The sequence below is a fragment of the Lacibacter sediminis genome, from assembly GCF_014168535.1.
GTDB classification, from domain to species: Bacteria; Bacteroidota; Bacteroidia; order Chitinophagales; family Chitinophagaceae; genus Lacibacter; species Lacibacter sediminis.
Map to the genome: position 1 here is coordinate 4671395 of NZ_CP060007.1, position 230686 is coordinate 4902080.

At 39.5% G+C, this 230686-nt stretch carries 198 protein-coding genes, 1 tRNA gene and 1 pseudogene (2 of these 200 cut by a window edge); 78 read left to right on the forward strand and 122 right to left on the reverse strand.

Annotated elements, in window-relative coordinates; genetic code table 11:
• The 3 genes from H4075_RS19780 to H4075_RS19790 all read right to left on the reverse strand — a co-directional run.
• Positions 1–233, reverse strand: partial view of a SusC/RagA family TonB-linked outer membrane protein gene (locus H4075_RS19780; RefSeq protein ID WP_182802540.1) — the 5' portion only. Its footprint begins 3223 nt before the window's first position; only the first 233 of its 3456 coding nucleotides appear in the window; it begins with the start codon at positions 231–233; the stop codon falls past the left edge of the window.
• Between the two features lie 275 nt (positions 234–508).
• Positions 509–1609 carry a FecR family protein gene (locus tag H4075_RS19785; RefSeq protein ID WP_182802541.1) on the reverse strand — a complete coding sequence of 367 codons (1101 nt, stop codon included), beginning with the start codon at positions 1607–1609 and terminating at the stop codon, positions 509–511.
• Positions 1610–1672: 63 nt separating this feature from the next.
• A complete protein-coding gene (locus H4075_RS19790; RefSeq protein WP_182802542.1) occupies positions 1673–2260 on the reverse strand; it encodes an RNA polymerase sigma factor in 588 nt (195 codons plus the stop codon).
• A gap of 641 nt (positions 2261–2901) precedes the next feature.
• Here H4075_RS19790 and H4075_RS19795 point away from each other — a divergent pair.
• The 3 genes from H4075_RS19795 to H4075_RS19805 all read left to right on the forward strand — a co-directional run bounded on the left by H4075_RS19795 (position 2902) and on the right by H4075_RS19805 (position 4626).
• Positions 2902–3807 carry a hypothetical protein gene (locus tag H4075_RS19795; RefSeq protein ID WP_182802543.1) on the forward strand — a complete coding sequence of 302 codons (906 nt, stop codon included), beginning with the start codon at positions 2902–2904 and terminating at the stop codon, positions 3805–3807.
• Positions 3808–3953: 146 nt separating this feature from the next.
• Positions 3954–4283 (forward strand): helix-turn-helix domain-containing protein, encoded by a 330-nt coding sequence (locus H4075_RS19800; protein WP_182802544.1) that lies wholly within the window; start codon positions 3954–3956, stop codon positions 4281–4283.
• Positions 4264–4626 (forward strand): hypothetical protein, encoded by a 363-nt coding sequence (locus H4075_RS19805; protein WP_182802545.1) that lies wholly within the window; start codon positions 4264–4266, stop codon positions 4624–4626. The genes H4075_RS19800 and H4075_RS19805 overlap by 20 nt, the downstream gene beginning before the upstream one ends.
• Before the next feature lie 290 nt (positions 4627–4916).
• Here H4075_RS19805 and H4075_RS19810 read toward each other — a convergent pair whose 3' ends face one another.
• Both H4075_RS19810 and H4075_RS19815 read right to left on the reverse strand, forming a co-directional pair.
• The gene (locus H4075_RS19810) at positions 4917–5789 is read right to left on the reverse strand and encodes a viperin family antiviral radical SAM protein (protein ID WP_182802546.1); all 873 of its coding nucleotides are present in this window, start codon (positions 5787–5789) and stop codon (positions 4917–4919) included.
• Positions 5790–5843: 54 nt separating this feature from the next.
• Complete coding sequence (locus H4075_RS19815) at positions 5844–8408, reverse strand: tetratricopeptide repeat protein (protein ID WP_182802547.1); 2565 nt, start codon at positions 8406–8408, stop codon at positions 5844–5846.
• Positions 8409–8577: 169 nt separating this feature from the next.
• Here H4075_RS19815 and H4075_RS19820 point away from each other — a divergent pair, with 169 nt between their 5' ends.
• Entirely contained in the window at positions 8578–10710 is a 2133-nt protein-coding gene (locus H4075_RS19820; RefSeq protein WP_182802548.1) for an ATP-dependent helicase, read from the forward strand.
• Here H4075_RS19820 and H4075_RS19825 read toward each other — a convergent pair.
• From H4075_RS19825 to H4075_RS19950, 26 genes are all read right to left on the reverse strand, one after another.
• A complete protein-coding gene (locus tag H4075_RS19825) occupies positions 10702–11526 on the reverse strand; it encodes a DUF7829 domain-containing protein (protein ID WP_182802549.1) in 825 nt (274 codons plus the stop codon). The two genes, H4075_RS19820 and H4075_RS19825, sit on opposite strands and share 9 nt — an antisense overlap.
• Positions 11527–11571: 45 nt before the next feature.
• A complete protein-coding gene (locus H4075_RS19830; protein ID WP_182802550.1) occupies positions 11572–12432 on the reverse strand; it encodes a hypothetical protein in 861 nt (286 codons plus the stop codon).
• A 1-nt stretch (position 12433) separates the two neighbouring features.
• Positions 12434–16828 carry a DEAD/DEAH box helicase gene (locus tag H4075_RS21725; protein ID WP_255460242.1) on the reverse strand — a complete coding sequence of 1465 codons (4395 nt, stop codon included), beginning with the start codon at positions 16826–16828 and terminating at the stop codon, positions 12434–12436.
• Positions 16829–16914: 86 nt separating this feature from the next.
• Positions 16915–19746: a helicase-related protein gene (locus H4075_RS19840; RefSeq protein ID WP_182802551.1), complete on the reverse strand. Its 2832-nt coding sequence runs from the start codon at positions 19744–19746 to the stop codon at positions 16915–16917.
• On the reverse strand, positions 19736–21850 hold the full coding sequence (locus tag H4075_RS19845) for a phospholipase D-like domain-containing protein (RefSeq protein ID WP_182802552.1): 2115 nt from the start codon (positions 21848–21850) through the stop codon (positions 19736–19738). Before H4075_RS19845 ends, H4075_RS19840 begins: the two co-directional genes overlap by 11 nt.
• A 7-nt stretch (positions 21851–21857) precedes the next feature.
• Positions 21858–23162 (reverse strand): hypothetical protein, encoded by a 1305-nt coding sequence (locus H4075_RS19850; RefSeq protein WP_182802553.1) that lies wholly within the window; start codon positions 23160–23162, stop codon positions 21858–21860.
• Between the two features lie 21 nt (positions 23163–23183).
• A complete protein-coding gene (locus H4075_RS19855; protein WP_182802554.1) occupies positions 23184–24008 on the reverse strand; it encodes a hypothetical protein in 825 nt (274 codons plus the stop codon).
• A 55-nt stretch (positions 24009–24063) separates the two neighbouring features.
• Complete coding sequence (locus tag H4075_RS19860; protein ID WP_182802555.1) at positions 24064–24300, reverse strand: hypothetical protein; 237 nt, start codon at positions 24298–24300, stop codon at positions 24064–24066.
• A 29-nt stretch (positions 24301–24329) separates the two neighbouring features.
• Positions 24330–26681: a DUF262 domain-containing protein gene (locus tag H4075_RS19865; protein WP_182802556.1), complete on the reverse strand. Its 2352-nt coding sequence runs from the start codon at positions 26679–26681 to the stop codon at positions 24330–24332.
• The gene (locus tag H4075_RS19870) at positions 26678–28396 is read right to left on the reverse strand and encodes a DUF262 domain-containing protein (RefSeq protein WP_182802557.1); all 1719 of its coding nucleotides are present in this window, start codon (positions 28394–28396) and stop codon (positions 26678–26680) included. The genes H4075_RS19865 and H4075_RS19870 overlap by 4 nt, the downstream gene beginning before the upstream one ends.
• A 95-nt stretch (positions 28397–28491) precedes the next feature.
• Entirely contained in the window at positions 28492–31557 is a 3066-nt protein-coding gene (locus tag H4075_RS19875) for an RNA-directed DNA polymerase (RefSeq protein ID WP_182802558.1), read from the reverse strand.
• 21 nt (positions 31558–31578) lie between these two features.
• Entirely contained in the window at positions 31579–35520 is a 3942-nt protein-coding gene (locus tag H4075_RS19880; RefSeq protein ID WP_182802559.1) for an Eco57I restriction-modification methylase domain-containing protein, read from the reverse strand.
• A gap of 5 nt (positions 35521–35525) precedes the next feature.
• Positions 35526–38342 carry a helicase-related protein gene (locus H4075_RS19885; RefSeq protein ID WP_255460243.1) on the reverse strand — a complete coding sequence of 939 codons (2817 nt, stop codon included), beginning with the start codon at positions 38340–38342 and terminating at the stop codon, positions 35526–35528.
• An 11-nt stretch (positions 38343–38353) separates the two neighbouring features.
• Positions 38354–43606, reverse strand: coding sequence for a DEAD/DEAH box helicase (locus tag H4075_RS19890; RefSeq protein WP_182802561.1), 5253 nt, complete (start codon positions 43604–43606; stop codon positions 38354–38356).
• 13 nt (positions 43607–43619) lie between these two features.
• The gene (locus H4075_RS19895) at positions 43620–43922 is read right to left on the reverse strand and encodes a DUF6804 family protein (protein WP_182802562.1); all 303 of its coding nucleotides are present in this window, start codon (positions 43920–43922) and stop codon (positions 43620–43622) included.
• 4 nt (positions 43923–43926) lie between these two features.
• Complete coding sequence (locus tag H4075_RS19900) at positions 43927–44445, reverse strand: tellurite resistance TerB family protein (protein WP_182802563.1); 519 nt, start codon at positions 44443–44445, stop codon at positions 43927–43929.
• A gap of 21 nt (positions 44446–44466) precedes the next feature.
• The gene (locus H4075_RS19905; protein ID WP_182802564.1) at positions 44467–46284 is read right to left on the reverse strand and encodes a protein kinase domain-containing protein; all 1818 of its coding nucleotides are present in this window, start codon (positions 46282–46284) and stop codon (positions 44467–44469) included.
• Entirely contained in the window at positions 46285–46689 is a 405-nt protein-coding gene (locus H4075_RS19910) for a hypothetical protein (RefSeq protein WP_182802565.1), read from the reverse strand.
• 132 nt (positions 46690–46821) lie between these two features.
• Positions 46822–49350, reverse strand: coding sequence for an Hsp70 family protein (locus H4075_RS19915; RefSeq protein WP_182802566.1), 2529 nt, complete (start codon positions 49348–49350; stop codon positions 46822–46824).
• A gap of 21 nt (positions 49351–49371) precedes the next feature.
• Positions 49372–50274: a septum formation initiator gene (locus H4075_RS19920; protein WP_182802567.1), complete on the reverse strand. Its 903-nt coding sequence runs from the start codon at positions 50272–50274 to the stop codon at positions 49372–49374.
• Between the two features lie 11 nt (positions 50275–50285).
• A complete protein-coding gene (locus H4075_RS19925) occupies positions 50286–51758 on the reverse strand; it encodes a hypothetical protein (RefSeq protein ID WP_182802568.1) in 1473 nt (490 codons plus the stop codon).
• A 78-nt stretch (positions 51759–51836) separates the two neighbouring features.
• Complete coding sequence (locus H4075_RS19930) at positions 51837–53327, reverse strand: DUF2779 domain-containing protein (RefSeq protein ID WP_182802569.1); 1491 nt, start codon at positions 53325–53327, stop codon at positions 51837–51839.
• Positions 53328–53468: 141 nt separating this feature from the next.
• Positions 53469–54869: a DNA recombination protein RmuC gene (rmuC, locus tag H4075_RS19935; RefSeq protein WP_182802570.1), complete on the reverse strand. Its 1401-nt coding sequence runs from the start codon at positions 54867–54869 to the stop codon at positions 53469–53471.
• An 82-nt stretch (positions 54870–54951) separates the two neighbouring features.
• A complete protein-coding gene (locus H4075_RS19940) occupies positions 54952–55350 on the reverse strand; it encodes a hypothetical protein (RefSeq protein WP_182802571.1) in 399 nt (132 codons plus the stop codon).
• 90 nt (positions 55351–55440) lie between these two features.
• Positions 55441–55809 carry a hypothetical protein gene (locus H4075_RS19945; protein WP_182802572.1) on the reverse strand — a complete coding sequence of 123 codons (369 nt, stop codon included), beginning with the start codon at positions 55807–55809 and terminating at the stop codon, positions 55441–55443.
• Positions 55810–55873: 64 nt separating this feature from the next.
• Positions 55874–56587, reverse strand: coding sequence for a hypothetical protein (locus H4075_RS19950; protein WP_182802573.1), 714 nt, complete (start codon positions 56585–56587; stop codon positions 55874–55876).
• 288 nt (positions 56588–56875) lie between these two features.
• On the opposite strand from H4075_RS19950, the gene H4075_RS19955 reads away from it, so the two are divergent.
• From H4075_RS19955 to H4075_RS19965, 3 genes are all read left to right on the forward strand, one after another.
• The gene (locus H4075_RS19955) at positions 56876–58339 is read left to right on the forward strand and encodes a replicative DNA helicase (RefSeq protein WP_182802574.1); all 1464 of its coding nucleotides are present in this window, start codon (positions 56876–56878) and stop codon (positions 58337–58339) included.
• A gap of 255 nt (positions 58340–58594) precedes the next feature.
• Complete coding sequence (locus H4075_RS19960; protein WP_182802575.1) at positions 58595–59623, forward strand: reverse transcriptase family protein; 1029 nt, start codon at positions 58595–58597, stop codon at positions 59621–59623.
• 43 nt (positions 59624–59666) lie between these two features.
• Positions 59667–60167 carry a response regulator gene (locus H4075_RS19965; RefSeq protein WP_182802576.1) on the forward strand — a complete coding sequence of 167 codons (501 nt, stop codon included), beginning with the start codon at positions 59667–59669 and terminating at the stop codon, positions 60165–60167.
• A gap of 80 nt (positions 60168–60247) precedes the next feature.
• Here the strand turns inward: H4075_RS19965 and H4075_RS19970 are convergent, their stop codons facing one another.
• The 28 genes and pseudogenes from H4075_RS19970 to H4075_RS20105 form a co-directional block, all read right to left on the reverse strand.
• Positions 60248–64012, reverse strand: a complete 3765-nt coding sequence (locus H4075_RS19970; RefSeq protein ID WP_182802577.1) for a CARDB domain-containing protein — start codon at positions 64010–64012, stop codon at positions 60248–60250.
• An 18-nt stretch (positions 64013–64030) separates the two neighbouring features.
• Positions 64031–65134, reverse strand: coding sequence for a hypothetical protein (locus H4075_RS19975; RefSeq protein WP_182802578.1), 1104 nt, complete (start codon positions 65132–65134; stop codon positions 64031–64033).
• Positions 65135–65405: 271 nt separating this feature from the next.
• Positions 65406–66545, reverse strand: a complete 1140-nt coding sequence (locus H4075_RS19980; protein WP_182802579.1) for a VWA domain-containing protein — start codon at positions 66543–66545, stop codon at positions 65406–65408.
• A 19-nt stretch (positions 66546–66564) separates the two neighbouring features.
• A complete protein-coding gene (locus H4075_RS19985; protein ID WP_182802580.1) occupies positions 66565–68841 on the reverse strand; it encodes a DUF5682 family protein in 2277 nt (758 codons plus the stop codon).
• Positions 68842–68863: 22 nt separating this feature from the next.
• On the reverse strand, positions 68864–69946 hold the full coding sequence (locus H4075_RS19990; RefSeq protein ID WP_182802581.1) for an ATP-binding protein: 1083 nt from the start codon (positions 69944–69946) through the stop codon (positions 68864–68866).
• A gap of 10 nt (positions 69947–69956) precedes the next feature.
• Positions 69957–71447 (reverse strand): DUF5691 domain-containing protein, encoded by a 1491-nt coding sequence (locus tag H4075_RS19995; protein ID WP_182802582.1) that lies wholly within the window; start codon positions 71445–71447, stop codon positions 69957–69959.
• A gap of 18 nt (positions 71448–71465) precedes the next feature.
• Positions 71466–72770, reverse strand: coding sequence for an SWIM zinc finger family protein (locus H4075_RS20000; RefSeq protein ID WP_182802583.1), 1305 nt, complete (start codon positions 72768–72770; stop codon positions 71466–71468).
• A gap of 62 nt (positions 72771–72832) precedes the next feature.
• Complete coding sequence (locus H4075_RS20005; protein WP_182802584.1) at positions 72833–73399, reverse strand: hypothetical protein; 567 nt, start codon at positions 73397–73399, stop codon at positions 72833–72835.
• A 15-nt stretch (positions 73400–73414) separates the two neighbouring features.
• Positions 73415–74509 (reverse strand): hypothetical protein, encoded by a 1095-nt coding sequence (locus H4075_RS20010; RefSeq protein ID WP_182802585.1) that lies wholly within the window; start codon positions 74507–74509, stop codon positions 73415–73417.
• Positions 74499–76100, reverse strand: a complete 1602-nt coding sequence (locus H4075_RS20015; protein ID WP_182802586.1) for an FAD-dependent oxidoreductase — start codon at positions 76098–76100, stop codon at positions 74499–74501. The genes H4075_RS20010 and H4075_RS20015 overlap by 11 nt, the downstream gene beginning before the upstream one ends.
• Positions 76101–76103: 3 nt before the next feature.
• Positions 76104–77627, reverse strand: coding sequence for a polyamine aminopropyltransferase (locus H4075_RS20020; protein ID WP_182802587.1), 1524 nt, complete (start codon positions 77625–77627; stop codon positions 76104–76106).
• 3 nt (positions 77628–77630) lie between these two features.
• Positions 77631–77834 (reverse strand): DUF350 domain-containing protein, encoded by a 204-nt coding sequence (locus H4075_RS20025; protein ID WP_182802588.1) that lies wholly within the window; start codon positions 77832–77834, stop codon positions 77631–77633.
• Between the two features lie 17 nt (positions 77835–77851).
• A complete protein-coding gene (locus H4075_RS20030) occupies positions 77852–78025 on the reverse strand; it encodes a hypothetical protein (RefSeq protein WP_182802589.1) in 174 nt (57 codons plus the stop codon).
• Entirely contained in the window at positions 78015–79925 is a 1911-nt protein-coding gene (locus tag H4075_RS20035) for a DUF4178 domain-containing protein (RefSeq protein WP_182802590.1), read from the reverse strand. Before H4075_RS20035 ends, H4075_RS20030 begins: the two co-directional genes overlap by 11 nt.
• A complete protein-coding gene (gene speD / locus H4075_RS20040; RefSeq protein WP_182802591.1) occupies positions 79925–80278 on the reverse strand; it encodes an adenosylmethionine decarboxylase in 354 nt (117 codons plus the stop codon). The genes H4075_RS20035 and speD overlap by 1 nt, the downstream gene beginning before the upstream one ends.
• Before the next feature lie 95 nt (positions 80279–80373).
• The gene (locus H4075_RS20045; RefSeq protein ID WP_182802592.1) at positions 80374–83067 is read right to left on the reverse strand and encodes a hypothetical protein; all 2694 of its coding nucleotides are present in this window, start codon (positions 83065–83067) and stop codon (positions 80374–80376) included.
• Positions 83064–85457, reverse strand: coding sequence for a hypothetical protein (locus H4075_RS20050; RefSeq protein WP_182802593.1), 2394 nt, complete (start codon positions 85455–85457; stop codon positions 83064–83066). Before H4075_RS20050 ends, H4075_RS20045 begins: the two co-directional genes overlap by 4 nt.
• Entirely contained in the window at positions 85454–86173 is a 720-nt protein-coding gene (locus H4075_RS20055; RefSeq protein WP_182802594.1) for a hypothetical protein, read from the reverse strand. Before H4075_RS20055 ends, H4075_RS20050 begins: the two co-directional genes overlap by 4 nt.
• An 8-nt stretch (positions 86174–86181) precedes the next feature.
• Positions 86182–87336 (reverse strand): AAA family ATPase, encoded by a 1155-nt coding sequence (locus tag H4075_RS20060; RefSeq protein WP_182802595.1) that lies wholly within the window; start codon positions 87334–87336, stop codon positions 86182–86184.
• Positions 87333–87968 carry a hypothetical protein gene (locus tag H4075_RS20065; RefSeq protein WP_182802596.1) on the reverse strand — a complete coding sequence of 212 codons (636 nt, stop codon included), beginning with the start codon at positions 87966–87968 and terminating at the stop codon, positions 87333–87335. The genes H4075_RS20060 and H4075_RS20065 overlap by 4 nt, the downstream gene beginning before the upstream one ends.
• Positions 87969–88001: 33 nt before the next feature.
• Positions 88002–88736 carry a metallophosphoesterase family protein gene (locus tag H4075_RS20070; RefSeq protein WP_182802597.1) on the reverse strand — a complete coding sequence of 245 codons (735 nt, stop codon included), beginning with the start codon at positions 88734–88736 and terminating at the stop codon, positions 88002–88004.
• 2 nt (positions 88737–88738) lie between these two features.
• Positions 88739–89278 (reverse strand): RNA 2'-phosphotransferase, encoded by a 540-nt coding sequence (locus H4075_RS20075; protein WP_182802598.1) that lies wholly within the window; start codon positions 89276–89278, stop codon positions 88739–88741.
• 2 nt (positions 89279–89280) lie between these two features.
• A pseudogene (locus tag H4075_RS20080) lies at positions 89281–89829 on the reverse strand (NADAR family protein).
• Positions 89826–90197: an ADP-ribosylation/crystallin J1 gene (locus H4075_RS20085; protein ID WP_182802599.1), complete on the reverse strand. Its 372-nt coding sequence runs from the start codon at positions 90195–90197 to the stop codon at positions 89826–89828. The pseudogene H4075_RS20080 and the gene H4075_RS20085 overlap by 4 nt, the downstream one beginning before the upstream one ends.
• A complete protein-coding gene (locus H4075_RS20090) occupies positions 90194–90706 on the reverse strand; it encodes an O-acetyl-ADP-ribose deacetylase (protein WP_182802600.1) in 513 nt (170 codons plus the stop codon). Before H4075_RS20090 ends, H4075_RS20085 begins: the two co-directional genes overlap by 4 nt.
• A complete protein-coding gene (locus H4075_RS20095; RefSeq protein WP_182802601.1) occupies positions 90703–91344 on the reverse strand; it encodes a DUF4291 domain-containing protein in 642 nt (213 codons plus the stop codon). The genes H4075_RS20090 and H4075_RS20095 overlap by 4 nt, the downstream gene beginning before the upstream one ends.
• Before the next feature lie 10 nt (positions 91345–91354).
• On the reverse strand, positions 91355–92809 hold the full coding sequence (locus tag H4075_RS20100; protein WP_182802602.1) for a nicotinate phosphoribosyltransferase: 1455 nt from the start codon (positions 92807–92809) through the stop codon (positions 91355–91357).
• Between the two features lie 10 nt (positions 92810–92819).
• Positions 92820–93617, reverse strand: coding sequence for a ribose-phosphate pyrophosphokinase-like domain-containing protein (locus tag H4075_RS20105; protein WP_182802603.1), 798 nt, complete (start codon positions 93615–93617; stop codon positions 92820–92822).
• Positions 93618–93756: 139 nt separating this feature from the next.
• Here H4075_RS20105 and H4075_RS20110 point away from each other — a divergent pair, with 139 nt between their 5' ends.
• Positions 93757–94638 (forward strand): YwqG family protein, encoded by an 882-nt coding sequence (locus H4075_RS20110; RefSeq protein WP_182802604.1) that lies wholly within the window; start codon positions 93757–93759, stop codon positions 94636–94638.
• Here H4075_RS20110 and H4075_RS20115 read toward each other — a convergent pair.
• Both H4075_RS20115 and H4075_RS20120 read right to left on the reverse strand, forming a co-directional pair.
• Positions 94635–95249 (reverse strand): HD domain-containing protein, encoded by a 615-nt coding sequence (locus tag H4075_RS20115; protein ID WP_182802605.1) that lies wholly within the window; start codon positions 95247–95249, stop codon positions 94635–94637. The two genes, H4075_RS20110 and H4075_RS20115, sit on opposite strands and share 4 nt — an antisense overlap.
• Before the next feature lie 10 nt (positions 95250–95259).
• Positions 95260–95952: an NUDIX hydrolase gene (locus tag H4075_RS20120; RefSeq protein WP_182802606.1), complete on the reverse strand. Its 693-nt coding sequence runs from the start codon at positions 95950–95952 to the stop codon at positions 95260–95262.
• Positions 95953–95971: 19 nt separating this feature from the next.
• Between H4075_RS20120 and H4075_RS20125 the strand changes: the two genes are divergently transcribed.
• Entirely contained in the window at positions 95972–97561 is a 1590-nt protein-coding gene (locus H4075_RS20125; RefSeq protein ID WP_182802607.1) for a class I SAM-dependent methyltransferase, read from the forward strand.
• Positions 97562–97576: 15 nt separating this feature from the next.
• On the opposite strand, the gene H4075_RS20130 is transcribed toward H4075_RS20125, so the two are convergent.
• From H4075_RS20130 to recQ, 6 genes are all read right to left on the reverse strand, one after another.
• The gene (locus H4075_RS20130; protein ID WP_182802608.1) at positions 97577–98527 is read right to left on the reverse strand and encodes a HipA domain-containing protein; all 951 of its coding nucleotides are present in this window, start codon (positions 98525–98527) and stop codon (positions 97577–97579) included.
• Positions 98524–98856 carry a HipA N-terminal domain-containing protein gene (locus H4075_RS20135; protein WP_182802609.1) on the reverse strand — a complete coding sequence of 111 codons (333 nt, stop codon included), beginning with the start codon at positions 98854–98856 and terminating at the stop codon, positions 98524–98526. Before H4075_RS20135 ends, H4075_RS20130 begins: the two co-directional genes overlap by 4 nt.
• Positions 98857–98909: 53 nt before the next feature.
• Entirely contained in the window at positions 98910–99110 is a 201-nt protein-coding gene (locus H4075_RS20140) for a helix-turn-helix transcriptional regulator (RefSeq protein WP_182802610.1), read from the reverse strand.
• A gap of 129 nt (positions 99111–99239) precedes the next feature.
• Positions 99240–100475 (reverse strand): site-specific integrase, encoded by a 1236-nt coding sequence (locus tag H4075_RS20145; protein WP_182802611.1) that lies wholly within the window; start codon positions 100473–100475, stop codon positions 99240–99242.
• Positions 100476–100763: 288 nt separating this feature from the next.
• Positions 100764–100836: transfer RNA gene (locus H4075_RS20150), tRNA-Phe, on the reverse strand.
• A gap of 260 nt (positions 100837–101096) precedes the next feature.
• Positions 101097–103409, reverse strand: coding sequence for a DNA helicase RecQ (gene recQ, locus H4075_RS20155; protein WP_182806746.1), 2313 nt, complete (start codon positions 103407–103409; stop codon positions 101097–101099).
• A gap of 253 nt (positions 103410–103662) precedes the next feature.
• Between recQ and H4075_RS20160 the strand changes: the two genes are divergently transcribed.
• Entirely contained in the window at positions 103663–104637 is a 975-nt protein-coding gene (locus H4075_RS20160) for a KpsF/GutQ family sugar-phosphate isomerase (RefSeq protein WP_182802612.1), read from the forward strand.
• 98 nt (positions 104638–104735) lie between these two features.
• The gene (locus H4075_RS20165) at positions 104736–105791 is read left to right on the forward strand and encodes a mannose-1-phosphate guanylyltransferase (RefSeq protein ID WP_255460244.1); all 1056 of its coding nucleotides are present in this window, start codon (positions 104736–104738) and stop codon (positions 105789–105791) included.
• A 94-nt stretch (positions 105792–105885) separates the two neighbouring features.
• Here H4075_RS20165 and H4075_RS20170 read toward each other — a convergent pair whose 3' ends face one another.
• Positions 105886–106137: a hypothetical protein gene (locus tag H4075_RS20170; protein ID WP_182802614.1), complete on the reverse strand. Its 252-nt coding sequence runs from the start codon at positions 106135–106137 to the stop codon at positions 105886–105888.
• A gap of 241 nt (positions 106138–106378) precedes the next feature.
• On the opposite strand from H4075_RS20170, the gene H4075_RS20175 reads away from it, so the two are divergent.
• Positions 106379–107476 (forward strand): glycosyltransferase, encoded by a 1098-nt coding sequence (locus H4075_RS20175; protein WP_182802615.1) that lies wholly within the window; start codon positions 106379–106381, stop codon positions 107474–107476.
• Between the two features lie 79 nt (positions 107477–107555).
• Here the strand turns inward: H4075_RS20175 and H4075_RS20180 are convergent, their stop codons facing one another.
• Positions 107556–108290, reverse strand: coding sequence for an LOG family protein (locus tag H4075_RS20180; protein ID WP_182802616.1), 735 nt, complete (start codon positions 108288–108290; stop codon positions 107556–107558).
• Between the two features lie 189 nt (positions 108291–108479).
• Here H4075_RS20180 and H4075_RS20185 point away from each other — a divergent pair, with 189 nt between their 5' ends.
• On the forward strand, positions 108480–109499 hold the full coding sequence (locus tag H4075_RS20185) for a hypothetical protein (RefSeq protein ID WP_182802617.1): 1020 nt from the start codon (positions 108480–108482) through the stop codon (positions 109497–109499).
• Between the two features lie 63 nt (positions 109500–109562).
• Here the strand turns inward: H4075_RS20185 and H4075_RS20190 are convergent, their stop codons facing one another.
• The 8 genes from H4075_RS20190 to H4075_RS20225 form a co-directional block, all read right to left on the reverse strand.
• A complete protein-coding gene (locus H4075_RS20190; RefSeq protein WP_182802618.1) occupies positions 109563–110765 on the reverse strand; it encodes a glycoside hydrolase family 10 protein in 1203 nt (400 codons plus the stop codon).
• Between the two features lie 8 nt (positions 110766–110773).
• Entirely contained in the window at positions 110774–111229 is a 456-nt protein-coding gene (locus H4075_RS20195) for a MarR family winged helix-turn-helix transcriptional regulator (RefSeq protein ID WP_182802619.1), read from the reverse strand.
• Positions 111230–111421: 192 nt separating this feature from the next.
• Positions 111422–112000: an LPS export ABC transporter periplasmic protein LptC gene (gene lptC / locus H4075_RS20200; protein WP_255460245.1), complete on the reverse strand. Its 579-nt coding sequence runs from the start codon at positions 111998–112000 to the stop codon at positions 111422–111424.
• Positions 111993–113348 (reverse strand): hypothetical protein, encoded by a 1356-nt coding sequence (locus tag H4075_RS20205; protein WP_182802621.1) that lies wholly within the window; start codon positions 113346–113348, stop codon positions 111993–111995. The genes lptC and H4075_RS20205 overlap by 8 nt, the downstream gene beginning before the upstream one ends.
• A complete protein-coding gene (locus H4075_RS20210; RefSeq protein ID WP_182802622.1) occupies positions 113323–114048 on the reverse strand; it encodes a type III pantothenate kinase in 726 nt (241 codons plus the stop codon). The genes H4075_RS20205 and H4075_RS20210 overlap by 26 nt, the downstream gene beginning before the upstream one ends.
• 9 nt (positions 114049–114057) lie before the next feature.
• On the reverse strand, positions 114058–114699 hold the full coding sequence (locus H4075_RS20215; RefSeq protein ID WP_182802623.1) for an LON peptidase substrate-binding domain-containing protein: 642 nt from the start codon (positions 114697–114699) through the stop codon (positions 114058–114060).
• A 41-nt stretch (positions 114700–114740) separates the two neighbouring features.
• Positions 114741–115502 (reverse strand): glycosyltransferase family 2 protein, encoded by a 762-nt coding sequence (locus H4075_RS20220; protein WP_182802624.1) that lies wholly within the window; start codon positions 115500–115502, stop codon positions 114741–114743.
• A 1-nt stretch (position 115503) separates the two neighbouring features.
• Positions 115504–116739 (reverse strand): O-antigen ligase family protein, encoded by a 1236-nt coding sequence (locus H4075_RS20225; protein ID WP_182802625.1) that lies wholly within the window; start codon positions 116737–116739, stop codon positions 115504–115506.
• A 154-nt stretch (positions 116740–116893) separates the two neighbouring features.
• Between H4075_RS20225 and meaB the strand changes: the two genes are divergently transcribed.
• Positions 116894–117796 (forward strand): methylmalonyl Co-A mutase-associated GTPase MeaB, encoded by a 903-nt coding sequence (gene meaB, locus H4075_RS20230; protein ID WP_182802626.1) that lies wholly within the window; start codon positions 116894–116896, stop codon positions 117794–117796.
• A gap of 81 nt (positions 117797–117877) precedes the next feature.
• On the opposite strand, the gene H4075_RS20235 is transcribed toward meaB, so the two are convergent.
• From H4075_RS20235 to H4075_RS20250, 4 genes are all read right to left on the reverse strand, one after another.
• Positions 117878–120283: a zinc-dependent metalloprotease gene (locus H4075_RS20235; protein ID WP_182802627.1), complete on the reverse strand. Its 2406-nt coding sequence runs from the start codon at positions 120281–120283 to the stop codon at positions 117878–117880.
• A 67-nt stretch (positions 120284–120350) separates the two neighbouring features.
• Positions 120351–120587: a hypothetical protein gene (locus H4075_RS20240; RefSeq protein ID WP_182802628.1), complete on the reverse strand. Its 237-nt coding sequence runs from the start codon at positions 120585–120587 to the stop codon at positions 120351–120353.
• A gap of 119 nt (positions 120588–120706) precedes the next feature.
• Positions 120707–121459, reverse strand: coding sequence for a LytR/AlgR family response regulator transcription factor (locus H4075_RS20245; protein WP_182802629.1), 753 nt, complete (start codon positions 121457–121459; stop codon positions 120707–120709).
• Position 121460: 1 nt separating this feature from the next.
• Positions 121461–122531: a sensor histidine kinase gene (locus H4075_RS20250; RefSeq protein ID WP_255460247.1), complete on the reverse strand. Its 1071-nt coding sequence runs from the start codon at positions 122529–122531 to the stop codon at positions 121461–121463.
• Between the two features lie 93 nt (positions 122532–122624).
• On the opposite strand from H4075_RS20250, the gene H4075_RS20255 reads away from it, so the two are divergent.
• From H4075_RS20255 to H4075_RS20285, 7 genes are read left to right on the forward strand one after another with little or no spacing between them, the layout of a single operon-like run.
• Positions 122625–123059: a DUF1761 domain-containing protein gene (locus tag H4075_RS20255; protein ID WP_182802630.1), complete on the forward strand. Its 435-nt coding sequence runs from the start codon at positions 122625–122627 to the stop codon at positions 123057–123059.
• A 44-nt stretch (positions 123060–123103) separates the two neighbouring features.
• Positions 123104–123619: a DUF1579 family protein gene (locus H4075_RS20260; RefSeq protein ID WP_182802631.1), complete on the forward strand. Its 516-nt coding sequence runs from the start codon at positions 123104–123106 to the stop codon at positions 123617–123619.
• Between the two features lie 51 nt (positions 123620–123670).
• Complete coding sequence (locus H4075_RS20265) at positions 123671–124186, forward strand: hypothetical protein (protein ID WP_220494805.1); 516 nt, start codon at positions 123671–123673, stop codon at positions 124184–124186.
• 17 nt (positions 124187–124203) lie between these two features.
• On the forward strand, positions 124204–124599 hold the full coding sequence (locus H4075_RS20270; RefSeq protein WP_182802632.1) for a VOC family protein: 396 nt from the start codon (positions 124204–124206) through the stop codon (positions 124597–124599).
• Between the two features lie 6 nt (positions 124600–124605).
• Positions 124606–125091, forward strand: a complete 486-nt coding sequence (locus H4075_RS20275; protein WP_182802633.1) for a DUF6265 family protein — start codon at positions 124606–124608, stop codon at positions 125089–125091.
• A 2-nt stretch (positions 125092–125093) separates the two neighbouring features.
• On the forward strand, positions 125094–125597 hold the full coding sequence (locus H4075_RS20280; RefSeq protein WP_182802634.1) for an SRPBCC family protein: 504 nt from the start codon (positions 125094–125096) through the stop codon (positions 125595–125597).
• A 26-nt stretch (positions 125598–125623) separates the two neighbouring features.
• Positions 125624–126148 (forward strand): DinB family protein, encoded by a 525-nt coding sequence (locus H4075_RS20285; RefSeq protein WP_182802635.1) that lies wholly within the window; start codon positions 125624–125626, stop codon positions 126146–126148.
• A gap of 21 nt (positions 126149–126169) precedes the next feature.
• Here the strand turns inward: H4075_RS20285 and H4075_RS20290 are convergent, their stop codons facing one another.
• Positions 126170–126559: a HAMP domain-containing histidine kinase gene (locus H4075_RS20290; protein ID WP_182802636.1), complete on the reverse strand. Its 390-nt coding sequence runs from the start codon at positions 126557–126559 to the stop codon at positions 126170–126172.
• A gap of 964 nt (positions 126560–127523) precedes the next feature.
• Entirely contained in the window at positions 127524–127688 is a 165-nt protein-coding gene (locus H4075_RS20295; RefSeq protein ID WP_182802637.1) for a hypothetical protein, read from the reverse strand.
• Between the two features lie 114 nt (positions 127689–127802).
• Here H4075_RS20295 and H4075_RS20300 point away from each other — a divergent pair, with 114 nt between their 5' ends.
• From H4075_RS20300 to H4075_RS20320, 5 genes are all read left to right on the forward strand, one after another.
• Positions 127803–128258, forward strand: a complete 456-nt coding sequence (locus H4075_RS20300) for a DUF1801 domain-containing protein (RefSeq protein ID WP_182802638.1) — start codon at positions 127803–127805, stop codon at positions 128256–128258.
• A gap of 5 nt (positions 128259–128263) precedes the next feature.
• Positions 128264–128644: a YciI family protein gene (locus H4075_RS20305; protein ID WP_182802639.1), complete on the forward strand. Its 381-nt coding sequence runs from the start codon at positions 128264–128266 to the stop codon at positions 128642–128644.
• A gap of 6 nt (positions 128645–128650) precedes the next feature.
• Positions 128651–129397, forward strand: a complete 747-nt coding sequence (locus tag H4075_RS20310) for an ankyrin repeat domain-containing protein (RefSeq protein ID WP_182802640.1) — start codon at positions 128651–128653, stop codon at positions 129395–129397.
• Positions 129398–129575: 178 nt separating this feature from the next.
• Positions 129576–130109, forward strand: a complete 534-nt coding sequence (locus H4075_RS20315) for a DinB family protein (protein WP_182802641.1) — start codon at positions 129576–129578, stop codon at positions 130107–130109.
• A 90-nt stretch (positions 130110–130199) separates the two neighbouring features.
• Complete coding sequence (locus tag H4075_RS20320) at positions 130200–133493, forward strand: WD40/YVTN/BNR-like repeat-containing protein (RefSeq protein ID WP_182802642.1); 3294 nt, start codon at positions 130200–130202, stop codon at positions 133491–133493.
• Positions 133494–133595: 102 nt separating this feature from the next.
• Here H4075_RS20320 and H4075_RS20325 read toward each other — a convergent pair whose 3' ends face one another.
• The 10 genes from H4075_RS20325 to H4075_RS20370 form a co-directional block, all read right to left on the reverse strand.
• A complete protein-coding gene (locus tag H4075_RS20325) occupies positions 133596–134612 on the reverse strand; it encodes a bestrophin family protein (protein ID WP_182802643.1) in 1017 nt (338 codons plus the stop codon).
• A gap of 626 nt (positions 134613–135238) precedes the next feature.
• The gene (locus tag H4075_RS20330; protein WP_182802644.1) at positions 135239–135883 is read right to left on the reverse strand and encodes a DUF1579 domain-containing protein; all 645 of its coding nucleotides are present in this window, start codon (positions 135881–135883) and stop codon (positions 135239–135241) included.
• Between the two features lie 99 nt (positions 135884–135982).
• On the reverse strand, positions 135983–136897 hold the full coding sequence (locus H4075_RS20335) for a 1-phosphofructokinase family hexose kinase (RefSeq protein WP_182802645.1): 915 nt from the start codon (positions 136895–136897) through the stop codon (positions 135983–135985).
• 14 nt (positions 136898–136911) lie between these two features.
• A complete protein-coding gene (locus H4075_RS20340; protein WP_182802646.1) occupies positions 136912–137574 on the reverse strand; it encodes a DsbA family protein in 663 nt (220 codons plus the stop codon).
• Between the two features lie 37 nt (positions 137575–137611).
• On the reverse strand, positions 137612–138871 hold the full coding sequence (locus tag H4075_RS20345) for an amidohydrolase family protein (RefSeq protein WP_182802647.1): 1260 nt from the start codon (positions 138869–138871) through the stop codon (positions 137612–137614).
• Positions 138872–138883: 12 nt separating this feature from the next.
• Complete coding sequence (gene polA / locus H4075_RS20350) at positions 138884–141805, reverse strand: DNA polymerase I (protein WP_182802648.1); 2922 nt, start codon at positions 141803–141805, stop codon at positions 138884–138886.
• 250 nt (positions 141806–142055) lie between these two features.
• A complete protein-coding gene (locus H4075_RS20355) occupies positions 142056–142253 on the reverse strand; it encodes a hypothetical protein (RefSeq protein WP_182802649.1) in 198 nt (65 codons plus the stop codon).
• A 161-nt stretch (positions 142254–142414) separates the two neighbouring features.
• On the reverse strand, positions 142415–143155 hold the full coding sequence (locus H4075_RS20360) for a ParA family protein (RefSeq protein WP_182802650.1): 741 nt from the start codon (positions 143153–143155) through the stop codon (positions 142415–142417).
• A gap of 154 nt (positions 143156–143309) precedes the next feature.
• Positions 143310–145346, reverse strand: coding sequence for an excinuclease ABC subunit UvrB (uvrB, locus tag H4075_RS20365; RefSeq protein ID WP_327059384.1), 2037 nt, complete (start codon positions 145344–145346; stop codon positions 143310–143312).
• Between the two features lie 152 nt (positions 145347–145498).
• A complete protein-coding gene (locus H4075_RS20370; protein WP_182802652.1) occupies positions 145499–145897 on the reverse strand; it encodes a Spy/CpxP family protein refolding chaperone in 399 nt (132 codons plus the stop codon).
• 74 nt (positions 145898–145971) lie between these two features.
• Between H4075_RS20370 and H4075_RS20375 the strand changes: the two genes are divergently transcribed.
• Positions 145972–146556, forward strand: a complete 585-nt coding sequence (locus tag H4075_RS20375) for an acyl carrier protein phosphodiesterase (protein ID WP_182802653.1) — start codon at positions 145972–145974, stop codon at positions 146554–146556.
• A 72-nt stretch (positions 146557–146628) separates the two neighbouring features.
• Here the strand turns inward: H4075_RS20375 and H4075_RS20380 are convergent, their stop codons facing one another.
• Positions 146629–147939 (reverse strand): acetyl-CoA hydrolase/transferase family protein, encoded by a 1311-nt coding sequence (locus H4075_RS20380; protein WP_182802654.1) that lies wholly within the window; start codon positions 147937–147939, stop codon positions 146629–146631.
• A gap of 184 nt (positions 147940–148123) precedes the next feature.
• Between H4075_RS20380 and H4075_RS20385 the strand changes: the two genes are divergently transcribed.
• From H4075_RS20385 to H4075_RS20420, 8 genes are all read left to right on the forward strand, one after another.
• Positions 148124–148696 (forward strand): DUF2911 domain-containing protein, encoded by a 573-nt coding sequence (locus tag H4075_RS20385; protein WP_182802655.1) that lies wholly within the window; start codon positions 148124–148126, stop codon positions 148694–148696.
• Between the two features lie 132 nt (positions 148697–148828).
• Complete coding sequence (gene asnB, locus H4075_RS20390) at positions 148829–150721, forward strand: asparagine synthase (glutamine-hydrolyzing) (RefSeq protein WP_182802656.1); 1893 nt, start codon at positions 148829–148831, stop codon at positions 150719–150721.
• Positions 150684–151916, forward strand: coding sequence for a cystathionine gamma-synthase (locus H4075_RS20395; RefSeq protein WP_182806749.1), 1233 nt, complete (start codon positions 150684–150686; stop codon positions 151914–151916). The genes asnB and H4075_RS20395 overlap by 38 nt, the downstream gene beginning before the upstream one ends.
• Positions 151916–152680: a TIGR02757 family protein gene (locus tag H4075_RS20400; protein WP_182802657.1), complete on the forward strand. Its 765-nt coding sequence runs from the start codon at positions 151916–151918 to the stop codon at positions 152678–152680. The genes H4075_RS20395 and H4075_RS20400 overlap by 1 nt, the downstream gene beginning before the upstream one ends.
• Before the next feature lie 12 nt (positions 152681–152692).
• Positions 152693–152902 (forward strand): hypothetical protein, encoded by a 210-nt coding sequence (locus tag H4075_RS20405; protein ID WP_182802658.1) that lies wholly within the window; start codon positions 152693–152695, stop codon positions 152900–152902.
• Positions 152895–153224 (forward strand): hypothetical protein, encoded by a 330-nt coding sequence (locus H4075_RS20410; protein ID WP_182802659.1) that lies wholly within the window; start codon positions 152895–152897, stop codon positions 153222–153224. Before H4075_RS20405 ends, H4075_RS20410 begins: the two co-directional genes overlap by 8 nt.
• An 81-nt stretch (positions 153225–153305) precedes the next feature.
• On the forward strand, positions 153306–154319 hold the full coding sequence (locus tag H4075_RS20415; protein WP_220494807.1) for an alpha/beta hydrolase: 1014 nt from the start codon (positions 153306–153308) through the stop codon (positions 154317–154319).
• Between the two features lie 19 nt (positions 154320–154338).
• Complete coding sequence (locus tag H4075_RS20420) at positions 154339–155709, forward strand: Gfo/Idh/MocA family protein (protein WP_182802660.1); 1371 nt, start codon at positions 154339–154341, stop codon at positions 155707–155709.
• Between the two features lie 313 nt (positions 155710–156022).
• Here H4075_RS20420 and H4075_RS20425 read toward each other — a convergent pair whose 3' ends face one another.
• Positions 156023–156898: a cupin-like domain-containing protein gene (locus tag H4075_RS20425; RefSeq protein WP_182802661.1), complete on the reverse strand. Its 876-nt coding sequence runs from the start codon at positions 156896–156898 to the stop codon at positions 156023–156025.
• A 104-nt stretch (positions 156899–157002) separates the two neighbouring features.
• On the opposite strand from H4075_RS20425, the gene H4075_RS20430 reads away from it, so the two are divergent.
• Positions 157003–157611, forward strand: coding sequence for an L-threonylcarbamoyladenylate synthase (locus H4075_RS20430; RefSeq protein ID WP_182802662.1), 609 nt, complete (start codon positions 157003–157005; stop codon positions 157609–157611).
• 237 nt (positions 157612–157848) lie between these two features.
• On the opposite strand, the gene H4075_RS20435 is transcribed toward H4075_RS20430, so the two are convergent.
• Positions 157849–158451 carry a ribonuclease HII gene (locus tag H4075_RS20435; RefSeq protein ID WP_182802663.1) on the reverse strand — a complete coding sequence of 201 codons (603 nt, stop codon included), beginning with the start codon at positions 158449–158451 and terminating at the stop codon, positions 157849–157851.
• 64 nt (positions 158452–158515) lie between these two features.
• Here H4075_RS20435 and H4075_RS20440 point away from each other — a divergent pair, with 64 nt between their 5' ends.
• From H4075_RS20440 to H4075_RS20505, 14 genes are all read left to right on the forward strand, one after another.
• Positions 158516–159163 (forward strand): Crp/Fnr family transcriptional regulator, encoded by a 648-nt coding sequence (locus tag H4075_RS20440; protein ID WP_182802664.1) that lies wholly within the window; start codon positions 158516–158518, stop codon positions 159161–159163.
• A 60-nt stretch (positions 159164–159223) separates the two neighbouring features.
• Positions 159224–160021 (forward strand): sulfite exporter TauE/SafE family protein, encoded by a 798-nt coding sequence (locus tag H4075_RS20445; RefSeq protein ID WP_182802665.1) that lies wholly within the window; start codon positions 159224–159226, stop codon positions 160019–160021.
• Between the two features lie 111 nt (positions 160022–160132).
• Positions 160133–161554, forward strand: coding sequence for an MBL fold metallo-hydrolase (locus tag H4075_RS20450; RefSeq protein ID WP_182802666.1), 1422 nt, complete (start codon positions 160133–160135; stop codon positions 161552–161554).
• A 65-nt stretch (positions 161555–161619) separates the two neighbouring features.
• A complete protein-coding gene (locus H4075_RS20455; protein WP_220494809.1) occupies positions 161620–161991 on the forward strand; it encodes a rhodanese-like domain-containing protein in 372 nt (123 codons plus the stop codon).
• Positions 161992–162008: 17 nt separating this feature from the next.
• Positions 162009–162293, forward strand: coding sequence for a rhodanese-like domain-containing protein (locus tag H4075_RS20460; RefSeq protein WP_182802667.1), 285 nt, complete (start codon positions 162009–162011; stop codon positions 162291–162293).
• Between the two features lies 1 nt (position 162294).
• Positions 162295–162606 (forward strand): rhodanese-like domain-containing protein, encoded by a 312-nt coding sequence (locus tag H4075_RS20465; RefSeq protein ID WP_182802668.1) that lies wholly within the window; start codon positions 162295–162297, stop codon positions 162604–162606.
• Positions 162603–162833, forward strand: a complete 231-nt coding sequence (locus tag H4075_RS20470; RefSeq protein WP_182802669.1) for a hypothetical protein — start codon at positions 162603–162605, stop codon at positions 162831–162833. Before H4075_RS20465 ends, H4075_RS20470 begins: the two co-directional genes overlap by 4 nt.
• Positions 162817–163047 carry a hypothetical protein gene (locus H4075_RS20475; protein ID WP_182802670.1) on the forward strand — a complete coding sequence of 77 codons (231 nt, stop codon included), beginning with the start codon at positions 162817–162819 and terminating at the stop codon, positions 163045–163047. Before H4075_RS20470 ends, H4075_RS20475 begins: the two co-directional genes overlap by 17 nt.
• Before the next feature lie 115 nt (positions 163048–163162).
• The gene (locus tag H4075_RS20480) at positions 163163–163732 is read left to right on the forward strand and encodes a YeeE/YedE family protein (RefSeq protein ID WP_220494811.1); all 570 of its coding nucleotides are present in this window, start codon (positions 163163–163165) and stop codon (positions 163730–163732) included.
• 6 nt (positions 163733–163738) lie between these two features.
• The gene (locus tag H4075_RS20485; protein ID WP_182802671.1) at positions 163739–164290 is read left to right on the forward strand and encodes a DUF6691 family protein; all 552 of its coding nucleotides are present in this window, start codon (positions 163739–163741) and stop codon (positions 164288–164290) included.
• 17 nt (positions 164291–164307) lie between these two features.
• Positions 164308–165309, forward strand: coding sequence for a c-type cytochrome (locus H4075_RS20490; RefSeq protein ID WP_255460249.1), 1002 nt, complete (start codon positions 164308–164310; stop codon positions 165307–165309).
• A 15-nt stretch (positions 165310–165324) separates the two neighbouring features.
• Positions 165325–167112: a 5'-nucleotidase C-terminal domain-containing protein gene (locus tag H4075_RS20495; RefSeq protein ID WP_182802672.1), complete on the forward strand. Its 1788-nt coding sequence runs from the start codon at positions 165325–165327 to the stop codon at positions 167110–167112.
• 13 nt (positions 167113–167125) lie between these two features.
• Positions 167126–167533 carry a DsrE family protein gene (locus tag H4075_RS20500; RefSeq protein ID WP_182802673.1) on the forward strand — a complete coding sequence of 136 codons (408 nt, stop codon included), beginning with the start codon at positions 167126–167128 and terminating at the stop codon, positions 167531–167533.
• Positions 167534–167555: 22 nt separating this feature from the next.
• Entirely contained in the window at positions 167556–168800 is a 1245-nt protein-coding gene (locus H4075_RS20505; RefSeq protein WP_182802674.1) for an MFS transporter, read from the forward strand.
• A 33-nt stretch (positions 168801–168833) separates the two neighbouring features.
• Here H4075_RS20505 and H4075_RS20510 read toward each other — a convergent pair whose 3' ends face one another.
• Genes H4075_RS20510 through sqr form a run of 3 tightly spaced genes read right to left on the reverse strand, consistent with a single transcriptional unit; the run spans position 168834 to position 170907 of the window.
• Positions 168834–169316, reverse strand: a complete 483-nt coding sequence (locus H4075_RS20510; RefSeq protein ID WP_182802675.1) for a DsrE/DsrF/DrsH-like family protein — start codon at positions 169314–169316, stop codon at positions 168834–168836.
• A 21-nt stretch (positions 169317–169337) separates the two neighbouring features.
• Complete coding sequence (locus H4075_RS20515; protein ID WP_182802676.1) at positions 169338–169646, reverse strand: TusE/DsrC/DsvC family sulfur relay protein; 309 nt, start codon at positions 169644–169646, stop codon at positions 169338–169340.
• 25 nt (positions 169647–169671) lie between these two features.
• Positions 169672–170907, reverse strand: coding sequence for a type III sulfide quinone reductase, selenoprotein subtype (sqr, locus tag H4075_RS20520; RefSeq protein ID WP_182802677.1), 1236 nt, complete (start codon positions 170905–170907; stop codon positions 169672–169674).
• A gap of 403 nt (positions 170908–171310) precedes the next feature.
• Here sqr and H4075_RS20525 point away from each other — a divergent pair, with 403 nt between their 5' ends.
• The 3 genes from H4075_RS20525 to H4075_RS20535 are packed head-to-tail and all read left to right on the forward strand — an operon-like array spanning position 171311 to position 176426.
• The gene (locus H4075_RS20525; protein ID WP_182802678.1) at positions 171311–173005 is read left to right on the forward strand and encodes an FAD-dependent oxidoreductase; all 1695 of its coding nucleotides are present in this window, start codon (positions 171311–171313) and stop codon (positions 173003–173005) included.
• Positions 173006–173042: 37 nt separating this feature from the next.
• Positions 173043–174107: a COX15/CtaA family protein gene (locus tag H4075_RS20530; protein WP_182802679.1), complete on the forward strand. Its 1065-nt coding sequence runs from the start codon at positions 173043–173045 to the stop codon at positions 174105–174107.
• A gap of 60 nt (positions 174108–174167) precedes the next feature.
• On the forward strand, positions 174168–176426 hold the full coding sequence (locus tag H4075_RS20535) for a hypothetical protein (protein WP_182802680.1): 2259 nt from the start codon (positions 174168–174170) through the stop codon (positions 176424–176426).
• Here H4075_RS20535 and H4075_RS20540 read toward each other — a convergent pair.
• Positions 176405–177295, reverse strand: coding sequence for a diacylglycerol/lipid kinase family protein (locus H4075_RS20540; protein WP_182802681.1), 891 nt, complete (start codon positions 177293–177295; stop codon positions 176405–176407). The genes H4075_RS20535 and H4075_RS20540 overlap by 22 nt on opposite strands.
• A gap of 46 nt (positions 177296–177341) precedes the next feature.
• Positions 177342–177773 (reverse strand): hypothetical protein, encoded by a 432-nt coding sequence (locus H4075_RS20545; RefSeq protein WP_182802682.1) that lies wholly within the window; start codon positions 177771–177773, stop codon positions 177342–177344.
• Positions 177774–177957: 184 nt separating this feature from the next.
• Here H4075_RS20545 and H4075_RS20550 point away from each other — a divergent pair, with 184 nt between their 5' ends.
• On the forward strand, positions 177958–178275 hold the full coding sequence (locus tag H4075_RS20550; RefSeq protein ID WP_182802683.1) for a hypothetical protein: 318 nt from the start codon (positions 177958–177960) through the stop codon (positions 178273–178275).
• A 16-nt stretch (positions 178276–178291) separates the two neighbouring features.
• On the opposite strand, the gene H4075_RS20555 is transcribed toward H4075_RS20550, so the two are convergent.
• The 4 genes from H4075_RS20555 to H4075_RS20570 form a co-directional block, all read right to left on the reverse strand.
• On the reverse strand, positions 178292–179338 hold the full coding sequence (locus tag H4075_RS20555) for a 3-oxoacyl-ACP synthase III family protein (RefSeq protein WP_182802684.1): 1047 nt from the start codon (positions 179336–179338) through the stop codon (positions 178292–178294).
• A 126-nt stretch (positions 179339–179464) separates the two neighbouring features.
• Positions 179465–180499, reverse strand: a complete 1035-nt coding sequence (locus H4075_RS20560; protein WP_182802685.1) for a 2-oxoacid:ferredoxin oxidoreductase subunit beta — start codon at positions 180497–180499, stop codon at positions 179465–179467.
• Between the two features lie 66 nt (positions 180500–180565).
• On the reverse strand, positions 180566–180910 hold the full coding sequence (locus H4075_RS20565; protein ID WP_182802686.1) for a carboxymuconolactone decarboxylase family protein: 345 nt from the start codon (positions 180908–180910) through the stop codon (positions 180566–180568).
• 92 nt (positions 180911–181002) lie between these two features.
• Entirely contained in the window at positions 181003–181311 is a 309-nt protein-coding gene (locus H4075_RS20570) for an RNA recognition motif domain-containing protein (RefSeq protein WP_182802687.1), read from the reverse strand.
• A 488-nt stretch (positions 181312–181799) separates the two neighbouring features.
• On the opposite strand from H4075_RS20570, the gene H4075_RS20575 reads away from it, so the two are divergent.
• Positions 181800–182978, forward strand: a complete 1179-nt coding sequence (locus H4075_RS20575; protein WP_182802688.1) for a T9SS type A sorting domain-containing protein — start codon at positions 181800–181802, stop codon at positions 182976–182978.
• A gap of 122 nt (positions 182979–183100) precedes the next feature.
• Here H4075_RS20575 and H4075_RS20580 read toward each other — a convergent pair whose 3' ends face one another.
• The 10 genes from H4075_RS20580 to H4075_RS20625 form a co-directional block, all read right to left on the reverse strand.
• Positions 183101–184741 carry an ABC-F family ATP-binding cassette domain-containing protein gene (locus H4075_RS20580; RefSeq protein ID WP_182802689.1) on the reverse strand — a complete coding sequence of 547 codons (1641 nt, stop codon included), beginning with the start codon at positions 184739–184741 and terminating at the stop codon, positions 183101–183103.
• A 214-nt stretch (positions 184742–184955) separates the two neighbouring features.
• On the reverse strand, positions 184956–185477 hold the full coding sequence (locus tag H4075_RS20585; RefSeq protein WP_182802690.1) for a hypothetical protein: 522 nt from the start codon (positions 185475–185477) through the stop codon (positions 184956–184958).
• A gap of 732 nt (positions 185478–186209) precedes the next feature.
• The gene (locus H4075_RS20590; protein WP_182802691.1) at positions 186210–186515 is read right to left on the reverse strand and encodes a hypothetical protein; all 306 of its coding nucleotides are present in this window, start codon (positions 186513–186515) and stop codon (positions 186210–186212) included.
• Between the two features lie 145 nt (positions 186516–186660).
• The gene (locus H4075_RS20595; protein ID WP_182802692.1) at positions 186661–187434 is read right to left on the reverse strand and encodes a 3-keto-disaccharide hydrolase; all 774 of its coding nucleotides are present in this window, start codon (positions 187432–187434) and stop codon (positions 186661–186663) included.
• Between the two features lie 2 nt (positions 187435–187436).
• On the reverse strand, positions 187437–187847 hold the full coding sequence (locus H4075_RS20600) for a c-type cytochrome (RefSeq protein WP_182802693.1): 411 nt from the start codon (positions 187845–187847) through the stop codon (positions 187437–187439).
• 132 nt (positions 187848–187979) lie between these two features.
• Positions 187980–189035, reverse strand: coding sequence for a sugar phosphate isomerase/epimerase family protein (locus tag H4075_RS20605; RefSeq protein WP_182802694.1), 1056 nt, complete (start codon positions 189033–189035; stop codon positions 187980–187982).
• Positions 189036–189057: 22 nt separating this feature from the next.
• A complete protein-coding gene (locus tag H4075_RS20610; protein ID WP_182802695.1) occupies positions 189058–190215 on the reverse strand; it encodes a Gfo/Idh/MocA family protein in 1158 nt (385 codons plus the stop codon).
• A gap of 187 nt (positions 190216–190402) precedes the next feature.
• Positions 190403–191821 (reverse strand): Gfo/Idh/MocA family protein, encoded by a 1419-nt coding sequence (locus H4075_RS20615; protein ID WP_182802696.1) that lies wholly within the window; start codon positions 191819–191821, stop codon positions 190403–190405.
• Positions 191822–191849: 28 nt separating this feature from the next.
• Positions 191850–192527: a gluconate 2-dehydrogenase subunit 3 family protein gene (locus tag H4075_RS20620; RefSeq protein ID WP_182802697.1), complete on the reverse strand. Its 678-nt coding sequence runs from the start codon at positions 192525–192527 to the stop codon at positions 191850–191852.
• 11 nt (positions 192528–192538) lie between these two features.
• Positions 192539–194287: a GMC family oxidoreductase gene (locus tag H4075_RS20625; protein ID WP_182802698.1), complete on the reverse strand. Its 1749-nt coding sequence runs from the start codon at positions 194285–194287 to the stop codon at positions 192539–192541.
• 257 nt (positions 194288–194544) lie between these two features.
• Here H4075_RS20625 and H4075_RS20630 point away from each other — a divergent pair, with 257 nt between their 5' ends.
• From H4075_RS20630 to H4075_RS20665, 8 genes are all read left to right on the forward strand, one after another.
• Positions 194545–195816, forward strand: coding sequence for an MFS transporter (locus tag H4075_RS20630; protein WP_182802699.1), 1272 nt, complete (start codon positions 194545–194547; stop codon positions 195814–195816).
• 216 nt (positions 195817–196032) lie between these two features.
• Entirely contained in the window at positions 196033–197259 is a 1227-nt protein-coding gene (locus H4075_RS20635; RefSeq protein ID WP_182802700.1) for a nucleoside permease, read from the forward strand.
• A gap of 22 nt (positions 197260–197281) precedes the next feature.
• Positions 197282–198184 carry a hydroxypyruvate isomerase family protein gene (locus H4075_RS20640; RefSeq protein WP_182802701.1) on the forward strand — a complete coding sequence of 301 codons (903 nt, stop codon included), beginning with the start codon at positions 197282–197284 and terminating at the stop codon, positions 198182–198184.
• A 97-nt stretch (positions 198185–198281) separates the two neighbouring features.
• Positions 198282–199967: a GMC oxidoreductase gene (locus H4075_RS20645; RefSeq protein WP_182802702.1), complete on the forward strand. Its 1686-nt coding sequence runs from the start codon at positions 198282–198284 to the stop codon at positions 199965–199967.
• Between the two features lie 9 nt (positions 199968–199976).
• Positions 199977–201659: a GMC oxidoreductase gene (locus H4075_RS20650; protein WP_182802703.1), complete on the forward strand. Its 1683-nt coding sequence runs from the start codon at positions 199977–199979 to the stop codon at positions 201657–201659.
• A gap of 36 nt (positions 201660–201695) precedes the next feature.
• Positions 201696–202334 (forward strand): gluconate 2-dehydrogenase subunit 3 family protein, encoded by a 639-nt coding sequence (locus H4075_RS20655; protein WP_182802704.1) that lies wholly within the window; start codon positions 201696–201698, stop codon positions 202332–202334.
• A gap of 111 nt (positions 202335–202445) precedes the next feature.
• Positions 202446–203348 carry a TIM barrel protein gene (locus tag H4075_RS20660; protein WP_182802705.1) on the forward strand — a complete coding sequence of 301 codons (903 nt, stop codon included), beginning with the start codon at positions 202446–202448 and terminating at the stop codon, positions 203346–203348.
• Positions 203349–203461: 113 nt separating this feature from the next.
• Positions 203462–203887, forward strand: a complete 426-nt coding sequence (locus H4075_RS20665) for a YybH family protein (RefSeq protein WP_182802706.1) — start codon at positions 203462–203464, stop codon at positions 203885–203887.
• On the opposite strand, the gene H4075_RS20670 is transcribed toward H4075_RS20665, so the two are convergent.
• The 3 genes from H4075_RS20670 to H4075_RS20680 all read right to left on the reverse strand — a co-directional run bounded on the left by H4075_RS20670 (position 203888) and on the right by H4075_RS20680 (position 205496).
• Positions 203888–204115, reverse strand: a complete 228-nt coding sequence (locus H4075_RS20670) for a hypothetical protein (protein ID WP_182802707.1) — start codon at positions 204113–204115, stop codon at positions 203888–203890.
• 83 nt (positions 204116–204198) lie between these two features.
• On the reverse strand, positions 204199–204660 hold the full coding sequence (locus H4075_RS20675) for a hypothetical protein (protein ID WP_182802708.1): 462 nt from the start codon (positions 204658–204660) through the stop codon (positions 204199–204201).
• A 65-nt stretch (positions 204661–204725) separates the two neighbouring features.
• The gene (locus tag H4075_RS20680) at positions 204726–205496 is read right to left on the reverse strand and encodes a glycoside hydrolase family 25 protein (protein WP_182802709.1); all 771 of its coding nucleotides are present in this window, start codon (positions 205494–205496) and stop codon (positions 204726–204728) included.
• Positions 205497–205616: 120 nt separating this feature from the next.
• Between H4075_RS20680 and H4075_RS20685 the strand changes: the two genes are divergently transcribed.
• The 5 genes from H4075_RS20685 to H4075_RS20705 all read left to right on the forward strand — a co-directional run bounded on the left by H4075_RS20685 (position 205617) and on the right by H4075_RS20705 (position 211348).
• On the forward strand, positions 205617–206795 hold the full coding sequence (locus tag H4075_RS20685) for a glycosyltransferase (RefSeq protein ID WP_182802710.1): 1179 nt from the start codon (positions 205617–205619) through the stop codon (positions 206793–206795).
• Positions 206796–206831: 36 nt separating this feature from the next.
• The gene (locus H4075_RS20690; RefSeq protein ID WP_182802711.1) at positions 206832–207911 is read left to right on the forward strand and encodes an ABC transporter permease; all 1080 of its coding nucleotides are present in this window, start codon (positions 206832–206834) and stop codon (positions 207909–207911) included.
• A 422-nt stretch (positions 207912–208333) separates the two neighbouring features.
• A complete protein-coding gene (locus H4075_RS20695; protein ID WP_182802712.1) occupies positions 208334–209746 on the forward strand; it encodes a PSP1 domain-containing protein in 1413 nt (470 codons plus the stop codon).
• Positions 209747–209846: 100 nt separating this feature from the next.
• Positions 209847–210428 carry a hypothetical protein gene (locus tag H4075_RS20700; protein ID WP_182802713.1) on the forward strand — a complete coding sequence of 194 codons (582 nt, stop codon included), beginning with the start codon at positions 209847–209849 and terminating at the stop codon, positions 210426–210428.
• 92 nt (positions 210429–210520) lie between these two features.
• Positions 210521–211348 carry an alpha/beta fold hydrolase gene (locus H4075_RS20705; protein WP_182802714.1) on the forward strand — a complete coding sequence of 276 codons (828 nt, stop codon included), beginning with the start codon at positions 210521–210523 and terminating at the stop codon, positions 211346–211348.
• 246 nt (positions 211349–211594) lie between these two features.
• Here H4075_RS20705 and H4075_RS20710 read toward each other — a convergent pair whose 3' ends face one another.
• Positions 211595–214531, reverse strand: coding sequence for a glycoside hydrolase family 3 N-terminal domain-containing protein (locus H4075_RS20710; RefSeq protein WP_182802715.1), 2937 nt, complete (start codon positions 214529–214531; stop codon positions 211595–211597).
• A gap of 199 nt (positions 214532–214730) precedes the next feature.
• On the opposite strand from H4075_RS20710, the gene mutL reads away from it, so the two are divergent.
• Positions 214731–216569, forward strand: coding sequence for a DNA mismatch repair endonuclease MutL (gene mutL, locus H4075_RS20715; RefSeq protein WP_182802716.1), 1839 nt, complete (start codon positions 214731–214733; stop codon positions 216567–216569).
• Positions 216570–216662: 93 nt separating this feature from the next.
• Here the strand turns inward: mutL and H4075_RS20720 are convergent, their stop codons facing one another.
• Both H4075_RS20720 and H4075_RS20725 read right to left on the reverse strand, forming a co-directional pair.
• Entirely contained in the window at positions 216663–218276 is a 1614-nt protein-coding gene (locus H4075_RS20720; RefSeq protein ID WP_182802717.1) for a PKD domain-containing protein, read from the reverse strand.
• A 141-nt stretch (positions 218277–218417) separates the two neighbouring features.
• Positions 218418–219752, reverse strand: coding sequence for a D-alanyl-D-alanine carboxypeptidase/D-alanyl-D-alanine-endopeptidase (locus tag H4075_RS20725; protein ID WP_182802718.1), 1335 nt, complete (start codon positions 219750–219752; stop codon positions 218418–218420).
• Between the two features lie 71 nt (positions 219753–219823).
• On the opposite strand from H4075_RS20725, the gene H4075_RS20730 reads away from it, so the two are divergent.
• A complete protein-coding gene (locus H4075_RS20730; protein ID WP_182802719.1) occupies positions 219824–220819 on the forward strand; it encodes a potassium channel family protein in 996 nt (331 codons plus the stop codon).
• 3 nt (positions 220820–220822) lie between these two features.
• Positions 220823–221272, forward strand: coding sequence for a hypothetical protein (locus H4075_RS20735; RefSeq protein ID WP_182802720.1), 450 nt, complete (start codon positions 220823–220825; stop codon positions 221270–221272).
• A gap of 71 nt (positions 221273–221343) precedes the next feature.
• Here H4075_RS20735 and H4075_RS20740 read toward each other — a convergent pair whose 3' ends face one another.
• Positions 221344–222480, reverse strand: coding sequence for an arginase family protein (locus tag H4075_RS20740; protein ID WP_182802721.1), 1137 nt, complete (start codon positions 222478–222480; stop codon positions 221344–221346).
• Positions 222481–222662: 182 nt separating this feature from the next.
• Between H4075_RS20740 and pheS the strand changes: the two genes are divergently transcribed.
• The 7 genes from pheS to H4075_RS20775 form a co-directional block, all read left to right on the forward strand.
• Complete coding sequence (gene pheS / locus H4075_RS20745) at positions 222663–223694, forward strand: phenylalanine--tRNA ligase subunit alpha (protein WP_182802722.1); 1032 nt, start codon at positions 222663–222665, stop codon at positions 223692–223694.
• A 244-nt stretch (positions 223695–223938) separates the two neighbouring features.
• On the forward strand, positions 223939–224781 hold the full coding sequence (locus H4075_RS20750; protein WP_182802723.1) for a 3-hydroxyacyl-CoA dehydrogenase family protein: 843 nt from the start codon (positions 223939–223941) through the stop codon (positions 224779–224781).
• Between the two features lie 81 nt (positions 224782–224862).
• Positions 224863–225894, forward strand: coding sequence for an NAD-dependent epimerase/dehydratase family protein (locus tag H4075_RS20755; RefSeq protein WP_182802724.1), 1032 nt, complete (start codon positions 224863–224865; stop codon positions 225892–225894).
• Between the two features lie 172 nt (positions 225895–226066).
• Positions 226067–227554 (forward strand): MFS transporter, encoded by a 1488-nt coding sequence (locus H4075_RS20760; protein ID WP_182802725.1) that lies wholly within the window; start codon positions 226067–226069, stop codon positions 227552–227554.
• Positions 227555–227573: 19 nt separating this feature from the next.
• Positions 227574–229328: a glycoside hydrolase family 13 protein gene (locus H4075_RS20765; protein ID WP_220494813.1), complete on the forward strand. Its 1755-nt coding sequence runs from the start codon at positions 227574–227576 to the stop codon at positions 229326–229328.
• A 3-nt stretch (positions 229329–229331) separates the two neighbouring features.
• Positions 229332–230282, forward strand: a complete 951-nt coding sequence (locus H4075_RS20770; protein WP_182802727.1) for a carbohydrate kinase family protein — start codon at positions 229332–229334, stop codon at positions 230280–230282.
• A 4-nt stretch (positions 230283–230286) separates the two neighbouring features.
• A protein-coding gene (locus H4075_RS20775; RefSeq protein WP_182802728.1) for an alpha-amylase family glycosyl hydrolase crosses the window boundary here: on the forward strand, positions 230287–230686 show its 5' end (the start). 1544 nt of this gene lie beyond the right edge of the window; only the first 400 of its 1944 coding nucleotides appear in the window; its start codon is at positions 230287–230289; its stop codon lies off the right edge, out of view.

Genomic DNA, 230686 nt, shown 5'->3' on the forward strand with positions numbered 1-230686 from the left:
AGTACCTCTGCAAGGAGTTGTGTGATGGTGAGATCCTTTGCCTCGAGGCTGATCTTTTTATTAGGTGGGAGATAATCATCGTTATAAACAAACCTGAAATTTGTTTCTTTTTCAATGAGATCAAATGCCTTTTCCAGACTCACTCTTGAAATTTTCATGGAAATTTTCTGTGAGAACCCTGTGGCACTTACCTGCATACAGAAAACAAACAAAAAGAAAACTGAGCATTTCATGATGAGAAGCAATTTACCATAGCTCCGCCCGGGGCGCAGCCATCTTACCAGTAGGCTTTTTTGCATACCTTTGAGTTGTTGTTGGTTAAATAATATTGTGGCGAACGTCAAGACAAAACAGTATCAATAGCCAATGATCCAACGGGGAATGGGCAAACATTTCCCGTTTTTTATTTAGCTAATGACGTTGATCTTTTCTGAGTTAAGTAAACAGTGGTGATTGTGTCATGTTGCAGTTGTTTTGGTTGTGAATAATAATAAAAGAGTTCACGTTCTTACTCGATCCATATAATACCGTTACTGTCTTTTGTATAATGAAAAGTTCCGGTTGCTTCCAGTATTCCTAATATTTCATCGAGACTCTGTCCTTCAAACACACCTGTAAAATGGAGCGCCTTTTTATCTTCATTTCTGAACCTGATCTCTGCTCCAAACCAATTCTCCAGTAAGAGCGCAACTTTTACCAACGGCATTTTTTTAAAAGCAAGTTGGTTTTTTACCCAGGCAGTTTCCTGCTGTACTGTATCATCAATTAACATCATTTTCTCAGGTAGGGTATTCAGCAAAACTGTTTCCTGCAGCCCGGTTTCCGTCGTCGCTTCCTGTGCTATGATTGTTGTTGAGAGTGTTATTTTTTCATTTGGCTTTAACAGGATGCTTCTTTTTTCTTTTCCACCTGTGATCACTTCTACTGAGCCATGAACAAGAGAGGTTACGGCACTGTCTTCACCGGGGTATGCTCTTACATTGAAACCTGTGCCCAATACTTTTATGTCGAATGTTTTTGTGTGTACAATAAAAGGTTGTTTCGTATTTTTCGCCACTTCAAAATAAGCTTCGCCCTCCAGTTGTACCGCCCTTGTTTTACCATTGAACTGTTTGGGATAATCGAGTGTACTGCCTGCATTCAACCAAACTTTTGATCCATCGGGTAATACAATCTGCGAACGTGAACCCTTTTGTGTGACCAACTGTTGCCCATAAACAATTGCTTGCTTGTCATCACTTGATGAAGGCCACCATTGCCAGGCTGCAAACAATAAAGCTGCAATGCAGGCTGCAGCAGCATATCGCCACATGCTTCCCAGTTTTCCCTGCTTTACCGGTTCAACGATCAATTCTTCCTCACTACTGTTTTCATCCACAGCATTTGCTAAGCGTTGCTGATGTTGTTCATAAAGCGATTCAACTTTACCAGGCTGATAGTAGTTGTATGTTTCTTTCCAATCGCCTGCAAGCACTTCATCTACATAAGACACATACGAATGCTCCTGTAATAAAACACGCAGATCTTCCTCTTCTTCATGCGTTATTTCTCCGGCCAGTTTTTTGGCCATGAGATTCCATATTTTTTCAGTTTCTGATTTGTCTTGCATAGTTGCTGATTAAGAAGGACAGCAGTAACAGAAAAAACTCCCTAAAGAATTTGAAAAAAATTATTAGCTGCGAAGGAAGTCTGCAATGAGTTCATCCGACATATCGAGACGAATGGTGTCTGCCACTCTTTTAACGGCGATGGTTAATTGCGCATCTACTGTTTTAGAAGAAATATCCAGCAGTTCTGCCACTTCTTTGTATTGTAATCCATCCATCTTGATCAAACGAAAGATCAGCTGGCAGCGGGGAGGGAGGCTGCTGATGGCCGTTTCAATTTTACGTGCTACCTGTGAAGATAAAAGATGTTCTTCTACATCAGGAACAATTGACAAAGCCTCTGTATAAAAGGTATCAAAAGGAACAACGTGGAGCTGTTTCCTTTTCATGGCGTTAATGGTGCGGTTTTTTGTACACACGTAGAGATACACTTTTGGATTTTCAACCCCGGTCAACTGTTCCCTTTTTTGCCAGATGGAGACAAACACATCTGATACAACTTCTTCTGCCAAATGAAATGATCCGCAGATAGAAGCAGAAAAATGGATGAGCCGGCTGCATACAATATGATACAGCTGTTCATACGCTTTCATGTTGCCAGTGGCAGTTACTTCCAGAAATAAATCGTTTACCTGTTTACCTGCACTATTCATGCTGTAAAAATAAAAGCATTAAAAAACGGATACCTGAACACAAGGTCATCTTATTATTAAGAATAAAACATCCCTTCGCTTGTTATTGACAAGCGCATAATCAGGTAATTAAAAGCATACATCATCCACCGTTTTCCTTTTGGGGGTTGCGGGTTATTACAGAAGCGTAGTCATGAGGATTGAGTGGCCAGAACAGTCGTTTCGGGTCACAAGGTATTACTCTTCATTGAAGCAAAAAGGGCATTTGATGATTTTGCACAATCGTTTCCACAAACCCAATTTGTGCAATTTGTATTATATCATTTGTGTTCATCTGCTCCCATCTTGTGGCTTGTTTCACGACATTATGAAAATAAAAAAGCCTCAACTTTCGTTGAGGCTTGTGGTGTGGGCCGGTTGTGAACCTACCACTTAACTATTTATAAATCAAAGTATTATGAAAAATATTTTCAAATCCTGTCGCCAAAATGTAGCTGAAACGAAGATAAGCTGTCATTTTGAACTGACAAAAACGCATTTTTTTTGACCCATTTTCACGCTCAAAAAGTGAAATATGTTTGCTTAAATTGAGGATCATATAATGAGCATTTATTGCAGTTTTATTAGAAACTCGAAGAATCATTTTTTACTAAATATGAAACATGAATCAAGATCCACCTATTGAGTATTTCTTTAATGTAATTGAGGACAAAATAAATGGGACAAGCCTTCTAAATTTTTTTTCTACTCTAAGAATAGAACAAGACCCATTTGAATTTATCAACAAGCTAGATCAGGAATTGAATCTGAATATGATTGAGATCGAAACAGATCAAGAGATTACAGATTCGCTTTACACAGGCATCACCAATGGTGGTAAAAAAGTGAAGGTAAAAGGTTTTGGGAGTAAAGGGCAGTGGACAAATTATATAGCAGTTTATGGAAATGATATTGTCGGGTGTTACAAACAGCTGCTGAAAACTTATTACAATACGGGAATACCCCTATATCGAGAAAAGCTCAACGTCTTAAATAATACCATTGCAAAATTGTCCGGAATGAGAAACTATACCTCGATACGAAATCAATTCTCGTTTGCAGGCAATACTACATTCATCGTCAGGAAAACAACGACTAAATTTTACCCAGTCCATTATACGTGGTTATCGCTGACAGAAAAAACAAGAAAAGACCTTAAGTGGCTTTTTCAAATTCGATTTGAAATTTATGATGAGTTACTGATGCAAACAAGATTAATACTTAGTGAACTTGAAAATGATAGTTATAAATATTCTTCCTTTCAGCTTAACAAAGCAAAAGGTAAATACATAATTGTCGAATTTATTGAAGCGTTAACAGCGAGAGGATCGTATCTAAGCTTAAGCAAGGACAAAAATGAAGCTCAAAAACAAAAAAACATTTTACTTGGTCATTTGTTTGATCTATTTGGTCTTGACCAAGCAAATTTTGCAAAACTTACATACAATTTATATAATAGAAATAACAAGGATCGCTTTCTTAAAGAACTTGTTGGTAAACTAGATCCCCTAAATAAAAAAGATGAGTAGTGGCTTATTCTGAATGCCCCCTTTAACAAGGCTATTTAAAACATTATAGTTTAACGTAAAGCCCGAATTCTGGAATATTTTATTCCAGAATTCGGGCTTTACCATTTTTAACGATCCGCCAATTTGCGTTTATAAAATCAAAAACTATGACTAATTCTGAGTTTTTTTCTAAATATCCAGAGAGCAAGGACCTATTTGATCGAGTTCTATCAGAATTTGAAGAAAAAATGCAAAAAGCCCATCGTCCGGCCAATGAAACAATAATTTCCGATGCGGAACTGATTCAACTACTTGGTGTGTGCAAGCGCACTACCAATACCTGGCGTTCGAAACAAATGATTGTTTTCATTAAGGTCGGCTCACTAATTTATTACAGATATTCAGAAGTACTTGCCTTTATGGAAAAACATGAGATTAAGAAAGTTACACTTAGAGATTCGCATCAAACAAAACATCATGGTCAAAAAAAATTGTAAAAACCCTGATTGCTATAAAGGGTTATTTCTTGCAAAAAGGCGGGATCAGCTTTTTTGCAGCGTTGCCTGCCGCAACCAGTTTAATAATTTCGAATACAAGCTTAGGATGGAGCCGTATAAGAAAATTGCGGATCAATTATATCAACAAGACCTTATTCTAGCTAAACTGTTACGAAATCAAAAGTCAGTCTTCCTAGATATCAACGGATTTAAATCATATGGTATTGAACTGAAAAATGCCAGACAGCTTGTTTATGAACAAGGGAAATTGATGAAAGCAATCTTTGTCTCCTTCGTCATTAACAACTTTAAAGACAATCATTATAAACTTGAACGACTATGAGCACAATTTACTATGGGGATAGCCCTTTACTATTTGATAGTGAACAAGCATTGCTTGAATACATTAAACATAAATCTATAACACAACCAGGTATGGTAGTTCTTGATTCATCCGAGACTAAGCGAACTACAACTACTTTTCCCTTTTATCGAATCTTGCTGATCGGTGGTTGCATAATAATAGCTATAATCATTCTCAAAGAACTATCTCGTCTTAAAGACAGCACTAATCAAAACATGGACGAAAGATTCAGGTAGTTTTGACGAATTCCCATCACTGACATGATTAATTTATACCCTTACCCAATCATATTTACCCCCTCTTTCAATAAATTTTTCCAAGTTATAATTGACTTCACTAAATGCGGCTTTAATACCTACTTCTAAAATCGGTTGGCTATAATTATGTGTTCCCGTTGAATTATCAAAGAACCTGCCTGCAGGGTCTACCATCACGTAGGAGCCTTTAATTTGCTCGTTACTTTCTGGAACAAGTATATCCTTCAATTCACTATGTCTATCCAGAAAGGTTCGAAAATCTAATACTGTAATAATTAAATCATTTATCCTATCATCATTTTGACCAATCATGGGTAATACTTGAAATACTTTCCACCTAATAGGATTAGCATAGCGTATAAACTGATTCATATCCTCTGTAAAATTGACTCTGCTTACAACCGTATTAATTTTCAACCCATATCCGAAAAACTTTATTTTATCTGATAGTTCCTTATAATAAGATAATTGCAAAGGCCTAAGTCCTACAACAGCTCGGCCAGTTAATAAGTTTGTTGTAGAATTCAAGCTATCAATACTTAAAGCGATCCAGTCAAGCTTTCCTTTGTTAGTTCTAAGAAAATAATCGCTTAGACGGCTGCCATTGGTAACCAGCATGGTTGTCATTCCAGCTTCTTTTGCTTTTGTAATCAATTCAGGGAGCCATGGACACAAGGTGGGCTCCCCACCAGCAAAAGTAATTTTCTCAAACCCAAAAGCTGCCAATTGACTCACGACTTCAAGAGCCTGCTCCTTTGGCAAATGCCCTTTAGGTAGTACACTTTGTTTTACATCCTGAAAAGTTGCAAAACAAAATTTACAACGCATGTTACAAGGCTCCCACAAGTGAAAATTGACTGACGGAATTAACTGTTTCGTGTTCATGTTGACTTGTTTTTGATTTACCCTAAGGGTGAAATCAACAGAACATAAAAAACATCAATTCGATAGTCCATTCAACTTCAAGGACAGCTTCGTGATTTCATTGGGCATTAGAAATCCCTCGCTGACACATCTTTCAAAGTTTCTAGTAAAAATTAATTTCATTTCCACCAACAGGGGATAATTTTCGAGTATTTCCCACGCAAGTTCTAACCCTTCATACCATTTTCCTGCTTCCAGTAAGGCTAGAGAGTAATTACGTGCGATTGATGGGTCATTAGGCAAGAATTTCAATGCTTTACTGTACATGAAAAATGCCTCATCAAATCGTCTTAAATCAGCAAGAATATTAGCTGCCGCACTAAAAGCCTCGCCGTCATTTGGATTTAATGCAATGCATTTTTGAAACAACAGTAAAGCCTCTTCTGGTTTATTTGCATTACCCAGGTCCAAAGCTCTGTCAAATAGATTATTATAATGAGAAGTTTTAATCAAATCTTCCGAATACAAGATCTGCTTATACTTTCTCGAGTCAAATACTGCTAAAGGTTTGACGCACTCGTGAAACATTTCCCTGACTTCAGAAGACAAGTCACTATTAAATGCCAAAGAAATAAATGATCCAATTTGTTGATCGGATTGAATATAAACGCTAAGATCCTTGATATTTGTTATTTCCTGATTCTCCAGCGCTCTTAAGAGTTCAAAATAATTCACTTTTTCGCATCCATTTTCCAATACACCAACATTTTCAAATGAAGTTGAAACAACCCATTTAATAACCGGTTTTTGAACAGAATAAATTGGATTTTCATTCAAGAGATATCTTTCTGCTCTTACTATTTGATTTATCGCTTTTCTGTCGGAATTTATACTTTCGAAATACGCATCTTTTAGGTCAAGACGAAAATAGCTGCGCTTTAACTGAACTAATAAAAGATCGTGGTCATCCTCAATAAAAATATCAATATCCCCATCTATAATATTGGCCTCTTTATCGTTTGTTACTTTTACACGCCACCCCTTATTTTGAAATAAGTTTCCAAGATGTTGTTCCATTTCAATAGTCTCCACCCGTCCACTCCCTTTACCAGATAATGCCATCTGTGCAAATGAATAAAACCAGCCATTGTTTGCAAAAAACAGCATCGGGCAAAAAAGAAAATCTCCTATTCTTATGAATGGCGTTTCAAAAACGTTATATCTCTTTTTGAACCTATTAAATCGATTATTTGAATCCAGTTTTAAACTAAAGAACGTAATAATCTCCTCTGTAATATTTTCCGGAAGTCCAGATAAAGCTTTTTGATTAAGAGTTTTGTATTCCACCCTTGACATCATAAAAAAGGGTTCTTGTATATTACCTGAATGCAAATTATTCAGGACTAATTTTTTATACGACATGAACCAATCGGTCGATTCTCCACTTAATGATCTCAAAGGGTATTCATATCTAATTAATTTGTTAAATGAATACTCGAAAAGGGGAGCTAATAAATCCTCAGGATTACTTTCAGATTTGCCGTATTTAAAGGTCCGACAAACCATATCCTCAAGTAGCAACAATGTGGCGTACTTCGATGCAGCTAATTTTCGATTCAACTCAACATCTTCCACATTTTTGCCAGGTATTACAATCAATTGTTCACGCTCTAAATGCTCGGTCACATCCATACCCTGAAAGACATAACTTAAATGATTCACTGCATATCTTACCCCATTGACAATCCATCTATAGTGATTTACAGGAGTTGAGTTAAAAATAACAAGCTCGTCTTGTTGAATAGGCTCGATTTTCAAATCAAAGCTATATGGATCTATTTGAGTGTTTTTAAAATTAATCCAATTGCTTATGCTTGTTAAAAGAATAACCACAGGATTCTCCTGCAATACAACTTCATCATTGGATATTGTGCGAAAGAAATTGAAAAAATGGCTTGAGAATGTTTCCGAGCTATTTATGTTCTCTATTTTCTCGGGAAACCTCATTAAAACAAGTTCAATAAATAAACTATAAACAGCTGAAAGGTGATGGATAAATTCCTGACTATCTGATTTAAATCTTACTACTTCTAACCATGTTACACTGCAAGACAAAATATCGCTTAATGAATGATTGGATGTTTCTTTAAGTGCGACTTCTACTTCATTCCATAAATTATTCTCAGTAACAAAAAGATTTCGCCATACCTTTTGATGAATCCTAAAATCTGCATTTAACGGCACAAGACATATGTTTTCAATTCGGTCAGGTCGGAGAAAAACTTGATTAGTTCTTATAGATCTAACGAAAGTTATAGGGACTTCAGTTGCCAATTTGAGTTCTAGTTCCGGAATACTCTTTCGATAGTAGGTAAAATAATTGAATAATAGCTGATCCGCAGATTGGGACGTAACCAAATCTGAAAAAACATCATTTCTTAAAATAAAAACTTTCCAAAAAAAATCAGCTGAATCGGAATCGGAAAGCCAATTGATTTTATTTTCTTTTGTAGACTCTCTTTCAGCATATGCTATAAAATGATTTGCACCTGCCGTTAATAGAGTTTCAAAAGCCAATTGGTATTTCCCATCTGCGAATGCTGCTTTTGATGCAACATTAATTTCCCTTTTATCAGTCATAGTCAAATTTATTGATTATCGCAAGCGATATTTGACTATGTCGTAGTAAAATTAAAAGTTTATTTTAAACTTTCAGAAAAATATTCATGAATAAATATTTAGCTTTTTTGTATGTCAGTTTTAGCTTTTAAATTATCTTTCGGCAACATCTAACTAATTGTTTCTCCCTATGCATTTGTCCACCCTCAATGAAAAGCAAAAAGCTTCTGTTCTGTCTGAAAATAAACGATTGCTTGTACTGGCCGGTGCCGGTTCAGGTAAAACAAAAACGCTTATTCAAAAGCTCCTCTATTTAGTCAGTGAAAAGCAAGTAAAGCCATCTGAAATACTGGCAATTACCTTTACCAAGAATGCAACCAATGAAATGGTAGATCGCTTGATTATCGCCGGCGATAGTAGTGGTGAATATGAAGCGCTAATCAATGATAAGCTCGCCACCAAGGAGTCTATTGAATTTGAACGCAAAAGCCGGAAAGTGGGTTGGATCGCCAACCTAACAGTTAAGACATTTCACTCGCTATGCTATCAAATGCTGAAAGCAAGTGGGGGCGCTACCTTTGACAATCGTTTCAGATTACTAATAGACGACCAAACAGAAGATTTAAAAGAAGGAGAAGAACATAAAACAATTGCACCAGAAAAGGGATACGACATCCTACATAAGATGTTACTGGAACAATGCAAAAATGTAGCATACCTACTAAAATTAAAAAGATACATTCTTGATTTCTATGTAGACAAATCCTATGTAGACAAAACGATCAGATCCAAAAACTTCCCTAATCAGATTCTCTATACAACACTTAAAGGTGAAAAAGTTAGATCCAAATCCGAACGTGATATTGCCGACTGGCTGTTCCGTCATAATATCAAATACAATTATGAACCCGTTGTAAATTTTAAAGATTTCCCATTTAACCCCGATTTTTTTATTCCGCAGGCAGATTTATACCTGGAGCACCGAAGTGACAAAAGCTATAGCACCGTTAACAAAGAAAAGCAATTCGACTATGGAGGTAGAATTTGTGTAAATACTTATGAGGGAATGACTCATGATTCCACATTGTTCAACCTGGCTCTTGAACGGATCATAATGGGAAAAATAACTGATAAAATATCGCAGCTTGCTGCATTAAACTATGAAGAAGAATTTCAAAGTTACCAGGATAAAGTAAAAGAGTTTTTAAAAATGGTGATGCGGGTACAATCGATGATTAAAGCAGAAGCCATTGATTCCGACGACCTGATTAGTAAATCCATTAATCATCAACATGAGCGAGTACGAGTGTTCTATGAACTAGCTGTTCCGCTTTTAAAATCGTATGAGCATTATTGTGTCAATCGATCTTATCTTGACTTTGACGATTTAATCATTCAATCAATCCGACTTTTAAAAGACAATGCAGAAATAAGACAAGCCTATCACGATCGTTTCAAATACATCATGGTTGATGAATTCCAGGATGTAAACAGTCTTCAGGTCAAGTTGTTAGAACTGTTAATTACACCAGATTCTCAGCTTTTCTGTGTTGGTGATGATTGGCAGAGTATCTATGGCTTCCGTGGATCTGAAGTAGATTATATTGTCAATTTCAAAAAACACTTTCCTGGATCGGAAGTTATTCAGCTTGATGTAAACTATCGAAGCACGCAAACCATTGTAGGGGCCAGTACACAGGTAATCAGGAATAACAAATTCCAGATTGACAAAGAAATCCGAGCGTTTAAGCAAACGCCCAGTAAAATCCATATTTATCGTTCAAAGAATATAGAAGAAGATGGCGTTGATTATCTGGTAAGGAAAGTAAGAGCATTACAAGATGAAGGAATCAGACACGATGAAATATTGATTTTATACAGAAGAAGTAAAATGTTTCATCCCTACCGTGAAGCTCTTCGGATGGCAGGTTTGAAAGTAACAGCCAAAACGATTCATGCGTCTAAAGGTCTGGAAGCAAAAATTGTTTTCATCATAGGACTTACAGAGGGCAGCGGAGGTTTCCCAGACATTTGGCTCGATGATGCAGTGTTTAGAGTAGTTAAAGATGTAAAGTACGATATGCTGATGGAGGAAGAACGTCGGCTTTTCTACGTTGCCTTGACCCGAGCAAAAGATGAGATTTACTTAATAACTGAATTAGGTAGCGAATCCACCTTTATCGCAGAAATACCCAATGAGTTCTATGCTGTTAACAAAACAGAATTTAAAAATATCATTCAGCCGATTTCAGTTTGTACAACCTGTCAAACGGAAATAAAGGAATGGTTTACTTATTGTCCCAATTGTGGTCAGTTAATCTGATGTTGAAGACACTTCTTTTAATTCGGGGAAAAGAAAAAAGGCAACTTCGGCAATATCCGGATCTTGCGGCGGCATTGTTTCATAATAATCTTCCATGCGCTGTTTAAATGTGCCCTTATGATCCCGCTTCTTAATGTCGTAGATTACATCGTAGGTTTCCATGGCATGTATGATCAATTCAATGTGAGAACGATAATGCTGCAATGCATTGTTCGCAATGCCCAACAAATTATGATAGTTGATACCAAAAGGGCGACGCATTTTAAATGAAGCTATAGATAGCAGAGGCATATGATGCTGAAATGCTTTTGCAATAAGAACGGAGTTATTCAATTTATAGGCAAAGCGGGCCAAGCTCCAAGTCAGGCACTGATATTCGTTTTTAAGTTTCTCGTAGCTGCTTTTTAAATATACAAGGTCAGCAGATTTACTTTGATACCCCCTTTCGTAAAGCTTTTGCAACATGTACATAAAATCCTTCTTATCAGACATCGTCATTCCAAACTTAACTAGTATGGTAAAAGCTGTTTCCCCCTTAACCTCTATCTGAAGGTCAGGTGCCAAGAAAGGAGACTCAATTAAATAAACTGCAAGGTTTATTCTCTCTGGCTTAATAAAAGAATCAATAAGCCAGTCTGTAGGTTGCCACGGAATATTTAGATTGCCTTGAATAATTGATTTTATGTACTTGCTCTCTTCAGCATCAAGTTCATGCAGGGCTGTGCTACCGTAAAATTTAGGTTTTGTGGGGTTTAGGAAAAAATCGCAAAAATGAATTGCAACTTTTTCCAGGGTTTGCTTTCGGTAAGGATTCATTATGCAAAGGGATAACTTTTATTTAGGTTGATAAGGAAAAATAGTCTAAAATTTCAAAAAACGGGAGAATATGATACTTATAACTGCGAGTATCCCTAGTCCCCATGTAACATAAATCAACGTCTTTACTCTTTTCTCCGATGCCTTTATTAATTGTTGGAGAGCGATCTGATTCTGTTCCACAATGGACTCAATTTTCTGGGTGGTCGCCCTGTTCTTTTCGGTAATTTCAGTGAACCGGTCCATAAAATTACGCTCAAGATTATCAATCCTTGTTTGAGTAGAGTTTACAACAGATAACAGCCCTGTGACCAAAGATTGCAAACGTTCAAAACGATCTGGAATCTCCAAAGATTTAAATTCTCCTATTTGTTCATTAAACTTTGCGTGAAGCTCTTCATTCATTTGCCCGATAGCGCCCTTAAATTTTTCAGTGTTATCTTTAGATTGTTCAATTGCTTCTGCCAATTGGCTTTTATTATTAGCAGCTGTAACTTCTAACAACTTTTCAAGCTTGCTAAACTTCCCATCAAAATCAGCTTTTACTAGTGTTTCTGAAGCCTTGTTCAATTCTAGTAAAGTCGATTTAGTAGTCACGTCAATATCGTTCACGACTTGATTTAACATACTTTCAATTGAATTGAGCCGAACTGGAAAATCAACAGCATCAATTTTATTTGATATGCTTGCAACTGAACTATAGATACTTTCGAATGCTTTATATGCTTCTTGGATTGTAGTTAGATTTTCCAGATGATAGTTTTCAGCATTTGCTACAGCACTTACAGCAGTTTCAACATTACTTTTTGCTTCTTTTAAATATGTCACAGCTTGCTTAAATTCATGCAATTCATTTTCAAGCACTGTCAACTCTTCTGCCAGTCTGTTCAAAATAACATTAGCCATATTATCCAAGTGTTTTATTAAGTAATTTTAATGAATTTGTAATTGATGAAACTTTTTTAACTGTTCTTGTTAAGGTGATGATTTCGAAACTGAATTCTATCTCGTGAGTTATTAGCCAGTCCTGTAATAGCTCATTTTTAAAAACAACTAAATCGTAATATTTTTCAAATTTTCTTTTTAATAAATTGTCCTCTAATTTTTCAAATTCTGCCAATTTTTCAAATCCAATGACTAATTGTTCAATAGCCTCTTCCATTAATCGCTTATTTCTAAATTCCAGCATGAATAATGTAAACGCATTTAAAAGACGGAAAACATAATTTTCGGGTGAGTTTGTTATCATCCTGATACATGCACCCCGAAGATGCTTCGTATTTTCAACTTCGGTACCCGTTGAATCACTTGAAACGTATTCCATAAAATTCCACACAACTTTAAGATCAAAACTTTTACCATTTTCTGTGATATCTGTTAGTGAAGCTGGAATTACGTTTCCCTTTTCATCTGTAAAGAAATAACCGATACGAGCATATTTCGAGTTGAAATATAGATCGATATACTCTCTTAAAAAAAGATTCCCATCCTTGCCCTTCTCGATCGTTTGAATACATGCATCCCTCATTTCTTTTATGGCATTTGAGCGCTTCTGTTTAATACTTTCGTAAACAAACTGTATCAGAAAATGCAAACTTTTTCTTAAGTAAGTAGGTTCGTCAAACTTATCAATCTCTTTCAAGCGTTGCTTAGCGGCCTTCTCAGAATAGAATTTCTTTAGATATACCTCTACCTGATGTCTGTACTCTTTATCTGCTTTCTTGATACCGTAAAGAGTAAACGTATTGGAATTAAAATTAACAGTGTAATCATCAATAACACCTAGTGTTGTAAGTCGGTATATCGCCCTTTCTGTATCTTGTTTATTTCTATACCCATTAAAATATGCCGAGAATCTACGAAACGTTTCTCCTAATGGTCGTTCGGCTTTTCTATCTAATTGATCAAAGAATATTCTTAGTTCAATTTTATTCCCAGTTAGGGACTCATACTTAGTTTGTATTTCTTCAATGAAATCATCGGAGTTATTACATTTTGCCCGGATTTTTTTCATTTCTTCATCCGTAAAACGATTTTCATTAAGTATTCTTCTTATCCAATCCGCCAGCGTTTTAATCCTCTCTTTATGGTTATTAATAAATCCAACTTCTACTTTATAACTATCACCATTACTTTTTGCCTCTAACAATCGTTCTATTCCTGCTTCCTTATCAGACAATTGTATCCACTCCCATGCGGGTACCTTTAAATTAAGATTACGAATATAATTCACTACTAAATTTAAAACCCTCAATGACAGATCCTGATTAATTGTGTTATTTGTATTTATCGTTAAAGTATTCAAATCGATGAAGCCTAAGGAACTATTAAAGCCACTGTTGATATATAGCCGTTTGTTAACACCGCCTTCCCAATATTTACAATTTAACTCAACTTCCAGTTCCTGTAAGATTAGGTTTTCAATTTCAGCGGTCCTATCAGGAAAATATATTTCTGTTAATAGTTCATCTAATACAGCCATTTCTTTGCTGATGCCTTTAAATGAATTATTATGAAAGTAAAAATTAATTTCCTGGTCATGATCCAGCCTATCGGTTTCCCCCTCAATTTGAAAAGTTTGCCTGTTAATTAATAAGTAAGCAATTGCCAAATCACGGTCTCGTCCTGCTCTACCAGCCTCCTGAACAAAGCTTTCAATTGATCCTGGATAATTCAAATGGATAGTATACCGAATATTGGGTTTATCAATACCCATTCCAAATGCTTTGGTAGCAACCATCACATTAAGTTTGTTTTTCTTGAACAGATCCTGGTTCTTTATTGACTCTTCGACTATAACAAGGCTATTTTCATCTTGCTCATCACCGGCACCCATAAAATATCCTGGCCTTATCTCGCTCCTTTGGGAAACGTGATCAAAAATCCCTTCAAGATTTACAGGTGATCCAAACCTCTCGGGTTTAAATTGATCTGTTATACCGTATGCACCTGACTTATGTGGGCAAAAAATTAATCCTCCATTAGCTTGAGTGAAGAATTGATTTGGGTTATAATTTTCCAGACGAATACTCTTAGCCCTTTCACTTGTTAGTGTGTGATTTTCTTCCCAATCTTTTTGAGTAAACAGCAGATCAGTATTCCCATTAAGAACCTGCAGTGCTTCTGGCAAATTATCAAGAAGCTCGAAAATTCTTTTTCGTTTTGCCGATCCAAGAGCTTTTTTTAACTTCCAAATATCTTGATAAGCTATATTGGGAATAGAAACATCCTCAATAAAGAATTGAATTTCCGGGCGAATTGTCGACTCAAATCGTACCAGCGAATCTTCCTCTAACTGATATGACCCATACCCTGATAGCTCCCGTTGTATATCAGCCAAAACATCATACGAAGCAGTAGCCGTCAATCCAAATAAGGGAACAGGAATACCCATGGCAGTTTTACAATACCTGTTTGCATTTATTCCAAGTCGTAAATAAGACGTTCTAAAGTCATGTCCCCATTCTGAAACGCAATGTGCTTCATCAATAATACAATAATTGAAAAAATGTGAGTCTTCATTCATTGTACGTAGCATATCTCTGAATTCATCCATTTGAAGGCGCTCAGGCGATATAAAAACAAATTGAGCTTGGCCAGTGACCATTTTTTTGATAGCCATTTGCTTCTGCTCACCAGTTAAAGTAGAATTTATAAATAATGCGGAATGAATTTGATTATCAAATAATCCATCAACCTGATCTTTCATTAATGATCGAATTGGATCAATTACCATGCAAATGCCCGGTTGTAGTAATGCTGAAAGCTGATAGGTTATAGATTTACCTCCTCCAGTAGGCAATAGTCCAATAACACTCTTTGCCTGAAGTGCCTTACTTATAATAGGTATTTGACCTGGCCGGAACTCATTCTTTCTGAAAATGCTCTTTAGAAAATAGGTCAACGCAGTTTCACGTTCATTGTAATGTACCCAATGTTCATCTACTGTTTTATAACATAACGGTTCAAATTGAATATGCCGTGCAGTTTGAATGAATACTTTAGCTTCAACATAATGAACACTTCTAATTGTAAAAACCGGACAAAAAGCCTTAACAGGAAATACTATGCCTTGCCTCTGTAAAATGGAAATATCAATTACACAATCAAAATCAGAGGCAGCATCATACTGAATGATATCGAATACATTAACTCCATATTGATATAGAGAGTGTTTAAACTCGCTAGATGAAAATATTATCAATTCAATTTCAGGCAATTCAATAGTTTCTACTGAAAGTGAATTAAGATTGGCAATTGTTACTTTAAGATCCTCGATAGCCAAAGCCGCACAAGGAACATCTCTCTCAACAACTGCAATTCGCCATTTAGAATCTAATTTTAAAAACCCTTCTTCCAATAGCTGTAAAATTGTCCGCTGTATTCTTGAAACGCCAAATGGAATTAATGTGTGTTGCAATACTTCCTTTTCAAATTCACTTTTCAAAAGGTTGGTTTTGTAAACCTCTAAAGTTTTATTAAACCATGGATTATTGACAGCATCTTTAAAAACAGTTTTTAACGTATGAATATAGTTTCCATTTCTAAAGTTTACAGTAGGAATACGAATTGTGTTATGCCAGCCAACTTTGGCTAACACTTCATCCCTTTGCCCATCAAGATATCTTTGGCTATCATTATAATGTTGACGTCCATCAACTTCCACAATAACTCCTAATGGCTTATTTAACTCTGAGTAATTAAATTCAACTGCAAAATCAGTCCTTTGCTGTTCAAAATCAGTTCTTACATGCTGAGGCAGCTTTTGGGAAAGGTTATCCTTTAAAATACTATTGATAGTACGCTGAGTGTTTAATAATTGCAGCACAGCATCCCCTGATTCGTCAAATACCTGATTGAATGTATTGAAAAAGAACTGTTGCTCATATTCACTACCCAAGTTATTTTCATGTTGATTCCAATCATTAAAAATCTGTTCTGCAGTTAATCTGGGATCAATTATATGCAAAGAGGAAAAAACTATATTCTTATTTGCATGAATCTCATCCGACCACTTCGCCTTTATGCCAAACTCATCCGTTTCAATACTAAACAGGCTGCTTTGATTACTTATATATTCTAAAACTGTAAGATTAGGCCTAGTTGGTGTGCCTCTTTGAAGTTGGTTTGCCAACATACAGTATACAGGATTATCAAACCGCTTTTTTTTAGTCAAATTTTTACCTTCCAACTCAAAGAAACTCAGGCTATGAAGTAATTTTCTCGTCCTTTGCTCTAAAGGAGTTCCTTCATCAAATAATTCGATTAAGCCGTCTAACACAGTACCTGCAATAAGTTGCATTTTTCACTTGATTAATTTATTTTCATATTCCTCTGATTGATTAATCTCATTCTTACCAAGAAATTCAAACTACAAAAAAATAACCCTTACGCCAAATCAATAATCTCCAAATTAAAAGAAAGTTCGTTCGCTAACTCTTCAGGCAATGGAATTCGTTGTGCCAACTTATCTGTTGTAGCTACATCAACTTTATACTTTTCTCCCATCACAATATTAAACCAGCGTTCTCTTTCTGTTACAACTCTATACATTTTCTCATCCTGTGTTTCACTGATGTACGGCAGATATACCTTTATTGACTTCCCGCATTTTTCAGCTTTTGCACCAATTCGATCGACTCTACCTGTTCGTTGTTCAAGTGTGCTGGGATTCCAACAAAGATCATGATGGATGATATGCCTGCAGTTAAGATGGAGATCGACTCCTTCAGCCATAACGCTGCTTGTAATTAAAATATCCGGGAAGAAAGGGGTGTTGAACGTTTTCATCAGTTTTTGTCGTGCTTCCGGTTTCGTAGCACCGTAGCAAAGCCTGACATTAGCCATAACTGTACTATCCTTTTCATCCGCCTTTTCCACTTCATCCAAATCTTCAAGAATTACGTCTTTTACTCTGATTCCGCCTGGCTGAATTGATTTTAAATGATTAATATAGTCTTCTCTATCTTCCCTTCTATTCCTCAAAAAGACGAGAAAGTTTTTAATCATCCCAAGGAGAGTCACTCCAGAATTATCAGTCGTGCTGAACGATTTTTCAAGCCATTCAATATCATAGTTTCCTTCGCTGGCTGCAGCAAAACGAACAAGAAAAGATGGGGTACGCATATAGCGGAGAATCAACTCTATAATCTCTATGCGGTAGATTTCAAGTTCGCTGAAATCGTCAATTAGCTCATTAAGAATTGACACTGATTTCTTGTACAACAAAGAGTCTTTATCGGTGATTTTGTCGGCTATCTTTTCCAACTGATCAAAAACTTCATCTTCACTGCATTTTAATATCTCAGCTCCTCTCACTTTGATGTTTTCTTTCATCGCCTCGGACATGTATTTTCTTAAGGCCTTAGCAGTAGCAATATAATGGCAAAAGACAAGCACCTTCTCTCCTTTAGTCCAAAGAGAAATAGCCCGATCAACCGTTGGCTTCACTTTAGGATGTGTGCTCCCTTTGCTTGCCGAAATACTCAATGCCTCATTTAATTGATCAAGATACCAATCAGCTACCGAATCAGTTGCAGTGTCGGGTTCTACCAGATCATCATCGAGGTCTGTAATATTCCCAATCTCTTTTTTCAAACGTTCTTCTCTCGTAAAACGAAATGCTTCAAAACTAGAGGCTAAGCCTTCTGCAAAAACAGGTCTTTTATCGGGTTGAATTGTTGTTAATCTGGCTGCCAATAAAAAAGGCAGCATCGATTCCTTTGTTACTTCAAGCCCCTGGGTCAACTGACTTATTGCTTGATCATCCTTCTGTATAAGATTACCTGCTAAATTATCTCTTCGGGGAATACCATCATAAACTCCTTTTAATTCCCGAGGTTTCAAATGACGAATAACATATTTTTTTAGCAATGTCTCCACAATACCAAGTTTATTTCGAGCAATCTGATAATCCTCGATCACTTTTTGAACGACAGGAGTAAGTGTAGCTTCTTCGCTATTAACAGCCAGCCACCATTCATATACATCAGTGTAAACTTTATTATTCAGCGTTAAATCTTCAGTCGTTAATTTTCCCCAACTTGAATCAAGCTTTCTGGCTGCAATCTGCGAATTATCTAATTGCGTAAGTAAAAGATCCAGTTCTTCTTTATAACCTGTGCTACCTATTACAGGAGCTATTGAATTTGTCCAGTTAATTGTTTTAAAACGTTCAAGAACTCTGAATAATTCGTGATGGCCCAATTGAAATGGAGTAGCTGTCAAAAAAATCATCCGATCAAATTGACCAGTTAATAATCCAGCCTCTTCTTCAGCTAGTGGATTATGAAACAACTTTGTGACTAATTGCGTTTGTGCATTTTTGAGATGATGTGCTTCATCAAAAATTAATAGCGGAAGGTGTAATTTTATTTTCTTCAAACAGCTTGCCCATAGAGATTTTGCTTCATCATTTAACATTCGTCTCACATTCTGCAAACGTTGCTTAATATTATCCGAACTACGTTTTGGCAATTCCTGTCTTAAATCCTTATAAAGGTTATCGAGCTGACTAGTTGTTAACTTATCAAGCTCATTAATAAATATAGATGAAACCGGATCGTCATCTTCTGCATTGAAGAAGCCATTTTTCACCAAAATTCTCTTCCACTTAGAAGGATGTGCATCAAATAACAAACGCCAGATATCAATACTTCTGTTTTTATTTTCGATATATAGCATTTCTACCAGGCTACCGGCATATTTCCCCAACAATTTATATACTTCTTCAGTATCTCTTCTTCTATACAGGGCTTTCTGAATAATGGCCAGTTTTATCCAACCATCACTCATACTTCTGGTTAAGGCGCCATGAGTTAAGAAAATAATAGCAGCTCGTTTATCTTCATCGTCATCTAAAAGATTTAGAAATTTTTCAGGCCTTTCTGCGACTTCGCATCTGAGATTAGAACGTATGGCTGGATTTGTTATGCAAGACTCCCTGAACAGACGAAAATCATTTGGCCATTTTGCTGTAAGATTATGAGGAATCATTACAACAACAGGTTTCTTGTCTTTTAAATAAATAGACACTGCTGCAGCTAGTGCAACAAATGTTTTACCCATACCTACCTCATCGGCCAGAATAACACCTGGCTGATCCTTTAATCTGTGAAGGATTGCATCAGCTGTTCGTAATTGCCTTTGCGCATCCTCCAAGCTAATCCGATCAGCTACATGTAGATTTATGGATTCGTGTAAAGGATAACTATAACTCATAGATTGCTTTTTGTAAGGCTTTTGCCGAATAATTTTCTACTGCTGTTTTAGAGTCTTCCATATCCACACTAATCATACCTGCCATAGATTCAACGACTTTTTTGATCTCCGCTTTCACAATTTCTTTCGTAATAGAAATCTCCGTTTGCTGTGGAATAACCCGTGATAACTCTAAAGCTAACTCAGCAATCAAAAATCTCTTTTCCTCTTCAGACTTCGCCTCATTTACGATAGCATCCAGTAATGATTTTACACCAATCGGACCATACAATCTCCAGTTAAGCGATTCAATTGTGAATACAGGTTTTTCCAGCCTCTCTCTCAGAGACCTCATAGCATATGAAACCCTTCTGGTACGCTGCAAAAGAAAGCGACTTGTATCAACTAACTGATGTGGATCAAGAATTGCTTCATCCTGACTATTAGATTTTTGATTACGTAGTACCCTTTCAATCATACCTAACAATCTATGCAACGGCTTATTTGACGAAAGTATTTGCAACAAAGCCTCAAGAGGTAAATTTTTCAATGCATCAACCGGCGGCAACGTAATTTGATTTTCAACTACCACTGGCCAATAGGCTTTACCATCAGCGCCGGGCCAGCTCACAAAAAGATAATCGGGTATCAACTGTGTATCCCACTTCAATTGGATGCTATTCTTCCTCTCATTAATCCATTGAGCTGACTCATAAATACTTTTTGCAGAATGCTGTTTCTTATCATTTTCTCCAGTCCAGATCTTAAAGCCTTCGGGAGCAGTACCCGCCTGCAAATCAAAATTCAATTCAAGTATAAATTGATCACTTACATTTCGTAAAACTGCTTCTTTAAAAAATAGAGGCAGCTCGAGATAATCAGTTTCCAAGTTATTCTCATCTTCATTGAGACGATACTTAAAATGTAAGAGATCGTCTTCAAGTGGCTTTGAATCTGGATCACTTGCGCAAAGCAAATCATAGCCTTTTTTATTGCGACTCTGTGAAACTGTATACACTAAGTTAGCTTCATAATTAGTACGCTTACCAAGTCCCAAGGCTGCAGAAGTAAAGTTGCTGGAGCCAATCTGAAAAAGATGTACATCCTCTTTAGAAAGCCAGAGGGTTTTCAGATGAAGAGGTCTTGGAACATTCTTTCCTTTTTCATTAATACCCGTCTCAAGTACCTGATAAAAGCAAATCGTCTGTGACGGCTTTGTTATCTCTTTCAAAAATTCAGGAGCATTCACTACTAATTCATTACTCTCGACAGATACAAGCTCAGCAGTAATATTATAAGCAACCTCCACTGGTCCTCGCTGTTGCAGTATCTCAAATATTTTTAAAGATGGAGTATTCGCAGTTTTTTCAGCATCAAAAAAAGGACTTGTAACAAAAGCCCAGTCGGGAGGCGAGTTAAAACGACTATCCCATACTTCCCGCAACCTGGATAATGCATTCTTTTGTCTTGGAGAAACAAACAACGCTTGAACTGAAACTTCATCATTTTTATATTTCCTCGTAACAATATTCCATTTCGTTAAAGTGGATTTAATCTCACCATGCAGTTTTGCAAACCTTGCCTTTACGGTATCTCCGCACTGTTCGTTTGCCAATTCATTTAGAAATACTAAAACCTCATTGACAATTTTTAGATCTGCATCACTATCGGGATAATAATCAATACAACTAAACACCTCTTGGTTAATACAATAGCCACTTTCTGTAAGATTTGCTGAACCTATGATAAGTCGAATACAGTTTGACCAATGCAACAACGTAATCTTTGCATGCATGATGCCATTTTTTATACGGCATGGAACAAGATCCCATCTCAAGCTCCGGCTTCCTTTGCAATGATTTTGGTCAACTAACACAATTCCTCCATGAAGGCTGGCGAGTTTTTCTTCCCGTTCAATTAAAAAGGCAACACCATCATTCTCCTTTTCAGTCTCCATCATCAGGAAACGTGTAAGACATTCTTCATCAAAAAAATCAGCATCAAAGGTGAATGTTGTGCTGATAAACGCAATCGGGATCGTCTTTGCACTATTATCTGTACCCTCCACTATGTCAGGAGCTCCCCAACAATCCAATAATGTTTTATACGCAGTTTCGTTTGCCATTTATCTTTTATAATTTTCCAAGGTCTGTCAGAAAAGATTGTAATGTATAAGTCCTGTATTGATGAACATACTCTTCATTAAGCTCTGCAACACCTGCTTGAGTTGTATTTAACAGAAATACATCTGACGAATGCTCTAGTATCCATGGCGCTTTGCCATTGGGAGGTTTACTTCGTTGCACTTTCATGTGATGCGCAAACAACAGAAGGACCCACTCATTTCGTTCAAAACTTTCCCGTAGTTGCTGAAAATTATCCAGGAACAAACTTGCTTCATAGGTAAACGGTTCAAGTAATAAGTCTGCTTCCTGAAAAGCAGCAGGTAGTTCTTTACAAGCTTTTTTGACATGTACTAAATCACTCAGTTGCGATATTGTTCCTTTTTTGCTTTGATGTGACTCCATCCATTGAAGTATTTCATAGAATGCGTTGTATAGCAACCTGCACACTCTTTCATACGATTGTATTGCCAATAACAATGGCTTAATGCCAGGCGATTGTTGAAGAAAAGCTGTATGAACTGTTTTTTCAGAACCTGACTCTACGGTTTTCTGTCCTTCAACAGAAGCAAGAAAGCGGATTAACTCTGCTCTTGATTCTGATTCAGCATTTACTAATACATTAAACAAAGCCGTTGCTTCTTTTTTACCGGGGCTTTTGGGTGCCAACGACTCAGCGAGTTTATTATAAAATTCCCAACTCCACGGTTTAGCAACTGCACCAGCTTTTAATCCTGCTCGCACTGCATCTTCTATCTTCTTCCGAAATTCATAACCCGGAGTTCCGGCAATGCCAACCCTGAACCCATTTAATCCTTGTTCATTTTCCCAAATATCAACCAATGAAGAACCGAACTCCCCAACCATATCGTCATCCACTAATTTGATGCCCTTCGCCAATGTTCTATACACTCCATGGAAACCAAAAACAGTTGGTGTTTTTAAATACCTGTTTGCAGATAATGGAATACCATCACGCATGGAGCGTGTTGTTTTTTCTCTGCCGGGCATACCTAATAGCTGGTTGGGATCTGTTTTATCAAAGCGTCTCACTAGCCCACTTATCACATACCATTCATATACTTGCCATGGAGGTGATACTTCATCAACAGCAAGTTCCTCTTCACTGAAACAAGAACATGCTACAGCACCAACTGCAATAGAAGTGAGATACCGTGGATGTTTCATACGTTCCCTCAAATCAGGTGCAAGCCGCATGGCCAAGCGATCGGCGATTGTGTAAAGGCCGAGGGGATCCAATGTGCCTTGACTGTTTTCCAATGTTTGGTATGCCGATAAACTGGGTAGATACATTATGAACTTTCTTGAATAGATTCAAATATTTAAAGAACTCAAACGTTCGTCAAGTTCATTAATCTTTACTGAGCTTTTCCATAAATCATTTAAGGATAATGGCCCTTTTACCAAACTTTTGTTTGGATGAGCAATTGCATTCCTTAATCCTCGCAGTAAACCCGATCTTTTATCAAAATCTTGCTGCTTTTTATAACCAAGTAATTTATACAGATGATGTTCACAAGCCAGCAGAAAAAGATCACTCAAATAAAGATATTCAATTATGCTCCCATCAAGTCCTTTTAAAGCATCACCTTTGTATCGTTTTACAGTATCCAATGCAGATGGTATTTGTTTTTCTTCACCTAATTTTTGAAGACTCCCCAATATAGTTTCAGTCGCAAGATGCTGATGTATAAATTTACCCATCCTTCTTTCCAAAGTATTTATCAAGTTAAAATAATAGAGGGCAACATGCTTACAATTGAGGTTACTGATACTGATCAGGCCAACTATCTCAGAATGATTAGTAAGAAAAAAGAAATTTCGCTTGCTTTCAAACATTAAACGAATTACATCTCTGATATTGGTTAAATAATAGAGCTTATCCGCAGACTCTATTTTTTTCAGTAAAATATTTTCAGCAGAATACTTCCCCCACTCGACCGTACGATAATAACTATCTATTGACGAATCCTTATTCATCTTAGGCAAAATATCAAATTGATATTTAGACATAGTGCTAATTGCGTCGTTCGTGTTTTCTCTAAATCTTACACATATCCAATCCTGCTTACTGATACCTACAAGCGCAGCATGGACTTCCGGGTTGCCTGATTGTTTAAAGTATTGATATTCTTGCATGAGCTTCTGTTATATAAAATGAACCTTCAGAATTATTGTTCATTAAATTATCTACCTATAAATTTCTAAGTCTAACAATATTCGGTTCAATCCATTCAAATAGATGCTGATATCTGCCGTTGCTTAGTTTCGTTCTTTGCATCACCTGGTACGATGGCAAATCCGTATTGTCCTTTCTTCTGTAAAGTTCCCGCCGATTAATTTCGTTGGCAATCTCTTCAATAGTTGCAGATCGATTTTTCGTAGCAAGTAAAACCACGGCTATCGCCTCATGTAATAATAATTGTGACATGATGTATTTTTTCAGTATGGATTGATATTCTAGTCAATTGAAATTGCTGAAGAAAAATCACCAAGAATATCTCTAAGCTTTTCTTTTACTTCATTCTCAGGTAATAGTTTCTCCAAATAATTCGTTTGCTCCACGAAATTGTGATAAATCAAAAGATTGAGTAACTCATGTCCAATTGGTTCCTTATTTTGATCAAATAGTTTCAACTTAAATATACCATGACCTTCATAGTATATATCCAATTCTAGTTCATTTTCTTTGAACTTAAAACCATTGAAAAATATGTATGGCTCCTCCTTATCTGTATTTACTTTATAATAAGAAATATCGTTAAATGGAGCGGGAGTCAGTTCACTTTTTAATTCCATGTACAAAGAATAAGTGTAGAGCTCTGTATGTTCTCCATTCATTTTAACGCCACGTAGCAAATAAATTATGTCATCATCAGTATGACGGATATACTTATCTTTTCCCAAATAAGCGAGAAGTTCAGGATATAAAACAAACTTTATTCTCCAATCAGTTAATAAGTTACTAGCAGTTGAACAAATCAATTCCAAGCTACTTAAATCTGATGGATCAAATAAAGAATCCGAAATTAATTGTTTAAAAAAATTACGCTTATTACTACGATACCCATCGCCAAGAAGAAATCTTTTCCAACTAACATCCCTTTCAGTGTCAACCAAAAAGCTATAATTTTTTTTGGCGAACAAAAGATAATCACCTTTTGTAAGAATTGCTCGATGCAGGCGATGGTTTAGCTTAGCTTCGTCTCTTAATCCCCCTTCAGTAAATAATGCAAACACTAAGTCTATATAACGATCGAACTCTTTCTGAAAGTTGGTCTGATCTGTTTCGTTCCAGTCAAATTGTCCATTTTCGTCATAATAGCTTTCAATTTGACTGAAGGCTAAAGCAAAAGTGATTTGCCCCTTGAAGTACGGATGTTTTTCGGCTTTGTATATCCTTTCTGCCCAAGCATCATCTTTTAAGATTAAATGCGCTTTTATTTGTTCTTCTTTAATTTGTGTAGGATTGAACCCCTTTATATTGTCATCAGTTATTATGTATTCTAAAATAGAGTTGCTATGCGGTAAAAGTCTTTGTATCGCCCTGAGGGAATTAACATACTCGGTTTCGTTATTATAAGGGGTGGTGTTTTCTATTAAATTGACCATTACCCTCATCCAGTCCTGTAATCCATCGGCTACCTTCCATTTACATAAGTAAGCATAATAAGCAAAAAATTTGATGCGTTCTGCATAGCCAGTATCACTAAACTTATTATTAATGATTTTGTCGAAAGTATCTATTTCATCGTAGTAATGAAACACTGGGAGATATTGCCTGTACTTATGCCCATTACTAATAAGATCGAGTGTATCGATCAGCGTAGTTATGAATTGTTCATTTTGACGTAAATAAAAATCAAGAGGAAGATTGTTTTGATTATCGATATACTTTTTGGGCTCGTTTTGGGTAAGGGAATAATGATTGATTGCGATGGCACTTATAAAGTGCATCATTTGTTTATCAAAAACATTCTCTTTTTTATCCCTGTAAGTCCAGAATAAGTCAGCCCATTCTGTATCAATTTTCTGAGCGAAGTAATCTTTAATGCTTGGACTATAAGCAACCTTGCTATTGAAGTTTTCTAAATGCTGCTCAATTTTTGCCTTGAAATTTTCAAACTTTGTCAGGGGCTTACCTCGTGAATTCATTTTGATATACAAATCATCCGTAAGACCATAATCTTTAAGAGGCAGAAATTGAAAAGTAATTACAGGATTTTCGGTATTAATTAAGAGGCCATAGAATCCCTCAGCATTTTTAAACTTTTTGTCGATTGCATCCAACATGCATAACATCGACTGTATAGTTGGATCATAATCCCAGGAAAGAAAATACCAGTAACTATCTCTAATTGTTTTAGACAAAGCATTTTCCTTTTCATCATCCGGCGAAAGTAACTTAGCAAGTGAAAAAGGATTTCTAAACAAAGCATTACAGAAATCTGTAGCAGACTGACGTGTTTTGTAGGTAAATCTAGAGAAGGTATCCTTTGTTAGTGCCTGCTTTAATTCGTCAAACCTATTTTCTTTCACCGCCAAATACCAATGCAACAAGAAAAGAGTAGTAAGCCGCTGTTGGCCGTCGAGAGGAATAAAATTATTGTTGCCATCAATATCGCCATATATAAAATCAAGATCTCTGAAAGGAACGCCCTCCGTCAAATAGGTGTAAAGTGCATCCAAAAAATCATTTCTTATTTCTTTTGCAGATTGTCTTCCCTGTGCATAATCTCTTTGAATAATCGGAATTTCAATGTTGTATTGCTTTTCAACAAACAACTTGTAGAAGGTTAGTTGTTCACTCATTTATTAAGGGTATTTTCAATTTCCTGTAAATAATCATTAGCATCATTAGCATTCCAATACATTACTTCGCCTAACTTTCGACTATAGGCCTTCAAAAAGACGTTCTTTGTACATAAAGGGATAAACACGCCTTGCTTTTCTTTATTAATAATATGGCTTCTTTTAACGGGGAAAAACGCATTTTTATACATGCGGTTTGTTGTTTCATCCAATAGGGTAAGATTTGAAAGATTGTCTATATCCTCTAAATCATCATTCTCTCCAAAGTATAATGTTAGATCAGCATATAATGCATCGAACTGGACATCATCTTCTTTCTTAAGAATTTTCAGCAATCGGTGGCAATATTCCTTTTCTGTTTCAGAAAGCGTATCGCAATGGGCTAAAATATCTGTTTCATTTGATCCGTCGTATAGAACTCCGGAAAAGTACTGTAAACATGTATTTGCCCAGTTCTCCTTGTCTTTTCCCGTTATTTCTTTACTGGTTTGAGAGCGAATATGCTCAATATCCCATCGTTGGTTGTGATAGTGGTTGAAAGGGAAGCGGATGCTGGATTTCTTATTATTGATTATTGTCAAAACATTGAACAACAGTAATGCATTCTTAACATCTCGTTTGTTGTCTTCAAAATTCAGTTCAGTAATCGCTTTGGTTATCGTTTCTCTTGCGATAGTTCGTAGTTTTTCTTTGAACTTTAACTTCGATGTTTGTCGGGACAACTCATGGATAGTTTGGACATTTTTACTTACAGAAGTGAGATACCCTATTAAATGATACAACTCTCTATCTTGAAACCATTCTTCAAATGACAGGAAGTACTCCTTTATACTTAGCCAAATATTATCAATTGTTTTGATGCTATTTTTTCGTCCGTCAAATTCTTCGTAAAACCTGTAGAAGGTATAATAAGTTTCTGCATCCACAGGTTTGTTTTTCATCAAATCAAATATGTACTCAATCCTTGTATCATATTTATCTGGTGTGGTACAGATGAAGTACCAAAACTCTGGCTTTTGCAAACTTTGTTCTATTCGATCCCATTCTGAAGCGATATTCAATTGTTTCAGATACTTATCTTCTTTTGCAAATACCTTGCTTAAAAACAAAGCCTTTACTAACTCAGCATTTGTTAAAGGGATTTTGCCAATATTCAAACGGGTGAAAATATCAATAACACTGGAGCTATCATTAATTTCGTACCAGATTACCTTTGTTTTATTAATCAGCTTATCATAGAAGTTTGATTTAATTGCAGGATTGGCTTCTTCTTTTTCCTCAAACCATGTTGAAATGAATTGGTAAGCACTGTATAGATGGAACAGGTCAATATTTTCAGCAGTAGCTTCTTTATTTTCGACTATTTCAAGAAAATCCTCCTGGGCTAATCTTGTTTCAAAATGCAGTGAATAATGCTTTTTGGGCGTTTTAAATTCAGTTTGATTGAAGTAATGTAGAATAAGAAGAATAGTAGTGAGCCGTTGTTGGCCATCTATCAATTCGTATAAATTCTCTGATACTTTTTTTACTACCACCGGTTGCAGGCAATAAAACGCTTCTGGATTAGCATAATCAATTTCATAACTCCAAATATCTTCCAGTAATGGTTTTACCTGATATTTTACCTGCCAGCGATAGCCCCTCTGATAAGAAGGAATGTTGAAACTATACTTCAACAACTCACCAATTGATTTTATATTAAGAAAATTTTGCATTTTAGAAAAGATTAAAACTGTAGTTTTTTAAAAATTATTACTACACACGCTATTGTTAGTGATCATACAAATTGATTGTAATGCTTCATACTTAACTAACTATTTTTTCTTGAGTTACTCATTTGAAATCCTGTGGGCACCGGCTTGAATGGCTTATCTGGCGACCGATGATTTCTTTGAAATGCTCTTAGTTCTTTCACTTGTAACGTAGCAACTACAAAATAATCCAACTCTCCGCCTCTCACCCGCACTTGATCTCGTTTGTAAGATTCTTTGTATGGAGCTCTAAGTCTTGTATCTCCATATAAACGATTATTGACCTGCATAATAAATGTGTGCAAATCATTAGCTGAGGCTTCTACTAATCCGTTATAAGTGTCAATGTCTTTATTCCACTCAACAATTATCAATGCGTCAATTAATCCTTTGAACATTGCCCGATTATCTATATCCAGAAAATCATTACAGATTAGACCTGCAAACCAAAAACCTCCATGATTAATCAAAAACTTGTTGGTAAAATCTGGTCGTAATACAGCTCCGCCTATATCATAGATATCTCGCTCTTCTTTAAAAGCCGGAATGATTTTCTCCTGTTTCAATAAAACATGAGACGGCCCCCATTTCCCTTTCACAGTAAGCACATAAACCAGTTGATTGGAAACATATTTCAATATGTGTGGAGGCAGCACCTCTCCCGGACGAGTTTTAATTTCGTATTCAATACCAGCTATTATGGAAATTCCTTTCTTTAAAAACAAATGTGAGATATAATCAAGCAATTCTAACGGTATTGATAACTCCGGAAACAATACGTAACCAATCTCAGCCTTTTTTTTACACCTTAAGATATTCTCAATCAAATTAAAAATACGCTCTATACGATCCCCATCAGGCTCATTAGGAGAACCCTGTACAACAGCCACCCAACTTTCAGGTTTTGTTTCCAAACTTGTAAATGCAACTGTTGGATTCAATGATTCGCCATCTGTTTGTAAACAAATAGCTTTTATTTCATCAGCTATTTTTAAGTCATGATTGCATGGCTGCTCAAGACCTGTACTGTCAATATTAAATAGCTTGCAATAATTCAGGAAAGATTTATTCTCATCAATATCATACCAATTTTGAAAAATTGAGCACAGATCAAAAAGTGTAAACGGTCTTGTAAAGAAGTAAAATGCGAATGGTCTGGTGAGTACATTTGCATCTAATGGATAAGTTACTTTAAATGCTTCAGTCGAAAATTTTACAAAATGATTGTAATTAGGTAAATAATCTGAATTTAAAAAAGAATCATCCCATAATTCAAGATTGTGAGAATGAAGGTATTCCGGCATCTTCTCAAGTGGATATTTAAAGTAATCTTTAAATGGCTTTTTATGAAGATCGGAAACAATCAAGCGTATAACATCTTGCTCAATGGAATCAGAATTATTATTTCGTTGTAGTAAACTTATCTTACTTAAATGAGGGTTATCTCCGGGCTCCCAAGTACTTAAGACAGCTTCCTCTAGCAACGAAAAAATATACTCCTTAGCAAATGATAAAGGTCCATTAAAAGAATCAGCCTTTGATTCTTTTAATTTCCTGAAAGCTTCTTCAACATTAAGAACGAGCTTATCAACAAATTCAAGCTTCCTCGTTTTTACAGCTAAAGAAACTATCCTCGGATAATATTTCGTATAGGTAGCAATTGTTTCAGGGGTTATTGCATGCTCAAGACATAGGTCAAAAAAAGAGTTAACGATACTATCCCATTTCTTTTTCGGTAAAAATTTTACAACTATCTCAAGACGCTTTAAATACAAAATGAATTTAAGCCTTTGAATACTTAAGCCATCCGACTTCCTCAATCCATTAGCTGACTCCTCATTATCCGTAGTTACTTTCGATACTTCATGAGTGAAAGACTCGATATCATTGTCAATGTCAGGAGGTAAATTCCACTCGCTGCTGTTTTCATTCAAACTATCTTTCAGGGTAGTCAGAAAGGACTCACCACTAATGCCTTCAAGGAAAAAATACTTTTCTTTATCCGTGCTGAATTCTACTAAACTATCCGGTGCATAAGGTATTTCAAGAATGTACCCTTCTGGCTTGTATTCATTACTATTTCTATCCTCTGAGTTTTGTTGCTCTTCAGCACGAACTAATCTATCTATTCGTTTTGTCAAAAAAGTCCAAAAACTTTCAGGCGAATCAATATTACTTCCATCTTCTACAACCAAAAACATATCGTCGACATATCTACCGTAATAAATTGGCTTAATTTCCTGATTAATCTTACGATCAAGAAAGATCAACAGTAAGTTGGCAATTGTTTTAGAGGCCCCAAGGCCCATAGGTATACCGGAGTGTCGGTTAAATTTAAAATTCTTTGGAACGTCTTCGTCATTATAAATATTTCTGCTCCATGCAGTAATTGCGTGTATCAGTAATGTACTAAGCTGTTCTTGTAAAGGATCGAGTGATACATTGATATATTTTAAAAAATCTTCTTCAACTATAAAAGAAGGGTCAATTCTGTGATAAAATTTCTTTAAGTCTGCTGTTACTGCTATTATTTTTTTATTGTCCTTTAAAGCTTTTGAAATATTATTAATGCCATTGTTCTGCCATGTTTGATATGCTGGCAAATAAGATTTAAAATGCCCAAATCTTCCTCGTAAGTATTGTTCTTCTTTGTCTAAATCTCCACTTCCTTTATAGGCACTTCGCAAACGGCAACCATAACTATCTTCACTTACGTATTGCTCTAATGCATATCCTACTTTTTCGAGCCATAATGAAGAAAACACATGAAAATGCACCTTATGCTTCCCCAAAATGCGAAAGTCCACTGATTTGATTTTCTTTGAATTCCAGCTGCGCTCACCATTTGAATAATACACAAAGGAAGTATCCTTGCCTTTTCCCTGATCTTCAAAATCAATTTTCTTTAATGCAAACATGTGACTGCCTACAAAATCTGGACTGCCAAACCAACCCATATCGTTGGCCTTAATTTTAAGGAGCAGTTCATTGAGATTATTGAGCAAATTTTGTTCATAGTTTGCAAAATCGAGTAAGGTTAAGTGCCCGGTTTCGTAGTAGGCATCTATCTTGGCTTTTCTATAAGCCACAACTAGATCATCAATGGTTAAGTATGAATTATTCATAAGCAGCTTTATGTAATAAATTTATTTCTGATTAAACAAACCTCCCAAATTTTCATCCGGCTCATCCACTCTACTCACAACATCATCATCGGTTTTATATGTTTTCTTTTTCCCCTTCTTATCCCACAACCCCGCCTTTATTTCTTCCTCATGAATTTGATGGTTGAGTTCGAGTAAACGTTTTAGTACCTCTTTGCGGGCATCGGGATGAATGGTGAAACGAATGCGGTCGTTTTCTGGGAGGTAGTCTACTTCATAGAAATCGTGGCGAAGTTGAATATCACTCCAGCCATAAGCTACCAATACAGCATGATCCATTTGTACATGCAACTCACGGAGTTTAACAATTCCGGCTAAAGCTTCTTCCATGCTGCAAGTGTCTTTTGTTCTTTGCAAATGATTCCATAAATTCCAGACCTCTTTGCCGTATTGTTTTTCTATGACTTTCTTATCGAAGAATTGTAGATTATCATTAGCTATACTCAGTTGTACGTCTTTTGCATGGAAGGCATTATAAGTTTTGGTAAGCCCTAGTCCTATTGAGAGCATCAATTTTGGGCGATATTTATGATATGCTTCACTGATTCTATTTAGAGACGCAATATTATTATCACTAATACAATTTGGAAATGGAAAAGTAACAAAACAATTTGAAGGATTATACTTCAGCCTTCCCCCTAAAGTTGCAGAATATTTCCTAGCCCATTCTTCATGAAATGTTGAGCATAGAATTGCCCCAAAATAATATTCCTCAAGCAAGATTACCTTGGTCATTGATGAAAAAACTATACCAGGCGAATAATATGTAAATGACAAATATTTTGTTGTCTCTGGAATAACTAGAACCCTATTTAAATTCTTAAGCTTACTGTAAAGACTTGGCCTCTTATCAGCATACTGCCACCACTTTTGGGGCAAAGGATTTCTCAAGACAAATTTGCCAGCAATTTCTTTCCCATTGGAATCTTTCTCTAAACGCTGTCTTTCTGGTTTAACCAATGATTCTACAATATCAAAACAAATAGGGTATTCATTCGCTTTATTCACAGGCCAATCGAAGAAATTTATAACATACCTGCTAGGGAGCTGGTCTATATTACTATTGAGATCTTCTCCATTAAGATATGGGAATAATACTTCGTTATACTTTTCATCTTTACTAATAATTTCATTCGCTTTCTCTATATCTATTAAAAATCCTAATCCCAAAATAAATGAACCAACAAAGCTTTTATCAGAATTAATAGACAATTCATGAGCCGCAACATTGCTTAATTCATCAGTCAAATACGGAGTAATATTTTGTACTTGATTACCATTTAATATTTTTGGAGCATACCAAGATTGTGATTTATTTATTGAAATTAATGAAACATCAACATTAGCAACACCAGGCCATTGAATTCGCTTTAACGCAAACAATATTGTTCCGTTCGTATTTAAAATAATTTCTAGCGACCACTCCCGTGTTGCGCCTTCGCATATAGATTGAGTAGATATTAAACTCATGAACTTTTTCTCAGCTATTATTTGAAAAATTCTTCTGAAAAAAAATCCAACCAAATCCATTGCCGCAGCAGGAGTATAATTATTTTTAATGAATTCGAAATATGAATCGCCGAAAGCCCCGGAGATTTTCTTGCCGCCTAAAAAAGGCGGGTTACCTAAAATGCAATCAAAACCTCCTTCATTAAATACTTCTGGGAACTCCAAGAACCAATGAAAAAATCGCTTTTCTCTCGCTAAGGTTTCAGCCTTTGCCAGTTTATCGCTTTGCAATACACCTATATGCTTATTTAGCTGCCGTAAAAAAATACGGTATTCTGCATCAGTTAAGATATTTGGTTTGTTTCCATCAGTCTTTGGTATAAAAAACTGGGCCACCTGTGCATCGGCCAGTTGTTTCATGCGTATACGGTGGTAATCACTTTCGTACTGGCGGTATTGCTTCTCTTTATTGGCAACTTCTTCGGGTGTTCGTTCGGGGAGGTTTTTAAAGAGCTTGTATTGTTCAATAACCGCATCCACTTCGGTGATCATAGCTTTTTCAAATTCAAACGCTGCCTGTGTTTTTTCTTTGCGTTCCTGTTTGTTCCGTTTCAGGAAAGAAGAGGCAATGGTTTTATCATCACCCGGTAATGCTTTAAACGCTTCATCGGCTATTCCTTTCTCCAGTTCATCTTTATGTGCAAGGCCCACAATGGCATCACCGCATTTTATATGATGGTCTAAAAAATTCAATGGTTCGCCGGGGTTATGTGCTTCGAGCCACATGGCTACTTTGCATAATTCAACAGCCAATGGGTTTTTATCTACACCATAAATACAATTATTAATTGCATCACGTATTGCCTGTCGCAATACCGGTGGCGAGGGCTGGTCTTCTTTACTCCGCAGTTTTGCCAGTTCAAAACCAATACGCCTTGCTGCTGATAATAAAATATGTCCGCTGCCGCAAGCCACATCGCAAACCTTTAAAGAGAGCAGGGCCGCCTCCGCATCTTTTTCTTTGAGCTTATCAGTAATTAAATAATCCAGCGAGTGTTTAATTAACGGCTTCACCAACTCTTCAGGTGTATAATGAGCTCCATCCTTACTTCTTTGAGTCTTCCCTTTCTCTTGTCCTTTAAATAAAAAAACGGGTTGAGTATTTGGTTCCTGAATTTCAGGCTCGTATTCCAGCAGGCCTTCGTACACACTACCAAATTCTTCCACATCCAGATCAGCATAGTTTACCCTCACCCGTTGGCCCTTTTCACTTTCAAAGGTTACCAGGTGGCGGAGTACTTTTAACAGCGTTTCGTTATCCAGCATCTGTTCACTCATGATGCCTAATGCATCCGCTGCAAACAAACCGGAACCAAGTGGAGCAATACCCAGTTGCTTGCCATACTTGCTGTTTTCAAACAACGTAAAGCAGGTAACCAGCGATTGCCATAAATCGGTTTTCTTCGGATCTACATACACCGCCTTTTCCACCAGCCTGCATAAACGTTGTACGCTGTAATACTTGTAATAAATAGTTCGCTGCTGTTCTATCTGCTCATCTCTGTTTGCGGGATAAATTAATTTTCGTTCTTCAATCACCATCAAAAACAGTAAGCGGTAAATGATGCGGAGATTGTATAAATAATAATCCTGTGCATTCAGTTGGTTGGCAGCAATGGTTTTTCGCAACCCTTCATTGGCATTGTTCTGTAAAAAACCATTGGCCAGTTCTTTAATGGATGTTTCTACCGCCAAGCTTAACCGTTCCCGTATACGTGAGCCCGATGCCAATGCTTCCTGGTGATAAAACTCCAGGATGCTTTCCGCACCGGCATCCATTTTTTGCGGCATACGGCTCGCATGCAAGACACGATAAAGCAATGCAAATTCTGCATAGAGTCCGTCGTCCATCATTTGGTTGAGATCAAACTCGAGATAACTTAGGCGGCTCAGTCGTGTAGCATCACGCAGCAACCGCAAAAATTTACCATTGCTTACCAGTGCATACATGTGCTCCTGGTTATTGAGATATTCCTGCGCCAATGCATGTGGTGAAAGTCGTGGACCACCTGTTTCGGCTCTTGCATCCAATGATTGATTAATGCCTACAATGTGCACGGGAAATTGATCAAGATTCGTAGCCCTGAAACTTACTGCATAAGTTTTGCCATTAATGGTTTCGGCCTGTGCTGCAGATAATTCGTAACCGAGAATGCCCATCAGGGGTTTCATCCAGTAATTACGTGTTTCGGTAGTACCAGTATCGGTTGCTGATAGCTGTTCCCTTTTTTGTTTGAACGCTTTCCAGTGCGATAAGGCTAATGACCAGGCCAGACTTATTTCATCACGAACAGATGCATGCGGATCGAGATTGAAATCTTTTGCCTGTTGAAAACGAATATCCTCGGTGCGGATTTTTTCCAGCACCTCACTACTGAGAATATTACCCTGTATATTAATTGACGAATAGTTCATGTTGATCAGAGGTCTTGTGGTTTTGGCATCAGGATATATACACCCATTACATCAGGAGGTAAAACAGGCGTAGCTTTTTCATAACGACGTCCACCAATTAATTCTTTAAAGCGACTGTGAGCAGATACCAGTTCATCGGCCCTGTTACCAGCGAGTTCAAGAAACTGATGTTTCATTTCGTCGAAACGTTTCATCTCAGTTCTGATATCTGCCTGTTGTCGTTCCGCAGAAAGATTGGATAAACTTTTAGATTGAAGCAACAAGTCTTTTGCTTCTTTAAATTCCAGAGTTTCTGTTTTGCCATTTACTGAGCGATAACCCCAGAGATACATTTCTTCGGCAATGCTTTCTTTTTTAGAGGAAACTTCTTTGATCACATTTCTTACACGGAACACCACCAAAACTGTTTTGGTTGCAACCGTATCAGTTTGAACTTCACAAACCCGTGCAATTTTTCCGTACTCTGGTCTTGGCTCAAACGATAATGCAATTAAGAACTGGCAAAGCAGTTCTGTAAATTTATGATTGCGGCCAACGTAGATATAACCCTTTGGTGTAGGTGAATTGAAACTCACTTTCACCGTTGCTGCATTATTAAAACAACGGCTGATATGTGCAGGCAGGTTTTGCGGTCGTAAAATATAACCTGCTTTACCATCGGCTTCACAAGAGCCACCTAACTGCTGCACGGCACTGCAAACAAAATGTTCTACTGTTTTAATATCACCAATGGCTTCATCAACAGCTTCCAGATCAGCTTTGATGGTTGCAGGGTCAACAGTTTCGTGTGCAAATATGCTTCGAATATTTTCTCCTTTCTTACGGGCCAGTTCTAATTCATTACTAATCGTTTCATCTGTATCTTTAAACAGCTCCTGCTGAACAGCATCTTTTTTATTGTTGAATAAAAGACGTTGAGCTGCTTCCGTCATAATCGACTTGCTGTTTTCACCAATGCTGATAGATACACCTGTTGACCGTTGTATATCCCTTACTTTACGAATCAATACTTCCAGGATAAACATATCCATTTCATTGTTCTCCCCATAAAGCACATAGGTTTTTACAATTGGAGCTGCCTGTCCAAAACGATCAACACGACCTTCACGTTGCTCAATACGATTTGGGTTCCATGGCAAATCATAATGGAGTACTGCTGTAAACTGATCCTGCAGATTAATACCTTCACTTAAACAATCGGTTGCCACCAAAATCCGCTTTTCACTTTTGCCCATCAGTTCAATGCGTTCCTTACGTTGTTCATCTGCCAGTTCGGAAGTAATGGCTTCGATATGAATATTATTTGGCAAGGCTTCTTTCAACCGCTCAGCCACATAATTAGCAGTGGGTATATAATGGCAAAAAACGATGGGAGCAAACCCTTCTTTCACCCACTCTTTCACCAGCTTAATAGTTGTTTCAATTTTTTGATCGGCCTTGCTGTTAAAAATAGATTGTGCTTCTTTATGTAACTCTTCTAATTCTTTTAATTCGTTTCGGGCAAAATCTAGGTTTTCAATAAGATCCTGTCGTGGCACATCCGATACCTGATCGAGTTCTTCAAATAATGTATTTTCAAAACTGTCCTCTTCAGTTATTACGAAATCACCCTCTTCAATCTTTTCTTTTCTGCGGGTTAACATCTCCATTGCCATTGCCGGGCTCGACATGGCTCCTTTGATTAATGCAATGGCTGCCCATGAACGAAGCAAACGTGTATGTTCATTAATTGTTTTTCCGGCAGTAGAAATGCCTTTTGCAAAATGCAGCAGGCTATTGTAAAAAAGTAAGTACTCGTTTGTTAAAGTGAAACCCAATTCTTTTGAGTCTCGTTCCGGGAACTCAGTACTTTCATTCAACCATCTTTTAATGTTCTCCCGTTTGCGCTGTACAAAATACTTCGCCAGTTTTTTTCTGTCAGCCGCTTCAATGGTTTCAAAGTTTAGTTTTTGAAATTCCGGTTTCAACAAACCCAACAATGATGCGAACTCACTGTCTTTCCCACTATGTGGTGTTGCAGTTAACAAAACAATTTGACGTTGCTTATTTGCAGAAAGGTCATGCAGCAATGCATAGCGCTGTTGTTGCGATTTACTTTTCGCACCTGCAGGTAGTGTGCAAGTATGTGCCTCGTCAACGATAATAAACTCAGGGCAATCGTTTAAAAAGATTCCTCTGCGCTTATCAGCTTTTACATAATCAATAGAAACTACCTGATAAGGAAGATGGTGAAACACACTTTGATCGTCGGGTAGTTGCCGATCGAGTTTGGCAGCCGTACTGGATCGGATAATTTCAGCTTGGATATCCAGTTTATCACGTAGCTCTTGTTGCCATTGTTCACAAAGATGTGGAGGACATATCACGGCAAACCGTTTTACCTCGCCACGTTCCATTAGCTCTTTTAAGATAATGAGTGCTTCTACTGTTTTACCAATACCAACATCATCCGCCACTAACAGTCGAGTGGTATCCATCTTTAACGACATCACTAACGGCACTAACTGATATGCCCTTGGGCGAAACGATAATTTCCCCATGCAACGGAATGGACCAGATGCATTTCTAAAGGACAATCGAAAAGCATCATACAACAAACGGGCAGTTTCAAACGATCCGATTTGTTCGGGATTCGGTTCGGGAAAGTTCGCAGAAGTAATTTTCTCTTGTGGAATACTTACAGGAAGAAATACTGCTGTTTCTTCTTCTTCGGATCCACCCAATGGTTTTATCAATAATAAATCGGGGTTATCGGACGGTAACACCATCCAATCCCGGTTTCGATAGTGCACCAGTTCACCTGGATTATGAAGTTTGTTCAATAGCATGTTGTTTAGCCTAATTTTCTAAAGATGTCTTTTCGGTTAGTAATGAGGTCTTCAAGTTTTGTAAGATAATGCCAAACAATTATATCATAGCCTGCATCTCTTAACAAATTTCTTTTGTGCTCATCATCTTTTTTAACTGACTCGTGATCATGCACTGAGCCGTCACAAAAAACAAGCACAGGGCCGTTATCCGTATTATATACAAAGTCCGCATTAATATAAAAATCTTTCAGGTTTACCTGTGCCTTGTTGGGTAAAGCCAATTTGTGTTTGTATAAATGCTTTAAAAATGGCAGTTCTGAATGACTGTTTTTATCATAGCTTCCTAACAGCTGTTGATATTGCTGTTCATAATCTTGGCCATTGCTCATAGAAGAAACATCACAATCCATCAAAAACTCCAATGCTTCTTTAATACCATGCCTGTCTAACAATTCGTGATGCCGCTGATTATAATAAGAAAGAAGATCTTCATAAGAGGCTCTCGGTAATTTGTTACCCTCTTCTGTTTCCTCTCTTGTTAGCGGATCGAAATGTAGTGAACGATAAGCGGTAACAAATAATTCTTTCAACTTAAGCGGCTCATCAATAAGTTGTGATAAAATACCTAAGCTCCCCTGTGCAGCTTCATAGATGAGGATGTTTGGAGACTCTGGGCTTCCCATTACGCTAACACCTATTTCATTGCTTTCAACCTGGAATTGTATTTCAATAGCCCGCTTTATTGCATAGCTAAGACTGATGATTTGGTCCGGCTCTAACTGAAGATTAGCTAACGGCTGCAGATAAAGTGTGTCGGCTGTTTCACGTACAAAAAGCAATACGTCTCGTTTGTTATTGAATGTTTCCTGGTTTTCTAACTCTTTTTGAGTTAACCATTTTCCATTTCGGGTATCCAACGCAAACCCTTCTCTGTCATCTGCTGCACGTCTTGCCTTTCTGTTTAGTTTGATGAGCTCTGTCGCTTGCCCATAAATTAACTTCAACAATTCTGCATCTGCATTTTTTATGATTGCCTCTCGGGTATGCTCAATGCCTGAAGGGTAACGAAAATACTCTTCGATATCATAGCCTTTAGAAGAGCGTTCTTCTTCAATACAAGAAATGCGCTCCCTGGGCCTTGCCTCTGTTTCGCTCAATTCAATGAGGTTGGTTTTATATTCTACATTCGGGCCACGTAATTCAGTCTTTGTTATTGGATCATTGTTAGCAATCTCTGCGTCATCGTCTAAGAAAGCATACCCTGTTTGTGCAGATATTTTAATCCGTCGCTGTAATTCTTCCGGATTCAAAATACTCATTCGGTTTACTTCGTATTTGCTGCCATTATGATAAAGCACATTGTGTGGACCAAATTCCCGCAAGGCTACCGCACGTGAACGGGAGATATATTCACCTTGATCGGAGTGTTTATAACCAACAAATGTGCGAACCGGAAGGCGGGTAAAATTATAGCCAGGTAAAAATCCTTCTGCAGCCAGGTAACGAAATACATAAAACTCAGATTCATTTCCGATTTCTTTATCTGAGTCGTTTAATAAAAGCTCAACCTGTTTTAATCCTGCATTATGTCTTTTCTTCGCATCTCTTTTCTGATCTGTGTCCTGTTTAATTGTAACATCATCCAGAATTACCCTGGAGGCATTAATCATTTTTTTCGCATTCTGATATAAATGAATCCAGCGTTTGAACGAAGATTCAAAGCGAAATGCAAACGAATGCACTTTTTGCTCAAGCCAGTTATCGTTAAACCACCATGCTTTCGTTAATTCTGCATCAATTGACTTGAGAACATTTTTAAAGTTTTGAATCAAGTAGTTCTTGTGTGTCTTAATGCCATCATCAATTGCAACTTTAATAGCCTCCTTTACCTGGATATTATTTTCGTTCACAATATCAAGCAATACGGATACTGATGCTTTTAATTCTTTAATGGCCAGCTCCATTAAAATATAAGCGTTGAAGTGTCCCGTTATGAGTTCTTCATTAATTAAATCAATTCGGGGAGGTACAACTGACCCTGCCACCATTTTATCAGAAGCTTTGAAATAATTCTGATCATGTGGCGACCATGCCGAGCAATAGGTAACGACAACTGCTGTTTGCCCACTTCTGCCCGCACGACCGCTACGCTGCGCATAGTTCGCCGGATTGGGTGGTACATTTCGCATATGCACAATGTTAAGGTCGGCAATGTCTATTCCTAATTCCATAGTGGGAGAACAATATAGACTTGCGAGCTTACCCTCTCTAAATTCCTTCTCCCGATTTATTCTATCATCAGAGTTTAACTGTCCGGTATGTTCTCTGCCAATCAATTCCCGTTGGAACTGTTGAAAATCGGTTTGGTATAAACTCTTAAAGAATTGATTTGGCTGCATCGCCAAAGGTCTGTATGTATTAATTCTTGTGTGATCGAGAAATACAGTTGTTCCATCACCTGCCATCCAACGCAAAGAGTCGGTTCTTAACAGATAACCGTTTACAACTCCGTTTTCTCCACGTAATCCTTCTGTCTTTATAAGAAATCCTGTGTTTACTAGTAAATCGCATAAAGCTTCGATGTAAACTTTAAAATCATCCTGACTTAGCCATGTAATACCGGCTGCGCTGAATTCCCGTTTTAAATATTTTCCTATGCCGGAACGGGATCCCATCGAAGCAAAGTAGATTCCACGTTGGGTACTTCTACCAGGCCGTACAGAAACCAAATAAGTTGGTCGATCGATTTTTTCGTTGTGATCTAATGACCACAATTTGTTTTCATCTAATCTGTTTCTGAGCAAATTTTCAATCTCAGCAAATTCCTCTATCAGAAACCGATGATAGAGCGAAAAATTTGTACGGAAGTAATTCAAGAGTTGAACAAGAATTTCCTTTCTTTTATCAGGAGACGCCTGATTAAACAATAAGAGCCCCTGAAAACGATCATTAAGTGATACTAACTTATCAAGGCGATTGTACTCAATTTTTAATAATGCTGTTTGTTCAAGATTTGGAAGTGTATAACGCCAACCACGTTTCAAATCCTGAAAAATCCGGATCAGTATATAAGCTTTGATCGCTTTTTCATTTTCCAATTCAGGAAAGTCAGGATCTTTACTTACAAAATTTGGATTGGCATAATCTGTCTCTTTTAGTTTTAACTCCTCCAATACTCGTTCCGCTATATTGTTTATTTCAAGTCCTTCATTCTTTTTTAATGTTGACTTATAAAGAGCAGCTCTCAATCTTACCGACGCAATAAAATCATTGAAATGCCCGGCCTGTAATGCTGCATCCTGACGATTGTCGGTGAAACTTAAAAGTTTTTGATTCTTTATTTCTTCTTTTTGCTCCAGTAACGATTTTACAATGCCATATGAAAGAATGGTAGTTGCTGTGCTACGCCCTTCATGGCCAAGACTCATCAACTTGGTCGATTCATTTGTTTTCGAATCTTCATAGAAAACACCGGCAGTAGGATCAACCCGCAGCTTTACTGGAAGATAATAACCCTTTAAAGGATACACTGGCTCGCTGGAATACTTTCCCTCGGAATTAAAGTAAACCGGCTTTGGCATATGCCAATCATAATAGGGTCTAAAAGCAGTTTCACTGTTATTCAACCATGATTCAGGAGCCATTCCTAAAAGATCATCATTCCAGAATTCTTCTCCATCATCCAACACCAAATACCCAAAGCGCAAGTTGCGTTCATTAAGATTATCGCCCGTCAGTTCCTTTTGGTTAAAAATTCTAACAGGCGCTTCCGGATTTCTTGGAAGTAATGTTTGATCATCTGTATTTTTTTCCACACAAATAAAATCCACACCCGAATAACGACTAAACAACACAGGGTACAAGAGCTTTTCAACAGCTTCATCCTTTATATATCGCCCTGAGCGAATCGTAATCTTGCGGCTTGTTCTCGGTTCAAGCGTAACAGCAACAGTGCTTGTTTGTGAAATGAATTGATGAAATCGAAATGGCAAAAAGCTTTTCCTTGATTTTGCCAGTCTGTTCTTTTCATTTAATGTCTCCGCCCACTGTAATAAATTTTTTATCGTGGAATATGCTAAGTCTTCAGCAACTTCAGTTTCTGCTTTTAATTTTTCTGCTATACTTTTAATTGACAAAGGCTTACCCCTTTCAAGCTTACCATTGTTATTTCTCAATGCCACATTTAATTCCAACCAATTCGCTATTTCATGACGCACAAACTCCTCTTCATCGGCATTCGTATTTATGCCAGTTTGTACAGCCTTGCGTAATTCTATTGGGTTATGAGTAACTCCGTTTGTACATGTTTTCAGATGTTCATCAACAATCTGCTCCTCTCGATATTCAATGCCGAATATTTTTGTTGCGACATCTGAAACTGCTTTCTTTTTTTCCTGAGGAGTTCCCTGAGAAGCCATAGTTGCAGATGTGCCAATACAAATAAGCGGTTGACTGCAATGAGTCCTTATTCTTCGTATCAGCATACTTACGTCTGCACCCTGCCTTCCTTTATATGTATGCAATTCATCAAATACCAAATACCTCAAGTGAGTTTTCATAGAATTCCGTAACCATGATTCAGAAGCTCTGGTCATTATCAGTTCCAGCATCATGTAATTCGTAAGAATAATATCTGGCTCTTCCTGTCTGGTCGCCTCCCGCTTGTCTTGCTTTTCCTGACCCGAATATTTTGCGTACGAAACCGGGAATCTGTTTGTAGTTAATGAATAAAGCTCATTGAGTATTTGATCTAAGGTCTTTTTCTTCTTTTCTTGAACTATCCCTGACGGCAGAAAAGACTCAAGATAATTAATTTCATACTTTTTTATCTCTTCCTCCTGCGAATTGATCAACGCATTCATGGGATACACCAAAATTGCTTTCACCCCTTTAGGCTTATTCGTCCCTTGATTGAATATTGAATTAAATATGGTTGAGAGATAGGTAAGTGACTTACCCGAACCTGTACCAGAGGTAACAACGAACCCATCATTATTCAATCCAATCTTCAAAGCTTCTACCTGATGTTCATACAATTCGTAATTACCAAACACCTGAGTCAGTTCTGGGTTTACATTCTGATCCGCCAGATCTTTTAATGATTGCCCGGTTCTATATGCGGGATTAAATTGAACCAACGGCTCAGGAATAAATCCATTGCCTTCGAATGATTTCTTAACCTCTTCCTGAATTCTTTCATCTGCAATAGAAAGAAACGAGTTGAGATAATCACGATAGTTTGTTACAATGTCATTATGGGTTATAAATGCGTCCATGAAATTCTATTGGCTAATTATTTAGTTTCTTTTTCTGACTAATTACACTGATTATTAAAACAACTCCTACTATCACATCTACAATATTCCAAATTAATCTTCCCAGCGCTATTTTAACTATTGGTTGAAATAAAATAGCCAGAAAAATATACAACAATGCGATACTTTTCCTTCCATCTAAAAATGTCTCGTAAGCAAAGTAGGCAAAGAAAGCCATTGCAAGAAAACGAACAAGTTGATAATAGCCATACGGCATTTGCAATAGACACGCAAAAAGCAAAAGTGCCAAAACAATTTTCAGAAGATTGATATTCATTACTTTATTCTTCTTTAGTACCTGGCTGAATTGTATTAATCAATTCAAACTTTGGAAACTCAGTTCCTTCTAGATATTGAAGTGTAATTTTACTAAGGAAGGAATCAGTTACAAGATCCTCTTCGAGATAGATTTCAATATCCGGGTGTACGCTTAATATTTTGTCATCACTTACTTTTAAACGATGACGTATATTCTTAAAGAATTTGACTTCCGAATACTCAACTTGCTCATCTGCATTAATTGTATGAAGTGCAAAATCAATCAAATTCATTTCTTCTTCTTCAGTTAAGGAAGATTTATCTAATAAATCGAAATAATACTTGATGAATTCTTTGCCATCTGTGTTAAGCTTTGTTACAAGGAGGTTGATTTCATCGTGAAAATTAAAATCGCTAAACAAAGGTGATTTTTCACACATGGACTCTATAATGGCAACTTCTCTTTTGTCAATATGTCCATCGGAGGCCATACAACAAAAAGCGGTCTTTAGTAATAGCTTGTCGAATGTAATGTGGTCCATAAAAATTCTTTTATATGTTTATTATCTGCGAAAACCTATTGGTGTTCGTTCATTCGTTTTTTCGTCATCATCACCGCCTTCAAACTTCCTTCGCATTGCTTCGTATTTTTTTAGCTCTGCAAGCGGAACAGTCGGCTTCTGCTTCTTAATTGTCTTTTCCAGTATGTCCATTGTAACCCTCATATTATTGGTTAAAGCAAATCTGGCTGCTTCGTTTACCAATAACTCAATATCTCCGGTTACATAGTTTTCGGTCATTTTAGCAAGCTTTTCATAATCAATACCAAAATCAAGAGGTTTCTTTTTTAGATAAACTTCAAATAATGACTTCCTCAACTCAAAATCAGGTGGTCCGATATAGAAATATTTTTCAAGTCGACCTGCACCTAGAATAGCAGGATCAATCATCAGTGGATAGTTAGTAGCCCCAACGATAAATATTCCCTTATCGCCTGTTCTATCCATTTGTGCCAGCATTTCATTGACAGCACTTTTTGTCATTTCATGTACATCGCTGTCTCTGTTTGGAAGCAACTCATTTAATTCATCGATAAAAATGATCGTTGGAGCATTCTTTTCTGCTTCCTCAAACATTTTGGCAATATTTTCCTGGGTTGCATTTACATAACGACTCTTAAGGGTTGAAGGCTTAATGTACATATAATTGTATCCTACCTCCTCAGCAAATTTTTTGGCAAAGTATGTTTTCCCGCAACGTGGTGGTCCATAAAAAAGGATACCGTTAGGAAAAGCCACATCATACTTCTTATATTTCTCCGGATCCTTTAAAGCATTAATCACATCCACTGTTAATAATCTCTTTAACTCACTCATGCCTGCAATAGAGTCAAAGCCAGTTCCTTTTGGCTTAGTAGATAGCGTTTTCTTTTCGGTCTCACTCTTTTCGGATTTTTGTACTCTTATTTTATCTACATCTTCTACGTCAATTTGACCGCTTAACGCCTGCATGAATTCATCTGCTGATTGAAACCGAAATTCTAAGTCTGGGTGCAGGGCCTTTTTGATTATTTTGATAATGGACTCGTCAAAGTCGATTATTTCATTAATTTTTCCTGGAAAAAGTAGAGGCTTTTCTCTTTCCTTTTGTAAAAGGTCCTCTGCGTTACTGCGATCTTCCTGAAATTTTGAAACTGCTTTAAACCATGGGGGCGTTCCTGTAAGTAAATGATACATTACAGCACCCACTGAAAACAAATCTGATTGGGGTGAATATGCATTTGCCATTATACACTCTGGTGCTATATAGGCTAAGTTGAGATCCGTTTTATTATACGAACTTGAAGATTGATGAAAGGAACGGGCATGGCCAAAATCAATTAATCTTGCTTGCGGAATATCAGTTGACATATCCAACATGATGTTTTGCGGCGTAATTTCATTGTGAATAATGGGCTCTTCCAAATTGTGTAAATAACTCAACCCTTTTAATACATCAACTGCAATTCCCTTCAAATCATAAATCGTTGAAATTGGTTCTCGGGTTATTCTATCTGCTAATGCTTCGCCTGCAATAAAATTTAAAATCAGAAAAGCATACTTTTTCCTTTCAATTATAATCTCCCCGCTATCTTGGTAGCCAACAATGTTTTCATGCCTTAATGCTTTAAGAAAGCTAGTTTCAAGAATATTATTCTGATCGTCAAATGCTGATCGATTCAAATTCCCATAATAGAATAACTTTAAAAAATACAGATTCCCATCTTTCCCTTTTGCACGATAGGTTTCAGCAGTATTGCTTTTCTTTATAAACAGTAAAACTGTATAAGTTTCGCTGAGAACGAACCCTTTCTCTAATATGGCTTTATTTAGACTACTCATTTAGTTTTTGTCAAATTCCTCTTTTGAAATCTTTTTTCCACCTGTAACTTGTGGTACAGACGATTCCTTAATTGTAAATGTTAGAGTTAAAACGGAATAACCTGTATCATCATTAGTGACTTTAAAAGGTTGTCCTTTTTGGTAAACCGGATCTTTCCCTTTTAAAACAGCCTTCGTTTTTGTGAAATAATAACCCCCGTCCGAAAAATAAATTGTTTCGTTACCATATGCACTGATAGTAACTGTTTGGTGTAGAACCCCTTTCTCCCCACCTCCTTTCATTACTTTTAGTGTCATTGATCGCATTGAATTGTTATTAATAGTTAGTCTTGCCTGCGACACAGCCTTGAACGACACAAACAGAAATAAAGTTATAAATCCAACAGATTGAAACATGAATTTCATAGTAAGCATTTTATTGTTTAAGAAATTAGCTTTCAAATTTTTATTTGTTTTTCTGCAAACCAGTAGACTTACTCTTTGAATAAATCCACTTATTACAGTTCTCTAAACCTTATACTGAACAGTAGTTTTTTATTAACCTAATGTTTCAGGTTTTTCATTATCAGGCATCAAGCCAAAGATTTGAATCAAAATCGGCCTGATAGCGGTTGTTTTACCGGCTGTAACCATTTGCAAACCCTGATTCACCAATTGTCTTGCTTTGTTTTTATCCTTCCAATGGTACGTATTAAACTCACTATCAATATGCTTTAACCATTGTACATCCCCTGCATTTCCTGTTACTATATTTCGAAGTTCCCAATCTAAACGGGCTATTTCCAATACTAGTTCTTTTGCCTCTCTCAAATTTTTCTCCTTTATAACGTGCTCAATATTTTTTTTGTAATCTTGAACATGAGCTTCAACTTTATTGATATTTAAGTTTTCATCAACATTATGTTCCTTGATTTTTTCGATCAAATCCTCTAACTCGTAAAAAGTATCTTTTAATTCTTGTTCAACTTTTGGCCATTCTGCCAGTTTTTCCGCACCATCCAATTTTAATAACTCTTTTCGCAACCCATCAAGTATTTTCATTTTACCATCCGCACTTCCTTTTTCATTTTCTAATTGCTCCTCCAGTTCGTTTAGCTTTGTTGCAACGTCGGCGGCATGTACTTTTTGTGCGGTGCGTTTTGCCTTTGAAATTTCCTTTGACAGCGATTCCTCGGTTGGTGGTTCGGTTTGCTTAATTTCAATTTCCAATTCTTCGGTATGATTCAATAAAGGAAAGTAGGCGGTGAACTTCATTAATTGCGACCGATCAACTTTAATCGTTATATCTACATCGCTACCCTCAGGAAGCAAGGCGGGCAATGACTCTCCGTTAATAATCACTTCAAATATTTCATTGTTTAAAACCGGATTGGTGCCTTCTGCATTATAGTCGCCTTGATAAATAGGAATACGAATGATGTCATTAATCATTCCAGGTCTAACTGCACTTCTAGTTTTCAAACCATTAATTACGCCTGTGGCAGGAACTTTTTTACTCTTTTCCAATCCCTTTACTTGATGAAACAAATCCTTTTCGTCGGCGTGAAACCATTTACCAATTCCTATATGATATGGAAGAACCTGCATTCCGTCGAGTCCACCAATACCTTGTAAAATGCTGAATTGGTGCGGTTGGCATTCTAATCTATTACCAGCTTCATCATAAACATTAATTTCAAAAGAGTTGGAACGGCCTTCAACCAAGAGCACATCTACAATTGTAGCTTTTTCTCCAATTAGTTTTTTGCCACTTGACCATGCTCCATCAAAACGAACTACGTCTGCATAAATCTTTTCAGGGAACGTACCTGTCGTTTTTTCTTTCAAAACTTTCAGGTTAATCATTTCGTCCAATTCAACAGTAGTAGCTTCGTATTTAATGTCTAATTGAAGTTTGGTTTTATCTCTTATTGTTTCCTTTACTTCATCTGACACAGAAATTGTAGAGGCGAATAATGCAGCGCCCTTCGCAACTACCGTCATTGGGTCAACTGAAGTGTCAACCTTATCTGTAATTTGCTCTTTTAGCATTCTGCGTAAGATTGGCGAATAAGTCGGACCGCCAACCAAAATCAGTGCTCCAAGGTCAGATCCTTTTAAATTGTTACGTTTTAATAATTCTTTAGTAATGTCAATTGCTTTTTGAAATATTGGAGATAACGCATTCTCCATATCCTTTTGAGTTACCAGTACATCAATTTCAGGTTCATTACCATCTTCATCTTCAAACGGCAAATCTCCTAAGTTTGAAAGAATGTTATGCGAATCCTTAAATGACAATTGTATTTTCGCTTCTTCCGCAAAGGCTTTCACTGCATTTCTTAATACTTCTTTTTGTGTTGCATCATCTAAAATTCCATCAATTGCAAAATTCTGTTGAAGATTTGGAATGATAATTTGGTCAACAATTGCTTCGTCTAAGTTTTTACCTCCAAGCCAATTGTCTCCATCAGTATCTTTAACAGTCAATATACCTTCATCTGATTTTAGAATTGCAGCATCGAAGGTTCCTCCTCCAAAGTCAAAAACTAACCAAAAACCATCTTTCTTTTTAGCATCAAGACCATAGGCAGTGGCGGCAGCCACTGGTTCTTGAAGTAGTTCAATATGTTTGAAACCTGCAAGTTTAGCGGCTTGCATTGTTGCTTCATTTTGAGGATTTAAAAATTTTGCAGGGACTGTAATAACAACAGATGACATATTTTCGTCCTGAATAAAAGATTTTAGTTTTTTCAAAACCTCTGCGGATAGTTCCTCTGATGAAAATTCTCTATTCATATTAGGACACTCATATTTATGAGTTGTTCCCATAGTTCTTTTAAATTCAATAAATGAATTTGTTTTGCCCTTTTCAAGAGTTTTTAACGCTCTTGTATTGTCATTTTTCATCACATTGTAGGCAGTATCGCCTACCAAAATATCTTGTCTTTTATTGAAATGAACGCAAGAAGGCATTGTATCCTTTAGTGTGTCCGATTTTTTAATGATTGGAACTCCGTTTTCCATTCTTGCAATTGCCGAATTAGTTGTTCCTAAGTCAATGCCGTAATCAATTTTATTTCTCATTCTTTAAATTATTTTGAGATATTAGTAACCTTTTGAAGTTTCAATTTGTGCAGTTTGAATCATTTTATCATTGTAATTTACTTGCGGTATTAGAACCTTTGTAATTACTTCTGAATCTTTATCAAGATTTTCATCAGGAATTGTGCTTGTTACAATTACTTTCATTCCTTGATGAAACTGTTTGCCTAACAGATCAGGCATTTCATAACCATTGGCTGAAAGATTATCTTTCAGTTTTCCTACCGATGCCTGTAATTGTTTCAACCCCTTCGTTTTTGAATCCATCAGGGCGATGTTTCTTTCTATAAGATTGATTTCACTTGCAACTTTTAAAGCCAACGAATGGTCAGGCTCTGCGCTGGGCATTGTTTGTAATGTAGCTTTCTGCTGCTCAATTAATTGAACTTGAGAATCCATTAATTCAGTTTGCTTACCAAACTCTTTTACCAAACTTTCCTCAATAGAGGATTTTGTTTTGCTCAATTGATCAATAAAGTCCGTTTTGTCTGTTTGTTGTCTCTTCCTCAAAAGCCAATACAAAAGCCCTGAAAGCAATATCGCTGATAGCACTCCGATAATTCCGTAAAGTGAATTCTTGCTTAATGATTCTGAAACCTGTGTGATTTTACCTTCGTTTTTGTCTCCTGTCTCCTTGATTTGAATTCCAAGTTGATTTGCTGTTTGGGTAATAGCGTTGCTATTATCTTGTGTTTTTGTTCTTAAACTGTCAATACTTTTGTTAGCATTTGAAAGTTTAGAATTTAAAGTTCCTATTTCAGATTTTAGTTTACTGTTTTCTGATTGAAGCGAATTAACCTTTTGTATCAAAGGCTTTATCTCTTTCTCTAAATCTTCTTTGGCTATATTCTGGGCAAAAGATCCAAATGCAGAAAACAGAAAAATGGCGAATGCTATAATTTTCATTTAATGTTTATTTAATCGCAGGTTTGTAGTAAGATTAAAAATATGATGATGCCAGCAACCCATTTTATCCAGCCAGGAATTTTTTCGATATCACCTGCTGTGGGCATAGCTGGTCCCGGAGCTTCCCAATAACTGATGTATCTGATTTTAGCTTTTTGTAAGTACGTCAGTTTACTCATTACAAAATTTACCAGGTTCTTGTATTGGCTGATTTTAGTTTGATTGCTTATGTTTTTTATTTTATCAACATTTTTTTGGGGTATTATCTCCTGAATCAGATTTACAGCCTTGTCCCAATCAACAGAATTTTCTATAGCATGATTTACCTTATCCCAATTAATAGTTTGATTGAAGCCCAAAGGCATTGAACGAACCTGTGCTTCGATTTTTATCTTATTGCTTTCGTATGCACTTTTAATAGACTGTAATAATGTGATCGCATCCGAAATCTCTTTATCCTTCATTTCCTCAAGCGTTTGAATGCTATCAGCAACTCTTTCTTTAGCAAGATTACCCACTGCAATCCCTTCTGCTATTTTTGCAAGCTTCATTGCAGTTTCAAAGTAATTCGTGCTTTCATGCTTTTCCTGACAGAAATTGAAAAATTCAATACTGCATTGGAGAATTTCATTTGCCAATTTGTCCGCTATCAAAATATATTTCTGATCATTAGCTCCCAAGGTTGCCTTTAATTGAGCAAGTTCATTATTCGTTGTTTCGAAAAGTTCCTGACCTGCTTTTGCTCCATTCCCCTTGTTAGCTTTACGTTTATTTTTTGTTGCTTCAATTTTTTGCTCTATTGGATTTGATAGCAGTTGAATAGATTGCCTCAGGAAATCTTCTTTTGCAGAAAACTTAATCTTGTTTACAATTTCAAGCAATTTGTTTTTGGGAACCCCTTTGTCCTGATAAAGATGATTTAGAAAAGCTAACTGTAAATCCTTCTTGCTTGTTTTATATGTTTCATCAGTCACAGACGAAACGAATTTTTGCACTAAATCGCTTTCAAGAAAATATAAATTTGCTATTATGCCTCTCTGTAGATTTCCATTTTGCTTTATCGTATTTAAAACAAAGCAATTATGAAAAGCTGAGTAGTTTTTTTCAGTAACAGGCTTCCAAAATCTCTTACCGTCATCTTTAATTTCTATTATTAGCCTATCCCAAATCTGGTTTGCAGTATCGGTATCTCCATCTTTCAAAGCATCAAATGCAGCTTCATCAGTTATTGGGTTACCATTCCAAAACCAAAATAAAGCAGCATTCATCTTATCTATGTCTAAATTAAGTTTTGACGACGCATCGTTTACACTATCAAGAGTTCTATTAAAAGTGCCTATAACAGGAAAACTAAAATCATCTTTTGGCTCTTGTTCAGCTTCCAGATATTGTTTAAGCCTAGTAATCTGCCGAGATTGTTCTCTAGCAGTTGCTCCAGCAAGTAAACCTAAGGTGCGGTAAGGGTTATTTTTTATTAGGTCCATATTTTCAAATTAGCGTAAAATATTAAATCTGCTTTAAAGAAACAACAGTTTGTAAAAACCTATAATCCGTTTGGTTATCTACACTTCCGCAAGTTTTTCTAAAATCTTCACCATCGCCAGCGTATCCAACTTACAATATTCAAGCAATGACTCTCTTATTCGCTTCTTTTCAGCCGCACCATCTATATTCAATAACCCCTCATATGCTGCCATAGCCGATCCACCTTCACCAATTTCCAATTCTTTATAACTCAACTCAGGAACAAGGGCTGGTAAAACAGATTTGATCGAATAGGATCCGTTCATTGAAGGGGAGTAATACCATTTCTTTTGAAAGGGCTCCATCAAATCAATAATGCGCTTCAACATTTTATCGATATCGGTTTTGTGTTCGGGAAAAAGATCCTGCAACTCTTTGAGCCGAGAACTTTCAAATGCTTTATTGTATACCACTATGTGACCCTTCCCTTTTGTGGCGGCAATCAGCTGATTAATAAATTCTTTCCTGGGGTCAGCTTCCGGTTTGCCCAGGAATTCATAATGTTTCAATTGTGTATCAGGAACTTCCTGCACATGCACCGAAAACTGGAAAGGAACATGCTGATAGGGTTGGCTGTTGTTATACAGAGGAACAGCCGGCATAAAGGTTTCAAAATCCATAAACACTAAGGGGTATTTTAACTGCTGTACCCAGTTCCTCAATTCGTTTGTTTCGATTTGTATATAATCCTTGAGATATGTTTCAACCTGCAACCGCTGTGAAGAAGTCAATCGATAGCCATTCGGCAATTGGTGAAATTCCAGAATACCCTGGTAATACAATTCGAATTTCTTCATAGCTTTCATTCTGCTTAGATTGAATACAGACACCTCTGGCACATGGCTCCAGCAATGCTCCATATATTCACACTCATAAGGATCAAAGCAATGTGTACCTATATCTTTCGAAGGCTCCACTTTTAATTCCAGTACTCGTTTGTTTTCAGCAATCCAGTTTTCCACTTCATTCTGCAAAGCCAAAACTTCTTTCTTAATTGATACGGTATTGAAGAGTTGTGTAACATCTAACTCACCCTGTCGAACATACTCAGTATTTAAATGAACAATATAAATATCAGAGAGAGTTAGTCCGGCATTTGATATCACATAATACTGTAAAGCTGCATCTTTAATATGCTGATCTTTTACCTCTGTAGTACTTTTTACTTCATATGCTGTCCATTTTCCTTTTTTGCATACCAGGATATCTATCGCCGCCATTACACGATCATATTGAAAAGTCGCTTCATAAATTATTTTCTCACCCGCTTCAATCCACTCGTATGTCTGGCGAATAGATTCAGCATAATGATATGAATCGATTGGAGTTGCATCCTTCCCCTCAGGAAAAAGCTGTTGTGCCAATTGACCAACATCAGTTCCCTTCTGAAATACCATTTGTTGAGCTGCTGAAATTTCCGGTCGAAGATCTGGACGCTTTCGATAATACCATAACCGCTTCGGGCATTGGATACCCATCATGCAGGTTGACTTAGAGAGTAAATGGCGCTTGGATTCTGGTAAGTGCATGGGCAGATGAATTTAAATAATTCACAAGCATCAGCTCAATAATCGAGCATTATTTTAATTACCGTGTGGTTTTATAACATAACTGTGTAAATGCAATCATTTAGTATGAACAGAAATTCTGTCAGTGTTGCCTAGTTTCTTCTATTCCTCCAACAAAAAATCCGTCGGAATATGTTTCACTGTTTTTGCACCCATGTCTTTGAGTCGTTCCACCTGCCGTGAAAAATTTCCCTTGCCAGTTGCCAATTGCTTGTATGCATCTTCATATGTTCGTTGGGCTGCACCAAGAGAATCACCGACTGATTTGAAATTGTGCAAAAAGCCTACAAATTTTTCATAGATAGCACCGGCCTGCTCTGCTATTGCTTCTGCATTTTTTGTTTGCTTATCAACCTTCCACATTTCTTCGACGATCTTTAAAATAGCCAGCAGATTAGTAGGACTAACCAAAATAATTCCTTTATCGTATGCATATTTCCAAAGCGTTTGATCCGATTTCACTGCTTCTAAAAACGCCGGCTCAATAGGCACAAACATCAATACATAGTCGAGTGTTTTGGCGTATTTCGGATAGTTCTTTTTACTCAAGCCATCTACATGACCTTTTATTGCACGTACGTGTTCATCCATCATCTTCGCAGCGTCTTCCGGAAGATCTGCACTTACTGAAGCCTCATATGCAATCAGTGAAACTTTTGAATCAATAATTACCTTACGCTCATCAGGATAATAAATCGTTACGTCGGGTTGTAATCCTCTCCCATTTTCATCCTTAATAATCGCACCTGCAGCATCCCTGATGAAATCCTGCACCTGAAAATGTTGCCCTTTAATTAACCCACTATTTTCAAGAATTGTTTCGAGTATCATTTCGCCCCAATTACCTTGCAGCTTTTTATTCCCTTTTAATGCGGTTGATAAATTGTGTGCCTGTTCGCTAACCAGTTGACTGCTTTCAACTAGTTTCTGCACTTCACGCCCAAGAGAAAACCGTTCTTTACTTTCCCTATCATAGGTTTCTTCTACTTTTTGTTTGAAATCACCAATTTCGGTTTTAAGGGGATCAAGAATAGCCTTCATGTTTTTCTCATTCGCCTCTGTAAATTTTTGCGTCTTTTCATCCAGAATCCCTTGTGCTAAATTTTTAAACTCAAATCGAAAGGTGTCACTTAGTTTTTCTAAATCTGCTTTCTGTGTTAGAAGCTTCTCGTTAGCAGCATTTAATTGCTCCTTCATGGCAGCAAGTTGATTTAATGCAGCCTGATAATCGAGCTGCATTTGCTGCGCTCTATTTTGCTCCTCTTCAAGTACGGATACTTTACCGGCTATTGACTGAAAACGACCAAAGTAATCCTCCTTTTCAATACTCAGTTTTTGATTCAGTTGATACAACTCATTATTTGAGCTTTCAAGTTGTCGGCATTTTTCAGTTAGCAAGGCTACAGATTTGCCAGCTTTGCTCTGACTAATAAACCAACCAATTAAAACGCCAACTACTAAAGAAATAAGGGATAAGATAATGTACAGCATAGATGTTGTCATAAAAGAAATTTAATAAAGAACAAATCTAATGGAACAGGTTGCAATCTATTTGCAAAGTGAAAATTGTAACGTTATAAATTATTTACCGTATAGTAAGTCGATAAATACCGCTATTATTCCGTTGGATATTTCTGAATCCAAATCCTATATCGTCTGCCGTATGTTCATGCAGATGAAAAACCGTCCAATCATCCGGCAGTTTAGGAAAAATTAAGATGAATGAAAAGCGTTCACCACTGCTGCTAAAATATTTCCGTTCCGGCGAGACGGGGATATTGATCGCATGGATTAGTTGAAGTTGTTCGCAGCTGTTTTCATTTACTAAATAAGTTGTGGGCCAAATGCAAACCCAGCCGCCCATGAGATAAATAGAAGGTGCGGTATACGAACAATGAAGCAATGTAACGCCATGCTCTTCAATTGAAGTAGAGAGTTCAACGTCGGATTGAATCAATTGATCGAGGTCAAATTGTAGAGACATATCGGGTAAGAATAGGTTTGTTGAAAGTACAAAAGGTGTTTGACACAGCTTAACAAAACCATTAAATAAAGCTACTATGCAAAAAAAGAGTTACTCCGTATCTATTTCCAATAAAACCGACACCGCTTCATTATCCAAAAGTTTTTGATCGGCTGTATTAATATATAATTCCTGATAGTTGGTAATTATTGATTCGAACGGGAGTTTCACCTCGGTATCGGCCGGGTAATACTCCAAGGCATGAAAGCTATCCGTCTTTACTTCCTGATTAAACAGATAAACACCCGGTGAAAGAATCCTTCTCTGGACCGGCAGATTACGCCAACCGATATCCAATTTCATTTGCTGGTTCGATTCAACTGTAATTTGTTTGCTTAGAATCTGATAGCCTGCAAATGCGCCTTGCATGATCATTCTGAATTCAGGTTGTTGCTGGTTAAGTTGGATTACAATAAACATGTGTCCGATTGATTTATGATACAAATCTAGATGGGCACATTGTAACCTATTTGCAAAGCAAATTTTAATTTTCGGCAGGGAAGTAGCGGTCGTAATCTATCTGCTCCCTTGTTTTGAAGAAGTAGAGGTCTTCAGGTGTCATAATTAATTCGGAACCTAAGGGCTGGTTGATAGAGAAATCATAATCCGGTATAAGTTTTCGGAATGCGTCTTTCAGTAAAGGATTTACTGCCATCAACTGATTCATCAAATTTCGGTAGACTCTGATAGATGCAATTATAAAATGTATACCGTATGCAGGCCCCTCGATCAGCAATTGTAAAAAATACAGGCCTGTGTATTTTCGATTTGTGATAACCAATTCAAAAATATCATCGGAGATAACAATCAGTGGAACGACTCGATTCATCTTCTTGGATGAATTTCTCTTCCGTTTCTTCAACTCCTTCAGCAGATCCTGCATAAAAATGTAACGAGATGCGACTGATCCCTGATCAGGATTCGTTCTGTTATAGAATGGGTAAGGCAGCGTTGAGATATTACTCCCAAACACCTTTACTACGTTCGTTTCAGACATCGCTAAGGCAAATCCTATCTCATTATTTGCTATACTGTTCTCCCAGTTTGTAAGCAAACATTGTAAAAAGTGATAGAGCTGTTCCTGATCACTATAAAGTAGAAACAGATGAGGAAGTTGGGAAAGTGGAATCTGACGTAATTCATTATTACTGGTTTTCCCAATAATAACCGACAACTCATTTATTTCAGATGCTTCCATGTTTACAAAGTTGGTAGCTAATTCATAAACTAAAAAAAGAGAAAGTTCTCACATTGCAAATAGGTTGCAATGTTGCCGATTAGCTTGCACATAATATGTGAGACTATAAAATAGATTTATTACGGCAATTCACCAATCGCAGTTTTCCAGAATTGGGATTTTTATTTTCACAGTCGCACAAAGTTTTTCACAACTAATTCCTGTGGATAAAAAGAGACTTTGTATTTATTCACAGGTGCTGTACTGTGAATTAAATAATCTCAATTTCATGCAAATACAACCAGCGAAATGAGTCCACTTGATGAAATCATAGAAGTAGAAAAACAGTTTCTTGCTGTTATCCTGAACGATCATGATACATACTTTCGGGTAGCCCACATTATTACTGCCAGTACCCGCTTCTCCGCACCAGAGCATCAGGAGATTTATGCGGCCATGCAGTTGCTTGTTGAACGGAATGATCAGATAAGACCGTCGACTGTTTTGTTTGCGCTGAAGGAATTGTCAGGAAGAGAAAATACGAATGCCGAAGCTCGTTTGAGGGAGTTAGCCGATATACAACCTGATGCATCGGCGATGGGTTCTTATATGAATATCATACACAGGAAATCCATTCGTGGAGAGTTTCATACTATCATTCAAAAATCGCAACATGATTTACAAAACCCTGCATTCGATGTGTTGGATCTGTTAAATGATATTCATACAATGACCTCTTCACTGTTAGCTCATACAACGAAAAATAAAGAACATACGCTGAAGGATCTGTGGAAATCACATACCGAGCGATTCAAACTAAACCAGGATACAGCAAATCAACTATCAGGTTTCTCAACAGGGTTTGAGAAGTTGGATGCTGCAATCAATGGATTACAGCCGGGCAGACTTTATGTAATTGGAGCTCGTCCTTCTGTTGGCAAAACTGCATTTGCAATTAACCTGATGCTGAATGTATGCATCAGTGCAGAAAAGCCTCGACGTGCTATTTATTTTTCGCACGAAATGAGTGCCGATCAATTGAGTCAACGGATCATGGCTTGTAAATCCGGAATCAAACTGGAGCATATTGCTAAAGGAGTACTGGATGAAAAGGAATGGGAATTACTTAATCAGTTCCAAATTGATGAAAAGACTAATGAAAATATCATTATTGACGACCGGCCCTCTGGCACTGTAAAAGACGTTAGAGAATCTCTGCATTTACATTCTGCAAATCCCATCGATATAGTATTTGTTGATCATCTACAATACCTGAAAAGTAAACAAGGCAGGTATCGTGATGAAGAACTAACTCATATCATGAAAGAGTTTAAGGAGCTTTCTTATGAATTTAAGATCCCGATTATTCTGATCTCACAGCTTAACCGAAATGTCGAAACCAGAACATCGGGACGCATACCAATGCTTTCAGACCTGAGAGAATCCGGATCAATAGAACAAGAAGCAGATGTCGTGATGTTTTTATATCGACCGGAATATTATGAAGTACTGACAGATAGTTCAGGCGAAGGCGTTACGGGAGAAACCCATTTACGTATTGCTAAAAACAGAACAGGGATACTTGATACTATTCATTTAAGCGCTTTACTGCATAATCAACGCTTCATACCTTATGACAAACTGCATGATCAACTCCATGAAATTATTGAAGCCAAAGAATCGGAGGGGAAATGGTCTAAACGCTTTCAGGATGAAAAGAAAAAATATGAAAAAGATGTAAACAACTTAGATCAAGAGGATACGCCTTTCTAATTAACTCAGAAGTCAATTCAGGTATTAACTTATAAATCAATTGAAAATTTATACAACTGATTATGCCGGGACAAACTCATTATGAGCGTTAACACCTAAAAAACAAACGCTTTGTGGCTGTGTAACTGCGGCCCTTGGAGATATGGGAACTACAGGACGGCTTCGCCTTGCAATAAGGCTTGCCTGCTCCGTTCCTCCGCATCCAAGCCTTATTGATATGGTGGTTCAGATAATTGATAAGTCCCGGCTATTTTTATGGAGATAAAACCATTTCATAGAAAGATTACTGACCTGCAGATACAGCAGTTCTTACACTTTAATAGTGTACATGATCTATCGCATCTAATAAACATCGATACGGACATTATCGAACATGTATTAGATGAACCCAAAAGATATCATGAGTTCCCTATCCCAAAAAGAAAAGGAGGAAAGAGACTTATTCATTCGCCTTCACGGCCATTAAAAGACATACAAAAGCGATTATCAATATATCTCACAAGAATCTATCATGAGTATGCTCCGGCATATGTACATGGCTTTATCCGGTCAAATAAAAAAACATCAAGCAGGAATATTTTAACAAATGCAACTCAACACCTGGATCGTCCTTATGTACTTAATATAGATATTGAAAACTTCTTCCCTTCTATTAATGCAGAGCTTATTAAAAGCGCTTTTAATAAGCTTCCCTTCCAGATGTATTCAGATGAAGGTGCCAGTATCATCAGCTTATTATTAACCAGAAATTGGATATTACCTGCAGGCAGTCCTGCATCACCCATTGTATCCAATATTATTTTCTACGAAACCGATATAGCTTTACATAAGTATTGCATAAAAAATAAGCTGGTTTATACCCGTTATGCTGATGATCTTACTTTCTCGGGAGAGCTTATCAATGATCATATGACAGAAGCAATAAAGAAAATTATTATTTATCATGGCTTCATGATCAATGATAAGAAGGTACGGTTACAATCAAAACAATCCGCTCAATATGTTACCGGTATCAAGGTTAATAACAAGCTAAATGTGAACCGGAAATATATCAGACAGTTGAGGTCGATATTACATGATTGGGAATCCAACGGAATTGATATAGCATCGACCAGGTATTATGCCGGCAAACTTCATCGTTATCAAAACAGACTGGATATGTATACTTCCTTTAAAGCTTCTGTTCACGGAAAACTGGCATTTCTCCAGCAAATTAAACAAGAAGAACCTGTTCTTCAAGGTCTATATAAAAGATTCATAGCTCTTAAAAACACCTACATGTAGAATCTGATAAAAGCGCTTTTATTTATCTTAAGTCTTACTAAATATGCGAAATAAGATTGTTTATTTAGATGATCAAGTATTATATCCAGATGCAGTAATGAAGCTTGTTGACCCAAAAAAAGAACGATTTCTTTTTATTAGGTTTCAGCATCCGGATGCCTGCTTAAAATATGTATTTAATTCGATAGAAAGTAATTCGAAGATTGATTTAATCATTACAGACTTTATTCATCCTGGTATGAATGGTTATGATTTTTCACTTTCCGTTCGTTCAATCGAATCTTCGTATTCATATTTCAAGCCGATCCCTATTATTCTATTGAGTTTCACAAACCCCTCCTACGAGCTATCTGAGAAAGATATACAAGAGCTTATGATAAAAAACCCAGATAATGACAGAGAGTATTATGAGCGCTATCGGGAAAACCGTCGGGCTTTTAAACAAGCAGTAGATAATAACTTCTTTTCAGCCGTTTTAGGAAAACATGTTGAAGGCACTGAAATATTGAAAGCTATTGAAAAGGCTTTGGAGAGCAATGAATAGCTAGATATATAAAAGCGCTTAAAAGTGCTTGTGCTTGCCTAAACAGTTTAACGACCACAAATCCGATCATGTTAGATTCACTATTCGTTTTTAATAATCTTAAGAACGTATTCACTCCTTCCGATATTCACTTTTAAGAAATATAACCCATTTGGTAAATTGCTGATACCTACATAGTGCATGAAATTTTCTGAATTAATATTAGCTCTATCGGTCACAAGTGTTTGGCCCAGCACATTTAATATCTGAAACGAAACATTTTTGAACTGGGCACCATTAATATGTAAATAAAAGAGCCCTGAGTTTGGATTTGGAGTTACAAACAGCTGATGCAAATCTTCCACGTTGCTTGTGCTTGTTGGAAACGAAACCTGAACATCAAGTATTCTTACATCACTACTATCACAAGTGTTTAAAGCTCTTACCGATACAGTATGATTACCAATTGATGTCCAATTGATATTTATCAAATTGGTATTTTGTCCGTTAATAATATTTCCACCGCCACTTATCGTCCAATAATACCCTGTTGCGTTAGCAGTACTGGAAATCGCATAACTAGTTGACTGGCCAATTGACACACTTGTGCTGCCATTAATAAGCAGTGGCGAATCAGGTTTCTTGTTAACGACGACTTTCAAAGTATCAGAGAACTGTACACAATTATCTATGTTCACAGAAACATAATAATTACCTGATTGATTAACTGTAATTGTTCTTGTAGTTAATCCATTGCTCCATTGATAAGTACAGCTTCCGCAATCCATAGCAGATAATATTACATTGCTGCCTTCGCAGAAAGTGGTAGGCCCGCTTGCTTTAATCAACAATCCTGACGGAGGAGCTTTGTAAAAAGAGGTTGTGATTATTGAACTCCAATTATTTAATGAATCCTGAAATTGCACATTGACTATATGATTACCTACTAATAAGTCAGATGTACAAATATCCTTCAATAACTCAAAATCACTACTTGGGCTTGCCAAGACCACAACAGTTGTATCGGATACTTTAGAATCAAACCAATACCGATACCTTTTCACTTTTTTTTCTTTTGCTTCGGCATTTAAGCTTCTATAGAAGAAAGAAGAAGTTATCACACTCCAAACTCCAACGCTGTTTTCAAATCGAGTGTGTAATACATGCAATCCAGGTTCGATATTTTTAACGGATAGATTTGACAAGATTTGTATATCGTCAAATTCGGATAAATTTAAAGAGACGCTATCCTTAACGTCATCGTCAATCCAGTATTGAAATTTTTTAATTTTCCCTAAAGTTGAATTCTGTATATATATAAAATCGCTGGTTGCGGTTGTCCAATGCTTACCATTTGGTTTAAATCGGAAATGAAGTGTATGCAAGCCAGTTGCAAGATTCCCAGATTCGATATCATTTATTAAGAAATAATTTGAACTACTAGATACGCCGGTTGAAATTTTGGAATTGTAATTATTGTCAAACCAATATTCATATTGTGCGCCTCCAGTTGGAATGTTTTGGTTAAGTTTATAAATTAAAGATGTGCTAATTGAACTCCAATGTTCTCCATCAGGCTTGAACCGTATATTAAATGTATGAAGCCCGGAAGATAAAGTTTCTAAGGAAATATTTTGAATTATAAATGCTTCTGAAGCAGGAAGAAGAAAGCCAAGTTCTTTCTCATCAAACTTATCATCTATCCAGTATTCATATTTTGACAGTCCTGCAGGAGTCAATGGATTTATCTTATATATCGTTTCTGAAAGATAACTGCTATGTCTATTAAATCGATCCGAAAAACCAATGTTAATTGTATGTAGTCCCGGGCTTAAAGATGCCATAGGAATGGAAGCTTTTAATTCGTAATTGTTGGCTGAGAGGTTTGAAACTTTGACATTATTATCAAATTCGTTATCAAACCAATACGAATATGCTTTAATAGGCTGGCCTGTAGATGTCGGTTGTGATGTGGCAACTACGTTCAATATTGTGGTAGCAAAGTTATTAGTATTATCACATTCCTCAATCTGACCTCTTCCATCAGCAGCGAAAAAAACATAATAGGTCCCCGTTGGAATCCAGGAAGGTATTTGCATTTGTTTCGAAAGACTTGCTGAAGAAGATTGTATAGAAAGAATTTCAGATACCTCCATCTCATCAATGTATATATCCCCATTTAAGCCTGGCGTTAATACATCATCCTCTGAAAGATGAATGTTGACAAAATGAGGAGCGTTGGCGGAAGTATTACCGATATTCTTCACTTTACACCCAATCGATATTGTTTGCCCGGAGTTAATTAATGAAGGATTTGTAAATTGGTCAATTACGATTAAATCAGAACAGTTGCCCAAAACTGTTATTTGTACTGTTGCAAAATTGTTATCCTCTACACATTCGCTTATAATATTAGTGCCATCAGCAGAAATAAAAATGTAATATGAACCAGGCGTTGTGTTTGATGGAATTGTAACATTTAAATTCAATAATTCTGTCTGAGTTCCGGGTTGAAGTGTTTGAGTTACCGATATTTCCCCTAAATACAAATCTCCATTTTGCCCAGGAGTAAGAATGTTGTTAGAAGATAAATGAAGACTTACAATGTTAGGTCCAGCACTCACGACTCCTTTAGCTTTTTCCTTAAATCTTATCGAAATAGTTTCACCTGGAATTACAGTTGATTTAGGAGTTGATTGGTCAACAATAACAAGCTCCGGACAATCCGAACATGCCATTGAAGAGTTAAGCGATTTTCTAAATATTCCATTAGCCATCGTCATTTCAATTCTCTTAGCTTGGTCCAATGTAAACATCACATGACAATCATCAGGAGAATAGCCCATATGATTGCACTCCATATCGGGTAAATTTTGAAGATCAGGACATGTATCATATTTATCTCTACATTCACTGGAGTTATAGCTATATTGAGGTGGAGTATCTTTGCATCTGTCACCCACTAAATATCCATCTTGACCACCCCCTTGACATTCAAAGATTGTGTTGCCAGCTTCGTCTTGTTTAAATGTTTCAAAAGTATGATAGAGGCCTAACCAATGACCTATCTCGTGGGTTGCAACTCTTCCTAAAGGATGGAGATTAAATATTACCTTATTAATGCCGAAATATTTACTATATATCCAGATACCACTTGTTTTTTCTGTTTCAATATTAAAGGACTGTAATGGCAACTCTGGAAATGTCGTTGTATCTGGAAATGTCGGGTATCGAGCGTATCCACTTAGAATCTCATTTAAAGACTGTTTCTTATCAGATACCCAAATATTCAAATATCTTTTAGGATCCCAAATTGTATTTGGCTTTATAATAAGCTCGAAATAATTTGTAAAAACTTCCCTGCTTTGAGTGCCAGCTACAATATCCCACCCTTTGGCCTTCCAATTTATTCGATTCACTCCAGGTTCTTGCAATAAGTTTCCATCAGGGTCTGTTTTTGCTAAGCAGAATTGTACTCTTGTGTTACCTGCGATGACTGATTGAAAATTACCTGGAGTGTTAATGACATCTGAATTACTACCAGAAAAGTCAGCATTAAGAACATCTATTTGGGACTTTATTCTATCCCATGAAATATTTTCATCCTCCCCAACTGCCTCTCCGCCATGTAAAACATGAACTACAACCGGAATGACATAATTCGTAGATGAGAAACGTCCTGTTATTTTGGCCTTCTCAAAATTTACAAGTCGTTTATTAAAATCACGATCCCAACTTAAAGACGGTGTACCAGCTCCACATGGCTGAAGAATTGGAAAAATTGAGTCTTTTGCCTGCCCAAAACAAAATTGGGCTAGCATACTCAGCACAAAAAAACACACACAAGTGTATAGCAATCTTCCCATTGCAAATATTTAGTTTACCTAATTATTGGTCCTGACTTTAATTTGAATATTCAGATTACCTAAGCTATCTGTTTGTGGAGCGATTTTCTTAAAATAGATATGAGGGTTTGAAGGTACCCATCCAGCACTTGTTGGACTAGAAGTCCCATAGATTCCAGCATCTGTTCCATCTGTACCAGAGTTTTTACCGGGGCTAGAAGATTTTAGCCGATAATTATCTTTAAAGGGATCAAAAGGTGATGCAGTATACGATTCAAATACTTCAGAGGCACTTCCTGCAAACATTGTATTCGTTTCAGAACCTTGTGTTGCTGCGCAGTTTTGAAAAGGAGAACTAAGTCCAATTCGAACATTGTTCGTAAATGAATTATTACAAACACTGCCGATACTTAAAGTGAAAAAAATATTATTCTCAAAGTTGCAATTCGTTACTGTACCAGGAAAAAGATAATTAAACGAACCAGAATTTGTATTTAAAAATATGTTGTTTTTAAATGCGCAAGAAGTTGGGTTGCCTGTAACACTACTACGAATGACATTATTTAAGAAAAGGTTCTCTGTTGCTTCACGAGCTAAAATTATATTGCCTGAAATGATGCAATCCTTCACAAGAATTCGTTTTGGATAACTTTCAAAAGGCGCAGTAACTGAAAAATTTAAATGGATATCGCCTCCAACCCTGCACCTCTTAATTGAGTAGTTTTCGAAACCAACTTCATTGGGATTGTATGAAAATGCAATATTTCCAGAAACAATATTTACCCCCTCAATACTCCCTCCTTGTGCGCCGTTATCCAAAATAAAGCTGTTTGAAATTTGAGTTCTGCCCGTTGCAACTGACGAATCAGGATGAATACCCGCACCAAAAATGAACAAACGTTTTTTTATTACAGGAGCGCTAAATGTTCCACCTGGCAAATATAAAAAATCGCCATCCTGTGCAACTGAATATGCCGAATCCCACGACGATCTTATAAATGTTTGACCATCTGGCCGTACAACAGCAAATTGTGGGGTTTGAGCACCAGTCTGATTAATAAAAAATTGCAGAGTCGAAACAATAAGTACTTTCTTTGTTATCGACAATAAAAGACTGGATTTGCCAATAGAGTAAATCTTCATTTGCAAACGCTTTACAAGTGTAAAAATTGGGTAATAAAGGTGTTTCAGAAAGGAGATTGAGTTTGTAGCTATATCAAATCTTGGTAGTATTATCCAAAGTAATCGACTAAATCTAATCTACAAATTATTTCTTAAATTCAAAGTGCTTGATACAAAATTATTTCGGGCACATAAATAAACCCTAGCAAATGTTTCATTTCCGATAAGCAATACATTATTAATCAATAAGTGCCTTCTCTATCTCTTCAACCGTAAATGTGTTCATAGCTTATTATTTCTTTAATACAAGATCTTCTTTCGCTGCCCAGATACCAATATCCTGTTTGCTTAATGCTGCTGCCATCAGATCTGGAAATTTATCGGGTGTACAGGCAAACACAGGAATGCCGAGTGTTGCCAGGAAGTTGGCATTCTCATGATCGTAAGAGGGTGCGCCTTCATCATTCAATGCTAACAATACAACTACCTGCACACCTGCTGCTGCAAGCTCTGTTGCACGTTTGCGCATACCGGCCACATCACCACCTTCATACAAATCGGTGATCAAGACCAACACAGTATCAGTAGGACGTGTAATAATTTGCTGGCAATAAGTGAGCGCTGCATCAATATCTGTTCCGCCACCTAACTGCACACCAAATAATAATTCAACCGGATCAGTAAGTTCTTCTGTAAGATCAGCAACCGCTGTATCAAACACAACCATCTTTGTTTTGATGGCAGGGATAGAAGCCATCACCGATCCAAAAATACCGGAGTACACAACCGAGGTGCCCATGGAACCACTCTGGTCCAAACAAAGCACCACATCTTTTAACGATGTACGCTTACGGCCATAACCGATTCTTGTTTCGGGAATAATGGTTTTATACTCGGGTTGATAATGTTTCAGATTTTTCTGAATGGTGGCATGCCAGTTGATCTCGTTATGTTTAGGTCTTCTGTTTCTTGTACTTCTGTTTAAACTTCCAACAACAGCCTGTTGCGTAGGTTGCGCCAGCTTCTTCATCAACTCATCTACTACTTTACGCACCACCATGCGTGCTGTGTCTTTTGTTTTATCGGGTATCACATGGCTTAAGGTCATGAGTGTTGCTACAAGATGCACATCGGGTTCTACATTTTCCAGCATCTCTTTTTCAAACAGCATTTGCGTGAGCTCCAATCGTTGCAATGCATCTCTTTGCATCACCTGTACAACCGTGTTGGGGAAGAAGGTTCTGATATCACCTAACCAACGGCTGACGTTGGGCGATGAAGGACCCAGCCCGCCTTTGCGATCTGTATCGTACAAAGCACCGAGTGTTTTGTCCATCTGCAGATCATTGCCCTGCAACGTGAAACCTGTTCCATCGCTCTGTTCTCCACCGAGGATCATCCGCCATTTACGTATCAGTTGCTCGTTTGCCATTGGTAATTGTTTTGTTTCATTAATAGCCCAATAGTTTCAATACAATCGGTATTCCTTTTGCTGCACGTTCTTCATCAATACCTGTTTGCACTTGTTTTGTGATAATACCTGTGCCACCTGTTTTTACTTTCTCACCTAACTTCCTGCGTTCGGGTTTGGAGAATTCAGCAAAGGTTCTGCGTAACAGTGGCAGCACTTCAATAAATACTTCGTCTTCCAATTTCTCCACCCAACTGTTTACTACACTCCAGAGATCCTCATCCAATAATAAAATGGTGCCGCTTCCTTTTAAAAAACCTTCGAGCCAGGAAGCAGCAACTGCAGCTGCTGTTGATTGCGACATGGAATAGTAAAATACTTTCACCAACTCATCACCCTGTAACAATTGATGATCGTGTAACAAGCGTGTGCAGTAACCGGCCAATACAGGTGAACTGTTTTTGTTGGCTGAAATGGCTTGCAATGTTTGTTGCCACTCTTCTTCAATTTCTTTGTGCTGTAACAACTGAACAGATTCGTTCATGCTCACAAACAAAGGCAGTAAATCCAGTGCAGCATCATCTGCAATACCTGTACTTGCTGCAGGTAAACTGATGCAGGTGCGGGTGATCATACTCTCAACAATACCTGTTACCAGTTCTGCATCTGTTTTGCGTACGTTACCATAACGTGTAACATTTACCAGCCCGGGTATCACAGCCATAAACTGAATCACATCCGTACCTGTTGCCGCAAGATTGTTGATTTGTGTAATGAGTTGCTCAATAGCAAGCGGAAGTTCAGCAGGCAGTGTGCGTTCCAATAAACCACATACCTCATTGAGTGATTGTGATTCCCCTGTTTTTGAAACAATGTATTTTGATGTTGCTTCTTCAACCGTATTACCCCAGTTTCCTTTTTCAATGATCTGGATCGATAACTCCGGTTGCCATTGCAGGCGCCATTGTTCTTTAAAGGTTCCCTTGCCTGCTACATCACTTCGTTGTCCCCAATGTATGCCGAGTAACTGCAGTCGATGCAATAACACACTTCGTTCGAGATCGTTTTCTTTCCGTAAGTCGAGTGTATAATCTTTCCAATCGGCAGTGGATGGTAAACGTAATCGCTTTTGTTGTTTTTCAATATCTGTTTGAAGAGGAGGTTTGGGAATATCAACCGGTACTTCACCGATCTTATCGCTTACAATTAATTCATCATGTACAAGTGACATACGGATCACTTCACCATTACAAATAACACTGAGTGTTGCTTCATTCAATTCTTCCAATCCTGCTTTGGGTAGATTACGCAAAGCAGCTAAAGATTCGGACAATCTTACTGCTTCCATTACATGTGCAACAGAAGTATCCATTTGTTTTGAACGAAAGAGCTTGGCTACTTTTGCCATCCATCTTGTTCCATCATCGTATGGATAATGCCAGATATGATCATACCAACCCGGTGAGGCAATACCGGCACCATAACCACTGTACATACTTAAGCGGTTATATGTCCACGGTACCCATGTACATTCTACTTTTACTTTCGGCAATCCTTTCAGCAGATCATTATCTTCTTTTTGTTTGGGCATGTTGAGCAAAGCAGGTGCATGCCATGCGCCACAGATAACGGCAATGTTTTGAAACATTTCTTTTTCTGCCTGTCGGATTGTTTTACGCATATATGCTTCACGTAAACTTTCTGTGCGGTCATCCTTCGAAGGAACTTCATCACGCAATACCTGCATGGCTTCGTTTACTGCATCAAACACTTCTTCGTTTTGATGACGATGCTCAAACATATGCTCCCACCATTTCTCTCCATCATCATAACCTGCCGCTTCTGCTAAATAAGAAACAGGATCTTTCCTTATGATCACTATGGGTTCAGCTTCATTATTGCTGATGCTGTAATTGTTGATTGTATCAATGGTATCTCCTTCATCCTTTTCATCCGACGCTGCCTGTTGTTCTGCTGCTTTCTTTTCCTCTTCTGCATCAAGTGCAAACTGGTGTGCAGCAGGCAGATCCATGAAGCGGACATGAATATTATTCTTTCGTGCATAGAGAATGGCTTGCCACTCAGGTGAAAATTCTGCAAACGGATAAAAGGAAGAATGTTTGGTATTATCGGGTTGAAAACAAAGAATGGCCACCGGTGGTTTTAAATCGCTGTGCGATACCCATTGCAAAACAGGATCAGCATCTGGCGGACCTTCCACCAAAACAATATCCGGTTTTGTTTTCTCCAAAAACTCTTTTACGTTTCTGGCAGAACCCGGACCATGATGTCGTATACCAAGAATATGTATTGCCATTGAATGAGCTGCTGATTATTGATTAGATGCCAAGATCTCGACAAGCCCTGTAAATATCTTTCCATTCATCTCTCGGCTTTACCACCGTTTCTAAATATTCCTGCCATACAATTTTATCCTGTACCGGATCTTTTACCACAGCACCAATAATACCTGCAGCCAGATCATTTGCTTTTAATTGTCCATCTCCAAAGTAAGCAGCCATTGCTAATCCGTTATTCACAACAGAAATAGCTTCTGCTGTACTGAGGGTACCACTGGGCATTTTAATTTTTGTCTTACCATCCATGGTAACACCACTTCTCAATTCACGAAAGATGGTGACAATGCGACGGATCTCCTGCAACGCAGGTGGCTCTGCAGGCAACTCCATAATTTTTTCAAAACTTTCAACCCTGCGTTTTACAATATCAATTTCTTCATCCATTGAATCAGGCACAGGAAGGATCACCGTATTAAAACGTCTTTTTAATGCACTGCTCAATTCGTTTACACCTTTATCTCTGTTGTTGGCAGTTGCAATTACATTAAAACCTCTTACTGCCTGTACTTCTGTATTTAACTCAGGAATAGGTAATGATTTTTCTGAAAGAATTGTGATCAATGCATCCTGCACATCAGCACCAATACGTGTCAACTCTTCAATACGTACAATCTTACCATCTTTCATTGCACGCATCACCGGTGTTTCCACCAATGCTTTTTCAGTTGGACCTTCTGCCAATAACCGTGCATAGTTCCAGCCATAACGAATCGCTTCTTCACCTGTACCTGCTGTTCCTTGTACAATTAATGTTGAATCGCCACTGATAGCAGCCGCTAAATGTTCACTCACCCAACTCTTGGCAGTACCGGGCAAACCATATAATAACAATGCACGATCGGTTGTTAATGTAGCTACGGCAATTTCCATCAGTCGCTTGTTACCGATATACTTCGGTGTTACTTCAAAACCATTTTTCAGTTTACCGCCGATGAGGTAAGTAACTGCCGATTGTGGAGACAGATGCCAGTTAGCAGGTCGTTTATCCTGATCTTGTTTCCGTAACTCTTCCAGTTCCAATGCGTATAATTCTTCTGCATGTTGACGTAAGATGGTTGCCATAATGATGTATTTAAGCGGTAAAGTTTGTTATGATTTGATTTTTTAAGTTGAGCAGTTTCACTAAATACTCTTTCGTTTTATTCCAGCTGTTCTGTTGGTATTCTTCTGCAGGTATAATCAAACCCAGTTCTTTTTCAATAGCAGAAGGGATGCGTTCAATATGTTGACTAAAGAATGATCGTGTATAATGATAAGGATTATTTGCAGCGTGCGTTAAAATCTTTTTTGTCATTTCAATACTCCATTCCCTCTTGAATTCAACAGCATAACGAATAATGGCATCTGCATGATCGGCAAATGAACGGTTTGAATAATATTCCTGTTGCTGTGCCGGCAACATCGGGATCAGATCAATATAAAACGTACTGCAATACTGCATCATAAACACTGCCCATTGATGCTGTTTGAATTGCAACGTAGCCAGAACTAATGCCGTGATCATTTTTTTACCCGTGGTATCTTTCTCAAACAACTCGATGATCTGTTGGGGCGATTTACCTAACTGCTGCTCCCAAAATGTTGGTGGCACAAACTGTATGAGTTGATAAATGATAAACTCATCGTCGCTAAACTCTTTACTGTTACTGCTCAGCTTTTCAATTCCCGATTTGAATATTTCGGGATCAATATCTGCAGGCACCTGAAACGAAAGTGAGGTCTTACTCATCATGCCCAACAATGCCTTTTCTGTTTTTAGGGTCACAGCTTTTTGTAACACATTCATGTATTGTTGCACTAATCCAGAGCCGGGAATCTGCTTTAATAATTTCAGTGCTTCTTCTTTTACTTTCTTACTCTTTTCGTTTTGTAGTGATTCAAGAAACAAAAGATCATCATTGCTGACATTGATTGACAGTATTTCTAAAAAAGCAACTTTTGTTGCTGCATCTTCCTGTGCCCATGTTTGTTCAAGTAAAACTCTTGCAGCAGCAGGATCAACAGAGCGTAATTCAGTAAGTACAGCTTTGCGTTGATCTGTTGTACCTGTATTCCAAAGTTCTTCCTGTGATTGCGATACAGAAAAATTCCACTCCGGATTAAACTGGCATAACCATTCGCCACGTTTACCTGTACAAGGTGCGATGGCGGCTCGTAGTTGTTTATATTGTTTGCCGATTGCAAATAAAGAGGGAATCATTTCTGGCGATACCAACCTGTTTGCCTTTGCACAGGCTGTTAACCATAACTGTAACAACGATTGACTTTCTTCAAACAGGATATCCTTTAACACCTGCATGGCTGCAGGACTGCAGTATTGTTTTTCTTCAGCAGGTGCCTGTTCAATGCCAACGGTTTCCTTTTTCAATGGCAGCACAGCGCATTGACGATAGTTATACGTGAGTGATGCCAGTTGCAGAAACTTCTCTTCCTTATCAATCGTTGTATTTTCTGTAATAACAGCGGCTGCTCCGGCAAGTGTTGGCACAAGCTCTTCCACACCGATCATTTTTTTATCGGTGCCCATCATTGCCGTGTGTATAATCTTATTCCATGCTTCCATTATTCAATGCTGTATCGCTTATTGTAGTAGTTTATATTCATCGTGCAGCCAAACACCAACTGCTTCGTATTGATCTTCCCGTCCGATCAACGCCATGTCTAATGCTTCGCCTCCGCTGATCGCTAACAGCTTCCAGATGTAACGTTGTTCGTTTTTCAACAACATCATTTTCTGTTCTGCATCCTGCAACCACCATTGCTGATTGTATTGTACGGGTTTTAATTTGCTGATGAGATAAGGTCGTTCCCCTCTTACAGGCAACTGACTGTTTAATGTTGTTTCTGCAGCCAACACTTCATCCCAGTTTTGATAACCGCTGAAACTTGCTTTCATGGTTGAAGCAATCTGTCGTTTTACAATTGCTCGTAAAGGAGAAACAGAAGGAAAGAATACCAACTCTGCCTGTACAAATATTCCCGGTGTGAACGTTAATTGACCTCCTTGTCCACGAACGATGAACTGTAAGATCAATGCATATTGTTTCGATGCAGTGCCATATAACCAATAACGTTCGGTGGTAATATTATCTACTTCTGAAGTTTGTTTTGCTAATACAAGCCATGTATCGGTTACACCTGTTTGTTCTTTTAACTCTTCCTGGTTTTGTGTAAAGCCGATCCATGTGCGGATGTCTTGCTGCAAGGTTTCATCCAGGGATGCTGTATTCTGAAATGCTTTCGTGGCAAGATAGATGACAGCTAACTGATCCATGAACTTACTCTGCCAGCCTTCTGCATAAAAGTTGATCTCTCCTAATGAACGCACCATGCCTGCCAAGCCTGGCGCCTGCGCATCCACCATTCGCTTTGCCATATTTTCAAACCAAAGCGATCCCTTGTCGGGCATGGTTAAGATGCCGTTCCGTACAATATCCTTCAACCACAATTGTAATTCATCAATACCATCAGTTACTTTCAGCTCACGTGCCTGTGTGCGTTTTGCTCTTGCCGCTTCATCAACAGGTTTCTCTTCTTTCTCTACTTGTTTCTCTTTCTTCTCAACACGTTTACTGATCCAGTCTTCTACCCATGCAGGCATTGTTGAAGTGCTGAAATCATTTGGCTGACGGGCATTGTACAGCAACAATCCTAATCCATGTTTGCAAGGAAATTTTCTGCTGGGGCAGGAACATTTGAAGGCAATATTCTGCAGATCGATTTGTGTTTGATAGGGCTTACTGCCACTTCCCTGACACTCGCCCCACAATGCCTGTTCGTTAGCGCCTTTGCTTACCCATTTGGATGGGTTCGCTAAATCCTTTCCTGATTTTTTGGAAGACTCATCGGGGGCAAGATTAAATATTTGTTCTTCGGTGAATTGCAAGAGGAAAAATTTGAGGTTTAAATATATCGACAAACTAAAAACAACCCAACAAGATTGCAGGATTATTTACGAGTAGTCAATTCAAAGCTTTCAATAAAATAGCTATCTAAGATTGATTTTTTTACTTCAAGTTTTATAACATATGAACTTTTTAGTTGCTGCAAATCATATCCAGCTACAGAATAGTACTTTGAATATCTTTTATCCAGGAAAATAAACGAGATTTTGTCATAGCCAATCGTATTGACGCTCTTTATTCTGCAGTCATAATACTCGGAATCAGAAGAAGTTGCGCTTTGTGCAATAAGAAGATTAATTGGTACTCGTAACGCAAATTGAAAAAGACCTGAAAAAAAGATAATGCCTACAACAAATCCCAAGACATAAAATTTATCCCGAAACTTACGTAAATAGTATTCTTTATATTTTCTGTAACGGATATATATGAAGACTATAATAACCAAAAATGAAAACATCAAGCAACCCAGCGACAAAAATCGGGGGAAATTTAGAACTTTGCTGTTTGTTAGCTGGTATAAAAAAACAATAAATGCCGATATTAGATAGAGCCATCTGCGCTTAAGCAGCCGAGCAATAAATACATCCTTTCTAAATTTATCATTTTTCATTACTCATCAATTGGGTTAACCTTCATTGTTCCATTTAAACTCGTCCTTTTTTATTTTCCAGATAAAGCCATCGAGGATATAATGCGTAATCTGCGGAAGTGCAAGCAGCGGAACAACAAAACTTAACAGAGTATCATTCAGCTCAGGCAAACGCATTTTACTGATACCAAAAACAGCGGCATGTTCTTTCCACACAAAAGCATCCCATATTCCTTCTTCGAAATAAGCAAAGAGAAATAACAAGCCAAGGAAAACAACCACGCCATATTTGCTGAATACAATTTTGAGAAAACGTGAACCTCTGCCTGGTTGCAGATAATTCTTTTGCCCGTAGATCCATACTAATGCCATGTACGGAATACCATGACTCACTACATTCAATACGGTGAAAGCCATATCACCATTGAAATACACAATGCCAAAATACCAGGAAAGAAGAGTGCCTGCTACGATAGCTAGCTTTGGAAAATTGACTTGCTTTGTCAATATCCATCTTCTTCCTTCATACAAAATGTAAAACCCAATAACCAGAATATATAACACTGTACTCAACTTCAACAGGAATGGTGATTGCAGGTACACAAAATCATTCTCTATAAACCAGTTGAAATTTCGTGGGCCACTCAAATGCCAATAAATGAGCGGATAAAGTGTAGCATAGTAAATAGCAATGCGATCGATCCAGACAGAAAGTTTTGTACTTGCTTCTTTACGACTGTACACCCGCATAAACCCGTATTGCTGCCGTATGAAATGAAACACCGCTGTATATGCCAATAATCGCCAGAATAACTGGCTGCTGATGGAATAGGCCATCACTGCAATTACAAAACCAATAAAAGGAATGGCAATAAGAATTGAACGTTGTTTGCTGAATGCCTGCGGATCGAAATAAGTTCGGTAAAGAGTGCTGTACACATGTGCCACATCAATCAATAATACCAACACTACCCAGCCCGCATCGGTAACGCCCTCCTTATTTTGAAATACGGACGGGAATAAGAATACCAGTAACAAACTTGCAAAAGGAGGAAGTAAGATGAACAGGATGTCAACCATCGGTCGGCCAATCCATGGTTGTTGTTTAAAAAAGGTTTTACTATGCCACATACTGCATTACTTTTCTAGCGGCTTCCAATCCCTGGTAAAAGCCTTCTTCAAAAATACTGATGCCCGCATTATCGGTATGGGCAAAATGAATACAATCATCAATTGACGAAGCCAGTTCTTTTCGCAAGAGGCCATGTATAATTCCGGGAACAGGTTGAACCATTGCATGCCCCCACAAAGTGATATTAATTTCTTTTGCTTTCTTTTCAATATCGGGATGAACAATTTTTAAATCTTGAATGATTTGCGTTGACCATTCATCATGCGTTTTCTCATGTGCTTTTTTTCGGTCTTCTACCGTTTGCGTACTCGTAAGAGGCAAATAGTAGGTAAGGTTTTTTACAGGTATATTCTGCTGTAAAAGTTGATGTGTTGCGTTTACATAGCCTAGTGATGCGCTGCCATAAATAACATTATCCCAACTTAAGGTTTCGCCTGATCGTTCTTCCAAAGTGTCGGTTACAATATTCGCCACCATCCAGGGAGCATATCGAAAGTTGCTCTTTACTTGTTCAATCCGCTGTTCATCTTTCAGCAAACGGGCTGCCACAAATTGAGGAATGGCGATGATGCACTGAGTCGTAGTTATTTCTTTGAGTTGTTTGTTCTTTACATCGTAATAGTGGATGATTACATTCTTTCCTGCTTTCTCCACTTTAGTTACCAACGATTCTGTACGCACAAAATCATACACGTCTTTACTTAATTGTTGAATAAGGAATCCATTGCCTTCGGGCCAGGTAAGCACATCGCTGTAATCGGCGTTCGCTGCTTTCCCTTTTCGTCCTGCGAAATAATGAATGCCTGCCCATGCGCTGCAGAGATGATGTGGTGTGCCAAAATCATCTCTTGTACAATAGTTCACATACCAATGTAAATACTCGCTGGTATAATTATTCAGCAGTAACCATTCTTTCATAGTAAGCGTATCGAGCTTTGTATAAACAGCATCAATGCTTGACTGATTAACAGGTATAGCAAATGCATCTTTTCCATCGTTTCCTTTCGCCATGCGAAACTCCTTCATCTGTGCAAGAAAACGTTCAATCTGTTTCAACTCCTTTGTAGGAACGCCGTATTGCGGAATTAATCCTTCCTGCCATCTGCCATTAATGTATAAACGTTCTTCCGGATCAAAACATAAATACGCATCGTTATAAACAGGTAAGTTATCTGCATTGAAGTCTGTAATAACATCTGCAGTTTTTAAAAAATCTATGTATTCTTTCAAGTCATTATTCGGAATAGGAACATAATGTGCCCCAAATGGAAAAGCCGAAATGGAATTAGAACCATTAGCTGCATTACCACCTATATGCTTTTCTAATTCTAAAATGATAATGTCATTAATACCTTGTTGTTGCAGGTGTCTTGCTGCCGATAACCCACTTACACCAGCCCCAATAATCACCACTTGTTTTTGTTCGGTTGAGGATGGTGCTGCAAACTTCTTATCACGCAACAAATGACCAACAGATGAAGAAGCACCAAGTATGGAGCCTTTAATTTTTGTTTTACGATTACATGAACTTACCACTGCAGCTATACCTGTTGCAGCAACACCCACTTGTATAAAATCTCTGCGGTTCATTCGTTAGTCCAGGTATTTACTCCATTCCTCTTCGAAATAATGTACCAATGCCTGGTTATTTAATTTATTGGGTTGCAGTTTTTCTTTGGTACGCATGTCTTCCGGGAAAATAAACATTTGCTGCACCGTTATTGAATCGATAAACTTTAATCCTTTGGGTAAAGAATGAAACCAACCGGTTTTCTCATTCGGTGTGGCAATGATATAGCCCCACTCCCCAAACGATGGCACATAATTATGATAAGGTCTGGTAAAGAAACCAACAGAACGAAGAGTTTCATCGATACACCAAAAACTTTTGGGTGCCACGTAGGGTGATGTACTCTGGATGACAACAATTCCATTTTCCTTAACGGCTGACTGGAGCTTTGTATAAAATAATGTACTGTATAATTTGCCTATAGAAAAAGCAGAAGGATCAGGAAAGTCGATGATCACTGCATCAAACTCCTGCTTATTATTACGTAACCAGATAAATGCATCGCTGTTGATGACCGTTACTTTACTATTTAATAAAGATTTTTGATTCAGTTTCAACAATACACTCTGCGAACGAAAAAGCTTTGTCATTTCAGGATCAAGATCAACCAGCGTAATTTTTTCAATTGAAGGATATTTTAATAATTCACGAACGGCCAGCCCATCGCCACCACCTAATACCAGAATTTGTTTTGGTTGATGAACAGATGATAATGCAGGATGCACTAAAGCTTCGTGGTAACGGTATTCATCGGCCGAGCTGAATTGAAGGTTACCGTTTAAGAACAAACGCAGTTCACGCTTATTACGTGTAAGCACAATCCGTTGGTAAGGCGATGATTTTGCATACACGATCTGATCGTTGAATGCCATTGTTTCGCTGTACTTCAAGATCTGTTCACTCATTACAAAAGCAACCAGCTCCAGCAGCAACAATATCACAGCGGTAATGCGTAACAGCGATGCTTTCTTTAATTCCTCTGCAAAAAAATACAGCAGGTAAAGCCCCACTGCAATATTGAGAATACCAAAAAACAAGGATGTGCGGATCAAACCCAACTGAGGTACTAATAACAAAGGGAAGATTAGTGATGCCAGTAATGCACCAATATAATCGAAGGTGAATACCCGGCTAACTAATTCTTTAAACGCTACCCGATGTTCGAGAATGCGCATTAATAAGGGTATTTCTAAACCCACTAAAATACCGGTAATACCAACAAGGCTATATAATACAACCTGAAAAGAAGCTGCTAACGGAAATACAAGGAACAGAATTGCAGAACTGAAGCCACCGATCAATCCCACTAACAGTTCAATACGCACAAACCAATGAAGCAGGTTGCCTGAAATATATTTTGATAAAAAAGAGCCAATGCCCATGGAGAACAGGTACACACCAATGATGGTACTGAACTGCATTACACTATCGCCCAGTAAATAACTGGCCAGTGTACCGGCAACCAGTTCATAAATTAAACCGCAGGTAGCAATGACCAATACGGCCAGCAACAGGATCCACTGCGCTTTGCGTTCACGTTCCTGCATTTGTTAATGGATAGCCGAAGCAATAATAATAGCTATTGAAAGCATAAAGAAACCAGCCAATAAAGCCAGGGCCACATTTTTGTTTTCAAGAATTTCTTTACGCAGGTTATGTTTTGGCGTAAGCAGTTCAACCAAAATAAATGCAACCAGTAAAATACCGATGCCTAAAAAAGAATACACAACTGAATTGATAAATGCCTGTGACATAGTTGTTGTTTTTAATGTTATTTATGATAACCCGGACCACTACTGTTCCATTGTTGTTGCGCTGAAGAAGTAAACATGCGCCTGCCAGTAAGATCATGGTAAAGCATTAAGGTGGCAGCGACAATTACGATCGCAAGAAGCCATCTGAATTCATGAAGAAATGATCCTCGTTTAAATAATTTATTCATCATCGTAAGTGTAATTTGAAAAAGGACTATTACGCCAGCGTTCTTTTTCAAAGATCTGGCCTATATAAAATGTTATTACCGCCCATGCAATAATCGCTATAATTGGTATAAATACATTGCGTGGTGTTTCTACATCATACTGAGCAACCACACTAACGTAGCTGATATTCATATCGCTTGCATCTCTGCTTGCCTGTAACTGCAGCTTGTAGATTCCTGCAGGAATTGCAGTAAAGTATGCTTCTGACGATGTTGAGCCTTCTGTCCAGGATTCACCTTCACTATAACCATAATAATATTCAATTCCTTCTTCGAGTGAATACTCTTTACCTGTCACTGTATTAACCAATGTAGCACTGACAGATGCCCAACTATTACTTACCGGTGCATTGATGCTAAGTTTTAGATTACTACTAGCCTTATTAAACTCCAGGTTTTGTGACACATCCGATGCCTGGTTCGTGGAATCAACAATTTCCAACCTTCCTTCATATACCAATTTGTTTTCTAAAGTAGCAGCATATAAACTATGCATCAAAATAAGTATCAACACCCCAAGGAATGTTGCAATGGCGAGTTTAACCGGATTTTTATAACCGGTGGGTTGAACAGCCCCGGTACCGATACGATAGGGAAGTTCGTAAGCAAGCGGAAGTGCTTCTTTGATTTCCTTTTTACTGATGTGCCGACCAAAAAACCAACGGATACCTTCTTCATTATCTTTTTCCTTGATCCAAATCTCCGGTGGAGAAATAAACTCTTTTACCTGTGTATCCTCATTATTAAAAATATCATAAGGAAACTCACCCGCAGCAGTAAGTACTTTGTAATGATATCGGTTAAAGATGGTAAAAGGTTCTTTAGCGTATGTAAAATCACCGATAGATTCAGCATAAAGCACCGGTGTCTCGGCCTGTTCTCTTAAAAAAGTCCAATGTCCATCGAATTCACTTAAGAAAGCATAACCGTGTACATCATTATATAATGTATACTCCCGCCATTTAGAATGATAGCTGTTCTTCTCTTCTTTTTGTGCGCAACCAACAACTTCCCAGCTAATGCCATCGATAATACCTGTAACACCAAAATCAAACTGTGGCGTAAACTCTTTTTTTCGTTTAAAGACTTTTGTAAACCCTTTAACCGGCAGATAATGATAGCCTGTACCGCAACGGGTGCATGCACAGCTTAATGCATACGGGAATGATTTTATTGTGATTCTTTCCGGGCATTCGCTGCATTGGAAACTATATCCGGCTTCTCCATTTACTTGCCTCAGGTTTGCAAGTTGCAGATCCTCTCTTTTTACAGAACCAACTTCGAAAGCCTGTATCGTTTCAGGGTCCCATTGAATGATACTGACCTTTGTGCCGTTATCTGCTGCAAAATCATACAGCTTCATATCTTTTGGAATAGCGGGCATTTGCACAGCTCCTTCTACTTCTGCTTTCCAACATTCATTCTTATTAATAAAAAGATAAGGCTGCTCTCCCTTTAAATTAGGTTTGTTATCTACCCTGATTTTCTTAAGCTTATCAGCAGTAAATGGTGTTACTGTTTGATCAGGTTTTAAGAAAGCATAAAAACCATACCCTTCCTCGAGATACCAAATTGTTCCGTCGCTAAATAATGCTGTCCAATAATTTAGTACTGCCTCTCTGCACCATATGCGTACAACACCGCTTAATGTAAATGCTTTGTTTTGCCATACACCGGTTGTACCTGGTTGCAACTGACCATTGTTCCTTGCCAACTTTGTTAGAAAAGTAGCTTTCACTCCATCTGCACCAACAAAAGGAACTTCCCTGCAATTGCATACCCACACATTTAGTTTAGCCGAAGCCAACTCTGTTGTTGCTCCGCAAGCCGGACATGCATGTCTTATTCTGATGGAATTGTTCATCAGCGGATGATGGTTTGACTGTGAACAATATCACCAACGAAAAATGATTGCAATGCATCAAATATCTGTTGCACAGCACCATCGTTACTTCGTTGAAAATTGCTGAGATAAATATCCAGGTTCACTTTACCGTACTCGGGCCAGGTATGTAATGAGAGATGGCTTTCACTAAGACAAACAACCGCAGTGAAACCTGCAGGTGAAAAATTATGATAAACTTCACCCAGTTTTTGCAACTGATGTTCTTGAATTAACTGATCGATGAGTTCTTTACAAAGCTCATATTTCTGCAGATTAGCAGTGTGTGCAGTGTTTAATGTGGCAATCAGGTGCTTACCCGGTTGGTAACTCATAAGCTGAATCTGTCTTCGAATGGTTGATTAGAAATTAAAAATAGGGGATTCGTAAATAATTTTTGCTCCGCATGAAAAAAAACTTGTTTCTGTATTTAAACGATGTCGCAAATAGTTATCCTTCCGGTTTCTTCCAACAAACCGAATTGGTTTCGGTTATCACCATTCAATACACCCACTATGGTATTGTGCGTCTCAAAAAAATACAATAATACCGGTACGTTGTTATTGTCAATCTCAAACAAAACTGCTTGCTTTTTTTCAGCTATTACAAAACGAAGCGCTCCGATAAATACAATCTGGTTCGGAATGTAATCCCGGGCAAATACTTGTTTGCTCAAATTCAATTGTTCCTTATCTGGTTTGGCAATATAGCACCCTTTGTTTGTGCTGATGATAAGATATAATTCATGAACCTGGTCAGATGCTGCAACAAAGCGAATACCTGTTTCCAGATCAAATGCAACTCCTCTTCCTTTATTAGAAAACAAAAGGATCTGTTTTTCGTTAAACGTATAGTAATACCCATTTCGATAAATCAACGGACATTGGGTGGAAGAAAATGAAGGGTTATATATCTTCCCTTTGAACTTAATAACTGTTGATTTTATTAAAGGTCCGTCTAACAAATACTCATGCAGTGTTACTTCCTGATTAATTGTTTCGAGCTTGTATCCATTCCTATCCTCACCAATTGTCACCACCGGTGAACCATTTTGTAACCAGATGGGGCAAGTAATTGTAAGGTTTTCAGTAAAGTACTTGTTTTTAGGTAGCTCTTTTTTATTGATTACGATTCCTTCTGAAGAATGAAGGTAGATTTGATTTGTATAATAAGGAGCATTAATAAATGTAAACCTCGTATGATTCTTTACAGGCTGTGACCAGGAATAGTATTCAAAATTCCCGTACCAATTACCACGGGCCATTTGCAGGTGACCATTTTTTGTACCAATTGCAAGAAACTGATTTCTGTGTGATATAGCTTTCAACCATTTAATACTCTGATCTAAATGCAAAAGTTTTGAATGATCTTCCTGGAAGGTTTGTTTCTTGTTGTTGGTAATATACCGGCTGGCATCTGCGCCAATTAAAAGATCACCAGGTACAAATCGTTTTAACGAATGCAGCAGCTGAACATTTCCTTCTTCTGCTTCATCGTGAATAATTTTGTAGGCGATATTTTGCACTTTTTCTTTCACTGCTTCATCTGCATGCTTTTTATTTACGTATTCCAGTACATTCAATAAGCCTGGTCGCTTATACCTGGGCAGCTCCTTTGTATAAATAAGTCCAACTATTTCTTCCGTACGTTTTGCTTCTGTAACGTGAACTATATCAAAGAATTTTTTAAGACAAGGCTCGTATTGATTCGTATTATTCCATCCGTCCAACAATATTATTTTTGCCCGTTCCGGCTGATCCATTTTCTCATGCATCACACGTGATGCATCGAGATAATCACTGTTTTTTAGTTTTGAAATAATTGCCTTTTCATAGTACAGCTCAGCGTTTGAGGATTGATTGATCTTCATAAAAAGATCAGCAGCCTTCTCGTCCTGCTGCAATTCCTTATAAAGTTCAATAGATTCCGTATATAAGCCTCCCCTTTCAAGACAGGAAGCTGCAGCCGAAGTGTTTTTCAGGTGATCTTTATATAAGGCTGCTGCTTCCCGATACAGATTCCCTTGTTCCAAAACATTAGCTGCTGAAGAATAATCACCCATCAAATGCGCATAGATGTACGCAGCTTTTTTAAAATCTCTTTGCTCAATTTGTTTTTGTGCTGCGTTCATATACTTCGTGCGCAAATCATAATACCGATCTCCAAGATCCCAACCATCTACAACATCTCCTCCTCCTAATTTACCAAGGTTAAATTTCAACGGGTTTCTTGTAAGTCTGTCAGAAACAGATTGACTGCCCCTGTTTAAATAAGGTGAGTTAAGAGGTATTGCATATTGTAATGCTTCATCCGTATTTTCTTCAAACATGTTTAAGAGGCGATTGATCTCACTATCTCTTTTCTTCTGCAGCTCATCCATATTCCTGTGCAGCCAGCTTTGCAACTTTTGCAAAATTCCCTCGCCTTGGTAGTTATTTGATGGACTACTTTCCGGGATAATTTTTACAACAACTTCAACAACAGAAAAGATTCCGGTAAACAGGATGAGTTTTATTTTATCCAGGAACTTTTCGAAAGCCGATGGCTGCTCTCCCTTCTTTAACGGAATTTCTTCCAATGGTTTGGGCTGAATTGATTCCTTGATCGCATCAATTATTTCCTCCGGCGTCATTTGTTCTACCAATATCTGGTTGAACAAAATCCGATCAGGTATTCCGGGATGAGCAAAACTCCAATCAGTTTGCAGGTTTTGTTCATAACTGAAGAGGTCTGCGAGATTTACTTTGTCCTTCTTCTCAAAGCCGGTTAAACCAATGGTTGGATGAAACACCTGTAGCTCCCATAACAAAACAGATCTTAATTCCTCGTTACGAATTTCTGGATAGAGTCTTGTATTTGCCGGAACAAAAACATATTGATCAATGCAATAGTATGGCTCCAACAGATCAAGATTTTTACAAAGAGCTGGATTTTTGAAGATAACAAATAATCCTCCTTCCTCTGTCACATGAATCGACTGAGGGAGTATATAACAATCAAGTTCACTTACCGAAACGTTCCATCTGCCGATTTCGAGCATCCATTGCTTCACATTATTGCCACGAAGAAATGCAGCGGCAACAGGATGATGTAATGATTCAGTATAGTGTAACTCTAAAATCATGCAGATATGATGCGATTAATAAAAGGTTGCAAATAGTAATTATAGAATGAATCTATTGGAATAACAGTGTCTTTATCATCATAAAAATAGCCTGATCCAGAAAGGTTGCCGTCTGAAGTCCAGGCGGCAGTAGCCCGATTTATTACTAATGCTATTGAAAACTCTGAAATACTACTATCAGAACTTCTCAAATGCAAAAAGCCTCTTGTGTCAACAACTGCTTCACTTCCATCCTTCCATATAAACTTCCTGAATCGTATTCGCTTATTTGAAAGAGGTCGATAATCTGTTTCATATTCTTCAGCATTGTATATCGGAGAAGGCTTTTCGGGTATTAAGTTTAATTTAATAGTATTACTATTTGAATCGCTATCAATACGATGATTACCTAAACATATTCTGTTCGATGCATCTATATAAATATTGTGAAATTTAGTAAGTATATTATCTGTACTAATTCTATAGAAAATATTTGAAGCTGGTTTATCCATTGATGAATTTCTTTCAGCTATGCTATCAAATATTTTTTTTGATTGCATGGAAATCTCCCAAGTCTTACAATTAAGACAGGAATAAGAGTCATAATGTTTTATATAGAAGGAGTGATTATCGAAAATTATTTTGTGAGCAAAAAATATCTTTTCTACTGATTTCTTTCGAATGAGACTCCCACTTTTCAAATCGAATGAATAAGCCCAAATTCGTTGGCCTTGTTTTTCTTGAAGCATTACATATCCAGTATCATCTTGCCTTAATCCAAAGGTGTACGTACCGTCTTCAATAAAGTTCAAAAGTTCTTTACCTCCCTTTTGTTCACTTTTCCTAAACACCAGCCTGTTAGTTTCGTTCACGAATATTGTACCCGTGTCTGCCCTTTGCTCGCATTTTTCACGAGAGCTATTTACCCGGACTATTGGGAAATATAGTGGAGCAATATCCTGTTGAACAAACATCGGTAATTCATCATTAGCCTCGCCACGCTTTCGTTTCTTGTCATCAGAAAAGAACAAGATCTTTTCAAGATCAAAGTTAGCAGTACTTAACAGCTTGGTTCGCCCGTTTGAACAGGAAAAGAATTCCAACTTACCTGTACGGTTTACAAATAACAAATAGTTCAGCGAATCTTTTACCGTAGAAAATGATCGCTGAAATGAAGGCTCTTTTATTGACTGTTCATCTGTAATGAGTATATATTCATTTTGTTCAGAAGCAGGTATATCTTTTATAATTGCTTCAAGAGCCTCTCCACAATGCATAGCAGGATCAAGTGTTTCCAATGTTTTGATAATATGCTCTTTACTATCGAGTCCTGTTTCCTTGTATTTACTACCGCCTAAAACATATGCTTCAATCAACTCGCTATGTTTGCTGTTTTTAACACAGGCAAGAGCTGCCGACAAAGCAAACACCCTGGGCATTCCCCACATTTTAAGTGTACTGTCAAGTAAGATCGTTCGTTGCCGTTTCGGATTATCAGGCGGCTCTTCTCTTCTGAAGTATAGTGCTTCATTGTTAACTAACCTTGCCATCAACAACAAATCATCATGTGCAAGTTCACTTAGTAATAGTTTATCATAATTACCTCTGTTTGTAATATCTGATATGCCGCCATAAGATTGATCACCGCTTCCTTGTGAATGCATTGGTATTTTTAACGCAGCTACAATATGCTTTACTAACCGTACAAGTGAAGCAGTTTTAGGATCATCAGATAACTGGTCAAACAAGTCGCCTGATACTGGTTCGGGAATTCCAATCTTTAATGGTTCAGGCAGGTGATAGACTCCAGCAGTCAATCGTAAAACAAGTGAGCCAGAATTAGGAAACAATCTGCCGGCTTCAATTAACGGGTTAAGCTCGATCAAACATTTTGTTCGTGTTATGTTTTCTCCCGGCTGAAAAATTAAATGATCGATACGGCCGCTGTTCAATTCGTCAGCCGCTTCACGCAAACTCGCTCCTTTCATTACAAAATTCTGACTGCTGAACACTTCCTGTAGTAAACGGGCGCTCTGCTTTCTTTCCCGTAATTCTTTCGGAAGTTTCACAACAACATCCAAAAACGCTAATGCTTTACGAATAGATTCTTCAATTTCTTCATCGCTAGGCTCATTACTTCCTTTTGGCATTGACTTTACAATACCAAGTAAGATACCAGCCACTTCGCTCTCGGTATAAGAATCCATGGTTGCTGACAGCAATAACAAAATAGTTCCTAATGGAGCTGAAGCCGGAATAGCTGCTTCTTTTAAAATAAGAACCAGTTCATTGCGATGACAGATCGTAATGCCATGTTTCCATTCAATAAAATCTCCGCCTTCTGCCCATTGCCAGAAGCAATTCAATGGTGCCTGAAAATAATGTTGTGTATTTGTAACAGCTTTTATCATGGAAGAGACCTTGCCGGATTGGTTAATCGTATTGCACTTCGTTTTGCTTCTACAAAAAGACTTTCATCAATCAGCTGCCATTCGTTGTTCGTGTTAAACAGGATCACTCCTTTATTACCAGAGAGAATATTGTTATTCAGGAAAGTGTTCACAAATGGAACTTCAAATTCATATCCGCATGGAAGAAGAATATTATTCTGCAACCAATATTCTTTTCCTGGTAACGAAGGCAAAGGATTGCCAATGACCAATACTTCATTAGTAGCTGACATTGCAAACTTTAATACTGCCAGTCGTACAGCAGGTGCAGATTCTGCATATTCCTTCCAGGTATTTAAAGTGGTGAGCAATGCGTTACCACGTCGTTCAACAGTTGACGGTACCAATTTAATATCAATTTTGTGATTTGTTTTCCCTGGTAAATTAGAAACCGGCGCTTCAACAGGAATAAATTCATTTATAGGTATCCATTCCATTTCTTTTAAAACAGCTACCGGCGTTACTGCATCAGGAAGGAATAATTGATTCTTTTCGTCAAGTGTAAATGTGCTTTTTACAGGAAGCTGTTTCAACTTGCTATCAACGCCTGAATTATTGTCAACTACACGAATCCAAATATCATCGCCATCCTTTGCTGCAAATACAGAATTAAGGCAACGGATATTTCCCAACGAAACTTTATCACGTTCATGTAGTTTAAATAGAATGTATCTCATAAGCTATATCAGGCCGAGTGAATTATTTTTTGCCATAAAGCATCAATCGGTTCCTGCACAAATTTTCGTTGCACTTCATTGCTGATCCATTCGCAACGTCCATTCAAATAACGTAACCTGTCTTTAATAATAGTACGTTCTGCTAGTGCCAAAGAAACATCGTCCCACTTCTCTGTCATGTCCACAACCTCTTTATAAATTTCATCAGCATTGGGTATTGCTTGTAATGATGCACGTGGATGTTGACTTGCGGTTTCTTTATCAGCGGATACAACTGTATTAACAATACCTGCAATTACTTCCTGCTGCTCCTCTGTATCCCAGATATATCGCATCACCCACATATCCGAAGGAATTGCTTTTGTTCGCTTGCATAACAGTGCGCTTGCAGCAATCAACCTTTGAAGTTTTACTGCCCGCCGATCACTTACCTGCACACCGGCATTCCGCAACATTTCAACCAGGTTAATATAAGCAGGGCGTATTTCCTGGAGATCAACTAACCCGATCATTGACTGGATATCAAAAATATTCTCTGCTGAAATTTCAGGCTTGTCGGCCATATCCTTCTTTTCAAGTTTCCAGCCAGCCTCCAATACATTATTCAATAAAGCAGGATCAACATAATCGCAACGAACACGAATAAGAAAACGATCAAACAAAGCAGCCAGTGCTTCATCTTCGGGCAAATGATTACTTGCGCCAACGATCATAACTACAGGCAATTCTCTGTTTTCTCTACCTCTGCGAAATACTTTTTCATTCAATACCATCAAGAGACTATTCAGAATAGCGCTGTTGGCATTCAGTAATTCATCTAAGAATATCAGGTTTGCTTCAGGAAGCATTCCCTCCGTATTCGTTACAAGATCACCCTCTCTCAATTTTCTAATATCAAAAGGGCCGAACAACTCATTCGGTTCTGTAAACCTTGTAAGCAGATATTCAAACGATTTACCATTGATAAGTTTTGATAACTCACGAACCATTGCGCTTTTAGCTGTACCGGGAGGACCAAGAAGAAAAAGGTTCTCACGACCTGCCAGACAAATGCCCATTAAGTCGATAATATCATCTTTACCGACAAATTTGTTTTTCAGGTGATGGAGAATATGATTGAGATGATCAATTAGCTCAAATTGTTTTTCAGTGGTAGAATTCATAAAGCCGTTGTTTGTTCTGTTGTAAAGCCGGGCCAAAATAGTTTGATCTGTTCGCCGGCGGTTTCATAAATATATTTCTCAAGTCCGAATTGCTGTACTCTTTTTTGATCTTTTTGTTGAATGATGCGATCGATGTATTCAGTCTTTAAACTTGTATTGGAAAGAATGACATCATGATCGGCCAGGGATTGCTCAATATCTACTCCCACAGATGAGAATGGCCATTGTGCCGCTGTCTCCCGAAGCTTTTTTACCAATACATCTGCAGGGGCTAATCCTTTTGCTAATTCAAAAAGATTGGGAAGGGAACGAAAAATCAAATCAACTGAATAGATGACAGATGGGTTTATGTCACCCCTAAATGGTTTTAGTTGCTCCTCAATTATTTCTTCTCCTGCATCTCGCATTACAACTAAATGAACAGCGTGATAAAAATAAGTTGCAGCCCAAAGAGCAGCTTCTTCAGAAAAATCCGGAACGGGTGCAGGCATATCCAACACATCTTCATGATACATCTGCTGCAAAATGATTTTGGTTGCATTGAGTTGTTCTTCATCTAACTCAAGCGGCTGATTTGTTACGCCAACCTTCCCTTCTGTAAAAAGTGATTGTATAAATTCTGCTAGTCTCATTCCTGCTTAAAGCATAAAGATAGACAGAGTGACTTAATCTCTATTCCTTCCCTTTTCATTTGGATACAATTCTGGCAAGAAATCACTCTGCCAGAACTGTTTTGTATCAACATCAAGTATTGTTAGCGGACCGGTAAATGCTGCACCTGTATCTATATTCCACACGTTACAACCCTGCATTGGCACAGTTATGTTGTAAGCAACAGTTGGCGTATGGCCAATATAGATTTCTGAAAATAATTTCAACCGTTTCGGAAAAAGAAGAGAATCTTTTTGAATCCTTTTATCCATGGTTAAGGCCATTTCCCAAAGTGTTCTGTCCCAGGTGAAGTTTGTTGAGTAGAATTCCTGCTCAGGTCCATGCATAGATGTGAAGCCAGCATGAATGAATAAGCGGTTCTGTTCATCCACATGAAACATTTTCGTTTGCTCAAAGAATTGAAGATGCCTCAATCGTTCTTCTTCACTAAAGCCGTCATAACTTTGCCTTGTTTCTTCACCGCCATTAAATAACCACCTGTTTTCTGCTGCACCAGTTCTCAGCCAACCTTCAGTCCACGCATCATGATTCCCTTTTATAAAAATGCAAGGTTGCTCCTTTGCCAACTCAATAAGGAATGCAACTGTTTGTGCAGATTCGCTCCAACCATCTACATAGTCACCGAGAAAAATCAAACAGTCATCTTTTGTTACAGCTGCTTTTTGCAACACCTGTTCCAGAGCTTTTAATCCGCCGTGTATATCACCAATTACTAATGTTCTTTTCATACTTAAAAGCGAATGTATTGAACCGGTACTTCATCTGTTAGCCAGACTTCGTTTTCGGATAAATAAAACTTATGCCCGTCAGCATACATCTTTGCTGATTCAATAGTGAGAATAAAAGGCTTGCCCCTTCTGCTGCCAACATTAACAGCCGTTTCCATGTCTTTGCTTAAGTGTACATGATGACGCTCCATCTTTTTCAATCCATCTTTGCGAATTGCCTCTACAAATTTTTCAACTGTCCCGTGGTACAGTAATTCGGGAGGCTGTACTTCTTTCAAATTTAGTTCAACATCTATGCTATGCCCCTGATTTGCACGAATCATTGTTTTGTCTTCATTAAAAACAAAACGTTTTTTATCGTTTGTTTCGACGATGGTATTGATCAGTTCAAGTGTTACATCTGCACCCGTTGCATTCATTTTATCGATCAGCTCCTGCACATCTGCCCATCCATTTTCGTTCAGTTGTAAGCCAATCGTCTCCGGTTTATGCCGAAGCACAAGGCTCACAAATTTGCTTATCTGTTTAAGATGTTTTTCCATTTCTACTTTTTTAAATTATCACGCACTTCCATTAATGCAAAGCCCAGCAGGTTCGTACCCTTCCATTGAAACGGATTGTTTGCTTCACTTGCATCTTGTGACAAACCAATACCCCAAATGGAATCTGTGGGACTTGCTTCTACAATTACTTTATCTCCTGTGTACAATAGAAATTATTTCAATTTTTCATCTTGCGAAAACTTATGTTGATTCCCTTCAACAACGAGAGCATAGGCGGAAGCATTCCAACTATCTGCATCAAAATTCTTTACTTCTCTGCCGAGAGCTTTAACAACAGCCGGCTTTTCTGTGGTAATAATCTTTTGAAAGATTTCTTCATCATTAAACAGTTTGGCTTTTTGTGCCATCATCCAATGTTCGGCAGTTGCATAGGTAATTCCATCAACAATAAATGCAGATGGGTACCATTGACTGAAACAGGATTTATCAACTACTCCTTTTCGTTTGGGAGTATGCCCCCAAAAGAACAAGTAATCAAAGTGTTTATCTTTTTCAATTTCAGATTGAAGCCAGTCTATAGAATACTTCATTGCTTTCTAAATTTTTCTCCATAAAAACTACTCACTACTCTTATCTCTCCAACAATATTATTATTGAATTCATCAAGTTGTTCTGCGGGCACCCACAGCTCGTTATGAATTTCACCTCCTACATTTTGTACGGGAAATTGTTGCAAATATTCTTCGGGCAAATCAAACGCTGTTACATAGCCAGCATAGCCTGAAAACTCATCGTTGGTGTTCCATTCCAATGCGATCTGTTCAGCATAGGCCTGGTTCATGACAGGATAAAAGATAGGCTGCCACTCCAAACGGGGTGGAAACCTTTTGTTACCCGAATCCTTAATGAGGTCAAGTTCCTTCTGTCCAACAGGACGATATAATGTAATTACGTTCATTTAAAATATGCTTTGTAGATCCTTTCATATTGATCAAACTCTTTTTGTCCGAATACAACCAGAAATACTTTTTCTATTGAATTGTTCATCTTTAAAAACTCATCAATTGTTGACAAAGCTATTACCGCTGCTTTATCAAAAGGAAATCGATAAGCTCCAGTACTAATGCAGGGAAAAGCAATTGTTCGGATATTATTTTCACTTGCTAACTGCAAACTATTTTCATAACACATACGCAAAAGCTCTTCTTCATTTTCTGTACCATTATTCCAAACAGGGCCTACTGTATGAATTATATACTTCGCTTTCAATTTAAAGCCCGGACTAATTTTAGCATGTCCGGTTTTACAACCCTTGAGTGTAATACAATATTCCCTCAGTTGCGGCCCAGCCGCTCTGTGAATAGCACCATCAACACCCCCGCCGCCAGTAAGTGAGCTATTAGCTGCATTTACAATTGCATCAACGGCAAGAATTGTAATATCTGTATTGATTAATTCGATTTTCATTTAGTCTTTGTAATTCCTATTCTTTGATCGATCACATCATCATTTAATTCAAGTACTTCTTCATACGGAACAATCAGCTCTTCGACATTCCTACTCTTTACTTTTTGACACTCGCTTTTTGCAAAGTCAGTAATATCCTCAATCTTAAGAATATATTCTGTACAAAATCTTTTCAACATTAATCCCTTCATACCAATCTGAATAGCTTTTCTTTCTTGCTTCTTTCCAAATGGATCATGATCAGGATCCCATTGCAATCTTACTTCAGTCTGTTCCAATTCCGCAACCCAATCCTGTTTCGTAGCAAACAACTCGCTATCGAAAGATGAGATCGTTGCCTGTTTCAATATTTCTTTGAAACAACTAATTGAAATTGTTATTGCTAATATTCTTTCCTGGTTTTCTTTCTGCGCCCAACCTGCACGATGCATCATCCACAAGAACCCGGGCTTGATCCATGACATCCGGTTGAAACTATAATGATCCCCTCCAAACTTTTGGTTCACTATCGCATACGTCGCAATCGCAGGGTTGAATGCCTGGTACACAATCATATTATCATCTTCTCTTTGAGCAATAACCTGTCTTCCAGATGTTGGTAGCCTTTTGATTTGCTCAATATACTTTTCTGTTTTCATTTTTTTTTGGTTAATCTGATAGTAGTGCTCGTATTTCTTTCAGCGAAAACTCTTTTACAAGCTTACCATCTTTAAAAACTGTTTTTAATTCACTTTCATTTTCCTCCTCCCATGTAACTTTATCGTACAACACAAAACGTCCGTCTTCTTTTTTTACATTCAACAAACCGGTAGCAGAACGTTTTGTACCATCATCTGTTACAGGGTCTTTGTAAATCTCCTGTCCTTCTCCATCAATCACTACATACGTCGCTTTCATCGCTGTACCAAATGTATCACGTGTATTATATTGATAGGTATAACTTCCAATACCAAATACAACCTGGGTAGCAAAACCTTTTGCCTTCAATCCTTCACAAATACGTGTTGCACGGTCGATATTAATACTGTCACCATAAATAGCACCAATATGCGCATCCAGTAATTTAAATCCTTTCTCTGTAATCGTTCCGCCAAACACATCCCACAACAATTCAACCACTCCTTTCCGTTCAACTTCTGTTTCTCCATCAGGATCACCACAAATGATTTTTACAGGATCACCACTGTCAGGTCGAATCACTACTTTACCATCACGACTTAAAACAGTTTCCTTTAAAGCAGGAAGGTACTCTGTACACACTTTCCATAAATCCCATGTGTCACTTACAATACTTACAATACCTGAAGGATACACTTCTGCGATCAATCGTCTGAACGTTTCCAACTCGCCATCTTTACTGCCACTGCACATCACACTATGTTCTGTTGCTGCAACACTACCACCAATCAATTCTGCATCAGCATTCGCATTGTAATATTGTTCCAGTGCGTCTATTGCTGGAATGGTATCTGTACCGGTAAAACTTAACAAATGCCCCATGCCACTTAGCACTGCTGTTTCCAACGAACTCATCCCTCTGAAAGAAAAGTCATGTCCCTGCCATTGTACAAAGTCAATTGGCATACCTGTTTCTTCTGCATATTTATTTAATAGCTTTCTGTAAGTGTAAGCAATGGTTGCACTGGTACAAGGTTGCCAAATAACAGCACTCAATAACGTTTCCAGAAAATTTGTAAGCCAGTAAAACTCTGTCTTTGTATTTACAATCGTTAAGCAAGGAACACGCATAGGTACTTTACTCCCTTCAGGTAATGCTTTTATTTCAACAGGTAAATAACCTAAATCATGCAAAGCTGAAATATGTTCGTATGATGGCAGGTGTGTGCCTAAAGAAGTAACGATTCTCCGCTTATACTCCGCCATCACTTTTTCTTTTGGTTGTTGAAAAAAGTTTTCATTGAAATAAGTGATCAAATACTCTTTCATGAAATATTGCAAACCAAAGAATACCATTTCACCCACTCCGTTAATACGACTCTTGCGTGGAGTAAGATTGCTATAAACCAGTTCAGTTTTGTCTGGGTATTGGAATACGTGGCCAACTTTATAGTAATCGGTCAATAAAAAAGGATTCGTTTTCATGTTAGTTCTTTTAGAAAGTTGTTTTAAATGGTATTACCTGAACAATAGGTGAATTATATTTCTGCTGATAACTGTCGCTTACAATGACCTGATGAAAAGATTTCTCTAACTCTGCAAAACCTTTGCTGAAGATGCCGTGTGTAACGATCAATGTCAGATGTGCAGGCTTTACCTGCTGCGCAATGGCAAGGAAGGTTCCACCACCATCGCAGAGATCATCAATGATCACGCAATTTCTGTTCGTGCATTTTTCAGGTTCTATTACCTGTAAGCTGATTCGTCCGTTATTCAAATCACGGGATTTGTTACAGTAAATAGTTTCAACGAGATTTCTATTCCAGCCAGCATAACTGCTGTTTTTTTTTGCAGCGCCTTTATCCGGACAGATAAGTATTGCGTTCTCTTTTGTATAAGATTTTACCAATGCTTCGTTTGTGATATTGACTGAATTATGAATTAATTCCAGTGAAACTTCGGAATGAACATCGTACAAGTAAACTTTATCAAACTGCATATTGTTGATCAGATCAGCAATTACTTTCAAATCGAAACTATCTCCCGGTAACATCAAGCGGTCATATCTGGCGCCCATGAGATAGGGAATGATCAGATTCGTTTTTTTAGCGTTTACATTTTCAATAGCATTCGCTGTTTGTAATACCTGAAGTAACACTGTGCTATCTGTAATTGAACAGATGACAGTAACCTCATCGTCTTTATTAATATCCTGAATAACAACATGGGGCTGGTTATCTGGAAACACAAACCGTTTTAAACCCCGGTTATTATTGATATGAATTGTTTTCATTTTGCTTAATTTATAAGCAAATTTAACACGACTTACTGAAATGACCAAATTTTGCTTCATTTTGAAGCAAAATAATTTTAGGTCACTTTCAACTGTCTAAATAATTATTTCCTTTAATTTGTTCTAAAACCGGAATGTTATGGGCTTATTTGATTCATTGTTCGGCCGAAATAATAAAAAACAGGAAATACCAGATGATAAGCATCTCCTGGAACAAGTAGAAGTTGCCCCGGGAATTGTACTTCCAAAACTCTTTGCCGATCACTGGCCTGCAATAGAAAAAGCAGCCATTCCTTTTGTTTCGATTAAGGCACTTCCAAAAGATGACCTTGCGCTGGAAGAAAGCAAATTTGGTCATTATCCCTGCATGCCATTAAATTTTGAGTACCCGAAAGATAGCCAAGGCAGATTCATGTATCCACTTGCGCAAATCAACTGCAGTGATATCCCTCATTTAGAGGGTTATCCTCAATCAGGCTACTTACAGTTTTATATTTCCGGGTTTGATGATGTCTATGGTTTGGATTTCGACGATCAACAAAATCAAAATAATTTTCGTATTCTGTACTTTCAAGAGAATGAAGTTGAACAGTTTAAGGTTGATTTCTCCTTTCTTGATGAGGTAATGCGCAGTGATATGCTGCCTGTATTTAAGCCACATGGCCTTGCATTTTCGAAAAGCGTTGAATATGTGGGTTTACAAGATGTGCATTACGACAAAGTTGAACCGAACCTGCATACTATTGCCAATGCCAATCCTTCTATTCAAGATGATTTAATTGAAATGGCTTATGATACATTTACTAATAATGGTCATAAGATGGGTGGCTATGCTTATTTTACACAGGAAGACCCTCGCAAATACAAAGAAGAATTTGGGGATTTTATTCTGCTGTTTCAATTAGACTCCGACGAACACATTATGTGGGGCGATGTGGGTGTTGCCAACTTCTTTATTCATCCGGATGATTTGGCAAAAAGAGATTTCAGCAAAGTGATGTACAACTGGGATTGCAGTTAAAGAGATGCAATTTCCCTTTCCATATTTTTCTTAGCCGATTCTTCATACTTTTTATAAAAGTGTTCGGTTTTAAAAATCCGATGCATGGAAAGGAAATGCTTTAATGCATTTTTTCGACCGGGCTTGTATAACAGATCTGGATAGATAGCATACTCCTTCCGAACATTGGAGCAATAGGTATTGTATGTTTCCCAATCTTTCCCAAGAATACTTAAATCAGCATCGGTAAAAAGATTCACATCTTCGTCATCAGATAATTGGTGAGACTTTGTTGCAAGTATCAACTTATTTACCTGATCAATTAACGCAGCTTCGCAATTGAGTTGTTGTAAATGCGTATTTGCTAACAATGCACTTTGTTCTTCATTATCTTTTCGATGTGCTTTGTAAACAACGTCGTGATAAAAGATTGCTAATACAATTGCATCCCAATTATTCACAACAGCTTTCAACTCTGTTAACTCAGAAAGAAGATTTTCTAAATGCTTGAGGTTATGGTAATGTCTTTTCTTACCCGAATAATTCCTTTCAATTTCCAACCACAAACTGTGCCGTAAATCAGCATCGTTGGTATATTGACTGATTAATGAAAGAAAAAGATCTTTAAGCATAGTGTGCTGATTAGATTTCGAAGTGAAAGCCTTCCTTCAACAATTCTTTGTACCGCTTTTGATTAAACTGGTACATTTTACTGGGGCGGCCTTTGCCTTCCGACTTTGATAACTCGCCTGTTTCTTCCAGAAAATCAAAGGAGAGTATTTTCTTACTGAAGTTTCGTCGGTTAATTTCCTTATCCAATAAAGCTGTATAGAGTTTCTCCAGATCGGAGAAGGGGAATTTTTTATCCAGTAGTTCAAAGCCAACCGGCTGATAACGAACTTTTGCACGCAAGCGCTCAATGGCCACCTGCAAAATTTGTTTATGATCAAATGCCAGTGTCGGCAGTTTTTTAATGCTGAACCATTTTGCATTTTCAGCATCCGTACTCGCTTTCAATTCCTGGTATTGCGATGCTTTCACCAATCCAAAATAGGCAACTGCAATAATGCGTTGACGGGGATCACGTTTCGGCTCACCAAACGTGTACAACTGTTCAAGATAGTTGACTGTGATACCTGTTTCTTCTGCCAGCTCTCGCTTTACTGCTTCTTCCAGGCTCTCATCCTCCAATACAAAACCGCCGGGGATAGCCCAGCTGTTTTTGTATGGCTCATATTTACGCTGAATCAGTAGCACCGAAACACCATCTTGTTTTGAATAACCAAAAACAATGGCATCAACAGCTACTTTTATGACAGATGATTTATTTTGCATACAATCAAAGCAAAATTACATGTATTTAGTGATACCCGGGAGACACCAGTTGATCACACAGTTTCAATTCGAGTATCTATCGTCATTGATCAAAAACGGTCTTTATCATGTAAAAGATGTAGATGGAAAGGAATTGCAAATAAATGAACCGGTTGAAGCAATTATCTTCCCGGTGACTTCTGCTAATCATTCCAATACAAGAAGAAACCCTTTGCCGTTTTATTTACGTGCAATTTCTATTGAAGCAATGGCTGCTGAGTTAAATGTACCCGTTTACATTTATGGTATTGATGATGTTGGCTCCCTTTCCAATTTTGCCAGCTACACACTGAAGCGTATTAAACATGAAAGTGATGGCAAGTTTGATTGCACAGCACAAAACAGTTTGATCATTTGTTCAACTCCTGTTCTAAAATTATATCAATCACTAGGATTTAACATTCTACCCGCTGAGCTGTCGGATGTCACAAACTGGAAGTATCATTCTTTGATGCCTTGGGATATTGTAGAGCAAATTGCTGCATCCGCTAAGTGGGATGAAGATGAATCGATCAAAGCAGCCATGCATCACTCTTCCTACAATGTTTGGAAAAAGTATGGCGTTGGTGAAAAAGTAAAACTTCTGTTTACTGACCACATGATCGGCAGCGATGGGGATTTAACTGAGACCAGGGATTACAATGTATACGTTCGGCAGATGGATGATATTGCTGAATTAAAATATCATGACACTTCTTCCTATGTTCAACCAGGACGTATTGGTGATATTGGTTGTGCGGTTGGCAGCTGGATGAAGCTTGCTTGCAAAGATGAGCGGTTAAGAGAAAGTGATTTTTATGGGATAGAAGTTAGTCGGCATTTATACCAGATCTGTCAGCAGCGAAAAGAAAACGGAGAGTTTCAAAATCCATTTTTGTTCTTTTCGCAAAAGAATGCGGTTACAGGATTAGTGTATGAACAAGGTTCAATGAATACAATTCATACTTCTTCACTTACACATGAAATTGAATCGTATGGAAGTCGGGAGGATTTATTGAAGTTTATCAAAAATAGATATGAAGAACTTGCGCCAGGTGGAGTATGGATTAACAGAGATGTTGTTGGACCAAAAAACAAAGGGCAGGAAATTTATTTGTGGCTGAATGATGGGGATGGCAATAATGCAGATCCATTTATGCAGTTCGGTGATCGAAATGAGTTATCACATTTTTTACAATCACTTTCTACTTATGCAAGATTCCTTCGCTTTGCAAAAGACTTCAGGAAAAAGGAAGGCTATATTGTAAAGTTTGAAGAGGTAACTATTGAAAACAAGCTTTATATCAAAACATCTTTACGTAATGCTTCTGAATTTCTAAGCCGGAAAGATTACACTGATAACTGGGAAAGTGAAATGCACGAAACGTTTTGCTTCTGGGATTTTGAGGAGTGGAAAGCTCAGCTTTCTGCAATTAATTTCACCATTCATTCATCTTCTCATTCTTTCAGAAATGAATGGATCGTCAATAATCGATGGAAAGGAAAAGCCGAATTATACTCGATGACCGAAAATCAATTGGCGCAAGTTGATTACCCTGAAACAACAATGATTTTGATTGGAGTAAAGTAAAGATTCAGCAACTGATTACTTAGCAGTCAATAATCTTACAAACCGATCTTCAATTAGTCGCTTGTAGGCAATTTTAAAATCATCGCTTAAAAAACTGCTTTCAATAAAATCAAGCCACGTATCTTTTACGTTGAGCATTTTATTGAAAATATTCTGTTGCTGTTTGCTTTCCAGTCCTGAATTTGTGAATGCAGCAACAAAATCACTCCGTTTTATTTTACGCTTCTTTCCATTCAGGTTTAATGCCAATTCTTCATCATCTGCTGGATTAACGATTGCAGTTGCTACCATATCATACGCAGGAGACAGTGTATAACCTTTACCTACTTTGCGAATAAGAGAGAAATTTTTCAAATGCATATCTGCATTGCCAGTTAGAAAAGAGAACAATACCTGTTCAAAAAAAATGACAATATCTAATCCCGGATTGACAGAATACTTCTCAATTGCTTTAGCTATTTGCTCATACGACCCACGATATTTATCTTCTGTTAATCGTTCCATAAGCTGGCACATATCTTCCATATGGAGTTTTCTGTCTTTCAACCGATCTATTCGTCTTGTGATATACGCCAACTCTCCCGATTTCAAACGTATGAGTGAATGCGGAACAACTTCTATTTTGGCTACCGTTGCCAAATGCATCGTCAGGTCTTCAACCTCGGGTAGTTGTGGATAGTTGGCTGTTGGGGGTTTTAGAATATAGCCACCCCATAATCCCACGATCGAAAATCTCTTTGGTTCTTTTTTAGTTTTGGTATTTGCGATATCTAATGACAATTTCGGCTGTACACCTGTTACTGTCATTTGACTTTTAATCACTTCTTTTCCCAGTTCCTGCATTTGTTCGGCGGAATAAGGAAGCTCTGGGGGAATAGCTTGACCAAACATTTTCTTACTGCAAGCAGAATGAAAATCTATTTCATCACTTTCTAACGGGAGATAACAGAATAAACAACGTCTCATACTCCTCCCTCCTCTTTCGCAGGATGAACACTTACTGCCCCAATACAATCTTTGCAACATGCCAATAATAAACCCATCCTGTCACGTGGATTCAGTTTCCAATTTTGTTCTGCAATATCTAATAACCAACCCTCCGGAATTAATCCGTCAAAGAAAGGGAACAATACATTGCTATGATAGGGCTCAACCTGTAATGGAAGCGTTAAGCTGACTGGTTCAGCTTTATCTGCTGCTAAGTATCGCTGATCATACGCAAAATGATAACCATCCTCATCTTGCACAAGCCAACCTGCTGTTTGATTGTTGTATTGTATTTCGGCCTTCCGCATTCTTCATGTTTGTTTATGTCAATCTTATATTGAGTAAATTATCCAATCAGGTTTTATTCTCTTACCATTTCGACCGGACCAACTTCGGAGCCAAATAGTTTTAGCACCTGATTCACTTTATCTAATCGAAGCGTTTCTTTGCCTTGTTCCAGATCTCTAATAAATCGTAGACCAACGCCCGCCTTTTCAGCCAATTCGGCTTGAGTTAAATTTGTTTCATCTCTTTTTTGCTTTATAAATGCACTTAATGTCATATTCTATACCCGATTGGGTATAAAAATAGTTAAATTTAATGAAATTATACCTGATCGGGTATAAAAACGAATTTAGCAGCCGGATTATACCCGATTGGGTATAATCCGGCTGCTAAATTTCTGGAATCTTTAAAAATTCCCAAAGCTGTCCTTCAATTTTTCCATCTCCGCTTTCACTTTTGTATTTACAATCTTTGCGTAGAGTTGCGTATGCTTCAATGTGGTGTGCCCGAGCATCTTGCTCACTGCTTCAATTGAAATCCCCTGAGAGAGTGTGATAGTTGTAGCAAAAGTATGTCTGGCAAGGTGCATGAATAGATTACGTTCAATTCCGGCAAGCTTACCAATTATCTTCAGCGAAGCGTTCAATTTTTGATTGGAAGGGACATGCCACAAAAAATCTCTGCAGTCTTCTGTTGTTGAATATTTGAGTAGAATATTTTCTGCGGCTTTCATTAGAGGGATGTAACTCAAAACGGTTGATTTCGTTCGATAGCTTTCAATATGCTTACTTCCATCTGGCTCTACAATAATATTGTTTCGTTTTAATGCTTTAATATCTGCATAGGCCAAACCTGTAAAACAAGCAAGTAAGAAAAGATCACGATTTCTTTCAAGCGATTCCGATAACCCGGTCAGATCTTGCAAGCTCTTGATTTCATCGATGGTTAAATAAACCCTGTTTACCGGTTTACGGGTAAGAGGTAAGTTAATAAAAGGATTGTAGGGGATGACTCGTGCTTTCACAGCTTCCTCAAGTATTGTTTTTAAACAACTCATTAACGCTGATGAAGAGTTATGGCAATTAGCTTTTTCTTTCCTTAAAAAATTCAAGAAGGTTTCCAAGAAGTCCTGGTCAATTCGGCTAACAGGTAGGTTTTCAAGTTTGCGTTCTGTCAGCAGGAACTCCTTAAAGTATCTTGCCGTTCTGCGGTACTTATAAAAAGTGACCTTACTGACATTTACGCCCACTTGCTTTTCCAATTTCACCATCCGATTATCAATGTATTCCATGATGGTAAGCGGAGCTTTTGGTTTGCCCTTGATCTGATCAATGAATTCTTCAATCGAAAACTCGCCCAGAGTCGTTTTCATATTCTGAAAGATTTCATCCACCTTGTTACTGATTCTCATCAGCTCTTTGTTGATGGAATGGGAATCACTTGTATTGTTAGCGACCATTCCAAATTTGGATTGCCAGAACTGGGGGAGAGTTGCCTGACCGGTAAACAGTTCTTTCCTGGTACCGCAATAAACAATGCGCAAAACGATTGGATGCTTGCCGTCGGGTAAACGGTGCGATTTGCGTAATAAAAAACTTTGAGTAAACTCTTTGTACTGTTCGAGACTAAGTGGGGTTTGCATATAACTTGCGTTTAAGATTACAAAGTTTTTCAATGCATAGCATTGAGTGAAACGCATCTTGACGCATAATGCAGTAAAGAAAAATCAACAGTTAAGAAGCAGAAATAAGAACGAAAATTCAGATCTGCTTTTTAAACACTAAAAATGTCGCCGGAAATGTCGCTTTTACGGCTAAAAATGTCTCCGAAATGTCGCCAAAACGGTGCTTTTTAATGCTTAAATATGCTTTTCCTTTAAAGTAAAAAGGCCTGAAAATCAGCATAATGCTTTGATTTTCAGGCCTTTAAGTGGTGTGGGCCGGGATCGAACCGGCGACACAAGGATTTTCAGTCCTTTGCTCTACCGACTGAGCTACCGCACCATTCCTGAAACACATTTACTCCGGTAAGTGGAAGCCTATCCTTTGCTTTTGTGCTTCGGGGCTGCAAATATAGAAGAATGAGCTTTAATATCGAAATCTTTGCCCCATTATTTCAAATTCAATTGTTTCTCACTGATAGCACTGATTTTCACAGAAGTCTTTACCCTTGGGTTTTGGTTCTTGTTCCTTGGATTTTTCTTTCTTGTGCCTTGCCTTTTTCCTTGAACCTTGTGCCTTTTATTTTGGACCTTGCCTCCGGCTTACATTCCATATTCACTCAAAAACTTGATCCGCATAATCTTCAGCTGTTCCCAGTTATAACCACCATCTTCCAGTTCCTGCTGCGCAATTTTCAGATCGCTGGTGCTGCAGGTTTTGAAATAATCAATGATCTCTTCCTGTTCGTATTCATCCAGCCATTCATCAATGGCGTAATCCAAACGGAGTTTTGTGCCACTGGCAGCAATGGTTTCCATTTCTTCCAGCATTTCATCCATGCGCCAGCCTTTGTTCTTGGCGATGGTTTCAAGCGGAATACGTTTGTCAACATTCTGAATGAGATATACTTTATTGCCACTCTTATTCACCACGCTCTTCATCACAAACTCATCGGGCTTTTCTATTTCATTTTCTTCCACATACTTAGCTACCATTTCCACAAAAGGTTTGCCATAACGGATGGATTTCCCTTTACTCACACCCTGGCATTTTTCCAGCTCTTCCAAGGTTGTTGGGTAAAGCGTGGCCATATCAAGCAAAGAGTTTTCGAGGAAGATCACAAACGGTGGCAATCCTTTTTTCTTTGCTTCTTTCTGCCGCAGTTCTTTCAGCATTTCAAACAACTTATCGTCTGATGCCAGGCCGCCGCCACCTGCATCGGCTCCTTCATCATCATCAGCAGTAGCTTCTTCGTATAAATTATTGAGAACAATTTTAAAGCTCTTCGGCTTTTTCAAAAACGCTTCACCTGCCTTGGTGAATTTGAGCAAACCATATTCTTCAATATCTTTTTGAATTAACCCATGCAGCAATAACTGGCGGATGAGTGAATTCCAGAAATGCATATCTTTTTCTTTACCGCTGCCAAATTCAGGGATCTGATCATGGCGATACATTTGGCTCTGTGGTGTTAACCTGCCCATGATCACCGGAATCACATACTCTGTTGCAAAGCGTTCGCCCAATGCCTTAATGGCTTTCAGTGCAATCACAGCTTCGTCTTTTGCTTCGATCTTTTCTTTTGGATGCAGACAGTTATCACAGTTGCCGCAATTTTCCTGCTGGTATTCTTCACCAAAATAATGCAGCAATATTTTCCTTCGGCAAACAGAGCTTTCTGCAAAAGCAACTGTTTCCTGGATCATTTGTGCAGTTACTTCACGTTCACTTAATGGTTTGTCACGCATCAAATGTTCCAGCTTGCTCACATCTTTGTGCGAATAGTAAAGGATACATTTTCCTTCCATACCGTCACGCCCTGCACGCCCTGTTTCCTGGTAATAGTTTTCAATACTCTTCGGAATATTGAAGTGGATTACAAAACGTATATCCGGCTTATCGATACCCATACCAAAGGCGATGGTGGCAACAATTACCTGCACATCTTCATTTAAAAACTGGTCCTGTCGATCTGCCCGCACCTTTCCATCAAACCCTGCATGGTAAGCCACAGCCTTAATGCCATTTGCCATCAGCATATCGGCCAGCTCTTCCGTTGTTTTACGGTTAAGGGTGTAGATGATACCGCTCTTGCCCTTGTTTTGTGAAATAAACTTCACAATGCTTTTCACCGTTTGATCTTTTTTGATCTTGGGTTGAATTTCGTAGTAAAGATTTCCACGGTTGAACGAGGAAATATAAATATCAGGATTACGTAAGCCGAGATTCTTTACAATATCACTCTGCACTTTTGGAGTGGCCGTGGCCGTTAATGCAATGATGGGAATATCGGGGTTGATCTGGTCCATCATCTCTTTCAGCCTGCGGTATTCAGGGCGGAAATCATGTCCCCATTCACTGATACAATGTGCTTCATCCACAGCAAAAAAGGAGATCTTCAGATCGCTGAAGAATTCCATGTTTTCCTGTTTGGTCAGTGTTTCAGGTGCCACGTACAGCATTTTTGTCTTGCCTGCCAGCAAATCATCATGCACCTCTTTTATTTCTTTCTTGGTTAATGTTGAATTGAGAAAATGCGCCACATCATCTTTGCTGCTGTAGCTGCGCACAAGATCAACCTGGTTTTTCATGAGGGCAATAAGCGGACTAACAATGATCGCTACACCTTCACTTACCAAAGCAGGCAATTGGTAACACAAACTTTTACCCCCGCCCGTGGGCATAATTACAAATGTATCTTTCCCACTCAGCAGGTTGGTGATCACTGCTTCCTGGGTTCCTTTAAATGCATCGAAGCCAAAATGTTCGTTGAGAGCTGCGTACAGATCAATACCTGCTACAGTTGCGCCCGTTTTTTTACCGTTTGACTTAGCAGTGGCTTTTTTAGCCGTTTCCTTTACGATGGTTGTTGTTTTTGCCGCTTTTAACGGAGCTTTTTTCTTAACTGTTGTCATCACTTTTTTTCCTTCACTCTTTGGTTTAACAAACTGGACTTTCTACGGGCAGTTGACTGTTACAGCTCAGAGTGGCTGTTTTGTAAGGGGCACGAAGTTACTGAAAACGGGGGAGCTTATCCCTCCCCATTCGTCAAAATGCTGCTAAAAAAGCCTTATTTTAAGATAATTGATTTTTCCTGAACGCCGGCCATAAGATTTACACAATTGGCTCTTTTCTGTTCTGTTGAATTACAGTAGGTTTGCCCCGCCAATGGAACAATTACAGCATACGAACCCGCTAGAAGTAGCCCGCCGCACCATCGCTTTGGAAGCCGGAGCCATCGAAGGGTTAGCATCTCAGCTCACCGACGATTTCAGCAAGATCTGCCAAACCATCCTTGATGCCAAGGGCCGTTTGATCGTAAGCGGTATCGGTAAAAGTGCAGTGATTGCTCAAAAAATTGTCGCCACATTTAATTCCACAGGTACGCCGGCTGTTTACCTGCATGCTGCAGAAGCCATTCATGGTGATCTTGGGATGATTCTCAGTTATGATGTGGTGATGATCATCAGCAAGAGTGGTGAAAGCCCTGAGATAAAAGTGCTGGCACAGCTGGTGAAGAATTTTGGTAATCCTGTCATTGGTATGGTCGGTAATCTTGATTCCTATTTGGCTAAACAAAGTGATCTGTTACTCGATACAACCGTTAGCCAGGAAGCCTGCCCCAACAATCTTGCCCCAACCAGCAGCACTACTGCTCAAATGGTGATGGGTGATGCGTTGGCTGTTGCGTTGATGGAATTACGTGGTTTTAAGAGTGAAGATTTTGCCAAGTTTCATCCCGGTGGTGCATTGGGCAAAAAATTATACTTACGTGTAGCTGATCTCTACATACACAATGAACAACCGAAAGTAATGGCTGATGCGTTACTGAAAGAAGTAATTGTTGAGATATCGAAGAAACGTTTAGGTGCCACTGCTGTTGTAAATGCGGCTGATGAATTGTTGGGCGTGATCACTGATGGTGACTTACGTCGAATGCTGGAGAAGAATAATCGCCTAGATGAAGTGTCGGCGGTACAGATCATGACCGTAAATCCGAAATCAATAGAAGCAGAAGCATTGGCGATTGACGCAATGGAACTGATGCGGAAAAATAATATCAGTCAATTATTGGTTGTTAACAACAAACAATACCTTGGCATTATACATTTGCACGATTTAATTAAAGAAGGATTGATATAAAAAGTAAGTGGCGAGTGGTAAGTGGCAAGAAGCTACATTCACCATTCACCATTCACCATTGACTACTCACCATGAATAAAAATCATTACGTTGCAATCATGGCCGGAGGAATCGGCAGCCGTTTCTGGCCCATGAGTCGCACGGCATTTCCCAAACAGTTTTTAGATATTTTGCATACAGGAAGAACATTGATACAGTCAACTTATGACCGTTACCTCCAGTTCATCCCCAATGAAAATATATATGTGGTTACCTCCACAGAGTATGCTGATATTGTAAAAAAACAATTGCCCGACCTGCCTGCTGAAAATATTTTGTGTGAGCCTTCACGAAAAAATACAGCGCCCTGTGTGGCCTACATCGCACACAAACTGCAATTGATCAACAAAGAAGGTTTACTGATTTGTGCACCTGCCGATCACTTAATTCTTGATGCGCCTGCATTTACCAAAGTTTGTACTGATGCGTTTGATTTCGTAGATAGTATCAATGCACTGGTTACACTTGGCATTAAACCTACTTATGCTAATACAGGCTACGGTTATATTCAACACGAAGCCATGCCTGTTGCAGATCATGTGTACAAAGTGAAAACATTCACCGAGAAACCAAATCTTGAGCTGGCAAAAACCTTTCTAGCCAGTGGCGACTTTTTATGGAATGCCGGCATTTTTGTATGGAAAGTGAAAAACATCATCAAAGCATTTGAAAAGTTTCTTCCTGAGATGAACGAAGTGTTTGTGGCTGAGAAAGAACATTTCAATACTACAACTGAACAGGAAGCCATTGAACGCATCTACCCGCAATGCACCAATATCTCCATTGATTATGGTATTATGGAGAAAGCCGATAATGTCTATGTAGTTCCATCATCATTTGGATGGAGCGATCTCGGCACCTGGAACAGCGCCTATGAAAACATGGAGAAAGATTATTTTGGCAATGCTGTGGCAGGTAAGCATGTCATGATCATTGATGCAACTAAGAATGTGGTTCATGCTCCTGATAAAAAATTAATCCTTTTGCAGGGGCTCGATGATTTTATTGTGGTTGATACACACGATGTATTACTCATCTGTAAAAAAGAAAAAGAACAGGAGATCAAAGAATATGTGGCGGAAGTGAAACGTAATAAAGGAGATAAGTTTCTCTAAAGAAGAATATAGGAGATAGTATTCAGCAGATAGAAAAAGGGAGATGATTAATCATCTCCCTTTTTTGTATTACTATCTTCTATATTCGATCTACTTAATTCTTATTACTGATAAATTCAAACGCTTTAAAGTCTTTTCGCATTACCGCTTTCTTTACCCGGCCGGATTGTGTGTAAACTTTATACCGGTTTAGATCGATGAGTTCATGTGCTTTGCAGAAATTTTCCAGCTCCTCTACATGATACAATACTTCGTGCAGCCATTCCACTTCGTGATCAATAGCTTCTTTGCTCCGGTGTTCATTATTGAGCAACACAAGTAAATCCCGCCGCTTATTCCGGTTCATAACAGATAGCAATTTTTAATAACCCACCATTCCCTTTTTATTGGGACATCCACAGCTGTTTTTCTTTGATGCACTACAACCGCTTCCCAACAAAGTAATCATAACTAATAACAAAAGAAAACCAAACTTAGTTGAACGCTGCATCTGCAAACTCACAAAATTTTTTCGGAACATTGGATATTTGTTTAAATCGTGATTTCTAAAATAACTACTTTCCCCCACAATTATTGTCATTTCTGCGATGAACGGCGAAAAAAACAAACGGATACTGCTGGCACCTCTCGATTGGGGTCTGGGTCATGCTACCCGCTGTATTCCTGTTGTCCGTTCCTTACAGGAAAACGGGCACGAAGTTGTACTTGCTGCCGACGGGGCAGCCGCCGCTTTACTCAGTAGTGAATTTCCCGGCATCGAGATCAAAGCGCTGAAAGGTTACGGTATCAGGTATAGTAAAAATGCATCGCTGTTTGGCAGTATGCTGCAACAATTGCCGGGAATTTTGAAAAGCATCCGTTACGAACAACAATGGCTGAGTGAATTGTTGCAGAAAGAACAGTTTCATCTCATCATCAGCGATAACCGGCCGGGGTTTTACAGTAAACATGTTCCTTCTGTTTACATCACACACCAACTTTTGATCAATTCGGGAAAAGGGAAATGGCTGAACCGTTTGCTGCAAAAATTGCACAGCCGTTACATGAAAAACTTCCATGAAGTATGGGTGCCCGACCTTGAAGGCAGCCAGAATCTTGCAGGTGAATTAGCACATCCGGCAAAACCTCTTCTTCATCCTGTTTATCTTGGTTTGTTGTCACGTATGCAACCAACTGTCAGTGAAATAAAATACAGCCAGATGATTTTATTGTCAGGCCCCGAACCACAACGGACCATACTTGAAGAGAAATTAATTGAACAACTTTCATCACTTACTAAACCGGTTATACTTGTGCGGGGATTACCACAAAAAGAAAACAGCACCTTGCAATTACCGGCACACATCACAGTACACAATCATTTACCAGCCGCTGCTTTGCAGGAAGCGATGTGTTCATCACAACTCATCATTTGCAGAAGTGGTTATACAACTTTGATGGATCTGATCCGGTTGAAAAAAAAAGCAGTGCTCATTCCAACACCCGGTCAGCCGGAGCAGGAATATCTTGCAACGTATATGCAGCAGCAGCAATTGTTCCCTTTTATTTCACAAGCTGATGTAAGTATGCAAAAAGCAATTACCGCTGCTGAAGATTTTTCTTATCGAAATCCTTTTACCGATGTTGATTTTGAACTGTACAAAGAAGTAATAAACAAACAGGTTGAACTACTAACCGAAGTGTAACGGAGTTATGGCAAACTTATGGAGTTTGCTTCCATTAATCAACCTGCCTGATAAGTATGCCATAACTAACCCATGAGCATTATTTTCCAATCCAGTTCTTTCGTTCAAACAACCATGAAAATGGTTTTTGTGTTTCATGCTTCAGTTCAAAACGTTTAATACTCTTCTCCCTTAATACTTCCATTGCTTCTTCAACCGAATCAGTTAAAATAAACAATTGATCATCGTTTGGTGAAATGGTACCACGCTCTTTCATGTGCTGCACATGTTCCATCATTTCTTTATGAAATGCTTTGCCCATTACAATCACCGGGAAGTCTTTGATCTTTTTTGTTTGGATCAATGTAATTGATTCAAACAACTCATCCAATGTGCCGAAACCACCGGGCATGCAAATGAAGGCGTAAGAATATTTAATGAGCAATGTTTTGCGTACAAAGAAGTAGCGGATGTTTACCCATGTATCCAGGTAAGGATTTGGATCCTGTTCATGCGGCAACACGATATTGCAACCAACACTTCGCCCACCTACTTGTTTTGCTCCACGGTTAGCAGCTTCCATTAAGCCCGGACCACCACCCGTCATTACTGTAAAGCCCATTTTTGCAACTTCAGCTCCAACTTTCTGTGTGAGTTCATAGTATTCATGCCCTTCGTTATAACGTGCCGATCCGAATATGGTAACACAGGGACCAACAAAGGCCAGGCTTCTGTAACCTCTGATAAATTCAAGTAGTACTTTCCATGCAAACTTAAATTCACGCCAGCGACTCTGCGGACCTTCTAAAAATTTTATTTCACTGGGACTATTCATAACGGTCATTTATAACTGAAAGTTAAGGTAACAACAGATCATATTCTGCTCATCTATAACAGATGAAAAAAAATAACATTTGTATGTACCTGTGGTGAGCCGTATTTTTACTGTCTCTCCGTATATCCTGCTGAACGTACCCCCTCTTCCTATCGGGACCAATCATTTTAAATCACAAAAAAGTCAGTAATGAAAAAAATCCTGTTTTTTTCGGCTGTTGCCGTATCCCTGTTTATTGGTTGCGAAAAGAATGCAGACCTCAGCATTGAACAAAAAGAAAACGAAGCCGCACGTGTTTCTGCTCCTTCGGCCACACTTAACACTACGCTTCCTGCAACTGGTGAATCAACCTGTGCGGGTCCTTACAATGTAGTATTGGAAAGTGTTACCGGTAATGGTGATGGTACCTACACCTGGACATGGAGTGTACAAAACCCAAAACCGGGTAATGGCACAAATGGAACTATTCAAAATCTCAGTCATTGGGATATTACCTTAGGGTCTTGCGTTACGTTTGAAGATGTGGTGAGTGGAGCAACCAGCACAAACGGAACCGATTGGACAACGTTTACTCCATCTTTTGAAGTAGATAATTCGTTCAACACGCCTAATTGTAACATAACAACGGTAAACGTTTTAAAATTTAACTTAGGAACTACAGATGCTGCAAAAAGTTATTATCGTTTAACAATCGATAAAAATGTAGATGTTGATCCTGCAGTTACCGCTTACTATAAAAGTGGTGCAACAACAAAATGTGGTACATTCTGTTTCCCCGGCTTTGGTTGTGAAGTAGAAGAAGGTTGCAGCTTTAGTCAAGGTTATTGGTTTGCAAAACCAGGCGTAGTGTGGCCCGATGTAAATGGGGCTGAAGCAGGCGTTGTAACCATTGGTGGTCAATTTTATACTGAAGCAGAAGGAAGAGCTATTTGGAATACATCAAACGCAGGCGGTATTTCTGATGCAAAAAAAGGATTCTTACAGGTAGCTGCTATTTTATTGAGTGATGATAATGTACTCCCCGCCGCAACTGTATGGGCAGATGTAACAATTGTACAGAACTGGTTAAGTACAAAACCAAAGCTTTCTGCAGATGGTGCAAATGGAACTTTAAAAGTTCAGCCTAAGAGTGCAAATTCTACCAATGCAGCAGCAGGTTCAGCAGCTGGCCGTATTGGCGACTGGATTAACCTCAATCATTGCGATTAAAATAACTGCTATTATAAGTAATAAAAAACCGGAAGAGTTTTCTTCCGGTTTTTATATGTCTGTTTATTTCTTCCTTGGCATCCATTTCATTTCAGGCACCAATGCCGGTTCTTTAAAATAGTGCAACCGCAAACTATCATTCCAGCCATTGGGATTTTTATTAAATGTCTTGCTGCTGAAGAAGATCATGCCCTGCATATTGGGTGTGTTGCGCAGCAATTCGATCTGTCGTGGAATAAGCGTACTGTCTTTCCATGCATCGCTGCTGCCTGCACGGTAAATTCCTAAACCAATATAACAATGTTTGCCGTAGGTATGTTTGCTCCACCAATCAATTAATACTTCATAAGGCGCTGCTTTATGTCCAAACTCCCAATAGAGTTGTGGAGCCACATAATCGATCCAGTCTTTTTGCAACCACAAAAGAATATCTGCATACAAGTCATCGTAGTTTGTTTGTCCGGCTTTTGTATTGCTGCCTCTCGGATCTTGATCACTGTTGCGCCACACACCAAACGGACTGATACCAAACTTCACCCAGGGTTTTGTTTGTTTGATCATACGGCTCAACGCAACAATGACCGAATCAACATTGCTTCTTCGCCAATCATCTTTTGTAAGTCCATTTTTATATTGTTGATAAGAGATTGAATCAGGAAATTCTTTGCCTGCAATTCGATAAGGATAAAAATAATCATCGAAGTGAATGGCATCCACATCATAACGTACTGTCATGTCACGGATCACTTCCACTACAAATGCCTGTGCTTCTTTATTCCCCGGATCGAAATACTTTTTACCACCATAATCTAAAAACCATGATGGATGAAGGCGTGTAATATGCGATGGAGCAATAGATGCTTTTCCAATACTGAAATCGGCACGGTAAGGATTACACCATGCATGAAATTCCATTCCACGGTTGTGCGTTTCCGTGATCATAAACTCTAACGGATCGTAATAAGGAGATGGAGGTTTGCCTTGTATACCGCTGAGCCATTCACTCCATGGTTCGTAAGGGGAAGGATAAAATGCATCGGTTGCAGGACGCACCTGCATGATCACTGCATTCATCCCATTGCTTTTATGCAGATCAAGTATGCGAATGAATTCTGCTTTTTGCGAATCGACCGGAATACCTTTCTTCGATGGCCAGTCAATATTATCAACTGTTGCGATCCATACGGCCCTGAACTCCTGTTTAGGCTGCGCCGCAACAACAGATTGCAAAAAAATAAGAATGAAAAGAAAATAACCACGTGCCATATCCGAAATTAATCAGAACCACGCACTTTATCGAGCAAAGAGTTGAGTTGTTTGGCATCTTCTACTGAAAGGTTATTCATTACACCATCAATGAACGACTGTGCACTGTCCAGTTTATGCAGAAGTTTTTTCCCCTTTGCTGTAATGATCACATCAACAAGCCGTTTATCTTTTTTGCTGATGGTTTTCTTTGCAAGATTTTTCAAAATGAGCCTGTCAACAATACGGCTGGTGTCACTCATTTTATCAAGCATACGTTCACGTATCTGTAATGTTGAAAGAGGTGTATCACTGCCACGTAAAATGCGGAGTATGTTGAATTGCTGAAGCGTGAGATCTTCCTGATCCAAAAATTCTTTTAGTTTTTCTGTAACCCAGTTATGCGTAAAGATGAGATTGACAACTGTTTTATGATGTTCATTTCTGAACTTTCTTATTTGTTTGATATCCGTTTCTAAACTCATAAGCTGGTAGTTTTTAAATGAAAGGTTTGCACACAAACGAATTTAATATCCGTCAATTGTTATCTCAGCAAAAGATCCAGTTTTTTAACAACTCTCTTAATTACGTTGCCGGTCACTAAATAATTTCCAAAGGTAGATTGTTGTGTTATCGCTGTTCAATCTTGTATAATCGGAGGGACGGATAAAAGGCTTCTAGTTGCCTGCAAATTTCGATGCGCCAACCAAGAGTATACCGGTAATAGAATCAATACGGCCATTCTTCAGTTGTTCATCACTTTCAAAGCCTTTACCAAAGATGGTTTTTGTTTTTTGCCTGATCTCAACATCTTTTGTGGTATACAGCTTATGCAAATTCTGTTCCCAATAAAGTTCGTTGGTTTTTAGTGTATCGCCATCAATACGTATCACCACCACACTATCGGTTAGTACAATGCGGCTTTGCTGTTCGTAATACCAGGCTTTCTTGGCATCGAGATAACTCTCGATCTGCATGCTGTCGTTATAAAAATCAACATGCAATGAATTGGGAAACTCAACTCTTGGAACACTATCGAAGTATCGAAGCATGAGCGGTGCGGTTAGTTTGGCTTTCATTCTGCCGCCCTGGCTTAGGTAACTGGTTACATTTTTCACCTCATCAACTGATAGACGGGTGCGTTGCATGTCACGGATTTTTTCCAGATCGTTCTCGCATGCCAAGAAAAAAAAGCAGCCTATGATTAGTGCTGCTGCTTTCTTTATCGAAAAAATATGGTTGCGATTATTAATCATATTTCCGTTTAATGAACCAGATGTCACTCAACGAGAAACCAACAGTAAACCTGAAATAGTTTTCACGTAATAACATAGTGCGGTTACCACGCTGGCCAAATTCAAAGGCTGTATTTACTACGTTGCTCTTATTGATCTCCTGGTAAGTAAAACGTTTGATAGGTAAGCCTACACCAAAAGTAATACCATAAGTGTTCATATTGCCATCAACAGTGTACGGCTCAAGACCATAATTAAACCCTGCACGGTACATTACCTGGCTCCAGTAAGATTTTGAACGGCCGGTAATATCAGGTATAAACTGTCCGCCAACTTTTATCTGCCATCCGTCCTGCAGCATATCTTTTGCTCCATTGTAACGGTAGTCGCCCCATTTTGAGAGTACATAGTCTGCACCTAAACGCAAACTGCTCTTTCCGTCATGCTCATACATTAACCCAAACCCATAAGTTGAAGGAAACAGGATATTTCCTTTGATATCTTTTACTTCTGAAACGGAATCAAGTTGCTGGTCATTTCCTGATGATTGATCGATCAGGAAGGTTTCATAAAGTTCATCACGTGTTGAACCCATCTTGGTTTGCAAAGTTGAGTAAGCACCCAAGTGCAACACACTTGATTTGCGGCTAACTGTATCAACCTTAAGTTTGATCATATACTGTACGCCCACTTCTGCAAAGGCAGCACCAAACTTATTGCGGATCTTTTTCTGACCACTGCGGTAGCGGCCAAAGGCAGTGTCGTTGTAAATATTTACCCTGGTTGTATAATCGGCCGTACCAAAACGGTAACCGCCATTCACACCAATGCTGAAATTCTTAATGCCAATGGCGGTACCCAAAAATGCCTGGTAGCTACCGCCTGTTCCTTCGTAAAGTGTGACGGTGCTGTCTCCGGAAGGAAGACGGCCGCCCGACTGAATATTGTAACTCACCTTTGTAACTGGGCGAAGACCAAAGGCCAATCCCCAGTTTACTTTTGATTTTACCGGTTTGATCTGGAAACCTGCTGCCAGGTAAGGGATCACCGCATTGCTGGAAGTATAGGTATCACCCCTGTTATTACTCAGCTTACGACTGTTGATGTCGATGCCCACATCGAGGATCGAACGCTGTAAGCCAAAACGGCTGTACGAAGCAGGGTTTACGAAATTGATTGTCTGAAAGTCGCTATATGCAGCTCCTAAATGGCCCATGCCTCTTGTGGCAACATTGCCCGTAGGAACAATATCACCTAAACCGTAACGGCTCCAGGGCGAATTATCCTGTGAAATAGCGGGAAAAATAACTGATAACGATAGCACGAACACCAACGAAACACGCTTACCGATTGAACTCACATATTGCATACAGACCTTTAAATATTAGTTGAGGGTCTGCAAATATCTGGTTTTTGAGCAGAGGAGCAAAATGAAGCGTATCACCCCCGGTTAATTGCACGTTAAAGTTCCCGTACTTTTCAGCATAGGCATCAATGATTCCATCGATCTCTTTGGCCATTCCCCAAGCCACGCCGCTCAGTAAATTAGTCTTGGTATCGTAGCCAATCAGCGGAAAATTCCACTCCATTTTTACCAATGGCAGCTTGGCTGTATAGTCGTTCATCGATTTAAAACGCATTTCAAGACCGGGTGATATACTGCCTCCCAAAAACTGATTCTGATTATTGATGAAATTATAGGTGATGCAGGTGCCTAAACCAATGGCTAAATTATTTTTATTGGGGAACAGATAAACAGCGGCTGCACAAAGTGCCAACCGATCGGCACCGATGGTTTCAGGTTTACCAACCGGGGTACTGAAGGGTAGTTTTGTGAGATGCGATAACTTATGAAAGTTGGTAGTGCTGCTGAGTACATCTTCCACCACGGATTGATGATTTACTACCGACGACAGAATGGTAAACTGTGGTTTGTATTTTTCAACCACTTCTTCAATTGTTGAACGGTTATCATCGGGCAGAATAATAATTTCTTTCAGCTGATCCTGTTCAAACACCGCCGCTTTTAAACGGGTGTTACCGAAATCGAAACAAATGGTAGTGGACATGTGTGCAAGTTATAGATCAAAATCAAACGATTCCAGGTTCCTGAAATGTCCGTTGAGTTTTACTTTGTCTTTCAGGTTTTCCATTTCCGATAGCATGGGAATTACTTTACCCAAATGTCGTTTCAGGTATTCCTGCCTTTGCCCTTCACGAAAAAGCCCAAGCAGTTCATATTCTTCATCAATATTTAAACCCATGTGGTGGGCAACATCAAAGGCTTTCAATTCCTCTTCCGGTTTTTTAAAATCTTTACTTACTTCCAACAGGCGATGTAATTCCTTAATTCCTTTCACCACTTTCTGCATCAGTTCACGTTTTCCATCATCTTCATCTTCAGGATAGGTAACGATGGCCCCACTGTATAATTTCTCAGGTATTTCTTTAATGAGTTCGAGTAAACGAAACACTTTTACACCTCGGGTGGTAATATCCATTTTACCATCTTCATACACTTTTTTAATGGCTGTTACTTCTACTAATGTGCCCAGGTCTTTTAATTCTTTGTTTACAACTGCAGGAATACCAAACGGCTTTTTCTGTTCAAAACATTCGGCAATAAGTTGTTTATAACGTGGTTCAAATATGTGAAGGTTCAGATTTTCGCCAGGGAAAACAATAATGCTCAAAGGGAAGATGGGAATAAAATTGGTCATGCAGTGGTTGGTTCTGTTTACAAATTAACGAAGAAACCACTTTATTGTTTACCGGCTTTTTTAAGGTTATATAAAGTTTGATATTTAAGACGTGTATAGCGCCTTGTCATGGCAGCGATCTGCAAGCCTTCTTTTCCATCGAGAAAGCCCCGCTTCAGAATATAGCTGTTGAAAAAAGAATACAACGGCGAGAGATGACGTTTGTACCAAGCTCCTTTTTTACCTGCTTTGAAATATTGCTCACCGCTTTTAATACCGTAAGCTTTCATTTTTTGCTCATACTGCTCCGTTGATTGAACAGTTTTATGGAGAATATGCCCATTCAGTTTTTTCACTACACAACCATCTTCATAAATGAGTTTCTCATGCACATAATCTTCGTTCCATAATGCCTGATTGCGGTTGAACAGGCGAAAGGGTTCATCTCTTCGCCAATCGCCGTAACGGATCAGTTTATCTTTGAAAAAATTCTTACGGCGTATTGTGTATACAATTTTCTCATTTGAGAGATCGAGATTGAGTAAGGTTTGCAGCAATTCATCATCCACAATTTCATCAGCATCTATTTGCAGTATCCAATCGTACACTGCCTGTTCGTTGGCTATATTTTTTGTGAGGCCATGTCCTCTCCATTTTTCTTCGATCACCGTGGCGCCGTTTTTTACAGCAACAGGAATGGTGGCATCATTACTACCGGTATCGCAAACAACAATATCATCGGTGAGTGACTTAACACTTTGCAATGTGGGTGCAAGCAGGTGAGCGGCATTCTTTGTTATAATTACGACAGATATAGGTTGCATACTATTGTTTGACCGGGCGAATAGATAAATTCCAATACAATATAAAAAAACAATACAAAAACACACCGAATTGATCGTTGATTGTTGACTCGTAAAAAAACACGAGATCCATAAACAATACAAATGCCAATGCCTGTTTGTTTTGTTGCCAATGTTCTTTAAAAAAAGGCAATAAAACGACCAGTGTAAATAAAAGAACGGCTGCAATACCTGCGCCACTCCCACTCAGCATCCATTGATTAAGCGGAAGAAATTGTTGTGATGACGGTATTTCAGAAGCATTGGCTGCATACCATTTAACGGCTTCTTCCTTTATGTCACCATAACCTACGCCAGTTAACCAGTTGTTTTGAAACACATGCCATCCACTTCTGATGGATGCTAACCTGTTTACATCACTGAAGTTTCCTGCAAATTGTTTGTCTTGCCAATTGTTTTGCTCAAACAACACATACTGTAACCTGATACGAAAAGTTGGTATGCTGTAATAGGACACAACCGGTAAACAAAACACCGCTACAAGTGCTGCAGTTGCCAGTTGCTTTCTTTTTGTATGATACAATTGCCAAATGAATAAAGGCAGTACAACAATGTACAAACCCATGAGGCCCGTTTTTGCGCCAAGTACATGCAGGTAAATAACAAACCATGCGGCTGCAACACGACAACACCATTTAATCAATCGAGAAAAACTGCTTTCCCATTCTTCCAGTTTCAACCAGAGCAGCAATGCAATTACTATGGCCATACTGAAACGGATATGATCATTTTCTGCAGGTGTAGGAAGTGTTTTCGAGATTCGATACAATGCCTGGTAATTTTCCTGATCACTTACATAATGAGCTGCACTCCACACGGAGCCTGCAAATAATAAACTCACCCATATCAAAGCAAAAAAAAGAAAATGTTTTCGTTCAAAGCCCTTCTGTATTGTCATGGCAAATGGCAACAGCAATAAAGGCAGCATATCCTGCATCATTTCAAGCCAGGCAGATTGATCATTGCTCCATAAACCGGATATAAATGGAAGTAAAAAAAGACAGCTAATACCGAGGAGTAAATAATCTTTTTTAAAAACTTCAACACGTTCTTTTAAATCGCTTTGTAAAAACCCATTGGCAATAACCATGATCATACCAATGCTGAGAAGCGCACGACTTAGCAGGAAACCAACCATCATTAAGAGTATACCCGTACAAAAAAGATAAAAATGTATCGTGGATCTGTTGGTAGCCATGCTTGGTAGTGCAAATAAACAAACTTTCAATATTATAACAACTCCGTTTCACTCCCGTGTTGTTGCTGTTTATAACTGTGATGAAACTTTACACAATGATCCCTACCAACTGCTGCACTGTGTTTTGAATAATTATTTCAGTTAGGTTTGTGCTATGTGGGCCAATTTACTGCAAGAAGTTAAACAAGGCAATGCCAAAAGCCTGGCACGTTGCATTTCGTTGATTGAAAACGAAGTGGAAGGTTACGAACATTTTTTACAAACATTGCCTGCATCTGCCACACCTGTTATTGGATTAACCGGACCGCCCGGTGCCGGCAAGAGTACGTTGACCGATAGTTTGATCGGTTTGCTGGTGAACGAAGGAAAGAAAGTTGCTGTGCTTTGTATTGATCCATCATCTCCGTTTAATCTTGGGGCGTTGTTGGGCGATCGCATACGCATGAGCAATTGGTACAATCATCCGAATGTGTTTATCCGTTCGTTGGCTACACGTGGATCGTTGGGCGGATTGCATCCGAAAATTTTAGAGATCACCGATACCTGCAAAGCAGCAGGGTTTGATTATGTAATTGTAGAAACAGTTGGTGTTGGACAAAGTGAAATTGAAATTGCAGGTCTGGCTGATGTGACTGTTGTTGTTTTAGTTCCCGAAGCCGGTGATGAGGTGCAAACCATGAAAGCGGGTTTGATGGAGATCGCTGATATTTTTGCGGTGAACAAAGCCGATCGGCCCGAAGCTGATCTGTTTGTACGTAACCTTCGGTTGATGTTAGCCCCTGCATTTGCAACACATACACAGGAAATACCGGTGGTGAAAACAATTGCTACCGAACAAAATGGTGCAGGTGAACTACTGCAAAACATTCAAACATTATTGCAACAGCCACATGTAAACGAGCGAAGAAGTTGGTTACTGGCTGAGAAAGCATATTATTTAATTCAGCAGCAACGGATGAGAGATGTAGTGAAAAAAGAAATGAAGTTGAATATAGAAGAAGAGATGAAGAAGGGTGATTTTAATTTGTACAGATTTATTACAAAATATATAAGCTAAGAGTTAGAAGAAGTGAAAAAAGAAAAAGAGGAGATCAAAACAGTCTCCTCTTTTTTTATCTCTTTTCTTTAATCTCTTAGCCTACTCTTCACAACCAATCGGTGCACCCGGCGGCGCTTCTTTATGCAAAGTTGGCTTGGCATCTTTCGGATTTTTCATGCGTTCCAATGCCAATTGCAAATGCCCGGCAGTAATTCCTGTTGCGGTTTTTAATTGCAAGTCAATTTGTTTTTTAAGATCACTCAACGCTTTTTGAAGAACGGCACGAACAAGAAAAGAATTATTCTCGTCAACTGAAGCAGCCAGCAAATACGTCAATAATACCTGTTCTGTTTGTTGTTGAATCAATGCTTCCATACCTGTTCTGCGTGGAGCTTTCCATGTTTTATCGATCAATACCTGAATCATTTCTGCAACACCCAAGCCGCCATTTACTTCCTGCTGCACCATGCGGCTCAACCGTTCGCTGTTGAATAAAAAAGAGAACGGAAGATCGGCACCCGTTTCTGCAGGTGATAATTGATCGAATGATAAACCGGTACGCTTACGGAATAATTCCCTTGAACTACCATAACCCGATGGGCGTGGCGGAATCAATGCAGCAATACGATCAGGGATCATCAGCACTTTCGGATCAATACAATCAACAATGGCATTTAATGCTTTGCGTTGTTCTTCTTTGCTCAGCATTTTGGTGATGAGTTGTCCATCGCCACGTAATGCATAATTATAATACATGCCGCCCACAAGTTTGGTAGCTGCTTCTATTTGATAGCGATGATAAAAATAAACCGGCACCAATGCATCTTCCAGCATCGCCATCGGCATACCGGGCACAATATTTTTCTCACCAAATTGTTGCAGGGCTTTGCTGCGCACTTTCATCACTTCTTTTAATTCATCAGCAGCGTTTGCGCCATTGTCCCACAAATGTGCTTGCGGATGTAAACCACCCGGTGCACGTGCATCCCGGTCACTAATGAATTGCAATCCTTTTTTATTCGCTTCTGTAATGATAGTATTCAATGCCGTTTTTTCATTGGTGCCTGCAGGAAAATCCCGGTAACCCCATGTAACAGCTACCTTATCCCAATCACCAATTTTATCATCATACACGCTGGAGAAATCCATTTCACCTGCTGCATTTACACGAATGGTTGGATGCGGATAATCCATCACGCTTGCACGGTTGCTTACACTGGCCGCATAGTTGTGCATCAGTCCAATGGTATGGCCAATTTCATGTGCCGACAACTGACGTAATCTTGCCAATGCTGCCTGCAACATTTTATCATTGGCAGGAATGCCGGTTTCATAAGGCGATAACAAACCGGAGAAGATGAGATAATCCTGTCGCACACGAAGAGAACCAAGCGATACCTGTCCTTTAATGATCTCACCGGTACGTGGATCGACAACCGATGCGCCATAACTCCAGCCACGTGTTGAACGATGTACCCAGTTGATCATGTTGTAACGTATGTCCATTGGATCAGCAGAGTCAGGAAGGATGCGTACATCAAATGCATTGGTATACCCTGCTGCTTCAAATGCCTGGTTCCACCATTTACCTCCATCGAGCAAAGCCGAACGGATGGGCTCAGGCGTACCATTATCCAAATAATAAATGATTGGTTTTACCGCTTCGCTTTTTGCTGCAGATGGATCTTTTTTCTTTAACCGGTGACGAATGATGTATTGTTTCTCGATGGGATCGCTAACGGGGGAAGCATAGTCGTAAAACGAAACCGGAATAAAACTGCTGCGTGGATCAAACAATCTCGGTTTGTAATTATTATCGGGCAACTGCACCAGTGAATGATGAATGCGTAATGTGATGGCTTCGGTTGAAGGAGCGACTGATTGTACAAAATTGCCCACTTCCCCATCACTGTTTGTATACGTAACCGTTACTTCAAGTTCTGAATTGAGTGGAAAGTTTTTGGTGCGTGCAAGATACATGGCACTGCGTGTTTTATCCAGCACATAGTTTCCCTGTCGCATTCTGCGGATGGAATTGCTCACCTTCATCGCATCACGCATCAGAAAATCAGTTGCATCAACAAGGAATTTACCATTGCTTTCGGCTTCAGTGGTAAAACCCCACACGGTTGTTTGAGCAAATGCCTGTTCTACTGCACGTTTTTCGGCAGCATCGTTCGATAATGCACGGTAACTGTAATTTGGTTGAATGAGTAAGATCTTTCGTCCTACTTTATTGAACTTCACCACACGGTCCTCGCCCAACAAACCACGGTCAAGACCAATATCATTTGAACCTAAACCAGCAGGAAGTGAGACAACATATAAAAACTCTGTCTCCAGTTTATCTACTTCCAGCCATACTTTACCGGTATTCTCATCCCAGTAAAAATTAAAATAGCCCTCGTACTTTTTTAGACCGTTTGTTTTTTCTTCAATGGAAGGAAGTTTCTGTGCTGTTGTAAAAAGAGGTAACAGCAACAATAGTAAAATTGATTTTCTCATATGCAGTTGATTGATGCATACAAGTTAAGATATGAAGAGAAGCTAAAAAAAGGAATGTGATTAATGGTTATGCTTGCTGCTCTTCGTCCTTCTTCTGCATCTTCCACCAGCGCCAGCCAATGAAGCCAATGATGAGTAAAGGAGTACTCATGAGATAAATGATCGCACCATTCAATGCTTTTGCAGGTTTTTCGCCTAGTTGTGAAGCCGTTTTTGTACAGATCGAACATTGTGCCTCTGCATCTATGCCTGCAAACAGCAGCGCAACAGTCAATAAAACAAGCATCAATCCCCACTTTTTCATGTTCAAAGTTTGAATTGCAAAGTTAAGGGAAGAACGGGTAGGAAGAATAGGCAATTGGCAACGGTCAATAGGCAAGTTGCGTGTTTTTGCCAATTACTTATTGTCAATTGCCTGTTGAATTAACTTCCCATCCACTCTTTAAAAGCAGCTGCGCTTTCTTGGCTTATAATCACTTCTTCAGGTGCAGCGGGTTGTAATTCAAGTTCTAATTTACTTTTAGGATACGCTTTGATCTTCTGAATGGCCGAAACATTCACCAGGTATTTTCTGTTTACCCGGTAGAAAACGGAGGGATCGGTTTCCTTTTCCAGATCAGCCAGCGATTGATCGAGAATAAATTTCTGGCTGCGGTTATCAACCATGCACACCAGTTTATGCGTAGCATAGAAATAGGCAATTTCTTCTGTTTTGACACTGATATAATCGCTGCCACGTTTCACCAAAAAACGTTTCTTGAATTCAGTTGTTTGTTTTTGCTGCAATTGCAACAGCAGTTGCAGGTTTTGAGCGAAATATTTTTTTAGTGATTCATATTTATTCAATGCCTGTTTCAGTTTTTCATCGCTTACAGGTTTTAATAGATAATCGATGCCGTTATGCTCAAATGCTTCCTGCCAGTATTCATCATAAGCCGTGCAGAAAATAATGGGGCAGGTGATCTTGATATTATCTAACAGTTGAAACGAAAGGCCATCAGACAATTCAATATCCATGAACAACAGATCGGGCATTGAGTGAGTTGAAAACCATTCTGCAGCAGCCACGTTACTGCCAAGCACTGCTTCTATTATAAAGTCCTGGTTTGCTTTCAGCAAAGATTTCTTTAATTTTTCTGCTGCAGGTTTTTCATCTTCTATAATTACAATGCGCATATCAATCAATTTTCAGAATGGGTAAACAAACGATAAACATATCATCCGATCTTTCAATGCAGATAGATCTGTCCGTACTGAGGCGGTATCGTTCTTCCAGGTTTTGCAAACCAATCCGTGATGATGGTTTCCGCAGCTTTTTTTCTTTTAACTTATTCCGCATTTGCAATTCATTTCCCACAAATACAAGTTGGATCTGCAAGGGTGATGTTTCCGAAAATTCATTATGCTTCACGGCATTCTCTAACAACACCTGTAATGAAATAGGCGGAATCAGATATCGATCCCACAACGTTTCATCAACTTCTGTTTGCAGTTGCAACGCATCTTCAAACCTGATCTTTAACAACGAAAAATAATCTTGCATAAACAGCATTTCATCACGCAGCAGCACAAGATCCTTTGCTTTGTTCTGCAAAATATACCTGTACACATCGGCCATATGATCGTTGAAAAGCTTGGCTTTCTCCGGTTTCTCTTCAATTAAATGCGAAAGCGTATTGAGTGAATTAAAAATAAAATGCGGATCGATCTGATTCTTCAAAGCTTCCAGTTCTGCTTCGGCTTTTGCACGTTCCAACTGTTCCTGTTGCAGTTTATCATTCGCCACATCTCTTACCAAAAAAACAGTCTCATACAAATTCACTAAAAAGAAAACAGCGATCAAAATAATGATGGATGATAAACGTACCACATGCCAATCAACTATTCCATTCATAAATATCTTGTACCAGCCAACCAGCATGAGTATACTCATGGGCACTACATAAAACGGAATCGTAATGATAAATGCTAGTATCTTCTTCAACGGTTTATTCAACCAATCGAAATAGGAACGCAGAGTAAATTGCAAAAACCGCACTCCTTCATAGATCACAAAAGCAATGGAAATAGTATAGAGATAGCTGAGCTTGATCTGCCAATTGCTGAATTCTTCATGCGGCACCATCTGCGTGATCAACGGAATAGCAATACCAAACAAAGGCACCAGCACCACACGGATACCGATATCGTTGATCTTATCTTTCGGACCAAACAATTTCGTCGTTATGTTTTGTGCGTTTGTCGGCATCAGTTCCGGTTTCGTTCGTTTGCAGCTTGTGCATGTAAAGTTTGTAAAATAGATTCGAATACGAACAAATTTTTCAACCCAAAAACCAATTGTATGGATATGAATTCAATTAACTGGCTTGCTGTATTGGTTGCCGGTATTTCCGCTTTTGTATTAGGCGGCGTTTGGTATTCTCCTTTGTTATTTGGTAAAGCCTGGATGAGTGAAAACAATCTCACCGAAGAAGATGTAAAGAAAGGCAATGCCACCAAAATTTATGGCTGGGCTTTTGTGCTTTCACTCATCATGGCTGCTAACCTTGCCATGTTTTTAGCTGATACGCCTGCTGAATGTACCGGTAACTGTGCGCAAAAAACAGATGTTACCTGGGGAACTATTGCAGGTTTTCTTGCAGGTATCTGGGGCTTTTGCGCCATTGCTACCGTTGCGCTGTTCGAACAAAAAACGGCACGGTATATTTTCATTAACGGAGGTTACGCATTATTAGCTCTTACACTAATGGGCGCAATCATTGGTGTATGGCGATAATATGACGGCATTAACCATTACCTTGTTATTTAAACCTTATCGCCATGAAGTATCTGCTACTTCTTTTTGCTTGTTTCACAACAATTCAACTTTCAGCACAAAAACCTTGCAGTGCTCCTGCTTATCGTCAATTCGATTTCTGGATCGGCGAATGGGATGTGTATGGAAAGAACGGAACCAAAGCCGGCGACAGTAAGATCAGTTTGATACTTGATAGTTGTATCATCCTTGAAGAATGGACAAGTGCCGGTTCAAATCAAGGTTTGCGTTATGCCGGCAAAAGTTTTAATACATGGAACAGAAACACCAAACAATGGCAACAAACATGGGTAGATAATACAGGTGGCAGTACTGAATATCTGGAAGGGAAATATGATGAGAATAAAATCATCTTTCAAACAAAACCATTCCTTTTTTCAAAAGATACAATAGCAGTAAGAAAGTTAACCTTCTTCAATCTGTCGCCTGATAAAGTGCGTCAATTTGCAGAAATCACAAAAGATAATGGCGCAAGCTGGCAAACAGAGTACGACCTTGAATACCGCCGCAGAAAAGGATGAGCGGAACAAATTCATCTCATCTATTTCAGAACTTTAAGAAAAACCTTTATCATGAACCGTAAATCATTTCTGCAGAATGTAGCTGTTGGCAGTGGCATCGTCGCTATCCCGTCCATCCTGTTTGCACAGGAAACAAAGCCGATGCAACAAACCAAGCCTGATCCTTTACCGGCTGAAAAAGTAAAAGACTTTGTAAGTGCCGGGCATAATAATCTTGATAAAGTAAAACAGTTGTTGACAGAATTTCCTACACTTATTTATGCTACATGGGACTTAGGTGGTGGCGATTTTGAAACTGGCTTAGAAGGTGCAGGGCATGTTGGCAATAAAGACATTGCAAATTATCTGATTGAAAAAGGAGCACGCACCAACTTATTTGTGTTGACGATGTTGGGTAAAACACAAATTGTAAAAGCCTATATCGAAACGTATCCATCGTACCTGTACGCAAGAGGTCCGCATGGTTTTACGTTGTTGCATCATGCAAATCGAGGAGGTGAAGAAGCGAAAGAGCTAGTGGAATATTTGCAAAGCAAAGGATTGAAAGAAACAAGAGCATCATTATAAACCTTAAAACTTACAACATGGATAACGCAATCAGCTGGTTTGAAATACCGGCAACCGATATTGACCGTGCACAAAAATTTTATGAGGCTGTGTTTAATATTCAAATGCAGGCGATGGATTTTCAGAGTACGAAGATGCGGATGTTCCCGCTTGATGATCCCATGAAAGGTATTGGAGGTACCATCATCGAAAGTGGAGGTTTTCATAAACCTTCTGCAACTGATGGTCCGTTGATCTATCTCAATGGTAATCCTGATGTACAGATCTTTCTTGATCGTATTGAAAAAGCAGGTGGCAAAATACTTGTTCCAAAAACTGTTATCTCTGATGAGTATGGCGACATGGCTGTTTTCTTAGATACGGAAGGAAACCGCATTGCATTGCACAACATTCCTGCGAAATACAGACAATAACCGTGTATGAAAAAGAACAGCATTGCTTTCCTGTTACTTTTCACTGTTTGCAGTTTTGTAACAGAATCAGCATTATTGAATGGTTCAGTAAAATCATTTCACTGGCTTAACGGCTCATGGCAAATGCAAACCAAGCGGGGCATCATCACTGAAAAATGGGCCGTTGCTAACGACAGCACACTGGCGGGTGAAAGCATTATGACAAGAGCTGACGGAACAGAAATTCCATTGGAAAAAATTCAACTGGCATTTCGTAACGGCAACTACTACTATATCCCGACTGTAAAGAATCAGAATGGAGAGCAACCCGTAGAGTTTAAGATCACTTCGCATAACGAAACCGGTTTTGTGGCTGAAAATCCGCAGCACGATTTTCCAAAACGCATCAGCTATACATTGGTGAACAAAGATTCCATTCATGCAGTGATCGATGACGGTGCTGCAACACCTGTAAAAAAATCAAACTTTTATTATTCACGTAAAAAAGATTGATCATGTCTTCCTTTGACTGGAGCAGGTTTACTGTTCGCATCAACATCAACAGCAATTCAATTGAACAACTCTATCGTGCATGGGCCACCAGAGGCGGCATTGAATATTGGTTTTTACGAATGAGTGAATACAGTCAGCCAAATGGTTCCTTGCGAGGCGATGATGAACCTGTTCAAAAAGGTGATACTTATCGCTGGCGCTGGTTTGGTTACGGCGACGAAGTAACGGAGACGGGCGAGATACTTGATTGCAATGGAACAGATTTTTTCAAATTTCGTTTTGGTGAGGCAGGCGACTGCAGCGTGCGCATCTATCCCGAACAGAATGAACTGATCGTTGAACTTCTGCAGGATAATATACCCACAGATGAGAAGGCAAAAGAGATGTGGCATATCGGTTGCAAAACCGGCTGGACGTTTTATCTCGCCAATATGAAATCACTGTTTGAAGGAGGTATTGATCTTCGAAATAAGAATGAACAATTGCAGGATATGATCAATGCATAAAAAACCAACGTACCAAAGAAGAAAAAATGAAGTACCAACAGCAGGAAGCATGTAGCATACTCGAACGAACACCAACTGTTTTAAGATCATTGCTTGCAGGTTTATCAAATGATCTAATCATGAACAATGAAGGCCCGGAAACCTTTTCGCCTTATGATGTAGTGGGTCATTTAATTCATGGTGAAAAAACAGATTGGGTGGTAAGAGCAAAGATCATTTTGGAGCATGGTGTAAATAAACCTTTCGATCCATACGACAGGTTTGCACAATATGAAGAGAGCAAAGGCAAAACTTTAGAGCAATTGCTGAATGAGTTTGAAGCTATCCGAAAAGAAAATGTTGCATGGCTGCAGTCAAGTCAATTAACGGAAGATGATCTTGAACGAAAAGGAAAGCATCCGGTGTTGGGAGAAGTAACACTTCGGCATCTGTTATCAACCTGGGTGGTGCATGATCTTACACATATTGCGCAGATCACAAGGGTAATGGCAAAACAATATGTAGAAGAAATGGGGCCATGGCCGCAGTTCTTCAGAATTCTTCAGTTCTGAAATAATACCGGTAAAAGGCTTCTATACTTCAGTGCGGAAACGAAGTGCCAACTCAAGTCCATTTTTTGCAGGTGTAATAGCAACAGCACCTCCCAGTACGGCGGCCATGGGCATGAGCTGTTCCATTTTAGTGAAAATGTCTGCATTGTAACAACGGCCATTTTCATTTACCTGTAGAAAAACCTGTTGCTGCTGTTCGTACGCTGAGATGCGGATGCAGTCGCTTTCGGTTTGGGCAACCGCTGTTTGTAATAAGTTACTTAGTACTGATGCAAGCACATCACGATCGGCTGAAACCTGCAGATCGGGGGCAATATCGTTCACAAAAAAACTGTTGCGACTAACCGCAGAAGGTAAAATTGATTGTGCTACATGGCCTACAAGTTGTTTAAGGGCAAATTGATTTTTCATAAAAGATTTTTGAGGAAGCAAGGATGGTTTACATATAAAAACAAAGGGTATAATTCAATTGTTCTCATAAGAGTAAAATAGTTTTGAAAAGAGTATGGATTAAAAACGGGGCCCTTTATAACAATCAACATGAACTTTCAATAATGGGTAGCCGGTACGGATCAAACGTCGGTTTTCATACAATTGGATTTTGGGTAAGATTTCATAAGGTTTGGTTTCAGAGATAAAGCTTTCAAGGGTACGGATCAAACATTGGTTTTTACATACAAGTTGGATTTCGAATGTATGATGGTTCCAGGGTTTAGTTGTTCAGGTGGATACGGATCGTTGATTTATGTTTTGGATATTGTTTCATTGTCATTGACTGTACAAAGTAACAACCACTGAAAACCGAAAAAAATAGTACTGGAACTCATTCATCCGTACTTGTTTTATAGTTGAGTTGTAGTTGAAATTCGGCAGCAGGTAAACTTAGTTCGGCAACAAAGCTTTGATTTACACAAGCTGCAACTGAAACGACAGATAACAGAAATAACAACCATTAGAAAAGGAATACTTGTTCAACTTGAAGCAAAGAGTAAGAGATGTGCTGTAAATAGTTGGGAAGAAACTGAGAGTAAATGCCCGAAGATGCTCCGGGTAAAAAGAAAAAGCTGATCGTAGAAACGATTAGCTGATTTTCGAAACTTAGGTTCCGGGTAAGTCAATCATCATGCATTTTTTCGAAAACCTGGTTTACACAAGTACGGATCAAAACTGATTTTCTTATAGATATTGGTATAAGTAGTTTGGGTAAACGACCTTTCAGGAGCCATTGTGGTTTCAATGGGTTTTGGGTAAACGGTACGGGTTAAAACAGGCTTTGGTTTGGATATTGGACATCAGTTAGGGTAAACGACCTTTAAAAGAGCTGTTGTGGTTTTAGTGGGCTTTGGGTAAACGGTACGGGTTAAAAACAGGCTTTTCAATCAGGAATAATTACATGTGGTTTTTGGGTAAACGGTTTTTCTTCGGGATCAATTCGTTCTATATTGTTATTTAGTAAGCGTTTTTTGTCGTCCGTATTATCATCGTTGCGGATACAAAGTAACAACCTTGGCAAGCCGCCCACAATAGAACCTTTACTCATTAGCTTGTACTTGTTTCTAGTAGTTATTGTGTAGTCGAAATTCTATAGGCACAGGAGAAAGCATAACAGTAAAACCTTAATTTGTAATCCCTTTCACATAAAACAGCCACATATATGCAATCAGCCGCTACATCCCCCGCCGATTATATTGCCGAAATGCCGGAAGAACGGCAGGCAGCTTTTAAGAAACTACGGGCAGTAATCAAGAAGAATCTCTCTGCCGGATTCAAAGAAATGATGAGCTACGGGATGCTTGGTTATGCCGTGCCGCACTCAAAATACCCGGCCGGCTATCATTGCAATCCCAAAGATCCGTTACCATTTATGTGTATTGCTTCGCAAAAGAACTTTATTGCGGTGTACCACATGGGTATTTATTCCAGCCCTGAATTACTGAAGTGGTTTACCGCAGCACATGCGAAAGCGTCTGCCAAAAAATTAGACATGGGCAAAAGCTGTATCCGTTACAAAAAACCGGAGGATATTCCGTTTGAGTTGATCGGTGAGCTGGCTGCTAAAATGTCGGCCGATGAATGGATCAGTCTTTATGAACAAAAATTAAAACGATAAAACAGATGAAACAACTGCTTACAATTATCTGCCTCTTGTTTACTTTGCAGATCGCTGCACAAGAGAAAACAAAAACTCCGCAATGGTTAGGCATTCTTACACTGGCCGATAAATACAAAGATGAAAAAAACTGGACCAAGCAAGACGAAGCTATTACCGGTGAACATTTTCAACGATTGGTAAAGATGAAGAACGAAGGTGTTGTTCTGCTGGCCGGAAGAACACAATTGGAATTAGCTGACCCCGGCATGATGGGCCTGGTGATCTTTTATGCCAAAGATGAAAAAGAAGCGATGCAGTTTATGCAGGATGATCCTGCAGTAAAAAACAAGATCATGCTGGCAAAAGTTGTACCTTATGGTGTAGCTGTAAATAAATGCGAATAGCAAACCATGCATGTGCCGGAGGATGATATTATAACCTTGCTTGAACTGCATGCTGTAGATGGCATCCGTAATTGCTTTGCTCATGGACTTGATGCAAACAGCTTACACAAAAACCAACCGCTTATTTACGAACTGCTGAGTGAATATACACGCTCACCCCGTTTCAACGATTGTGTAAAGGCATTTGTTGATGCAGGTTTGCAGTTCGATGACAGGGCTTTACTTGCTGTGTTGTTGAATGATGCGATGATGTTGGATGAAGAACTAAAGAAAGATAAAAGCATTACTCTCAAACGGATTTCATTCCGTGCAGCTTATACACCGCTTGAAGAAGCAACGCTGTTACATGTATGTGCCGAGTTTAATCATGTTGACTGTGCAGAAGTATTGATGAGGTATGGAGCCGATGTAAATGCAGCAGCGGGTACAGATGAATTCGGCTTTGGTGGCCAAACACCCATCTTCCATACGGTGAATCAGAACAATCATCAATCAAAGGAAATGATGCATTTTCTGTTAGAGCATGGCGCAAAGCTGGATATAAATGTGAAAGGAATTATTTGGGGAAAGAGTTATCCATGGGAAACATTGATCCCTTCAGTTAACCCAATCAGTTATGCGATGATGGGATTGTTGCCGCAAATGCACCGGAATGAAAAAACCATACATGAAGTGGTTTCGACCTTATTAAAACATCAATACAATATCAACTATACAGCTGGTAATGTTCCGAACAAGTACCTTAACTCCTGAATGTAAAAAAAATGAATTGCGTCCTTTTTTAAAATGGCCGCTTATCATAAATGCCTTTTCTGTTTGCAGATACAGTTTTACCTTCTGTTCATTCATTATCTATAAATGACATCGTTAAAAAAGCCTGTCTCGAGAAAACAGGTTTCATTTTTATTTCATCATAACCAAACTATAAATCATGCGAAAACAAATTCTGGCAGTTACAGTAGTTTTGCTTGCAGCTTTTACAACAAAAGCACAATTAGCCGATTCCATCAAAGCACATTACATCAAAGACTGGGAACGTGCAAAAGCATATACCAAAGAATACCTTGATGCCATGCCGAAAGACAAATATGATTTCAAGGCGCAGGACAGCATCCGTAGTTTTGCTGCACAAATGCTTCATCTTGCACAAGGAACGATCGGGATGATCGCCAGTGGCACAGGAGCCCAACGCATTTGGGTGGGACAAAATCTTGAACAACGTAAAACAGCTCATGCACCTGATTCAGTGAATTATCTCGTAATGGCGAGTTATGATTTTGCGATTGAAAGCATCCGCAACATGGACGTAAGTAAATTAACTGAAACAGCAGGGCGTGGTAATTTTATGTTTCCCCGATTTGTGTGGCTGAACAAAGCATTCGAACACCAGACACATCATCGTGGACAAACAACCATCTATATCCGTTTGGTTGGCATTAAACCGCCGAATGAGAAATTATTCTAATGGTTTGTCAAATTTATCAATGGGAAAGTTGATCATGCACATGGTCAACTTTTTTATTACCTTTCTCATCCATTTTCAAAACCAACTGTTATGCGTAAACGTATACTTCTCAGCAGTGTATTACTGCTCACCCTCTGCATTTTTGTAACTGCACAAAAGAAAACAACGGCTCCGGTTAAAGAAGAGCCCAAAGATGCTTTCAATACGGGTCTATTAAGTGGTATGCAATTCAGAAGTGTTGGTCCGGCTATTACATCGGGTCGTATTGCTGATATTGCGGTGAATCCCAAGAACAGCAGTGAGTATTATGTTGCATCGGCAGCAGGTGGTGTTTGGAAAACAACAAATGCCGGCGTTACCTATACTCCCATTTTTGATGGTGAAGGTTCATTTGCCATTGGCTGTTTAGCAATTGACCCAACCAATACAAACGTTGTGTGGGTGGGCAGCGGTGAAAATAATAACCAGCGTGTCGTGGGTTATGGTGATGGTTTGTACAAAAGTGAAGATGGAGGAAAGAGTTTCAAGAATGTCGGTTTAAAAAATTCAGAACATATCGGTCGTATTGCAATCGACCCTACGAATGGTGATATTGTTTATGTAGCAGCTTATGGTCCTGTTTGGAACAGTGGCGGCGAACGTGGAATCTATAAAACAACTGATGGCGGCAAAACATGGAAGCAGGTGTTAAATGTAAGTGAGCATACCGGTTTTAATGAAGTGATGGTTGATCCACGTCATCCGAACATTGTGTATGCTGCAGCGCATCAACGTCAGCGGAAAGTGTTTACTTATATTGGTGGCGGACCTGAATCTGCTTTGTATAAAAGTACTGATGGCGGTGCTACATGGAATAAGATGATGAATGGATTACCCGCCGGTGAATTAGGAAGAATCGGTTTGAATTATTCACCTGTTAATCCTGATGTGTTGTATTGCGTAGTTGAAGGAACAGAAGGCAAAGGCGGTGTATTTAAGAGTACCGATCGTGGTGCAAGCTGGGAAAAACAAAGCAGCTATTCAACTTCAGGCAATTACTATCAGAAAATATATTGTGATCCGAAAGATGTCAACAAAGTATTTGTCATCAATGTTTACTTCGGCGTTAGTAAAGATGGCGGTAAAACATTTTCGATTCTTGGCGAAAAGAATAAACACATCGATAACCATGTGATCTGGATCAATCCAAAAAATACAGAACATTATTTAGTTGGTTGCGATGGTGGTGTGTATGAAAGTTTTGATAGTGGTGAAAACTGGAATTTCAAAGCCAACCTTCCGGTAACACAGTTTTACAAAGTGGCAACCGATAATGCATTCCCGTTTTATCATATTCATGGTGGCACACAGGATAACTTCAGTCTTGGCGGGCCATCACGCACCTTAAGCTTCAATGGTATCATGAACTCCGATTGGTATTTCACCAGTTTGGGTGATGGTTATGAATCACAGATCGATCAAACAAATCCTGATATCGTTTATTCACAGGCACAATATGGTGCGTTAACACGTTATGATAAAAAGAGCGGCGAGTATTTGTTTATTCAACCACAGGAACCGGAAGGTGAAGCCTACCGCTGGAATTGGGATGCACCATTAGTGATCTCAAAATATGATAACAAACGTCTTTATCATGGTGCGAATAAAATTTTCCGTACTGATGATCGTGGCAATACATGGAAAGTGATCAGTCCGGATCTTACAAGACAAATTGATCGTAACAAATTACCGGTGATGGGCAAAGTATGGAGCATGGATGCTGTTGCAAAAAATGGTTCAACAGATATTTATGGCAACATCACCACTATTGCTGAATCAAAGTTTGATGAGAACACAATCTATGTTGGTACAGATGATGGATTGATACAGGTTACAACTGATGGTGGTAACAACTGGATGAAGATCGATAATATTGCCGGTGTTCCTGAACGAACTTACGTGAATCATATCATCACTTCGCAACACGATAAGAATGTAGCTTACGCAACATTCAATCACCATCGCTATGGCGATTTTCATCCGTACGTATACAAAACAAGTGACGGTGGTAAAACATGGAAATCGATTACCAATAATTTACCGGAGAGAGGCACCTCTTACACCATTGCAGAAGATCATATAAACAAAGACCTGTTGTTTGTAGGTACAGAGTTTGGTTTATTTGTAAGTATTGATGGCGGTGCAAAATGGGTGCAGATGAAAGCAGGCTTACCAACCATTGCGGTAAAAGATCTGGAAATTCAAAAAAGAGAGAACGATCTTGTTCTTGCAACATTCGGTCGTGGTTTTTATGTGTTGGATGATTATACTCCACTTCGTAATTTAAAAAGAGAAGATCTCGATAAACAGGCTGTTATTTTTCCTGTAAAAGATGCGTGGATGTTTGTCCAATCGCAACCATTAGGTGTAAGAGGCAAAGGTTTCCAGGGCGAAAGTTTCTTTACCACACCGAATCCGAAAGTGGGAGCAGTGTTTACATACTATTTGAAAGATGATATCAAAACCATCAAAGAAAAACGCAGAGCAGCAGAAGCAGAAAAAATAAAAAAAGGCGAAGCGCCCACTTATCCTTCACCTGATTCGTTGCGCCCGGAAGATGAACAACCGGCACCGCATTTATTATTTACGGTTACCGATGAAGCAGGCAATGTTGTTCGCAGGTTAAAAGCACCTGCAAAAAAAGGATTGAAACGTATTGTGTGGGATTTCCGCACTTCGCCCTTCGGGCCAATTGATTTTACGCCGTTTGATGAATCCTTTGCGTTCAGCTCGCCTGACCAGGGTTATTTCGCATTACCCGGCACCTACAAAGTATCGCTCAGCAAATTTGAAGATGGCGTGTATACTGATCTTACCGAACCACAAACCTTCAAAGCAATGGCCTTGAATGCAGCCACACTTCCTGCAACTGATAAAAAAGCATTGGATGACTTCTGTAAAAAAATTGCAGAGCTGAGTCGTGTAGTTGCAGCAACTGATCAATACCGTGGCGAGTTGGTGAATAAAGTACGTTACTTAAAACAAGCTGTTATTGAAACACCAAAGCAATCACTTGATCTGTCGAAAGCATTGCAGGATGTGGAGAAACGTTTGAATGCGGCGAACCGTCAGTTGAATGGTGATGCATCGCTGGCAAGAAGAGAGTTTGAAACAACGCCATCCGTGAATGGTCGTATTGGATATATCACAGGTTCACTTTGGAACACTACTGCAGCACCAACACAAACACAGATCAACAACTATCAAATAGCTGCTAAACAATTCACACCTGTTTACAATGAATTGAAAGCAATTGCAACAGAAGTGAAACGACTGGAAGATATTTTAGAGAAGAATGGAGCGCCTTACACACCCGGCAGGATGCCTGACTGGAAAGGTTTGTGATGATGGAACAGCCGCTTAATTAATGTCATCCCGACGCAGGAGGGATCTGTTGAACAATGTACAAAGCCAAACAGATTTCTCCTTCGTCGAAATGACAAACCTTTACATCAATATTCCCTGCACCGGTTCAATACGTGGCGGCAATTCTTTTTCGCCCAGCATTTCACGGAGTTCAATTTCAATGTTGCGGCAGATAGCTGTCATTGGAATATCATTTACACCATTGTCAAACGGATTTTCACTTGCATCGCCTATCTGCTCCATCACGGCAAACACCCATGCGATCAGCATAGTAAATGGAATCACCATCCAATTGATCGAAGCATTTAATTTAGACAGTTCACCGATCAAGGAGAAAGGAAGAAGTGTAATGAAGATGAATACAAACACGGTGCTGAAACTTGCATACTGACGTGGAAACGGAAAACTTTTAATACGCTCTGATGCACCTTGCTGGTTATAAAATTCAAGTACGAGTTTGCTCATATCACTATGTTCAAAATCATCGAGCCAGCCTTTGTTTTTTAACCTGATCAGTTCTTCGTTCTGCCGTTTCATTATAGCAGATGCTATATTCGGCTTTTGTGCTACATTATTTTTTTCTTCGGCGCTTAAAAATTTATTCATCGTTTCTTCTGTCTTATCTTCAAATTTCTCATCACCGAATATATCTTTTACAACTTTCAGCTTGGGAGAAGTTACATACCATGATTCATGAAACACCGGATTGCGACGCAATTGCAGGCGCAGCATATTGAGCCAGGCGATGTGCCTGTATATTAATTCCCTTTTTACAGCTGTTGCATCTTCTGGTGAGTCTGCACGTGAAGCAACTACATCTGTGACCATTGCACCCCACATACGACTGGCATTTGTAATACTTCCCCAAATTCGCCGGGCTTCCCATAAGCGATCATACGCCGAGTTATTTTTAAAGCCCACATAAAATGCAACGGCTGTACCAATGGTTGCCACCGGCAAAAAAGGAATAGCAATTGATTTGATGTGTAAAAAATCGTGTGCAATAAATACGAGACCGCTAACAACAAAACACACAGCCTGTAAACGCCAGGCAAACTGGATGATCATTTTGGGGTTAATGATCCGGTTGGTGAGCATAAGCGATTGTTTGAATAAAACTACATAAAAAAGCCCCTTGCAAAACAGTAGTTGATTCCAAATATTACACCCCTTAGAAATTATAAGGGCATAACTTAGCTTAGAATTTATAATTATGAAATAACAATTCCAAATTTGTATCTAAATATATAGCCATATCTATGTTGAAGTTTTTTGACTTGATTTTTTACCACTCTTATGGATTCTATGTTAGGCATAAAGAAAAAGGTGCTGTCTCCAGTGCTGCAACAATTGTCGGAGGGCTTCAAGCAATGAATGTAATGATGTTGTTGATGATATTGTGCTTAATCTCGCAGACTAAAGTTTATCTTTCCAATTCCCTTGCGATAATTGGATTAACAATATTTTTCCAGGTTATTACCTATATACGATATGTGTATAAAGAAACGATTACTCCAGAAATAATTAAAGAAAGGTGGGCTAGGAAAACTGATTCACAAAAGGTCCTGTTACGTAGCATAATGGTTATATATTTCCTGTTAAGCAGCGTTGGTTTTATTTGTCTTGCAATATATTTAGGTACAAAAAAATGGTAATCAGAACATCAACACTAAATTAGAAAACCCCTCGTAAAACAAGGGGCTGCATACAAGGCTAATGGTTGACTATTTTTTTACACGCTTAAATGTTGCTTCCATAAACTTTGCTTCTTTGCCATCCGGTCCATCGCCATACATGGTCAATACGTAGTTATCGTCATCAATAAATTTCTGTTCCTGGCGAACCTTTGAATCTTTACCAGTTGCCGGATCAGTTTGTGTTCCATTCAGGTTCATTGTCTTTGTTGCTGCATCGTATTGACCTGTCATGATCATAAGACCGGAACCCAGGTTATCGATCCATGTAAGGGCAAACTGTTTCTTGGCATTGTCATAGGCCATGATACTTTTTCCGGTGAACGGCATACCCATCATAGTGCCGGAAAGATTTCCTTCCTGGTACAAGCCATTCATCACCATCTTCACCACTTCGGTTGCTTTTGATGTTGAAGGTGGCGCTCCCGGCATAAATGAAGTTACTTCAGCGTCCCAGGTTCCGGCATGGCTGGCCATCCATTTGTGCATTTCACCCGGCGTCATAAAATCCTGCCAGGCTTTGGCCATTGCCGCTGAATCCATTGGTGGTGCTTCAGGAACTGTAGTTGTTGCAGCAGCAGTTGTATCTGTTGCTGTTGATTCTGTTTTGGTTTCGTTATTGCAGGAAGTAAAAATGAACGCAACCAACGAAAACGAGAGAGCAATTCGTTTCATTTGAATATTTTTTATTGTTTTAAGGAACAATAAAATACGCAGGTTCTTTTCTTTTTGCAAGAGGAAAAAAGATGAAGCCGGAAAATAAGCGGATAAAGACTAACCCATGGCTGCGAATAAACGTTCAGCATCTGCTTTGTGAAAGAGTTGCGTGCCTGCATTCATTGTTGCAGCACTTCCGCAAGCCACACCAAACGAGATCACTTCTTTCAACGATCGGTTTTGTTGTAACATGTAGGTCATACCGGCCACCATACTATCGCCTGCACCTACTGTACTTTTCTTCTCCACTTTTGGTGCAGCTGCAAAATATTTTTCATCGCTGCTCATGAGCCACGCACCATCAGGACCCATACTTACAGCGATCAATTCTGCAAAGCCATCACGAATAGCTTGCTGTGCTGCATCAGGCACTTCATTTTTATCAAGCCATTCTACATTCAGCATTTTGCACAACTCACCAATATTCGGTTTAATCAGATAAGCACCTTTGCCTTGCAATGCCTGTAACGCCGGGCCGCTTGTATCAACGATGCAACGGGCACCAACAGTTTTTGCATTCTTAACGATCAGCCCATAAAAATAATCAGGCAAGCCCGGAGGTAAACTTCCACTGGCAATAACATATGATGGAGTAAAACTGCGAATGTGATCAATTAAGGTGATCATCGTTTCTTCCTGCACAGCACGACCGGGAAAGGTAAAACGAAACTGATGATTGGTTGATGTTTCAAGAACGATCCAGTTCTCTCTTGTTTCTACTTTTGTATCTACTGCATGAAATTCAAGATCAGCTTCTCGAAGTAGCGAACAGAGCATATCACCATTGTGTCCACCCGATGGAAACAAAGCGATTGATGCAGTTTCCAGTTTTCTTAATGCTTTGCTTACGTTGATACCGCCGCCACCCGGTTCGTTCACCACTTCGGTGCAACGGAGTTTACTTTCAGGTTTCAATGTTTCGGCGACAGAACTTTTATCAATGCAAGGGTTGAGCGTTACGGTGAGGATCATGTGGTACGTTGAAATTAATTGTATGAATGATTTTCTATTTCTGTTAAAACAAGATCGATGCGTTTACTGAGTGTATCGTAATCGGTATAACCTCTTGCAAGCAGATGGAATTTTGTTTCTGTTACCTGTATCAGTACTTGTGGGAAGCCTGTTACCTGCAATTGCTTACACAGTTGAAATTCGTAATAAGCTTTCTCTTTGTATTCTTCTGATTTAAGCCTGATGTAAAAATCGTCTGCATCAATATTATACTTTTCAAGTAAATGACGGTAAGCTTCGTTATCCGTTAGATCTCTTCCTTCATAGTGCAGACTGTATTGCAGATCGGAAGCAAATTGTGCCTGTTGCTCAGGAAAAAGTTCTTTAAAAATACTTAATGCAATAGCCGGCTTTTCAGAAGAAGGAAACCAATCGCTTTCTTCAGGATTTTTGATATGCCAGAGATAATCTTCGCCAAACTTTATTCCTGTATAGTCTTCCACGGTTTTGTAAGCTTCCTGAATATAACCAGCCGTTACACGGATATGCACCGGTTGCTCAGGTAAGATCATTCCGCCGCTTAATACTTCGCAATGAAGTTTTTGTTGATATGCCTCGCTGATTTTTTTTATAACAGGACTGAAACCGTAACACCAGCCGCAATATGCATCGTAACAATAGATCAAGATCGGTTGCATACTTCAAAGGTAAATTGTTATGCAATATGAATTTTCATCACCACAAAATCACTCCCTGTTTTACCCGAAGGGAAATGTTGTAGGCATGCTCAAAATTTTCCAGTGGATTTTTTGACAGGATGAGAAAACTAGCCTCATATCCTTCCTGCAGTTTTCCAATTTTTCTGTTTGGGAAAATGGCAGCAGGCGTAACCTCACACCACATTTTCAGCAATTCAAGATTGCTGTAAATATTCAGTTTGCGTAAGTATTCAATTTCTGTTTGGGCAGTAAGATTGTAACTATCGCAACCAACCGTAACAGGTACACGATACTTTTTTAATAGCAGCAGGTTCTCCTTTTGTACATTCGTCTGCGCTTCACGTTGCTGATTACTCATAGGCTTTATCTCTGTTTGCAGCAACGAATAAGTAGGATCAACATGCACTCCCTTGCGTTTCATACTCCGTGCAATTTTTGCTGTAAGCTTATAGTATTTTTCTGTGTAACCATCTCTCCACCGTACCTGGTAACCGGGTAAATGATTGATCTCATCAACTCCTGCTGCTAATGCAACTTGCAGATCACTTGGTGTTTCTGCATGTGCACTTACTTTCAATCCTGCTGCATGTGCTTTTTTGGTAATAAGTTTTGCCAGTTTAGGATCAATTCCTTTTTTGCCGTTGAAAAGGGTATCATCTTTTCGCTCTTCATATTCTTCTGAAAAGATGAGATAGAATTTAATGAAGCCCGGTTTTTGTGAAAGAACAAACGGCCACTTTTTTTCCAGTTCTTCTTTTGAATTGATTAGATAGTATGCTTCTCCTTCAAAACTTTTTGTTGTCCAGCCGGGCAATGCTTTTTTATAAGTTGTGCCCAGCATGTAATTGTAAAGTGTAGTTGGATGCCCCCCATTTGCAGTAAGTCCGCCATTGGCATAGATCACATCCACACTTCGTGGATGATTGATCTTACTTTGTATTTTATTGGTTGCAAACGGAATACTATTTGGATTTTTGATGTAGAAGATGCCATCAGCGACGTAACGTTCAATAAACACATCAAGGTCCTGGTCGGTTTCAGGTGAATGATTATGTGCTTCACCAAAAGCCGGTATGATGTATTGCTGTTTAAGATCAACAACTGTATCTACTGATGATGGGGCACTCTTTGTAAGTAATCCGTTTACACTATAAAATTCAGCAGCAACAAACTCTTTACCGTTAAACCACTGCCCGTTAATAAAGCGAATAGATTTTACCTGCGCTAAAACAGCGAGTTTTGTAAAGATGCAAACAATCAATAAGAAAAAACGCATCACCGTTTTTGTTTAATGGGCTTCTAACCAGTTATCACCTGTTCCTGCTTCTGCAATAACCGGTACTCCATGTGTAAGCGGCATAGCAGTTTGCATACATTCAATGATCAATGCTTTGATACCTTCTGCTTCTTCCTTCAAGACATCAAATACCAATTCATCATGCACCTGCAGGATCATTTTACTTTTGAATGTACTCTTTTTTAATGCATCATGTGTTTTGATCATTGCAAGTTTGATCATATCGGCCGCTGTTCCCTGTATGGGTGAGTTGATGGCATTTCGTTCTGCATAACCACGTACAGTAAAGTTGCTCGAGTTAATATCCCGTAACCAACGCTTGCGGCCCATCAAGGTTTGCACATAGCCATGTTCACGTGCAAAGTTCACGGTATCATCCATATATTTTTGAATACCTGCAAATTCCCGCTTGTAGTTATCAATGATCTCTTTCGCTTCTGTCCTGCTGATGCCTAAATTATCGGCCAGACCAAATGCACCTTGTCCGTAAATGATACCAAAGTTTACACTCTTGGCTTTATAACGCATTTCTTTGGTTACATCTTTCTCTTCGATCTTGTATACTTTGGCTGCAGTTGCTGTATGAATATCTTTTCCTTGAATAAATGCATCGCACATAGCCGGGTCGCCACTGATAGCGGCAACAATACGCAATTCAATTTGTGAATAGTCGGCACTCACCAACACATGATTCTCATCTCTTGGTACAAATGCTTTACGAATTTCTCTTCCACGTTCTGTACGTACAGGAATATTCTGCAAGTTGGGATTATTACTTGCCAAGCGACCGGTTACTGCAACAGCTTGTCCATATGTAGTGTGTACTCTTCCTGTTTTACGATTAATCAGTTGTGGCAATGCATCAACATACGTTGATTTTAATTTCGTCAACTCACGGAATGCAAGAATATCTTCAACGATAGGGCTTGTGTGCGCCAACTTCAGCAATACATCTTCGCCTGTTGCATACTGTCCTGTTTTTGTTTTCTTCGCTTTGGGATCGAGTTTTAAATGATCGAACAATACTTCACCTAACTGTTTTGGTGAAGCAAGGTTGAATTTCAAACCGGAAGAACTGTATACCCGTTGTTCAGCTTCTTTGGCGTCTTTATCGAGTTGCTTGGAATATTCATTTAAGAAATCAACATCCACTCTGATTCCTTCAAACTCCATATCGGTGAGCACTTTCACCAATGGATTTTCTACTTCATAAAACACACGCTCTACTTCTTTTTCCTTCAACAATGGAAATAAGGATTGTTTTAATTGCAAAGTGATATCGGCATCCTCGGCTGCATAATCAGTGATCTTCTCTAACTCCACATCACGCATGGTTCCCTGTTGTTTAGAAGTAGAGTTTTTTGGAACTTTTTTGCCGATCAGCTCCTCAATATGTACAGGCTCATAACCAAGAAACTGTGCGCTCAACTCATCCATGCTGCGCTTACCTTCAGGCTCCACAACATAATGCGCCAGCATGGTATCAAACAGCGGACCTTTCAATTCAACATCATACCATTTCAATACCAACAGATCGTATTTGATATTCTGCCCGATCCATGTTTTGCTTTCATCATCAAACAACGGTTTAAAAATGGACAGCACTTTTTTTGTTTCTGACTGATCAACAGGGCAAGGAACATACCATGCTTTATGTGGCTGGTACGAAAAACTCATTCCTACTATTTCACAATCATTTGCATCAATGCCTGTTGTCTCGGTATCAAAACAAATTTCCTTTTGTGTTGATAACTCAGCAACCAATTCTTGCATTGCCACTTCCGTTGTTACGGCGATGTATTCGTGTGGAGTATTATTGATATTTTTTGAAGCGCCAAGATCCAACACAGCAGTGCCTTCTTCCTGCTCTGCAGTTTCTTCAGCTTCTGTAGCATCAGTTGACGCAAAGATTTCTGTTTGTGCAGATTTTGGTGGCGCCTTCTTTTCTTTCCGCACTTCGCCCATTGTGGTGTCTATCACATTACCGAACAGATCTTTCTGTACGCCAACAGGTGCTGTGCTGAATGCATTAAAGTCATCACCTAAAATTCGTTTGCCAATTGTTTTGAATTCCAGTTCTGCAAACACTGCTGCCAACTCTTCTTTGTTCCATTCTTTCAAACGAAAATCTTCTTCATGAAATTCAACAGGTACATTGGTAATAATTGTAGCGAGTTTTTTACTCATGATAGCAAGATCTTTTCCTGCTGCAACTTTTTCGCCCATCTTTCCTTTAATGTTAGCAGCATTGGCCAATACATTTTCTAATGTTTCATACTCAGCCAACAGTTTAGCTGCGGTTTTTTCGCCCACACCAGGTATGCCGGGAATGTTATCAACCGAATCACCCATCATACCGAGTATATCAATTACCTGGCTCACATTTTTAATTCCCCATTTGGCACACACTTCTTCGGGACCCATGATCTCTACATCACCACCTTGGTATGCAGGTTTATAAATTTTTACTTTTTCGGTTACAAGCTGACCGTAATCTTTGTCGGGCGTAACCATAAACACTTCGTAACCGGCAGCTTCACCCAGTTTGCTTAATGTACCGATCACATCATCCGCTTCATAGCCGTCGCTTTCAATTACCGGAATATTAAATCCTTTAATGATGCGCTTAATGTCGGGGATAGCCAGCAACAGATCTTCGGGAGCTTCCTGGCGGTTGGCTTTGTATTCTGCAAAATCGGTGTGGCGCTCGGTTGGTGCAGCCGTATCAAAACAAACGGCCATGTGTGATGGCTTTTGTTTGGTAATGAGTTCGATCAATGCATTGGTGAAACCAAACTGTGCATTGGTGTTTTTTCCTTTGGATGTATTACGTGGACTACGAATAAGTGCATAATATGCACGGAAGATGAGAGCAAACGCATCGAGCAGAAAAACTTTTTTATCATTGGCCATGCCGCTAAGGTAAGCTGCCTGCAGAGCTATCCCAACTATCGCTGCTTAATTTTTTATAAACGACAAAAGCCCCGTTTTATAACGTGGTTTTTTAGTAAGCAAAATAAAAACAGGAGGTGGTGGAAACCACCTCCGCAAAACTTACATTATGAGAAAATTCAACACCGGCAGCAAATAAAAATATAGGGTACGGATCGCCGGTTCGTTGACTGCTTAACGAAATAGTTGATGTACAATATGTATTGTGAAATTACTTGCCGCTATTTTCAGCGAGCTCATTCTCTAAAGGCTTTGCTTCCTTAGATTGTTTTTGAGCTGTTTGCTGTTTTGAAATTTCAGATTTACCTGCAACGACACGTGCCAGGAAAGAATCTTCTTTGTAGAATACGTTCAAATAAATAGCGAAGAGGAAAAATACGAATGAGAAGAAACGCAATGGCTTTTTCATGACATTTGGATTTAGTTTTTTCAAAAGAATTGGACAATTCAAATGTAGAAACAGATTTTGAATTATGCAACACTTAGAAATCTATTTTCAAAAATTCAGGGTTAGTACTTAAAGCCATTTCGGTAAATTTACGGTCGGCTGAAATCCGCTACTGTATTGAGTTACAGCACTCCTTCTTCAATTTCTTCCCACAGGTCACGATAGCATTGTGCAGCGTAACTGCTGCGTGCAAATTCTTCTAACGGAGCTTTGTGTACACCCATTTTTTCTACATCACTTAAATAAGGAATATAGTTTTCAAAGAAGCGTTTGTCTTTATATAATTCTTCCATCACTTCGTTGTGCATATTGCGTCGCAGATCGGTCATGGTGAAGAAGCAAGTCATTTTTTTCTGATCGATATTCTTTTCTTTAAAATAATCTTTCACCATGTGATAGGTGCGAACAGAAAGTGTTGTTGGTATGATGGGCATCAAAACAATATCAGATGCATTAAAAATATTCTCCGCTAATGAACTTAAACCCGGAGGGCAATCAATGAAGATAAAATCATACTCACTCTTCAATTGTTTTAAGATGGTTGCCAACCGTTTTTTTGATGCCTGCATTTCATCGATCATCACATCATGCGCCTTCGCAGTTATATCAGCAGGAATAATATCAAGATTTTCATATTCTGTTGCCATGATGCTGTCAGCCAGCTCTGCATCTTTTCCAACCACATCTTTCATCACCACTTTTTGTTTCGGTTTTACTTTATAATAAAACGAAGTGGCGCCCTGCGGATCAATATCCCATAGCAAGGTTTTGTAACCGTCTTTTGCTGCGAGGTATGCAAAGTTTACGCAACTGGCAGTTTTACCAACACCTCCTTTGAGGTTAAATAAAGCAAATGTGAACATGGCTGATTTTTTTGAAAGAGCTTCAAGTTAAGAAAAGACGGGGAGATTTTGGCAGGGCATATAGCAAGTTACATCAGCTTATTACCAGATGGGGGCATAAGCATGATCGTTAGAAGAAACCCTTGAACATAGTTTGAAGCCGCTGACGGGTTATCTATTTCTTCATTGTGTCCAGTTCTTTCTGTAATCTGAACATTTCATCCCGTAAACGTGCAGCTTCCATAAAATCCAGGTCACGTGCTGCTTTTTCCATTTGCTTCTTGGTTCTGGCAATCGCTTTCTCCATTTGCGGAATAGTTTGATATATTTCCTGGTCTTCGGCTGCTTCTACTAATTCACCATCGGGAGCAAGCGCATATGATTTTGCAGGATCGTAGCCTTTAATATCAAGCACAGCCGTCTGCCCCATCACCTGTTCAATACTTTTTTTGATGGTACGTGGTGTAATGCCGTGTTCAATGTTATACTGGATCTGTTTTTCTCTTCGTCTGCTTGTTTCTTCAATGGTGCGGCGCATGCTCTCCGTCATCTTATCAGCATAAAAGATCACCAATCCATCGACATTACGTGCAGCACGACCAGCGGTTTGTGTTAAACTTTTTTCATTACGCAGGAATCCTTCCTTATCTGCATCAAGAATTGCAACGAGCGATACTTCAGGTAAATCCAATCCTTCACGCAAGAGGTTTACACCCACCAACACATCAATAACGCCCAAGCGGAGATCACGCAAAATTTCAATTCGCTCCAACGTGTCCACTTCGCTATGAATATATTTTGATTTGATATTGATCCGCTTCAGGTATTTGTCCATTTCTTCTGCCATACGTTTGGTTAATGTTGTAACCAATACACGATCACCCTTCTTTACCCGCTTATCAATTTCATCCAGCAGATCGTCGATCTGGTTTACACTTGGCCGGATTTCGATCGGCGGATCCAACAAACCTGTTGGACGAACAACCTGCTCTACTACCACACCACCTGTTTTTTCTAATTCATAATCATCAGGAGTAGCACTAACAAACACAACCTGGTTGAGCAAACTTTCAAACTCGTGAAAGTTCTGCGGACGGTTATCCATTGCACTCGGTAAACGAAAACCATAATCAACCAATACCAGTTTTCTGCTTCTGTCGCCACCATACATACCACTTACCTGCGGAATGGTTTGATGACTTTCATCAATGACCATTAAATAATCCTTCGGGAAATAATCCAGCAAACAGAACGGTCTTGTACCTGGCGTACGTCGATCAAAAAATCGGGAATAGTTTTCAATACCGTTGCAATAACCAAGCTCACGGATCATCTCCAGATCATAATCGGTGCGTTCTTTCAATCGTTGCGCTTCAATGTATTTGCCTTCACGTTTAAAGTACTCAACCTGTGCAGCCGCTTCGTCTTGTATTTCATAAATAATCTGTTGCATCTGGTCTTTTGGTGCGATGTATAAGTTGGCCGGGAAGATGGCAGCGTTCTCAACTTTACCAATTCGTTTTCCTGATTTGATATCAATGGTTTCGATCTCTTCAATTTCATCACCAAAAAAACTGATGCGGTAACCGAAATCGACATAAGGAAGATTAATATCAACGGTATCGCCTTTTACACGAAATGTACCCCTTGTAAAATCACCTTGTGTGCGGCTGTATAAACTATTCACCAATGAATGCAGAAAGCCTTGTCGTGAAAGTGTCTGTTTCTTTTGAATACGGATGATGCCATTTTCAAAATCAACCGGGTTACCCATACCATAAATGCAACTCACACTCGCTACCACAATAATATCTCTTCGTCCGCTTAACAATTCACTGGTAGCCTGTAAACGCAGTTTGTCAAGCTCTTCGTTTATGCTGAGATCTTTTTCAATGTAGGTACCACTCACAGGCATATATGCTTCGGGTTGATAGTAATCGTAATAGCTTACAAAATAACCCACAGCATTATCAGGAAAGAATTGTTTGAACTCACCATACAACTGCGCCACCAATGTTTTGTTATGTGTAAGCACAAGCGTTGGCCGTTGTACATTCTGGATCACATTGGCCATGGTAAATGTTTTACCACTACCTGTTACACCAAGTAAGGTTTGGTATTTCTCCCCGTTTAAAATTCCTTCGGTAAGCTGTTGAATAGCCTGCGGCTGATCGCCGGAGGGAGAATAAGGTGAATGAAGTTGAAAAGGCATCTGCAAATTTAGTGACTGTTAGGTTCATTTGCTGAATAGCTTAACTGCAGATAAGTTTACTGTTTAGAGATATCTACAACCTGATGGTGTCGCAAGCGAGTAAAGAAGTTACAAATCACTGCAATAAAAAACCGGCTTTCGCCGGTTCACAATTAATTGTTATTGTTATTTCCTCCGCCTTGTCCGCCGGGGCCACCGCCGCCATTACGTCTTTTCTCCATCTGCTCCTGCATTTCTTTTTGCTTCGCTTTCAGTTTTTCTTTTTGCTCTGCATTTAATATGGCATCGATCTGCTCACTGTATTTTTTGCGGATCTCCATCATCTTTGTACGCTGTTCTTCACGACTGAGTGAGCCGTTACGAAGTGCTTCCATCTCTTCACGTTGTTTGTCCTGGATGGCTTTTACTTTTTCCTGCTGGTCTTTGGTTAAGTTCAGATCCTTGTACATATCTACACGTGGACCTCTGCCTCTTGAAGTATCAGCCGGTGGCTGCGCCTGTGCCATTGCACCCACACAGATAAAAAGGAATAAAAATTGGAGTACTTTCATTGTAATAAATTTTAGTTTGAACAGGATTAGACGGTAAGTCTCAAAAAAGTTTACGCCGTCTGTAAAAAAACTTTATGAATTATCTCGCCCACGCCTACCTGTCGTTTCACCAGCCCGAGTTACTCGTGGGTAATATGATCAGCGATTATGTGAAAGGCAAAAAGAAATTCGACTATTCGCCAGGCATTCAACAGGGCATCGAACTCCATCGTATTATCGATTCATTTACCGACGATCATGCAGCCACCAAAGAAGCAAAAGAAGTTTTCAGACCACATTATCGTTTATATGCAGGGGCTTTTGTTGATGTGGTATACGATCATTATCTCGCCACCGATCCATTGATTTTCAATAATGATTCACTGGAAGAGTTTGCGGCGAATACCTATACAATGCTTGAACCTTATACTGCTGTTTTCCCAGAACGGTTTGCACGCATGTTCCCTTATATGAAAACACAGAACTGGCTTTACAACTACAGTAATAAATGGGGAATTGAAAACAGTTTACACGGAGTAGTGCGGCGTGCAACTTACTTAACCGAAAGCGCAACAGCCTTTGCATTGTTCGAAGAACATGATGCAACCTTGCGGAAATGTTACCAGGCTTTCTTTCCGGAAATGATTGCTGTGGTAAAGAATTGGATAGAGGAAAAATAGGTAGGACATACTTATACAGTCTGCTCAAATAATTGCAGACTTGAAGAAGTATGCCCTACCTGATCAACAATCTTAATGAATATGAGAATCGTAAACTAAAAACTGTTTGAATCGTTCAACACAAGCCCTCTCCAACATTTCCCTATCGTCAGGGTGTGCAATTTCAATCAAGGCCTTTGCACGTTGACGTAAATTTTTTCCATACAAATGTGCAATGCCATACTCTGTTACCACGTAATGAATATGTCCACGTGTAGTTACCACACCAGCACCTTGTTTTAGAAATGGCACAATGCGGTTTATTCCTTTTGCAGTGCGTGATGTAAGTGCAATAATCGGCTTACCGCCCTCACTCAATGCAGCGCCACGCATAAAATCCATTTGTCCGCCAATACCACTGTATTGAGTTGTGCCAATACTATCAGCACAAACCTGTCCGGTAATATCAACTTCAATGGCACTGTTGATGGCCACCACTTTTGGGTTACGACGGATCACATGCGGATCATTTACATAATCAATATCAAGAAATACAAACGCAGGGTTGTCATCAACATAATCATACAGCTTGCGTGTACCTAATGCAAAACCTGTTACTGTTTTATTCGGGTGGATTTTTTTATTGACGTTGTTGATGACATCTCTTTCAACCAGATCGATAATACCATCGCTGAACATTTCGGTATGTACGCCGAGATTTTTATGATTGTGTAAGGATTTGAATACCGCATCGGGAATAGTACCAATACCCATTTGCAGGGTGCTGCCATCTTCGATCATACCGGCAATGTATCTGCCGATCTGCATTTCATCTTCACGCACTTTCACACCATAATCCACTTCAGGTAACGGTTCTTCACAATACACCATTGATGTAAACCGTTCAGTATGGATCAAACTATCACCGTGTGTACGTGGCACATTTGGATTCACCTGTGCAATAATATATTTGGCGGTGTTCACGGCGCTTCTTGCAATATCAACACTTACGCCCAGTGAGCAATAGCCATGTTTATCGGGTGGCGATACATGTACCAACGCTACATCAATTGGCAAATGGCCTTTATTGAAGAGGTCGGGAATATCGCTGAGAAACACAGGAATAAAATCGGCCCTGCCTTCATTTACCGCTTTGCGTACACTGTTACTCACGAACATACAGTTGATGTTGAAGATGCCTTCGTATTGTGGCTGGTCAACGGTAATATCTCCCTGCACGGTAATGAATACCAGCTCCACCTGCTCGAGTCTGTGCGACTGCTTAGCCAGTTCACGTAATAAATAAAGGGGGGTTTGGGCGCTGCCCTGAACAAACACCCGTTGGCCGCTCTTAACCACGGCGAGGGCCTGTTCTACTGATTGGTAATGTATATGCTTGTACATGATCGAAAGATTAGAATGCAAAAATAAAATACAACAAAGCCTTTGAAACTGCCAACAAACAGGATAAATGGTGATTACGGACAGCAATCTTTGGGCTAAATTTGCGTTCTCAAAACAACCTCCGGGAGAAAAAAGCAGTCATAATAACTGTCACCAATAAAATAAGATCCAAAAAACAGAACGTATGAAATTGTTATCGATGATTTTTTTATTTGTTGCGTTTGGTTTTACAGCAACAGCACAGAACGGAAGCAAATTACCGCCATTGGACAAATCGCCGATGGATATGTCGTATTATCCTGTGAACTATCCTGTTCTCCGTATTCAGCCGAATAAAGTAACCGAGCCCTTGATTGCCCGTGTCATTTACAGTCGACCTTCAAAGAGTGGCCGTAAAGTATTTGGTGAGTTGGTGGAGGATGGAAAGATCTGGCGACTGGGTGCCAACGAAGCAACAGAGATCGAGTTTTACCGTGATGTAAAAGTTGGCGGCAAAACGGTAAAGAAAGGTCGTTATACCATGTATGCTTTAGAGAGTGCAGCAAAATGGACGGTGATCATCAATAAAGATACTGATGTGTGGGGCGCATTTAAATACGATGCAAGTAAAGATGTGGTGCGTATTGATTGCCCTGTTACAAAAACAGCCGATGTAACCGAATCATTTACGATGCTGTTTGAAAAAGTAACCGACAAAAGTATCAACCTCATTATGGATTGGGATGAAGTGATGGTGAAAATGCCGATTAGCTGGTAAGTAAGAGTTACGAAGTATGAAGTACGACGCGAACTAAAGTTTCATCAGTTTGATAAATAGTTAATAAAGCTCTGCAGAAATGGAGGGCTTTTTCTTTTTGGTTTATCTGCATTGAAGTTCGATTTTTACAGCATGTGTGGAATTGCAGGAATTGTTTCAATGAACCCTCATCATGTTTCAGCAGAGCGTTTGAAACAGATGACGGACGCTATTGCCCATCGTGGGCCGGACGGTGAAGGTTTTTGGTTGAATGAAAACAAAACAGTTGGTTTGGGTCACCGACGATTAGCGATCATTGATTTAAGCGAAACAGGTAAACAACCAATGCATTTCCCGTTTCCCACCGGAGAAGCACGACCCGATATGGTGGAGAGAGGCCCACGTGAAAGGGCACGTTACAGCATTACTTACAACGGAGAGATCTACAATTACCTTGAACTGAAAGAAGAGTTAAAGCAGAAGGGATATACCTTCTTTACACATTCTGATACAGAAGTTATCCTGGCTGCCTATGACTATTGGAAAGAAGAATGTCTGCAACAGTTCGACGGGATGTTTGCGTTCGCTATCTGGGATGATAAAGAACAAACACTGTTTACTGCACGTGACCGTTTCGGTGAAAAACCATTCTATTATTTTTTTGATGGCGAACAATTTGTTTTTGCCAGCGAAATGAAAGCATTGTGGGCAGCAGGTGTCGAAAGAACAATTGATCACAGCATGCTGCTCAACTATATTGGTTTGGGCTGGGTGAAAAATCCGGCCAACCTGTCGCAGACTTTTTATGAAAACATCAGCGGCTTGCCACAATCACATTACCTGAAATTAGACCTGCGTAATGGGAAAAATGAAATTGCACAATACTGGGATCTTGATAAAGAAACACAATCAACTTTAACCAAAGCAGAAGCTGCTGAACAGTTTCAGCAGTTGTTCAACACATCCGTAACAAGAAGATTACGGAGCGATGTTGAAACAGGCACATCATTGAGCGGAGGCTTAGACAGCTCATCAATCGCTGCAATCATCAAATCTCAAAATCCAGGTTCCAAGTTCCAGGTATTCACTGCTTCGTTTCCCGGTTTTGAAAAAGATGAAACAGCTTATGCCAAACAGGTAGCGAATCAATTTCAACTGCAACATCATTTTGTTACACCAACGGCAGAAACATTATTCAATGATATTGAAAAATTAATTCATCACCAGGAAGAACCATTTCAATCTTCGAGCATCTATGCACAGTTCAAAGTATATGAACTGGCGAAACAACAAGGCATTAAAGTGATTTTAGATGGACAAGGCGCTGATGAAACGTTAGCAGGTTATCATAAATACATTCACTGGTTTTTGCAGGAGAAGATGCGTGAATCGTCTGTCGTAAGTCATGAGTTGAATGCCTTTGCAAATCACAATATTCCAGTTAACTGGAGCTGGAAGAATAAACTGGCTGCACGGTTCCCGGAAATGGCAGCGGTACAATTGGAAAACAAAGCCAATAAACAAATACTGAATAATAAATTCATTGCGAATAACTATCGCAAAACGAATTTCAATAAGAAAAGTATTTTCAAACCAACCGTAAGCAAGCTGAATGATCTGCTTTACTATAATACCATGCGGCTGGGCTTGGAAGAACTGCTGCGTTATGCAGATCGTAACAGCATGGCACATGGCGTGGAAGTTCGCTTGCCTTTTTTATCGCATGATTTGGTGCAATTCACTTTCTCGCTGCCTTCGCATTACAAAATTCAGAACGGGTACACGAAATATATCCTGCGTGAAAGTATGAAACAGGTGTTGCCTTCTTCCATTGTTTACCGAACCGATAAGATCGGCTATGAACCTCCGCAACAGCAATGGATGCAATCTGCAGGTTTTATGGAATTGTTGCAAACCAGCCGTCAAAAACTCGTATCAGAAAATATCCTGAAGAAAGAAATCCTGAAACAACCAGTGAATGCACAATCAGCACATGCTGTTAAGAATGATGACTGGCGTTATTTCTGTGCGGCGCATCTGTTGTAATTCCTCATCTTTGCAATCCGTCCGACGAGAGCGTCTGACGAAAAAAATATACATTATGAAACTAGATACTAAAATGATCCATGCCGGTTCACATCCCGATCCTTCAACCGGCGCTATTATGACCCCCATTTATCAAACCAGTACGTATGTGCAGGAAGCGCCGGGTGTCAACAAAGGATTTGAATATGCAAGAAGCCAGAACCCGACCCGTTTTGCATTGGAAGAAGCAGTGGCCGTAATTGAAAACGGAAAGTTTGGTTTGGTGTTTGGCAGTGGTGTGGCTGCAACAGATGCAGTGATCAAACTACTTGCACCCGGTGATGAAGTGATCGCAGCAAGTGATATGTATGGTGGTACGTATCGTTTGTTCATGAAAGTGTTTGAAAAGTTCGGATTGAAATTTATTTATGTTGATACCACCAATCCTGAAAATGTAAAAGCAGCGATTACTGCCAATACAAAACTCATTTGGTTAGAAACACCAACGAACCCGTTGATGAATATTACCGACATCAAAGCAGTTTCTGTTATCGCCAAAGAAGCGGGATCACTGCTTTGCGTTGACAATACATTTGCATCCCCTTATTTACAAAATCCGCTAGATCTTGGTGCTGATATCGTGATGCACTCTGCTACAAAATATCTTGGCGGTCACAGTGATGTGATACAAGGTTGTTTGGTGATGAATGATAAAGATCTACGTGAAAAACTATATTTCATCCAGAAAAGCTCTGGCGCAGTTCCCGGACCAATGGATTGTTTTCTTGTGTTGCGTGGTATTAAAACATTGGCTGTGCGTATGAGAGCGCATTGCGCCAACGGTGCAAAAATTGCACATTGGTTAAAAGCAAATCCAAAAGTGGCGAAAGTTTATTGGCCCGGCTTTACTGATCATCCCGGTCATGAAATCGCAAAAGCACAAATGCGTGACTTTGGGGGTATGATCAGTTTTGAATTAAAAGATGACAGTATTGAAGAAGCAAGAAGAGTATTATCATCCACGCATTTATTTGCATTGGCTGAAAGTTTAGGTGGTGTGGAGAGTTTGATCAATCACCCGGCAAGTATGACACATGCATCAATCCCCAGAGAAAAACGTATCAAAGATGGTTTGCATGATTCGCTGATCCGTTTAAGTGTGGGTATTGAAGATGCCGATGATCTGATTGAAGATCTGGCGAAAGCGATTGGGTAATGAAACAACAAGAATTAAAAAAGTTCCTTAATGCGAAGGTTGATTTCTACAATCAACCTTCGTTCATTAAAGATGATCCCATCTGCATACCTCACCTGTTTACCCAAAAACAGGATATTGAAATTGCTGGTTTCTTTGCAGCCATCTTTGCGTGGGGCAACCGCACCACCATCATCAACAAAGCAAAAGAGTTAATGCAGTTGATGGATATGCAGCCACATCAATTTTGCCTCAACCAAAACTCCGGCAGATTGAAAAAATTAGGTGGATTTAAACACAGAACATTTACTGCTGACGATCTCTATTATTTTATTGAATTTTTTCAACGGCATTACAGCAAGCATGATACTTTAGAATCCGCTTTCTTCCCAAAAAAAGGAATGTCGGTAGAAGAAGGATTGAATCATTTTAAAAACTATTTCTTTTCATTCGAACATTTGAAGCGAACCGAGAAACATGTTTCGGCACCCATGCAAAAATCAACCTGCAAGCGTTTGAATATGTATTTGCGCTGGATGGTAAGAGATGATAACAAAGGAGTCGATTTTGGTATTTGGAAAAACATCAAGCCTGCCGATCTTATTTGCCCGTTAGATGTACATGTATCAAGAGTAGCAAGACAATACGATCTGCTTCATCGAAAGCAAGACGATTGGGAAGCAGCACTTGAACTCACAGCCAATCTTCGTATCTTAGATAAGAACGATCCCGTGAAATATGATTTTGCATTATTCGGTACAGGTGTAATGGAAAATAAACTTTAGAAATCATTTCAAATGAACCCGGTTAAGCTCATCCAGTTTTTTATTCTGCTTATTGTAAACTTCATTATTGTCAGTTTAATTAACTATGCTTTTTTGGTGTGGGTTGCTAATAAAGCAGATACCACTATCAGTTCTGTACTGGTTAAAAGTGCGATCATAGCAGTTGTGTTAACAGTGTTGTTTACTTTTTACAATAAAAAGAAAGATAAATCAGATGAGTGATCCTAACCCGGATATCATCCCGTTGCTCAACAAAGAGCTGTCGTTGAAACTTTCTGAGAAGCTAGCGATGAATGAACTTGAACAACAGCTTACTGATCATATCAACCATCTTATCAATACTGACTTTGAAAAGCTGATCTATTATCTCTACCGCATTGATGTGCATGAAGCAAAAATGAAGCAATTACTGGCGCAACAAGGTGGAGAAAATGCTGCACAGTTGATCGCACGCCTCATCATCGACCGGCAATTGCAAAAGATCAAATCAAGAGCCGAGCATAGATCGAATACGATAGATGACGAAGGCGCTGAACGCTGGTAATAGACCTGCTCAATCGTTTGCCCTGTTCACGTTTGGTAAAGAGGAATCCAGTAATTTTAAGAATCAACCTAAATATGACTCATGAAATTCCTGAAACGATTGCTGAAATGGGTGCTCATTATTCTTCTTGTTCTTACAATTATTTATTTCGTTGGCCCCAACCCATCAACCCCTGTTTATACAAACACATTGCCAACAGTTCCAACTGAGGCAGCCGCTTTGGAAAACTATATCGCACAAAACGAAGCACAACATAAGATCAAACCGGAAAACGAAGCACGGATTATTTGGCACAACGATTCAACCAAACAGAAAACAGAATATGCAATTGTATATCTGCACGGTTTTTCTGCTTCGCAGGAAGAAGGCGACCCTGTGCATATGGCCATTGCCAAAAAGTTTGGCTGCAATTTATATTTAGCACGCTTAGCGGAACATGGTATTGATACAAGTGAAGCGATGTTGCATCTTACATCGGAAAAATATTGGGAGAGTGTAAAGCAAGCCTATGCCATCGGTAAACAACTTGGTAATAAAGTGATCATCATGGGCACTTCAACAGGTGGAAGTAATGCATTACAACTGGCGGCCAACTTTCCCGAGATCTCTTCGATCATTCTTTTATCACCCAATATTGCCATTAATGATCCCAATGCATGGCTTGCCAATAACCCATGGGGTTTACAAATTGCAAGACTGGTAAAGAAATCAGATTATGTTGATACAAAAGATCAACGTGATATTTATAAAGCACATTGGTACTCACATTACAGGCTTGAAGCTGTTGTGACTCTGCAGGAATATTTAGAAACAGCGATGGTTCCTGAAACATTCAGTAATGTAAAGCAGCCAACACTCATGTTGTACTATTATAAAGATGAGGTGCACCAGGATAGTGTGGTGAAAGTAAGTGCTATGCTGAACATGTTTGATGAACTTGGCACAGTATCTGAACAAAAAAGAAAAGTGGCCATGCCAAATACAGGCGATCATGTGATTGGTGGTTATATTAAATCGAACGATTACCAGGGCGTGGAAACAGAAATAACAAAGTTTATGATAGACGTTTTAAAAATGCCGCTTCAAACTAATTGATCATTTTAAACCAGAACATATGTCTTCATTATCACGCAGAGATGCGTTAAAGGCTTTAGGAATTTCCATTGGCAGCTCAATGTTGCCGCTTTCATCATGGGCCACCAATGATAACGGTGAACGCATCTATCTTCCTGAATTTGAAAATAACTTTCGTCCTGATAAACCTATCACTGTTATTACTTGTGGCGCCGGTTCAAGAGGAAATGTATATGGTAACTATGCGGTTCAATATCCTGCACAGCTTGATATTGTAGGTGTGGCCGAGCCTATTGCTATTCGCAATGAGCGCTATTCAAAAAAGCATGCGATTAAGGATGAGAATCGTTTTAAAACATGGGAAGATGTATTCAAGCGACCCAAGTTTGCAGACGCAATCCTTATAACCACTCCTGACAATCTGCATTATGGACCTTGCATGAAAGCACTGGAAATGGGTTATCATGTATTGCTGGAAAAACCAATTTCACCCAGTGAAAAAGAATGCAGAGATATATTAGCCATGACAAAGAAAACAGGGAAAATCGTTGCAGTTTGTCATGTACTCCGTTATGCGCCATACTTTGAAGAGTTGCGGAAGATCATGCAGAGTGGTGTTCTGGGTAAAGTTGTAAGTGTACAACATATCGAACCAATTGAACACACACATATGAGTCATTCGTATGTGCGTGGTAACTGGCATAACAGTAAAGAAACAACGCCTATTATTCTTGCAAAGAGTTGTCATGACCTCGATATATTACGTTGGATGATCGGAAAACAAAGCAAGAGTATTCATGCATTGGGCGATATAAGCTGGTTCAACAAGAAGAACGCACCCGAAGGAAGCACTGCACGTTGCACCGATGGTTGTAAAGTGGAAACAAGCTGTCCTTATTCGGCTTTGAAACAATATTACCGGGAACGGAAACGAACTTATGTATTCGATATGCCTGAGGAAAAAGAAAAGCACGCCGATCATATTATGGAGAAATTAAAAACAACCAATTATGGTCGTTGTGTGTACAGGATGGAAAATGATCAACCAGATCACTACACCACCAATATTCTCTTTGAAGATGGCATCACCTGCAGTTTCAGCATGGAAGCATTTACATCTTACGAAGGCCGCAGAACAAGAGTGATGGGAAGTTTGGGTGATATCGTGGGTGATATGACAACGATGGTACATACCGACTTCCTCACCGGTAAGAAAACAGAATGGAAAAATGCAACTGATATGCATGGCGGCGGCGATTGGCGCCTTGTTGCCAACTGGATCGAAGCAATATCGAAAAACGATGCTTCTTTACTCACATCAACAATTGATGCTTCTATCGAAAGTCATTTAATGGGTTTTGCTGCAGAACAAAGCAGGAAGGAGAATAAAGTGGTGCAGATAAAGCTATAACCCGTCAACATAATTTGCCCTAAACAAGTTGGGCCCCGATAGAAATCGTGGGCCCTTTTGCTTACCTCTGAAACCACAAAAAAATAGATCTTTTATGTTCAGAAAGAGTTACAACAACTCTGTGTTGCTATTATGGAAAACCTTATAATAATAAATAGTAGGGAGGAACTAATTGTTCATCAGCGGGATATTATGGAATATCAGGAGCTTTGTAAGGGAAATTGGAATTGGGTTGGACGGGGAACCAGATGTGACGAGATAAATATAGACCAGTCTTTTGGAATATGCAAGAAAAACGAACCCTTCTTTCAGTCTAAATCAATTCTTTTTCAGCGGCTTCAAATGCTTTTCGTTTTTTGAACGAATACCACCATTGCGGGGCAGTTTTCTTCAACAAAGTATCAATACCTCGCATCCCAAACAGGTTCCAGACGCCGTGCAATTTTGGCGCAATTCCCTCCTGCATCGCACGCAGGCTCATGGCAAAACCGCTATCAAGATATTCCATATGATGCCAGCAACCGGCAGGCATAAACAATGTATCGCCATGTTCAAGAATTACTTCGTAACCAATTGCCTGCTTAATAGCAGGGAACTGGTCGTAATCGGGCTTACCGTTTTTGAGATGATAATTACTGAAATCGGCCAGGCTCAAAACTTCAAAGGGTTTGCGGTACAGTTTGTACTGCTCTTCGTATGGAAACAGCAACACACGCTTGCGACCCACAAACTGTGTATGCAGGATATGCGACAGATCAATATCAAAATGCATATGTGTGATGGAAGTAGCGCCACCTACAAACAGCATGGGATATTTTTTTACAAAGCCTTTCATGTACTCTTCGGGCCAGGTAAAATCTTTGGTTAATTGAGGCGAGTGATCGAAAATATTAAAAAGGAAAATGCGCCAGCCTGCTGGGCCTTGGGAAATCATATCCACATATTCGCCAAACGTCTTGTAATCATCAGCAGTGTTGATGGGTGTGTATGCATCACTTTTGATATTATTATAAATACCTACTTTATGATGGCCCGCAGTTTGCTTCAGAAAATCCCAGTTCCATTTATCATAAGCTGGCCATGTTTTTGCAAGTGATTTAATGATCACAGGCTTGCCTGGCAGATAATATTCACGACGAAACTGCTCTGGGCTGATGGTATCAAATGTATCAACGGGTTTCAGTTGCATAAACAATCGGGACTAATAATGGGACATCCAAATATAAATGAACAATTGCAGATAAATGGTCACCCGATTGATAAAATTGGTTCAATTCAATCGTACTTTTAACTATGTTGCTGCATGTACATCCGGAAAACCCTCAGCCCCGGCAGATCAAAACCATTGTTGACTGTCTGCAAAGCGGGGGCATCATCATCTATCCCACCGATACGATCTATGGTTTGGGTTGCGATATTTTTCAGCACAAAGCCATCGAACGCATTTGCCGCATTAAAAATGTTGATCCGCAAAAAGCACAACTTTCGTTTATCTGTAATGACCTGAGCGACCTCAGCAATTACGCCAAACAAATCAGCACACCGGTTTATCGTATGCTGAAACAATACTTACCCGGACCGTATACATTCATTTTGCCAGCCAGTCGTGAAGTGCCCAAGATCCTGAAGAGTAAAAAAGATACCATCGGTTTACGAGTACCTGATAATGAAATTGCACGTACCATTATCCGTGAGTTAGGTCATCCGATTCTCAGTGCATCATTACCGGGAGAGATGGTGGAAGAATACACCGACCCTGAATACATGCACGATAATTTTAAAAAACTGGTTGACCTGGTTGTTGATGGTGGTATTGGTGGCATGGTTCCTTCAACCATTGTTGATTGTACCAATGATGAGCCGGTGGTATTGAGAGAAGGATTGGGCGAATGGGCGGGGTGAAAATGAAGAATGAAAAATGTGGAATGAGAAATAAAAAAGTAATGGAGTAGAAAAGTTGATAGGTAGATAAGTTGAACCATGCAACAAGTTACCGTTACCAGTTATGGATTGAAGTGAAGATATGTGCCTGCTGATTGCTCGGCATCAGGCCTCAGATGATGTGGAAAAACAAAAAGAAGAGCAATGAGATACAGCACCGCTCCCTCTCTATAGGAGAGGGAGATGGAGGGTGAGGCCTCAAAACAATTCCTGCACTTTCAACGGATCAATATTAAACGACTTACGGTGGTGCTCACATAATCCATGCACTTCAATTGCCTTTCGGTGTTCTTCTGTTCCATAACCTTTATTCTTCTTCCAGTTATAGTGCGGAAACTGTTCGTGCAGATTAAGCATGTATTCATCACGATAAGTTTTGGCTAAAATACTGGCCGCTGCAATGGAAGCAAAACGTCCGTCGCCTTTTACAAATGTTTTGTGTGCTGTGCGTTTGTATTTAATAAAGCGGTTACCATCAATCAGCAGTAATTGTGGTTTTTGTTTGAGTTGATCAATAGCCAGATGCATGGCTTTAAAGGATGCTTTCAGAATATTGATCTGGTCGATCTCTTCCACTTCCACTTTTGCCACTGCATAAGCCGTTGCCTGTTCTTCAATGATCAACCGTAACGCATTTCTGTTTTCTTCCTTCACCTGCTTACTGTCGTTGAGCAGTGGGTGATGAAATTCTTTTGGCAAGATCACCGCAGCTGCAAATACCGGCCCGGCATAACAACCACGCCCGGCTTCATCGCAGCCGGCTTCAAGCAGTTCTTCCTGATAAAACGAGAGTAACGACATGGCTTCAAAAGTAAGTTAACAAGCTATTGTTTCTTCAATCCAAATAAAATTTCAACATTTGCAGATGGCTACGCAACAAGTACAGGATGATCTGCTCCGCAAAAGTTATCCATTATTTGAAGATCAACTCGTCAATGAAATAGAAGAATTGGGTGAATTCAGAACATTTCCTGCCAATGAAATTCTCATGCGTAAAGGTCAATACATCCGCAGTACCATGCTGGTGTTGAATGGCCTGATCAAAGTATATCGTGAAGATGATGATGGCAATGAATTCCTTATGTATTATTTAAAACCCGGGGAAGCATGTGCCTTATCACTCGTTTGTGCGGCAAAGCACGAAGCAAGTCCCATTATGGCAAAAACAGTTGTTGAAACAGAAGTAATGATGGTGCCTGTTGATACGATGAGTGAATGGATGAGCAAATTCAAAAGCTGGTACCAATTCGTCATTGAAACCTACCGTGCCCGTTTTGATGAATTACTTGTTACATTGGATAATGTTGCTTTCCGCAGCATGGATGAGCGTTTGGAGTTTTACCTCAAACGTGCAAAAGATGCCCAGCAAACAACTTTGCTTAATATCAGCCACCAGGAAATTGCACAGGAGCTGAATACATCAAGAGAAGTAATATCAAGACTCCTCAAAAAAATGGAGCAGAAAGGGTTAGTTGGGTTGCACCGGAATGCAATTGAGTTGAAAAATTTATAAATCGCAGCCTGTGTGATTTGTATCACCAACCACTGCTGAAATTGCATTCACATTTGCAGCATGGAAATAATCGGCTATCTCGCTTCTGTTATAATTGGTATTTCACTTGGCCTCATTGGTGGCGGTGGCTCTATTTTAACAGTACCTGTTCTGGTGTATCTGTTTGGCGTTAACCCTGTATTAGCAACCGCTTACTCCTTGTTTATTGTTGGAGCCACTTCACTGGTAGGTGTTTTTCCGAAATACAAACATGGATTGGTAAATATTAAAACGGCCCTGATCTTTGGTGCACCCGCCATTGCAGCTGTTTATGCTACACGAAAATTTATTGTACCCGCCATTCCGGATGAAGTGTTCACGCTTGCAGGTTTTACTGTAACGAAACCCATTTTAATGATGCTGCTGTTTGCAGTGCTGATGGTGTTTGCATCGTACTCCATGATCAAAGGAAAGAACGAAGATGAAAATGGAAACGGTGGTGAACAGAAATTCAATTATCCATTGATACTTATAGAAGGCACAGTGGTTGGCATTTTAACAGGATTGGTTGGTGCCGGTGGCGGTTTCCTCATTATACCTGCACTGGTATTGCTCAGCAAATTGCCAATGAAACAGGCAGTCGGTACTTCTCTATTAATTATAGCAGCTAAATCATTGATCGGCTTCCTTGGCGATGTTGGCCATCAAGTCATCGATTGGAAACTACTCATCATTGTAACCGCACTGGCTATTGCAGGAATTTTTATCGGCAATTCACTCAGCAAAAAAGTATCAGGTGATAAGCTGAAGAAATGGTTTGGCTGGTTTGTATTGGTCATGGGCATTTACATCATTGTGAAAGAATTGTTTATTCGCTAAACTTCTTTTTCTGCAGCGTTTTTGTGTGACTAAAGTCATAGTTCACCGTCTCCTGAAAACACAACTTTGCATTATTCAATTCAACAATTAAAAAAAATAAAAAATATACACATGAAAATTGAACAGATCTATACCGGTTGCTTGGCACAAGGTGCTTATTATATTGAAAGCGAGGGTGAGGCAGTGGTGATTGATCCGCTACGTGAAGTAAAGCCTTATCTCGAAAAGGCAAAACGCAACAATGCCAAGATCAAGTATGTGTTTGAAACACATTTCCATGCTGATTTTGTGAGCGGTCATATCGATCTGGCAAAAGAGTCAGGTGCAAAAATCGTATATGGTCCAAATGCAAAACCCGATTTTGAATTTCACTCAGCAAAAGACGGTGAAGAATTGAAAGTAGGTAAGCTTACATTCAAAGTATTGCATACGCCAGGCCACACAATGGAAAGCACCTGTTATCTGTTGAAAGATGAACATGGAAAAGATATTGCCATTTTCACCGGTGATACATTATTCATTGGCGATGTTGGTCGTCCTGATCTTGCACAAAAAATTGTAGTGGACCTTACACAGGATATGCTTGCAGGTTATTTGTTTGATTCGCTGCGCAACAAGATCATGCCATTGTCAGATGATTTGATCGTATATCCAGCACATGGTGCAGGTAGTGCCTGTGGCAAGAACATGAGTAAAGAAACATCTGATACTTTGGGTCATCAGAAAGCAACCAACTATGCGTTGCGTGCCAACATGACCAAAGAAGAATTTATTAAAGAAGTAACAACAGGTTTGGTAGCACCTCCGCAATATTTCCCATTGAATGTAATGATGAATATTCATGGATATGACAGTATTGAAGAAGTACTGAAGCGTGGTACACAAGCCCTCAGCCCGGAAGCATTTGAAACAGCAGCAAACGAAACCGGTGCTTTAATTCTTGATACAAGAGATGCTGAAAAATTTGCACAGGGATTTGTTCCTAACTCCATCAACATCGGTATCGATGGAAGCTTTGCTCCATGGGTGGGCAGCATGATCCCCGATGTAAAACAGGAAATCTTATTGGTAACCGATGAAGGTCGTGAAGAAGAAGTGGTTACCCGTTTGGCTCGTGTAGGTTACGATTATTCACTGGGTTATTTGAAGGGCGGATTCAAAGCATGGAAAGAAGCAGGTAAAGAAATTGATCAGATCAAACGTGTATCTGCAGAAGAATTAGCAGAGATCGTAGCAAAAGATAACGATGCAAATATTCTTGATGTACGTAAAGAAAGTGAGTATAAGAGCGAGCATTTACTGAATGTAGAGAATACGCCGTTGGACTTTATTAACGACAGCATGTTAAAAGTTGATAAGAATAAAACGTACTATGTGCATTGCGCAGGTGGTTACCGCTCCATGATCTTTGTTTCGATTCTTCGTGCACGTGGTTATGTTAACCTGATCGATGTACGTGGTGGTTTCAAAGCAATGAAAGAAAGCGGTAAGTTTAACTTAACAGATTACGTTTGTCCAACTACACTTTTGTAATCAACAGTTTCTAAAAGAATGAAGGGAGGTGAAGAAATAAACCTCCTTTCATTTCAAACACAACTATGAAAAACAAAATCTTTCTCCTTGCAGTCGGCCTATTTGCAGTTCTTTCAGCGATGGCGCAAACGAAAAATGTATCGCCTGCATTTGCTGAAAAGAAATTGAATAAGAAAAAAGTAGTGGTGCTGGATGTACGTACCACAAAGGAATTCAACGAAGGACATTTGCCCAATGCAATACATATAGATGTAATGGATTCAGTTGCATTTGTACAACAGGCAGGCAAACTAAATAAAGGAAAAACCTACCTGGTTTACTGCAAAAGCGGACGACGCAGTGCCAAGGCTGCAGCAATCATGGAGCAACAGGGTTTTCGCCATATCTGGAATATGGAAGGCGGCATCACTGCCTGGAAAGGAACAATTAAACAATAAACGAAAAACCATTTAATATGAATCTGAAAGAAATCGTTCAAAACCCACAAACAACGTTTGTGGATGTACGTTCAAGAGAAGAATTTGCAGATGGACATTTCCCTGGCGCAAAAAATATTCCCTTATCGGAAATTACAAGCAGGGTTGAAGAATTAAAAGCTTCTAACAATCCGGTGGTGTTGTATTGCCGTTCCGGTGCAAGAAGCATGAATGCTTACTTTTTATTAAAGCAACTTGGTCTTGAAAATGTACACAATGCCGGTGGCATGTATGATTTACTAACCTTGAAAAATCTCAATTAACATGATCAACTTCATTAAAAAATTATTTGGACCGGGCACTGATTTCAAAGCATTACAGCAACAAGGCGCAGTTATTATTGATGTGCGTACTGCCGGTGAATTTAATGGTGGTCATATAAAAGGTGCCATTAACATTCCGGTTGACAGCATCCGTTCAAAGATCAACGACATTAAGAAAAAAGGAAAGCCGGTGATCACTTGTTGTGCCAGTGGAATGCGCAGTGGCTCTGCCACATCTATCCTGAAACAGGCGGGCGTTGAAGCATACAATGGCGGATCATGGATGAGCTTACAAAATAAAATGGCATCATGATCATTCAATGGTTGAAACAATGGAATGGTATGCGACTCCTTCGTCTTGGTATTGGTATCGTAGCAATTGTACAAGGACTTCATTCACCCACTCCTTTACTTTGGGTAATAGGTGCCGTGTTAATGATCCAGGCTGTAATGAATATCGGATGCATGGGCGGGGCTTGTGCAGTTCCGCAAAACAAACAACAAATCAAGCAAGTAAATAAGCATGAAGAATCTCTTTAAAAAAGCAGTCTGGGTTTTACCGGGATTAGTGTTAGGTGCTGTTGGTGGTTTCTTTTATTGGAAATTCTATGGTTGTGATGGTACCTGTTTGATCACATCCAGCCCGGTGAGAAGCATGATCTATTTCGGAGTCATGGGCGCTATTGTCAACAACATGTTTAAGCCTAAGCGAGAAGAAACGAAAGAGTCAACCGGGGTTTCGAACAACAATTGATCTTATCCGTTTCATTCTTCTGTACCTTAGAGAAACAGCATTTTGCAATGTAATATTTATCACATAATTCCGGCAGGTGTATATCTAACTTGCATAAACATAAATGAAACAATTCATGAGCCTGATTGATTTTATTAAACAACCGTGGCCCTGGTATGTAGCTGGCCCATTGATCGGGTTAACGGTGCCCACACTACTCATCATTGGTAATAAAACCTTTGGTATCTCTTCTTCGCTGAGGCATATCTGCGCTGCCTGTTTGCCCGGAAAAATTCCATTCTTCAATTACGATTGGAAAAAAGAGGTCTGGAATTTGTTTTTTGTGGGAGGTATTTTATTAGGAGGCTTTATTGCTTTTTTGTTCCTGCAAAATCCTGAACCAATGATCGTGAATCCAAACCTGAGTTCCGAGTTGGCTACTTACGGAATTACAAATTACGATTCACTTGTTCCTACAGAAGTGTTTAACTGGAGCAGCCTGTTTACACTGCGTGGATTTATCATGATGGTGGTGGGTGGTTTCCTGGTAGGATTCGGAACACGTTATGCAGGAGGCTGCACAAGCGGACATGCGATCATGGGTCTTTCCACTTTGCAATGGCCTTCATTGGTAGCAACCATCAGTTTTATGGTGGGTGGTTTTATCATGGCAAATCTCCTTCTTCCTTTTATTCTTAAACTCTAACGATTCATGGAACAACATAAAAATATAGCTGAAGACGAATTGGTGGTAGAACAAAAACACCATGAGTTTCTTACAGAGAATACAGATTTTGAAATGCGTTCGTTAGATGCTACCTGTTTCAACGAATCAGAACTTCAACACCCATGGTGGCATAATTTCAAATATGCGTTTGTAGGGTTATTATTTGGTATCCTCTTCGTAAAAGCAGAAGTTGTTTCCTGGTTTCGTATCCAGGAAATGTTTCGCCTGCAAAGTTTTCATATGTATGGCATCATTGGCTCTGCAGTAGTGGTTGGTATTATCAGTGTATGGCTCATCAAAAAATTCAAGATCAAAACCATTTATGGCGAACCGATTGAGTTTGTAGATAAGAAGTTCAATAAGGGACAAATTTATGGTGGTCTTCTGTTTGGTTTGGGATGGGCCGTTACCGGCGCTTGCCCCGGACCGTTATTCGCCCAAATAGGAAGTGGAGCCACTGTTATTACTGTTACATTGTTGAGTGCAATTGCAGGCACATGGGTGTATGGTAAATTCAGAGAACAACTGCCACATTAAATTTCGTAATACTAAAAGTGAATACACAGAAAACCATACTTCTTTTTATTCTGCTGCTGATCTTAATTACAGCCACACAGATTGGATGTAATGAATCAGGCGATAAGGAATTGACTGCAGTTGACTCAACCATTCAGCAAACTGTTTGGATGGGGCCACCTGCCAACCAGATCCCTTATTATTCAAGAGAAGATGGGAAACTCATCTGGTATGGTCATGAATTGATCGCTAATACTTCGAAATATCTTGGTCCGAAAGGTTCAGTGCTGCAAATCAGCAATGGAATGAATTGCCAGAACTGTCATTTGGATGCAGGTACAAAACCATGGGGTAATAACTACAGCGCTGTTTATACAACCTATCCAAAATTCAGAGATCGTTCAGGTGGTATTGAAACAATTTATAAACGTGTGAACGATTGCATGGAACGAAGTTTAAATGGAACAGCACTTGATACGAATTCAAAAGAGATGCAGGCAATTTACGCTTACATCAAATGGCTGGGCGAAGATTTAAAGAAAGGTGATAAACCAAAAGGTTCGGGCATTGTTGAACTGCCTTATCTCAACCGTGCTGCAGATCCGGGAAAAGGAAAAACAGTTTTTGTGCAGAAATGCCAAACATGTCATGGCGCTAACGGAGAAGGACAACTGAACATGGATGGTATGACTTATACGTATCCACCATTGTGGGGTAAAAACAGTTACAATGTTGGCGCAGGGTTATTTCGATTATCACGTTTCGCCGGTTATGTAAAAAACAATATGCCGCAGGGAACCGATTATCATGCCCCGCAATTGAGTGATGAAGAGGCTTGGGATGTGGCAGCATTTGTTAACTCGCAACCACGACCATCAAAAGACCTGGGTAGTGATTGGCCGGATATTTCAAAGAAACCAATCGATCATCCGTTTGGTCCTTATGCAGATACATTTACTGAACAACAACATAAGTATGGTCCATTCGCTCCAATTAAAGAGTACAGGGAGCAGCAAAAGAAATCCAGTACAAAAAAATAATCGTTAACAACAAGCATGCCTGAAAAAAATACTACACATCTCCACAACTGTTCATGCAATAGTTGTTCAGATGATCAACCGATCGCACCCATCTCTCAAAACTCAAGAAGAGATTTTTTTAAATCTGCGTCTGCAATTGCAGCAGGTGCTGTGTTGCCTGCATCCATTGTGAATGCAGTAAGTGGCGACGAATATCATGCTAAAGAACTATTCGGAAATAAAGCGGTGAAAGATGGAAAAGCAAATGTGTTTACGCTTTTGCATACCTCCGATATTCATGCACAGCTTCACACCCACGATGAATTCTTTTTTGAAAACGGGAACGCTGTTTACAAAAAACGTGGTGGCTTTGCGGTATTGAAAACAATGCTGCATACACTCAAAGCACAAAACCCAACCAACACAATTATTATTGATGGCGGCGATTGTTTCCAGGGTGGTGGTGTAGCAGCGTTAACCGAGGGCAAAGGAATTGTACCCTTAATAAACAATATTGGTTACGATCTTATACTGCCGGGCAACTGGGAAGTAGTGTATGGGAAAGATGCTATGCTGAAAGATCTTGGTGGCTACAATAGTGCAAAGATCTGTGCCAACATGTTTCATGATAATGCTGATGAATATAAGAACGATCTTATTTTTCCTCCTTACTGGACAAAAATGTTAGGTGGCGTTAAAATTGGTTTCATTGGTTATAACGATCCGCTTACACCCAAACGTCAATCGCCGGCATACAGTAAAGGCATTGTATTTACAAAACCGGAAACGAATGTGGCGAAGTATATCAAAATTCTCAAAGAGTATGAGATGTGCGCAATGGTATTCTTGGTAACACATATGGGTTTGGCGCAACAGGTTGATCTTGCCAATCAACCGGAATTACAGGGAGTTGATTATATACTTGGCGCCGATACACATGAACGTGTGCGTGTGCCAATACAAGGTAAATATGCAAAAGTTACAGAACCGGGTGCCTTCGGTTCGTTTGTTGCCAAACTTGATATCGTAATTGAAAACGGACAGATAAAAGATGAGAATTATCAATTACTTGATGTAGATCCGGATAAATACAAACCCGATCCTGGAATGGAAAGGTTGGTGGAAGAAGTAAGTGCTCCGCATAAAAAAGAACTCAATAAAGTAATCGGCAAAACCAAAACAACATTGGTACGCTATTATGTAATTGAAAATCCAATGGACAACCTGATCACCGATGCATTGATGTGGAAATTTAAAGATGCAAACGTTGATGTGGTGGTGAGTAATGGTTTTCGTTTTTGTCCGCCACTGGTTGCCGATGACAAAAAAGGTTATGCAGAGATCACCAATGATTTTTTATGGAGTATGCTGCCGGTTGAAAGCGATGTGAAAATGGGAGACGTTTCCGGCGCACAACTGCTTGATTGGATGGAAAAGGAATTGCACAATGTTTTTGCAAAAGATCCTGCCAAGCGTTTTGGTGGCTGGGTGGTTCGCTTTAAAGGAATGGAGGTGAACTTTACGATGAACAATGATTTGGGCAAACGGGTAAACCGGATTACCATCAATGGCAAACCACTTGATAAAAAGAAACAATATACCATGCTCGCCTGCGAACGTGATGGCGATCCTGATGACACGTTGTGCCGGTTAGAAAAAGTAAAGAACCCTCGCAAACCCGGCCATACGTTACATGGTATTATGCGTGAATATCTGGCTGCATACCCAATGGTAGAACCAAAAGTAGAAGGCCGTGCAACTGCAACCGATGCAGCACCAACTTTATTATCACAACTTGAAGGATATAATTATACATTTATCTGATAAAACAACTCATATGCAAGGATTAAAATTCTTACTCGTATCAGCACTGGTTATCAGTTCATCTTTTCTAAAGGCACAATCAAAAATTGTTTGGGATATGCCGTCCGGCGATACCACACAGCAACGTGTTTTGTTTAGACAGGTAAATAACGTTCTGGCTGCCGCTCCGGACACAAAAATTGAAATCGTATTTCATGGTAATTCTGTGTATGGTTTGCTGAAGGATACAGGCTATTTTAAAGAACAGATCATTGCTCTCCATAAAAGAGGTGTGGTGATGGCTGTTTGTAACAATGCTTTAAAAATGAGAAATATAAATACAAACAGAGTGATTCCTGAAGCTGTGATTGTACCCGTAGCAATTCTTGAACTGGTAAAAAAACAGGAAGAAGGCTCGAGTTATATTAAAGCCGCCAATTGATCTGCATGAAATGAGAATATGAATGATGAAACAAGGCTTACACGAAAACAGAAATCAATTTATCCTGCTGGTGCTTGTAAACGCATTTGTTGGAGCAATGGTTGGTTTGGAAAGAACGGTAATGCCCGATTATGCAGCAGCTCGTTTTCAAATGGATTCAACGGTTGCATTGGTTTCATTTATTGCAGCATTCGGCACAACGAAAGCGATCTTTAATTTACTTACGGGTTACCTGCATCAGCATTATAACCGAAAACAGATCTTATTACTGGGTTGGATTGCAGCCATACCTGTTCCCTTTCTGTTACTCTATGCGCAAGATTGGTGGATGGTGATTGTTGCCAATATTTTCCTGGGTATTAATCAAGGGCTGGCATGGTCATCAACTGTTGTGATGAAAGTTGACTTGGTAGGATCGAAGAACCGTGGACTGGCAATGGGCATTAATGAATTTGCCGGCTATGTAGCTGTGGGGTTAGCCGGGTATCTTGCAACAAGTCTTGCACATACATACGGTGCAGGATTTTATCCGTTTGTACCGGGAATCTTTTTTGTGGTGATTGGTTTTTTATTATCGTGGTTACTGGTAAAAGATACCACTGCATTTGTAACACATGAACAGCAAGCAACTGAACAACGAACATTCAAATCACTTTGGAAAGAAGTAAGTTTCCGTCATTTCAATATGGGTAGTGTAAACATCAATGGATTTATTAATAACCTGAATGATGGTGTGTTGTGGGGTCTGTTACCTATCTGGTTATTATCAAATGGATACAGCATTTTAGAAACCGGAAGTATTGCTGCCATTTATCCTGCAGTATGGGGTATCAGCCAATTATTTGCAGGAAAATCAGGCGATCATTTTTGTAAAAAACAACTGCTTACCGTTGGCATGTTGTTGCAGGCAGCAGGTATTATTCTTCTTGTGATCGGCACTGCAAAAGTTTTTGTGATTACAGCCATGGTGCTGATGGGCTTGGGAACAGGTTTGGTTTATCCAAACTTTCTCACTGTTATTGCAGAAAATCTTTCACCTGCTCAGCGTTCAAAAGGATTAAGCATTTTCCGGTTCTGGAGAGATCTTGGTTATGTTGCAGGCGCATTAGGTGCAGGATTAATTGCAGAACTTTTCAGTATACCCGTTGCATTTACAGTTGTTGCAGCTCTTACAGCAGCAGCCGGCATTATGGCCAATATACGCATGTGTTGCACCTTTAAATTATTATGGCGCAGCCATACCTGCACAGAAGCTGCTGCATATTGAGCTATCTTTCCTATACAAAACAAATATTACCCGTCATATAAACAACATGTGAACACCTTCACCTTCGCTTCGTTTATAAAAATCACCCACAGTAATAATATCATCAACACCTTCGTACAAATCTTCTTCTTTGTAATGGAACATATCAAACGCAAGTTTGCAGGCCCACATTTTTACACCGGATGCATATAAAATATCCAGGAACTCAGGGATCTCAGGCATATCTACTTTTTCCATTTCTTTTTTCATCATAGTTGTTGCCAAGGCTTCCATACCAGGCAGTCCACCAATCATTGTGGGTATATGCATAGCAGGATTACCTACGGTAGCAACATGCAGACTGTCCAGTTTCTTTTTATTGATTGCTTCCAATCCAAAAAAAGTAAAAAATATCTCTGATTCAATTCCCTCCATACGTGCTCCGTTAGCTAGCACAAAAGCAGCATATACATTTTCCAATGATGCTTTTGATAAGATGATCATCATCTTTTTTATTTTTCCATTATTCTCGCTCATGACTATTCATTTTTAAGTTTGTTAAATACAACTGGCGGGTTTGGGTATGCCGGCAATTTTGGTTGAAGTTTTCAACGGTGCGTTTGGAAATAAAGAATAGAATTCTTTTATATCCACCACACCACTTTTTCCAACACGCCTGATGCTGAGGGCAACCTGGTTCTGCTGTTCTTTTTGCAGATACTTCAGTACTTCCCAATGGCGGGGTGTAAGATCAATGTTGGCTTCAGTTGCCAATTCTTTTCCAACATTCTCATCCCATTGACTGAAATCTGTTAAATAACCTTCTTCGTTTACGGCAATTGTTTTGCCGGCGATTGTCTTTTCCATAACATGTATTTAATAAGTGAATGATTTAGTTATAATGTTTTCCGCTTTCGCTCATGGTTGCTGATACAAACGGAATATGTGTTCCTTTCAATAATACATTCCAATAGATCCAGCGAAAGGCGAGTTTACCCATATGGTTCATGCGGCTTTCTTTCAATAAACGCAACGGACCGATTCCTGCAAAAGGAAAGCTTCCTTCAACAGGTTCATGTGTATAGTTAAAATCGATGAGCAAGGCTTTACCGCCACCTGTTTCAATAAAACAATTGGCATGTCCATCAAATTCTTCTTTCAATGGTTCACCTTTTACATAACGGAGAATATTTTCGGTAAGAATTTCCGCTTCAAAGTGGGCAACAGATCCCGCCTTTGATGCAGGGATATTGCTTGCATCGCCCAATACAAAAATATTCGCATAGTCTTTCGATTGCAAGGTTGCTTTATTGGTAGGCACATAATTCAAATCATCGCCCATACCCGAACGCTCCATTAATGCATCGCCTTTGTTTGTGGGAACAGTTACCAAAATATCAAATGGAATTTCCTTGCCGCCGTAATCAACAATGGTTTTCTTTTCATTGTCTACCTGCTCAATGGCAAAATCACTTTCAATGTTGATTCCTTTTTCGTGCAGCAAATGCTCCAGTGCTTCTGTTGCTTTTGGTTTTGTAAATGCACCGCTTAATGGAGTTACATACGTAATCTCCACTTTGTCACGCATATGCTTGTGTTTAAAGAATGAATCTGCCAGGAAAGCAAATTCCAATGGTGCTACCGGGCATTTGATCGGCATTTCCGTAATATGTACAACCAATTTACCTCCTTTCCAATCTCTCAATTTATTACGTAATGCCAATGCTCCTTCAAATGTGTAGAAATCAAAAACAGATTTCTGCCATTCTTCGCCACCCATGCCTTCTGTTTCTTCGGGTGCAATTTTTGCGCCTGTAGCAACTATCAGAACATCGTATTTTAATTCAGTACTGTCTTTCAGTTGAATTTTATTTTCAGTTGGAACAATGCGTTCAATTTTACGCTTCAGCAGTGTTACATCTTTTGGAATAAACTCTTCAATTGTTTTTATAATATCATCCGGTGTATAAAGATCAAAGGGGAGAAAAAGATAACCGGGCTGATAGTGGTGCTCTTCACGTTCATCAACTATAGTTATTTGCCAATCGGGTTGTTTTAATTCATGATGCAGATGATTTGCCATCATCGTTCCCGCAGTACCTGCACCGAGTATAACAAGATTTTTCATGTGTTCATTTTTATTGTTTTTTAGCCACATAGTATAAACAATAAAAATTATCATCGACTTTGTATATCCCGATAGCTATCGGAATAGCTTGATAATTTTTATGTTTATTTCATTTGCTGATTGTTTTACTGTTTGATTTATGACACAGTAAAAGTCGATCAGCAACACGTATTGTTTAATGACCACTATGCGTTTGCAAAATGATCCTTGTCAAGAAAAAATGCAAACTCGTTTATATACTTACTGTTGTGTGATTTTTGTCACAACAAAAATTGCTGAAACCCTTGTGCTGTGTAACTTTTAGCACATAACAATCCCCTTTCCAATAACAGGCTTTTATATGATTAAAATCACAAGTTGCACTTACTGCGTACTCTACTTTTGAGTCATTAAAAATGTAATAATGAAGTATATCATTGTAGGAGCTGTTGCAGGAGGTGCCAGTACTGCCGCCAGATTAAGAAGATTAGATGAACATGCCGAGATCATCATTTTTGAAAAAGGAGAATATATTTCCTTTGCAAATTGTGGCTTGCCGTACTATATCGGTGAAGTGATCAAAGACAGAAACAAGCTATTTGTACAAACCGCTGCAGCTTTTAATCAACGATTTAATATTGATGTACGTGTGCAAACCGAAGTAACCGCCATCAATCCATCAGCAAAAACCATCACTGCTATTAAACAAGCCACAGGTGAAGTGTATGAAGAAACCTATGACAAACTTATTCTTTCACCGGGGGCAGAGCCCGTTCGTCCACCATTACCTGGTATTAACAGCGAAGGCATCTTCACCTTACGAAACGTGAGAGATACTGACTATATCAAAAGTTACGTGCAGCAAAAACATGTAACGAAAGCAGTGATCATTGGTGCCGGCTTTATCGGATTGGAAATGGCAGAAAACTTTCATGATCTTGGTTTAGATGTAACAGTTATTGAAATGATCGACCAGGTAATGGCACCGGTTGACTATCCTGTTGCCTCATTTGTGCAGCAACATATCCGCTCAAAAAAAGTACATCTTCGTTTGAACACAGCCGTTACAGGCTTTACAAAAACCGGTGATAAAATTGAAGTGGCGTTGAACAATGGCGAAGTATTATTGGCAGATGTCGTGTTACTATCTATTGGTGTTCGACCTGATACCAGGCTTGCTGCAATGGCAGGTTTAAAACTCGGGCAGGCAAAAGGTATTTGGGTAAATGAGTTTTTACAAACATCTGACCCTGATATTTATGCGGTTGGTGATGCAATTGAATTTGAAAATCCTGTAACACATCAATCAATGATCACTTACCTCGCAGGACCAGCCAATAAACAAGGGCGCATCTGTGCAGATAATGTAGTGCTTGGAAATACACGTTCTTACAAAGGTTCCATCAACACCGCAATTGTAAAAGTATTTGACATGACGGTTGGCACAACCGGCACTGCATCGAAACATTTAACTGCTGCAGGTATTGAGCATATCGTTTCAACTACACACAACGGATCGCATGCAGGTTATTATCCCGGCGCAAAACAAATGACAATACAAATTGCTTTTACACCTAAAGACGGACGTTTGCTAAGTGCACAAATTGCAGGCTATGATGGTGTTGATAAACGTCTTGATGTATTTGCATCTTATATCAAACAAGGCAAGAGCGTTTACGATCTGATTGAGTTTGAACATGCGTATGCACCACCATATTCGTCAGCAAAAGATCCCGTGAACATGGCTGGTTTTGTTGCAGAGAATATTCTTCTGGATCGGTTGCGTGTATTTTACTGGAATGAAATTGAACAACTGAAACCCGGTGACCTGTTGATTGATGTACGAAGATTGGATGAATATGAAGCAGGTAATATTCCTGGCGCCATCAACATACCTGTTGATGACTTAAGAAACAGACTTCATGAAATTCCAAAAGAAAAAAGGATCTATATCTATTGCGAAGCCGGTTTGCGTGGCTACCTGGCCCAGCGCATCTTGCGACAAAATGGGTTCAACAAAGTTGCGAATCTTTCCGGTGGCTATATTTTGTGGAAGGCTTGTACAACTGAAGCCAATAAGCTGATAACTGTTACCGGGGATTTTCTTGTTCATCAGTAAAAATGGGAACTGTTCCTCGCCTACCTTTGCCAACGTTATGACGCAAACATCCACTTCGCAAAAAGCCGTTGCCAATTGGTTACTCTTCGGCGTGTTCATGTTGATTATTCAAATATTATTAGGCGGCATCACCCGTTTAACGGGAAGCGGTTTAAGTATAACGGAGTGGGAAGTTGTAACAGGCACATTGCCGCCGCTGAACGAAACAAAGTGGCTGGAAGAATTTACAAAGTATAAAGGAACACCGCAATACCAATTACTCAATACTGATTTTACACTCAGCGATTTTAAATTCATTTTCTTTTGGGAATGGTTTCATCGTTTATGGGCAAGGGTAATGGGAATGGTGTTTGCCGTTGGCTTTATCTACTTTTTAGTGCGCCGGTATTTTAAACAGGAGATGATCAAGCCGTTACTCATTCTTTTTTTGTTGGGTGGGTTGCAAGGTGCCGTAGGTTGGATCATGGTAGCAAGCGGCTTAGTGGGCGATGCAGTATATGTTAAACCAACAAGACTGGCACTGCATTTTATTTTAGCAATGGGTTTGCTCTGTTATACGTTTTGGTTTGCATTACAGTTACGTGTAAAAAAAGAACAGATCACACACAACAGACCTATTCACAATTTTACAATGTGGTTATTGGTTTTGCTGGTTGTACAATTAATGTTTGGTGCATTAATGGCCGGGCATAAAGCAGCCACTGCTGCACCATCGTGGCCCATGATCAATACCGAATGGATACCTGCTGCGTTATTTAAAGATTCGCCATGGCTCATCAACTTTATTGAAAATAAGATCACCATTCATTTTGTACATCGTGGATTAGCCTACCTGCTCACTGCACTCATCATTGTTTGGTATTACAAAGCAGCCAAAGTAAAAGGCTCCGATCTGTTTCAGGTCACTCGTTTTCTTCCTTTGTTCCTTGTAGTTCTGCAGGTAATATTGGGCATTGCATCGGTGCTTACGTCGCCACAAATTATTCCGAACCGCTGGGGCTTGTTTGAGTGGATGGCGCAACTGCACCAACTGGTGGGTATGTTTCTTTTATTGAGTTTTATTTGGATCCTATATCTCGTTCGTAGAAAACAAACAGCATAATACAATTACTGCAAGCAGCGTTCTTACGTAAATTGTTTTCTTTTACGTAACTTCTGTCCCATGAAGAAATACCTGCTTGGCATATGGTATTCATTCCCTGTTCAATTGATCTTTCTGCACTTCCGGAAATATCAACTCATGTTGCTATTCTGGGTATTGCTGGCAAGTGCTGCGAGCGGTGGCTTTATGAGTGACTATGGTGCTAATTCACTTTTTCTTTCACCGGAATATTTAGGCGAAGTAAATTTTTTCAGCGCTTTTTTTGTTGGGGTTGCGTTTGGTGGTTTCGTTATGAGCTGGAACATTACAACATTTATTCTGTTCAGCAGTTACTTTAAATTTTTAGCCACTACTTCCAAACCATTTTTAAAATACTGCATCAACAACGCAGGCATACCGGTCATTTTTATTATCAATTACTTTATCCAGGTTGTTCGGTTTGGCAAATACAAAGAGCTGTTAGATAACGGTGAGATCATTTTGATCATGTTTGGCTTTATTGCCGGGCTTGTAGTATTTCTACTCTTCTCTATGCTGTATTTCTATGGTTCAGAGAAAGCCATCCTGCGTGATATGCAACCGGTGCTGAGAGATCCGCAACAATTCAAACAACAATTCAAACCACATCATAAGGCAGAAGATCATCAACAGGTAATTAAGGTTCAGTATTTTTTAACCAGCTTTCTTACCTACCGCAAAACAAGAAATGTAACACATTACAGTCGCTTGTTTCTGGATGTGATCTTTAAACGCCATCACTTTTCTGCAGTACTGGCGATCATTCTTGCGTTTCTCTTATTGATGGTTTATGGTTTGTTTCTCGACCGGCCTTCGTTACAGCTTCCTGCGGCGGCCAGCATCCTTGTTTTCTTCGCAATCCTCATTGGTGCATCAGGTGCGTTAGCACATTGGCTCGATACATGGAGCATTCCTGTATCAATACTTCTTGTCCTTATTTTTCATTTGCTATTCCGATACGAATACATTGATATCCGCAACAAAGCATTTGGTTTGAATTATGAAGATCGCAGCAAGCGACCTGTTTACTCGCTTGCATCAATGGTGAAACTGTGCACGCCTGAGCAAATGCAGAAAGACAGTTTGAATATGATTCGTGTACTTGAAAACTGGAAACGAAAACAGGCAGAAGAAAAACCGTTCTTTTATGTGATCAATGTAAGTGGTGGCGGAAACCGTTCTGCTACGTTTACGGTGAACATGTTGTGCAGGCTTGACAGTTTTATGAATGGTCAGTTAATGCAAAAGACTGCATTATTCTCCGGCGCATCAGGTGGCATGTTGGGGTTAACTTATTACAGGGAGTTATACCGCCAGCAGCAAAAAGGGAAACCACTATCATTTACTAATGAAATGGTTTCTGCTAATATTTCAAAAGACTTACTCAATCCTATTTTCTCGGCTTATGTTACGAGAGATCTTGTTACACCTGCGCAAAAATTTTCGGTTGGCCCTTACCGTTTTGTAAAAGACCGGGGTTATGCATTTGAACAACAGTTAAATTTCAATACAGGGAATATTCTTACTGATCAATTAACTGATTACCGAACTGATGAATTTGAGGCAAAAATTCCATTGGGCATTTTTAGCTCAACTGTTTCGCAGGACGGGCGAAAGCTGATGATCTGCAGTCAGCCCATCAGTTTTTTAATGCGGCCAAAATTCGATAGTACGAAAGGAATCACTGCCGAACCAGATGCAATTGATTACGCTGCTTTCTTTAAAGATCTTGATCCTTACAATCTCCGGATGCTTACTGCGCTTCGCATGAATGCGACATTCCCTTATGTATTGCCTAATGTATGGTTACCCACCAAACCAATTGTAGATGTAATGGATGCTGGTTTGCGTGATAATTTCGGACAGGAAATTACCTTACGCTTTCTCCATGTATTTGCAGATTGGATCAAAGAAAACACATCGGGTGTTGTTTTTATTCAAATACGTGACCGTAAAAAAGGAGAATGGCATGATGATCTGCGTGAACCGGGCGTGGGCGATATTCTTTACAAACCTGTTACAACCCTGCAGAATAACTTTTATAAAGTGCAGGATTATATGCAGGAAAGCATGCTCAGTTATTCAAAAGAAACAGTGCCAATAAACAGATTCATGTTTATGTATCAACCTTCTGCAAATAAAAAGGGAGCAGCACTCAGCTTTCATTTAACAGAACGGGAGAAGCTGGATATTTCAAGAGCTGTATTTGATAACACAAATGAACAGACCATTCAAAAGCTAATGCGCCTGCAGGAAACGCAACGTCCTGTTCAACTTGCTCAGGGCATTAATAAAGAATAAGCTGCCGGTAATACTTTTATGTGAAAGGATGGTGCAGTTGGTTTACCATCGCCATCAATATGAAAGGGTGCATTATCAGTATTGGTGATGATTAAATCAGCTGTCTGAAAATAAGTAATTCCTCTGCGTTTTGTAAAATCAGCAGTAAACCGGCCAAAACGTATATGCCATAAAATACGCATCAGTACAAAAAAGATATTTGTTTTTTCAACCGCTACAATATCAAGCAAGCCATCTTGCAAGCTTGCTTTAGGTGCAATGGTAAATTGATTGCCGAACTGATTGCTGTTAGCAATACTGATGAAGTAGGCCCTTAATTTCAGATCTGCTTCTTTTGCTTTTATGTCAAACCTATAGGTCTTTATTCGTTGCAGATTTTTTAATGTGAGCTGAATATATTTCTTCAATCCTCTTTTCTTTTCTCTGTCGAATTCATGTGCAACCTGCGCATCGAAACCAATGCCGCTCAGCATGCAGGAAAAATGATCGTTGATGAGAAATGCATCAACACGATGTGCATTTCCATTGAAAATAATATCGATCGCTTTATTTACATCTGTTGAAATACCTGCTGCCAGTGCTAACCCATTTCCCGACCCTCTCGGAATAATACCTATGTTCACAGGGAGATCTTTAATCGCTGCTACAATAGTACTGACGGTGCCATCGCCGCCGGCAATAACAACATCAGTTACAGCTTCACTTCTGATCTTTTCCTTGAGTGATGAATAATCGCCATCTGCCCGGCTATGCTCGATACTGAATTGTACAGCATCATTTTCGCAGCGTTCGGTAATGATCTCTGCCAGGGATTTTCCCTTTTGCACACCTGAACGTGGATTGAATAAAAAGATAAATCGTCGTTGCATTGCGTGGCAAAACTACAGGCGAAAATGTAAATTGTCGAAAAAAGCTCTAACGACGTGGATACAACACATCCCTGTTGTAGGCCCAGATCGCATCCTGCAAATAGCTGCCAGCCTTACGACGAAACAAAGAGCCAATAAGATTGATTGTGTTGCCGCCAATGACGGTGATATAACCCGGTGTTCGGTTTTTTTGCGCCACAATAATTCCTGTAATAACTGCGGCAGTGCCAAATATTGGTAGCACATTGCCAACACGTTTATTCTTGAGGTATTGTTTGTAGTATGCGGTAGCTTCAGGAGAAATAAGCATCAGGTTCTTCACCGTTTGCGGCTCCAGTAACGAACCATTCATTGTAATACGGTTGTTGAAGCGCAGGGTCTTTTGATTGTATTGCAACCGCAGGGAATCGATATTGAGTTGTGCGCTACTATCAAGAGCAACAACAAGAAACAATAAAAACATTAATGATCGTATCATGCTATAAAATATAAATAGGTGTTAGTTTTTCGGTTATTCATGACTGAAAGTATATTTTTCTGTGAAGATTTATTCTGTTTACTAAACTAATCATTAAACAAACATGGCTTGATCTGCTGATAACACAGTAAGGTTGTCTATCTGATGCCGTTGCCTTACATTTGCCGAAACTTACTATTGATAAATGCAACATCACAGCTTACGAATAACACTTTCGGTTTTACTAACAGGTGCTGCTTTTGTTTTCTTTGCACAATTCATGACCTTATCACTTAATGAAGATCAGCGTTTTTTTCTCATCGTACAGGCGTTGTTATTCTTATTTCTTTCTTCAGCAAATTATACCGATAGGAAAAAGGCATTGCTTGGAAAAGCGAAAACACATTTAGTTATACTCATCGTTCTTGCTGTCGTATTATCGATCAATGGATATTTCTTAGTGAAAAAAGGGAACATTGATGTCGCTACTTCTTCTTTACTTCATAAAAGTAATACGCATTAATCTAAGCATCTTTCGCTTACCATTTCAATAAAGCACTGGCCCAGGTAAAGCCACTGCCAAAAGCTGCAAGACACACAAGATCACCTTCGTTTATTTTACCAGCTTCCCATGCCTCGCATAATGCAATTGGTACCGATGCTGCTGTTGTGTTACCGTACTTCTGAATATTGTTATACACCTGGTCGTCTCTGAGTTTTAGTTTCTGTTGAACAAATTGTGCTATGCGCAGGTTTGCCTGGTGAGGTATCAACAGTTTCAGATCCGTTGCTTGATAACCGTTAGCAGTAAGCGCTTCCATAATTACTTCCGGAAATTTCACCACGGCTGTTTTAAATACAGCCGGGCCATCCATATTGGGAAAATTCTCAGCATTATCGATCATTGCATGACTCATAAACATATCCGCTATTTCAGTATCATTAAAACTTGCCAGATTTTCTTTCCAATGATTGGCATGCGTACCCGGGTTATACATCGCAAGAATTTCCGCATCACTTCCGTCGCTATGTAAATGTGTGCTGAGGATGCCACGGTTCTCATCAGCTGTTGGTTGTAACACAACAGCACCTGCACCATCGCCGAAAATTACACTGATATTTCTGCCTCTTGTACTAAAGTCTAATCCAAATGAATGCTTCTCTGCTCCAACAACTAATATGTTTTTATACATACCCGTTTTTATAAACTGATCGGCTACGGAAACAGCATAAACAAAACCGCTACATTGATTACGCACATCCAATGCACCCACTTGTTTCATTTTCATAGCACGCTGTAACAGCACCCCGCAACCGGGAAAATAATAATCGGGACTTAATGTAGCGAATACAATAAAATCAATATCCTGTGGAGTAATACCCGCACGTTCAATCGCAACCTTTGCTGCTTCCACCCCCATTGTAGTAGTTGTTTCTTCTGTTCGATGGGCGTAACGACGTTCTTTAATACCTGTGCGTTCCTGTATCCATTCATCGTTCGTATCCATGTATTTAGTAAGATCGTTGTTTGTAACAACGTTGGAGGGTACATACATACCAATCCCTGCTATTTTGCTGCGAACCATATGGCAATCAATTTTAAAGAAAGTTAGGAAATAGAACCGAAATGAAACTGTTACAAACAGAACCGTTACAAAAGCGCATTAAAAAAGGGGCATTGCCCCTTCTTAATTATTATTATTTGTGAAAGATCATGCCATGATTTCCCACACTTCATTACCACGTAAGAGTTTATCGAGATTGCCAACTCCTTTGGTTCCGATGGCTTCATCAATCTGTAGTTGCATCACATCTTCGTAGCAGGCACGCTCCGTTTCGTAAAACACACCAAATGGACGAGGTAAATGACCGGCAATACGAGGATCATCAAACATGCGTACCAATATCTGTGCTTTGTAAAAATCTTTTTCATTATGGATCCACAGATCATCTTTGCTAAATCCTTCATCGAGGTTAACGATGACCGGACTAAAGCCATCAAGCTTGATCCCTTTATTTTTTGCAGCACCAAACACTAATGGCTCACCATGTGTAAGGAATAATGTTTCATCCTGCTTGCTTGATTTTTCAGTAAACACTTCAAATGCTCCATCGTTAAAAATGTTACAGTTCTGATAAATTTCAAGGAAGGATGCACCTTTATGCTGCTGACTGCGGATGAGCGTTTCCTGTAAATGTTTAGGGTCACGATCCATGCTGCGTGCAATAAATGTTGCATCGGCACCCATAGCCAAAGCCAACGGATTGAACGGATGATCTATACTACCCATTGGTGTACTCTTGGTCACTTTCTTTTCCTCAGAGGTAGGTGAATACTGACCCTTTGTTAACCCATAGATCTGATTATTGAACAAAAGAATATTTACATCAAAGTTGCGGCGTAACAAATGGATCGTATGATTACCACCAATACTCAAGCCATCACCATCGCCGGTAACGATCCATACACTCAGTTCAGGTCTTGCTGCTTTTAATCCGCTGGCAACTGCAGTTGCACGACCATGGATCGAATGCATACCATACGTATTCATATAATAGGGGAAACGACTGCTGCAGCCGATACCACTTACGATCACTATATTTTCTTTGGGGATACCAAGTGTTGGCATCACTTTCTGTACCTGTGCTAAAATGGAATAATCACCACAACCCGGGCACCAGCGAACTTCCTGGTCGGTTGCAAAATCCTTAGCGGTAAGGGCAGGGGCGGTCGTTACTTCACTCATAGAATTGTATTGCCTCAAATTTACGCAGAAATTCAACTGCACAGCATTTTAAACAACTGTAATTGATCATTTCGATATTAATTCTTCCCAATATTCTGCGGCTCTTCTTGTGTGCGGAATCACGATTGTGCCACCAACTATATTTGCCACGGCAAAGATCTCATACATCTGTTCGGTACTGATCCCCTCTTCATGACATTTGCCGAGATGATATTTGATGCAGTCATCACAGCGTAATACCATGCTGGCAACCAGACCCAGCATTTCTTTTGTTTGGGTTGAAAGGGCACCTTCAGCATAAGTATTAGTATCGAGGTTCCAAAGGCGTTTGATCACAAGGTTGTCTTTGCTCAAGATCACCTCATTCATTTTGGTGCGATAGTCATTAAACTTTTGTACAAGATTGCTCATAGCTTATTTTTTGCCAAAGATATTTGATTGCATTGCTGAAAAAACAAAACCCCCGATGTATCGGGGGCTTGTTAATCGGTATCTAAACAAGATTAGTAACGGTTATTGCTGAAGCTTCTGTTACCGGAGAAAGAACGACGGTCGCTATTGCTGCGTTCTTCACGTGGTTTGGCTTCTGTTACTTTAATTGCACGGCCTTCCACCATACCACCATCGAGTTCGCTGATTGCTGTTTTAGCAGCTGCATCATCACTCATTTCCACAAATCCAAAACCACGGCTGCGGCCTGTGAATTTGTCGTTGATCACTTTAGCACTGGTTACATCACCATAGCTTTCAAAAAATCCTCTTAAGTCATCATCAGTTACGTTGAAGCTTAAGTTAGAAACATAAATGTTCATGTTGTTAATTAAACATTGAATTAAAAAATCTGAGCAAATACGGGCGTAAAAGATGACTAACTATTAGCAGATCCTTCGATAAACTCAGGACAAGGGCGTAGCAGATAATACGATTCACTTACAAAACACTGTATAACTCAAAATAACGGCGCAAAGATAAGGGGATACTGCTGCAGGAATATCGTAAATACCCTTTAAAGGCTCTGTTTAAACTTTTTTTTAAAATTTTTTACGGCTAATGAGTCCCAATTAATGCATTAAACCACAATTGCTTATCTGCGCTTAATACGAACCCTGAATCGTAGATTAACGATACCCTGTAAGAAAAATACTGAAAAAGATTAGGATAATTTAAAACTACCTTATACTTTTGCTAAGCATTTACCCCTAGAGAACGATACATACAACACTAAATAGCTAATTCTCAGCTGTTTTTTTACCATCGCACTTCTTAGGGTATTTACTAGAAAACTAAACGTACCCGTACCATGAAACAAAAATTTACCCCCGTAATTTGTGCAATTGTTATTGCCCTCACTTTTCTCTCAAACAACATTTTCGCCCAATCTTTATTAACTGGTGAGTATCCAGGAGCTTATGAATCTCTTTTGGGTGTTCGTTACCGTAAAATGAATTTTGGAAACAGTAACCAAAGTGCTGCAGTATTTACAGGTATTCCTGATCTTACAAACGGCAACAAAGCAACAGGCGATTTAACTTATGGCACTGCCGGTTCGTTTTCATTCACCATTACGTTTAACAGCGGCAACAACACATTCACAACTGTAACAACCGTTAACGGCAACCCTACAAGCTCATCATTCGCAAACGTGTCTGGTAATTTATCAAGTGCCGGTAAGATTGCTTCTGCAAACAATATTAATATGTTGACATTGGCTATTAAAACGCCAAACAACGGAACTATAACCGTATCTGATCTTACAATCGATGGGATGCCTATCATCGGTAGCTATACCCGCAGCAACTCAAACGGTACTTCAAACTGGTATATGCCATCATCGGCTTTAACCGGCGGTTTTGTGGTTACAGGTACAGTTACCATGTCTGGAACAATGGGTAACGGTAATGAAGCTCAATTAGTAGAATTAGGTTTTGCTAATTCATCTTCAGCTCCTGGTCCTCTTCCTGTAGTTTGGGGTGGTTTTGCAGGTAAACGTGTAAACAGTGCAACTGTTGGTTTACAGTGGAGAACATTACAAGAACAAAATGCATCACACTACAATGTACAACGTTCTGAAGATGGTATCCGTTTCCGTACGATTGGTATGGTAATGGCGCAAGGTACTACTGCTTCAATTACTGATTATACTTTCAATGATAAGAACGCAACCGGTACGATGTATTACTACCGTTTGCAACAGGTTGATTTTGATGGCAGCATTGACTACTCTTCAATCATTAAACAAGGTAACGGTGGTCAACAAACTTTGGTTGGTGGTTTAGGCAGCAACAAGATCATGGTTCAGTTCTTCAGCAACGATACCCGTAACCTCCGCATCGTGAACAACAGCGGTATCATCGTAAAACAAATCAACAGCACTACACAGCAACAGGTGTTAGATGTAAATAATCTGCCTGTAGGTGTGTACGCTTTACAAATCATAAACAGCGACGGTACTTCAGAAGTACACCGCTTTGTAAAATAATTTCTAGGTTCTCTTATGGTACGGATCTGAGGGCAGCAGTTTCTACTTCAGCCTGAACGAGATCTAAAGAAAAAGCCCCACATATTTAATGTGGGGCTTTTCTGATTTTATTACTGAAGTGATTATGCAGTGACTGCTTCACCATATAATTCCTGCTGCAGTTGTTTTACTCTTGCATCTTCCAGGTATTCATCAAAGGTTGTAAGTTTATCGATGATACCGCCAGGCGTTAACTCAATAATACGATTAGCTGTTGTATGCATGAACGTGTGATCATGCGATGTTAATAACACCACACCTTTATATTCTATACATTGTTCGTTGAAGCTTTGAATACTTTCCAGGTCAAGATGGTTGGTTGGCTGATCTAATATAATTACGTTCGGATTCTGCATCATCATTTTACTAACCATACAACGCACTTTTTCACCACCACTCAGCACATTGGTCTTCTTCATAATATCATCACCACTAAACAACATCTTGCCTAAAAATCCACGAAGAAAAGGTTCATCTGCATCAGTTACATGACTGGGCACATATTGACGCAACCATTCCATCAAATTCAACCCTTCGGTAAAGAAGCTGTTGTGTTCAACAGGCAAATATGCTTTTGTAATGGTTGATCCCCATTCGTAAGCACCGTGATCAGCAATTTCTTCTGCATTAATAATATCGAAGAAATGAGTGACCGCCAAAGGATCTTTACTTACGATAGCGATCTTATCGCCTTTGTTAACTGTAAAGTTTACTTTATCGAAAAGCACACGGCCATCAATTGACTTTTTCAGATTTTCGACATTCAGGATCTGGTTTCCTACTTCACGCAATGGCTGAAAAATAATACCGGGGTATTTTCTGTTTGATGGTTCAATTTCCTCAATCGTGAGTTTTTCCAAAGCTTTCTTACGGGAAGTGGCCTGCTTACTTTTAGAAGCGTTTGCACTGAATCGGGCAATAAAGTCGAGCAAAGCCTGGCGTTTCTCTTCTGTTTTCTTGTTTTTGTCGCCCATCTGGCGTGCCATCAATTGGCTGCTTTCGTACCAGAAGCTATAGTTACCGGTGAAGACTTTAATCTTTGAACGGTCCACATCGGCCACATGCGTACAAACAGCATCAAGAAAGTGACGATCATGACTCACCACCAATACAATATTTTCATAATCAGCCAGGAAGTTCTCCAACCAGCCGATTGTTTCAATATCCAAACCGTTGGTCGGTTCATCGAGCAACAGAATGTCGGGGTTACCAAACAATGCCTGCGCCAATAACACTCTCACTTTCAGGTTACTGGGAATTTCCTTCATCAAACTCTGGAGATATTCTTCTTTAATACCCAGCCCGCTTAAAAATGCGGCAGCGTCACTTTCGGCTGTGTAACCACCCATTTCACCGAATTCGCCTTCCAGTTCACCTGCACGCATACCGTCTTCTTCGCTGAAATCGGGTTTCAGGTAGATCGCATCTTTTTCCTGCATCACTTCCCACATTTTCTTGTGGCCCATGAGAACCGTGTTCAACACCGTTTGCTCATCGAACTCGAAGTGGTTCTGTTTCAATACCGCCATGCGTTCGCCGGGGGTAATTTCAACGGTTCCTTTGTTGGGTTCAATTTCGCCGCTGAGGATCTTTAAAAAGGTACTCTTGCCGGCACCGTTGGCGCCAATTACACCGTAACAATTGCCCTTGCTGAAGTTGATATTCACTTCATCGAACAACACCCGCTTACCGTAGGAGAGGGTTATATTTCTTGCACTGATCATAGTTGTGATTGTTGCTCACTGATTGCACAGACGTTCACAGATGTTTGTTTCTGTGGGCTTTCATGTCATCAGTAAGATTTTTGAAGCTGCGAAGGTATGGAAAAACAGGCAGGGAAAGGGTTTGAAAGTAATTAAACTCGTTGGTTCAAAAGGATTAAAAAAGCAAAAGCCCCGGTTAAATAACCGGGGCTTTTTGATATTTATTTTTATACTACTATTTGTTACCGCCAAATTTATAGATGCCGGTAAGTCCTAAATGACTTGTTGTAATACCATCTTTGCTAAGACCATTGTAGTTTAATGCTATCTGAATTTTATTGGTATTAAATCCAATTTGAGGTTGCCAGTTAAAACCTGTTACAGATTCGCTATAAGCAGTAAAAATCCCTATTCCTGCCTGTGCACCAATGAAAAATTTAGGCGTAGCGTAATAACGAGCACCTACAAGAACAGGAATAAGACTTGTATTAGGATACACAATTGATATGCCTGATTCAGTAACAGACTTGCCGAGAAAATGATTATAGCCAGCAGAGATTATACCACTTGCTTTTTCAGAAAAACCATATTCGCCTTGTAATTCTCCTCCAATGCTCATGGTACTTGTGTTACTGAAATCACCAACTGCAAGACCAAGACGAAGACCAGCCCCGAATTGAAATCCGGATGGAGCCTGAGCGTTAACACTAATTGTTGTGCTTACAACGATTGCAAAAAGTAAGAATGCTTTTTTCATGTGAATTTTAATTTGAGCGCAAAAAAAAGTGAATGTAGCTGAACAAAAAAATAAAATTTCTAACTGTTATATATAGCCGCACTTATTAAAAAAATGACACAGTTATGAATACTTGACCGTGTATTTACTATTAAAAAATGATGAAATGCACATGATAAACAGAATAGACTTTCAGCTTGATTATTCAAATTAGATTTGACGAATGCAACGTTGCTAAGAAATGAGTTGTCAGTATGAGAACTAAAGAAGCTTATTTGTGAGAAATACTTTCCTTATTATACTGTTCACAGTTACTCTCTTTTCGTGCAATAAAGATAATGGACTTGAAAATTTAAGAAACCAGGTTGCCGGTAAATGGGAAATAGAGAAAAGAGTATGCGGGTTATGTATGACTCCACTTACAATATATCCGGAAGGAAACGGTAATATAATTGTACTGCTTATCGATGGAACATTTGAACGACGCCTTCACGATTCATTGATTTTTAAAGGCAAGTTCTTTCTAAACAAAAGTAACGAATGTGGTAAGCCGGATTCAGATATTTCATTATCTACAAATGAAAGTTCAATTACAACGCCTCTTTTTGTTCAAATAGTAGCGGGCAAGTTGCAACTAAACACTCCCTCTTGTTATGCCGACGGTGCCGGCACAACGTACAGACGAATACAATAAAGATGAGTAAGGATATGTTGTACGTCCGTTTACCTGGATCAAGTTGATAATTCAGTTCATTATTCTTTCTTTACTTCTCTTTTAAAGAGGTATAGGTAATCGCTATTGTCAGTACTGTTACTCACAGCATGTACTAATTTCCAACCTTGTTTACCCATATAATTTAACGCATCAACAGCTGACTTAAATCGTATCAGGTTATTACTGCTATCCCGAAGCCGCTTACCAAGCCGATGCATCACATCATCATCATTACCTTCATCAATCGTAATGGTTGTTCCTTCAGTAATAATGGAATAATAGATTTTCACCGTGCAATACTGTTCAATTGTATTTGTTTGCTGCGCCATAACAAACAATGTCATGAAGGATATCATGATTGTAATAAAAAGATGTTTCATCTGATTTTTTCAGTAATCTAATTACTCAAATGAAAACTTACCGTTAAAACAAAAGCTGCTGCACTTCCAGTACAACAGCTTTTGCAGTTTATTAACGTGTAATATAACGTTACAATTTCTTGATCTTGATATTCCTGAACCATACTGCATTATCATGATCCTGCAATACGATCTTTCCTTTTTTAAATGTACCGAAGCCGGGCCATTGTTTAAACTTGCTTGCTGCGATCATCTTTGTCCAGTTGTCATCCCACATGGTGGTGGTTACAACTGTAACACCATTCAAACGATGTTCAAGTTTGCCATCTTTAATAATGATCTCTGCAAGGTTCCATTCGCCAACAGGCTTTACTGTCTCCGGTGTAGCGGAAATCAAATCATACAAATCACCTGCACGGTGCTTGTTGATCTTTGCATCGGGATGCCCATTGTTATCCAGCACCTGCATTTCAGGACCTGATTCATAGGGATGCTTAAACTTTGCCGTATCCTCGTTAGAAAGAAAAATGATACCGCTGTTTCCGTTTGGAGAGATCTTCCACTCAATTTTTAAATGAAAGTTTTCATATTCTTCATCAGTAAGGATATCACCGCCGTCAACTATTTTTCCATCTTGTCTTACTGAAGTATCAAGATGCAATGTGCCATCCACCACTTTCCATGCATTGCCAGCCGACGTGCCGCCATACTTGTGCCATCCTTTGGTAGTTTGTCCGTCGAATAGCGATACCCAACCATCCTTCACTTCCTCATCAGTTAATAGAGGTGGTGTTGCGGCAGGTAGTTCTGCTGTTGAGGTATCATTTGTGTTTGAAGTTTCGCCTTCATTATTACAGGAAGCAAATAAACCCATGGCTGCAATCATTAAAATTGAACGAATCATGTTTATTTGTTTTTAAGTAACAGAATATATTTTACCATTTGTTCTGCGTCAGCAATATTTACTGCAGCATTTGGCGGCATAGCCACATCACCCCATACACCGCTACCACCTTTCACTACTTTCTCCGCAAGCATTTTAATATTTGCTTCTGTTGCTTCATATTTATTTGCTACATCACGGTAAGCAGGGCCAATTACTTTTTCATCGATCTTATGACAGGTTAAACAAAGGTTTTCAGGTTTGGCAACAAGGGCAAGACCTTTTTCATAATCAGGATTATCACTTGGCGAAGGAGGAGTTGCTTCTGCTTCCTGCTTTGCTTCTTCTTTTGGTTGCTCTTTATTTTCTGTACCGGCGCCACCACAGGCAATTAGTGCAAGCATAACAGCTGAGGTAAATAAAATCTTTTTCATGTGTATTTTTTTTATTTTTTTGAAAATTGTCACATAGAATTCGCCATGAAATTTTCATCGCAGTTGATAAACTTTAGCTCGAAATTTTTATGACTCATTTCATGATCTATTGTTTTAAAGTTGAAAATTTGATTAATCGAGACCTAAAATACGACGGTTAGAAGCAACATCGCTTCCACTACCCGCAAAATCATCGAATGTTTTATCAGTTACACGAATGATATGGTTTTTAATAAATTCGGCTCCTTCTCTTGCACCATCTTCCGGATGCTTAATACAACATTCCCATTCCATCACTGCCCAGCCATCGTAACCATACTGTGTGAGTTTGCTGAAGATGGTTTTGAAGTCAACTTGTCCATCACCAGGCGAACGGTAACGACCTGCTCTGTTCAACCAACTTTGATAACCGCCAAATGTTCCCTGGCGACCGCTTGGATTAAATTCTGAATCTTTTACATGAAATGCTTTGATGCGCTCATGATACAGATCGATGTATTCAATGTAATCAAGTTGTTGCAATACAAAGTGCGATGGATCGTATAACAAACATGCACGTTTGTGGTTGTTTACTTTTTCTAAAAACATTTCATACGTAATACCATCAAACAGATCTTCACCCGGATGAATTTCATAACATACATCAACACCGCATTCATCGAAGTAATTCAAAATCGGCAACCAACGTTTTGCTAACTCCTTGAAACCTTCATCGACCAAACCTTCAGGACGTTGCGGCCACGGATGAAATGTGTGCCACAACAACGAACCACTGAATGTTGCATGAGCGGTAATACCTAAGTTCTGTGATGCTTTTGCACCATACATTAATTGTTGCACAGCCCACTCCTGTCTTGCTTTTGGATTGCCTTTTACTTCATCGGCAGCAAATGCATCGAACATGGTATCATATGCAGGATGTACCGCAACAAGTTGTCCTTGCAGGTGTGTACTGAGTTCAGAAATTTCTAAACCATAACTGTTGATCTTTCCTTTCAACTCGTCAGCATAGGTTTTACTTTCTGCAGCGAGCTTTAAATCGATCAATCGTTTTTCCCATGTTGGAATTTGCACTGCTTTAAAACCAAGTGATGCAGCCCATTCGCAGATTGTTTCCAAACTGTTGAAGGGCGCTTTATCGCCCATGAACTGCGCTAAGAATATAGCTGGCCCTTTTATTGTTTTCATTTTTTAAAAAATCAATTACTGATTAAACAACAAACTCTTTCCACTTCACATCACTCTGTCCACTCTCAATCACATTATTTACAAACGCCATTCCACGCACACCTTCGTTAACACTTGGGAAATCGAGCCACTCTTCTTTTGGTTGTTCGCCATTTATTTTTGCACGAACAGTTAATACAAAGTTGCGATAAAGATTGCCAAATGCTTCTAAGTAACCTTCCGGATGACCGGCGGGTACCCTTGTATTATGTGCAGCAAAGGAACTGTTGTAACCACCGCCTGTTCTGTAGATCTCTGCTGGTTTATCGAGCCACTTTACCAATAATGTATTTGCATCTTCCTGCTTCCATTCAATGCCACCCTTTTCACCATACACACGGATCTTCACATTGTTCTCCTCACCTGCTGCAATTTGCGTTGCCATCAATACACCTGTTGCACCATTGTTGAATTTTAAGAATGCAGCACCATCATCATCAAGCATCCTTCCTTCAACAACAATATTCGTATTGGAACAAAGATGTGTTACTTCTAAACCGGTAACATATTCTGCAAGATTAAAAGCATGGGTGCCGATATCGCCCATTGCACCTGCTTTACCACTTTTCTTGGGATCGGTTCTCCAACTGGCTTGTGCATTTCCTGCTGCTTCAAGTAAGGTACTAAGCCAACCTTGCGGATACTCCACATAAACCTTTCTGACTTTACCCAATGCTCCGCTTTTCAGCAATTGCTTTGCCTGTTTCACCATTGGATAACCGGTGTAGGTATGACAAAGCAATAATGTCAACCCGGTTTCATCCAGTTTTGCTTTGATCTGTTTTGCTTCTTCTAATGTAAATGTGATCGGCTTTTCAATTACTACATTAAATCCTTTTTCTAACGCCATCATTGCAGGATCGAAATGCACAAAGTTGGGCGTAACAATACTTACAAAATCAATGCGCTTATCAGCAGGCATTGCTGCTTCTTTTTCCAGCAATACTTTATAATCTGTATAAATTCTGCTCTCATCAAGGAACAACAGTTTCCCTGATTCAACTGCAACTTCAGGGTTCACACTTAATGCGCCTGCAACAAGTTCAGCCTGTCCGTCCATATTCATAGCAAGGCGATGTACTGCACCAATGAAGGCATCTTTACCACCACCGATCATGGCCATTCTTAATTTTCTGTTCATAGTATCAATCGTTCTAAAATGAAAAAAGATTTTTTTTGTTATCGTCGTTTGGTTCTTTGTGTTGCTGTTGTTGCGTCGCACACGTATACTGCAACAAATCTATTCGTCAACCCACCCCCTTTCAGTTATTATCATTGGTAAGACCCAGCGCCACCTCCAAAGAGGGGATGAACTCACTCATCACTCATCACCATCCCGTTCTATACTCCCTCTTTACAAACTGATTGGCTTCATCAAAGTTCGTGATCTTCATATTCGCAGCATCCCACAATAATTTTTTGCGACCAAGATATTTATCGCCCCAACCTGTGAGTTTCGGATTCTTGATCATCCATGATCGTATTGCAAGATTACCCATTAATATACTTTCAGTAAACGGACCTGCATATTCAAATGGTGAACTTGTTTCTCCATTACCATAGCCAGCCATACAAGCATTTACCCATTGTACATAGTGACCTTCGGGCACACGTTTCAATGTTTGTTTTGGCAATTTATCTTCTTTCATTCGTTTGGTTGGCAATAACGTTGGTTTCTCACCATAGCAACCGCTCATCATCTTGCCTTTTGTTCCTTCAAAGATCACACCGCCATCCCAGTTACCCATTGCTTCATCTGGTAATAACTCCTCCGGACGTTTTGGTAATAAACCACCATCCATCCAGGTAACTTTTATCTGGCCCTTTCCATCGGTACGTGGATAGTTGAGATGAATTATGGATGCCGGCGGACAGCTGTCAATATATCCTGCTTCTGTCCATGCTGCAGTAAACTGATTTGGCAAACTGCATTCTACTTCGTTAGGATATAGAATAGGTAAGATGCGATAAATAGGATCCATAATATGACAAGCCATATCGCCCAATGCACCTGTACCAAACGACCACCAACCTCTCCAGTTAAATGGATGATAAGCCGGGTTATAATCTTCATATTTTGCAGTACCTACCCACAGATCCCATTTGAAGTTTGCAGGAACAGCATGTGTGCCGGTTGGTTTTGCCAAACCTTGTGGCCATACCGGTCGGTTGGTCCATGCATTTACGCTGGTTACTTTACCAATAAGACCGGCATCATACCATTCTTTCATTAAACGTACACCATCGCCACTACCACCCTGGTTACCCATTTGTGTAACCACTTTATATTTTTTTGCAGCTTCAGTGAGCATGCGTGCTTCGTAAATATCGTGTGTTAACGGCTTTTGCACATAAACGTGTTTGCCCATTTCCATGGCAGCTAACGTTGCAATAGCATGTGTATGATCTGGAGTTGATACTGATACTGCATCAATATTATTTTTTTCTTTCTCCAGCATTTCACGGAAATCGTAATAAAATTTCGCTTTCGGGAAACGCTTAACAGAAGCTGCAGCCTGTGCTTCATCCACATCGCAAAAAGCTACAATATTTACTTTCGGACTCTTCGCAAATTCAGCCAGATCACTGGCACCTTTACCACCGGCACCAATACCGGCAATATTTAAGCGGTCACTCGGTGCGATATAACCTGGCCCTCCTAATACATGTCGTGGTACAATAAAGAAACCTGCTGCAGCAATAGTTCCGGTACGTAGAAAATCCCGTCTTGTTTTGTTGTTGCTCATGTAAGTTGTTTATGGGTCAAATAAAATATTATGCCTTGGCATCAAACGAAACACATTCTTTTAATTCCTTTTCGGTGTAAGCCAATCCGTATTGTTTCAACACATCATCAGGAACACCATTCCATTGGTTAGGTCTGTTACCTATATAGCCGAGATCTTTTACACCAATCTCTGATGTATAAAAACCTGTAGAGGTTAAGTTGCGCATGAGATTGAAAAATGCAACCCCCTGTTTCATTTCCGGTTTTGCCTTTTCAGGATAGGCGATATCATCAACAATAGCGATCTGTTGTTGTGCACTGCAATCTTTAAATGCTTTTTGAAAACGTTTACTGCTTTCCAGATCGAGCCAACGCAAACCACCACGCATAGGAGTTTTGTTTTGCGGCATATCTTTTACAATAAACTCAATAAAATCAGGCACACCTGCTTCACTTGCACTGCCACTTACTTCATCTTTCGGAATAATGATATCTGCAAGTATGGTGATAGTGGCCATTTCGTGTGGCGTAAAGAATGTTTCCGCCATCAGCTTCGCTTCAATCTCTGCTTCCACTTTTGTACGATCGATCGTACTTGCAGGCGTTGTTGAAGATGAAGCTTCTGGTGCGTTTGCTTTTTCATCAGCTGTTTTACATGCATCAACCAATACCGATGATGCAACTGTACCAACTAAAATGGCTTTGATGGAATCTCTTCTTTTCATGTTGTATTTCGTTAGAGATTATTTTTTTTAAGTTGATCAACAATGTATTCACTTGCACGCATGCTCAATGCCAAAATTGTCCACGTGATATTCTTATCGGCCTGCGATACAAATGCAGCACCATCAACTACAAACAGGTTTTTACAATCGTGTGCCTGGTTGTATTTATTCAATGCACTTTTTTTAGGATCGTTACCCATGCGTGCAGTTCCTGCTTCATGAATAATTTTTCCCGGTGCTTCCAATCCATAATCATTTTCAGGACCATCATCGCCACCCCAGGTAATGACGGCACCCATATTGTGCATCACTTCTTTAAAGGTTTCCTTCATGTGCTTCGCCTGCTTTATTTCATGCTCACTCCACTTTACATTAAACTTCAGAACAGGAATACCATACTGGTCTACTACATCCGGGTCTATTTTACAATAATTACTTTCTAAAGGAATGGCTTCACCACGGCCGGCCATACCAACATTGGCACCATAGAAATAACGTTGATCTTCTTTCAACGAAGCACCATATCCACCGGCTTCTTTTTGTTTACCTGCAACGGCATATTTGCCATTCAACATTTGAATATTCATCCCAAAACCATAAGCAGGTTGACCCATGCCACCCCAGTATTCAATATGATAACCACGTGGGAAATCAAGCTTCTTATTATCTAACCACCACGGCGAATACACATGCATGCCGCCTACACCATCTTCATTGTATTTTTTACGACCGAAGAGTTTGGGTAATACACCACCTAATGCAGCACCGGTACTGTCGTGCAAATATTTACCAACCACATCGCTGCTGTTCGCTAATCCGTTTGGATGACGTGGCGATTTTGAGTTGAGTAATAATCGTGATGTTTCACAGGCACTTGCAGCAAGGATCACCACTTTACCATTTACCTGGTACTCGTTGAGATCATCTTTGTTTACATAACTAACGCCTGTTGCCAGCCCTTCTTTATTCGTAAGTACTTCACGTGCCATCGCATTTGCAATAACATCAACATTTCCGGTTTTAAGTGCAGGATAGATTAATACGTTGGTGGATGAGAAGTCGGCTTTTGCCATGCTGCAGTTACGTCCGCATTGCGAACAATAAAAACAAACACCTCTTTCAGTTGTGCTTTCTATTTTTTTTGTGAGAATCGATAAGCGTGAAGGAATCACTTTAACACCAGCCTGGGTTGCTGCGCTCTTTATAAACAGTTCATGCAAACGTGGTTTAGGTGGTGGAAGAAAAAATCCATCAGGATCATTTTCCAAACCTTCGTTAGTACCAAATATGCCGATGAGTTTATCTACTCTGTCGTAATAAGGTTTTACATCATCATAACCAATTGGCCAATCATCACCCAAGCCATCAATACTTCTGCGTTTAAAATCTTTTGGACCAAAGCGGAGAGAAATACGGCCCCAATGATTGGTACGTCCACCTAACATACGAGCACGCCACCAATCCCATTTTGTTCCTGCTTCTTTTGTATATGGTTCGCCATCAAGTTCCCATCCACCATAGCATGCATCAAAATCACCAAATGGACGATGCTTGGTACTGGCGCCACGACGTTTACTCTCCCACGGATTTTTTAATTGTGTGATGTTTTTCTGTGGATCATACATGGTGCCTGCTTCGAGCAAACACACTTTCAATCCTGCTTTACTTAACTCGTAGGCAGCCATACCGCCACCTGCGCCTGAGCCAACTATTACAACATCGTAACTTTTGGGCTGAACTTTTACCTGGAAATCTCCCATGACATGCAATTGGTTTGAAGGTTCTAAAGGTAATGACTTAATGAAAACAACAAATTCAAAATACGTACTTATGATACAATCATTGTTAAAAATGATGCGGTAAGATAAAATAGTAATTAATGATTGTAAGCATAGTTTGATATTCATTAACATTTCAAACTTTTGCAATTCCTCTTTAAAAATTTCAGGTTTCTCAATTGGGAAATAGCCTAAATTTATTTTTTCTTCGACCAACCTAAACTTTAAACGATTGTAGAATGAATTCCATTAACCGTAATCAACTATTTCTTGGCAGTTGCCTTGCATTATTAGTTACCTCTTTATCATTTGGCATCAGGGCAGGTATTCTTGGGAAACTGGGAACAGATTTTAATTTAAGTGCTACACAATTAGGTACGATAGCTGCCACAGCTTTTTGGGGCTTCCCACTTGCTGTAATCATCGGCGGGCTGGTTGTTGATTTCATTGGCATGAAGCGATTGTTAGAACTTGCTTTTTTCTTTCACCTTGCAGGTATTTTACTAACCATTTTTGCCGGCGGCTTCTGGAGCTTATTCTTTTCCACGCTATTAGTTGGTATCGCTAACGGTACTGTGGAAGCAGCATGTAATCCATTGGTAACTACATTATACCCCGATAATAAAACCACCAAGTTAAATCACTTCCATCTGTGGTTCCCCGGCGGCATTGTTATAGGAACGTTGATCAGTTATTATTTCTCAAAATTTGGTATCAGCTGGCAGGTGCAGGTGGGTACAATGCTCATACCCACGCTTATCTATGGATTTCTGTTTTTAAAATTAAAGTTCCCGGTTACAGAACGTGTAGCTGCTGGTATAAGCACCGGTGAGATGTATAAATCATTGGGCAATCCATTATTTATCTTCATGATCATCTGTATGTTTGGTACGGCTATCACTGAATTGTTCACTGGCCAATGGATCGATGTATTACTTCGAAATGTTACAGACAACGCTCTTCTCATCCTTACTGTAACCACGCTGGTTATGGTGATAGGGCGGGGCTTTGCAGAACCAATTGTTCATCGGCTTTCACCAACAGGTGTATTACTTATATCAGCTATTTTATCTGCTGCAGGTCTGTATTTATTAGGACACAGCAGTGGCAACACTCTTTTCATAGGAGCAATTGTGTTTGGAATGGGTGTGTGCTTTTTCTGGCCAACCATGTTGGGATTTGTAGCAGAATATTTACCAAAGACGGGAGCTGTGGGGCTAAACCTGATGGGTGGTGCCGGTATGTTTGCCGTTTCTGTTTATATGATGTTTATGGGTAAGTTTTATGATGAAAAGCTCATCGCCAAGCTTCCTGCAAATTCAAACTTAGTCGACTACAATGCTGCAGCTGCAGATTCTGAAATGGGAAAAGCATTAGCGCAGGCAAAAGTTACAGCTGGACCGGAAATCATTAATGCCACTCTCATTATACCCATAATATTAATTATTGCATTTGCTGGTTTATACTTTTACATGCGTGGCAAAAGCAAACAAAGTTTAACAACTGCATAAAACTATTATTCAACTAACATTAATCAGCAATTAATGCTTGGTACCATAGGCTTAATATTCCTTAACATTTCAAACGATTGCAATAACAACTCTAAAAAAATCGGTTCCCGCAATGCAGAAATACCCTAAATTTAAGACCTCATACCAAGCTGTGGTTGAGCCAATATTCAGCCATTGTATTTTTGAACTTTAACCAACCACTTAAATCGATTGCGCATGTCTTCTACTACCCGTGTACAGCTTTCCCTAATGATGTTTCTTGAGTTCTTTATCTGGGGAGGATGGTTTGTAACATTGGGTACTTTCTTAAATAACAACTTGTCTGCATCCGGCGCTGAATCAGGACAGGTTTTCTCAACACAATCATGGGGCGCTATTATTGCTCCGTTTATTATCGGGTTAATTGCTGATCGTTTTGTAAATGCAGAAAAGATCCTTGGTGTACTGCATATCATAGGGGCAGTGTTGATGTACCAGATGTACAATGCCGATAATATCGCCGTTTTCTATCCTTATGTATTAATATACATGATCTGCTACATGCCTACACTGGCATTGGTAAACTCTGTATCATTCAATCAAATGAAAAATCCGGAAAAAGAATTTTCAGTGATCCGTTTGTTTGGTACACTCGGCTGGATCGCTGCGGGTTTGTTGATCAGTTATCTGTTTCATTGGGATTCTGCAGAAGGAACAAAGGAAGGTTTATTGAAAAATACATTCCTGCTTTCAGGTGTTGCATCATTAGTACTTGGTTTATTCAGTTTCACGTTGCCAAAAACTCCTCCTAAAGGGAAAGGCTCAAAAGTTACTGTAAACGATATTCTTGGTTTGGATGCATTAAAACTGCTGAAGGATAAAAACTTTCTCATCTTTTTTATCTCTTCCATTCTTATCTGTATTCCACTGGCTTTCTATTACCAGAATACAAATTCTTTTCTTTCAAGCATCGGCGTTGAAAACCCAACCGGTAAAATGACGATTGGCCAGGGATCGGAAGTATTATTCCTGTTGTTATTACCCGTATTCTTTAACCGCTTTGGTTTTAAGAAAACAATTTTAGTAGGTATGCTGGCATGGGCAGTACGATATGTGTTGTTTGCATACGGCAATGCCGGCGATCTTACTTTTATGTTACTAATAGGCATCGCCCTGCATGGTATTTGCTACGATTTCTTCTTTGTATCCGGACAGATCTATACCGATTCAAAAGCAGGCGAACAACATAAAAGTGCAGCACAGGGACTAATTACATTGGCTACTTATGGTTTGGGTATGTTGATAGGTTTTGCAGTGGCAGGAAAAATTACCGATAGCTACAAATTAGCAGACGGAACATTGGATTACAAAATGGTTTGGCTCATTCCGGCAGGAATTGCTTTTGTGGTATTTCTGATTTTTGCCTTGCTGTTTAAAAATGAAAAAACAAATAAGACCGCTTAATTTTTTAAAGAATACAGTATTCATGTCAAAACAATCATCAAGAAGAGAAGCCATTAAGAAATTTGCTGCAGCAACAGTTGCTGTTACTGCAGGTAATGCTGTAAGTGCAGGTACAATAGAAAGAGTTATGGGAGAAGATAATTATAAATTAAAAGGGAACATCAACCATTCGGTTTGTAAATGGACACATAGTTACTTATCACTCGAAGAATTATGTGTGGAAGTAAAAAAGATGGGCTTTTCAGCTATTGATCTGCTTACACCCGATGAATGGCCCATTGCAAAAAAACATGGCATCCACTGCTCCATGTGCTATACCAAAGGCAAGATCAGTTTAACAGAAGGCTGGAATGATAAAAAAAATCATCCACAGCTTATTGCTGCTTTTACAGAAACCATTCCTTTGGTGGCTGAAGCAGGTTATCAAAACCTCATCTGCTTCAGCGGTAACCGGAATGGCATGGATGAGGAAACCGGTTTGCAGAACTGTGTGGAAGGTTTGAAACAGATCATGCCCTTGGCAGAAAAGCATAACGTCATCATTCAGATAGAAGTTTTCAACAGCAAAGTTGATCATAAAGATTATATGGCCGATAATACAAAGTGGACGATTGAATTGTGTAAACGTCTTGGTTCACCCAACTTCAAGATCCTGTATGATATTTATCACATGCAGATCAGCGAGGGCGATATAATTCATACGATCAAACAGAATCATCAATACTTTGGTCATTACCATACAGCCGGTGTTCCCGGTCGTCATGAGATCATTGAAAACCAGGAACTGTATTACCCGGCTATTATGAAAGCTATTCTTGAAACAGGTTACAAAGGATATGTGGCGCAGGAATATATACCTACCGGAAAAACAAAAGAAGAAAAAATTGCTGCATTGAAAGATGCGGTAAGGAGATGTGATGTGTGAGGAACATCAGCCGTGAATCGTCACCTGTGAGTTGATGATTCACCTGTATCATAAAAAGCTTAGTTCAAATAAACTATAACCACTCAAATAAGACAATATGCCGGATAATTATGTGTACGATGCCATTGTAATTGGCTCAGGAATCAGCGGCGGATGGGCCGCCAAAGAGCTTACTGAAAAAGGTTTAAAAACCATTATGCTTGAGCGTGGACGTAATATTGAACACATCAAGGATTATGTAAATGCTACCAAAGAAAGCTGGGAATTCCCACACAGAGGCGCAAGACCAACGCAGCAGATGCTTGAAGATTATCCTGTTCTGAAACGTGATTATGCGTTAAACGAAACGGTACTTGATTATTGGGTAAAGGATAAAGAATGCCCTTACACAGAAGAAAAACGTTTTGATTGGTTTCGAGGGTACCATGTAGGTGGTCGTTCATTAATGTGGGGTCGCCAGAGTTATCGTTTCAACAAATGGGATTTTGAAGCAAATGCCAAAGAAGGTATTGCTGTTGACTGGCCAATCCGTTATGATGATGTAGCGCCATGGTATAGCTATGCAGAAAAATTTGCAGGCATACAAGGCAGTAAAGATGGTTTGGAAGTTTTACCTGATGGCGATTTTATGCCTGCCATGGAACTCAACTGCGTAGAGAAGGAAGTAAAGAAACGCTTGCTCGAACACTATAAAGGTTCAAGACATGTCATTATTGGCCGCAGTGCAAATATTACACAACCCCATCACAATCGTGTCAATTGCCAATATCGTAACAGGTGTTGGAGAGGTTGCCCTTTTGGTGGATATTTCAGTACACAATCGGCTACATTGCCTGCAGCGATGGCCACAGGTAATTTAACGCTTCGTCCTTTCTCCATCGTTACAAAAATTCTATACGACAAGGATACAAAGAAAGCAACAGGTGTTGAAATACTTGATGCAGAAACAAACAAAACATATGAGTACAAAGCGAAGATTGTTTTCGTTTGTGCATCTTCTTTTAACTCTACCTGGGTATTGATGAACTCTGCAACTGATGTATGGGAAGGAGGATTAGGTAGCAGCAGTGGCGAACTTGGTCATAACGTAATGGATCACCATTTCCGGTGTGGAGCAAGTGGCAAGGTGGAAGGCTTTAGCGATAAATATCTTTATGGTCGTCGACCCACAGGTGTTTATGTACCCCGTTTCAGGAACATTTATGACGATAAACGTGATTACCTCCGTGGCTTTGGCTACCAGGGTGGTGCAGGCAGAGGAAGAGGTGTTGAAGTTGCAGAGATGACGTTAGGAGCCGAATTGAAAGATGCGATGAGTGTACCTAATGATGAATGGAATATGGGTATTACCGCTTTTGGTGAAATGTTGCCATATCATGAAAATAAAATATCGCTCGATAAAACCGTAAAAGATAAATGGGGTTTACCTGTTTTGAAAATGGATGTGGAGATAAAAGAGAATGAAAAGAAGATGCGGGTGGATATGATGAATGATGCAAAAGAAATGCTGGAAGCAGCAGGCGTAAAAGATGTAAATACTTACGATCATGGTTATGCAGTTGGTATGGGTATTCATGAGATGGGTACGGCACGTATGGGTCGTGATCCAAAAACATCCGTATTAAATGGCAACAACCAGGTGTGGGATGCAAAGAATGTATTTGTTACCGATGGTGCCTGTATGACATCAGCATCGTGTGTAAATCCTTCTTTAACTTATATGGCATTAACAGCACGTGCAGCTGATTTTGCTGTTAGCGAATTGAAAAAAGGCAATCTCTAATTTACGATCATGGCAGATAACACATTTGATGCAATTGTAATCGGGTCGGGTATTAGCGGCGGCTGGGCAGCAAAAGAGCTTTGTGAAAAAGGCTTGAAAGTGCTCATGCTTGAGCGTGGTGCCGAACATAAACATATCACCGATTATAAAACTGCCAGCAAAATGCCTTGGGAATTTGATCATCGTGGCAAAACAACCCAGCAGCAAAAAGAAGACTATCCTGTTATTCATAGAGGTTGGGCCGCCAATGAACGTGTAATGGATGCATGGGCTAACGAAAAAGATTCGCCTTATACAGAAGTAAAACCCTTTACATGGTGGCGCAGTTACCGCATGGGTGGACGTTCTGTTTTATGGGGCCGACATAGTTATCGTTGGAGCGAACTCGATTTTGAAGCAAACGCAAAAGATGGTTTTGGTATTGATTGGCCCATCCGTTATAATGACATTGCTCCCTGGTACGATCATGTAGAAAAATTTGCTGGCATTAGTGGTTCACTTGAAGGATTACCGCATCTGCCCGATGGACAATTTCTTCCTCCCGTTCCATTGAACATTGTTGAGAAAGATGTTGCAGCAAAGATCAAAGCATTTTATAAAGGTGAAAGGCACCTGATCAATAGTCGTGTAGCAAATATCACAGTGCCGCACGATCAAAGACCTGGCTGCCAGTTTCGTAACCGTTGCTGGGAAGGTTGCCCGTTTGGTGGTTATTTCAGCACGCAGTCTTCAACGTTACCTGCTGCTGTAAAAACAAACAATCTTACTGTTCGACCACTAGCAATAGTAACGAAGATCCTTTACGACAAAGACAAAAAGAAAGCAACAGGTGTAGAAGTATTGGATAGCATGGATAGTAAAACCTATGAGTTTAAGGCAAAAATTATTTTCGTTTGTGCATCGGCGTTAAACTCTACATGGCTTTTATTTAATTCGGCAACTGATATATGGCCCGGTGGTTTAGGCAGCAGTAGCGGCGAGCTGGGTCATAACGTTATGGACCATCATTATAATCTTGGAGTAAGTGGTGAAATAGAGGGTTATGAAAATGTAACTGAATATGGTCGTCGCCCTGCAGGATTTTATATTAGCCGTTTTGCCAACACTCCCGGCGATAAGCAACGAAACTTTGTACGAGGTTACGGTTACCAGGGAAGCGCAAGCAGGCAAGGTTGGGGAAGAGTTGTTGCTGAACTTGCTATTGGCAGCGAACTGAAAGAAGCACTTGCTGAACCCGGCGGATGGCGAATAGGTGCAACAGGCTTCGGTGAAATACTTCCATATCATGAAAATAAAATTTCGCTGGATAAAGAAGTAAAAGACAAATGGGGTTTACCTGTTTTATCGATGGATGCCGAGTTGAAGGAAAATGAAAAAAACATGCGGAAGGATATTAAAGAAGATCTGCAGGCAATGTTTGAAGCAGCAGGAGTAAAGAATATTTCTACCTATGATTCTGGTCACGCAATGGGACACGGTATTCATGAAATGGGAACAGCCCGTATGGGTCGTGATCCAAAAACATCGGTATTAAATCGCAACAACCAGGTATGGGATGCGCCGAATGTATTTGTTACTGATGGTGCATGTATGACAAGTTCATCCTGTGTAAATCCTTCTTTAACGTATATGGCGCTAACAGCTCGTGCTGCTGATTTTGCCGTAAAAGAATTAAAAAAAGGGAATATTTAAATACAACATAATTAAGCAATTCTTTAAATCAACTTTATGAATCGTCGTGATCTTCTAAAACAAATAGCATTACTTACCGGTGGTGCAGTTATTGGTGGCGAATTGTTTTTAGCCGGTTGTAAAACCGGACCTAAAACAGTGGCAGAGTTTTCTCCCACAACTATTTCATTCCTCGATGAGGTTGCTGAAACAATTATTCCTGCAACATCAACGCCTGGTGCAAAAGCTGCTAAGGTGGGTGAGTTTATGAAAGTAATGGTTACAGATTGTTATACACAACGCCAGCAGGATGCGTTCATGAGTGGAATTGGCGAGCTGGATACTGCATGTGAAAAAATGCACAGCAAATCATTTATGGACTGTACGCCTGAACAACGCAAAGCATTTTTAGTAAGCCTTGAAAAAGAAGCAAAAGAGTTTAACCAGAAGCGTGATGAAGCTGATAAACCACTCCGTGAAGAGCATAACAAGAAGAACGAAGCGCTGGCATGGAAAGATCAAACAGAGTTTGAAGGTGCGCCAAGTCATTATTATACCATGATGAAGCAGTTAACACTTACCGGCTTCTTTACATCAAAAACAGGTATGACAGAAACATTACGTCATGTGCCTATACCGGGTAAATATGATGGCGAATTCCCGTATGCAAAAGGTGATAAGGCCTGGGCAGAATAAAGAACAAAGCAATGGCTCGGTTCTTGCACCCGTCTTTCAACAGCAAACGCTTACTTTAAACATATACTTCCGCTAAATGAATGTTTAGCGGAAGTTTTAATCTCACAAAAAATGGCTTACAATCGCAGATCATTCTTAAAAACTTCAGCAGCAGCCACTGCCGGTATTTCATTGGCAGGCCTGCCGTTAATTTCTTGCGCAACGAAATCATTAGCTGATACAAAAAAGTATGGTCTTCAGTTATACACGGTGCGTAATGATGTTGCAAAAAATCTTGCAGGTACGTTAGACTATGTTGCAAAAGCAGGCTATTCGCAAATTGAATTGTATGGTTTTGACGGTACTTCGTTCTTTGGGAAATCGCCGAAAGAGTTCAAAGCTATGTTTGATGGTTTGAAATTAACCTCACCGAGTGGTCACTATAATTTTGGCCCTGTTTTGTCGTCAGGCAATCTGGATTTCTGGAAGAAAGTATTGGAAGCAGCCAACATCATGGGGAATGAATATGCAACAATCCCATGGTTAGATGCAAATCAGCGTGGTGCCGATACACTTCCGAAGCTTGTTGACCTTGTAAATAAAGCTGCCGAGCTTACCAAAGCTGCCGGCTTGAAACTGGCTTACCATAATCACGACTTCGAATTCAAGAAACTGGATAATGGTAAATCGTTCCTGCAAACACTGCTGGACGGCACCGATCCTTCCATGGTTGATTTTGAATTGGATATTTACTGGTCATCTTTTATGAATGAGGATGCTGTTGAATGGTTCAATAAATATCCCGGACGTTTTACCATGTGGCATGTAAAAGATCTTACTGTAAATAAAGAAGGTAAAAAAGAAAGCACGCAAGTGGGTGATGGCACCATCAACTTCAGTAAAATTTTCGAGCACAAGAAACATGCAGGTCTTAAATATGCATTTGTTGAACAGGAGGCATACACAATGCCCGAGGAGGAATGCATTAAGAAAAGCATTGCCTATATGAAAAAGAAAAACTGGGGTAACAGTTGATCTTCGTTCCACAACAATACTAAGCACAGGTCCATTGGCCTGTGCTTTTTCATTTATGATCAGTTCCTGAAAATTCGTGTAATTGGTGGCTTCATTTTTACTACATTCAAAGTATGAAACAACTATTCTTTCTTTTATTGCTGATTACAGCGATCAGTACAAATGCACAAACAAAAGATAAACAACACATCCTTGCCATACTTGATGCACAAACAAAATACTGGAATGCAGGTGATCTGGAAAATTTCATGAAGGGTTACTGGAAAAGTGATTCCCTGATGTTCATCGGCAAGAGTGGTGTTACCTATGGTTACAACAATACACTAGAAAATTACAAGAAAGGATATCCAACAAGAGATGCCATGGGTATTCTCAAGTTCAATATCCTGAAAGTAGAAAAGATAACTGCTGATGCTTATTTCGTTGTAGGGAAATGGCATTTAACAAGAGAAAAAGTGGGTGATGTTGAAGGACATTACACGTTATTCTTTAAAAAGATAAAAGGTGAATGGGTGATTGTAGCTGATCATAGCAGTTGATCATAATTTCCCTTTCCACAACTTGTAGTAGAAATAGATGAGCCCTGCAAACGAAGCAAGAAAAACGATATAGTAAATGATATTGCCCATGCCGGGAGCTCCTTCAAAGAAACCCCAGTTGAGGTATAAGCCAAATGTCATGTGCAGTAACAGAAATAGTATACCCATTGAAACCGTTTGAACGATCCTCTTCAAAAAATCCTGGGCTTCGGGTTCCATACCACTCATAACAAGTAAATTTTAAGGAAAGTTACGAACATAAAAAATGCTGTTGCACAGGAGTACAACAGCATAAATATGATTTTGTTTTGTTACAACGTAAAACGAATGGCAAAACCACCCCAGTTACCATAAAAGCCATTACGATCAGCACCACCTAATTCAAAAGCTGGTTGCCAATCGAGCGCAAGATTCAATGGAATATTACTGAATTTATAATCAATCCCCACAACACCATCAATACCCACTGCGGTAGAATTTTTGTAGATGCTTACGTGAGCACCAGGTCCTACATACCACTTCAACGACCCTTCTGTACTCAGGTTTCCGTGAAATTCATACAAGCCCGTAATGCGTGTACCAAACCGATCGAAATAACCGATAAGCTCTATTGCATTATTCTCTTTAATAAATGTTTTGATTGACACACCGGCACCGGCCCACACTTTGACACCAATGGCTGTTTTATATTCGGTACTAGTGGCAGTGCTGTTCTGTGCCATTATAACATTAAGCGATGCTGCAAAGAAGAGAGATAGTAAGATTTTTTTCATCTGTCTGATTTTTAATTGACTGTTCCTTAAGACGTTCTTTATAATTATGGCTGTTGCAAAAATAGTTATTTCAACAGCAGATTTTCAAATTGAGTACTGTCACCACTGAATACATTAAAATCAACTTTACCTTGAATACCATTTACACGACCGCTTTCGCTGTGTTGCCAGAAATGCCAGTCTCGTTCAATACGTGGCGCCATTGGTCTCAGGTAATGCGCCACCCACAATGGATATTCATCAAATTCTTCCTTCAAGTATTGTTTGTAAAAATCTGCATTGGTATAAATGATAGGCTTTATACCATAAGCCAGTTCAGTTGCGTATAAAAATGCTTTCACCCTTTGCTGCAGGATGGTTTTACTTACACCATAAGTTTGCTCAACATCCAGTACCGGGGGCAGGTCGCCTTTCTCCAGCTTAACACACTTCACAAAATTTCTTGCCTGCATTGTTCCGTCTTTGGTGGCAATAAAAAAATGATAAGCTCCACGGGTCATGCCCGCCTCTCTTGCTTTACGCCAGTTGCGTTTAAAATGAGAATCGGTGCCGCTGTTCCCTTCTGTTGCTTTAATAAATGCAAAACTGATCTGTACACCTTCCACATTCATTCCTTTTACTGCCTCCCAGTTAATGATCTGCTGGTAACGGCTTACATCGATACCGTGCAGACTATATTTTGTAGGAATCGGAATACCAAACTCACGGTAGCGGATCATACCTGCCTGCCGCTCGAGCCACCAATTGCGCACTACTAAAAAAGCACCGCCTGCAAACACAAGAGCTATGATAATGATGGGGAGATAACGAAGTGATTTCTTTTTCTTGCGGGCCATAAACGGTTGCAAATCTAATTTCAACAAACAGAAAAACAGACGATCAGCAGGTTTTTAATTTTTTATTGGCGAATGGCTTGCCACGAAGTAACACAAAGAACAAAACAGACCTCCACCTTTGTGGCAACTACTTTTAATTTAAAGTTCGGCACAGCATTGTTATTTTGCAGCATGCTGTGGCTGCTGCTTACACTTTTGCTGTTAGTTCCTTATTCGATACTGTTGTTACTGTATCGGTATTGGTGGAGCAGGTCTGCAACACTTAACGTTCCTGCATCGTTTGTTCCGGGCACATCTTTTACCATTCTTATCCCCGCACGAAACGAAGAAAAAAATATTGTTGACTGCCTGCAGAGTATTCAGCAATTGAATTATCCAAAAGAGTTGATCGAAGTAATTGTGATCGATGATTTCAGTGATGATGTAACTGTTGCAAACGCAAAACAGTTCAAAGGAGTAAAAGTGATAGAGCTGAAAGAGCTAATAAAAGAAAAGATCAACTCGTATAAAAAGAAAGCCATTGAAGCGGGGGTTGAACAAGCAACGGGGAAATACATTGTTACAACCGATGCTGATTGCACCGTACCGACAAACTGGCTACGCAACTTTGCTTACATCATTGAGCAACGGCCAACGGTTTTTATTGCTGCACCTGTTGCCATGAAAGAAGAAACCTCTTTCATCAAACTGTTTCAGTCGCTTGATTTTTTAAGTCTGCAGGGAATTACTGCAGCATCTGTTGGAGCAGGTTTTCACAGTATGTGTAATGGTGCTAATCTCTGTTACAGTAAAGAAGCATTTTATACTGTGAATGGTTTTAAAGGCGTGGACCATATTGCGAGTGGCGATGATATGCTGCTGATGCATAAACTGTACAGTCGCTTTCCAAACGAAGTGCATTACTGCAAAGCAGCAGATAGCATTGTGCTCACCAATCCTGTTGAAACGGTGGGTGAATTTTTTCGTCAGCGTATACGCTGGGCCAGCAAAGCCGATCAGTATGATGATAAACGCATCTTCTGGGTATTGCTGTTGGTATATCTGCTCAATGTATTTTTTGTTGTTCTTTTTGTAGCTGCATGTTTTAACAGCAGTTTACGGATGCTGCTTGCTGGAAGTTTACTCTTCAAAACATTTATTGAACTTATCTTTCTAATACCTGTTGCCGGTTTTTTCCAAAAATCGAAACTGTTACTGTGGTTTCCGTTTGCACAACCGTTTCATATTGTTTATACGGTAATTGCAGGTTGGTTGGGCAAGTTTGGCAAGTATGAATGGAAAGGAAGAACAGTGAAGTAGGTGACAGAACTGGCTGCAAAGCTTTATTTTTAATCAATGTCCAACACAGAATACTCTTTTACAAAAATCTTCTGGAAAAAACTCCGCCGGAACAAAGGCGCTGTTTTTGGCCTAAGCATTATTGTGTTGGCATTATTGACTGCTGTGTTTGCGTATATACTTGCGCCCGATGCCACACCCGATGCCAACCGGATTATTGTAGAGATCGCTGCAAAGAAGCCGGGTTATAAACAACAGTTCATAAAAATTGAACGGGAGCAACAGAATAATTCTTCGGTAAGCGATCTATTCTTTGGTGCAGAAGATCGCTATCAATACATCCCCATCAGCTCTAACAAACAAACAGGCAACCGATATGACGTAGAGAAATTTGTGGATGATGGCGTAACAGAGCCGTTGACATTTACTTTTCCTGGTCAGCAAAAAGAAAACCCGATCGTAACCAAAACCTTCTGGCTTGGTACCGATAAATTTGGCCGGGATATTTTAAGCAGATTGATCGTGGGCGTGCGGGTAAGTTTAGGTGTTGGGTTGATTGCCGTAGCTATTTCCCTCACTGTCGGCATTTTTCTCGGAGCTGTGGCAGGTTATTTCCGTGGCTGGATCGATGAAGCCATTCTCTGGCTCATTAATGTGGTGTGGAGCATCCCGACTTTATTACTCGTTTTCGCCATCACACTTGCGTTGGGTAAAGGTTTCTGGCAGGTATTTATTGCGGTGGGATTAACGCTTTGGGTAAATGTGGCCCGGCTGGTGCGTGGACAGGTGCTCAGCATCCGTGAGCTCAACTATATTGAAGCCACCAAAGCCATGGGGTTTTCGCATGGCCGCACCATCTTCAAACATATTCTGCCAAATATCATGGGCCCGGTGATTGTGATTGCCGCCAGCAATTTTGCCAGCGCCATCGTCATCGAAGCCGGTTTGAGTTTTCTCGGTGTGGGTGTGCAGGCGCCGCAACCCAGCTGGGGACTCATGATCAAAGAGAATTACAACTTCATTATTACCAACAATCCCATGCTGGCTATTGCGCCTGGCCTTGCTATTATGCTGCTGGTGCTGGCTTTTAATTTGCTGGGGAATGGGTTAAGGGATGTGTTGGATGTGAGGAGTTGATTGTTTGTCATTTCGAGGCACGGGGAATCTGCCCATCGCCTGCAAGAATGTTCATCAGATCCCTCGTTCCTCGGGATGACAGATTCGCCGACAATCCTTATTGCTGTTAGCTTTCCCGATAAATCCCTATTTTTGATGGAATTGACCTGTGGTAAAGGATTTGAGAACAGAAAAGGTCAACGTGAAAAGAAGGATTTTGTGAGTGAGCTTTTGAATTACTGATCGTCTTTAGTTGCGTCGCACTCTTGTACTACATTGCCAATATCGGCAACGTATTTCAACATATCTACTGAATTTCAGGCTTTAACAGCTGCATAGCGAACAAAGCGTACAAGCGAGTGACACAACCAAAGCTTCATCGACATTCTGCTGCTTGCCCCCATCCTCTCTTCTTATTATTAACTTTTTAATCTCTCATAATAATGAGTTGTACAAGTTGTAGTACGGGTAAACCGGGCGGTTGCAAAAGCAACGGCGGCTGCAGCACAGGCGGCTGTAACCGGTTAAATGTGCACGATTGGCTGGCGAACCTGCCTTTCAGCGACCCCGACAGCGATTGCCGCATTGTGGAAGTAACCTTCAACAACGGAAGCCGGAAAGAATTTTACCGCAACAATACCCTGCAGACATTCACCAAAGGCGACATGGTAGCAGTGGAAGGTGTAAGCGGTTTTGATGTGGGTATGGTGAACATCAGCGGTGAGCTGGTTCGTTTACAAATGAAGAAAAAAGGCGTGAAGGAAGATAACCCGGATATTAAAAAGATCATGCGCCGGGCAAACGAAATGGACCTTCAGAAATGGAGAGAAACCAAGGAACGTGAAAAACCTACGCAGGTAAGAGCAAGAGCCATCATTATTCAGCTGAACCTGGATATGAAACTGATCGAAGTGGAATTCCAGGCAGATGGACGAAAAGCTACGTTCTATTACACAGCAGAAGACCGTGTCGATTTCCGTGAATTGATCAAGATCTATGCGAGTGAGTTTAAGATTAAAGTAGAGATGAAGCAGATCGGTATTCGCCAGGAAGCAGCGAAGATCGGTGGCATTGGCAGTTGCGGTCGTGAGCTATGCTGCAGCAGCTGGCTCAGTGATTTCAAAAGTGTTACAACAACAATCGCCCGTTACCAGAATCTTACGATCAATCAAACAAAACTCAGCGGCCAGTGCGGTCGTTTGAAATGTTGTTTGAATTATGAACTGGATACTTATTTAGATGCATTGCAGCATTTCCCCAACAATGCCGAAACGCTTGAACTAAGCCGTGGCACAGCCCAGCTTATTAAGAAAGATATTTTCAAAAATCTGATGTGGTACATCTTACCCGGAAGTAACCAGCAATACCCTGTTCCGATTGAACGGGTAAAAGAAATCAGGTTTATGAATGTGAAAGGTCAACGCCCTGATGAGTTAGGTGCCATTGAGCTTTCGCCTGCTAAAGCTGAAGAGAAAGAACATGCGCATGTGGAACTGGTTGGTCAGATCAGCTTACGCACATTAGAACGTAACAGCAAAAAGCGCAAAGACAAAGAGCGTTCGCAACAACAGAAACAACAGGGCGGAGGACAGCAGGGGCAACAACGTCCGCCACAACAACAAAGACAACAGCAGCAACAAAGACCACCACAACAGCAACGTGGACAACAAGGTCAGGGTGGTCAGCAAAATAAACAAGGTGGACAAGGACAACAACGTCCACAACAACAGCAGCGACCACCACAACAGCAACGTGGGCCGCAGCAACAACGTCCGCCACAGAATAAACCATCACAGCAAAACAGGCCGCAGATCGAAAAGAAAAAAGATCCACCGCCGCAAAACGATAATGCATAAGCAAGCAAACCCCGACGAAAGTTGGGGTTTTTGCTTTATAACACTTGTCATTTTCTTAACAGCTGCACAATGAACAACTGAATAAATTCGAATAAAAACCATGAAACATTCTCTACACCTCTTATTGCTGCTCCCGTTTTTTTGCACTGCACAAAACGATAGCCTGATCGAATACAGCAAACTGGTAAAGATGACCATGCAGCCGGGAGCATTTGTGAAGCTGCACTATGATACCATCGGTTCAACTGATGATGTACACATTGGATTGATAACCGCCACGTCTTTAAAAGATGGTTCTGCTGAACGTTCTGTCTGTTTTACCAGCAATGGATTCTTAGTCAGTACAATTTTATTTAATGAGCGAAACATCCAGATACCGGTTGAAGATCTTTCTTCATTTATTGATGCGCTTGTTGTAATGAATATTGAAGCTGATCTCAACAATACAAGAGCAGTTGAAAAATACCGATACGTTTCGTCCAACTTCACTGTATTAGAAATGCAGAATCGCCACATTAATTCTAAGCGCTGGGATATTAATCTCTATACCCGTTACCGGAACATCAATGCACCTGTGCTGGGCATGTTGCTGTCGATCAATCAAAAAAACATTGGCAGCATGCTTACCATTCTTCAGAAGTTAAAAAAGGACCTGGGTGATGATCTTTATAAAAAACTATAACATTGTTTGGCAGAAGTGAAACGCAACATTCTGTCTGCTGATATTTTTCATAACTTACTTAAACTATGCCACGCTGGATGAAACGCTCCTTTATGATCCTCGGAATTATTTTATTGCTCTGGCTTGTTATGGCGCAAAGCTGTATGAAAATGCGCATGAGTGATAGCAAGGCCAAACTGCAATTTGAAGAAGCGGGCGTGCAACTGCAAACACCTGTAAAAACGATCAATGGTTTTCCGTTGCATTATGCACAAACCGGTAGCGATACATTACCTACTTTATTATTTGTACATGGCACTCCGGGAAGCTGGGATGCATTTGCTGCTTACCTGCGCAACAAAGAATTATTACAGCATTACAGAATTATTTCTATTGACCGACCGGGTTTTGGTTACAGCGATTTTGGCAATGCCATGAATTTATCTGCACAAACAGAAATCATCGCTGCATGGATGGATTCTGTTTATAATAACAAACCATTTATTATTATTGGCCATAGTTTGGGCGGACCAATGACCATTAAACTTGCAGCAGCCCGACCACAGTACACAAAAGCATTGGTGATACTCGCCGGTTCACAAGACCCTGCAGCTGAAAAGCCGGAGAAGTGGCGGCCCATCTTATTCAAAACTCCATTGAATTATTTAGTGCCCGGTGCTATGCGACCAAGTAATGAAGAGCTGTGGTATTTGAAAAAGGATTTAGTTGATATGCGACCGGAATATGAAAAAATCACTTGCCCGGTTTACATTCTGCACGGAACAAAAGACATGCTGGTTCCTTATAGCAATGTGGCTTACACACAAAAAATGTTGACGAAAACAGATTCGGTTTTTGTAACAACCTTCGAAAAAGAAAATCATTTTATTGTTTGGACGAGAGAGAAAGAGATTGTGGAGTTGCTGATGAAGTTGAAGTGAGATGTCTTTTCGACAAAGGAGAAATTTGTTTGGCTTCGTACAATTGTTCAATAGATCCCTCCTGCGTCGGGATGACAGCAAATTTTCATCGGAGTTCGTCATGTCGGCAAAGGAGACATCCCTGAATAATTTTCAAGCCACATTTCATCTGAGTAATTGCAATATACTCACTAAGTAGAGATGTCTCGTGCCTCGACATGACGGTCGAAGTGTTTAAGTAAATGATGCACGCAAATTATAAATGAGTTATTTCTCCAGCAACACCTTATACAACGCATCCTGAATTTTTCCTCGCACATTCATCGTCAACAATTTTGTATTGGTGCCGCCTTCAGGATGCACACGATTGCTTAAGAAAATATACACGATCTTATTTTCAGGATCGGCCCAAACACCTGTGCCGGTATAACCTGTATGTCCGAATGTAGAAGGCGATACACTCAATGCAGGATAGGGATCTTTTCGTGTAAGATTGTCTTTCTCCGGTTTATCAAAACCCAACCCTCTTCTGCTGGTTTCGCTGCCGTATGCAATAAATTTCTGCACCGTTTCTGGTTTAAAAAATGTTTGCTGTCCAATAGTACCGCCGTTGTTCAACATTTGTAAGATCACTGCCAGTTCATACGCTGTGCTGAACAATCCTGCATGTCCTGCAATACCACCAAACATGGCAGCTCCGGGATCGTGCACATCACCTCTTAATAATTGGCGACGAAACTGCACTTCACGTTCAGTTGGTACAATACGGTTCACAGGCATACGCTGCAACGGCAGAAAACCTGATGACTCCAAATGCAAGGGTTCATAAAATGTCTTGCGTACGTATTCATCGAGTGTCATTCCTGTAAGTTGCTCAACTACTTTTCCCAGAAAAATAAAATCATTATCGCTGTACACATATTTACCATACGGTCCCATTTCACTTTGCAGAATGCGTTGATACATGGTATCACGCCAATCATTCCGCATGTAAAAAGTATCGGCCACACGAATGTTATAATCTTCACTCGGTCCGTTTGTATATAATTGTGCAGAAGGAATGCCGCTGTTTGTATCAATGGTTTCTTTGTAAAAAGGTATCCATGATTTTAAACCGGCCTGATGTAATAAAATATCTTCAATGAGCAGATCCTGTTTATTTGTTCCATTCACCCAGGGAATATAATCGCCCAATCGTTTCTTAAGATCGATCTTTCCTTCTTCATACAACTTCATCACAGAAATAGTAGTTGCACAGATCTTTGTCACCGATGCCATATCAAACACCGATTCCAATGTCATCGGTTCCTGTTGCTCATAGGTATAATAACCGTATGCTTTCTCAAACATGATCTTGCCATCTTTCACCGCCATCACTACACAACCGGGCATTGCTTTTTTCTGAATAGCGTCTGCCACAATCGAATCAACTGTTGCAAATCTTGTTTCGGGCAATAAGTTTCGTTGAAGATCGCCGATGGCAGGCATCATATATTCCAATCCTGTTCCGTATTTGATATTATCGCACACAGTAACGGGCAGTTTACCTGTTGGTCGTTGTTTGCCGATCAATACATCAAAAGCAGCCGCTTGTGTGTGCGCATCATCTTCGTAACAAATCACACTTGTTTTTACATCACAGAAATTCTTCAATGCATAGGGATTACCAAACAGGATCAATGCAGATTGTGGTAATTCAGCTAAACTTTTTGCTAATTGTAATGCGGAAGCACTGATGCCAAAATTATTCTGCGGTCGGCGACTGTAACCATGCATGCCAATTACCACGTGACTGTAATTCTGTTTGATCAATTCAACCAATGACAGAATTCTGCCTGCATCACTTTTATAAGAAAAGAAAAAGATGTCTGCTTTCAATTCATCTTTCATCTTTTGTGTAATTACATTCGCTGCTGTTGTACCAATAGCGATATAAGCGATCTTCTTTTCAGTATTGGTTGCTTTTCCCATAAAAGATAAAGCGGCTGAAGAAAGTGGCAACAGGTTTTGATCGTTCCTCGCCAGTGTTACTGAACGTTGTGCGATAAGTTTACGAATAGCTTCTGTACTGCCGTTAAGATCATTCACCAGGTTATTGGTATCAATTGGTTTTACTTCACCCAAACCATATAAATACTTTGCCATCAGCACACGGTGTACACGACTGTTGAGATCATCCCAACTCAATTTTTTCTTTTTAACAGCAGCTTTAATTTTTTTGATCGCTGCAGGAATATCAGAAGGCAAACACAAGAGATCATTTCCTGCGATCAATGATTGCACACTGGCAGCACCGTCAGGATAAAACTTTTTCACGCCCTGCATTTCCAATGCATCAGTGAACGTAAGGCCTTTATAACCGAGTTCATCACGCAACAACTTTGTTACGTTGTTGTATGATAAGGAGGTTGCCTGATTTTTTGTATTATCAATTGCAGGAATATACAAGTGCCCGATCATAACGCTGCCAACTCCGTTTTCAAAAATTTCACGGAAAGGATAAAGTTCTAATGAATCAAGCTGCTGTTTTGTTTTGTTAATGATCGGCAGATCGTAATGACTGTCTGTTTCTGTATCACCATGTCCGGGAAAATGTTTAGCGCAGGCCATTACACCCATATCTTGCATACCCTTCATCACCTGTACACCAAACAACGCTACTTTGTAACGGTCTTCACCAAAAGAACGATCATTGATCACCGGATTGTTCGGATTATTATTGACATCAACAACAGGCGCAAAGTTTACCTGTATGCCCATGCGTTTGCATTGCTCGCCTAATATCTTTCCATAATCGTATGCAATGGCTGCATCCTGCACAGCACCCAACATTAACTGTCGGGGCAATGATACCACACTATCCAAACGCATACCCAAACCCCACTCTCCATCAATGGTGATCATCAACGGAGTTTTTGCAATGCTTTGATAGAAGTTGGTAAGATTGGCCTGGCGAACAGGACCACCCTGGAAGAAACAAAGTCCACCTACATTGTATTTCTGGATAAGATCAGTTACCTGTTTTACATGCGCCGCTCCAAGATTACTGTGCGCTCGGATGATCATCAATTGAGCGATACGCTGATCGTTATTCAGGGTTTGCATCACACTATCGGCCCAACGCTTTGCCCGTTCCTGTTTTGATTGCGAATAGCTGAGAGAAAAGGCCGCAATGCCCGCCAGTACAAGGATTAATTTTTTCATGTGTCGATTGTTATATTCTTTAGCCACATAGTATAACCATAAAAATTGCCATCTCAGTGTGCAAAATTAGCTTGTCAATTTTTTATGGTTATTTCATGTAAGTTTTCTGCTTTTTTCGATCCGCTTAAAGGTAACGAATTATCCTTCGACGGTTGGTTGAAGTAACGTAAATTTGCCATTTCAAAACACAGAAGCGTACGTGCCGGATATCATTCAATTATTGCCCGATCATATTGCAAACCAGATTGCAGCAGGTGAGGTTATTCAACGCCCTGCCAGTGCCGTAAAGGAATTGCTGGAGAATGCGGTTGATGCGGGTGCAACAGAAATACAACTCATCATTAACGATGCCGGCAAACAACTGTTGCAGGTAATTGATAACGGCGGAGGTATGAGCGAAACCGATGCACGCATGGCCTTTGAACGCCACGCCACTTCCAAGATCAAAGAAATAGAAGATCTCTTCCGTATTAAAACAATGGGTTTTCGTGGTGAAGCGCTTGCTTCTATTGCAGCTGTTGCACAAGTGGAAGTGAAAACCAAACGTGCAGAAGATACAGCCGGCACTTATATTGAAATAGAAAACAGCGTGGTGAAAAAGCAGGAGCCGGTTGCAACGATCAACGGCACCAGCATTGCCATGAAGAATTTATTCTTTAATGTTCCGGCACGCAGGAATTTTTTGAAAAGCAATGCAGCTGAGATGCGTCACATTGTGGATGAGTTCATTCGTGTGAGCATGGCTTATCCTGACATTTTCTTTTCGCTTACAGCAAACGGGCAACAAATGTTTCACCTCGACAGAGGAACGTTGAAACAACGTATTGTGCAGTTGCTCGGCAATCAATACAATGCTAAATTGGTTTCTGTTGAAGAACAAACTGATTACATGAATATCTATGGCTTTATCGGCAAACCCGACACTGCCAAGAAAACGAGAGGTGATCAGTACTTTTTTGTAAACCATCGTTTTATTAAAAGTGCGTATCTCAATCATGCGGTTGCCGGTGCTTTTCAGGAAATGATTGCCACAGACAGTTTCCCAACGTATGTGCTGTTCATTGATCTTGATCCTGCGCAGGTTGACATCAATGTGCATCCAACAAAACAGGAAATAAAATTTGAAGATGAAAAGATCGTGTATGCATTTGTTCAATCGGCCGTGAAGCATGCATTGGCACAGTTCAGCATTACACCGACATTGGATTTTGATCTTGATCCAACCATTCAACATCTCGATGCTGTAAGCAAACCGTTTACGAGTGAACAGAAGTCGCAGGCTTCTTCCTCATCGTTGTACAATACGTTCACACAAAAACATGCAGCACATAAAATTGATCCGCAGCAGAAAAGTGAATTGAAACATTGGCGGGAATTTTATGAACCTGCGAAGACAACAGATGATGGACGACAAACGACAGTTGGAACATCCGCAGATTTTTCAGCAATAAATCAGTCAAAGATTTTTATACCTGAACAGGAATTTTCACAACAGCACAATACTTACATTCTTGCATCAACAGCAAAAGGAATGTTGATCATTCATCAGCAGAATGCACATGAGCGTGTGTTGTATGAACGTTACCTGTCTGCAGCTGATGGCAAACCCATTGCAGCACAACGAAGTTTATTTCCTTCAACCTTACATCTCTCCACTGCTGATGCTGTTTTGTTGGGTGAATTGAGTGATGAACTGAAACAACTCGGTTACCTCATTGAGCCTTTTGGAAAAGATACGTTCGTTATTCAGGGCACACCTGCGGATGTGGAGCAAGGCAATGAAGCAATGGCGATTGAATTATTGCTGGAGCAGTTCAAGCATTACACAAGCGATCTGAAATTTTCCAAGCGTGAAAAGCTGATTCGCTCACTGGCGAAACAACATAGCATTAAAGCCGGTCGTTCACTCACACAAAAAGAAATGAAACAGTTGGTAGAAGATCTGTTCAACTGTGCACAGCCTAATTCAACTTCAAATGGTTTTCCTGTTTACATGGAAATTAAAAAAGATGAGTTGGAGAAACAGTTTGGTCGTTAAAGTTCCAAAGACATGGACATCACCAAAAATAAAGAGCAAACTGTTTAGCAGCTTGCTCTTTATATATGAATCGTATTTCGTTCAACAGTTGTATTAATTCACTTTCTGAAACTTACTGGTACAAACCTGGTCACCAACTTTAACCTCAAGTGTATAATACCCTGGTGCTAATGTTGTAACAGGTAACGTAAACGTATTAACGCCAGGCACTGCATTCAAATAAAACACGGCCTTGCGCATCCCTGTCATATCAATAATAGAAGCAACTACCGGCTTCGCTATTTCAACCTGCACTTTAAACTGGATGTTTGCTATAGCCGGGTTTGGTGTTATTTGTAGATGACATTCTCTTGGCACATAGGTAATATGAACGTAGTTGCAATATTCCTTTACGCAGCCATTTGCTGTTGTTGCACGCAGACAAACTTTATAATAGCCGGTATCCTGGAAAATATAAGTTGGATCGTTGACATTGATCTTAACCGGCGTGGTTGAGTTGCTTCTCCAGATCGTCCAGCTTTGTGATGTAATTGGCTGGTTGCTGACAGCCGTAAACTTCACCGCATTATTATGAGGCGGATTCATTCGTTGCATTTCAAACTTCATCGTTGTTTGCTCACAATTCAAATCACCAATAACAACTTCTTTACAGGTAGTGGAAGCACAGTTATCGGAACGATAAATGGTTAAACAAATTCTGTATGTACCCGGGCGGTCATACTTATGTGTTGCTGTTGCACCTAATGCACCGGTACCGTCACCAAAGGTCCAGATGTATTTTATCACTGAACTATTTGCTTCTGCTTTAAAATACAATGTATGGGGACTTGAGCTTATTCGCTCCATTGTAAACCTGCTGAGCGCTTCACAATTTTCAAGCGGTGGAACAGTTACTTCTTTGCAAACTTCTTTCACACATCCGGCAAAATATTCAATACGTAGACAAACCTTGTATGTGCCGGGTTGCTGGTATTGATGCAATGGACTGAACTCGGTACTGTAAGTACCATCGCCAAAACTCCATTTTACACTCAACGGTGTACTTGCAATTGGAGAAGGGAATGGATTGAATTTTACACCCCGCATTGGATGCGCATTATCAAGAACCCAAGAAAAGCCAGCATCGAAATTGCATTCTCCGATGCGCACTTCTTTGCAAATTTCACGGACGCAGGTGTTGCTGACTGTTACAACAAGACAGACTTTATATACCCCAGGTTTTGTATAAGCATGAGCCGGGTTTGCATCGGTGCTGAATGTGCCATCACCAAAAATCCATTTGTAAGAAACAGATGTCGCTGCAGAATTAAGCAATGATTGATTGATGAAAATGACCTTAAAAGCATTGGAAGAATCTTTTTTCCATTCAAACTTTGCCTGGACCAAATCGCAAAGTGATTGAGGTATGCTGAATTCCTTAACGGCCGAATCATAACACTTAAGCACCGTGTCTTTGATGTAATGCACTACACGGTAATTGCCCGATGCTATATAGGTATGTGTTGGATTGGCGCCGTCTGCCGTCTGTCCATCTCCGAATTTCCAGGAATGAACAACCGGCGTGTTAACCGTAGTTGCAGAATAAAATTTAACCGTATTGCCACTAATAGTAAGTTGGAAAGCGGCTTTGCCTTTGCACGGATTATCCTGGGCTTTGGACGTAAAAACAACCAGTAAGGCAATGAAAGAGTAGATTACCTTTTTCATAATACAACGTTTTGGGTCCGCTTTTTTGGGGGGAAGCAGGCGGATCGGGGTGAACAATCGTACTGCTGTGACGGATTGATCCGGGAAAGGTTTAACCGACCGAAAATAAATTCCAGGTTAATAAAAACAAACAAGCTTTGCTTAGTCAATTCTTAGTCCTTTAATGAACTTCTCAACCGCTCTTCGCACAGAGGCAGCCGAAGTGTTATGATTGTTTACGATCACTGAGAATACCAGCAGGTTATTTTTTTCTGTAAAAAGAAAACCACTCAACGCTAAATGACCTGTAAGTGATCCTGTTTTGGCGAAGATCAATCCTGTTTCATTAACGTAATAATTACGGAGTGTTCCGGTATTGCCGGTTGGTAAAATGGTTTTCAATCGATCCAAACCAAACTCATCTTTCATCTTCATTAATAACCACACAAAATCTTCCGGTGTAAATAAATTGTATCTGCTCAAGCCGCTTCCATCTACCCATTTTGGTTTTTGCGGAAATCCATTCAAATCATTCTTCAGCAAATGAGCAATGAGCTTTTGTTCATCCATTTCACCAAAGAGCTGATTGCTCACCATCATCAGCGTTTGCTCCGCAAAGAAATTATCGCTGCGGTACATGAGTGGTTTGAACATGGAATCAACCGACTGCGAATAAACAATTTCAGGATTTGAAATTTTGAACCCCTCTGCTGTAATGGTTTGATGAAGGGTATCTTTCAATAATTCCAATGCTGCTTCTAATCCATTCGTTACAAATGGCACTTCCAGTTCTTTTTTTAATTCCTTGCCTTCTGTGATCGTGTATTTATTTTCGGTGCGTGGTCGTGTTACATCAAACGCAGTGGTCTTGCCTGTTTTAAACTGTACATCCCAGTTTACTTCAGGGTCTGTAAATACAATGCCGGAAGTATCCATCTTTCCATCCCGTTCTTCTACATTCCGTTGCTGGATCCATTTAATGTAGTTGCCATATACCGGCAGCGGACTACGCTCTGTCATGTAATAACCCAGGTAATCATCCCATGCCCAGCCATAACCAAGTGCTTCGGCTTTCCAGTTACTGTTATTGATGACGATCGGCTTTGTTTGCTTCTTTAAAAAATCAACAACGGGTTGGGTTTTATAATCAACATGCAGCAGTGTAGGATCACCTGTTGGCTGAATGTATAATGTATCGTTCTCTTCTTTGTATTGCAATCCGGGCAATTGTGTTCCGAGATATTTCATGCCCGCATACAAGGTGGGCAGTTTGGTATTGCTCGCCGGCACAAAATATTTATTGCTGTTGTACTGATGCAGATATTTACTGCTCTCTGTATCATAAACAGCAATACCTACAAACGCATTGGTTAAAGCCGAATCATGAATCAGTTGCTGTTGCAGTTTTGCAACCGTTGCCTGCTTTTGCGATGCACAGGAAAGCAATAGCACCGAACCCAGTATCAATTTACCCAGCGTTTTACTGACCAACATCATGCTTGTTTTTATTCTAAATATACAAGTTTCCTTTTCTTTGCTATACGAAGTGATTGCTTCCTGTAAATTTAATGATGTACTTCCTCCGGCTGTTAAAATACTTTAAGGGATTACTTGTGCCCATCAGCTTATTTGTTGTGTTATTGTTCATTGGCACGGCAGGTTATATGATCATTGAATCGTATGACTTACTCGATGCATTTTACATGACCGTCATTACAGTAGGCACTGTGGGTTACCTAGAAGTACAGCCGTTATCTGATGCCGGTCGCATTTTCACCAGTGTCATTATTATCATCAATATCGGTGCGTTTACTTTTTTTGTTACCTACCTCACCCGTTACCTGCTCGACGGGGAATTCATCCGACAATACAAACATTTGAAAATGGATAACGCCATTCATCAGCTCAACAATCATGTTATTGTATGTGGCTTTGGCCGCAACGGCACACAATGTGCACACATCCTGCACGACAACCACATCCCCTTCGTGGTACTGGAAGAGAAAATAGACTTACCTGAATCACTTCCATTTGAAGTAAAACATTTCGTAAAAGGAGATGCAACAACGGATGAGTCATTGCTTCATGCAGGCATAAAGCGTGCCCGTGCTATTATTGCTACGATGCCGGTTGATGCAGATAATCTTTTTATGGTACTTACTGCACGACAGTTGAATCCGAATATAGTTATCATCAGTCGTGCATCGCACGACAGCAGTGTTAACAAGCTTCGTGTTGCAGGTGCAAACAATGTGATCATGCCCGATAAAATCGGTGGTGCACATATGGCAACAATGGTACTCATCCCCGATGTGGCCGAGCTGCTTTCCTTAATGAGCACACGAAATACAACAGAGTTTAAAATTGAAGAGATAATTGCCAACAATTCCATTCAGCTGGGCGAGCTCAATCTCTGGAAAAACTCCGGCTGCACAATTTTGGGTATAAAAAGTAAGGGCAATTACATTCTCAATCCCGGCCCATCTCACAGCATTGCAGAAGGCGAACGACTTATTATCATGGGTAGTGAATACCAGATTCGTAAAGCGAAAGAATTGGTATAGGAAATGACGCTGAAAGAAAAAACATATCAAACCTGTGTTGCATTAGTGCAGCAAAAGATCAATGTACTGCAAAAAAACCTGCACGACTTATCTGATAGTGCCGGCAACGAAACCAAACGCACTGCAGGCGACAAGCATGAAACAGCATTAGCCATGCTGCAGATAGAACAGGAAAATAACAGCCGTCAATTAAAAGAAGTACTTCAACAAAAAGCTGTGCTCGAAAAACTTGATCCGCATCTGCAAACGGAAATGATTGTGCGTGGCAGTCTTGTGCATACCAACAAAGGCTTCTTTTATATCAGTCTTGGTTTAGGCAAACTGAAAGTAAAAGATGAAACTGTTTTCGCTGTTTCACCTGAAGCGCCGCTGGGAAAATTAATGCTGATGAAGAAAGCTGGTGAGGAATTTCAATTCAACAATACATCTTACGAAATTCTTTCTGTAGAATAGTGGCTCACAGATTTCGCAGATAAACACGGATAAGCCAATAAGAAAATCCGTGCAATCTGTGAGCAAACATATCAATCTCTTTCCTGTGCCCTCAACCAACGTTCCGGTATTTCGCTATGGATCGCCAGCTGATAATCGGTAGCACTGCAGGCAATGAATTTATTATTCGGCATCTGCATCCACCACCGGCCGGTCTTATGACTGCGCAGGAACAGCACATCCGCATCATTAATGGTAGTATGGTATTCACTAAACTGGTGACGTTCTTCCAGCGATGCTTCTGTTTTTCCTTTGCTCAGCCCATCAATAAAATACCAGATCATTTGTGCAATCTGGATCGCTGTTAATTCATCCACATCCAGCTTTGCATTGTAACCATAAATACCGAGTGTACTTAATTGGTCACTTAAACCTGCATAGCGGGTGAGTGTACAAATATCCTGTCCGTTCAATCCGTTTGGTGAAGTTCGGTTTGCGGGTGCATACGCATTGGCCATGGCTGCTATATCAATACTAAGCATATCACTGCTGCGGATCACCGGTTCCATTTCTTCCAACACATCTTTCACCACACCTACACGGAAACAATCGAAACGAAGCCGATCCATTGTTTGCAGAATGGTTGGGTGCACATAATAACTCTGGAAGGCCATGTGATTGTAATGACGAATAAAATTCGGTTCACCCGTGAGCATCTCCATCAAAAAGTTTTCACTGCGGATAGGTGTATCATTACTCAAATTGATAAATGCGTCCACACAACTTGCTTCAATAATTTGCTTCCGTTGTACATAGGCACCATACTGAGCAAGCGTAAGATCATGACTGCCGCCAAGGATCAACACTGTTTTCTTTGCATCCACCAATTCTTTGATCACCGCTTTGGCTGCAGCATACGTATCTTTTAATGCGGAGCCCGCCATCACATTACCGATATCAGCAATCTTCACATCGGGGTGCCAGTTGTATAACCGGTATAAATTTTTGCGGATAGCCGTTGGTGCTTCGCCCAGCGAAATGCCATTACCTGTTCCTCTTTCATCGGTAATACCCAGGATCACCAGGTCAATGTCGGTAAGGTCCGGAAACAGGAATGCATAGGTTTGGATGTGCCGGCCCAGTTGCGCCTCATTCAGTTCTTCATCGCCTAACACTGCCGATAGATCAACCGGCTGCAAAAAATCTTCAATCATCTGTGAATCACTCATGTGTTTTCGTTTCGGTGGCAAACATAAGAAAGAAGGTACAAGAAAATCCAAAAACCAAAAGACAAGGTTCAAGGCACAAGAAGGAAAAGCGGCAAGATGTCAAGTAAAATTTATCCTGCTTTATCCATCCCGTAAATCATCCAAATCCTCCCAAATCATGGTTCAGACCTTATCTTTGCGCCATGGAACAGGTGTTACAACAGATTGAAACATTTAAGAAAGAAATTGAAACCTTGCAGATCGACAGCGCCAAGGCGCTGGAAGAGTACCGCATTAAATTTCTTGGCACCAAAGGGTTGGTGAAATCGCTCATGGGCGAAATGAAAAATGTGGCCAACGAACAGAAGAAAGCTTTTGGTCAGAGCATGAACGAATTCAAGCAGTTTGCTGAAGCGAAATACGAAGAATGGAAAGCACTGACCGGTATCGGCACAGATGATACCGCTGCAAAAGTTGATCTCACATTGCCCGGCGATGCAATGCCCATCGGCAGCCGTCACCCCATCAGCCTTATGCGCAACCGCATGGTGAATATTTTCCAGCGGTTAGGTTTTTCTGTTGCTGAAGGACCGGAGATCGATGACGATTTCCACAACTTCACTGCACTGAACTTACCGGAAAATCATCCTGCCCGTGATATGCAGGATACATTTTATATCAGCACCGATCCTGCATGGCTTCTTCGCACACACACCAGCAATGTGCAGATCCATGAAATGCAGAAAGGCAAATTGCCCATCCGCATTATTACACCGGGTCGTGTGTATCGTAACGAAACCATCAGTGCAAGAAGTCATTGCTTCTTTCACCAGATCGAAGGTTTGTATGTGGATGAAAAAGTGAGCTTTGCCGATCTCAAACAAACGCTCTACTTCTTTGTGCAGGAAATGTTTGGTAAAGATGTAAAAGTCCGTTTCCGTCCTTCTTACTTCCCGTTCACCGAGCCGAGTGCCGAAATGGACATCAGTTGTTTGTTGTGTAACGGCGAAGGTTGCAGCGTGTGTAAGAAAACAGGTTGGTTAGAAATTCTTGGTTGCGGCATGGTGCATCCAAAAGTGTTGGAGAACTGCGGCATCGACAGTAACAAATATTCAGGCTTTGCATTTGGTATGGGCATCGAACGTCCTGCATTGCTGAAATATGGTATTAAAGATATTCGCCTGTTTAGTGAAAATGATGTGCGGTTTTTGAAACAGTTTACGGGAGCGGTGTAAAACAGTTCTAAGTTCTGAGTTGTAAGTTTTAGGTTACAAACGCTTGCACTACTATTTAGCTTTGGTTGTGTCACTCACTTGTACGTTTAGCAATTCTATGCAGCAATTGTCTGAACTGTGATGTGTGAGATTTGTGGGATGAATGAGAAAATGCAATTTCTTACAATAACACAAGTGTGCTTTTAATTTCAGTTTAGATAATATCCCATCAATCCTAATCATCCAACAAATCCCGGTTCAGACAATGGTTCAGACAATTTGCGTTTGCGGTGCAGGAACAATGGGCAGTGGTATTGCACAGGCTTCTGCGCAAAGCGGTATTTATACCTTGCTGTTCGATTTGAACACAGAAGTGCTACAAAAAGCAGAAGCCTCCATCAATAACAATCTGGAATCATTAGTACAGAAACAAAAAATAACGGAGGAACAGCGGAGGAGCATCAGCGGTAATCTTCAATTCATCAACGACATCAATGGTTGTATTGCTGATGTGATCATTGAAGCCATCGTTGAAAAACCGGAAGCGAAAATTGCCTTGTTCAATCAACTTGCAGAGATCAATCATGGTGATACCATTTTCGCCAGCAACACATCATCCCTTTCTATTTCGTTGTTACAAAAATCAATCAACAAACCACAACGGGTGGCCGGCCTGCATTTTTTTAATCCTGCAACTATCATGAAGTTGGTAGAAGTTGTGCATGGAGAACAAACCAAGGAAGAAGTAATTGAACAGCTGGTTGCATTAACAAAACAGATGAATAAAGTACCGGTGATCTGTAAAGATTCGCCCGGCTTTATTGTGAACCGTGTTGCACGGCCTTATTACATCGAGGCATTTCGATTAGTGGAAGAAGGCGTTGCTGATTTTGCAACCGTTGATGCATTGATGGAAGCAAGTGGTTTTAAAATGGGCCCGTTCAAACTCATGGATCTTATCGGCAACGACATTAACTATGCTGTTAGCTGCAGTGTATACGAGCAACTCGGTCAACCCGAACGTTTAAAACCATCATCAATACAAAAAGAAAAAGTAGAATCAAATAAGCTCGGTCGCAAAACCGGGGAAGGCTACTATAAATATTGAAGCCCCCTAACCCCCTAAAGGGGGAATGTAATAACAATCTTCTTCATTTGTGCTAATATTGAACTGTTGAACAATCATTAAATGGATAATCATTCGGATCATAATAACTCCCCTTCAGGGGTTGGGGGCATCTTCGTTACCGGCGGCGCAGGTTTAGTTGGCTCGGCTTTATTGAAACAGTTGTTGCAGGAAAAGCAGGGACCTGTTAAAGCATTGTACCGTACGTCGATGCCGTTGTTGTTAAGTGAAGAAGAAAAACAACAGATCGAATGGATCAAAGGTGATGTACTCGATGTAAATCTGCTCAGCGATATTATGCAAGACTGCAAACAGGTGTACCACAGTGCCGCAGTTGTATCGTACCACAGCAGCCGAAGAGAGCAGATGTACAAGATCAATATTGAAGGCACGGCCAATATGGTAAACATGGCGCTGGAGAATAATATTGACAAGTTCATTCATGTAAGTTCGGTTGCAGCTGTCGGTCGTTTGCGCCAAGGTGAACTCATCAACGAAAAAACAGAATGGACCGAAGAGACGAATAACTCACACTACGGCAAAACAAAATATTTATCGGAGATGGAAGTATGGCGTGGCATCGGCGAAGGTTTGAATGCCGCCATCGTTAATCCATCGGTGATACTCGGCGAATCGAATTGGGAAAACGGTTCGGTTGCTATTTTCAAAAAAATGTATGACCAGTTTCCCTGGTACAGCGAAGGTGGTACCGGCTTTGTTGATGCAAAAGATGTAGCTGCGGTGATGATCCGTTTAATGAACAGCGATATTTCTGCTGAACGTTTCTTGTTAAGTGCCGAACATTTAAGCTTTCGTGAACTATTCACCAAAATTGCAGATGGATTTGGTGTTCGTGCACCACAACGTTTAGCAAAACCCTGGATGGGTGATCTCGTTTGGCGCCTGGAAGCACTTAAAGCCATGGTCAGCAATAAAGAACCTTTGCTCACACGGGAAACGGCCAGCACAGCACAGGTGAAAACTTTTTACGATGCATCAAAAGTGAAACAGATGCTACCCGGTTTCAGCTTCACACCTATTGATGAAACGGTGAAGCGTACCTGTAATTGGTTAAAAGAATTTTATCGTTTGTAATCATTAACCGTCTTCAGGGCTTTTAGCTGCTAATGGGGCTCCACGATTTCCTCACATCAACCGTTTGCAGTATAGAGGCATAAAAAACTTGGTTTATCTTCATCATGATTGCTGCCACGTGCAGTTGTGTGCCTGATTTAAACCAACTATTTTCAAAACCAACTAGCTGCACATGTCTATTTCCAAGCCCCATTTAAGTTTTTGGCAGATCATTAATATGAATGTTGGTTTCTTCGGCATTCAGTACAGTTTTGGTTTGCAGCAAAGTGCAGTGAATCCCATTTACGATTTCCTGGGCGCCAAGCCCGACGAAATTCCCTGGCTTAATTTAGCGGGACCACTCACCGGTTTAATTATTCAACCCATTATTGGTGCCTTGAGCGATAAAACATGGAGTCCACGTTTTGGCCGACGTACCCCTTATTTTTTTATTGGTGCCATGATCTGCAGTGTGGCGTTGTTTTTATTTCCGTTCAGCAGTGCGTTGTGGATGGCAGCCGGTTTGCTCTGGATACTTGATGCCGGCAATAACACAGCCATGGAACCTTATCGTGCATTTATTGCTGATAAACTAGATGCATCACAACAACCAACCGGTTTCCAGGCACAAAGCTTTTTTACAGGGTTCGGTCAAACGTTAGCAAATGTTTCACTATTCATTTTTCCGTTGATCTTTATTGGTAAAACAGGCAAGCTTCCTACCTGGGTATTTGCATCTTTTTTTCTTGGTGCGATTTGCTCCATTGGTTCTATCTGGTGGAGCATACGCACTACACCAGAAATCCCACCAAGTGAAGAAGAGTTGAATACACTCAATGAAAAGAACAAAGGCATGCCGCATCCTGCTATTCAATTTTTTCTTTCGATCATCACGACAGTAATTGCTTACATCATCATTGCCTTCCTACTCATTCCTTCGTTATTTGTAAAAGGTTTGCTGCGGCGTGTATTGAAATATGCAGAAGAACATCCAACATTGAAAATTCTCTTTGCGCAGAATATTGAAATTGTAGATGCCATTACGCAAATGCCGAAAGTTATGTGGCAACTGGCATTGGTGTATCTATTTCAGTGGTATGCGTTGTTTTGTTATTGGCAAAACTCATCCAAGAGCATTGCCTTATCGGTTTGGAATACCACCCCTGAACAGAATCCTGAGTTGTATGAAAAAGCAGTTGGCTGGACAGGTCTCGTAAATGGTTGGTATAATATTGTTACGTTCTTATGTGCATTCGGCCTGGTGTACTTCGCAAAAAAATATTCGCCTAAGCTGGTGCATTTTGGATGTTTAATACTGGCAGGTGTTGGTTTGTTATTCTTCCCTTTTATTGAAAATAAATATTTGCTGTTTCCTGCGATCACCGGGTTTGGTATTGGCTGGGCAAGTATGATGGGTATTCCTTATCTCATTGTGGTAAGTAAAATCCCAAAGGAGCGTTATGGTGTGTATATGGGTGTTATCAATATGATGATCGTAATTCCGATGTTTATTCAAACAACCACGTTTGGTTACATACTAAAGAATTTTCTGAATAACGATCCGGGTAATGCTGTTGCATTCGCAGGTGTATTTCTTGTGATTGCAGCATTGCTTACGTTATTTATAAAATCAGATAAGCCAACAGATGATGTTGTATTGATGGGCGGTGGCGGTCATTAATGAACATTAAAACATGTATATGAAGAGAGCCGGTTTCTATATTGTTTTGATCTGCCTACTTTCTTTATCGTGTACGAATGAAGAAACAAAAGAAGAGCAATCAACTGATCTCAGCACCAAACGTACATGGTGGAAAGAAGCTGTTGTTTATCAAATTTATCCCCGCAGTTTTAAAGACAGTGATGGTGACGGTATCGGTGATCTCAAAGGCATCATCTCTAAACTGGATTATATTAAATCACTCGGTATTGATGCGGTGTGGTTAAATCCCGTTTATGAATCGCCTAATAAAGACAATGGTTATGATATCAGCGATTATCAAAACATCATGAAGCAGTTTGGTACGATGAATGATTTTGATGTACTGTTGAAAGGTTTTCATGATCGTGGCATTAAAGTGATGATGGATCTTGTGCTCAACCATTGCAGCAACGAACATAAATGGTTTAAAGAAGCAAGCAAATCACGCAGCAGTCCATACTATCATTATTTTCACTGGTGGCCTGCGGAAAAAGGTGAACCGCCTTACCGTTTCAGCATCTTCGATGAGAAAGGTTATGGCTGGGAGTTCAACAAACCCACCAACTCCTACTACCTGCATTACTTTGGCGATTTTCAACCCGATCTCAATTGGGAAAATCCTGCGTTACGTCAAGAGATCTATACCATGATGAAGTATTGGGCGAAGAAGGGTGTGGATGGCTTTCGTATGGATGCATTTGCTTTCATATCAAAAGATACCACCTGGCCCGCACTTCCTGCAGAATACAATGGTAACTGGACATTGTATTATGCAAGCGGTCCGCATTTGCATGAGTACATCCAGGAAATGAATAAGGAAGTATTAACTCCTTATAAACTTGTTACCGTTGCAGAAGCAATGGGCGATGTGCCACGTGTAAAACTGTTTGTTGATGAAGACCGTAACGAACTGAACATGGCGTACAACTTTGAAGCAATTGATTTTGGTTACTTACCCAATGAATACAAAATGCCTGACCCCAATGGATGGGATCTTGTGAAATGGAAAGGCATCTACAAAAAATGGGATAGTGCATTTACAGAAAAAGGATGGGGTACCATGTATCTCGGCAATCACGATCAGCCACGCATGGTTACACGTTGGGGAAACGATGCACCTGAGTTCAGAGAGTTATCATCGAAAATGCTCACCACGTTTATCCTGAGTATGCGTACAACTCCTTATTATTATTTTGGTGATGAGATCGGCATGAGTAATATCAAGTTCGACAAAGTAGAAGATTACAATGATGTGGAACTGCACACCAACTATGCGCAGGTAAAAGCAAAAAGCGGCGACATGAAACGGTTTCTTGAAGGCATGAAAATTTCTTCACGTGATAACGGACGCACACCCATGCAATGGGATACAACAACGGGAGCTGGTTTTACAACAGGCATGCCGTGGCTGAAAATAAATCCCAACTACAACACAGTGAATGTTGCTGCTGCAGAAAAAGATGCAAACAGTTGTCTGAATTATTTCCGTAAGATGATCAAGCTGCGGAAAGATAATGAAACACTTATTTACGGAGCATTTACATTGGTTGATGCTGACAATCCCGATGTATTTGCTTTTACAAGAGAATTGAAAGGAAAGAAATTTTTAGTGTTACTCAATTTCAGAAATAAAGAGGTGAGTGTAAAAACCGGAATTGATGTAAGGAAAGCTGAAGTACTGATCAATAATTATACAACAGCTCCAGTTGCAGATAAACTGCGGCCTTATGAAGCGGTCATATTTAAATTATAAGAAATGAAAATTCTTTGCATAGGTGAAGCGTTAATTGATATGATCTGTACCGATAAAGGTTCGTCTTTATCACAGGGAGAGCATTTCCTGAAAAAACCCGGCGGCGCACCTACGAATGTAGCTGCAGCTATTGCTGCATTGGGCGGTGAGGTTGATCTTTCAGCAAAAGTTGGAGCCGATCCGTTCGGTGATCACTTGATACAGGTCATGAAAGAGTTTGGAGTAAGTACGAATCACATGTTGCAGGATGCAAACAGCTTTACCACATTTGCATTTGTATCACTCATGCACAATGGCGAACGTGATTTTTATTTCAATCGTGGTGCCGATGGTCAGTTGAGTGAAGATGATGTAGAGAAGATCGATCTTGCTGATTATTCCATTGTGCATTTCGGATCAGCAACTGGTTTTTTGCAAGGTCCGCTACACATGGCTTACCTCAATCTGCTATCCCGTTCTTTACAGCAAGGTTGTTTTGTAAGTTTTGATCCCAACTACCGGCATTTATTATTCAGAGATAATACAGAATCATTCATTCTTCAGTCCTGGCATTTCTTACGGCATTGTCATTTCTTTAAAGTGAGCGATGAAGAAGCAATCATGTTATCACGAAAACAAACGGTGGAAGAATCTGCTGCTTACTTTCTCGAAAATACAACTGCTGTGTTTGCTATTACACTTGGCAAAGATGGCACCATGCTGGGTATACGCAATCAAACAGTGATCATTCCAAGTATCGCTGTTCAGCCTGTTGATACAACAGGTGCAGGCGATGCATTTACAGGTGCAGTGTTATATCAACTTCGGAATTACAGTTTACAACAGATCAATATGCTTACGGCAGATGATTGGAAAACCATCATCAGCAATGCTAATAAAGCGGGTGCACGCACCTGTGAGTATCTCGGCGCTATGGAAGCATTTAAACATTTAAGTAACGATATTTTCAATTAAGGTTATGTACACGTTCGGAGTTCATGAACATATCAATGCGCTGCTCAAAGAACATCAGATAGATGTGGGAGGAAAAGACAATCCGTTTTATACAAGGTTTCTTGCAGACACTTCCGCCATCTTTGAATTATACCTGCAACTGTATGAGCATTATCCGGCAACTGAAACATTGTTTGATGAGTTGATCACAACGATCATCAAAGCATATAAACAACGACCGGAAGTTTTAAAGCAACGTGATATACAAAAGCTGGAACAGGAACATTGGTTCCTCAGTAATAAGATCAACGGCATGAGTTTGTATGTCGACCGTTTTTGCGGCAACATTAAAACGCTTGAGACAAAACTTGATTATTTCGAAAATCTCGGCGTTAACTTTCTTCACCTGATGCCCGTATTTGAAA

Bases quoted from the DNA above. Each gene is read 5' to 3' on its own strand.
- H4075_RS19785 (WP_182802541.1), bottom strand. From the start codon at position 1,609: ATGCAAGACAAATCAGAAACTGAAAAAATATGGAATCTCATGGCCAAA.
- H4075_RS19790 (WP_182802542.1), bottom strand. From the start codon at position 2,260: ATGAATAGTGCAGGTAAACAGGTAAACGATTTATTTCTGGAAGTAACT.
- H4075_RS19795 (WP_182802543.1), top strand. From the start codon at position 2,902: ATGAATCAAGATCCACCTATTGAGTATTTCTTTAATGTAATTGAGGAC.
- H4075_RS19800 (WP_182802544.1), top strand. From the start codon at position 3,954: ATGACTAATTCTGAGTTTTTTTCTAAATATCCAGAGAGCAAGGACCTA.
- H4075_RS19805 (WP_182802545.1), top strand. From the start codon at position 4,264: ATGGTCAAAAAAAATTGTAAAAACCCTGATTGCTATAAAGGGTTATTT.
- H4075_RS19810 (WP_182802546.1), bottom strand. From the start codon at position 5,789: ATGAACACGAAACAGTTAATTCCGTCAGTCAATTTTCACTTGTGGGAG.
- H4075_RS19815 (WP_182802547.1), bottom strand. From the start codon at position 8,408: ATGACTGATAAAAGGGAAATTAATGTTGCATCAAAAGCAGCATTCGCA.
- H4075_RS19820 (WP_182802548.1), top strand. From the start codon at position 8,578: ATGCATTTGTCCACCCTCAATGAAAAGCAAAAAGCTTCTGTTCTGTCT.
- H4075_RS19825 (WP_182802549.1), bottom strand. From the start codon at position 11,526: ATGAATCCTTACCGAAAGCAAACCCTGGAAAAAGTTGCAATTCATTTT.
- H4075_RS19830 (WP_182802550.1), bottom strand. From the start codon at position 12,432: ATGGCTAATGTTATTTTGAACAGACTGGCAGAAGAGTTGACAGTGCTT.
- H4075_RS21725 (WP_255460242.1), bottom strand. From the start codon at position 16,828: ATGCAACTTATTGCAGGTACTGTGTTAGACGGCTTAATCGAATTATTT.
- H4075_RS19840 (WP_182802551.1), bottom strand. From the start codon at position 19,746: ATGAGTTATAGTTATCCTTTACACGAATCCATAAATCTACATGTAGCT.
- H4075_RS19845 (WP_182802552.1), bottom strand. From the start codon at position 21,850: ATGGCAAACGAAACTGCGTATAAAACATTATTGGATTGTTGGGGAGCT.
- H4075_RS19850 (WP_182802553.1), bottom strand. From the start codon at position 23,162: ATGTATCTACCCAGTTTATCGGCATACCAAACATTGGAAAACAGTCAA.
- H4075_RS19855 (WP_182802554.1), bottom strand. From the start codon at position 24,008: ATGCAAGAATATCAATACTTTAAACAATCAGGCAACCCGGAAGTCCAT.
- H4075_RS19860 (WP_182802555.1), bottom strand. From the start codon at position 24,300: ATGTCACAATTATTATTACATGAGGCGATAGCCGTGGTTTTACTTGCT.
- H4075_RS19865 (WP_182802556.1), bottom strand. From the start codon at position 26,681: ATGAGTGAACAACTAACCTTCTACAAGTTGTTTGTTGAAAAGCAATAC.
- H4075_RS19870 (WP_182802557.1), bottom strand. From the start codon at position 28,396: ATGCAAAATTTTCTTAATATAAAATCAATTGGTGAGTTGTTGAAGTAT.
- H4075_RS19875 (WP_182802558.1), bottom strand. From the start codon at position 31,557: ATGAATAATTCATACTTAACCATTGATGATCTAGTTGTGGCTTATAGA.
- H4075_RS19880 (WP_182802559.1), bottom strand. From the start codon at position 35,520: ATGAACTATTCGTCAATTAATATACAGGGTAATATTCTCAGTAGTGAG.
- H4075_RS19890 (WP_182802561.1), bottom strand. From the start codon at position 43,606: ATGGACGCATTTATAACCCATAATGACATTGTAACAAACTATCGTGAT.
- H4075_RS19895 (WP_182802562.1), bottom strand. From the start codon at position 43,922: ATGAATATCAATCTTCTGAAAATTGTTTTGGCACTTTTGCTTTTTGCG.
- H4075_RS19900 (WP_182802563.1), bottom strand. From the start codon at position 44,445: ATGGACCACATTACATTCGACAAGCTATTACTAAAGACCGCTTTTTGT.
- H4075_RS19905 (WP_182802564.1), bottom strand. From the start codon at position 46,284: ATGAGTAGTCTAAATAAAGCCATATTAGAGAAAGGGTTCGTTCTCAGC.
- H4075_RS19910 (WP_182802565.1), bottom strand. From the start codon at position 46,689: ATGAAATTCATGTTTCAATCTGTTGGATTTATAACTTTATTTCTGTTT.
- H4075_RS19915 (WP_182802566.1), bottom strand. From the start codon at position 49,350: ATGAGAAATAAAATTGATTACGGCATTGACTTAGGAACAACTAATTCG.
- H4075_RS19920 (WP_182802567.1), bottom strand. From the start codon at position 50,274: ATGAAAATTATAGCATTCGCCATTTTTCTGTTTTCTGCATTTGGATCT.
- H4075_RS19925 (WP_182802568.1), bottom strand. From the start codon at position 51,758: ATGGACCTAATAAAAAATAACCCTTACCGCACCTTAGGTTTACTTGCT.
- H4075_RS19930 (WP_182802569.1), bottom strand. From the start codon at position 53,327: ATGCACTTACCAGAATCCAAGCGCCATTTACTCTCTAAGTCAACCTGC.
- rmuC (WP_182802570.1), bottom strand. From the start codon at position 54,869: ATGACAACATCTATGCTGTACATTATCTTATCCCTTATTTCTTTAGTA.
- H4075_RS19940 (WP_182802571.1), bottom strand. From the start codon at position 55,350: ATGTCTCTACAATTTGACCTCGATCAATTGATTCAATCCGACGTTGAA.
- H4075_RS19945 (WP_182802572.1), bottom strand. From the start codon at position 55,809: ATGTTTATTGTAATCCAACTTAACCAGCAACAACCTGAATTCAGAATG.
- H4075_RS19950 (WP_182802573.1), bottom strand. From the start codon at position 56,587: ATGGAAGCATCTGAAATAAATGAGTTGTCGGTTATTATTGGGAAAACC.
- H4075_RS19955 (WP_182802574.1), top strand. From the start codon at position 56,876: ATGAGTCCACTTGATGAAATCATAGAAGTAGAAAAACAGTTTCTTGCT.
- H4075_RS19960 (WP_182802575.1), top strand. From the start codon at position 58,595: ATGGAGATAAAACCATTTCATAGAAAGATTACTGACCTGCAGATACAG.
- H4075_RS19965 (WP_182802576.1), top strand. From the start codon at position 59,667: ATGCGAAATAAGATTGTTTATTTAGATGATCAAGTATTATATCCAGAT.
- H4075_RS19970 (WP_182802577.1), bottom strand. From the start codon at position 64,012: ATGGGAAGATTGCTATACACTTGTGTGTGTTTTTTTGTGCTGAGTATG.
- H4075_RS19975 (WP_182802578.1), bottom strand. From the start codon at position 65,134: ATGAAGATTTACTCTATTGGCAAATCCAGTCTTTTATTGTCGATAACA.
- H4075_RS19980 (WP_182802579.1), bottom strand. From the start codon at position 66,545: ATGGCAAACGAGCAACTGATACGTAAATGGCGGATGATCCTCGGTGGA.
- H4075_RS19985 (WP_182802580.1), bottom strand. From the start codon at position 68,841: ATGGCAATACATATTCTTGGTATACGACATCATGGTCCGGGTTCTGCC.
- H4075_RS19990 (WP_182802581.1), bottom strand. From the start codon at position 69,946: ATGGCAACCATCTTACGTCAACATGCAGAAGAATTATACGCATTGGAA.
- H4075_RS19995 (WP_182802582.1), bottom strand. From the start codon at position 71,447: ATGGAAGCATGGAATAAGATTATACACACGGCAATGATGGGCACCGAT.
- H4075_RS20005 (WP_182802584.1), bottom strand. From the start codon at position 73,399: ATGAAAAATGATAAATTTAGAAAGGATGTATTTATTGCTCGGCTGCTT.
- H4075_RS20010 (WP_182802585.1), bottom strand. From the start codon at position 74,509: ATGTGGCATAGTAAAACCTTTTTTAAACAACAACCATGGATTGGCCGA.
- H4075_RS20015 (WP_182802586.1), bottom strand. From the start codon at position 76,100: ATGAACCGCAGAGATTTTATACAAGTGGGTGTTGCTGCAACAGGTATA.
- H4075_RS20020 (WP_182802587.1), bottom strand. From the start codon at position 77,627: ATGCAGGAACGTGAACGCAAAGCGCAGTGGATCCTGTTGCTGGCCGTA.
- H4075_RS20025 (WP_182802588.1), bottom strand. From the start codon at position 77,834: ATGTCACAGGCATTTATCAATTCAGTTGTGTATTCTTTTTTAGGCATC.
- H4075_RS20030 (WP_182802589.1), bottom strand. From the start codon at position 78,025: ATGATGAATAAATTATTTAAACGAGGATCATTTCTTCATGAATTCAGA.
- H4075_RS20035 (WP_182802590.1), bottom strand. From the start codon at position 79,925: ATGAACAATTCCATCAGAATAAGACATGCATGTCCGGCTTGCGGAGCA.
- speD (WP_182802591.1), bottom strand. From the start codon at position 80,278: ATGAGTTACCAACCGGGTAAGCACCTGATTGCCACATTAAACACTGCA.
- H4075_RS20045 (WP_182802592.1), bottom strand. From the start codon at position 83,067: ATGATTTTAGAGTTACACTATACTGAATCATTACATCATCCTGTTGCC.
- H4075_RS20050 (WP_182802593.1), bottom strand. From the start codon at position 85,457: ATGATAAAAGCTGTTACAAATACACAACATTATTTTCAGGCACCATTG.
- H4075_RS20055 (WP_182802594.1), bottom strand. From the start codon at position 86,173: ATGAGATACATTCTATTTAAACTACATGAACGTGATAAAGTTTCGTTG.
- H4075_RS20060 (WP_182802595.1), bottom strand. From the start codon at position 87,336: ATGAATTCTACCACTGAAAAACAATTTGAGCTAATTGATCATCTCAAT.
- H4075_RS20065 (WP_182802596.1), bottom strand. From the start codon at position 87,968: ATGAGACTAGCAGAATTTATACAATCACTTTTTACAGAAGGGAAGGTT.
- H4075_RS20070 (WP_182802597.1), bottom strand. From the start codon at position 88,736: ATGAAAAGAACATTAGTAATTGGTGATATACACGGCGGATTAAAAGCT.
- H4075_RS20075 (WP_182802598.1), bottom strand. From the start codon at position 89,278: ATGGAAAAACATCTTAAACAGATAAGCAAATTTGTGAGCCTTGTGCTT.
- H4075_RS20085 (WP_182802599.1), bottom strand. From the start codon at position 90,197: ATGAACGTAATTACATTATATCGTCCTGTTGGACAGAAGGAACTTGAC.
- H4075_RS20090 (WP_182802600.1), bottom strand. From the start codon at position 90,706: ATGAAAATCGAATTAATCAATACAGATATTACAATTCTTGCCGTTGAT.
- H4075_RS20095 (WP_182802601.1), bottom strand. From the start codon at position 91,344: ATGAAAACAGAAAAGTATATTGAGCAAATCAAAAGGCTACCAACATCT.
- H4075_RS20100 (WP_182802602.1), bottom strand. From the start codon at position 92,809: ATGAAAACGAATCCTTTTTTATTGACCGATTACTATAAAGTTGGCCAC.
- H4075_RS20105 (WP_182802603.1), bottom strand. From the start codon at position 93,617: ATGAAAACAATTCATATCAATAATAACCGGGGTTTAAAACGGTTTGTG.
- H4075_RS20110 (WP_182802604.1), top strand. From the start codon at position 93,757: ATGGGCTTATTTGATTCATTGTTCGGCCGAAATAATAAAAAACAGGAA.
- H4075_RS20115 (WP_182802605.1), bottom strand. From the start codon at position 95,249: ATGCTTAAAGATCTTTTTCTTTCATTAATCAGTCAATATACCAACGAT.
- H4075_RS20120 (WP_182802606.1), bottom strand. From the start codon at position 95,952: ATGCAAAATAAATCATCTGTCATAAAAGTAGCTGTTGATGCCATTGTT.
- H4075_RS20125 (WP_182802607.1), top strand. From the start codon at position 95,972: ATGTATTTAGTGATACCCGGGAGACACCAGTTGATCACACAGTTTCAA.
- H4075_RS20130 (WP_182802608.1), bottom strand. From the start codon at position 98,527: ATGAGACGTTGTTTATTCTGTTATCTCCCGTTAGAAAGTGATGAAATA.
- H4075_RS20135 (WP_182802609.1), bottom strand. From the start codon at position 98,856: ATGCGGAAGGCCGAAATACAATACAACAATCAAACAGCAGGTTGGCTT.
- H4075_RS20140 (WP_182802610.1), bottom strand. From the start codon at position 99,110: ATGACATTAAGTGCATTTATAAAGCAAAAAAGAGATGAAACAAATTTA.
- H4075_RS20145 (WP_182802611.1), bottom strand. From the start codon at position 100,475: ATGCAAACCCCACTTAGTCTCGAACAGTACAAAGAGTTTACTCAAAGT.
- recQ (WP_182806746.1), bottom strand. From the start codon at position 103,409: ATGACAACAGTTAAGAAAAAAGCTCCGTTAAAAGCGGCAAAAACAACA.
- H4075_RS20160 (WP_182802612.1), top strand. From the start codon at position 103,663: ATGGAACAATTACAGCATACGAACCCGCTAGAAGTAGCCCGCCGCACC.
- H4075_RS20165 (WP_255460244.1), top strand. From the start codon at position 104,736: ATGGCCGGAGGAATCGGCAGCCGTTTCTGGCCCATGAGTCGCACGGCA.
- H4075_RS20170 (WP_182802614.1), bottom strand. From the start codon at position 106,137: ATGAACCGGAATAAGCGGCGGGATTTACTTGTGTTGCTCAATAATGAA.
- H4075_RS20175 (WP_182802615.1), top strand. From the start codon at position 106,379: ATGAACGGCGAAAAAAACAAACGGATACTGCTGGCACCTCTCGATTGG.
- H4075_RS20180 (WP_182802616.1), bottom strand. From the start codon at position 108,290: ATGAATAGTCCCAGTGAAATAAAATTTTTAGAAGGTCCGCAGAGTCGC.
- H4075_RS20185 (WP_182802617.1), top strand. From the start codon at position 108,480: ATGAAAAAAATCCTGTTTTTTTCGGCTGTTGCCGTATCCCTGTTTATT.
- H4075_RS20190 (WP_182802618.1), bottom strand. From the start codon at position 110,765: ATGGCACGTGGTTATTTTCTTTTCATTCTTATTTTTTTGCAATCTGTT.
- H4075_RS20195 (WP_182802619.1), bottom strand. From the start codon at position 111,229: ATGAGTTTAGAAACGGATATCAAACAAATAAGAAAGTTCAGAAATGAA.
- lptC (WP_255460245.1), bottom strand. From the start codon at position 112,000: ATGATTAATAATCGCAACCATATTTTTTCGATAAAGAAAGCAGCAGCA.
- H4075_RS20205 (WP_182802621.1), bottom strand. From the start codon at position 113,348: ATGCAATATGTGAGTTCAATCGGTAAGCGTGTTTCGTTGGTGTTCGTG.
- H4075_RS20210 (WP_182802622.1), bottom strand. From the start codon at position 114,048: ATGTCCACTACCATTTGTTTCGATTTCGGTAACACCCGTTTAAAAGCG.
- H4075_RS20215 (WP_182802623.1), bottom strand. From the start codon at position 114,699: ATGACCAATTTTATTCCCATCTTCCCTTTGAGCATTATTGTTTTCCCT.
- H4075_RS20220 (WP_182802624.1), bottom strand. From the start codon at position 115,502: ATGCAACCTATATCTGTCGTAATTATAACAAAGAATGCCGCTCACCTG.
- H4075_RS20225 (WP_182802625.1), bottom strand. From the start codon at position 116,739: ATGGCTACCAACAGATCCACGATACATTTTTATCTTTTTTGTACGGGT.
- meaB (WP_182802626.1), top strand. From the start codon at position 116,894: ATGTGGGCCAATTTACTGCAAGAAGTTAAACAAGGCAATGCCAAAAGC.
- H4075_RS20235 (WP_182802627.1), bottom strand. From the start codon at position 120,283: ATGAGAAAATCAATTTTACTATTGTTGCTGTTACCTCTTTTTACAACA.
- H4075_RS20240 (WP_182802628.1), bottom strand. From the start codon at position 120,587: ATGAAAAAGTGGGGATTGATGCTTGTTTTATTGACTGTTGCGCTGCTG.
- H4075_RS20245 (WP_182802629.1), bottom strand. From the start codon at position 121,459: ATGCGCATTGTAATTATAGAAGATGAAAAACCTGCAGCAGAAAAATTA.
- H4075_RS20250 (WP_255460247.1), bottom strand. From the start codon at position 122,531: ATGCCGACAAACGCACAAAACATAACGACGAAATTGTTTGGTCCGAAA.
- H4075_RS20255 (WP_182802630.1), top strand. From the start codon at position 122,625: ATGGATATGAATTCAATTAACTGGCTTGCTGTATTGGTTGCCGGTATT.
- H4075_RS20260 (WP_182802631.1), top strand. From the start codon at position 123,104: ATGAAGTATCTGCTACTTCTTTTTGCTTGTTTCACAACAATTCAACTT.
- H4075_RS20265 (WP_220494805.1), top strand. From the start codon at position 123,671: ATGAACCGTAAATCATTTCTGCAGAATGTAGCTGTTGGCAGTGGCATC.
- H4075_RS20270 (WP_182802632.1), top strand. From the start codon at position 124,204: ATGGATAACGCAATCAGCTGGTTTGAAATACCGGCAACCGATATTGAC.
- H4075_RS20275 (WP_182802633.1), top strand. From the start codon at position 124,606: ATGAAAAAGAACAGCATTGCTTTCCTGTTACTTTTCACTGTTTGCAGT.
- H4075_RS20280 (WP_182802634.1), top strand. From the start codon at position 125,094: ATGTCTTCCTTTGACTGGAGCAGGTTTACTGTTCGCATCAACATCAAC.
- H4075_RS20285 (WP_182802635.1), top strand. From the start codon at position 125,624: ATGAAGTACCAACAGCAGGAAGCATGTAGCATACTCGAACGAACACCA.
- H4075_RS20290 (WP_182802636.1), bottom strand. From the start codon at position 126,559: ATGAAAAATCAATTTGCCCTTAAACAACTTGTAGGCCATGTAGCACAA.
- H4075_RS20295 (WP_182802637.1), bottom strand. From the start codon at position 127,688: ATGAGTAAAGGTTCTATTGTGGGCGGCTTGCCAAGGTTGTTACTTTGT.
- H4075_RS20300 (WP_182802638.1), top strand. From the start codon at position 127,803: ATGCAATCAGCCGCTACATCCCCCGCCGATTATATTGCCGAAATGCCG.
- H4075_RS20305 (WP_182802639.1), top strand. From the start codon at position 128,264: ATGAAACAACTGCTTACAATTATCTGCCTCTTGTTTACTTTGCAGATC.
- H4075_RS20310 (WP_182802640.1), top strand. From the start codon at position 128,651: ATGCATGTGCCGGAGGATGATATTATAACCTTGCTTGAACTGCATGCT.
- H4075_RS20315 (WP_182802641.1), top strand. From the start codon at position 129,576: ATGCGAAAACAAATTCTGGCAGTTACAGTAGTTTTGCTTGCAGCTTTT.
- H4075_RS20320 (WP_182802642.1), top strand. From the start codon at position 130,200: ATGCGTAAACGTATACTTCTCAGCAGTGTATTACTGCTCACCCTCTGC.
- H4075_RS20325 (WP_182802643.1), bottom strand. From the start codon at position 134,612: ATGCTCACCAACCGGATCATTAACCCCAAAATGATCATCCAGTTTGCC.
- H4075_RS20330 (WP_182802644.1), bottom strand. From the start codon at position 135,883: ATGAAACGAATTGCTCTCTCGTTTTCGTTGGTTGCGTTCATTTTTACT.
- H4075_RS20335 (WP_182802645.1), bottom strand. From the start codon at position 136,897: ATGATCCTCACCGTAACGCTCAACCCTTGCATTGATAAAAGTTCTGTC.
- H4075_RS20340 (WP_182802646.1), bottom strand. From the start codon at position 137,574: ATGCAACCGATCTTGATCTATTGTTACGATGCATATTGCGGCTGGTGT.
- H4075_RS20345 (WP_182802647.1), bottom strand. From the start codon at position 138,871: ATGCGTTTTTTCTTATTGATTGTTTGCATCTTTACAAAACTCGCTGTT.
- polA (WP_182802648.1), bottom strand. From the start codon at position 141,805: ATGGCCAATGATAAAAAAGTTTTTCTGCTCGATGCGTTTGCTCTCATC.
- H4075_RS20355 (WP_182802649.1), bottom strand. From the start codon at position 142,253: ATGAAAAAGCCATTGCGTTTCTTCTCATTCGTATTTTTCCTCTTCGCT.
- H4075_RS20360 (WP_182802650.1), bottom strand. From the start codon at position 143,155: ATGTTCACATTTGCTTTATTTAACCTCAAAGGAGGTGTTGGTAAAACT.
- uvrB (WP_327059384.1), bottom strand. From the start codon at position 145,346: ATGCCTTTTCAACTTCATTCACCTTATTCTCCCTCCGGCGATCAGCCG.
- H4075_RS20370 (WP_182802652.1), bottom strand. From the start codon at position 145,897: ATGAAAGTACTCCAATTTTTATTCCTTTTTATCTGTGTGGGTGCAATG.
- H4075_RS20375 (WP_182802653.1), top strand. From the start codon at position 145,972: ATGAATTATCTCGCCCACGCCTACCTGTCGTTTCACCAGCCCGAGTTA.
- H4075_RS20380 (WP_182802654.1), bottom strand. From the start codon at position 147,939: ATGTACAAGCATATACATTACCAATCAGTAGAACAGGCCCTCGCCGTG.
- H4075_RS20385 (WP_182802655.1), top strand. From the start codon at position 148,124: ATGAAATTGTTATCGATGATTTTTTTATTTGTTGCGTTTGGTTTTACA.
- asnB (WP_182802656.1), top strand. From the start codon at position 148,829: ATGTGTGGAATTGCAGGAATTGTTTCAATGAACCCTCATCATGTTTCA.
- H4075_RS20395 (WP_182806749.1), top strand. From the start codon at position 150,684: ATGACTGGCGTTATTTCTGTGCGGCGCATCTGTTGTAATTCCTCATCT.
- H4075_RS20400 (WP_182802657.1), top strand. From the start codon at position 151,916: ATGAAACAACAAGAATTAAAAAAGTTCCTTAATGCGAAGGTTGATTTC.
- H4075_RS20405 (WP_182802658.1), top strand. From the start codon at position 152,693: ATGAACCCGGTTAAGCTCATCCAGTTTTTTATTCTGCTTATTGTAAAC.
- H4075_RS20410 (WP_182802659.1), top strand. From the start codon at position 152,895: ATGAGTGATCCTAACCCGGATATCATCCCGTTGCTCAACAAAGAGCTG.
- H4075_RS20415 (WP_220494807.1), top strand. From the start codon at position 153,306: ATGAAATTCCTGAAACGATTGCTGAAATGGGTGCTCATTATTCTTCTT.
- H4075_RS20420 (WP_182802660.1), top strand. From the start codon at position 154,339: ATGTCTTCATTATCACGCAGAGATGCGTTAAAGGCTTTAGGAATTTCC.
- H4075_RS20425 (WP_182802661.1), bottom strand. From the start codon at position 156,898: ATGCAACTGAAACCCGTTGATACATTTGATACCATCAGCCCAGAGCAG.
- H4075_RS20430 (WP_182802662.1), top strand. From the start codon at position 157,003: ATGTTGCTGCATGTACATCCGGAAAACCCTCAGCCCCGGCAGATCAAA.
- H4075_RS20435 (WP_182802663.1), bottom strand. From the start codon at position 158,451: ATGTCGTTACTCTCGTTTTATCAGGAAGAACTGCTTGAAGCCGGCTGC.
- H4075_RS20440 (WP_182802664.1), top strand. From the start codon at position 158,516: ATGGCTACGCAACAAGTACAGGATGATCTGCTCCGCAAAAGTTATCCA.
- H4075_RS20445 (WP_182802665.1), top strand. From the start codon at position 159,224: ATGGAAATAATCGGCTATCTCGCTTCTGTTATAATTGGTATTTCACTT.
- H4075_RS20450 (WP_182802666.1), top strand. From the start codon at position 160,133: ATGAAAATTGAACAGATCTATACCGGTTGCTTGGCACAAGGTGCTTAT.
- H4075_RS20455 (WP_220494809.1), top strand. From the start codon at position 161,620: ATGAAAAACAAAATCTTTCTCCTTGCAGTCGGCCTATTTGCAGTTCTT.
- H4075_RS20460 (WP_182802667.1), top strand. From the start codon at position 162,009: ATGAATCTGAAAGAAATCGTTCAAAACCCACAAACAACGTTTGTGGAT.
- H4075_RS20465 (WP_182802668.1), top strand. From the start codon at position 162,295: ATGATCAACTTCATTAAAAAATTATTTGGACCGGGCACTGATTTCAAA.
- H4075_RS20470 (WP_182802669.1), top strand. From the start codon at position 162,603: ATGATCATTCAATGGTTGAAACAATGGAATGGTATGCGACTCCTTCGT.
- H4075_RS20475 (WP_182802670.1), top strand. From the start codon at position 162,817: ATGAAGAATCTCTTTAAAAAAGCAGTCTGGGTTTTACCGGGATTAGTG.
- H4075_RS20480 (WP_220494811.1), top strand. From the start codon at position 163,163: ATGAGCCTGATTGATTTTATTAAACAACCGTGGCCCTGGTATGTAGCT.
- H4075_RS20485 (WP_182802671.1), top strand. From the start codon at position 163,739: ATGGAACAACATAAAAATATAGCTGAAGACGAATTGGTGGTAGAACAA.
- H4075_RS20495 (WP_182802672.1), top strand. From the start codon at position 165,325: ATGCCTGAAAAAAATACTACACATCTCCACAACTGTTCATGCAATAGT.
- H4075_RS20500 (WP_182802673.1), top strand. From the start codon at position 167,126: ATGCAAGGATTAAAATTCTTACTCGTATCAGCACTGGTTATCAGTTCA.
- H4075_RS20505 (WP_182802674.1), top strand. From the start codon at position 167,556: ATGATGAAACAAGGCTTACACGAAAACAGAAATCAATTTATCCTGCTG.
- H4075_RS20510 (WP_182802675.1), bottom strand. From the start codon at position 169,316: ATGAGCGAGAATAATGGAAAAATAAAAAAGATGATGATCATCTTATCA.
- H4075_RS20515 (WP_182802676.1), bottom strand. From the start codon at position 169,646: ATGGAAAAGACAATCGCCGGCAAAACAATTGCCGTAAACGAAGAAGGT.
- sqr (WP_182802677.1), bottom strand. From the start codon at position 170,907: ATGAAAAATCTTGTTATACTCGGTGCAGGTACTGCGGGAACGATGATG.
- H4075_RS20525 (WP_182802678.1), top strand. From the start codon at position 171,311: ATGAAGTATATCATTGTAGGAGCTGTTGCAGGAGGTGCCAGTACTGCC.
- H4075_RS20530 (WP_182802679.1), top strand. From the start codon at position 173,043: ATGACGCAAACATCCACTTCGCAAAAAGCCGTTGCCAATTGGTTACTC.
- H4075_RS20535 (WP_182802680.1), top strand. From the start codon at position 174,168: ATGAAGAAATACCTGCTTGGCATATGGTATTCATTCCCTGTTCAATTG.
- H4075_RS20540 (WP_182802681.1), bottom strand. From the start codon at position 177,295: ATGCAACGACGATTTATCTTTTTATTCAATCCACGTTCAGGTGTGCAA.
- H4075_RS20545 (WP_182802682.1), bottom strand. From the start codon at position 177,773: ATGATACGATCATTAATGTTTTTATTGTTTCTTGTTGTTGCTCTTGAT.
- H4075_RS20550 (WP_182802683.1), top strand. From the start codon at position 177,958: ATGCAACATCACAGCTTACGAATAACACTTTCGGTTTTACTAACAGGT.
- H4075_RS20555 (WP_182802684.1), bottom strand. From the start codon at position 179,338: ATGGTTCGCAGCAAAATAGCAGGGATTGGTATGTATGTACCCTCCAAC.
- H4075_RS20560 (WP_182802685.1), bottom strand. From the start codon at position 180,499: ATGAGTGAAGTAACGACCGCCCCTGCCCTTACCGCTAAGGATTTTGCA.
- H4075_RS20565 (WP_182802686.1), bottom strand. From the start codon at position 180,910: ATGAGCAATCTTGTACAAAAGTTTAATGACTATCGCACCAAAATGAAT.
- H4075_RS20570 (WP_182802687.1), bottom strand. From the start codon at position 181,311: ATGAACATTTATGTTTCTAACTTAAGCTTCAACGTAACTGATGATGAC.
- H4075_RS20575 (WP_182802688.1), top strand. From the start codon at position 181,800: ATGAAACAAAAATTTACCCCCGTAATTTGTGCAATTGTTATTGCCCTC.
- H4075_RS20580 (WP_182802689.1), bottom strand. From the start codon at position 184,741: ATGATCAGTGCAAGAAATATAACCCTCTCCTACGGTAAGCGGGTGTTG.
- H4075_RS20585 (WP_182802690.1), bottom strand. From the start codon at position 185,477: ATGAAAAAAGCATTCTTACTTTTTGCAATCGTTGTAAGCACAACAATT.
- H4075_RS20590 (WP_182802691.1), bottom strand. From the start codon at position 186,515: ATGACATTGTTTGTTATGGCGCAGCAAACAAATACAATTGAACAGTAT.
- H4075_RS20595 (WP_182802692.1), bottom strand. From the start codon at position 187,434: ATGATTCGTTCAATTTTAATGATTGCAGCCATGGGTTTATTTGCTTCC.
- H4075_RS20600 (WP_182802693.1), bottom strand. From the start codon at position 187,847: ATGAAAAAGATTTTATTTACCTCAGCTGTTATGCTTGCACTAATTGCC.
- H4075_RS20605 (WP_182802694.1), bottom strand. From the start codon at position 189,035: ATGAAAACAATAAAAGGGCCAGCTATATTCTTAGCGCAGTTCATGGGC.
- H4075_RS20610 (WP_182802695.1), bottom strand. From the start codon at position 190,215: ATGAACAGAAAATTAAGAATGGCCATGATCGGTGGTGGTAAAGATGCC.
- H4075_RS20615 (WP_182802696.1), bottom strand. From the start codon at position 191,821: ATGAGCAACAACAAAACAAGACGGGATTTTCTACGTACCGGAACTATT.
- H4075_RS20620 (WP_182802697.1), bottom strand. From the start codon at position 192,527: ATGAAAAGAAGAGATTCCATCAAAGCCATTTTAGTTGGTACAGTTGCA.
- H4075_RS20625 (WP_182802698.1), bottom strand. From the start codon at position 194,287: ATGGGAGATTTCCAGGTAAAAGTTCAGCCCAAAAGTTACGATGTTGTA.
- H4075_RS20630 (WP_182802699.1), top strand. From the start codon at position 194,545: ATGAATTCCATTAACCGTAATCAACTATTTCTTGGCAGTTGCCTTGCA.
- H4075_RS20635 (WP_182802700.1), top strand. From the start codon at position 196,033: ATGTCTTCTACTACCCGTGTACAGCTTTCCCTAATGATGTTTCTTGAG.
- H4075_RS20640 (WP_182802701.1), top strand. From the start codon at position 197,282: ATGTCAAAACAATCATCAAGAAGAGAAGCCATTAAGAAATTTGCTGCA.
- H4075_RS20645 (WP_182802702.1), top strand. From the start codon at position 198,282: ATGCCGGATAATTATGTGTACGATGCCATTGTAATTGGCTCAGGAATC.
- H4075_RS20650 (WP_182802703.1), top strand. From the start codon at position 199,977: ATGGCAGATAACACATTTGATGCAATTGTAATCGGGTCGGGTATTAGC.
- H4075_RS20655 (WP_182802704.1), top strand. From the start codon at position 201,696: ATGAATCGTCGTGATCTTCTAAAACAAATAGCATTACTTACCGGTGGT.
- H4075_RS20660 (WP_182802705.1), top strand. From the start codon at position 202,446: ATGGCTTACAATCGCAGATCATTCTTAAAAACTTCAGCAGCAGCCACT.
- H4075_RS20665 (WP_182802706.1), top strand. From the start codon at position 203,462: ATGAAACAACTATTCTTTCTTTTATTGCTGATTACAGCGATCAGTACA.
- H4075_RS20670 (WP_182802707.1), bottom strand. From the start codon at position 204,115: ATGAGTGGTATGGAACCCGAAGCCCAGGATTTTTTGAAGAGGATCGTT.
- H4075_RS20675 (WP_182802708.1), bottom strand. From the start codon at position 204,660: ATGAAAAAAATCTTACTATCTCTCTTCTTTGCAGCATCGCTTAATGTT.
- H4075_RS20680 (WP_182802709.1), bottom strand. From the start codon at position 205,496: ATGGCCCGCAAGAAAAAGAAATCACTTCGTTATCTCCCCATCATTATC.
- H4075_RS20690 (WP_182802711.1), top strand. From the start codon at position 206,832: ATGTCCAACACAGAATACTCTTTTACAAAAATCTTCTGGAAAAAACTC.
- H4075_RS20695 (WP_182802712.1), top strand. From the start codon at position 208,334: ATGAGTTGTACAAGTTGTAGTACGGGTAAACCGGGCGGTTGCAAAAGC.
- H4075_RS20700 (WP_182802713.1), top strand. From the start codon at position 209,847: ATGAAACATTCTCTACACCTCTTATTGCTGCTCCCGTTTTTTTGCACT.
- H4075_RS20705 (WP_182802714.1), top strand. From the start codon at position 210,521: ATGATCCTCGGAATTATTTTATTGCTCTGGCTTGTTATGGCGCAAAGC.
- H4075_RS20710 (WP_182802715.1), bottom strand. From the start codon at position 214,531: ATGAAAAAATTAATCCTTGTACTGGCGGGCATTGCGGCCTTTTCTCTC.
- H4075_RS20720 (WP_182802717.1), bottom strand. From the start codon at position 218,276: ATGAAAAAGGTAATCTACTCTTTCATTGCCTTACTGGTTGTTTTTACG.
- H4075_RS20725 (WP_182802718.1), bottom strand. From the start codon at position 219,752: ATGATGTTGGTCAGTAAAACGCTGGGTAAATTGATACTGGGTTCGGTG.
- H4075_RS20730 (WP_182802719.1), top strand. From the start codon at position 219,824: ATGATGTACTTCCTCCGGCTGTTAAAATACTTTAAGGGATTACTTGTG.
- H4075_RS20735 (WP_182802720.1), top strand. From the start codon at position 220,823: ATGACGCTGAAAGAAAAAACATATCAAACCTGTGTTGCATTAGTGCAG.
- H4075_RS20740 (WP_182802721.1), bottom strand. From the start codon at position 222,480: ATGAGTGATTCACAGATGATTGAAGATTTTTTGCAGCCGGTTGATCTA.
- pheS (WP_182802722.1), top strand. From the start codon at position 222,663: ATGGAACAGGTGTTACAACAGATTGAAACATTTAAGAAAGAAATTGAA.
- H4075_RS20750 (WP_182802723.1), top strand. From the start codon at position 223,939: ATGGTTCAGACAATTTGCGTTTGCGGTGCAGGAACAATGGGCAGTGGT.
- H4075_RS20755 (WP_182802724.1), top strand. From the start codon at position 224,863: ATGGATAATCATTCGGATCATAATAACTCCCCTTCAGGGGTTGGGGGC.
- H4075_RS20760 (WP_182802725.1), top strand. From the start codon at position 226,067: ATGTCTATTTCCAAGCCCCATTTAAGTTTTTGGCAGATCATTAATATG.
- H4075_RS20765 (WP_220494813.1), top strand. From the start codon at position 227,574: ATGAAGAGAGCCGGTTTCTATATTGTTTTGATCTGCCTACTTTCTTTA.
- H4075_RS20770 (WP_182802727.1), top strand. From the start codon at position 229,332: ATGAAAATTCTTTGCATAGGTGAAGCGTTAATTGATATGATCTGTACC.